Here is a 227,010-nt window from a genome sequence, read left to right as displayed (position 1 = left end):
ACGGGCGGTTCAGGGGGTGTCAGACGAGCGGCCGGTACAGGCCGGGCCGCCGGTCGCTCAGATACGGGTTGGCCTCGCGGGAGGCGGCGACGAAGGCGGGGTCGACGTCGGCGAGGACGAGGTCCTCACCGCGGCCGGCCCGGGTGCGGGCGATCCCGTCGGGGCCGGCGAGCGTCGACAGGCCCACGAACTCGAACTCTTCCTCGCGGCCGACCCGGTTGACGTACGCGACGTACATCTGGTTCTCGAAGGCCCGCACCGGGATCATCGACTCGGCGACGAACTGGAACGGGTGCATCTGCGCGGTCGGCACGATCAGCAGGTCGGTGCCGGCCAGGGCGTGGGCGCGGACGTTCTCCGGGAACTCCACGTCGTAGCAGATGAGGATGCCGACGCGCACGCCGTCGATCTCGGCCTGGACGACCGGCTGCTCGCCGGGGGTGAAGTGGTCGCGCTCGAAGCAGCCGAAGAGGTGGGTCTTGCGGTAGTTCGCGAGCCGGGTGCCGTCGGCGGAGATCAGCTGGGCGGAGTTGAACACCGTGTCGCCGGCGCGCTCGGGGTAGCCGTAGGCGATGGCCAGGCCGTGGTGCGTCGCGATCTCCGCGATCGCGTCCGCGCAGTCGCCGTCGGCGGGTTCGGCGAGCCGGCCGATGTCGTCACCGATCGCGTAGCCGGTCAGGAACATCTCCGCCGTGACGAGCAGCCCGGCGCCCGCGGCGGCGGCCCGGCCCGCGGCCTCGTCGAGGACCTTGAGGTTCTCGACGGTCGAGCCGGGGCGGCCGGAGCTCTGGAGCAGGGCGGTGCGCATGCGTGTTCCTCACCGGACGGAGGGGTGGTCGAAGGGCCCACGAGGTCGTTGGAGGGGCCACGTAGACCGTACGGGCGGCTGACCAGGGGGGACAAGAAGGAGCCGTTGCGCGCTGCTGAACGGTTCGTTGCGTGCGTCCCGGGCCGGACGGCGATTCGTTGCGCGACCCGGGGAGGAGCCCGGGTCGTCCTGGGAGTCGAGGGCCGTCCCGTCCTCCCCGCCGTGCGGCGGAGACCGGGTCCCGCCCTGGGTGCGACGACCCGGCGGGCGCGGACCGGGAGAGTGAACACCGTCCACACGACCTGCGGAAAGGACCGCAATGCAGCTCCGTACGAAGATCGTCGTGCTCGGTTCCGCACTGCTGCTCACCGCCGGGGCGGCCTCCGCCGCGACGGCCTCGGCGGGGGCGGCCTCCGACCCGCCCCGGCAGCGGGAGGCCGCCGCGCTCACCGGCACCGCCAAGCTGTACCGCTCGGCCGGGGACGACATCACGTTCACGTTCGACGCGCACCTGGCCTCGGCGGACGGGGCCGACCCGACCAAGGCCACCGGCACCTTCACGTTCAGCCACTATCTGGACGACTTCGGGGCCCGAGCCGAGGTGAAGGTCGACTGCCTGGTGACCGGCGGCAAGGTGGCCGTCGTCTCCGGCGTCGTCACCGAGTCCGACCTGCCGGGCGCCGAGGGCAAGCGGGTCGGCGTCACCGTCCACGACCTGGGCCGCCACGACCGGCTCGGGTACAGCTGGGCCGCCACGGGCAGCCCTGCCGAGACCGACGGGCTGCCCAAGTGCGTGAGCTCCGCCCCCTTCGAGAAGGTCAGGAAGGGGACGGGGGACTTCACGGTCGTGGCGTGGCAGCCCGAGCTCTGACCAGCGCCAGGGCCGTGACCAGGTAGGGAATCGCCAGGAGGGCGAAGACGGTGCCGTGCGCCAGCTCCGTGCCGAGCAGGGCGTACACGCCGAAGGTGGCGACCGTGGCCAGTTCGGTGCCCAGGCCGGCGACGGAGGTGAGCGTGGCCCGGCTTGACTCGTCGATCCGGTGCTGGAGCCGGACGTCGGCGAGCACCTCCGCCAGCTGGAACGCCGCGAAGGCCAGGGCGACCGGTACCATCCCGGCGAGCGACCGGGTGGCGGCGCCCACGGCGAGGGCGAGCGCGCCGATCGCCAGCAGGGCCGCCAGCCCGGCCGTGCCGAGTCGCTCGGCGGGGCCGGTCAGCAGGCTGCCGGCGGTGACGCCCGCCCAGATCAGCATGATCAGCCAGGGCACGGTGGCGTCGGCGACGCCGGTGTCCCGCACCAGCAGCGGGGTGTACTCGTCGAGGGCGCCCCACACCGCGGCCACGGCCGGGACGAGCAGCAGCGCGCCGCGCACCGCGCGGTCCCCGCGGGCCCCGGCGAGCCCGGACCGCAGGGTCGCCGCCCAGCCGTCGCCGCCGCCCTCCGGCCGGGCCCGGTGTTCCGGGAACCGGGTCGCGGTCAGGGCGGCCAGCACACAGGCCAGGAAGCTGGCGGCACCGACGGCCGCGTAGCCGCCCCAGGCGAACACGGGTGCCGCGAGGCCGATGGAGGCCACCGTGCCCAGCAGCCGGGCGGCCCGGGCCCGCCCCATGACCCGCGCGTAGGCGCCGGCGGCGCCCCGGTGGTCCAGTTCGTCGTAGACCAGCGCCTCCAGGGCGCCGGACCCGAGGGCACCACCGGCCCCCCACAGGACGAAACCGGCGGCGAACGCCGCGTACGAGGGGACGGTCACCCACAGTGCGAAGCCGAGGGCGGTGAGCAGCGGGCCGATCCACAGCAGGGCGCGGCGCGACACGGCGTCCGCCCAGGCACCGGAGGGCACCTCCAGCACCACCGAGGTCAGCGACCACAGCGCGAAGAGGGACGACATCTGCCACAGCGGCAGGCCGGTGTCGGCGAAGAGCAGCGCGTACAGCGGGTAGAGCAGGACGAAGTCGTCGAGGAACGCGTAGCCGTACAGCGTGCGCGTCAGCCGGCGGACGCCGGGCGCGGGCACGCGGGCGAGGGGGAGTGTCATGGGGCCTTCCCGTCAGGACCGATCGGACGCCGGAGGTACGGCGTCCGGGGCGGTCCCCGGGAGGCACGGCTGGTGGATCAATGTCGCCGGTTCATGACACCCAGGTTAGGGCGGCCGGCCCGCGGGGGGCCACGGGATTACGTCGGCGACCCCGACGAGAAGCGCCGCAGCAGCGGCGAGAGGACGAGCACGGACTTGGTGCGCTCGACGAACGGCTCGCCGGCGATGCGCTCCAGGACCCGCTCGAAGTGGCGCATGTCGGAGGCGAAGACCTGGGCGATCGCGTCCGCGTCCCCGGTGACCGTCGAGGCGGCCACCACCTCCTGGTAGCGCTCCAGGCCGCGCTGGATGGTCTCCGGGGAGGTGTTGCCGCGGCAGTAGATCTCGACGAACCCCTCGGTCTCCCAGCCGAGGGCGCCCGGGTCCACCCGTACGGTGAAGCCGGTGATGGCCCCGGTGGCCCGCAGCCGGTCCACGCGCCGCTTCACGGCGGGCGCGGACAGGCCGACGAGCGAGCCGATGTCGGCGTAGGAGCGGCGGGCGTCCTCGGCGAGGGCGTGCACGATGCGTTCGTCGAGATCGTTCAGCACTGTGGGTCGATCACTTCTCGGATGGTGCGAGTCGGGAGCGGCGGTAGCCGTACACGAAGTAGAACACGAGCCCGGCCGCCATCCAGACACCGAAGACCACCCAGGTCACGGTGGACAGGCTGCCCATCATCCAGACGCAGAAGCCGAGGCCGAGCGCCGGCAGCACCGGCGAGAGCGGCACCCGGAAGGTGCGCGGCAGGTCCGGCTTGGTGCGGCGCAGCACCACGACGGCGACGTTGACCAGCGCGAAGGCGAACAGGGTGCCGATGCTGGTGGCGTCGGCGAGCTGCCCGAGCGGGATCGCCGCGGCCAGGACGCCGCAGAACAGCGACACGATCAGGGTGTTGGCGCGCGGCGCGCCGGTCTTCGGGTGGACCCGGGCGAACACCTTGGGGACCAGTCCGTCGCGGGACATGGCGAAGAGGATGCGGGTCTGGCCGTAGAGCACGGTCAGCACCACGCTGGCGATGGCGATGACGGCGCAGAAGGCGAGGAGCGTGCCCCAGAAGCTCTGCCCGGTGACCTCGCGCATGATCTGGGCGAGGGCGGCCTCGGAGTCGGTGAAGCCCTTCCAGGGCTTGGCGCCGACGGCGACGGCAGCGACCAGCACGTAGAGCGCGGTGACGATGACCAGCGACAGCATGATCGCGCGGGGCAGGTCGCGCTGGGCGTTCTTGGCCTCCTCACCGGCGGTGGAGGCGGCGTCGAAGCCGATGTAGGAGAAGAACAGCGTGGCACCGGCGGCACTGACCCCGGCCATGCCGAGCGGCATGAAGTTCTCGTAGTTGCCCGAGCGGAAGCCCTGGACGCCGATGGCGCAGAACAGCACCAGGGCGGCGATCTTCACGACGACCATGACGGTGTTGGCGCGGGCCGACTCGCGGGCACCGCCCAGCAGGAACGCCATGGCGAGCAGGACGACGATCAGCGCGGGCAGGTTGAACACGCCGCCGTCTCCGGGCGGCGCGGACAGGGCCGCCGGGATGGTGACGCCTATGGTCCCGTCGAGCAGCTCGTTGAGGTACTCACCCCAGCCGACGGCCACGGCGGCCACCGACACGCCGTACTCCAGCACCAGGCACCAGCCGCAGATCCAGGCGATCAGCTCGCCCATCGTTGCGTACGCATACGAGTAGGAGGAGCCGGAGACGGGGATGGTGCCCGCCAGCTCGGCGTAGGACAGCGCCGAGAACAGGGCGGTCAGACCGGCGATGACGAAGGAGAGCGTGACGGCCGGGCCCGCCTTGGGGACGGCCTCGCCGAGGACCACGAAGATGCCGGTGCCGAGGGTGGCACCGATGCTGATCATGGTGAGCTGCCACAGCCCCAGGGAGCGGCGCAGCGACCCTCCCTCGCCCTGCCCGCCCTCCGCGACCAGGCGTTCCACCGGCTTGCGGCGCATGAGGCGCGCGCCGATGCCGGGGGACGCGGGGGCGGCTGTCTGGCCTGGGTTCTGCGGGGGTGCGCCTTGGTCGAGCACGCGCTGGCTCCTTTTCGCTGCCGGTCAGGGCGGCAGGGACCGCGGGCACCCTTGAGCAGGGACCCACCGAGCGGAGTCCCCGCCACGCCACGTACGAGGCGACAGCCTACGAGGATCGGCGTTGCTGCCGAAATGCAGCAACCTTGCGCATACCCGCAAGATCATTGCGTTGACAGGGGCGCGGTGGGCGTTCGTTGCAGGACGGCTGTCGACTGTTGCACCGGGCCTCGTCACAGGGCCCCGGCGGGGTCCCCCGCCCGCTCGGCGGCCGGCATGCGGAACGGCCCCCGCCGTCCCGCAGGGCGGGTCGGCGGGGGCCGTTCGCGACGGCGGCGGCCGTCAGCTCCAGCTGGCGTGCAGGGGCTTGCCCTCGGCGTAGCCGGCGGCGCTCTGGACGCCGATGACGGCCTTCTCGGCGAACTCCGCCAGGGAGCCGGCGCCGGCGTAGGTGCAGGAGGAGCGGACGCCCGCGATGATCGAGTCGATCAGGTCCTCCACGCCGGGGCGGGCCGGGTCGAGGAACATGCGGGAGGTGGAGATGCCCTCCTCGAACAGCGCCTTGCGGGCGCGGTCGTACGCCGACTCCTCGGAGGTGCGGTTGCGCACGGCACGGGCGGAGGCCATGCCGAAGGACTCCTTGTAGGCGCGGCCCTGGGCGTCGTGCTGCAGATCGCCCGGGGACTCGTAGGTGCCGGCGAACCAGGAGCCGATCATCACGTTGGACGCGCCGGCGGCGAGGGCCATGGCGACGTCGCGGGGGTGGCGGACGCCGCCGTCGGCCCACACGTGCTTGCCGTACTTCGCCGCCTCGGCGGCGCACTCCAGGACGGCGGAGAACTGCGGCCGGCCCACGCCGGTCATCATGCGCGTGGTGCACATGGCGCCGGGGCCGACACCGACCTTGACGATGTCCGCGCCGGCCTCGATGAGGTCGCGCACGCCCGCGGCGGCCACGACGTTGCCCGCGACGATCGGCACCTGCGGGTCGAGGTCGCGCACCAGCTTCAGGGCGCTGATCATCGACTCCTGGTGGCCGTGCGCGGTGTCGATGACGAGCGTGTCGACACCGGCCTTCAGCAGCTGCTCGGCCTTGCCCGCGACGTCGCCGTTGATGCCGACGGCCGCCGCGACGCGCAGCCGGCCGCGGTCGTCGGTGGCCGGGGTGTAGAGCGTGGCGCGCAGGGCGCCCTTGCGCGTCAGGATGCCGGCGAGCGTGCCGTCGGCGTGGACCGCGGGGGCGTAGCGGCGGTTGGCCTGGTCGAGGACGCCGAAGGCCTCCCCCGGGTCCCTGTCGGCGTCGATGAGCAGCAGGTCCCGGGACATGACCTCGGACAGCTGCGTGAAGCGGTCCACGCCGGAGAGGTCGGCGTCGGTGACCACGCCGACGGGCCTGTGGTTCTCGTCGACGACGACACCGGCGTCGTGCGCTCGCTTGGGCAGCAGCCCCAGCGCGTCGGCGACGGTCTGGTGCGGGGACAGGATGATCGGGGTGTCCAGCACCAGGTGCCGGCTCTTGACCCAGGACACGACGTCGGTGACCACGTCGATCGGGATGTCCTGCGGGATCACCACCAGCCCGCCGCGGCGGGCCACGGTCTCGGCCATGCGGCGCCCGGCGATGGCGGTCATGTTGGCGACGACGAGCGGGATGGTGGTGCCCGTGCCGTCCGGGGAGCTGAGGTCGACGGCCTGCCGCGAGCCCACCGAGGAGCGGCTCGGCACCATGAAGACGTCGTCGTACGTCAGGTCGTACCCGGGCTGGATGTCATTGAGGAAACGCACGTGCTGCACATCCCAGTCGATCAGAGGTGACCCCCGGACCGGCCGGCCAGGGGGAAAGAGCACGTACTTCATTGTCCCATGACACGGGCACTCCCGGCCCCGGGCGAATCATCCAGCCTGGTCAGGGCCCCCTTCGGAGGATGCTCCAAGCCCGAGGGTCACGAACAGGCCCGGGCCGCGGTCCGTGGCCTCGGCGAAGATCTCCTCGGCGACCTGCCACTCCTCGGGCCGCGCCTCGGCGTAGCCGCGCCAGCCGCGCACGACGACCAGCAGCCCCCGCTCCACGGCCCCCTCGGGCCACAGGGCGGGGTCGGACAGACAGTCGGCGAGCGCGTCCCAGTTGCGGCCGAACCAGTCGGGCAGCGCCAGGTCGCGGGCGCAGCGGTCCATCAGGCCCGCCTTGTCCGTGACCCCGTCGAGGTCGAGGACGCGCACGATCCGGCCCGCCGGGTCGTGCGGGGGCACCTCACCGGCCATGGGTCAGGCCCCGTCCGGGTCGGCGCGGTTGAGCGCGGGCTTCGGGGCCGGACCCGCGGTCATCAGGTAGTCGGCGGCCGAGGTGTCCGTCACCAGGCTGGTGACGAGCCCGGAGCGCAGGACGGCGTCGATCGCCGGGCCCTTGCGCTGCCCGCCCGCTATGGCGACGACCTCGGGGATGCGGCGCAACTGGTCGGCCTTGACGGTGATGCACCGCTCGCCCAGGTCCCGGCCGACCCGGCGCCCCTCCGCGTCGAAGAGGTGCGCGGACATCTCGGCGGCGACACCGAGCGAGGCGTAGTGCGCGCGCTCCTCGTCGCTGAGCATGTCGTGCACCGTGGAGATGCCCGGCTCCCAGGACCCGATGGAGACGCAGGCGACGGTGACCTTGTCGAAGTGCTCGAAGGCCCGGGCGATGCCCGTCTGGTTGCGCAGCGCCGTGGCCGTGGCGGCGTCGGGCAGCAGCATGGGGGCGTAGATGGGGTGGGCGTCGCCTCCGGACACCTGGGCGGCCCGCCGCACGGCCTCGACCGAGCCGCGTTCGGCGGTCCCGGCGTCGTACACGCCGGTCAGCTGCACCACCGTGCACGGCGGCAGCCGGTCGAGCGCCGCCGCCATGTGGATGGTGGAGCGGCCCCAGGCGAGTCCCAGGACGTCGCCCTCGTCGACCAGTTCGCCGAGCAGGTCGGCGGCCACCTCTCCCAGGTTCTCCGGGTCGGGCGTCTCCTCGGCCTCGGCCGGCGACTCGACCACGACGGCGTGCCGGAGGCCGTACCGGGCGCGCAGGGCGTCCGAGCGGTCGGCGTCCAGTTCCGCGGGCACCCGGATCTCGATGCGTACGAGGTCCCGTTCGAGGGCGGTCTCCAGGACCCGGGCCACCTTGAAGCGGCTGACGCCGAACTCCTCCGCGATCTGGATCTTGGATTTGCCCTCGAGGTAGAAGCGGCGGGCCATGGCCGCCGCCTGCACCAGCTCAGCGGGTCCCATCCGCATGGCTGACCGGCCCGCCGACATACCCGACACGGCGATCTCCTCACTGCTGTTCACACTCTGGATTCGCCGTTCATCCTTGCAGATCCGGCGCGGACGATCAGCCCTGATGAGAGCCGTTCACTTTGCTGTGGCTCAGTGGCCGCACGCCCAGGTGGCCTTCGCGGTCGTCGCCTCGGCCTGGGTGCGTAGTGCACGTACCGCTTCTGCCGGGTCGTTCGCCCCGTAGACCGCCGATCCGGCCACGAAGACGTCGGCTCCGGCCTCCGCGCACCGCTCGATCGTGGAAGCGGAGACTCCGCCGTCGACCTGGAGCCAGAGCTCCAGCCCGTGCTTGCTGATCAACTCGCGGGTCCGGCGGATCTTCGGAAGCATGATGTCGAGGAAGGCCTGTCCCCCGAAGCCCGGTTCGACCGTCATGATCAGCAGCATGTCGAGCTCGGGGAGCAGGTCCTCGTACGGCTCGACGGGAGTCGCGGGCTTCAGCGCCATCGAGGCGCGGGCGCCCTTGGCGCGGATCTCCCGGGCGAGCCGGACCGGCGCGGCGGCGGCCTCGACGTGGAAGGTGACCGAACCGGCCCCCGCCTCCACGTACTGGGGCGCCCACCGATCGGGGGCCTCGATCATCAGATGACAGTCCAGCGGAGTGTCCGTCGCACGAGCGAGCGACTCTACGACCGGCACCCCGAGCGTGAGGTTCGGGACGAAATGGTTGTCCATCACGTCGACGTGGAGCCAGTCGGCTCCCTGCACGGCCTGCGCCTCGTCCGCGAGGCGGGCGAAGTCGGCGGACAGGATGCTGGGGTTGATCTGCACGGCCATGTCCTAAGACTGCCATGCCGTCCGGGGGTTGTGGGCATCGGACCCAGCTGGTCTGCCGGCCGCGGGACTCGCGTGGCTCGTCGCGCCCCCGCGGCAGCGCCGCACATGTCACAGACCGGCGCCCCGCACCGGGCGTCTTCGCGGAGGGGGATGCCATGAAGCAGGGTGTCGCGCATCTGGTCTGCGGGCGGCGGGCCAAGTGGCTGGTGCTGGTGCTGTGGCTGGTGGTGCTCTTCGTCGCCGCGCCCTTCGCGATGAAGCTGACCGACGCCCAGGACAACGACGCGGCGTCCTGGCTGCCCGGGTCCGCCGAGTCGACGCAGGTGCTGCAGGAGTCGGAGGACTTCCGGCCGGAGCAGATCCCGGCGGTGGTGATCTACGCGCGGGAGGGCGGGCTGACGCCCCAGGACCGGGCGCGCATCACTCAGGACGTGCGTGAGCTGAAGGAATTGCGCGACCACGGCATCCGGGGCGCACAGACGCGCGGGCCGGTCTACGACCGCGCTGCCGATCCCCGGGCCGCGCAGGTGTTCGTGCCGATCACCATGGACGAGAAGGGCTGGGAGCGGATCTCCCCCGCGGTGGAGTCCGTCCGCGACGACGTCGGCGAGAGCGGTGGCGGCCTGGCCGTGCACGTCACGGGCCCGGGCGGGACGGCGGCCGACTCGGCGGAGGCCTTCGAGGGCATCGACTCCACGCTGCTGTTCGCGGCGATGACCGTCGTGATCGTCATGCTGCTGATCACCTACCGCAGCCTCACTCTGCTCGTGGTGCCCCTGATCTCGGTGGTGTGCGCCCTGTTCACCGCCCAGGCGCTGATCTACGTTCTGGCCGAGCACGCGGGCCTGACAGTGAACGGGCAGAGCGCCGGCATCCTCACGGTGCTCGTCTTCGGCGCGGGGACGGACTACGCCCTGCTGCTGGTCGCCCGCTACCGGGAGGAGCTGCGCCGGCACGAGGACCGGCACGAGGCCATGGCCCTGGCCCTGCACCGGGCCGGACCGGCCGTGCTCGCCTCGGGGGCGACCGTGGTGCTGAGCATGCTGGTGCTGCTGGCCGCCGAGATGAACTCCACTCGAGGCCTCGGCCCGGTCGCCGCGATCGGCGTCGCCGTCGCCCTGCTGGCGATGATGAGCCTGTTCCCCGCCCTGCTGGTCATCTGCGGCCGGTGGATCTTCTGGCCGGTGATCCCGCACCTGGGCTCCGCCGAGCCGACCGAGCGGGGCTTCTGGGCGCGCACAGGCCGGCGGATCGCCCGCCGGCCCCGTACCACCTGGGCCGTCACCGCGCTCGTGCTGGCGGTCTGCTCCCTGGGCCTGATCCAGTTGCGGGCCGAGGGCATCCCCAACGCGGACGCCTTCACGGGCGAGCCGGACTCCATCAAGGGCCAGCAGGTGTCGGCCCGCTACTTCCCGGCGGGCAGCGGCGACCCGCTCGTCGTGGTCAGTGACCGGGAGCAGGCCGTCGACGTGGGCCGGGCGGTCGCGCGGACCCCGGGCGTGGTGCCGCAGTCCCTCGGGCTGCCGCCGGGCACCAGACCCGGCTTCGAGGGCAGGGTCCTCTTCGAGGCGACGATGACGGCCCCGGCGGACAGCGAGGCCGCGAAACAGACGGTCGAGCGGGTCCGCGACGCCGTGCACGCGGTACCGGACGCCGACGCCCGGGTGGGCGGCGGCACGGCGGCCCTGCTGGACATGGACAAGGCGACCACGCACGACAACGTGCTGATCATCCCGCTGGTGCTGGTGGTCGTCCTGCTGATCCTCTGCGCCCTGCTGCGGGCCCTGGTCGCCCCGCTGCTGCTGATCGGCACGGTGATCCTGTCGTTCACGGCGGCCCTGGGCATCAGCGCGCTGGCGTTCCGGTACGTCTTCGACTACACGGCCGAGGCGACCGACTTCCCGCTGTTCGTGTTCGTCTTCCTGGTGGCCCTGGGCATCGACTACAACATCTTCCTGACCACCCGGATCCGCGAGGAGGCGGCCCGCCAGGGCACCAGGGCGGGCGTGGTCACAGGGCTGGCCGCCACCGGCGCGGTGATCACCTCGGCCGGCCTCGTCCTGGCCGGTACGTTCGCCGCGCTCGGCACCCTGCCGCTGGTCGCCTTCGCCGAGATCGGTTTCGCGGTCGCCCTCGGCGTCCTCATCGACACGTTCGTCGTGCGCTCGGTGCTGGTGACGTCCCTGTTCCTGGACATCGGCCCGAAGGTGTGGTGGCCGCACCGGCTGGCCCGGCAGGACGGCGGGGCACCGGCCCGGGAGCCCGCCGGAGCGCCGGCCGGCCGTCCCGGCGAGTGACACGCTCCGGGACGGACGCCCGCCGGCCCGGGTCAGCCGGCCGGGGTCAGCCGGTCCGGCGGATGAGCGCCAGGTACATCGCGTCGGTGCCGTGCAGGTGCGGCCAGAGCTGCACGTCGGGCCCGTCCCCCAGGTCCGGCACGTCCGGCAGCAGCCCACGGGCGTCGAGGAGATCGGTGTCCGGGAACTGCTTCAGCACGTCGGCGACCACGGCCCGGGTCTCGGCGAGGTGCGGCGAGCAGGTCGCGTAGCCCACGACACCGCCGACCCGCACCGACTCCAGGGCGGTGCGGAGCAGGCCGCGCTGGAGCGGCGCGAACCCCTCCAGGTCCTCCGGGCGGCGACGCCAGCGTGCCTCGGGTCGGCGGCGCAGGGCGCCCAGACCGGTGCAGGGCACGTCGACCAGCACCCGGTCGAAGCTGCCGGGCCGCCACGCCGGGCGGGTCCCGTCCGCGGCGATCACCTGGTACGGCCCGGGATTGCCGTCCAGGGCCCGCGCCACCAGTCCTGCCCGGTGGGTCTGCTTCTCCGAGGCGACCAGCAGGGCCCCCCGCTGCGCGGCCAGAGCACCCAGCAGCGCGGCCTTGCCGCCCGGTCCGGCGCACCCGTCCAGCCAGCGCCGGTCGGGCCCTTCCACCGGCGCGTTGGCCAGGGCGATCGCGACGAGCTGGCTGCCCTCGTCCTGCACTCCCGCCCGCCCGTCGCGCACGGCGGCGACGGCACCCGGTTCCCCGCCCTCGGTCAGCCGCACCGCGTACGGCGACCAGCGCCCCGGCACGGCGGCGTCCTCGTCCAGCAGCTCCTCGGCACCGGAGCGGCCGGGCCGGGCCACCAGGGTCACCTCGGGCCGCTCGTTGTCGGCGGCCAGCAGCTCCTCGATGCCGGCGCGCCCGCCGCCCAGGGAGTCCCACAGCGCGGACACGACCCACCGGGGGTGCGAGTGCACCACGGCGAGGTGGTCCTCGGGGTCGTCCTCGTAGGGCGGCGCGACCCGTTCCAGCCAGCCGTCCAGGTCGTGCTGCGCGACCTTGCGCAGCACGGCGTTGACGAACTTCGCCCGCCCGTCGCCCAGTACGACCCGGGCGAGTTCGACGGTGGCGGAGACGGCCGCGTGCGTCGGGATGCGGGTGCCGAGCAACTGGTGCGCCCCGAGGCTCAGCACGTCCAGCACCGGCGGGTCGACCTCCCCGAGCGGCCGGTCCACGCAGGCCGCCAGCACCGCGTCGTACGTCCCCTGCCGGCGCAGCGTCCCGTACACCAGCTCGGTGGCCAGCGCCGCGTCCCGGGCGTCGAAGTCGCCCTGCTCACGAGCCTTGCGCAGCAGCGGCGGCAGGACGAGGTTGGCGTAGGCGTCGCGCTCGTCCACGGCCCTGAGCGCCTCGAAGGCCAGGATGCGGACGGGGTCCTTCTTGGGACGGCGGTAGGGCTTGCCGGACGTGCGGGGACGGCGGGGCTGTTCGCTCACGAAAAAGGTGCTCCGGGTGTGAGAAGAGGTGCGCCGCCCAGCCTACGCCGCCGGGTGCCGTCCGGCGGTCGGGCGGTCGGGGCGGTCGGGGTGGTCTGGGTGGTCTGGCGATCCGCGCGGTCAGGCGGCCAGGGTGATCCGGCGGCCCGGACGGTCAGGCGGCCCGGGCGATCCGGCGATCCGGGCGGTCCCGGCAGTCTGGGCGGCCCGGCGATCCGAGCGGTCAGGCGATCCGGGCGGTCAGGCGGTCAGGGCGCCCCGCGGCCCAGGCGGTCAGGCGGCCCGGCGATCCGGGCGGTCCCGGCAGTCTGGGCGGCCCGGCGATCCGGGCGGTCAAGGCGCCCGGCGGCCCGGACGGTCAGGCGGCCCGGGCGATCCGACGATCCGGGCGGTCCGGCGATCCGGGCGGTCAGGCGATCCGGGCGGTCAGGCGATCCGGGCGGTCAGGGCGCCCCGCGGCCCGGACGATCCGGCGGCCCGGACGATCCGGCGGCCCGGACGATCCGGCGGCCCGGGCGATCCCTGCAGTCTGCGCGGTTCCGGCGGTCCGGCGGTCCGGCGGTCCGGCGGTCCGGCGGTCCGGCGGTCCGGCGGTCCGGCGGTCCGGCGGAGGATACCTGCGGCGCACCGCCGGACGGCGCCGCCGTGGAGGGATCTCCGGCCCGACGGCGGGCCGCCAGCGGGCCGCGCTCGGCCGGCTGCCGGGCAGCGGACCCGGCGGACCCGGCGAGCCCGCCGGCCGGGCGTCAGCCGCCGGTCGGGCGTCAGCCGCCGAGCCGCTCCCCCTCGCCGATCCGTACCCCGCGCGCCCAGTCCGCGGCCCGCATCGGCTTCTTGCCCTGGGCCTGCACCCACAGCAGCTCCACCGCGTACGAGCCGGTGCCGACGTGCACGCTGTTCTTCCCGGCGGCGATCTCCCCCGGGGCGAGGTCCGTGCGGTCGGGCACCGGCGCGGCCTGGATGAGCTTGAGCCGCTCGCCGCGGAACGTCGTCCAGGCACCGGGCGCCGGGGTGCAGCCCCGCACCACCCGGTCGACGCGCAGCGCGGGCACGGACCAGTCCAGGTGCGCGTCCTCCACGTTGACCTTCGGCGCCAGGCTGACGCCCTCGGCGGGCTGCGGCACCGCCTTGAGCGTGCCGTCCTCGATCCCGTCCATGGTCGCCGCGAGCAGCCCGGCCCCGGCGAACGCGAGCCGCGTCAGCAGGTCCCCGCTGGTGTCGGTGGGCCGGATCTCCTCGGTCACCGTCCCGTACACCGGCCCCGAGTCGAGCCCCTCCTCGATGAGGAAGGTCGACGCCCCGGTGATCTCGTCACCGGCCATGATGGCGTGCTGCACCGGCGCGGCACCCCGCCAGGACGGCAGCAGCGAGAAGTGCAGGTTCACCCAGCCGTGCGCGGGGACGTCGAGGGCGACCCGGGGCAGCAGCGCGCCGTAGGCGACGACGGGGCAGCAGTCGGGCGCGATCTCCCGCAGCCGCTCCAGGAACTCGGGGTCCTTCGGCTTCACCGGCTTCAGCACCTCGATCCCGGCCTCCTCCGCCCGCTCGGCGACGGGCGAGGCGACGAGCCTGCGCCCACGCCCGGCCGGAGCGTCGGGCCGCGTGACGACGGCGGCCACCTCGTGCCGTCCGGAGGCGAGAAGAGCGTCCAGGGCGGGAACGGCGACCTCGGGTGTACCGGCGAAGACGAGCTTCATGGGGTGCTGGGGGCCTCTCGGGGCGGGGGCGGGTGACGGGCGAAGCCCAAGTCTATGAGCCGGGCCCGGGAGGCCGCCGACAGCGGCCGGCAACACCGGCCGGCAAAGGCCGAGGGCGAGGCGCACGCCCCGCGCAAACGGGCGCACGCATATGCTCCTACGCCCCTGCACCGTGACCAGCGGGGCGAATCCGCGTTGGTCAAGACAGAGTTGACCACAGAGGGCCGCAGTCGCGGCCCGTTCCTTTCAACGCCGGTTCGAGAGGCTTGTTCATGGCCGACCACGCAACCCACGACGCCCAGGCTCGGGCCAGCCTGCACTTGCTGGTGCGGGACATCGAGCGGGTCCGCCGGCAGGTGGACGCACTGCGCACCCTCACCGCCCAGCTGGGCAACGTCTACCGCCCGCGCCGCTCCGGCCCGTCCACGGGCTTCGTCGTCTACGGACGCGCACCCGCCCCGACGGTACGTCTCGCCCAGGAGCTGCGGGACAGTGTCGAGACCTTGGTGACGGCGGCCGTGGACTTCGACCGCTCCCTCGGCTTCTCCTGGGACGCCGTCGGTTCCGCACTGGGTGTCACCAAGCAGGCCGTGCACCGCCGGTACGGCGCCCGCCGGGCGGCGGCGCAGACGGTCACGGCAGAGCCGGAGCGCTCCCCCGAGCCGTCCGGCACGCGCACGGTCAACGTGCCCGCCGGACTTCCCACGATGCCGACGGTCCCCGCGGCCCGCTCCATGCCGACGCAGCCCACCGCCGGCAGCCCGGCGCTGCGCGAAGAGGTCCGGCCGACGGCCTTCCCCGGCCCGCGCAACGGCTGACACGCGACGGCTGACCAGCGACGGCTCCCCGCTCCACAGCCCTGCCCTCCCGGCCCCCCTCCGGGAGGGCAGCCGCGTTTCCAGGACGGCACGCCCTGCCCTGGCGTCACACCCCGACAACCACCGGGCCCACCTGCCGAGGGCCGGCACCCTCGCCGAGCCGCAGCCCTCCCCCCAGCCCGCCCCACCTGCCCGCGCCCACCTGCCCGCGCCCCCACCCGATCCGCCCGGGCCCGCTCCAGCCCCGGGTCCGGGCCCGACGGGTCTCACCCGATGTCGGCCGGGTCGATCCGGACCCACACACCTGCCCCCTGACCACTCCCCCGGGCCGTCCTCGCCGCCTGCGCGGCCTTGAGCGCTGCCGCCAGGGCCGCGCCCCGGCCGGGCGGCACCCGCAGCAGGGCCCGCTCCCACTGCTCCCCGGGCGGCGGAGCCCCGGCCCGGCGCGGTCGTCCAGCGGGGGGCACCGGCAGGGGCACCGGTCCCAGCACCTCGGCCTCGGACGGCAGTTCGGCCGTCCGGAGGAAGTCGGCCACCGCCTCCGCCGGGCCCGACACCGCGGCCATCCGGGACACCGGCGGGAATCCCAGCTCGGCCCGCTCGGCCAGCTCCCGCACCGCGTGCCCGACGGGATCCCAGCGCACCAGCGCCTGCACCGGCCGCAGCGTCGGCTCGGCCACGACCACCACCGTGCCGCCGGCCGGCTGCGGCCGGACCAGGGCCGCGGCGGCGATCCACCGCCGCAGCGCGTCCTCCCCGGCCCGCAGATCGGGCCGCCCGAGCATGGCCCAGCCGTCCAGCAGCAGCGCGGCCGCGTAGCCACCCTCGGCGACGGGCTCCGCCCCCGGTGTGCTGACGACCAGCGCGGGCGCACCCGGCACCGTGTCCAGCACGTGCTCCCGTCCCGAGGTCCGCACCGGGACCGCCGGGAACGCCCGGCCCAGTTCCTCGGCCGTCCGCCGCGCTCCCACGACCGAGGCGCGCAACCGGAACGCCCCGCACTCCGGGCAGTGCCACGCGCCCTCCTCACGCCCGCACCAGCCGCAGCACAGCGCCCCGCCGTCCCGCGTCTCCAGCGGCCCGGAGCAGTGCCGGCACCGCGCGGGCGCCCGGCACTGGGCACACGCCATGCGCGGCACGTAGCCCCGCCGGGGCACCTGCACGAGCACCGGCCCCTGCTTCAGGCCCTCCCTGACGGCCTGCCAGGCAAGGGTGGGGAGCCGGGCGGCCCGGGCGGCCTCGTCCCGGGCGAGGTCCCCGTCCCCGACGGTCCGGACGAGAGGAGCTGTGGAGCGCACCTGGTCGCGGCCGGCGACGAGCGGCCGCGCCCAGCCGGTCTCGACGAGCTGCGCGGCCTCCACCGTGCAGGTCCAGCCGCCCAGCAGGAAGCCGCACCGGTCCTGCGCGGCGCGCAGCAGCAGCACCTCGCGGGCGTGCGGCTGCGGGGCGTGCTGCTCGCTGTGGCTGTCGTCGCCGTCGTCCCAGAGGGCGACCAGGCCCAGGTCCTGGACGGGCGCGAACATCGCGGCCCGGGTGCCGACCACGGCCCTGACGGAGCCGCGCCGTACCGCGAGCCACTGGGCGTACCGCTTCTCGGGGCCGGCGTCGGCGGTGAGCACCGCGTGCCTGCCCTCCCCCAGCAGGGCGGTGAGCGCGGCGTCGGCCCGGGCGACCGCCCGGCCGTCGGGCAGCACCACCAGCGCGCCCCGCCCGGAAGCCAGCGTCGCCGCGACGGCGCGGGCGAGCTCCTCGCTCCACTGCGGACCCGGCAGCGCGTTCCACACGGCTCGGGGCGCGCCGCCCGAGGCGAGGGACTCCAGGAAGGCCGCCCCGTGCTCGTAGCGCTGCCAGGAGCCCGGTTCGGGAGCCGTGGGCGGCGGCAACGGCTCGGGCGAGGGGCGCTGCTCGGCCCGTGCGTTGCGCGGCGGCACGGCCAGCTGGAGCACGTCGGCGAGGCTGCCCGCGTACCGGTCGGCGACCGTCCGGGCCAGTGCGAGCAGTTCCTCGCTCAGCACCTGCTCCGGTGAGACGACCTGGGCCAGGGCCGCCAGCGGACCGGAGTAGTCCGACTCGGGCAGCCGCTCGACGAGGAAGCCGTCGATCAGGCCGCCGCCCTCACGGCGTCCGTCCCGCACCCGGTTGCGCCCGGCCCCGAAGCGCACCCGGACCCGGACACCCGGCCGGGCCTGCTCGTCCAGCTCCTCGGGCACGGCGTAGTCGAAGTAGCGGTCGAGGTGGAGCACACCCTTGTCGACGAGGACACGGGCGACCGGCAGTTCCTTGGCGAGCGCGGCTCCGCGCCAGGTCCGCGGCTTGGCCCGGGGGGTCTTGGCCTTGCGCACGCTCTCGCGGATGAGCGCGAGCTGCTCGGGCGGGGCGCCCTGCGCCTCGCCGTCCGCCTGCTCGTTCTCGCTGCTCACGCCTGCATTCCTACCAAACGCCACTGACATCCGACGGCTGCCGGGTTCCCCACCGGCGCGACGGCCGGCACTCGGCCAGGCGTCCGCCACCCGGACGCGACGCGGCCCGGAGGCGACGCGGCCCGGACGTGACGGGGCCTGGACGCGACAGGGCCCGGCCCCCCGCAGGGTGCCGGGCCCGTCACACAGGTGCCGTACGGCCGGTACTACAGCCCCGCCGCCTTGCGCAGGGCGTCCACGCGGTCGGTGCGCTCCCAGGTGAAGTCCGGCAGCTCACGGCCGAAGTGGCCGTACGCGGCGGTCTGGGAGTAGATCGGGCGGAGCAGGTCCAGGTCGCGGATGATGGCGGCCGGGCGCAGGTCGAAGACCTCGTCGATCGCCTTCTCGATGCGGTCCGTGTCGACCTTGGCGGTGCCGAAGGTCTCGACGAACAGGCCGACCGGCTCGGCCTTGCCGATCGCGTAGGCGACCTGCACCTCGCAGCGCGTGGCCAGGCCGGCGGCCACCACGTTCTTGGCGACCCAGCGCATCGCGTACGCCGCGGAGCGGTCGACCTTGGACGGGTCCTTGCCGGAGAAGGCACCGCCGCCGTGACGGGCCATGCCGCCGTAGGTGTCGATGATGATCTTGCGGCCGGTCAGGCCGGCGTCGCCCATCGGGCCGCCGATCTCGAAGCGGCCGGTCGGGTTGACCAGGAGGCGGTAGTTCTCCGTGTCGAGCTTGATGCCCTCGTCCAGCAGCGCCTTCAGCTCGGGCTCGACCACGAACTCCTTGATGTCCGGAGCGAGCAGCGAGTCCAGGTCGATGTCGGAGGCGTGCTGGGACGACACCACCACCGTGTCCAGACGGACCGCCTTGTCACCGTCGTACTCAATGGTGACCTGCGTCTTGCCGTCCGGGCGCAGGTAGGGGATCGTGCCGTTCTTGCGCACCTCGGACAGGCGCTTGGACAGGCGGTGGGCGAGGAAGATGGGCAGCGGCATCAGCGTCGGCGTCTCGTCCGTCGCGTAGCCGAACATCAGGCCCTGGTCGCCGGCGCCCTGCTTGTCGAGTTCGTCGTCGTCACCCTCGACACGCGTCTCGTACGCCGTGTCCACGCCCTGGGCGATGTCCGGGGACTGCGCGCCGATGGACACCGACACGCCGCAGGAGGCGCCGTCGAAGCCCTTCTTGCTGGAGTCGTAGCCGATCTCGAGGATCTTGTTCCGGACCAGCGTCGCGATGTCCGCGTACGTCTTGGTCGTGACCTCGCCGGCCACGTGCACCAGGCCGGTCGTGATCAGGGTCTCGACGGCGACGCGCGAGGAGGGGTCCTCGCGCAGGAGCGCGTCGAGAATGGTGTCGCTGATCTGGTCAGCGATCTTGTCGGGGTGACCCTCGGTCACGGACTCCGAGGTGAACAGGCGACGGGACACAACGCTCCCTGGGGTTGCAGCGGCTGCTGGCTGATCATTGGCGGACGGCGGGGGCTGCACCCGGCGCCGTCCGTGGAACAGTTTACGGGTCACGCTTCGGCCACGGCCCCCCTGTCTCGTCCCTCGGGAGCGCTGTGACCTGCGGCACGGGCATTCTGCCCAATTCCGAGCGGCATTGGCCAGAGGCGCCACGCCCCGATCCAGCCGGTTTCGAGTGGCGCTGCTGGTGGAGGAGCGCTCAGGCCAGTCGTTCGGCCACGAGGTCCCACACGATTTCGGCCAGGGCCTCCTTGGGGCCGTGCGGGACGGCGGTCTCGCTGCCGTCCGCACCGAGCACGACCGCCTCGTTCTCCTCGGAACCGAAGGTCTTGCGCTCCCCCACCTCGTTCACGACCAGCAGATCGCAGCCCTTGCGCTTGAGCTTGGCGCGGCCGTTGGCCAGGACGTCGTCGGTCTCCGCGGCGAAGCCGACGATCACCTGTTCGGGGCGCGGCCGGCCGGCGGAGATCTCGGCGAGGATGTCCGGATTCCGCACCAGGGTGATCGGCTCGGGCTCCCGGTCGTCCTTCTTCTTGATCTTTCCGGTGGCGTAGGCCGCGGGGCGGAAGTCGGCGACGGCCGCCGCCATCACCACGGCGTCGGCCCCGGCGGCGGCCGCGAGCACCGCCTCGCGCAGCTGCACGGCCGTGCCGACCGGGACCACGTCCACGCCGGCCGGGTCCGGGAGGCTGCTGTTGGCGGCGACGAGCGTGACCCGGGCACCGCGGGCGGCGGCGGTGCGGGCGAGGGCGTAGCCCTGCTTGCCGGAGGAGCGGTTGCCGAGGAAGCGGACCGGGTCGAGGGGCTCCCGGGTGCCGCCGGCGCTGATCACGACGTGCCGCCCGGTGAGGTCGGGCTCGCGCACGCCGCGGGCCAGCACCCGGCGGCAGACCTCGAAGATCTCCGCCGGGTCGGGAAAGCGGCCCTTGCCGGTGTCGACGCCGGTGAGGCGGCCCACGGCGGGCTCGACGACCAGGGCGCCGCGGCGGCGCAGCGTCGCCACGTTCTCCTGGGTGGCCGGGTGCTCCCACATCTCCGTGTGCATCGCGGGGGCGAAGACGACGGGGCAGCGGGCGGTGAGCAGGGTGTTGGTGAGCAGGTCGTCGGCGAGGCCGTGGGCGGCCTTGGCGAGCATGTCGGCGGTGGCCGGGGCGACGACGACCAGGTCGGCGTGCTGCCCGATGCGGACGTGCGGGACCTCGTGGACGTCGTCCCAGACCTCGGTGGAGACCGGGTTGCCGGACAGGGCGGACCATGTGGCGGCCCCGACGAAGTGCAGGGCGGAGGCGGTGGGCACCACGCGCACGTCGTGACCCGACTCGGTCAGCCGCCGCAGCAGCTCACAGGCCTTGTACGCGGCGATGCCGCCGCTGACCCCCAGCACGACCTTCGGCTTGTCCACTGTCTCTCCCCGGACCTCGGCGACCTACAGGACCCATCACACACCACAGGCCCGGCAGTCGGCCTGCCGGGCCTGTGGACAAGTCAGCGTCAAGCTGCAAATCGTATTTACTGCGCCGGGCCCTCGACGGCCTCGGACGTCAGGAGCCCCGCGTTGATCTCGCGGAGGGCGATCGAGAGCGGCTTCTCGTGGACATGCGTGTCGACGAGGGGACCGACGTACTCGAGGAGACCCTCGCCGAGCTGCGAGTAGTACGCGTTGATCTGGCGGGCCCGCTTGGCCGCGTAGATCACGAGGCTGTACTTCGAGTCGGTGGCCTCGAGGAGCTCGTCGATCGGCGGGTTGATGATGCCCTCGGGCGCGGAGATGGAAGAGGACACGCTCTACCTTCCGATGGATGGGAAAGATTCTGTCGGGATGATCAGCGAGGACCGGATCGATCAGCGATGGTCACACGACGTCCATCAAGGCTAGCAGCTCGCGGGCCACGTCCTCGACGGAGGTGTTGACCAGGGTGGTGTCGAACTCCGGTTCCGCGGCCAGTTCGGTCTTGGCCGCCTCGAGCCTGCGCTCGATGACCTCGGGCGGTTCGGTGCCCCGTCCGGTGAGCCGGCGCACCAGCTCCTCCCAGGAGGGAGGGGCCAGGAACACCAGCTGGGCCTCGGGCATCGATTCCCGGACCAGACGGGCGCCCTGGAGGTCGATCTCGAGCAGGACCGGCTCGCCCTTCTCCAGGCGCTCCTGCACGGCCGCGCGCGGCGTGCCGTAGCGGTTGCCGGCGAACTCGGCCCACTCCAGCAGCTCTCCGTTGGCGATCAGCTTGTCCATCTCGTCGTCCGTGACGAAGAAGTAGTGGACTCCGTGCTGCTCGCCGGGACGGGGCTTGCGGGTCGTCGCCGACACCGAGAGCCAGACCTCGGGGTGTTGCTTGCGCATATGAGCGACGACCGTGCTCTTGCCGACCCCGGAGGGGCCGGAGAGCACGGTCAGCCGCGGACGTGCGTCCGGGGGTACGGGGGACGTCCCCCGGGGTGTTACAGCCATGCAGCGATTATCCAGCAATCCCGGAGTGCCCGGGACTCGCTTCCGCGGAGTGGGCGGTTCAGGAGCCGGTGCTGCCGAACTCGCGCTCCAGGGAGGCGATCTGGTTGGAACCGAGACCCCGCACGCGGCGGCTCTCGGAGATGCCGAGTCGCTCCATGATCTGCTTGGCGCGGACCTTGCCCACGCCCGGCAGCGACTCGAGGAGGGCGGAGACCTTCATCTTGCCGATGACGTCGTTCTCCTGGCCCTGCTTGATGACCTCGTGAAGGGAGGCGCCGGAGTGCTTGAGTCGATTCTTGACCTCGGCCCGCTCCCGGCGAGCCGCGGCGGCCTTTTCGAGCGCGGCTGCGCGCTGTTCAGGGGTAAGGGGCGGAAGAGCCACGCCTACGTCACCTCGGATGTCGAACTGTCGGATACGGACCGGTGAGGAACCTAGTCGCCCCACACCTGGGGAGGTACGAGCAACACACGCTTGCCCGTTCTCTCGTCGGAGACTAGCGGGCAAGTCCGCCGGAGTCAGCGAGAACAGCGGAAAAGTCCTGGTCAGCCTTCAGGTGAACGGACATTTAGGACATACTGCCCTGGATTTGAGGATGTATTCAGATTCAACTGCTCCTCGGACCGCCCGCCGGAGCTCCCGCCGATGGTCTGGACCGCCTCAGGAGGACGTCACGGCCTGACGGATCTCCTCCGCGAAGCGTTCCGAGGCGTCACGCAGAGCGACCGTGTCGGGGCCGTGGCGCAGCACTCCCCGGCTGACGTTCGGCACGACGTTGCGCACGGCCGGGCCGAAGACCCGGGGGAGATCGGCCGGCGTGGCCCCCTGGGCCCCGATCCCGGGCGCGAGGAGCGGACCGTTGATGTCCAGGTCGTACGTCGACAGGTCACCGAGCGTGGCGCCGACGACCGCGCCGAAGGAGCCCAGGGGCTGCTCGCCGGCGTTCTCGGCGGCCAGGTGCGCGAGCATGGTCGTCCCGACGTTCCGGCCGTCGGAGCGCACAGCGTGCTGGACCTCGCCGCCCTCCGGGTTGGAGGTCAGCGCCAGCACGAACAGTCCGGCGCCGCTCTCCCGGGCCAGTTCCACGGCCGGGGCGAGGGAGCCGTAGCCCAGGTAGGGCGAGACCGTCAGCGCGTCGGAGAACAGCGGGGCGTCCTTGTGCAGGAAGGACTCGGCGTAGGCGGCCATGGTCGAGCCGATGTCGCCGCGCTTGGCGTCCATCACGACCAGCGCGCCCGCCGCCCGCGCCTCGGCGACGGACTTCTCCAGCACGGCGACGCCGCGCGAGCCGAACCGCTCGAAGAAGGCGCTCTGCGGCTTGAGCACGGCGACCCGGTCGGCCACCGCCTCGACGACCGTGCGGCTGAACCGCTCCAGGCCCGCGACGTCGTCGTTCAGGCCCCACTCGGCCAGCAGGGACGCGTGCGGGTCGATGCCCACGCACAGCGGGCCGCGCTCGTCCATGGCCCGGCGCAGGCGGGCGCCGAAGGGTTCCAGGGCACTCATGCCGTCTTCCTCACGTCGGCGCCCACCGCGTCGGCGAGCGTGGCGTACGGGCTGGTCGCCAGGCGGGCGGCGAGCCCCTTGTGGATCGTGCGGGCGTAGAAGGGCCCCTCGTAGACGAAGGCGCTATAGCCCTGGACGAGCGTGGCGCCGGCCAGGATGCGCTGCCAGGCGTCCTCGGCGTTCTCGACGCCGCCGACGCCCACCAGGGTGATCCGGTCGCCCACGCGCGCGTAGAGGCGCCGCAGGACCTCCAGGGACCGCTCCTTCAGCGGCGCACCGGACAGACCGCCGGTCTCCTCGACCAGGCCGGGTGCGGACGTCAGCCCGAGGCCCTCGCGGGCGATGGTGGTGTTGGTGGCGATGATGCCGTCCAGGCCGAGCTCGACGGCGAGGTCGGCCACGGCGTCGACGTCCTCGTCGGCGAGGTCCGGCGCGATCTTGACCAGCAGTGGGACGCGACGGGCGGAGACCGTGCGCTCGGCGGCCTCGCGGACGGCGCTCAGCAGGGGACGCAGGGCCTCGGTCGCCTGGAGGTTGCGCAGACCCGGCGTGTTCGGCGAGGAGACGTTGACGACGAGGTAGTCGGCGTACGGCGCGAGCCGCTCGGCGGACTTCACGTAGTCCGCGACGGCCTCCTCCTCCGGGACGGCCTTGGTCTTGCCGATGTTGACGCCGACGACCGGCTTGAAGACGGGCGTACGGGAGGCCAGGCGGGCGGCCACGCGGAGCGAGCCGTCGTTGTTGAAGCCCATGCGATTGATCAGCGCCCGGTCCTCGACCAGGCGGAACAGCCGCTGCTTGGGGTTTCCGGGCTGCGGCTCGCCGGTCACCGTGCCGATCTCGACGTGGTCGAAGCCCAGCATCGCCATGCCGTCGATGCCGACGGCGTTCTTGTCGAAGCCGGCCGCGAGCCCGAAGGGGCCGTGCATCCGCAGGCCGAGGGCCTCGGTGCGCAGCTCCTTGTAGCGGGGCGCCAGGGCGGCCGCGAGGAAGGTGCGCAGCACGGGCACGCGGGCGGCCAGGCGGATCCAGCGGAAGGCGAGGTGGTGCGCCTGCTCCGGGTCCAGCCGCTTGAAGAAGAGACGGAAGAAGATCTTGTACATGGTGTCCTCACGAGGACGTGGTGTCCTCACGAAGAGGGGGACACCGTTTCCGGTGTCCCCCTCGGGGCTGCTAGTCGCGGGCCGCGGTCAGGTGTTCCGCGTGTTCCTGGAGCGAGCGGACGCCCACGTCGCCGCGGTTGAGGGCGTCGATGCCCTGCACCGCCGCCGCCAGCGCCTGGACCGTCGTCAGGCAGGGCACCGAGCGGGCCACCGCCGCCGTGCGGATGTCGTAGCCGTCGAGGCGGCCGCCCGTGCCGTACGGGGTGTTGACGATGAGGTCGACCTCGCCGTCGTGGATGAGCTGGACGATGGTCTTCTCGCCGTTCGGGCCGGTGCCCTCGGACTGCTTGCGCACGACCGTGGCGTTGATGCCGTTGCGCTTGAGGACCTCGGCGGTGCCGGAGGTGGCGAGCAGCTCGAAGCCGTGCGCGACGAGCTCGCGGGCCGGGAAGATCATCGAGCGCTTGTCGCGGTTGGCGACGGAGATGAACGCGCGGCCCTTGGTGGGCAGCGGCCCGTAGGCGCCGGCCTGCGACTTGGCGTACGCCGTGCCGAAGACGGAGTCGATGCCCATGACCTCGCCGGTGGAGCGCATCTCCGGGCCGAGCACCGTGTCGACGCCGCGGCCGTGGATGTCGCGGAAGCGCGACCACGGCATGACGGCCTCCTTGACGGAGATCGGCGCGTCCAACGGCAGCTCCCCGCCGTCGCCGGTGGCCGGGAGCAGGCCCTCGGCGCGCAGCTCGGCGACGGTGGCGCCCAGCGAGATGCGGGCGGCGGCCTTCGCCAGCGGCACCGCCGTCGCCTTCGAGGTGAAGGGGACGGTGCGCGAGGCGCGCGGGTTGGCCTCCAGCACGTAGAGGATGTCGCCGGCCATCGCGAACTGGATGTTGATCAGGCCGCGCACGCCCACGCCCTTGGCGATGGCCTCGGTGGAGGCCCGCAGGCGCTTGATGTCGAAGCCGCCGAGGGTGATCGGGGGCAGGGCGCACGCCGAGTCGCCGGAGTGGATGCCGGCCTCCTCGATGTGCTCCATGACGCCGCCGAGGTACAGCTCCTCGCCGTCGTAGAGGGCGTCGACGTCGATCTCGATGGCGTCGTCGAGGAACCGGTCGACCAGGACCGGCCGGGACGGGCTGATCTCGGTCGACTCGGCGATGTACGCCTCCAGGCGCGTCTCGTCGTAGACGATCTCCATGCCGCGCCCGCCGAGGACGTAGGAGGGGCGCACCAGGACCGGGTAGCCGATCTCGTCGGCGATGGCCTTGGCCTCGGCGAAGGTGGTGGCCGTGCCGTGCTTCGGGGCGGGCAGGCCCGCCTCGGCGAGGACCCGGCCGAAGGCGCCGCGGTCCTCGGCGGCGTGGATGGCCTCCGGGGAGGTGCCGACGATCGGCACGCCGTTGTCCTTCAGCGCCTGCGACAGCCCCAGCGGGGTCTGGCCGCCGAGCTGGACGACGACGCCCGCGACCGGTCCGGCCTGCCGCTCGGCGTGCACGATCTCCAGGACGTCCTCGAGCGTGAGCGGCTCGAAGTACAGGCGGTCGGAGGTGTCGTAGTCGGTGGAGACGGTCTCCGGGTTGCAGTTGACCATCACCGTCTCGTAGCCCGCGTCGCTCAGGGCGAAGGAGGCGTGGACGCAGGAGTAGTCGAACTCGATGCCCTGGCCGATGCGGTTCGGGCCGGAGCCCAGGATGATGACGGCCGGCTTCTCGCGCGGCGCGACCTCGCTCTCCTCGTCGTAGGAGGAGTAGAAGTACGGCGTCTTCGCGGCGAACTCGGCGGCGCAGGTGTCGACCGTCTTGTACACCGGGCGGATGCCGAGCGCGTGCCGGACCTCGCGGACGACGTCCTCGCGCAGGCCGCGGATCTCGCCGATCTGCGTGTCGGAGAAGCCGTGCCGCTTGGCCTCGGCCAGCAGGTCGGCGGTCAGCTCGGGCGCCTCGGCCAGCTCGTCGGCGATCTCCTTGATCAGGAAGAGCTGGTCGACGAACCACGGGTCGATCTTCGTGTAGTCGAAGACCTCCTCGGGCGTGGCGCCCGCGCGGATGGCCTGCATGACGGTGTTGATGCGCCCGTCGGTCGGCCGGACCGCCTGCTCCAGGAGCTGCGTCTTGTCGCCGGGCTCGCCGACGAAGGTGAACTGGCTGCCCTTCTTCTCCAGGGAGCGCAGGGCCTTCTGGAAGGCCTCGGTGAAGTTGCGGCCGATGGCCATGGCCTCGCCGACCGACTTCATGGTGGTCGTGAGGGTGGAGTCGGCGCTGGGGAACTTCTCGAAGGCGAACCGGGGAGCCTTGACGACCACGTAGTCGAGCGTGGGCTCGAAGGAGGCCGGGGTCTCCTGCGTGATGTCGTTGGGGATCTCGTCCAGCGTGTAGCCGACGGCGAGCTTGGCCGCGATCTTGGCGATCGGGAAGCCGGTCGCCTTGGAGGCGAGGGCCGAGGAGCGGGACACGCGCGGGTTCATCTCGATGACGATGACCCGGCCGTCCTCGGGGTTCACCGCGAACTGGATGTTGCAGCCGCCGGTGTCGACGCCGACCTCGCGGATCACGGCGATGCCGATGTCGCGCAGGATCTGGTACTCGCGGTCGGTGAGGGTCATCGCCGGGGCGACGGTGATGGAGTCGCCGGTGTGCACGCCCATCGGGTCGAAGTTCTCGATGGAGCAGACGACCACCACGTTGTCGTGCTTGTCGCGCATCAGCTCCAGCTCGTACTCCTTCCAGCCGAGGATGGACTCCTCCAGGAGCACCTCGGTGGTCGGCGAGAGGGTGAGGCCGGTGCCCGCGATGCGGCGCAGCTCCTCCTCGTCGTGGGCGAAGCCGGAGCCGGCGCCGCCCATGGTGAAGGAGGGACGGACCACGACCGGGTAGCCGCCGAGCTCCTCGACGCCCTTGAGGACGTCGTCCATGGAGTGGCAGATGTAGGACCGGGCGGACTCGCCGTGGCCGATCTTCTTGCGGACCTCCTCCACGACCACCTTGAACTGGTCGCGGTCCTCGCCCTTGTGGATGGCCTCGACGTTGGCGCCGATCAGCTCGACGCCGTGCTTGTCGAGGACGCCGTTCTCGTGGAGCGAGATCGCGGTGTTCAGGGCCGTCTGGCCGCCCAGGGTGGGCAGCAGCGCGTCGGGCCGCTCCTTGGCGATGATCTTCTCGACGAACTCGGGGGTGATCGGCTCGACGTAGGTGGCGTCGGCGATCTCCGGGTCGGTCATGATCGTCGCCGGGTTGGAGTTCACGAGGATGACCCGCAGGCCCTCGGACTTCAGCACGCGGCACGCCTGGGTGCCGGAGTAGTCGAACTCGGCGGCCTGGCCGATGACGATCGGGCCGGAGCCGATGACCAGGACGGACTGGATATCGGTGCGCTTAGGCACGCTGGCCCTCCATCAGGGAGACGAAGCGGTCGAACAGGTAGGCGGCGTCATGCGGGCCCGCTGCCGCTTCGGGGTGGTACTGGACGCTGAAGGCGGGGCGGTCGAGGAGCTGGAGCCCCTCCACCACGTTGTCGTTCAGGCAGACGTGCGACACCTCGGCACGGCCGAACGGGGTGTCGGCGACCTCGTCGAGCGGGGCGTCGACGGCGAAGCCGTGGTTGTGCGCGGTGACCTCGACCTTGCCGGTCGTGCGGTCCTGGACGGGCTGGTTGATGCCGCGGTGGCCGTACTTCAGCTTGTAGGTGCCGAAGCCGAGGGCGCGGCCGAGGATCTGGTTGCCGAAGCAGATGCCGAACAGCGGGGTGCCGCGCTCCAGGACGCCCCGCATGACGGACACGGGGTGGTCGGCGGTGGCCGGGTCGCCCGGGCCGTTGGAGAAGAACACGCCGTCCGGGTTCACGGCGTAGACGTCCTCGACGCTCGCGGTGGCCGGCAGGACGTGCACCTCGATGCCGCGCTCGGCCATGCGGTACGGGGTCATGCCCTTGATGCCGAGGTCCACGGCGGCCACGGTGAACTTCTTCTCGCCCTGGGCCGCGACGACGTACGCCTCGGTGGTGGCGACCTCCGCGGAGAGGTCGGCGCCCTTCATCTGCGGGGCCTCCTTGACGCGCGCGAGGAGCGTCGCGTCGTCCCGCACGGCGTCGCCGCTGAAGATGCCGACGCGCATGGCGCCGCGCTCGCGCAGGTGGCGGGTGAGGGCGCGGGTGTCGACGCCGGAGATCCCGACGACGCCCTGCGCGTCCAGCTCCTCGTCGAGGGTGCGCCGGGAGCGCCAGCTCGACGGCACGCGCGCGGGGTCGCGCACGACGTAGCCGGAGACCCAGATGCGCCGGGACTCGGCGTCCTCGTCGTTCACGCCGGTGTTGCCGACGTGCGGGGCGGTCATCACCACGACCTGGCGGTGGTAGGAGGGGTCGGTGAGGGTCTCCTGGTAGCCGGTCATGCCGGTCGAGAACACCGCTTCGCCGAAGGTCTCCCCCACGGCCCCGTAGGCGCGGCCCCGGAAGATCCGGCCGTCCTCCAGGACGAGCACGGCGGGAGTTCTGGCTCCCCTGGTGGAGGTGGTCATCGTTCGGCGCCTTCCCTGGTGTTCTTCTCGATCATGGAGTTGATGGTGTCGGCCCACTCGTTGTGCTCGGCCGCGTGGTCGGAGCGGAAGCCGGAGTCGATCAGCCGGTCCCCGTGCTCCCAGGTGACCACGAGCAGGCCGCCCTCGGTGAGCACCTTGCCGGCGATGCCCTTGTCGAGCCGGGCCTCGCGCAGCTGGGCCACGGGCACGAAGAAGTCGCTCGCCCCGGGGCGTACGACGTCCAGGCCGGCGTCCGTCAGCGTCAGCTCGGCGCGGCTGCGGGCGCCCAGGCCCCGGGCGACGATGCGGTCGAGCCACTGCCCGGCGGTGGTGGAGCCGTGGTAGCGGCCGGTCATGGTCAGGCGCGCCGGACCCGGCGCGTCCGGGGCGGCGGGCAGCTCGGGCAGGTCGCCCTGGAGGGTGCCGCGCCACTTCCAGCCCTCGCGCATCAGCCAGTAGACGAGCGCGACGAACAGGGCGAGGCCGACGACCCAGCCGATGCGGGCGGCCCAGTCGGTCACTTGCGCCGATTCCTTCTCGGCGGCCAGCAGGAGTACAGGTGTCACGTGAGCTTCCCGTCGACGAGCGTGGCCTTGCCCCGCAGCCACGTGTGCGTCACACGGCCCGGCAGCTCACGCCCCTCGTAGGGGGTGTTGCGGCTGCGCGAGGCGAAGCCCGCGGGTTCCACGAGCCCACGGTATGCCGTGTCGACCAGGGTGAGGTTGGCGGGCTCACCTGCCGAGACGGGACGTCCGTGGCCGGTGGCCTGTCCGATCTGCGCGGGCTTGACGGACATCCGGTCGGCGACGCCGGCCCAGTCCAGCAGGCCCGTGTCGACCATGGTCTCCTGCACCACTGACAGCGCGGTCTCCAGGCCGACCATGCCCATGGCGGCCGCGGCCCACTCGCAGTCCTTGTCCTCGTGCGGGTGCGGGGCGTGGTCGGTGGCGACGATGTCGATCGTGCCGTCGGCGAGCGCCTCGCGCAGGGCCATCACGTCGCGCTCGGTGCGCAGCGGCGGGTTGACCTTGTAGACGGGGTTGTAGGTGCGCACCAGCTCATCCGTGAGGAGCAGGTGGTGCGGGGTGACCTCGGCCGTCACGGCGATGCCGCGGGACTTGGCCCAGCGGACGATCTCGACGGACCCGGCGGTCGACAGGTGGCAGATGTGGACGCGGGAGCCGACGTGGTCGGCGAGCAGGACGTCCCGGGCGATGATCGACTCCTCGGCCACCGCGGGCCAGCCGCCGAGACCCAGCTCGGCGGAGACGACGCCCTCGTTCATCTCGGCGCCCTCGGTCAGCCGCGGCTCCTGCGCGTGCTGGGCGACGACACCGCCGAAGGCCTTCACGTACTCCAGGGCCCGGCGCATGATCACGGCGTCGTGGACGCACTTGCCGTCGTCGGAGAAGACGGTGACGCCGGCGGCCGACTCGTGCATGGCGCCCAGCTCGGCGAGCTTCCTGCCCTCCAGGCCGACGGTGACGGCGCCGATCGGCTGCACGTCGCAGTAGCCGTGCTCCCTGCCGAGCCGCCAGACCTGCTCGACGACGCCGGCGGTGTCGGCGACCGGGAAGGTGTTGGCCATGGCGAAGACGGTGGTGAAACCGCCGGAGGCGGCGGCGCGGGTGCCGGTGAGGACGGTCTCGGAGTCCTCGCGGCCGGGCTCGCGCAGATGGGTGTGCAGGTCGACCAGGCCGGGCAGCAGCACCTTGCCCTCCGCCTCGACGACCTCCGCACCCTCGGCGCTCAGGCCGGTCCCCACCTCGGCGACGGTGGCGCCGTCGATCAGGACGTCCTGGGGGGCGCCGCCGAGCACCTTCGCACCACGGATCAGGATCTTGCTCATCTGTCTTACTTCTCCTCGGCCGCAGAGGGGGTGTGCGCGGAGCGCTCGTTGGAAGGGTGGTGGTGGGAGACGGGCGGGCGGGTGACGGCGGGTTCGTTGCCACCGAGCAGCAGGTACAGGACGGCCATCCGGATGGACACTCCGTTTGCGACCTGTTCGACGACGGTGCAGCGGTCGGAGTCGGCGACCTCGGCGGTGATCTCCATGCCGCGGACCATCGGGCCGGGGTGCATCACGATGGCGTGCTCGGGCATCCGCGCCATGCGGTCGCCGTCGAGTCCGTAGCGCCGCGAGTACTCCCGCTCGGTGGGGAAGAAGGCGGCGTTCATGCGCTCGCGCTGGACGCGCAGCATCATCACCGCGTCCGACTTGGTCAGGGTGCTGTCGAGGTCGTAGGAGACCTCGCAGGGCCAGGTGCCGATGCCGACGGGCAGCAGGGTCGGCGGGGCGACGAGGGTGACCTCGGCGCCGAGGGTGTGCAGCAGGTCGACGTTGGACCGGGCGACCCGGCTGTGCAGCACGTCGCCGACGATGGTGATGCGCTTGCCCGCGAGGTCCTGGCCGAGCCCGGCGTCGGGCCCGATGAGGCGGCGGCGCATCGTGAAGGCGTCCAGCAGGGCCTGGGTGGGGTGCTGGTGGGTGCCGTCGCCGGCGTTGACGACGGCGGCGTCGATCCAGCCGGAGTTCGCCAGGCGGTAGGGGGCTCCGGAGGCGCCGTGCCGGATGACCACGGCGTCGACGCCCATGGCCTCCAGGGTCTGGGCGGTGTCCTTCAGGGACTCGCCCTTGGAGACGCTGGAGCCCTTGGCGGTGAAGTTGATGACGTCCGCGGACAGCCGCTTCTCGGCGGCCTCGAAGGAGATCCGGGTCCGGGTGGAGTCCTCGAAGAAGAGGTTGACGATCGTGCGGCCGCGCAGGGTCGGCAGCTTCTTGATCGGCCGGTCGGCGACCCGGGCCATCTCCTCGGCGGTGTCGAGGATCAGGACGGCGTCGTCGCGGGTGAGATCGGCGGCCGAGATGAGATGACGCTGCATCTGTCAGGCTCCGTAAGGCAGTTCACAACGGGAGGTTCGGGGCAGACGGGCGCGCGGGCGCGCGCACTGAGCCGGCGTACGACGGCGGCGTACGCCTGGAGTGCTACTGGGCGGCCGGCTTGGCACCGAGCAGCACGGTGTCGCGACCGTCCTCCTCGGCGAGCTGGACCTTGACCGTCTCCCGCAACGACGTGGGGAGGTTCTTGCCGACGTAGTCGGCGCGGATGGGCAGTTCGCGGTGGCCGCGGTCGACGAGGACGGCCAGCTGCACCGCGCGCGGGCGCCCGATGTCGTTCAGGGCGTCGAGGGCGGCGCGGATCGTGCGGCCGGAGAAGAGCACGTCGTCGACGAGGACGACCAGCTTGCCGTCCAGGCCGTCACCGGGGATCTCGGTGCGGGCCAGCGCACGCGGCGGGTGCATGCGCAGGTCGTCGCGGTACATGGTGATGTCGAGCGAGCCGCACGGAACCTTGCGCTCGGTGATCTGCTCGAGCTTGTCGGCGAGCCGGCGGGCGAGGAAGACGCCCCGGGTCGGAATGCCGAGGAGCACCACGTCGTCGGCGCCCTTGGCGCGTTCGACGATCTCGTGGGCGATACGGGTCAGCACCCGTGCGATGTCGGGCCCCTCCAGAACGGGCCGGGCATCGGACTGCGAGTCGTGCGTGTCCATACGAAACGGACCTCCTTCTCCGCCTCACGGGACGGACCTTAAAGGACGTCGGGATTGCGCCATCCACGGTAGCAGGTCCCCACGGTCACCCGAACGGCCCCCATGGATCACCCATCCGGCGCAATGCACGGCCGCTACCACGGAAGAGTCGGTGCGGACCATTCGGCTTGACGCGGCAGAGTAACGCTGCGTAACCTCACAGTGAGTTACCAGCCGCGCGGGCTGGCACCCACGCCAGACGCGTCGACACAGTGCCGGGGAGCTATATGTCCAGCGAATACGCCAAACAGCTCGGGGCCAAGCTCCGGGCGATCCGCACCCAGCAGGGCCTTTCCCTCCACGGTGTCGAGGAGAAGTCCCAGGGCCGCTGGAAGGCGGTCGTGGTCGGTTCGTACGAGCGCGGCGACCGTGCCGTGACCGTGCAGCGTCTTGCCGAGCTGGCGGATTTCTACGGCGTTCCGGTGCAGGAGCTGCTGCCGGGCACCACCCCGGGCGGCGCTGCCGAGCCGCCGCCCAAGCTGGTCCTCGACCTGGAGCGGCTGGCCACGGTCCCCGCCGAGAAGGCGGGCCCGCTGCAGCGCTACGCGGCCACGATCCAGTCCCAGCGCGGTGACTACAACGGCAAGGTGCTCTCGATCCGCCAGGACGACCTGCGCACACTCGCCGTCATCTACGACCAGTCCCCCTCGGTCCTCACCGAGCAGCTGATCAGCTGGGGCGTGCTGGACGCGGACGCGCGCCGTGCCGTGGCGACCCACGAGGACGCCTGACCCCTCCACGGGGCGGCGAACCCGACCACAGCAGAAACGTGCCGCCGGGGTGGCCGGAACCGTAGGGTTCACGGCCACCCCGGCGGTGTCGTACGGGGCCGCGGAGCCGTCCGGGACGAGACGGGACGGGCAGGGGAAGCCGGAGGGCCCGCAGCGTCACCGCTGCGGGCCCTCCGGCGTGTGTGGTCGGTCCTCAGACCTCGTCGCGGCGGAGCGACGGCTTGAGCTCCTTCAGCCGGCCGAGGAGGCCGTTGACGAACGAGGGCGACTCGTCCGTCGAGAACTCCTTCGCCAGCTGCACCATCTCGTCGAGCACGACGGCGTCCGGGGTCCCGTCGACCCAGATCAGCTCGTAGGCGCCGAGCCGCAGGATGTTGCGGTCGACGACCGGCATGCGGTCGAGCGTCCAGCCCACCGCGTACTGGGCGATCAGCTCGTCGATGCGCCTGGCGTGCTCGGCGTAGCCCTCGACGAGCTCCATCGTGTACTCGCTGACCGGCGGCTGCCGGGTGTCCGCCCGGGACAGGCGCACCCAGTCCGCGAGGACCGTCAGGACGTCGGCGCCACGCTGATCACCCTCGAAGAGGATCTGGAAGGCGCGCTTACGGGCCGTGTTGCGGGCAGCCACGGTTAGCTGTTCACCCGGCCGAGGTAGTCGCTGGAGCGGGTGTCGACCTTGATCTTCTCACCGGTGGTGATGAAGAGGGGGACCTGGATCTGGTGGCCGGTCTCCAGGGTGGCGGGCTTGGTGCCACCGGTGGAGCGGTCGCCCTGGACGCCCGGCTCGGTCTCCTGCACGGTCAGCTCGACGGCGGCGGGCAGCTCGACGAAGAGCACCTCGCCCTCGTGCTGGGCGACCGTGGCGGTGAAGCCCTCGATCAGGAAGTTGGCGGCGTCGCCGACGGCCTTGCGGTCGACGTGCAGCTGGTCGTACGTCTCCATGTCCATGAAGACGAAGTAGTCGCCGTCCATGTAGGAGAACTGCATGTCCCGCTTGTCGACGGTGGCCGTTTCGACCTTGACGCCGGCATTGAAGGTCTTGTCGACGACCTTGCCGGAGAGCACGTTCTTGAGCTTGGTGCGCACGAAGGCCGGGCCCTTGCCGGGCTTGACGTGCTGGAACTCGACGACGGACCAGAGCTGGCCGCCTTCGAGCTTGAGCACCATGCCGTTCTTGAGGTCGTTCGTGGAAGCCACGGTTGCGGAATCTCCTGGACTGACGTACGACCCCGGGGCACGCACCTGCCTACAGGGCGAGCAGCTCCTTGGTCGTGATGGTGAGTAGCTCGGGTCCGCCGTCCGCCTCGGGGCGGACGACGAGCGTGTCATCGATCCGGACACCACCCCGGCCCGGGAGGTGGACCCCAGGTTCGACGGTGACCGGCACGCAAGCGTCCAGTTTACCCATGGCCGCGGGACTCAATTGAGGGTCCTCGTCGATTTCGAGCCCCACGCCGTGTCCGGTGAGGGCCGTGAGGCCCTCCGAGTACCCGGCGGAGTCCAGGACCTGGCGGGCCACGCGGTCCACGTCCCGGCAGGCGGCGCCGGGTACGAGGCTCTCCCGGCCGGCTCGCTGGGCTGCGAAGACCAGGTCGTACAGCTCGATCTGCCAGTCGGCGGGCGCGGTGCCGATCACGAACGTGCGGCCGATCTCGCACCGGTAGCCGCGGTACGTCGCGCCGAGGCAGACGGAGAGGAAGTCACCCTCCTCCACCCGGCGGTCGGTGGGCCGGTGGCCCGGGCGGCCCGAGTTGGGGCCGGTGCCCACGGAGGTGGGGAAGGCAGGACCGTCCGCCCCGTGGTCGACCAGGCGCCTTTCCAGCTCGAGGGCGAGGTGGCGCTCGGTGCGGCCGACGAGGATGGACTCCAGCAGTTCGCCGAGGGCCTGGTCGGCGATCTCCGCGGCGATGCGGATGGAGGAGATCTCCTCCTCGTCCTTGACGACCCGGAGCTGCTCGACCGCGCCGCCGAGGTCGGCCAGGCGCAGGGCGGGGGTGACCGAGCCGAGGGCCCGGTGCCGGGCCACGGTGAGGTGGTGCTCCTCGACGGCGAGCGAGTCGGTGCCGTGCTCCGCGGCGACGCCGGCCGCGGCGACGGCCGGATCGCCCGGGGCGGCTCCCGGCAGGGTCCGCACGCGCAGCGCCTCGTCGGGGCGCTCCTGGGTGGGGCGGTCGGCCGTCGGGCCGGCGCAGACCAGGAGGTCCTCCTGCGGGGTCCGCCCCAGCAGCAGGGCGGCGCCGGGCGGGGCGGCGCCCGCGAGGTAGCGCACGTTGGCGGGGCGGGAGACGAGCGCCGCCGCGCTGCCGCCCGCGTTGCAGATTTCCCTCAGACGCGTCCGGCGGGCCGCGTACACCTCTGACATGACCCGAGCGTATGAGCTTCGTGCGCCGGGCGCCGTTCGGGAGAGGCCGAGTGGGGCAGCCCGGCGGGTGCCGCCCGCACGTCCCCGCCGCCCCGGGGTGGCGCTACCACTGGGGCGGGCTCGCTATGGACCTGGCCAGGACCTCGTCCAGCACGCGGGCCGTCTCCGGCACGTCCAGCTGGGAGTTGTCGATGATCGGCAGGCCCGATCCGTACCAGCCGGCCATGCGCCCGTGGATGCGGGCGACCTCCTCGTCCGACAGGCGGCGGTTGCCGGAGCGCTCCGCGTTGCGTTCCAGGACGATGTCCAGCCCGGGCAGGAGCACGACGGGCAGCAGGCCCGGGCCGACGTGGCGCTTCCAGCCGCCGAGACCGACGACCGGACGGTCGGGGAAGACGGCGTCGTCGAGGATGCACGAGATGCCGTTGGCCAGGAAGTTGCGCGCGGCGAATCCGCAGGTGCGGCGGGCGAGACGGTACTGGGCCTCGGAGTTGTCGTTCCACCCGGACTGCGGGTCGGCGAAGCCGGAGCGGACCCATTCGCGCACGTCGTCGAGGCTGATGTGCGCCGTGGGGACCCGGCGGTGGTCCGCCCAGTACTTGGCGACGCTGGTCTTGCCCGCGCCCGCCGGGCCGATCAGCAGCACCGCGAGGGTCGTGCCCGCCGGGTCGGGGGCCGCCGCGGCGGGCGGGGCGCTCGGCACGGCGACGGGCCCGCCCGGCGGCAGCCGCACATGGCCGGTCGTCTCGGGCGCCACCGGCGCGGAGGCCTGCGGGGGCGGCGCGGCCGGTCCAGGAGGCGGCGCGGCCGGTCCAGGAGGCGGCGCGGCAGGGTACCCCGGCGCCGGGGGCGGCGGGGGTACGGGCGCGGGGCCCTGCTGCGCGCCGGGGTGCTGCGGCCCCGGGTGATGTGCGGCCGGGGACCAGCCGACGGCCGGTCCGTGCCCCGGCTGATGGGGCGGCGGCAGCGGAGAACCCACTGCGTGCTGCATCCGGTGCCACTCCGTCTCGTACAGGCGATAGGCGCTGACAGCGGGGGCGGTACCCGCTGCTACCGAACGGTACCGCCCCCGGTCGTCCCTGTGTGAACGGCCGGGGGCGGTCCGAAGTGCCCGGACGCGCAAGGCGCTTCGGGGCGGAAGGGCGCGCCGGAGGACTTACTGGCCCACTTCGCCGTACGCGGCGAGCAGGACGGCCGGGTCGGGTCCTTCCAGGACGGTGGGCTTGGCCAGCCCGTCGAGGACGATGAAGCGCAGCAGGTCGCCACGGGACTTCTTGTCGACCTTCATGGTCTCCAGCAGCTTGGGCCACTGGTCGTAGCGGTAGTGCAGGGGCAGCCCGACCGCTTCGAGGATCGTGCGGTGCCGGTCGGCCGTCGCGTCGTCCAGCCGGCCCGCGAGGCGGCCCAGTTCGGCGGCGAAGTGCATGCCGACCGAGACGGCCGCGCCGTGGCGCCACTTGTAGCGCTCGTTCTTCTCGATGGCGTGGCCGAGCGTGTGGCCGTAGTTGAGGATCTCCCGCAGGCCCGACTCCTTCAGGTCCGAGGAGACCACGTCGGCCTTGACCCGGATGGAGCGCTCGATCAGCTCGGCGGTGTGCGGTCCGGCCGGGGTGCGGGCGGCCTCCGGGTCGGACTCGACGAGGTCGAGGATCACGGGGTCGGCGATGAAGCCGGCCTTGATGACCTCGGCGAGCCCGGAGACGTAGTCGTTGACGGACAGCGACTCCAGCGCGGCCAGGTCGCACAGGACGCCGGCGGGCGGGTGGAAGGCGCCGACGAGGTTCTTGCCCTCGGCGGTGTTGATCCCGGTCTTGCCGCCGACGGCCGCGTCGACCATGGCCAGCACGGTCGTCGGGACCGCGATCCAGCGGACCCCGCGCAGCCAGGTGGCGGCCACGAACCCGGCCAGGTCCGTGGTGGCGCCGCCGCCGACGCCCACGACGACATCGGTGCGCGTGAAGCCGGACTGGCCGAGCGCCTTCCAGCAGTAGGCGGCGACCTCGGCGGTCTTGGCCTCCTCGGCGTTGGGCACCTGGATGGCGACGGCCTCGTAGCCCTGCCCGGCGAGGTCGGCCCGCAGGGCGTCGCCGGTCTCGGCGAGCGCCTCGGGGTGGATGACCGCGACCCGCTTGGCCCGGTCGCCGATCAGCCCGCCGAGTTCGTCCAGCAGCTGACGGCCCACCAGGACCTCGTAGGGTTCGGTGCCCGCGGTGCCGGCGACCTGGATGCGGGTGACTGCCTCGCTCATGCCTTCTTCAACTCCAGTGCGTCCAGGGCGGCTTCGGTGACCTCTTCGGGCGTACGGCCGTCCGTGGCGATCACGGCGGTGGCGACCTCCTCGTAGAGGTGCCGGCGGGCCTCCATCAGCTCGCGCCACTGCTTGCGCGGGTTGACCGCGAGCAGCGGGCGGGCCGTGTTGAGGCCGGTGCGCTTGACGGCCTCCTCGACGTCCATCGACAGGTACGCCACGCGCTGCCCGGCGAGCAGCGCGCGCGTGTCCTCGTCGAGGATCGCGCCGCCGCCCAGCGCGAGCACGCCGTCGTGCTCGGCGACGGCACGCCGCACGGCCGCCTTCTCCAGCGTCCGGAAGGCGGCCTCGCCCTCGTCGACGAAGATCTCGGCGATGGTCCGGCCCTGCCCGGCGACGATGTCGTCGTCGGTGTCCCGGTAGGCGACGTCGAGCCGCCCGGCCAGCAGCCGCCCGACGGTGGACTTGCCCACGCCCATCGGACCGACCAGCACGACCAGCGGCCCGCTCATCGGATGGCGAGGTGGTCGAGGTACGCGGTGACGTTGCGGCGGGTCTCGGTCACCGAGTCGCCGCCGAACTTCTCCGCCACCGCGTCGGCCAGGACCAGAGCCACCATGGCCTCGGCCACGATTCCGGCCGCCGGGACGGCGGAGACGTCCGAGCGCTGGTGGTGGGCCTGGGCGGCCTCGCCCGTGGTGACGTCCACGGTCTGCAGGGCACGCGGGACGGTCGCGATCGGCTTCATCGCCGCCCGCACCCGCAGCAGCTCACCGGTGGTCAGTCCGCCCTCGGTGCCACCGGAACGGCCCGAGGTGCGCCGGATGCCCTCGCCGGTGTTCACGATCTCGTCGTGCGCCTGCGAACCCGGCACCCGCGCCAGTTCGAAGCCGTCGCCGACCTCGACGCCCTTGATGGCCTGGATGCCCATGAGCGCGCCGGCCAGGCGGGCGTCCAGCTTGCGGTCCCAGTGCACGTGCGAACCGAGGCCGACGGGCACGCCGTAGGCCAGGATCTCCACCACACCGCCCAGGGTGTCGCCGTCCTTGTGGGCCTGGTCGATCTCGGCGACCATCGCCTTCGACGCGTCCGCGTCCAGGCAGCGCACCGGGTCGGCGTCCAGCCGCTCCACGTCGGCCGGCGTCGGGTAGACGCCCTTGGGCGCCTTCGCCGAAGCCAGCTCCACCACGTGGGAGACGATCTCGACCCCGGTGGTCTCCTTCAGGTAGGAGCGGGCCACCGCGCCCAGCGCCACCCGGGCCGCGGTCTCCCGCGCCGAGGCGCGCTCCAGGATCGGCCGCGCCTCGTCGAAGCCGTACTTCTGCATACCCGCCAGGTCGGCGTGACCGGGCCGGGGACGGGTCAGCGGCGCGTTGCGGGCGAGACCCGCCAGCACCTCCGGGTCGACCGGGTCGGCCGCCATGACCTGCTCCCACTTGGGCCACTCGGTGTTACCCACCATGACCGCCACCGGGGAGCCGAGGGTGAGGCCGTGCCGGACACCGCCGAGGAAGGTGACCTCGTCCCGCTCGAACTTCATCCGCGCACCGCGCCCATAGCCCAGGCGGCGCCTCGCGAGATGGTCCGCCACCATGTCCGTGGTGATCGGCACGCCGGCGGGAAGGCCCTCCAGCGTCGCGACGAGTGCGGGACCGTGGGACTCCCCCGCGGTCAGCCAGCGCAACCTGCTCAACGGTGCTCCTCAGTGCTCGCGCCCTGGTACTGCCTTGCGTACGCACGTCCTCGCGTACGGCGACGGCCTGACCGGCTGCGCGGCTCCGGTCCGCCACCTCCGATCCTCCCACGCCCGGGCCCGGTGTCCGGCCGCCGGTCCATCAGGCGGACGCGCTGTCGCCCTGGTGGCGCTGCGGGGCGTAGGCCCCCAGGAAGTCGGCGCCGGATCCCTGCTGGGGCGGCGCGGGTGTCTGCTGCGGCGCGTACTGCCCCAGGTGGTCGGCGCCGCGCCCCTGCCCGTACTGCGCGGCGGCGTGCACCGGCCGGCCGGCGCGGACGGCACGGCGGTAGGCGATCTTGCGCTTGATCTTGACGGCCCAGGACGCCACGAGGGCGAGCACGATCACGGCGAGCACCGTGAACTGCACCCAGTCGGGCAGGAAGCCCAGCACGGCCTCGAATATCTCGGACTTCGCGGACGCCTGCGGCAGGCTTGCGGACATGACGGACGTTCCCCTCCCCTTGTTCCGCCCCCTGCGGAACGAGAGCGGATCTTAGCGGCCCGCGAGCGCCCGCTCGCCTGCTTTTCGCATGGCGTCCAGGGGCGCGGGGGCGAGTCCCGTCATCTGCTCGACCTGGAGCACCGCCTGGTGCACCAGCAGGTCGAGACCGCTGACGACGGCTCCGCCGTACGCCGACCAGCGGGCGGCGAGGTCGGTCGGCCAGGGGTCGTAGAGGACGTCGAAGAGGGCCGCGGGCCGTTCCGGCACCGACCGGGCGAGGGCGTCGGTGACACCGGTGGGCGTGGTGCTGATCACCAGGGGGGCGCGCAGGGCCTGCTCGGCGTCCGCCCAGTCGGCGATGCGCACGGTGACCTGCAGCCGCTCGGCCCACTGCCGCATCTCGGCGGCCCGGGCCTCGCTGCGCACGTACACGGTGATCTCGCCCGGGCAGATCCGGGACGCAGCGGCGAGCGCGGACGAGGCGGTGGCGCCCGCGCCGAGGATCGCGGCGGAGTCGGCCTGCTCGATGCCGTGCTCGCGCAGGGCGGCGACCATGCCGGGGATGTCCGTGTTGTCGCCGGTGCGGCGGCCGTCCTCCGTGACGACGACGGTGTTGACGGCGTCGACCGAGGCCGCGGTGTCGCTGATCCGGTCGAGCAGCGGGATCACGGCCCGCTTGAGCGGCATGGTCAGCGACAACCCGGCCCATTCGTGCCCCAGCGTCTCGAAGAACGCGGGCAGCCCGGCCTCGTCGACCTCGAACCGGTCGTACGTCCAGCCGTCCAGGCCCAGTTCCCGGTAGGCGGTGCGGTGCAGGACCGGGGAGAGCGAGTGGGCGATCGGGGAGCCGAGTACGGCGGCCCGGCGGGGTGCGGCCATGGAGGGGTCCTCAGTTGTTGCGCGAGGCGTTGAACTTGTCGACCAGCTTCTGGTGTTCGGCGTTGGTCTTCGTGAACTCGCTGGTCTTGCCGTCGAGCGAGATGAAGTAGTACCAGCCGTCGTCGGTCGGATCGAGGGCGCCCTTGAGCGCGTCCTCGCCCGGGTTGTCGATGGGCCCCGGCGGCAGGCCCTTGTGGAAGTAGGTGTTGTAGGGGTTGTCGTAGTTCCGCAGCTCGCTCAGGCTGAGGTCGATCTTGCTCTGGTTCTTGATGTAGTTGTAGGTGGAGTCGAACTCGAGCATCCCGTTGGTCTGGGGGTTGCCGGGCTTCATGCGGTTGTAGACGACCTCGGCCATCTTGCGGAAGTCGTCGTGGCTGGTGCCCTCGGCCTGGACCAGGCTCGCGACCGTGATCAGCTGCCACGGGTCCTCGAGCCCGAGACTCGCGGCCTTCTTCTCGACGCCGAGCTTGTCGTAGGTCTCGGTGGCCCGCGCGACCATCTTCTTCAGCACGTCCGCGGGCTTCTGCCCTTCGGTCACGCCGTAGCTGGAGGGGTAGAGGAACCCTTCCAGCGGGTCCTTGACCTGGGGGTGGTTCTGCGCCCAGGCGGGCAGACCGAGCTTGCGGAAGTCCTTCTTGGCGACCGCGGCCGTGGTGCCCGCCTCGACCTCCAGCCGCTTGTCGATGAGGCGGTAGATGTCGGCGTTGCGCCTGCCCTCGGCGATGATCAGGTTGTCGCGGCTCTCGGGGCTCAGCATCAGTTCGACCGCGCTGGCGGCCGACATCTGCTTCCGCATCGTGTAGACGCCGGCCTGGATGTTGCGGCCCTCGGGGTCGGAGGCCTGGGCCGAGACGAAGGCGTCGACGCTCTTGACGACCCCGGCGGCTTTCAGCGCCCGGCCGATCGCGTAGCCGTTCGCGCCCTCGGGGATCTCGACGGACACTTTCTGGCCGGTTCCGTCGCCCGCGTAGTCCGGGGCGTCGCCGAAACGATCCTGGTAGAACTGGTAACCGAAGTAGCCGGCACCGGCCACGCCGCCGCCGAGGATCACGACGACCAGCAGGCAGGCCATGCCGTTGCGGCGCTTCTTCGGCTTGCCGCCGCGTCCGCGCTTGTCGCCTCCGCCACGCCGGTCCCGCGGATCGTCAGCGTCGTCGGCGTCGTCCTCGGGGTCCCCGCCCGCGAAGAAGGCGTGTTCACCCTGGTCGGGGCCGGGGTCCCAGTCCGTCTCGGCCTCGGGTTCCGGGCTCCGCCCGGTGCCTTGCGGGGCCGGCTGCGCGGAGGGCGGGTAGGCGTCGGGGGTGCCGTAGGACTCCTGCGGGCCCGTCCCGTAGGCGCCGCTCTGCTGCCCGTACGGATCACCCGGGTACGAGACCTGCTGCTGGGCGCCGGTGTCCCAGCCGCCGTTGCCGTAGGGCTGCTGGTGGTACGGGTCCTGCGGCTGGCCCTGACCGGGATACTGCTGGTGTCCGTGCGCCTGTGCCGCGTACTGCTGCTGGTCGTAGGGGTACTGCTGGTGCGCCTGGCCGTAGCCGGGGTACTCGCCGCTGCCCCAGTCGCCCTGCTGCGGCTGCTGCGGGTAGTGCTGCGGCTGGCCTCCGTAGGGGGACGGGTGACCCTGCTGGGCCTGCGGGCCGCCGTATCCGCCGTCCCCGTACAACGGGTCCTCCGGATGCCACGGTTCGGAGCCTTGGCCCCGGCCATACTCAGTCATCGATCCCCTAGAGCCGCGAGGCGGCGGTCACGCGGCTTCCGGCCCGGCTCCCGTCCCGCCTCTTGCTGTGCGGCGGCTGTTCGAACGCCGCCGCATCGCGCGGAACGTTACCGTATCGCGATCAGATGACCACTTCGACGCCTTCGCCGGGTGCCTTGCCTGACACCCGTTCGGATTCGAGGGCCTGCTGGAGGATGATCACGGCTGCCGCCTGGTCGATGACGGACCGGCCCTTCTTGGACTTCACGCCCGAGGCGCGCAGTCCCTGACTGGCCGTCACCGTCGTCATCCGCTCGTCGACGAGCCTCACCGGCACCGGGGCGATCATCCGGGCCAGCTCCTGGGCGAAGCCCCGGACCTTGACCGCGGCAGGGCCTTCGCCGCCCTTGAGGGAGCGGGGCAGACCGATCACGACCTCGATGGGCTCGTACTCCTCGACGAGCTGCCCCAGCCGTCGCCGGGCTGCCGGGACGTCCCGCCCGGGGACCGTCTCCACCGGGGTGGCGAGGATCCCGTCGGGGTCGCACGAGGCGACCCCGATGCGGGCGTCCCCGACGTCGATCGCGAGCCGACGTCCTCTGCGCATGCTGTCCGACCCGTCCCCTACTTGGCCGTCTCGGCGACGAGGCGCTCGACGGCGTCCACGGCGTCACCGACGGCGGCCGGGTTCTGGCCGCCGCCCTGGGCGACGTCCGGCTTGCCGCCACCACCGCCGCCGAGGGTCTTGGCGGCCGCGCGGACCAGTTCGCCGGCCTTCAGACCGCGCTCGCGGGCGGCCTCGTTGGTGGCGATCACCGTGAGCGGCTTGCCGTTCACCACCGTGAACAGGGCGACGACGGCGGCCCGGCCGCCCTGGATGCGCCCGCGCACGTCGAGGACCAGCTTGCGCAGGTCGTCGGCGGTGGTGCCGTCCGGGACCTGGCCGGTCACGACGGCGACGCCCCGCACGTCCTTGGCGGACTCGGCGAGACCGGCGGCGGCCTGGAGCACCTTCTCGGCGCGGAACTTCTCGATCTCCTTCTCGGCGTCCTTCAGCTTGCCGAGCATGGCGGAGACCTTCTCCGGGAGCTCCTCCGGGCGGCCCTTGATCAGCTCCTGGAGCTGGGCGACGACGGTGTGCTCCCGGGCGAGGAAGTTGTAGGCGTCCACGCCGACCAGGGCCTCGATGCGCCGCACGCCCGAGCCGATGGAGGACTCGCCGAGCAGCTTCACCAGGCCCAACTGGGCGGTGTTGTGCACGTGGGTGCCGCCGCACAGCTCCTTGGAGAAGTCGCCGATGGTCACCACACGGACGCGCTCGCCGTACTTCTCGCCGAACTCGGCGATGGCGCCCTGCTTCTTGGCCTCGTCGATGCCCATGACGTCGGCGCGGACGTCGAGGTCGCGGGCGAGCACCTCGTTGATCTTCTGCTCGACGTCGGTCATCACGGCCGTCGGGACGGCGGACGGCGAGCCGAAGTCGAAGCGGAAGCGGCCGGGCTGGTTCTCCGAACCGGCCTGGGCGGCCGTCGGACCGAGGGCGTCGCGCAGCGCCTGGTGGGTCAGGTGGGTGGCCGAGTGGGCCCGGGCGATGGCCTTGCGGCGGCGGTCGTCGATGGCGGCATGGGCCTTGGCACCGACGGTGACCTCGCCGACCTGGACGACGCCCTTGTGGACGTAGACCCCGGGGACCGGCTTCTGGCAGTCGCGAATCTCGATCACGGCACCGGTGTCGACCTTGATACGGCCGGTGTCGCCGATCTGGCCACCGCCCTCGGCGTAGAAGGGCGTGCGGTCGAGGACGATCTCGACCTCGTCGCCCTCGGTGGCGGCCGGGGAGGAGGCGCCGTCGACGAGGATGCCGACGATCGTGGACTCGGACTCGGTGTCGGTGTAGCCGATGAAGTCGGTGGCACCGGCCTGGTCGGCGATCTCACGGTAGGCACCGGCGCCGGCGTGCCCGGTCTTCTTGGCCTGGGCGTCGGCCTTGGCGCGCTCCCGCTGCTCCTTCATCAGGCGGCGGAAGCCGTCCTCGTCCACGGAAAGGCCCTGCTCGGCGGCCATCTCCAGGGTGAGGTCGATCGGGAAGCCCCAGGTGTCGTGGAGCAGGAAGGCCTTGTCGCCGGGCAGGACGGTGCCGCCGGCGGCCTTGGTGTCGGTGACGGCCGTGTCCAGGATGTTGGTGCCGGCCTTCAGCGTCTTGAGGAAGGCGTTCTCCTCGGCGAGGGCCACCTTCTCGATGCGCTCGCGGTCGGTGACGAGCTCGGGGTACTGCCGGCCCATCATCTCGATCACGGTGTCGATCAGGTCCTTGACGACCGGACCGGTGGCGCCGAGCAGGCGCATGTTGCGGATGGCGCGGCGCATGATGCGGCGCAGCACGTAGCCGCGGCCCTCGTTGCCGGGGGTGACGCCGTCTCCGATGAGCATGACGGAGGTGCGCATGTGGTCGGTGACCACGCGCAGGGAGACGTCCGAGGCCTGGGCGTCGCCGTAGCGGACGCCGGTCAGCTCGGTGGCTTTGTCGATGACGGCCATCGAGGTGTCGATCTCGTACATGTTCTGCACGCCCTGCAGAATCATGGCGAGGCGCTCGAGGCCGAGGCCGGTGTCGATGTTCTTGCTGGGCAGTTCGCCGAGGATCTCGAAGTTGTCCTTGCCGATGCCCTCGCCCCGCTCGTACTGCATGAAGACGAGGTTCCAGATCTCCACGTACCGCTCGTCGTTGACGGCGGGGCCGCCCTCGGCGCCGAACTCGGGGCCGCGGTCGTAGTTGATCTCGGAGCAGGGGCCGCAGGGGCCGGGGACGCCCATGGACCAGTAGTTGTCCTTCATGCCGAGGCGCTGGATGCGCTCCTTCGGCACACCGACGACCTCGTGCCAGATGCGCTCGGCCTCGTCGTCGTCCTTGTAGACGGTGATCCACAGACGCTCGGGGTCGAGACCGTAACCGCCCTTGTCCTGGGCGCTGGTGAGCAGCTCCCAGGCGAGCTTGATGGCGCCTTCCTTGAAGTAGTCGCCGAAGGAGAAGTTGCCGCACATCTGGAAGAACGTGCCGTGCCGGGTGGTCTTGCCGACCTCTTCGATGTCCGGCGTGCGCACGCACTTCTGCACGCTGGTGGCGCGGGCGAAGGGCGGCTTGACCTCACCGAGGAAGTAGGGCTTGAAGGGGACCATGCCGGCCGGGACGAGGAGCAGAGTCGGGTCGTCCGCGATGAGCGACGCCGAAGGGACGACGGTGTGACCGCGCTCCTCGAAGAAGCTCAACCAGCGGCGGCGAATCTCAGCCGACTCCATCAGTGGTCCTCATTCCGGTTGTACGGGTACGTCGGGTACGTCGAACCCTCGACGTACGTCGGGTTGGTGCGGTTCTCGATGGCGGCGTGCCGCCGGGGCGCCGGGAGTTCCGGGTTCTCGTTGATGCCGAGTGCCTCGCCGAGCTCGGCCTCCCGCGCCGCCATGTTGTCCCGGACGTCGAGCGCGAAGCCCACGGCCCGGTCCTTGATGCGGTGGCCCGCCTCGATCGCCTTGTTCCCGGCGGTCTTCGCGAGGCTCTCGGGGGTCAGCTGCTTGAGCTTGCGGTTGACCTTGGTGGTGGCCCACACACCGGCGGCGACGCCCGTGCTGAACCAGAAGGTGCGGCGGAACATCGCTGGCTCTCAGTCCCTCTTGTCTCGGGCGCTGCGCCGGGTGATCGTCCGGCCCACGATCACGGTACGCCTCGGTGCCTTGGCGGCGGTCGGCGTGTCCTCCCTGCGGCCGCCCAGGGCCCGGCGCACGCCGTAGCCGAAGGCGGCGACCTTGACCAGGGGGCCGCCGAAGGTGGAGGCGACGGTGGTCGACAGTGCCGAGGCGTTCGACGTGACCTCCTGGACGTCGGAGGCGATCGCGTCGACCCGGTCGATCTGGGTCTGCGCGGAGCGCACCGCCGCGGAGGCGTCGGCCAGCAGCGGGACGGCCTGGTCGGTCACGTCCGCCACGAGCTTGGTGGTCGCCCTGAGCGTCTGGGCCAGCCTCGCCAGTGCGACGGCGAGGAAGGACACCAGGATCGCCCAGAAGACGGCCACCAGGATCCCGGCAACCTCTCCACCGGACACTGTGCACCCGCTCCCTGAAACGCGCCTGAACTTCGAAAAAGTCGTACGCCGAGCCTATCGCGCCGGGGGTGGGGCTCCGTACCGGATTACCGCCCGGGCGTGGGGTGATCGCGAAAGCCCGCCGCCCCGCCCGCCGGTGAGGGCGGGTGGGGCGGCGGGCTGAGGTACCGCGTGCCTGCCGAGGATCAGCGGGCGTAGTACTCGACGACGAGCTGCTCGTCGCAGATCACCGGGATCTCCTTGCGGTTCGGCTCGCGGTCCAGGCGGAACGCCAGGGCCTTGAGGTTCACCTGGAGGTAGCGCGGGGTCTCGCCGTCGGGGGCGAAGCCACCCTCACGGGCGATCGTGAAGAGGGTCTTCTCCTTGGAGCGCTCACGCACCTGCACGACGTCGTCCGGACGGACGCGGAAGGACGGCTTGTCGACCTTCTTGCCGTTGACGGCGATGTGGCCGTGGACGACCATCTGGCGGGCCTGGTAGATCGTGCGGGCGATGCCCGAACGCAGCACCAGGGCGTCGAGACGGCGCTCGAGCTCGATGATCAGGGCCTCACCGGTCTTGCCCTGGACCTTGGAGGCACGCTCGTAGGCGCGGACGAGCTGGCGCTCGGACACGTCGTACTGCGCGCGCAGACGCTGCTTCTCGAGCAGACGGACCTTGTAGTCCGAGTTCTGCTTGCGGCCGCGGCCGTGCTCACCCGGCGGGTAGGGACGGGCCTCGAAGTACTTGACGGCCTTCGGGGTCAGCGCGATGCCGAGGGCACGCGACTTCTTGACCTTGGGGCGGGACTGGTTCGCCACTGCTTCTCATTTCCTTGATTCGGCTCGTCAGGGTTGTGGGAGGTCGCATCCGCAGCCGGGGAAACCCGCCTCGGTCCGATGGGACCTCGGTGGGCAGCCGCTCCCCTGGTCTGGGCACATACGTGCAGCACGCGAGTGGCCCACCGACCGGTCCCGTCCGTGACGGGGGGTGGTGGGCTGCCCGCGACACCGTTCGACGGTGCGCGACGCTCCTGGAGCCGGTCCGGGGACGTGCCTCCGACAGGCTCCGGCCGACTGCCCCGTTCTGACTGCACGGGACGCGGCACTCCGGACGAGTTTACAGGGTGCTCAGGACCGCTTACGACCGAGGTTCTTCCGGGTCCACTCGACCGCGTCCGCGTACCGGGCCTCGGCGCCGTGCCGGGTCGGCTCGTAGTACGCGCGGTCCTTCAGGGCGTCCGGGGCGTACTGCTGGGCGGCGATGCCCTCGGGCAGGTCGTGCGGGTAGACGTAGCCCTGGCCGTGGCCGAGCTTGGTCGCGCCCTTGTAGTGGCTGTCGCGCAGATGCGCGGGGACCGGACCGGCGAGGCCCTTGCGCACGTCCTCCAGGGCCGCGCCGATCGCGGTCGTCGCGGCGTTGGACTTGGGGGCGAGGGCCAGGGCGATGGTGGCGTGGCTGAGGGTGAGGGCCGCCTCCGGGAAGCCGATCATCGCGACGGCCTGGGCGGCGGCGACCGCGATCTGCAGGGCGTTCGGATCGGCGAGGCCGATGTCCTCGCTGGCCGAGATCATCAGGCGCCGGGCGATGAAGCGGGGGTCCTCGCCGGCCTCGATCATCCGGGCCAGGTAGTGCAGGGCGGCGTCGACGTCGGAGCCGCGGATGGACTTGATCAGGGCGCTGGCGACGTCGTAGTGCTGGTCTCCGTCGCGGTCGTACTTCACGGCGGCCCGGTCGACCGTCTCCTCCAGCGTCGTCAGCGCGATCTCGGACTCGCCCTTGTCCATGGCGGCTCCGGCGGCGGCCTCCAGGGCCGTCAGGGCGCGTCGGGCGTCGCCGCCGGCGATGCGCAGGAGGTGGTCCTCGGTCTCCTCGGGGAGGCTGACGGCGTCCTTGAGACCGCGCTCGTCGGTGAGGGCCCGGCGCAGCAGGCCGCGGATGTCGTCGTCCGTGAGCGGTTCGAGGGTGAGCAGCAGGGAGCGGGACAGCAGCGGCGAGATCACCGAGAAGTACGGGTTCTCCGTCGTGGCCGCGATGAGCGTGACCCAGCGGTTCTCCACGGCCGGCAGGAGGGAGTCCTGCTGGGCCTTGCTGAAGCGGTGGATCTCGTCGAGGAAGAGGACCGTCTCCTTGCCGTAGCCGCCGGCGGCGCGGCGGGCTCCGTCGATGACGGCGCGGACCTCCTTGACGCCGGCGGTGATCGCCGACAGTTCGACGAAGCGGGCGTCGGTGGCCTTGGAGACGACGTAGGCGAGGGTGGTCTTGCCGGTGCCGGGCGGGCCCCACAGGAGCACCGAGGAGGGCCCGGCCGGTCCGGAGGCCTCCCCGACCAGTCTGCGCAGGGGCGAGCCCGGCTTCAGCAGGTGCCGCTGGCCCACGACCTCGTCGAGGGTGCGCGGACGCATGCGCACGGCCAGGGGGCTGCTGGACGGCTCCTTCTCCTGGCGTTCTTCTGCTGCGGCGGTGAACAGGTCGGGCTCCACGTCGAAAACCCTAATTCACGGCACCGACAGTCGGTCCGGGTCCCGGTCGGGGCCCGGCGGGGCTCAGCTGAGCCAGAAGTCCCACCAGCGGGTCAGGATCAGCATGCCGATGATGCCGATGTGCAGCACCGGCATGACCCAGGTGAACTCGCCGAAGAAGCTCTTGAGCCAGCCCGGCGCGGGCAGGAAGCCCTTGCGGATGTTGAACGAGGTCACGTACCAGAACATGACGATCGTGGCGACCCAGGCCAGGCAGCACCACAGGCACAGGGCGTTGATCCGGTACAGGGACTGGAACATCAGCCAGGCGCAGAAGCTCACGCCGAACAGGCAGCCGGCGTTGAAGATGAGCCAGTACCAGCGCGGGAAGCGGGCGCGGGCGAGCAGGCTCACGCCGACCAGGATGACGACGGCGTAGGCGGCGATGCCGAGCATCGGGTTGGGGAAACCGAAGACGGCGGCCTGCTTGCTCTCCATGACGCTGCCGCAGGAGACCACCGGGTTGAAGCTGCAGCCGGGCGTGAACGTCTTGCCCTCGACCTTGGCTTCCAGGATCTTGAACTTGTCGAGGGTGATGACCCAGGCGGCGAGCAGCCCGGCCGCGCCGGTGATCACCAGCAGCAGGGCGAAGGCCCGGCTGCCGCCTTCCCCACGGGGCGCGGTCCCGGCGCGCTCCGGCTCGGGCTCCGTGGAGACGTCCCTGACTGTCGTCTTGCTCATCACGCCGATTCCGTCACTCGAGAGCTGAACCTCTTCGGGCAGGGCCATTGTGCCGCACGGTCCTGTGTGCGCACCGTTCGCTGGGGATAAGGATGCCCGCGGGGTCGTCCCTGAGGGTTGTGTTTCGGCCGACGTGCGTTCGCCTGAGGGCACAGGAGTGCGAAGCGCCGCGCAACGGCGCAGGCGCCGGGCTCCTCCTCGGGTGCCCGGCGCCTGCGCGGGGTACTGCGGCCTCTTCGGGCACCGCTAGCCGAGCCGCGCTTCCAGTTCCGCCACGATCTCGTTCACGCCGACGGCCGTCTGCTCGCCGGACTCCATGTCCTTGAGCTGGACGACGCCCTCGGCGAGGTCCCGCTCGCCGGCGACGATCGCGTAGCGGGCGCCGCTGCGGTTGGCGTTCTTCATGGCGCCCTTGAGGCCCTTGCCCCCGTAGGAGAAGTCGGCCGCGATGCCGTTCTTGCGCAGCTCGGCGACCTTGCCGAACAGGAGGCGGCGGGCCTCCTCGCCGAGCGGCACGGCGTAGACGCTGGTGGTGGCGGGGATCTCGAGCTCCACGCCCTCCGCCTCCAGCGCCAGGACCGTGCGGTCGACGCCGAGGGCCCAGCCGACGGACGGCAGCGCGGGGCCGCCGATCATCTCGGACAGGCCGTCGTAGCGCCCGCCGCCGCCCACCGCGGACTGGGAGCCGAGGCCGTCGTGGACGAACTCGAAGGTGGTCCGGGTGTAGTAGTCCAGGCCGCGCACCAGCTTCGGGTCGTCCTCGAAGGAGACGCCCGCGGCCGTGATCAGCTCGCGGACCTCCTCGTGGTACGCCTTGCACGCGTCGCACAGGTAGTCGCGCAGCAGCGGGGCCTCGGTGAGCTGCTTCTGGACCTCCGGGCGCTTGTCGTCCAGGACGCGCAGCGGGTTGATGTCCGCGCGGCGCAGGGTGTCCTCGTCCAGGTCCAGACCGTGCAGGAACTCCTGCAGCGCCGCCCGGTAGACGGGGCGGCACTCCTTGTCGCCCAGGCTGTTGAGCAGGATCCGGAACCGGCTCAGCCCGAGCGAGCGGTAGGCCTGGTCGGCCAGGATGATCAGCTCGGCGTCCAGCGCGGGGTCCTCCGCGCCGATCGCCTCGGCACCGACCTGGGAGAAGTGGCGGTAGCGGCCCGCCTGCGGCGCCTCGTAGCGGTAGAACGAGCCCGAGTACCAGAGCTTGACCGGGAGGTTGCCCTGCCGGTGCAGGTTCGCCTCCAGCGCGGCGCGCAGGACCGAGGCGGTTCCCTCGGGGCGCAGGGCCAGCCGGTCACCGCCCTTGGTCTCGAAGGCGTACATCTCCTTGGTCACGATGTCGGTGGACTCACCGACGCCGCGTGCGAACAGCTCGACGTTCTCGAAGCCGGGCGTCTCGATGTAGCCGTAGCCGGAGTTCCGCAGCGGGGCGGCGATGGCCTCGCGGACCGCGAGGAACTTCGCCGACCGGGGCGGGATCAGGTCGTAGGTGCCCTTGGGGGCCTGAAAGGTGCTCACAGGACGTCTCTCGTCACATTCCTCGTCGGGGAGCGGGCTGGGCTCCCTGGCCGGCCGCCACCTGCCGCAGATACGGGTTGGTGGCGCGCTCCTGGCCGATGGTCGTCTGGGCGCCGTGGCCGGACAGCACCACGGTCGAGTCGTCGAGCGGCAGGCACACGCGGGCCAGCGAGTCGAGCATCTCGGCCATGTCACCGCCGGGCAGGTCGGTACGTCCGATGGAGCCGGCGAACAGCAGGTCGCCCGAGAACAGGATCGGCGGGATGTCCGCCGCCTCGGGCATGCCGAAGGTCACCGACCCCTTGGTATGGCCGGGGGCGTGCGCGACGGACAGCTCCAGGCCGGCCAGTTCCAGCTTCGAGCCGTCGGCCAGTTCCCTGACGTCGTCCGGCTCCCCCACGGTCAGCTCCCCCATCAGCGGCATCCCGATGGAGCGGCCGAGCGCCTTCTCGGGGTCGCTCATCATGTACCGGTCGTCGGGGTGGATCCAGGCCGGCACGTCGTGCGCGCCGCAGACCGGGACGACCGAGGCCACATGGTCGATGTGGCCGTGGGTGAGGACGACGGCGACGGGCTTGAGGCGGTGCTTGGCGATCGCCTCGGCGACGCCGTCGGCGGCCTGGTGGCCGGGGTCGATGATCACGCACTCCTCGCCGGCGGCGGGGGCGACGAGGTAGCAATTCGTCCCCCAGGCCCCGGCGGGGAACCCGGCAATGAGCACGATCGTCCTTCGTTGTGTCGATACGGGCGGCTACAGCTGCTCACAGAGCCTACCGGCGCTGCCGATTCCTCAGCGAACCCATATACGGTACGGGGCACACGCAGGCGGTCGGCACAGGACGCCAGGCGTACCGGTCGGCGTTTTTGGACCCAGGAGGAGAGAACCCGGTGGTCAGCCAGGAACAGCGGCGGCGTCAGCTCGCCCGGGAGAAGTTCTTGCGGCAGCAGCAGCGACGCACGGACGCGCGACGCAAGGCCCGTATCCGCAACTCCGTGATCGCCTCGGTCCTCGGCGTGGTCGTGGTGCTGTCCGTGACGGTCTTCCTCACGAAGCCGTTCGAGGACGACGGCAAGAAGGAGAACGCGGGCGCGGAGGTCACGCCGAGCGCCTCGCCCAGCAAGGCGCCGGACCCCTGCGAGAAGCCGGCTCCGGGCAAGGTCAAGTCGCAGACCTGGAAGAAGGAACCGTCGATGGCCATCGACGAGTCCGCGAAGTACACGATGAAGCTGGACACGACCTGCGGCGAGATCGGTGTCGCGCTGAAGGCGTCGGCGGCCCCGCACACGGTCAACTCGTTCAAGTTCCTCGTCGACAAGGGGTACCTGGACCACACCAAGTGCCACCGCCTCACCAACCAGGGCATCTACGTCCTGCAGTGCGGCGACCCGCAGGGCACCGGCATGGGCGGTCCCGGCTACACGATCCCGGACGAGAACCTGAAGGACAAGAGCCTCAAGGGCGGGGTGTACCCGGCGGGCACGGTCGCGATGGCGAACCAGTACAACGCGCAGACCAAGCAGGGCCGGGACAGCGGCGGCAGTCAGTTCTTCCTCGTCTACCAGGACAGCCAGCTGCCGCCCGACTACACACCGTTCGGTACGGTGTCCGAAGCCGGCATGAAGGTCCTGCAGAAGATCGGCAAGGCCGGGGCGCAGGCTCCCGACCCCCAGACGGGCAACACCGCGCCCAACGCGACGGTCGTGATCAACAAGGCCACGATCAGCGCATCTTGACCCTCAACTGCGAAATTTCGGTCGCGCGGGATGCGGACAGGCCCCCCGCCGGTCGCCTATGTTGGCCGTGACGAAACTGTGGACGATGCCCGGGGGTGCCACAGGCCCCCGCAGGCATCATGTGGAGGAGGCGCTGTGAGCAGCGACCCGTGGGGCCGCGTCGACGAGACGGGGACCGTGTACGTGCGTACGGCCGACGGCGAGCAGGTCGTCGGTTCCTGGCAGGCAGGCTCCCCCGACGAGGCGCTGGCCTACTTCGAGCGCAAGTACGAGGGCCTGGTTGTCGAGATCGGCCTCCTCGAGAAGCGAGTGAAGACCACCGACCTGTCGGCCAAGGACGCCCAGGCCGCCATCGACCACATCCGGGAGCAGGTCGACGCCCATCACGTGGTGGGTGACCTGGACGCCCTGCGGGTCCGGCTGGACAGGCTCGTGGAGCTGGTGGAGGCGCGTCGCGAGGAGCGCAAGGCGCAGCGGGCGAAGCAGTCCGACGAGGCGCGCCACGCCAAGGAGGCGCTGGTCGCCGAGGCGGAGGAGCTGTCGCAGTCGGACCAGTGGCGGGCGGCCGGTGAGCGGCTGCGGGCCCTGGTGGACACCTGGAAGGGCCTGCCGCGGCTGGACCGCAAGTCCGACGACGAGCTGTGGCACCGTTTCTCGCACGCGCGGTCGGCGTTCTCCAAGCGGCGCAAGCAGCACTTCGCGCAGCTGGACGCCCAGCGCGAGGAGGCCCGCCGCACCAAGGAGCGGCTGGTCGCCGAGGCCGAGGCGCTGTCGAACTCGACGGACTGGGGCGCGACCGCCGCCCGCTACCGCGAGCTGATGTCCGAGTGGAAGGCCGCGGGCCGTGCGCAGCGCGAGCACGAGGACGACCTGTGGAACCGCTTCCGCGGCGCCCAGGACGTCTTCTTCGCGGCGCGCAGCTCGGTCTTCGCCGAGCGGGACGCCGAGCAGGCGGAGAACCTCAAGCTCAAGGAGGAGCTGGCCGAGGAGGCCGAGAAGCTCCTGCCGATCACCGATCTGAAGGCGGCCCGGGCCGCGTTCCGCCACGTGAACGAGCGCTGGGAGGCCATCGGCCACGTGCCGCGCGACGCCCGGCCCAAGGTCGAGGGCCGTATGCACGCCGTCGAGCGGGCCATCCAGGAGGCCGAGGAGGCCGAGTGGCGCCGGACGAACCCGGAGGCACGCGCGCGTGCCGCGGGTCTGACCGGGCAGCTGCAGCAGGCGGTGGACAAGCTGCGGGGCCAGATCGAGCAGGCCCGGGCGCAGGGCAACAACGCCAAGGCGGACAAGCTGCAGCGTGAGCTGGACGGCCGCCAGGCGCTGCTGGACCAGGCGCTGAAGGGCCTGCAGGAGTTCGGCGGCTGAGCCGAGGCCACGAGAAGGGGGCTTCCGTACGACGTGTACGGAAGCCCCCTTCTTCGTGGGCCGATGCGGGCCGCTACGCCCTGCTGCGGGCCGAGGTCACCCGGTACACGTCGTAGACGCCCTCCACGCCGCGGACCGCCTTCAGCACGTGGCCGAGGTGCTTCGGGTCGCCCATCTCGAAGGTGAAGCGGGAGGTGGCGACGCGGTCGCGGGAGGTCTGGACGGCCGCGGAGAGGATGTTGACGTGCTGGTCGGACAGCACGCGGGTGACGTCCGAGAGCAGCCGGGAGCGGTCGAGGGCCTCCACCTGGATGGCGACCAGGAAGACCGAGGACTGCGTGGGCGCCCACTCGACGTCGAGGATGCGCTCGGGCTCCCGGGAGAGCGACTCCACGTTCACGCAGTCGCTGCGGTGCACGGACACGCCGCTGCCACGGGTGACGAAGCCGATGATCGGGTCGCCGGGCACGGGCGTGCAGCAGCGGGCCAGCTTGACCCACACGTCCTCGACGCCCTTGACGACGACGCCGGGGTCGGCGCTGGAGCGGCGCTTGCGGCTGCGTCCGCGGGCCGGCGGAACCGACTCGTCGATCTCCTCGGTGGCGGCCTCCTCGCCGCCGAGGGCCTGGACCAGCTTCTGCACGATGTTCTGTGCCGAGACATGGCCCTCGCCGATCGCCGCGTACAGCGCGGAGATGTCGGCGTAGCGCATCTCGTGCGCGAGGGTCACCAGGGAGTCGCCGGTCAGGATGCGCTGGATCGGCAGGTTCTGCTTGCGCATCGCGCGGACGATGGAGTCCTTGCCCTGCTCGATCGCCTCGTCACGGCGTTCCTTGGAGAACCAGGCCCGGATCTTGTTGCGGGCGCGCGGTGACTTGACGAAGCCGAGCCAGTCGCGGGAGGGGCTGGCGCCGGCCGCCTTGGAGGTGAAGACCTCCACCAGGTCGCCGTTGTCGAGGGTGGACTCCAGCGGGACCAGCCGGCCGTTGACGCGGGCGCCTATGGTGCGGTGCCCGACCTCGGTGTGCACGGCGTAGGCGAAGTCCACCGGGGTGGCACCGGCGGGGAGCGCTATGACGTCGCCCTTGGGGGTGAAGACGAAGACCTCGTTGCGGGACAGGTCGAAGCGCAAGGACTCCAGGAACTCGCCCGGGTCCTCCGTCTCCTTCTGCCAGTCCAGCAGCTGACGCAGCCAGGCCATGTCGTTGAGGTGGTCGTCCTTGCCCTTGCCGGACGACTTGGGGGCGTCGCTGCGCACCTTGGAGGCGCCGGCGACGGCCTCCTGCTTGTACTTCCAGTGCGCGGCGATGCCGTACTCGGCGCGGCGGTGCATGTCGAAGGTCCGGATCTGGAGCTCGACCGGCTTGCCGCCGGGGCCGATGACCGTCGTGTGCAGCGACTGGTACATGTTGAACTTGGGCATCGCGATGTAGTCCTTGAACCGGCCGGGGACCGGATTCCATCGCGCGTGCACGGTGCCGAGGGCCGCGTAGCAGTCGCGGACGGTGTCCACGAGGACGCGGATGCCCACCAGGTCGTAGATCTCCGCGAAGTCCCGGCCGCGGACGATCATCTTCTGGTAGACGCTGTAGTAGTGCTTGGGCCGGCCGGTGACGGTCGCCTTGATGCGGGCCGCGCGCAGGTCCTGCTGGACCTCGTCGGTGACGATGGCCAGGTACTCGTCGCGCTTGGGCGCCCGCTCGGCGACCAGCCGGACGATCTCGTCGTACATCTTGGGGTAGAGGATCGCGAAGGCGAGGTCCTCCAGCTCCCACTTGATGGTGTTCATGCCCAGGCGGTGGGCGAGCGGCGCGTAGATCTCCAGGGTCTCGCGCGCCTTCTTCTCCTGCTTCTCGCGCTTGAGGTAGCGCATGGTGCGCATGTTGTGCAGGCGGTCGGCGAGCTTGATGACCAGGACGCGGGGGTCCTTGGCCATGGCGACGACCATCTTGCGCACGGTCTCGGCCTGGGCGGCCTCGCCGAACTTGACCTTGTCCAGCTTGGTGACGCCGTCGACGAGGAGGGTGACGACGTCGCCGAAGTCGCGGCGCAGGTCCTCCAGGCCGTACTCGGTGTCCTCGACCGTGTCGTGCAGCAGGCCCGCCATCAGCGTGGCCGGATCCATGCCCAGCTCGGCGAGGATGGTGGTGACGGCGAGGGGGTGGGTGATGTACGGGTCGCCGCTCTTGCGCTTCTGGCCGCGGTGCCAGCGCTCGGCGACCTGGTAGGCGCGCTCGATCTGGCGGAGCGTGGCCGTCTCGATCTTGGGGTCGTTGCTGCGCACTATCCGCAGCAGCGGCTCCAGCACCGGGTTGTACGGGTTCGCGCGCTGCACGCCGAGCCGGGCCAGACGGGCGCGGACGCGGTTGGAGGAGCCGCTGCGGGCCGGCTGGCCCGAGGCCTGGCGCACCGGCGGGGCGGGCTTGGGGCGGGCCTGCTCGGCGGGCTTGTCGACCGGTGCCGACTGGGCGTGCTCGACCGGCCCGCGGGTGTCGTTCTTCGCGTGGGGCGCGGTCGGCGCGGGCTTCGCCGCGGCTGCCGAGGCGGACTCGGGCTTGGCGGCGGTCAGGTGCTGGGCCTCGTCTGGCAAGAGGACTCCTCGTGCGCGATCCGGGTCCCCCGGTCAGGCTCCGGAGACCCCATGGTAGCGATCCTGAGCTCCGGGATCGCCTTCAGGCCGTTGTGAGAGCCGTCTACCCCCAAACGCGGAAGGCGGACCCCGGAATTCCTCGGGATCCGCCTTCGCGGTGTCGCACCTCGGCTCGCCGGGCTGTCCGGCGAGCCGCTAGACGGTGAGCAGGGCCTCCAGCGGGGCGTCGGCCAGAGCGGGCTCCAGGCGGGCGCGGCCGCCGAGGAACCCGAGCTCCATGAGGACGGCGAGACCGGCCACCTCGGCGCCGGCCCGGCGGATGAGCTGGACCGATGCCTCGGCGGTACCGCCGGTGGCGAGGACGTCGTCGACGATCAGGACGCGGTCGTCCGCGCCGAGGTCCTCGGCGTGGACCTCGATCTCCGCCGAGCCGTACTCCAGGTCGTACGCCTGGGCGAGGGTGGCTCCGGGGAGCTTGCCCGCCTTGCGCACGGGGATGAAGCCGAGGCCCGCCCGGACGGCGACCGGGGCACCCAGGATGAAGCCGCGGGCCTCCAGGCCGACGACCTTGGTGGCGCCGGTGCGCTCGGCGATCTCCGACAGGGCGTCGGTGAGCGCGGTGAACGCCGCCGGGTCCGCGAGCAGCGGGGTGATGTCCTTGAACATCACGCCCGGCTCCGGGTAGTCGGCCACGTCCCGGATGCGGCTGAGCAGCAGCTCCTGGATGTCGGTCACGGGCGCTTCCCCGAGGGGCGGCCGCGTCCGCGGGTGCGGGACGCCGGCTGGTTGCGGGGACCGACGACGGCGGGCGCGGCGTCCTCGGACTCACCCGCGTACGCCTCGTCGTGGACCTCGGTCTCGCCCTTGGCGGCGGCCTGGGCCCGCTTGGCGAGGACCCGCTTCTTCAGAGCCTTCATCGCCGGCTCGCGCTCCTTGAGGTCGGCGACGAGCGGGGTGGCGATGAAGATCGAGGAGTACGCACCGGCCGCGAGGCCGACGAACAGCGACAGCGAGATGTCGTTCAGCATGCCGGCGCCGAGGACACCGCCACCGATGAACAGCAGGCCCGCGACCGGCAGCAGCGCGACCACCGTGGTGTTGATGGAGCGCACCAGGGTGCTGTTGATGGAGCGGTTGGCGATGTCGCTGTAGGTCCAGCGGGTCTGTTTGGTGATGTCCTTGGTCTGTTCCTTCAAGCTGTCGAACACCACGACCGTGTCGTAGAGCGAGTAGCCGAGGATGGTCAGCAGACCGATCACCGTGCCCGGGGTGACTTCGAAGCCGACCAGGGCGTAGATGCCGACCGTGATGGTGATGTCGTGGATCAGCGCGACGAACGCGGCGACGGCCATGCGCCACTCGAAGGCGATCGCCAGGTAGATCACCACGAGCACCATGAAGATGCCGAGGCCCTGCCAGGCCTTGTTGGCGATCTGGTCACCCCAGCTGGGGCCGACGAGCTCGGCGTTGATCTGCTCCGCGTCGAGCTTCAGGTCGTCGGACAGCTGAGCCTTGATCTTGTCGGCGGCGCCGGTGTCGATGCCGGCGACCTGGATGCGCAGGGTGCCGTCACCGAGCTTCTGGACGATCGCGTCGTGGCCCGAGGCGTCCTCCGCGTAGCCCTCGGCCTGGGACACCGAGGCGCTGACGTTCTTCGGGGTGGTGAAGACGGCGCCGCCCTGGAACTCGATGCCCATGTGCAGGCCCCGCACCGCCAGGCCCACGATGGCCGTGATGGTGATCAGGATCGACAGGCCGTACCAGATCTTGCGGTTCTTGACGAAGTCGTAGCCGATCTCGCCACGGTGCAGTCGAGCGCCGAGGTTGCCGAGTTTCGACATCTCAGGCCTCCTTGGTGTCGACGGGGACGGCGGGGCGGCGGGTGCGGCGCAGCGGCGGCTGCGCACCCAGGCTCTTCGGGTCGAGGCCGGACCACTTGTGGCCGTTCGCGAAGAACGGGCGGCGGGCCATCAGGGTCAGCAGCGGCTTGGTGAACAGGAACACCACGACCACGTCGAGCAGGGTGGTCAGACCGAGCGTGAACGCGAAGCCCTGGACCTTGCCGACGGTGACGATGAACAGCACCGCCGCGGCCAGGAACGACACGAAGTCGGAGACCAGGATGGTGCGCCGCGCGCGCGGCCATGCGCGCTCGACGGCGGGACGCAGCGAGCGGCCCTCGCGGATCTCGTCGCGGACACGCTCGAAGTAGACGATGAACGAGTCCGCCGTGATGCCGATGGCGACGATGGCGCCGCAGACGGCCGGCAGGTTCAGCGCGAAGCCGATGGTCGGGCCGAGCAGCGACATGATCGTGTAGGTCAGCGCGGCCGAGACCAGCAGCGACAGGATCGCGATGAACGACAGGCCGCGGTAGTAGACCAGCAGGTAGACGACGACCAGCGCGAGGCCGATCGCGCCGGCGATGAGTCCGGCCTCCAGCTGCTCGCCGCCGAGGGCGGCGGTCACGGTGGTGACGCTGTCCTCCTCGAAGGTCAGCGGCAGGGCGCCGTAGGACAGCATGTTGGCGAGGCTCTTGGCCTCTTCCTGGGTGAAGCTGCCGGAGATCTGGGCGTTGCCGCCGCTGATGGTGGTCTGGACGAACGGGTGGGAGACGACCTCGTCGTCCAGGACGATCGCGAACTCGTTCTGCGGGGTGGCCTGCTGCGCCAGCTTGGCGGTGGTCTCGGCGAACTTCTTGGTGCCCGCGGAGTTGAAGGTCATGTCGACCTGCCAGCCGCCGGCGCCCTGGGTGTCGAGGCTCGCCTGGGCCTTCTTGATCTCGGTGCCGTCGACGTCGACCGGGCCCAGCAGGAACTTGCTCCAGACGGTGCCGTCCTGCCCGCATGCGACGGTGGGCCGGTCGTTCTTGGCCGCCTTGCCGGCGGTGGCGCGCTGCTTCGGGTCGGAGCAGTCGAGGGCGGCGTACTGCTTCTCCAGCGCGCCGGACGGGGCGTCGGCGGTGCTGGACGGCGACGGGCTGCCGGAGGCCTTGGGGCTGCCGCTCGCGGACGGGGTGGCGTCGGCCTTCAGCGAGTCGGTGACGGCACGGCCCTGGGTCGTGGCGGAGGCCGACGGGCTCGGGGAGCCGGAGGTCGCGGACTCCTTGGGCTTGCCGGAGCCGGAAGGGCTCGGGGAGGCGCTGCCGCCGGAGGTCCCGCTCGGCGTGGGCTCGGCCTCACCGGGGGCGGCCTCGCGCTGCAGGACCGGGCGGAAGTAGAGCTTGGCGGTGGTGCCGACCTGATCCCGGGCTTCCTCGGAGTTGGTGCCCTTGGGGATGTTGACGATGATGTTCCGGCTGCCCTGGGTCTGCACCTCCGACTCCGAGACGCCCAGACCATTGACACGGCGCTCCATGATCTCGACCGCGGTGTCCATGTTGGTCTTGTTGATGGCGTTCTCCTGGCCGGGCTCGGAAACGGCGCGGAGCGTGATGCTCGTGCCGCCGGCCAGGTCGATGCCGAGACGCGGCTTCGTGTGTCCCGAGGCGAACATTCCACCGGTGAGCGCCGCGATGGCGATCAGGATCAGGGCCAGCGAGCGCCCCGGCTTGCTCTGGGCGCTCGCGCTCCGGCCCTTTTTAGGTGTGGCCACCTTCTCGTACTCCCTCTCGGGCCGCCTCCGTCCGGATCGGCGGACGGGCGGCCATGCCAATGTGTCGGGACTCCGTGCGAGCCGGTCGTGTGCCGGGGTGGGCGGGCCGGGCCCGCGCACCCCGGGACAGGACTACTTCGCGTCGGAGTCGCCGTCCGTCTTCTTCGGCTCTGCGTCCGCCTTCGCCTCGCCGACCGGGGTCTCGCCGGCCGTGTCCTCGGCCGCGTCCTTCTTGCCGAGGTCGACGGCCCGGTCGTCAGCGGCGGCCGACTCGTCGGTCCCGGTGAGGGAGGAGGCGTCGTCCGGGACGACGTCGGCGTCGGACTTCAGGTCGTGCTCGATGCCGTGGACGATGCGGTTGTACTCGTCGTCGGTCAGGACGGCACCGATGGCGTTCTTGGCGAAGAGGAGCTCGACGCCGGGACCGGCGTCGACGAGGACGGTGTCCTCGTTGACCTCCTTGACCGTGGCGTACATGCCCCCGATGGTGCGGACGCCGCTGCCGGGCTGCATTTGGTTCCGCATCTCCACGGCCTGCTGCTGCTTCTTCTTGGCCGACCGGGTCATCAGGAACATGGCCCCGATGAGCACGATGAACGGGAGGAGGGTCAGGAGACTCACGGGTCGGTACTTCCTTCACACGACCGCGCTGTGAGCGGCCAGATGGTTGGGGGTGTGTACGCCGCCGACTAAGGCGGCATCGGCGGAGTCTAAGCGAGTCCGCGCGCATGGAACAACGCTCAGCATGGCACCGGGGTTCCTGCTGCGGCCACTGTCCTCGCCGTGCCGCCGCGGTGGCGGCGGCGTCACGCCCCGAACAGGTCCTGTTGTCCGTTTCCGGCGGTCTGCGAGCGCGGCGGGGTGAGGCCGAGGTGCGCCCATGCGGCGGGGGTGGCGACCCGGCCGCGGGGGGTGCGGGCCAGCAGTCCTTCCCGTACGAGGAAGGGTTCGGCGACCTCTTCCACGGTCTCACGTTCCTCCCCGACCGCGACAGCGAGCGTGGACAGGCCGACGGGACCGCCGCCGAACAGCTTGAGCAGGGCCTCGAGGACGGCCCGGTCCAGCCGGTCCAGGCCGCGTTCGTCCACCTCGTAGACGGCGAGCGCGGCGGCGGCGATGTCGCGGGTGATCAGGCCGTCGGCCTTGACCTGCGCGTAGTCCCGGACGCGGCGCAGCAGGCGGTTGGCGATGCGGGGCGTGCCGCGGGAGCGGCCGGCGATCTCGGCGGCGCCCGCCGGGTCGATCCCGACCTCCAGCAGGTCCGCCGAGCGGTGGACGACCCGCTCCAGTTCGGCCGGTTCGTAGAACTCCATGTGGGCGGTGAAGCCGAAGCGGTCGCGCAGCGGGGGCGGCAGCAGTCCGGCACGGGTGGTGGCGCCGACCAGGGTGAAGGGGGGCAGTTCGAGGGGGATGGCCGTCGCGCCGGGGCCCTTGCCGACGATGACGTCGACGCGGAAGTCCTCCATGGCCATGTAGAGCATCTCCTCGGCGGGCCGGGACATGCGGTGGATCTCGTCGAGGAAGAGGACCTCGCCCTCCTGCAGGGAGGACAGGATCGCGGCGAGGTCGCCGGCGTGCTGGATGGCGGGGCCGGAGGTGATGCGGATGGGGGCGCCCATCTCCGCCGCGATGATCATGGACAGGGTGGTCTTGCCGAGGCCGGGGGCGCCGGAGAGCAGGACGTGGTCGGCGGTGGCGCCTCGCGCGCGTGCGGCGCGCAGGACGAGGTCGAGCTGCTCGCGGACCTTCTCCTGGCCGATGAACTCGCCCAGGTCCTTGGGGCGCAGGGCGGCCTCGACGGCCTGGTCCTCACCGTCGGCGGACGCACCCACGAGCCGCTCGGCGGCGTCGGCGTCGGTCGTGTCGTCCCAGTTCATGGAGTGTGCCTCGAAATCTCGGTCCGGAGGGTGCGGCGGTACGGGGGCTGCGGTGCGGGTGCGGCGGTGCGGTTGTGCAGGGCCCGGGGCGCGGGGCCCGGGGGTCGGCGTGAGGCCCCCGGGGGGTGGGGGCGCCGGCCGTCTCCTGCCGGTCCCGCTACCGGGCCCGGTTCAGCGTCTGCAGGGCGGCCTTGAGGAGCTGTCCCACCTGGGGTGTGCCCTCGGCGGCCTCGGCCTGCGGGGCCACGGCGGACACGGCCTCGTCGGCCTCGCGGGTCGCGTAGCCGAGCCCGATCAGGGCGGCGTGCAGCTGGTCGCGCCAGCCGGAGCTGACCGGTGCGCCGACCGCGGGGGCGCCGACGGGCGCGCCGAGCCGGTCCTTCAGTTCCAGCAGCAGCTTCTGGGCGCCCTTCTTGCCGATGCCGGGGACGGCGGTGAGGGCCTTCTCGTCGGCGGTGGACACGGCCCGGCGCAGCGCGTCGGGGCTGTGCACGGCGAGCATGGCCTGGGCCAGTCTCGGTCCGACGCCGCTCGCGGTCTGGAGCAGCTCGAAGACCTGCCGCTCGTCGTCGTCGGCGAAGCCGTACAGCGTGAGGGAGTCCTCGCGCACGACCAGGGAGGTGTGGAGCTTGGCCGGCCGGCCCATGCGGAGGGTGGACAGCGTGTTGGGCGTGCACTGCACGGCCATGCCGACGCCGCCGACCTCGACGACCGCGGCGTCCGGAGCGAGTGCGGCCACTGTGCCGCTGACGAAGGCGATCATGCCGTACGGCCTTTCGGTGCTCGGGCGGTGTGCAGGGCGACGGCCTGCTGGAGTCGGTTCTGCGCGGGCGCGCGCCAGATGTGGCAGATGGCGAGCGCGAGGGCGTCGGCCGCGTCGGCGGGCCTCGGGGGTGCGTCGAGTCGGAGCAGGCGGGTGACCATGGCGCCCACCTGGGCCTTGTCGGCGCGGCCGCTGCCGGTGACGGCGGCCTTGACCTCGCTCGGGGTGTGCAGCGCGACGGGGATCCCGCGGCGGGCGGCGCACAGCATGGCGACGGCGCTGGCCTGGGCGGTGCCCATGACCGTCCGCACGTTGTGCTGGCTGAAGACGCGTTCCACCGCCACGAACTCGGGGCGGTGCTCGTCGAGCCACTGCTCGATGCCCTGCTCGACGGCGACCAGGCGGTGGCCCAGCTCGGCGTCCGCCGGTGTGCGCACGACACCGACGCCCAGCATGGTGAGCGGGCGTCCGGCGACGCCCTCGACCACACCGACGCCGCACCGGGTCAGTCCCGGGTCCACCCCCAGTACGCGCACGCGCCCTCCCTTTCGCTCACCAGTTTGTGCAGGCTATCGGGTGCCACCGACAACGCGACGGGCCGACGGGGTGTGTCCCGTCGGCCCGTCGTTCTCGTGCGCGTGTCAGGCGTCGACCTTCTCCATGACCTCGTCGCTGACGTCGAAGTTGGCGAAGACGTTCTGCACGTCGTCGCTGTCCTCGAGCGCGTCGATCAGCTTGAAGATCTTCCGGGCGCCCTCCTCGTCCAGCTCGACCTGCATGGTCGGGACGAAGTTGGCGTCGGCGGAGTCGTAGTCGATGCCGGCGTCCTGCAGGGCGGTGCGGACCGCGACCAGGTCGGTGGCCTCGCTGATGACCTCGAAGGTCTCGCCGAGGTCGTTGACCTCCTCGGCTCCGGCGTCCAGGACGGCGCCGAGCACGTCGTCCTCGCCCAGCTCGCCCTTGGGGACGATGACGACGCCCTTGCGGTTGAACAGGTACGACACCGAGCCGGGGTCGGCCATGGAGCCGCCGTTGCGGGTCATGGCGACGCGGACCTCGGAGGCGGCGCGGTTGCGGTTGTCGGTGAGGCACTCGATGAGCACCGCGACGCCGTTCGGGCCGTAGCCCTCGTACATGATCGTCTCGTAGTCGGCGCCGCCGGCCTCCAGGCCCGCGCCGCGCTTGACCGCGGAGTCGATGTTCTTGTTGGGGACCGACGACTTCTTGGCCTTCTGGATGGCGTCGTAGAGCGTCGGATTGCCCTCGATGTCGGCGCCGCCCATCCGCGCCGCGACCTCGATGTTCTTGATCAGCTTCGCGAAGAGCTTGCCGCGCTTGGCATCGATGACGGCCTTCTTGTGCTTCGTCGTGGCCCATTTAGAGTGGCCGGACATCTGCCTGTCTCCTTCGCGTAACCCATCTCAGCAACGAACGCAGGAATCCTACAAGGACTCGGCTGTCCGGTTCGCCCGCACCATGTCGACGAACAGGGCGTGGACGCGGTGGTCGCCGGTCAGTTCCGGGTGGAACGAGGTGGCCAGCGCGTTGCCCTGGCGCACGGCGACGATGTGACCGTCGTGCTCGGCCAGCACCTCGGCCCGGGCGCCGACGGACTCCACCCAGGGGGCGCGGATGAAGACGCCCTCCACGGGATCGCCCTCGACGCCCGTGACGTCGACGGCCGCCTCGAAGGACTCGTTCTGCCGTCCGAAGGCGTTGCGGCGCACGATCATGTCGATGCCGCCGACCGTCTCCTGGCCCGAGCGCGGGTCGAGGATCTTGTCCGCGAGCATGATCATGCCCGCGCAGGTGCCGTAGACGGGCATGCCGTCCCGCACGCGCGCGCGGAGGGGCTCCATCACCCCGAACAGGACGGCCAGCTTCGAGATGGTGGTGGACTCCCCGCCGGGGATGACCAGGCCGTCCACCTCGGCGAGTTCCTCGGGGCGCCGCACCGGCCTGGCCACGGCGTCGGCCGCGGCCAGGGCGACGAGGTGCTCCCGTACGTCGCCCTGGAGGGCCAGGACGCCTATGACAGGAGTGCTCATGGAACTACCAGCCGCGGTTGGCGTAGCGCTCGGTCTCGGGGAGGGTGTCGCAGTTGATGCCGACCATGGCCTCGCCGAGGTTGCGGGACGCGTCCGCGATGATCTTCGGGTCGTCGTAGAAGGTCGTGGCCTTCACGATGGCGGCGGCGCGCTTGGCCGGGTCGCCCGACTTGAAGATGCCGGAGCCCACGAAGACGCCCTCGGCGCCGAGCTGGCGCATGAGCGCGGCGTCGGCGGGGGTGGCGACGCCACCGGCGGAGAAGAGGACGACCGGGAGCTTGCCGAGCTCGGAGACTTCCTTGACCAGCTCGTAGGGGGCGCGCAGCTCCTTGGCGGCGGCGTACAGCTCGTTGTTGTCGAAGCCGCGGAGCTTGGCGATCTCGTTCTTGATCTGGCGCAGGTGGCGGACGGCCTCGACGACGTTGCCGGTGCCGGCCTCGCCCTTGGAGCGGATCATCGCGGCGCCCTCGGCGATGCGGCGCAGGGCCTCGCCGAGGTTGGTGGCACCGCAGACGAACGGGGTGGTGAAGGCCCACTTGTCGGAGTGGTTGACCTCGTCGGCCGGGGTGAGGACCTCGGACTCGTCGATGTAGTCGACGCCGAGGGACTGCAGCACCTGGGCCTCGACGAAGTGGCCGATGCGGGACTTGGCCATGACCGGGATGGAGACGGCCTCGATGATGCCCTCGATCATGTCCGGGTCGGACATGCGGGCCACGCCGCCGTCCTTGCGGATGTCGGCCGGGACCCGCTCCAGCGCCATGACGGCGACCGCGCCCGCGTCCTCGGCGATCTTCGCCTGCTCCGGGGTGACGACGTCCATGATGACGCCGCCCTTGAGCTGCTCGGCCATGCCGCGCTTCACACGGGCGGTGCCGGTCTCGGGAGCCTGGTTTTCGGAGATGGACACGGGTGACCTCGCTGATGGGAAAGAGGGTTTCTGCAGCACCGAGGAAACGTGAGGGAAGCAGGCCACAGCAAGGGCCAATGGGAACGCCGTGGATCCTTTTCGGCGACGCGGCCGGGAACCACCGGTGGACGAGACGGGCGACCCGTGTCCCCCGGCGGGGTCAGGCGGCCCGGTCGACCAGGGCGGCCGGAGGTTCGTCGTCCATCTCGAAGGCCATGGGGAACGGGGCGTGTCCGGCCAGCCGGAACCAGCGCACCTTGCGGTGCCTGCGCAGGGCCCGGGCCGCGCGCACGGCGTCGTTGTGGAAACGCCGGGCCATCGGCACCCTGCGCACCGCCTCGGTGAGTTCGCGGGCCGCCTCCTCTCCCCCGGGCGCCTCGCGGACGGCCTCCACCTGCGCGGGTTCCTCGAACACCGCGCGCAGAGCCTGGGTCAGCTCGCTCTCGGTGACCTCCCGCTGCTCCTCCTCGGCCTGCCGGGCGGCGTGGGCGGCCTCGTACAGGACGATCGAGGCGGCCGGGTCGAGCACCCCGGAGGTGGCCAGCTCCTGGGCGACGGAGGCGCGGCGCAGCAGCTGCGCGTCGAGCGCGGCGCGCGCGGCGTCGATCCGCGCGTGCAGCCGGTCCAGCCGCCCGGCCGTCCAGCTGAGGTAGAGGCCGATCACCACGAGGGCGACGAGGATCCAGATGAGGGTTGCGGTCACGGGCCAAGAGGCTACCGGGGCGCTCCGCGCAGTCGGCCGGGGTGTCTCCCCGAGGCCGGGTTCCCGCCGGGGCCTTCAGGGGGCTGCCGCCCCGGTCCCCGTTCGCCGGCCCGGACGGCCTCGTCGACCCCCGATACAGGCCGCACCGGCCGGACGGACGCGTCGGACGAACGCGCCCGCGCGGCCTTGCCCCCTGGCGTCGCCCAGGCAGGGCGCGTGGGGCGGGGGCACCCCGGGACACCCCACGCGCCCACCCGGCCCGGCCCGCACGCAGGCAGGCAGGCAGGCAGGCAGGCAGGGCAGCCCACCGCGTCACCTGTGGGGCGTCGCCGCGGCGTCAGTCGCGGGCCAGGCCCAGCCGCCCCCACAGACCGGTGGTCCGTTCGTCCTCGGCCACCGCCGCCGCGCCCGCCGTGACCGTCTCGTACACGGACATGATGTCCTCGCCGACCGTCGACCAGTCGAAGCGCCGTACGTGCGCGCTGCCCCGCTCGCGCAGTTCCGCGCGCCGCTCCGGGTCGTCCAGGAGGCGGACGGCCGCGTCGGCCAGGGCGTCGGCGTCCTCGTTGGGGAACAGTTCGCCCGCCGCCCCCCGGTCGAGGACCTGGGCGAAGGCGTCCAGGTCGGAGGCGAGGACGGGGGCGCCGGCCGACATGGCCTCGACCAGGATGATGCCGAAGCTCTCGCCGCCCGTGTTGGGCGCGACGTACAGGTCGACGCTGCGCAGGAAGCGGGCCTTGTCCTCGTCGCTGACCATGCCGAGGAACTCCACACGGGAGCGCAGCTCGACGGGCAGGGACTCCACGGCCTCCTTCTCGTCGCCGCGTCCGGCCACCAGCAGCCGGGCCCCGGGGCGCGCGGCGAGGATCTTCGGCAGGGCCTTCATGAGCACCGGCAGACCCTTGCGGGGCTCGTCGATGCGCCCTATGAAGCCGATCGTGTCGCCCTGCCACTCGGCCTTGGGGTCGGCCTGGGCGAAGAAGTCGACGTCGACGCCGTTGGGGATGACGACCGCGTCCCCGCCGAGGTGCTCCACCAGCGTGCGGCGGGCGTACTCGCTGACCGCGATCCGCGCGCTGATCTTCTCCAGCGCGGCCTGGAGGATCGAGTAGGCGGCGATCATGGCCCGGGAGCGCGGGTTGGAGGTGTGGAAGGTGGCCACGATCGGGCCCTGGGCGGCCCAGCAGGCCAGCAGGCCCAGGGACGGCGAGGTCGGCTCGTGGATGTGGATCACGTCGAAGGAACCGTCGTGCAGCCAGCGGCGCACCCGGGCGGCGCTGAGGAAGCCGAAGTTCAGCCGGGCGACCGAGCCGTTGTACGGCACGGGCACGGCGCGCCCCGCCGAGACGACGTAGGGCGGCAGCGGGGTGTCGTCGTCGGCGGGGGCCAGGACGGACACCTCGTGGCCGAGGCGGGTGAAGTACTCCGCGAGGTCGCGGATGTGGAACTGGACGCCGCCCGGCACGTCCCAGGAGTAGGGGCAGACGATGCCGATCCTCACGGGCGCCCCTTGGCGGGGTCGAGGTCCGCGAGCCACAGCCGCTGCAGCATGTGCCAGTCCTCCGGATGGTCGGCGATGCCGGTGGCGAAGGCGTCGGCCAGCGCCTGTGTCATGACGGACGTCTTCTCGGCGCGCGTGCCTGACTCGGGCACCTCGACGGGCGGGTGGACACGGCCGCGCATCACGGGCGAGTCGTCGTACCAGAGGGTGACGGGCAGCAGCAGGGCGCCCGTCTGCTGGGCGAGCAGGGCCGGCCCGGCCGGCATCCGGGCGGTGTCGCCGAAGAAGCCGACCTCCACGCCGGAGGCGGACAGGTCGCGGTCGGCGACCAGGCAGACCAGGCCGCCGTCGCGCAGCCGCCGGGCCAGGGTGCCGAAGGCGCTGCCGCCGCTGTGCGGCAGGACCTCCATGCCGAGGCCCTCGCGGTAGGCGACGAACCGGTCGTAGAGCGTCTCGGGCTTGAGCCGCTCGGCGACGGTGGTGAAGGGGATGCCCAGGTGCGTGGTGACCCAGGCGCCGGCGAGGTCCCAGTTGGCCAGGTGCGGCAGGGCGAGGATCACGCCCTTGCCCGCCGCCATGCCCTCGGTCAGGAGGTACAGGTCCTTGACGTCGACGCCCGCCCTGATGCGCTGCTCGCTCCAGGCGGGGAGGCGGAAGGACTCCATCCAGTAGCGCAGGTAGGAGCGCATGCCCGCGCGTGAGAGTTCGGCCAGCCGCTCGGGGCTCGCGCCGGGCACCACGCGCGCGTAGTTGCCCTCCAGCCGCTGCACGCCCTTGCCGCGCTGCTTCCAGGCCAGGTCGGCGATGGTCCGTCCGAGCCGTACGGCGGCCGGTTCGGGGAGCTTCTTGACCGTGCCCCAGCCCAGCCCGTACAGCGCGTCCGTCAGCCGGTCCTGTGCGCTCACGTGGCCGCCTCGCTCCCGTGGGAGGCGTTGCGCTGCCCGCCACCGTCGCCCTGCGCGGCGGCGTCCTGCGTGGCGGCCGCCGCCTGCTCGGCCTCGGCGGACTCCCGGCGGACGGTGACGACCCGCTGGATCAGCGTGACGAGGCTGCCCACGGCGACGATCCACAGGGCGACCGGCAGCAGGTACTGGATGCCGGGGACGCCGAACTTGTGCAGGCCCGCGAAACCGGCCGCGACCAGCGAGATCACCAGTCGCTCGGCGCGCTCCACCAGTCCGTTGACGGCCACCGGCAGTCCGATCGACTCGCCCCGGGCCTTGGTGTACGACACCACCTGCCCGCTGGCCAGGCAGAAGATCGACACGGCGCACAGCACGAGGTCGTCGCCGCCGCCCGCGTACCAGAGGATGAAGCCGCCGAAGATCGCGCCGTCGGCGACCCGGTCGAGCGTGGAGTCGAGGAAAGCGCCCCAGCGGCTGGAGCGGCCCAGCTGGCGTGCCATGTTGCCGTCGACCAGGTCGGAGAACACGAACAGCGTGATCACGACCGTGCCCCAGAAGAACTCGCCCATGGGGTAGAAGACCAGCGCGCCCGCGACCACACCGGCGGTGCCGATGAGCGTGACGGTGTCGGGGCTGACGCCCCGGCGGATCAGAAACGCGGCGAACGGTGTGAGGACACGCGTGAAGAATGCACGCGCGTACTTGTTCAGCATGGCCTTCCCGAGGGTCGGTGTCGCCGTCTGGCCCCTGCTGGCCACCGGCTGGCCCATCGTAGCCACGCGCGCGTGCGGGTGAGGTGCGGGCACCCTGACCCCTTTCGGGGGAACCGGCCGGGCGACGGTGGGGCGCCGGTGGGAGGCGCGATGACGTCGTTCGTATGGACGCGCCGTGACGACGGTGGGAAGGTCGAATGACCGCGGGCGTCGCCGGAGCCGCCACCGCTGGGGGCACCTCCCGGACGGAGTCCGGGGAGGATCCGCGTGCCCGCGCCCACAGGGACCTCACCGTGCACGGGAGGCAGGATCATGGGCGACAAGGGACAGACACACCCAGGGGCCGCCGGCAGGGCACAGGCGGCCGACCACCCCCGGTCCGTACGGAACGTGGTGCTGGTCGGCCACTCCGGATCGGGCAAGACCACCTTGGTCGAAGCCCTCGCCCTCACGGCGGGGGCGGTGAACCGGGCGGGCCGCGTCGAGGACGGCGGCACCGTTTCCGACTACGACGAGATCGAGCACCGGCAGCAGCGCTCGGTGCAGCTCTCCCTGGTGCCCGTCGCCTGGGACGGCATCAAGGTCAACCTCCTCGACACCCCCGGATACGCCGACTTCGTCGGTGAGCTCAGGGCCGGTCTGCGCGCGGCGGACGCGGCCCTCTTCGTCGTCTCGGCCTCGGACGGCGTGGACGGATCGACCCGCGCGGTGTGGGAGGAGTGCGCGGCGGTCGGCATGCCCCGGGCCATCGTCGTCACGCACCTGGAGGCGGCGCGCTCCGACTTCGAGGAGATGACCCGGAGCTGCGCGGAGGCCTTCGGCGCGGACGACCCGGACGCGGTCCTGCCGCTCTACCTGCCGCTGCACGGACCCCAGGCGTCCGACGGGCACGCGCCCGTGACGGGGCTGATCGGGCTGCTGTCGCAGAAGCTGTTCGACTACTCCACCGGCGAGCGCAAGGAGTCCGAGCCGGGCGCGGAGCAGCTGCCGCTGATCGAGGAGGCCCGCAACCGGCTCATCGAGGGGATCATCTCGGAGAGCGAGGACGAGACGCTCATGGACCGCTACCTCGGCGGGGAGCCCGTCGAGGTCGGGACGCTGATCGACGATCTGGAGCGGGCCGTGGCGCGCGGGGCGTTCTTCCCCGTCCTGGCCGCCGCCCCCGCCGCCGGGGGCGCCCGGCAGGGGCTCGGCACGGTGGAACTGCTGGAGCTGATCACCGGCGGCTTCCCGACCCCGCTGGAGCACGAGACGGTCCGGGTGACGACCGTCGGCGGCGAGCCGCGCGAGCTCAAGCCGTGCGACCCGGACGCCCCGCTGGTCGCGGAGGTCGTGAAGACGTCCTCCGACCCGTACGTGGGCCGGCTGTCGCTGATCCGCGTGTTCTCCGGCACCCTGCGCGCCGACCAGACGGTCCACGTCTCCGGGCACGGTCTTGCCGACCGCGGGCACGAGGACCACGACGTGGACGAGCGGATCGGCGCCCTGTCCACGCCGTTCGGCAAGCAGCAGCGCCCGGTGTCCCACGTGATCGCCGGTGATCTGGCGTGCGTGGCCAAGCTGAGCCGCGCCGAGACCGGGGACACGCTCTCCGCCAAGGACGACCCGCTGCTGATGGACCCCTGGCAGATGCCGGACCCGCTGCTGCCGCTGGCCATCCAGGCGCACAGCAAACCGGACGAGGACAAGCTGTCGCAGGGCCTGGCCCGGCTGGTCGCCGAGGACCCGACGATGCGGCTGGAGCAGAACCAGGACACCCACCAGGTCGTCCTGTGGTGCCTGGGCGAGGCGCACGCGGACGTCGCCCTGGAGCGGCTGCGCAGCCGCTACGGCGTCCAGGTCGACGTCGTACCGCACCGGGTGGCCCTGCGCGAGACCTTCGCGCACAAGTCGGCCGGGCGCGGCCGGCACGTCAAACAGTCCGGCGGGCACGGCCAGTTCGCCATCTGCGAGATCGAGGTCGAGCCGCTGCCGGGCGGTTCCGGCATCGAGTTCGTGGACAAGGTCGTCGGCGGGGCGGTGCCCCGGCAGTTCATCCCCTCGGTGGAGAAGGGCGTCCGCGCCCAGGCCGCCAAGGGGATCGCCGCCGGGCATCCGCTCATCGACGTGCGCGTGACGCTGCTGGACGGCAAGGCCCACTCGGTGGACTCCTCCGACGCGGCGTTCCAGACGGCCGGCGCGCTGGCGCTGCGGGAGGCCGCCGCCGCGGCGAGGATCCATCTGCTGGAGCCCGTGGCCGAGGTGTCGGTGCTGATCGGTGACGACTTCGTGGGCGCCGTGATGAGCGACCTGTCGGGGCGGCGCGGCCGGGTGCTCGGCACCGAGCAGACGCCCGGCGGGCGCACCCTGATCCGGGCCGAGGTGCCCGAGATCGAGATCGGCCGGTACGCGATCGACCTGCGGTCGATGACGCACGGCGCGGCCCGCTTCAGCCGCCGCTACGTGCGGCACGAACCGATGCCGGCGCAGGTGGCGGAACGGGTGCGCGAAGAGGCGCACGCGGTCGTGTAGTTGGCGCCGGGCGCCGCCAAGTGACCTGGTGAGGGCTTCCCTCCGCGTCGGCGGACGGCTTGACGGCCGTCCGCCGACGCGCGCGGGTGCGGGCGGATACGCTGATGACCTGATCAACAGGTGTGCGCGGAGCGGAAGTCGGGAAGGCCGCAGATGCGGATGCGGCGGCGATGGGGGCGGCAGTGACGGACGGATTCGACTTCAGTCCCGGGGCCCAGGTGCCCCTGGCGGGTGCCAGCGGCCAGACGGCGGCGACGTACGCCCTGGCCGCGGCGGCCTACCGTGACGACGAGGTCGCCAAGATCCTGGCCGCCGACAACGAGTGGCACCAGTCGAAGGTGACGCCGCCGCGGTCCTGGGCGAAGATCTTCCGCCCCCGGCTCGGTGAGGCCTTCTCGCGTGCGGTGATCGACCGCATGCTGGGCGTGGGGCGCAAGCCGGTCATCCAGTCCTTCGGCATCGAGCCCCAGGTCGTCGTCGAGCACTGCCTGGCGGCCCACCGCATCCGCCGCGACCGGGACAACACGCTCTCCGTGATCACGGTGCTGTGCGGCCTGCTCTTCCTGCCCGGCTTCCTCGTGTGGCTGCTGGTGTTCACGCTGCGCACCACCATGGCCAAGCGCGAGGACAAGCGCGCCGGCGCCCTGGCCACGACCCTGCTGGTCGCCATCGGCGCGCTGGCCGTGCTGTTCCTGCTGAAGATGCCGTTCACCGGATTCTGGGGCTGGTACGCGCGCGCGTGCGTCCTGATGCCGGTGGTGGGCTGGTTCTGGGCCAAGCACGTCTGTGAGCGCACGGCACGGGATCTGCGGGACCGCTGGTCGAGCATGCTGTCGGGCGGCGGGGTCGGCGCCAAGATCCCCGAGGCGGTCCCCGGCAACCCGGGCGACGCCGCCGAGCAGGTCCGCAAGGAGCTGGCCCGCCTGGCCGCCGAGCAGCGCTCGAACTCGGTCTTCTACGCGGGCCCCAAGGGCATACTCGGCATGGGCACGCGCTGGGGCAGCTGGCAGCTGGCGGAGGAGCTGGTGCCGGCCGAGCCGGGCAAGGAGTTCCACCCCTTCCGCAGCTGGGACGTGATCGTGGCGATCCAGGGCGGTCTGGCCATGCTGGAGCGCACGTCGATCAACACCGGCGGTTTCCCGAAGCCGTCCATCACGCACTGGATCGTCACGCCGATCGGCGAGAACGCGACGGAGGTGTCCCGGCCGAGCGGCACGGACGTCGACGCGTACACGGTCCGGACGCACGCCGTGCAGGACATCTGCAACAAGCAGCAGTTCGGCAGCGGCGACCGGCACTACCTGGGCGTGCAGTGGACGCTGTGGGACGGCCATCTGGTGATCACGATGCTGATCACGGTGACGGTGCTGCACGACACCCTGCGCATCGAGGTCACCGGGCACGCGCTGGGGCCGGTCAACCCGCTGTTCAACGAGAAGCCCGCGGCTCGGGAGAAGACGGTCCAGAAGTCGTTGCGCTTCTGGGAGACCCGCACGGTCAAGCTGCCCTTGGTCGACGCCGACGAGGTGGTACGGCTGGCCGCGCGCGCCCCGCTGACCTGGTACCCGCCGCTGCTGAACTGGCTCGGCGGCAGCCTCACGCTGCCGGAGCCCTTCGGTCTGCGGCACGCGTGGGCGGACCAGCCGTGGCGGCACCGGTTCATGGCGGACGACGCGCTGCGGGCGGCCACGCCGGTGCTGCGCGTGGTGCACGCCGCGGCCCTGAAGGTGCTGCGGGAGAACGGGGTGAGCGTGGAGAAGTTCGGTGCGCGGTCGGCGGCGCTCAGCGGGGCCGTGCAGGAGGCCTCGCCGAAGAAGGCGGATGTGTACGACGCCTAGTGGGTCAGGTGCCCTGCTTGCTTAGTGGGTGAGGTGCCCTGCGTGGTGAGTGGGCGAGGTGCCCTGCGTTGCGGCCGGGGCGCGGGTGGGTGCGCGGCCCGGCGCTGCGGGGTGCCTCCCCCGATCTCTTCGAGCAGGGGGAGCCCCAGCGCCCTGCCCGCGGGCCGAGCTAACTGCTCGGCCAGGCCTCGGCCAGCATTTTCCTGGTGTCGGCCAGGAGCTGCGGCAGCACCCGCGTGTGGCCCACCACCGGCATGAAGTTCGTGTCGCCCCCCCAGCGCGGCACGATGTGCTGGTGCAGGTGCGCGGCGATGCCCGCGCCCGCCACCGAGCCCTGGTTCATGCCGATGTTGAAGCCGTGCGCGCCGGAGGCCGTGCGCAGGGCCGTCATCGCCTGCTTGGTGAGCTCGCCGAGCTCGGCGGTCTCCGCGGCGGTGAGGTCGGTGTAGTCGGCGACGTGCCGGTAGGGCACGGTCATCAGGTGCCCGCCGTTGTACGGGTACAGGTTGAGCACCGCGTAGACCTGCTCGCCGCGGCGGACGACGAGCCCGTCCTCGTCGGACTTGGCCGGGATCGAGCAGAAGGGGCAGCCGTCGCCGGCGCCCGGGCCGGTCGGCTTGTTCTCCCCCTGGATGTAGGCCATCCGGTGGGGGGTCCACAGACGCTGGAACGCGTCCTGCGTCCCGACTCCCAGCTGCTGCTCCGGCTCACTCGTCATGCAGTGCAGCATATGGCGTCGAGCTGGGGGGACGGCAAAGGCCCCCGGGAGATCCCGGGGGCCTCGCGCCGTGCGATCAGACCTGCGTGCGGTCCTCGACGATCTTCAGGATCTTCGCGATGGCCTCGTCGAAGGGGATGCCGTTCTCCTGCGAGCCGTCGCGGTAGCGGAAGGACACCGAGCCGTTCGACATGTCCTCGTCGCCCGCGATGACCATGAAGGGCACCTTCTGCTTCTGGGCGTTGCGGATCTTCTTCTGCATGCGGTCGGAGGAGGAGTCGACCTCGACGCGCAGGCCCTTGCGACGGGCCGCGGCGGCGAACTTCTCCAGGTACTCCACGTGCGCGTCGCCGATCGGGATGCCGACCGCCTGGACGGGGGCGAGCCAGGCCGGGAAGGCGCCCGCGTAGTGCTCCAGGAGCACCGCGAAGAAGCGCTCGATGGAGCCGAACAGCGCGCGGTGGATCATGACCGGGCGGGTCTTGCTGCCGTCCGCGCCCGTGTACTCCAGGTCGAAGCGCTCGGGCAGGTTGAAGTCGAGCTGGATGGTCGACATCTGCCAGGTGCGGCCGATGGCGTCCTTGGCCTGGACGGAGATCTTCGGGCCGTAGAAGGCGGCGCCGCCCGGGTCCGGGACCAGCGGGAGGCCCTGCTTCTCGGCGACCTGGCGCAGCGTCTCGGTCGCCTCCTCCCACGCCTCGTCGGAGCCGACGAACTTCTCCGGGTCCTTGGTGGACAGCTCCAGGTAGAAGTCGGTCAGGCCGTAGTCGCGCAGCAGGTTCAGCACGAAGGTGAGCGTCTTGTCGAGCTCCTCCGACATCTGCTCACGGGTGCAGTAGATGTGCGCGTCGTCCTGCGTGAAGCCGCGGGCCCGGGTCAGGCCGTGCACGACGCCCGACTTCTCGTACCGGTACACGGTCCCGAACTCGAACAGGCGCAGCGGCAGTTCGCGGTAGGAGCGGCCGCGCGCGTCGAAGATCAGGTTGTGCATCGGGCAGTTCATGGGCTTGAGGTAGTAGTCCACGCCCTCGTCGAGCTGCATGGGCGGGTACATGCCGTCGGCGTACCAGTCCAGGTGGCCCGAGGTCTCGAAGAGCTTCCCCTTCGTCGCGTGCGGGGTGTAGACGAACTCGTAGCCCTCCTCCTCGTGGCGGCGGCGCGAGTAGTCCTCCATGACCCGGCGGATGATTCCGCCCTTGGGGTGGAAGACGGCCAGGCCGGAGCCGATCTGCTCGGGGATGGAGAACAGGTCCAGCTCGTTGCCCAGCTTGCGGTGGTCGCGCTTCTCGGCCTCGGCGAGGAACTCCAGGTGCGCCTTCAGCTCGTCCTTGGTGGGCCAGGCGGTGCCGTAGATGCGCTGGAGCATGGGGTTCTTCTCGCTGCCGCGCCAGTAGGCGGCCGCGTTGCGCATGAGCTTGAACGCCGGGATGGCGCGGGTCGACGGCAGGTGCGGGCCTCGGCAGAGGTCCTTCCAGCACAGGTCGCCGGTCTTGGCGTCGAGGTTGTCGTAGATCGTCAGCTCACCGGCGCCGACCTCGACGTCCGCGCCGTCGTCGGACGAGGCGGAGCCCTTGAGGCCGATCAGCTCCAGCTTGTACGGCTCGCCGGCCAGCTCCTCGCGGGCGGCCTCGTCGGTGACCACGCGGCGGGAGAAGCGCTGCCCGCGCTTCTGGATCTCCTGCATCTTCTTCTCGATGGCCTTGAGATCCTCGGGCGTGAACGGCTTCTCGACGTCGAAGTCGTAGTAGAAGCCGTCCTTGACGGGCGGGCCGATGCCCAGCTTGGCCTCGGGGAACAGCTCCTGCACGGCCTGCGCCATGACGTGCGCGGTGGAGTGGCGCAGGATGTTCAGACCGTCCTCGGAGGAGATTTCGACGCCCTCGACCTCGTCACCGTCGGACAGGGCGTACGACAGGTCCTTGAGCTCGCCGGCGACGCGCGCGGCGATGATCGAACGCTCGCCGGCGAAGAGCTCGGCGGCCGTAGTGCCCGTCGTCACCACGCGTTCTTCCCGCTCGGAATCGCGCTGGATGATCACACGGACGTCTGACACCGGTCTCTCCTGACTGAAGGGGGGCTGCGGCGCCATACCGGAGCGCGCGCACGAGTAAGGATCGTACCGACCCGGGGCCGCCCCCCGCGAAATCAGTCCCCGCGGACCCCTCCCCCGGCCTCGTCGAAGAAGGAGGCCGTGGCCCCGCCGTCCTCCCGGAGCGACTTCATGAGCCGGTCCCGCTCGGCCTCGTCCAGCTGCACCGGGACGACACCGTGGACACCGGTGAGGCGGCGGAACCCGCCCCGGCTCTCCAGCCGCCCCTGCACCCGCACGGGCAGTCCGACGAGGTGGGCGTGGACGGCGGTCCGGTACGGCTCCTCCTCCAGGGCGATCCGGACCTGCGGCACCTCGGCCCCGGCCAGCACGCGCAGCCGTACGGTGCCCGCGCCCCGCGGTCCGGGCCTGCGCAGATGCGTGATCGTCCCGGTGATCCGCACGGACACGGACGGTTCCTCGCGCAGGTAGCGGGCGCTCGCCGCACGCAGGACGGGGAGGTCGCCGGGTGAGAACTCGACGGGTTCGGCCGCGGACGCGCAGCCGTCGGGGACACCGGCCGCAGGGGCCCAGGCGACGGCGATCCGGGCGCCCTCGGTGCCGTGGACGAGGGCGACGAGGGCCTCGGTCAGTTCGTGGCACACGCCGGCCTCCACAGCGCCGTCGAAGGCGTCCGTGCCGCCGGTGGCGCGCTGGTAGTCGACGGCCTCGCGCGCCGCGTGCAGGGCCTGGTGGAGACGTACGGCCAGGGGGCGGCCGCCGTCGACGGGCACGAAGGCGGTGAGCCGGCCGTCGTTCGCGGAGCCGACGAGCACGTGGCTCATGGACGCGGCGGCGGCGCGCCGGTGCCGGGCACCGTGGTAGCCGGCCCGGGCCCGGCCGGCGAGGGCGGCCGCCAGCAGCGTCCGGCGCGCGGCGGTGCGCAGCCGCTCCTCCACGCTCCAGGGCGCGGCCCCGGCCGGTCCGGCGGGGACGTCGTGCCACCAGCGGATCTCGTCGCTGGGCACGGTGAGGGAGACGAGGACCTCGCGGGCGCACGGTGATCCGCTGCGGCTCAGGGCGAGCAGGGCCTCGCCGAGCAGGTCGTCGCTGTCGGGGAAGGCGCGGCTCTCCGGCACGAGCAGGCTGGTGCCGACGGCACCGGGACCGGGCGGGGTCCAGCGGCCGTAGCGGCCGGGGGCGCCGCCGCGGCGCTGCCAGCCGTGCCGGCGCAGCAGGGCGGCGAGCACGGCCGGGTCGACGTCGCCGGGCGCGGGGGCGGATCCACCGGGGGCGGTGCCGGCGAGGGCGGGTTCGGCGGGGTGGGCTCGTACGGGCCGCAGGGGCCCCTCCGTCGGGCGGTGCGTCACGGTGTTCCTCCCGTCCCGACCCGGGTCATGATCTCGCACAGCGCCCGGTCGTCGAAGATGCGCGCGGTCGGTATGCGCACGGTGGTGCGGCGGCGGCCGGTGACCGGATGGCCCGCGAGGTTGGTCCAGTAGCAGCAGTGCCGCAGGTCGAGCCGGTCGTGCCCGGCGCGCAGCCAGTCGTCGCGCGAGCGGGGCACGAGCATCACCACGAGGATCTTGTGCACGGTCACGGGCGTGCGGGCGAGCTTGACCAGGTGGTCGTTGTCGAGCGTGAAGGAGAAGCTTCGGCCCGGCGGGTGGGGCGGCACCTGGTAGGTCGCCTTGAGCTGCACCTTGATGGTGACCTCGTCGTCGACCGTGTGCCCGGGGGCGCTGTGGCTGACGTGCCAGTCGATGCCGTTGTCGGGGAAGGGCTGGGACAGCGAGCAGCCGGCGGCGGCCGCGACGGCGTGCAGATAGCCGACCTGCAGGGTCTCCATGCAGGCGGTGGTGGCGAGAGAGCCGCGGGTGGGAGCCGTGCGCTCGGGCAGCAGCCCGCCCCGTTCGGGCTGCGCTATGGCCATGGCCGAACAGCCTTCCAGAACAGTCGATTCCCCGTGCGGGCCGCTGAACTGCAAAGACCCGTACTCCTGTTGTCTCCTTCCGGCGTACGGCGCAAACAGCCCGGGTATCACCGGATCGGGCAGCGGACGGTGCGTCAACTGCCGAAGGCGAACGAGGGGTTGTGGGCGTATGACGACGTGCTGGTACGAAGGGCCGCTGGCCGCCTTCGACACGGAGACGACAGGCGTCGACGTCGAGACCGACCGGATCGTGTCGGCCTCCGTCGTCGTCCAGGACGCGCCGGGCGTCCGGCCGCGGATCAGCCGCTGGCTGGTGAATCCGGGGGTGCCGGTGCCCGCGCAGGCGACGGAGGTGCACGGCCTGACCGAGGAGCATCTGCAGCGCAACGGCCGGTGGCCCGCACCGGTGATGTTCGAGATAGCGGAGGCGCTGGCCGAGCAGGCGCACGTGGGCCGCCCGGTGGTGGTGATGAACGCGCCGTTCGATCTGACCATGCTGGACCGGGAGTTGCGCCGCCACCGGGCCTCGGCGCTGGGGCGCTGGTTCGAGTCGGCCCCGCTGCTGGTGCTCGACCCGCGGGTGCTCGACAAGCACCTGGACCGCTACCGCAAGGGCCGCCGCACCCTGACCGACCTGTGCGCGCACTACGGCGTGTCCCTGGAGGGAGCGCACGACGCGGCGGCCGACGCGGTGGCGGCGCTGGAGGTGACCCGGGCGGTGGGCCGGCGGTTCGCGTCCCGGCTGGAGCGGCTCGCACCGGGCGAGTTGCACACGCTGCAGGCGGTGTGGCACGCGGCGCAGGCCCGGGGCCTGCAGGCGTGGTTCGCGCGCAGCGGCGTGGACGAGGCGGTGGATCCGGCGTGGCCGCTGCGCCCGGAGCTGCCGGCGGCGGCCTGAGCACCTGGCATGGGGCGCGCCCGGGCATGAAAAAACCGGTCCGTCTGCGACGGACCGGCTGTTTCCGGTGGGCGATACTGGGTTCGAACCAGTGACCTCTTCGGTGTGAACGAAGCGCTCTCCCACTGAGCTAATCGCCCGGGAACGCACTGAACCATACAGGTCCCGGCACGCTTCCTTCAAACCGCTCCCAGGTGTCCGGACAGTCCGCGCCGTCCGGACCGCATCATCAGCGCGTGGTTGGCGCGGAACAACGGCCGTCCCGGTACGGCGAACCGCCGCAGCAGTGGCTTGCGGACGGTCACGGCCTGGTCGTACCGCGCGAGGGTGCCCTCGCCGTGCGGAGTGACGGTCCAGCGCGCCCAGCCCTCCATGTCGCCGGACAGCGCGATCTCCAGCACCCCGGCCGCCGGTTCGCGCCGTGTCTGCCGCGCCGTGAAGGTCATGTCGTACGGCAGGACGGAGCGGACGCGGACGACGCCGGTGGTGTCGTCGAGCCGTTCGACGTCCCGGATCTGGCGCCACCAGCGCGGGTAGTCCTCCGGGCGGCACAGCACGTCGTAGACGGCGTCCGGCGGGGCGGGCAGGGGCCACAGGCTGCGGAAACGGTAGTGGTTCCAGTCCATGTCCGCAGTCTGCCCCCGGTGCGCCGGTCCGTGTCTGAGTACGCCCCTGAGTACCCGCACTCATGGCACGCCGGGTGGCCCGGACCACACTGCGAGCATGACGCACCAACCGCCCCCGGCCGAGGAACTGCGGCTCCTCGACGCCGAACTGCACCGACTGGACGCCCGGCGGGCCCAGTTGCTGGCCCGCCGTGCCTGGCTGGTGGCCGCTCTGCAGCAGATGCAGACGCGCCCCGTGACGGCGCCGCACCAGGCTGCCGCACCGCCCCGTCCCGAGACCGCGGCACCCAGTGTGCAGAACGTGCTGCTGGTGCTCGGCGGCATCCTGCTCATCCTCGCCGCCGCGGTCTTCACGCTGGTCAGCTGGGGGCACCTGGGCATCACCGGGCGGGCGCTGGTGCTGGGGGCGGTCACGCTCGCGACGCTCTTCGCCCCTGTGCCGCTGCTCAAGCGCGGCCTGCGCTCGACGGCCGAATCGCTGGCGGGCCTGGGCCTCGCCCTGACGGTCCTCGACGCCTACGCGCTGCACGAGGCGGCGCTCGACGGCACGGACGGCACCCTGTACGCGGCGGCCGCCTCGGCGGTGCTGGCGGCCGTCTGGGCAGCGTACGGCCTGCTTCCTGCGGTGCGGTCCCTGCGTCTGCCCCTCCCCTGCGCCGTGGCGGCGGCCCAGTCGCCGCTGACGCTGTGGGCCCTGGCCACGGACGCCGGTCCGTACGCCGTCACGGCCGCGCTGCTGGTGACGGCCGGACTGGACCTGGTGCCGGCGCTGCGGGCGCCGGACGCCGCGGTGCGGATCTGCGCCCTCGTCGGTGCGTACGGCACGGGCGGTTGCGGGGTGCTGAGCGCGGGCTGGCTGTCGTTGACCGCCCACGGCCCGGTGGCGGCCGCCCGGGCCGGTGCGCTGCTGGTGCTGGCGGCGGCGATCGCGCTGGGCGCGGCCTGGCGGGTCGCCGGTCCGGCCGGGTGGCATGCCCGAGGTCTCGCGGCCCTGTCGGGGCTGCTCACGGTCGCCGCGCTCGGCGGAGTGGTCCGCACGGCAGTTCCCGGCGTCTGGACGGTGCCGGCTCATCTGGTGTTGGGCGTCGCCCTGTTGGCGGTCCTGCGGACGCGACGGCTGCTGCCGGAGGCGATACGGCAGGGTCTGGTCCAGGCCTCGGCCGCGGTGCAGGCACTGGCTCTGCTGTCGGTCCTGCCGGTGGCCGCCCTGGTGGTGCTGGGTCCGGCCGGGTGGCTCGGGCGGATCTGGAGCGGTGCGCCGTCGGACGCCCGGGCCGCGGTCGCCGTGGAGGCGCCCTGGCCGTCGGACGCCGTGACGGCTCCCCTGGTGCTGCTGGCGGTTGCGGCCGTGCTCGCGGGGACGGTCCGTGCCGAACCGTGGCGTCCGCGCGCCCGGACCGGAGCGCTGGGCCTGCTGTGGGCGACGGCGCTGCTGCTGCCTGCGGTCCTCCAGGTTCCGTACCTCGCGGGGCTGGCGGTCCTGGCCGTCGTGGCGGCGGCTGCGCTGCACCTCGCCCGGACCACGCGCACCGAGGCGAGGATCACCGCACTGGTCCTCGCGCTGATCACGAGCGCGGACCTCACGCTCCTGTCGCTGGCCTCGCGGAACGTGACGCTGGTCGTGCTGTCCCTGTCGACGGCGTTGCTCGCGATCGCTTCCCGGCAGGCCCGGCTCACCCCGTTCACGGCCCCGGCCGCCCTGGTGTACGGCGCCGCCCTGGTGTGCGCGGCGGGCGCGGCAGCCGGCTGGCCGCCGGCCCGCACCGCCCTGCTGGTGCTGGTCGTTCCCGCGGTGGCCGCCCTGCTCGCCGCCCTGCTGGCCGCCCGCCCGGGTATGGCCCGCGCGACGGTTCCGGTCGAGGCCGCGGGTGCCGCCGCCGCGTTCCTCGCCGTCGGGCTCGCCGTCACCGACCCGCCGCTGCTCGCCGTGGTACTGGCCGCGTGCGCGGTGGTCGCCGCGGGCACCGCGCTGCGACCGGACCGCCGTCCCGTGGGGTACGCGGCCACAGCCCTGTTCGTGCTGGCCGCCTGGGTGCGCCTGGCAGCCTGGCAGGTCGACACACCCGAGGCGTACACGCTGCCGGTGACGGTCCCCGCCCTGCTGATCGGGGTACTGCGCCGGCGCCGCGACCCGCTCGCCTCGTCCTGGACCGCGTACGGTCCCGGGCTCGCCGCGACCCTGCTGCCCAGCCTGGCCGCGGCCTGGACCGATCCGCACTGGACGCGCCCGCTGCTGCTCGGCACGGCGGCCCTGGTCGTCACGCTCCTGGGTGCCCGGCACCACCTCCAGGCCCCGCTGGTGCTCGGCGGCACGGTGCTGGCCCTGGTCACCCTGCACGAACTCGCCCCGTACGTCGTGCAGGTGACCGGCGCCCTGCCCCGCTGGGCGCCCCCGGCGCTGGCCGGGCTCCTGCTGCTGGCACTCGGGGCGACGTACGAGCAGCGACTGCGGGAGGTGCGGCGGGTGCGGGACGCTCTGGGCAGGATGTACTAGGGGGTGCCGCCGACCTGTTCACCGAGATCCGGCAGCACGTTCTTCGCGGCGTATTCGGGTGGGAGCCGATCGCATTCCGAAAGACGTCCGCGAATTTCCGCCGGGGGCCGGGGTGTTGGGCTTCTTCCAGAAGTCGAGATAAGGCTGGAAGTCCGTTTTCGCCTTGATCCTCGAGCGCTTCTCCTCGAAGAACGCGAGGGTCCTGTTGATTCTCCGGGCGCGGCCCTCCGCATCCCCCGCACCTCCCCCCGCATCTAACGGATCGTCACAATGACCGAAAGAAGACGGGGCGCCGGGCGGAAACGGATGGCCGGGTGAGGTCGCCTTTCGGCCACGGGATGTCCGAGGCGGGACGTCGGGCGCGGGGACAACGGAGGCGGGAGAGGACCCTGAGCGAGGCGCGTGGAACCGGTGCCCGGGGAGCGGGCCGGACACGACACCGGCCCACCTGCGCGTTCGCAGGTGGGCCGGTGATCCGGGTGGGCGATACTGGGTTCGAACCAGTGACCTCTTCGGTGTGAACGAAGCGCTCTCCCACTGAGCTAATCGCCCGGACGCAGGAAGAACATTACCCCATGTCAGGGGGTGCCTGTGACCGGCACCGGCACCCCGGCGCCCCTCACTGGTCCTTGATCTTCCACGGCATGACGATGCCGAACTTCCACAGGTAGACCCCGACGAGCACCGCCACGATCACCAGGCCGACGCTCGTCAGGATGATGTTCCGGCGTCGCACCTTGGGGTCGAGGGCCCGCTGCGCTGCCTCGGTGACCTTCCGCTTGGTCCAGCGGAGCACCAGCTGCGCCCAGACGAACTCCGTGGCCCAGATCGCCATGCCGCCGAAGATCACGACCCAGCCCGGCCCGGGCAGGGGGAGCATGATGATGCCGGCCACGACGACGGCCAGGCCGATCACGAAGACGCCGACCTGCCAGCTCACGTGCAGGACACGACGCGCCTTGACGAATTCCGGCGCCCGCGAACCGAGTCCCCGATCCGGTTCGCTCCGCACCTCGCCCGTCCCCGTTCCGTCCGGCGCCACGGCCACCTCGCCCGGCTCGTCACTCCCCGTATTCATACGGACGAACACTACCCGAGCGAAACCAGTCACCGGAATGGACGCACGACGCGAACGATCTCTCGGCCGGAAGAGTTACGTAAAGGCACGCAAAACACTCAGAGGGGTTTACAACGGCACCGTAGGTGGCATGTCGATTTCGCCGACGTGCGAATCCCCGAGCGCACACTGAGCGAAAGGCCCTGGCGCTTATGAACACCACGGTCAGCTGCGAGCTGCACCTGCGCCTCGTTGTGTCGAGCGAGTCCTCCCTGCCTGTCCCCGCAGGCCTGCGGTACGACACGGCCGACCCCTACGCCGTGCACGCCACCTTCCACACCGGAGCCGAGGAGACCGTCGAGTGGGTGTTCGCCCGCGACCTCCTCGCCGAGGGGCTTCACCGCCCCACCGGCACCGGCGACGTCCGTGTCTGGCCGTCGCGCAGTCACGGTCAGGGCGTCGTGTGCATCGCCCTGAGCTCACCGGAGGGCGAAGCCCTGCTCGAGGCCCCGGCGCGGGCCCTGGAGTCCTTCCTGAAGCGCACAGACGCCGCCGTGCCGCCCGGCACGGAGCACCGGCACTTCGACCTCGACCAGGAGCTCTCACACATCCTGGCGGAGAGCTAGGCCGAGGCCCCACAAGCCGCCCGGCGCCGTCGACTCGGGGAGACGGCTCGGGCCGGGACAACCGCATACAGGTCACACCGGCGCCTGCTCCGCGGCTCACGCGGGGCGGCGCCGGTGTGCGTGCGCCCGGGTCCCGGGCGGGCGTGCGGGAACCGCGGCGGGCCCGGCGGCGTTCTGTCATCGAAGCCATGTGCGGGCAGGAGGGCGGACCGGCCGCGGTCGAGCCGTTACCATCGGCCAGCATCGGCGGGCGCCCGCCCGACCCTCAGGCCAGGGAGCGAATCGTGCTGATCACCCACGACACCCGGTGCGCCCTCGACACCGTGGTCGACCTGGTGAACACCGCACCGGACGACGACACGGCGCCGGACGGGCTGCCGGACGTGGCGACCCTCGCGGACTTCGTCCGGAACCACGAGATCAGCGACGTCGGAGTGCTCTCGGAGTTCGACCTCTCCGCGGTGCGCAAGATCCGCGGACGCTTCGCCGCGGTGTTCGCCGCACCGGACGCCCGGGCCTCCGCGGTGCTGATCAACGAACTGGTCGCGGCCGCGGGCACCACGCCCCGTCTCACCGACCACGACGGCTACGACTGGCATGTCCACTACTTCGCCCCAGGCGCCTCCGTGGCCGACCACCTGGCGGCGGACTGCGGGATGGCCCTGGCGTTCTTCGTGGTCGCCGGGGAGCAGGAGCGGCTGCGGCGCTGTGAGGCGCCCGACTGCCGGCGCGCCTTCGTCGACCTCTCCCGCAACCGCTCCCGGCGCTACTGCGACAGCCGGACCTGCGGAAACCGGCTGCACGTGGCCGCGTACCGGGCGCGCCGCAAGGAGGCGGCGGGCTGAGGGTCCGCTGGGGCTCACAGCAGCAGCAGGTCGTGCAGCGAGGCCAGGAGCAGCAGGGTCCCGATCACGGCCAGAAAGATCATCAGCGGTGGCTGGGAGAGGGCGAACAGGCAGCCGCGCGGCTCCTCCCCTGCCACCCGCCGTGCCTCCGGCAGGGCGGGTGACCCGTCTCCGGGAGAGAGCCGCTCGTCGACGAGGGCGGGGGCCTCGTCCAGCGCGGCCGCTGCGTCGCATCGCAGGGAGAGCCGCTCCTGGAGGAGTACGGGCGCTTCGTCCAGTGCGGCGAACCGCTCGGCCGGTGCGGCCGGTGCTTCCTCCCGCGGGGAGAGCCTCTCGTCGAGAGGTTCGGGCGCTTCGTCCCGGGCGGGCAGCCGCGCGTCGAGGAAGGCGGGGGCCTGGTCCTGTGACGGGGCGGGGTCGCTTCGTTGCGTGGTGTCGAGCATCTCGCGGCGATGATGACGCAGTCTCCCGGCCGGACGCGATCAGCGTCCGGCCTGCGCGCGGGGATGCGTCGAAACCGCGAGGTCCGGTTCGCCTTGTGATCACTTGCGCGCGCCCGGGGACGCAGTGTGACGCATCGCCCCTGCGCGCGGGACGTCAGATGCCGTGCTTCTTCAGGATCGCCTCGATGTCGCTGAAGTCGTCGTCGCCCCGGGGTGCGGCGGCGGGGCGCGAGGCCGGGCGCGAGCCCTGGCCCAGGGAGGGCGCTGAGGCCGCCGGGGCCACCGCGTCGGGCCGCTCCGCGGCGCGGGCCGCCGCCCTGCGCTCCTTGCGCGTACCGCCCCGGCGGCGCTCGACGACCCTGGTCGTCGCGAGGAGCACCCACGCGAGGCCCAGGAGGCCGAAGCCGGCCCAGGCGACCGGGCTGAACGCCGTGTCCGCCAGCCACTCGACCACACCGGTCATGACCAGGCCGATCGGCACCAGCGAGTAGGCGGCGATCCGGGCCGCCGCCAGGAAACGCTTGCGGTACGCCGTGACGGCCGCGATGCCGAGGCCGGCCGCGGACACGGCGGAGCAGACGGTCTCGGCAATCATCCGGGGTCCTCCAGGCGTGCGCGGTCGGGCGGTTCGTCCCTTCCATCCTGCACCCGACACACCCCGGCGGGCCATGCCCCCTGCGGACCTCAGGGACATCTCCGGGTCGCCTCCTCCGCAGGTGCCGGTGCCGCGTCGGTCTCCCCCGCACCACCGCGGTACCCGGCGGCTGGGAGACTGTCCGTATGAGTGAGTCCTCCCCCGCCCCCGTCCTCGAGGTCTGGTGCGACCTCCAGTGCCCCGACTGCCGCACGGCCCTGGACGACCTGCGTGCCCTGCGCGCCCGTTACGGCGACCGTCTGGAGGTGCGGCTGCGGCACTTCCCGCTGGAGAAGCACAAGCACGCCTTCGCCGCCGCCCAGGCCGCCGAGGAGGCCTGGGAGCAGGGCCGGGGGTGGCCCTACGCCGAGGCCCTGCTGGGCCGCATCGAGGAGCTGGGCCGGGCGGGCGAGCCGTTCCTGGTCGAGCTGGCCCGTGAACTCGACCTGGACGCCGAGGAGTTCGACACCGCGCTGATCGACGGCCGGCACATCCTGGTCGTGGACGCCGACCAGGCCGAGGGCAAGGCGCTCGGCGTGACCGGCACCCCGACCTACGTCATCGGCGGCGAGCGGCTCGACGGCGGCAAGAGCCAGGACGGGCTGCGCGAGCGGATCGAGGAGATCGCGGACCGGCTGCTGGCCGGCGGAGGGGACTGACCCGGGCCCGCCGCGCCCTCGGGCCGGGCCGGTCAGAGCAGCGGCTTGTACATGGCGTACAGCGTCGTGCCGTAGCCGAGCGAGTCGTAGAGCCGTTCCGCCGGGGTGTTGCCGGCGAAGACGTTGAGGCCGAGGGTGCGTCTGCCCTCGGCGATCGTCCGGGCCTCGGCGAGCAGCAGCAGGGTGCGGCCGTGTCCGCGGCCCCGGTGCGCGGCGTCCACCTCGACGTCGAAGACGAAGGCGTCGTCCGCGCGCACCGCCAGCCACAGCGTGCCCACCGGTGTGCCCAGGTGCTCGACGACGCTGATCAGCATGCCGTCGGTGGCGAGACCCTCGGGCAGGAGGTTGGCGTGGTCGCGCTCGGACTTGGCCCGGGCCTCGGCCTCCGGGACGCCCCGCTCGGCCCAGTCGCGGGCGTAGGCCTCCTTGCCCTTCTCCAGCCAGGGCACGAACTCCGCCTCGGTCATCGGCCGGGCGCGGCTGCCCTCGGGCAGCTCCGGCGGGGTGTCGCCGAGCCGCTTCGCCATGCCGCGGTTGCGCACCACGTAGCCGAGCGCGGCGGCGAGCCGGAGACCGGCCTCGGAGTCGGCCGGCACCGAGGTCTCGATCCGGTGGCACCCCCAGCCGCGCGCCACTTCCTCGGCGGCGAGGGCGGCGACCGTGCCCCGGCCCCGTCCGCGGTCCGGCTCGTCGATCTGCAGGTGTGTGATCCGGGCCACCGCCTCGCTGAACACCGGATGGGTGCCGAGGTGCAGCGCGCCCACGGGACGGCTGTTGACGCACACCTGGTAGCGGCGCGAGCGCGTGCCGTCGTCGTTTCGCTGAAGCGGCTCGGTCGGCCGCAGGGTCGTGGTCATCACCGGTGTTCTACCCGCAACCGCGGCCCTGGTCAGCCGAATATCGCGGGCCCGTCAGGGGTCGAGGTCGTCCCCTGAGCGCTCTTCGAAGATCCGCATGGCCTTGGCGGTCACCGGGCCCGGCGCGCCGGGCAGCTCACGGCCGTCGACGCGGTGCACGGCCTGCACGTCGCGCAGGGTTGAGGTCAAGAAGATCTCGTCGGCCCGCTCCAGGACGTCCAGCGGCAGGTCGGTCTCCCTCGCCCCGGTCCACTCGACCGCCAGGGCGCGCGTGATGCCGGCGAGGCACCCGGAGGCGAGCGGCGGCGTGTGGATCTCGCCGTCGAGGACGACGAACACGTTCGACCCGGTGCCCTCGCACAGCTGCCCGACCGTGTTGGCGAACAGCGCCTCGGAAGCGCCCTGTTCGCGGGCGCGGGCCAGAGCGACGACGTTCTCGGCGTACGAGGTGGTCTTCAGGCCGGTCAGGGCGCCGCGTTCGTTGCGGGTCCAGGGGACGGTGATCACGGCGGTCGAGTCGGGCCGGCGGCTGGTCTCGCCGAGGGCGACGACGAGGGTGGGGCCGTGGTCGCCGCGGTCCGAGCCGAGCGGTCCGTGGCCGCCGGTGTAGGTGATGCGCAGGCGGCCGAGGGCGGCCGGGACGGCCTCCAGGACGGCGGCGCAGGCGCGGCGGACCTCGTCCAGGTCCGGGTCGGGCAGGCCGAGGCCGCGTGCGGAGCGGGTGAGCCGGTCCAGGTGCCGGGTGAGGGCGAACGGCCGGCCGTCCACGGCCTTCACGGTCTCGAAGATGCCGTCGCCCACGGTCAGCCCGTGGTCGAAGACGGAGACGCGGGCGGACTCGATGTCCTGCAGCCCGCCGTCGAGCCAGATCTTCACGTCAGGTCCTCTCCACTCGCCTCGTACGTTCCCGACGCTATCGCGAGCAGCCGGGAGGCCTTCAGCTCGGTCTCGCGCCACTCCCCCTCGGGGTCGGAGCCCCAGGTGATGCCCGCGCCGGTGCCGAAACGCAGCATGCCCTCGGCCCGGTCGATCCAGAAGGTGCGGATGCCGACGGCCAGCTCACCGGTGCCCCGGTCGGCGTCGACCCAGCCGATGCCGCCGCAGTACGGCCCCCGGGGCGCCGTCTCCAGGGCGTCGATGATCCGCAGTGCGCTGGACTTGGGCGCGCCGGTGACCGAGCCGGGCGGGAAGGCGGCGCCTAGCAGCTCGGCCCAGCCGGCCCCCTCCCGCAGCTCGCCCCGGACCGTGGAGACCAGGTGGACCAGTCCGGGGTGCTTCTCGACGGCGCACAGGTCGGGCACGGTGACCGTGCCGGTGGCGCAGACCCGCCCGATGTCGTTGCGGACGAGGTCCACGATCATCACGTTCTCGGCGTAGTCCTTCTCCAGGAGGTCCGCCTCGGTGCGGCCGGTGCCCTTGATGGGCCCGGACTCGACGGTGAGCCCGTCGCGCCGCAGGAACAGTTCGGGGGAGGCGGTGGCGATCTCCACTCCGTGCCCCGGGAGGCGGATCGTTCCTGCGTAGGGGGCCGGGTTGCCCCGGGCCAGCAGGGCGGTGAGGGCGTCGACGTCGGCGCCGGGGGTGACGGGCGCGGACAGCACCCGGCACAGGTTCGCCTGGTAGACCTCGCCGGCCGCGATGTGCTCACGGATGCGCCGCACGGCCGCGGTGTACGCGGCGCGGTCCAGCGAGGACGTCCAGTCACCGGCCCCCGGGCCCCGCCACGCGCCGGGCACCGGCCGCGGCACCTCCGCCGTCCGTACGTCGCGGAAGCGGGCGCAGGTCAGACGGCCCTCGAAGTCGGCGCAGACCGCCCAGAACCCGCTGGACTCCAGCGCTTGCGGGTCGTCGGTGACGTCGAGGAGCCCGGTGGCGACGCGGTCACCGAAGCGGGCGAGGGGAGGGAGGTCGAGCACGCGTCGAGTCTATGGCGGGTGTCCCGCGGGTGACCGGGGGATGTCCCGCGCGGGGTCCTCGCGACGTCGCTGAGCAGGGCAGGTGCAGCACGCTGCGCAAACGCGTTTTTGTACTGGCACCGGAATCCGCTAGAGTTCAACACGTCGCCGGGCCGCGAGAGCGGACCGAAACGACAGGCGGACGTAGCTCAGTTGGTAGAGCGCAACCTTGCCAAGGTTGAGGTCGCGAGTTCGAACCTCGTCGTCCGCTCGAAGGAAGAGGGGGCTTCCCGGCCCCCTACACTCCTGGTGGAGTGGCCGAGAGGCGAGGCAACGGCCTGCAAAGCCGTCTACACGGGTTCAAATCCCGTCTCCACCTCCAAGGACGATTAGCTCAGCGGGAGAGCGCTTCCCTGACACGGAAGAGGTCACTGGTTCAATCCCAGTATCGTCCACTGGATCGTGAAGATCCGTCCCGCGCGATTAGCTCAGCGGGAGAGCGCTTCCCTGACACGGAAGAGGTCACTGGTTCAATCCCAGTATCGCGCACGCAGTGCCCATGGTCCGCTGCTCACAGTGGTCATGGCCCCGAGGACGATTAGCTCAGCGGGAGAGCGCTTCCCTGACACGGAAGAGGTCACTGGTTCAATCCCAGTATCGTCCACACCACCCGGGAGCCCCCGGCCGTTCGCGGCCGGGGGCTCCCGTCGTCGCGTGGCTCAGGACGAGAACAGCATGTGCCCGAAGCTCTTGTGGCGGTGGTGACCGTGGTGGCCGTGGCCGCCGTGCGGGGCGCCCCAGGCGGGAGCCGGAGGTGCCGGGTAGGCCTGCGGGGCGGGCGGGGGCGGCGGCGCCGGCTGGGACCACTGGGACTCCAGACGGGTCAGTGACTCCAGCTCGCCGTAGTCCAGGAAGATCCCGCGGCAGCCGCTGCACTGCTCGATCTGGACACCGTTGCGGTTGTACGTGTGCATCGGTGCGTGGCACTTCGGACACTGCATGGTCGTTCAACTCCTCGCCGGTCGGTCCTGCTTCACCTCTCGCCAGGACAGACTCCGTCCCGCGGTGGTCGGTTGCACCCTACGCCCGGTTCACCTGCGTCAACTGCGGCGGGGAGATCGCCATTCGGTCACAGGCGTCCACGACCGCCCGCTCCACCTCGTCCAGATCGCGGCCCGCGGCGGCCGCCTTCACCACGGCCCGGGCCGCGGTCTGCACGGTCAGGGCACGGGCGCAGACGTCCAGCGCGGGCCAGGGGTCGCCCGCGGCGGGTACGGCCGGTCCGCCGGCCCGCCGGTAGGAGTCGAGGAAGCGGGACCACTCGCCGGGCGGCAGCAGACCGCAGGCGTACCAGGCGGCCGGACGGGCCAGGTCCCAGGCCGGGACGCCCACGCCGGCGTCGTCGACGTCGATCAGCAGCCAGGGGCCGTCGGGGGCGGGGTGGCGTACGAGCTGGCCGAGGTGGAGATCGCCGTGGCAGAGCGTGCCGGTGCCGGGCATCGGTGCCTCGGCCCGGGCCCACGGCGGGAGGGTGTCCCAGGCACGCAGGACGGCGGCGGTCGCCGGGCCCGGCACCGCCTGGCGTAGGCGGGCGACGGCCAGGGCGGCCTTGGCGGGCCCGCGCATGGGCGGCAGCCCGTCGGGGACCGGCGCGCGGTGGAGGCGGGCGAGCAGCGCGCCGGTCTCCTCCCAGGGCGCGGCGTCGGGGTCCGCCGGGTCCACCGGCACGCCGTACGGCCAGCACGTCACGAGGCGGTCGTGCAGGTCCAGGGGTGCCGGGGTGAGCGGGGGCAGGAAGATCCCCGGGAGGCCCAGGGCGAGAGCCAGACGACCGGCCAGCCCGGCCGGGTGGGCGTCCGGGGCGTGGGCCTTGGCGACGGTGTCCGCGTGCCGGACGACGAGACCGTCGGGCCGGTCGGCGAGCGTGGCCGCGCCGCAGGGACACGCCCGGGAGCGGGCGTGCGCGGCGGCCCGGGCCTCGGCGCGGAGCGCGGCCGCGAGCGGACCGGAGTCGGACGTCACGGGGCTCCCTGCTGCCTGGGTTCTGGCGGTCCCGGGTGAGATTACGCCGGGTCGGGTGGCATGGTGCGGGGCGGTGGCGGGTTCTGGGCGCCGCGGCCTGGGAGGGGGCGGTGGCGGGTTCTGGGCGCCGCGGCCTGGGAGGGGGCGGACGCGCCCGCCGCCGTGGATGCTTGCGGGGTTCTTCGCCCCCAGGGAACAGCAATGCCGGCGCAGCTCCCCAGCTGCGCCGGCATCTGTGCCGTCCGCCGCACCCCCGTCCCCACGGGGTTTCATGGGTGGATGTCCCCGCCCGGACCGCTCTTCCGGGCCTGGGGTCGCCGCTCAGCGCCCCAGCATCTCGCCCACGGACGACGCCTGTGTGGCCACTGTCTCCCACCCGTCGAAGACGAGGAGGAGCAGGACCGCCAGGGGAAGGGCCATCAGCGTCGCCACCACGGGGTGGCGACGGCCCTGGCGGCGCGGACGGAACGCGGCGGCGTACGCCTTGCGTCCCTCCTCGCGGATCAGCGTCCGCGCTGCCGTGTGGGCCATGGTCCTCTCCTGACCGTGTTCCGTTGTCGTCTGCAGCGGCGGGCGTCTGACCTCGGGGGACGAGTGCTGCCACCCGCCGCTTGACCTCAAATCTAGGTTCTGCGCGGCGCGCGGGCGTCATGCCCTCGTACCGATTGCCGGGCCTCCCGGAGGATGAGCCGCCACCCGCGACGTACTCCCCTGGGTGGAGACGCGGGCACGGCTCTCAGGGTCTTCCCCGACGGGACGCCCGCGTCATCCCGCTTTGCCCGGGCTCCCCTCCCCCGGAACCGGCGTTCCACCAGGGCTTCCCTCTGCTGCCCACGCGGCGCACGAGCACCACCGCCGCGTGACTTCGCTCACTTCCACGGCACCCCGGCGCACCGCCGTGTCCACCCGGTGGCCCGCTCCGCCGGCCACCGCCTCGTGGGTGCGGGGTGCGTCCCGCGCGTCCACGGCCGTCTCCGTCCCGTCACCTCGCACAGGAGCAATCACCCGTCCGTGGCGGGTGGTTGGGGTCATCGGCGAACCGAAGTCCGCCTCTCGGCGCCCTCCCTGACCACCTTTCACGTCTCCCGCCCCGCACTGACAATCCATCACCCTGAGAGGGCGCGGCCTCTGCGCGCCGACGGCCGCGGAAACGTAAGCTGTGGCTCGTCACAGGACCGGGCAGCGGGGATGAACATGGCGATGATGCGCCTGAGGCGCGAGGACCCGCGCGTCGTCGGCTCGTTCAGGCTTCACAGACGGCTCGGCGCGGGTGGGATGGGCGTGGTCTACCTGGGCTCCGACAAGAAGGGGCAGCGGGTCGCGCTGAAGGTCATCCGGCCGGATCTGGCGGAGGACCAGGAGTTCCGGTCGCGGTTCGCCCGGGAGGTCTCCGCCGCCCGCCGGATCCGCGGCGGCTGCACGGCCCGGCTCGTGGCGGCCGACCTCGACGCGGACCGCCCCTGGTTCGCCACCCAGTACGTGCCCGGCCCCTCCCTGCACGACAAGGTCGCCGCGGAGGGGCCGCTCGGTGCCGCCGACGTCGCCGCCGTGGGAGCGGCCCTGTCCGAGGGCCTGGTCGCGGTGCACGAGGCCGGGGTGGTGCACCGGGACCTGAAGCCGTCCAACATCCTGCTGTCCCCGAAGGGGCCGCGGATCATCGACTTCGGCATCGCCTGGGCGACCGGGGCCTCGACGCTGACCCATGTCGGCACGGCCGTCGGCTCGCCGGGCTTCCTCGCACCGGAACAGGTGCGTGGTGCCGCCGTCACCCCGGCCACCGACGTGTTCTCCCTCGGTGCCACGCTCGCCTACGCCTCGATGGGCGACTCGCCCTTCGGGCACGGGAGTTCCGAGGTGATGCTGTACCGCGTCGTGCACGAGGAGCCGCAGCTGCACGGCGTGCCCGACGCGCTGGCCCCGCTGGTGCGGGCGTGTCTGGCGAAGACCCCCGAGGAGCGGCCGAGCACGCTCCAACTGTCGTTGCGGCTCAAGGAGATCGCGGCCCGCGAGTCCCAGGACCTCGCCGGGGTGCGGCCGCCGGCGCCGCGCGGCGGGGACGGCGAGCGGCCCGTCGACACCTACCCGGACCGCGGCCGGGGCAGGCAGGGCCAGCAGGCGCCGTCCGGGCCCCAGCGGGGCCGGGGTACTCCCCCGCCGCGCCGCGTGTCCGGGCCCGGCGAGGGTCTTGCGGCCCAGGACGGCCCGGGCTCCCCGGGCGGATCCGCCGTGCGCAGCGGGCCCCGGGGCCAGGGCGGTGCGCAGCGTCCGGCGGGCGCGGGTACCCGCGGCCGGACCTCGGGGCGCGGTACCGGCGCCGCCCGCGGCGGCACGCCGTCGCGGTCCGGGACGCGTCCGACACCGACCGGACGCAACGGGACCCGCTCCGGCACCGGCAGCCGGCCCGGCCCGCACAGCGGCACGGGACGGCCCGCCCAGCGGAACACCGGAACCGGCCTGCGGCCCGCCAACCCGCGGCTGCTGCGCCAGCGGCTGTTCGTGTTCGTGGTGGTGACCCTGCTGGTCGCGGTCGGCATCGCCCTGGTCCAGGGCTGCCAGGGCCCGGCGCGGGGACTCGGCGGCGACGGACCCGGCGTACGGCAGGAACGGGTGCAGCAGGACCCGGCGCCCCTCTACCACCGGCCGTAGGGCGGGGCCGTCCCTCAGGCCGTGGGCCGGCCGGTGGCCACGGCGTAGAAGGCCACGGCCGCCGCCGCGCCTACGTTGAGGGAGTCGACGCCGTGGGACATGGGGATGCGCACCCACGCGTCGGCGGCGTCCAGGGCCCGGGTGGACAGCCCGTCACCCTCGGCGCCGAGCATGAGCGCCACCCGGTCCAGGGTGTGCGGGGCGACCTCGTCCAGGGACCGGGCCCGCTCGTCGGGTGTGAGGGCCAGCAGGGTGAAGCCCGCTTCGCGGACCGGCCGCAGGTCCTTGGGCCAGGTGTCCAGGCGGGCGTACGGGACGGCGAAGACCGCGCCCATGGAGACCTTGACGCTGCGGCGGTAGAGGGGGTCCGCGCAGTCCTGGGAGAGCAGGACCGCGTCCATGCCGAGGGCGGCGGCCGAGCGGAAGATCGCGCCGATGTTGGTGTGGTCGTTGACCGATTCCATGACGACCACACGGCGGGCGGTGCGCAGCAGGCCGTCCGGCGTGGGCAGGGGCTTGCGCTGCATGGAGGCGAGGGCGCCGCGGTGCACGTGGTAGCCGGTGACCCGCTCGGCGAGCTCGGGATCGACGACGTAGACGGGCGCGGGCGCCTCGTCGATCACGTCACGCATGGCGTCGACCCACTTGGCCGACAGCAGCATCGACCGCATCGCGTAACCGGCGTCCTTCGCCCGGCGGATGACCTTCTCGCCCTCGGCGATGAACAGGCCCTCGGCGGGTTCGCGCCTGCGGCGCAGTTCCACGTCGGTCAGGCCGGTGTAGTCGCGCAGGCGCGGGTCGTCCGGGTCCTCGACGGTGATGAGATCGGCCACAGCCTTGTACTGCCTTGTCCTGGAAGTGGTGCGACGGCTCGGGACGGATCCCGTCGTCCTACGGGAGGGGGTCGACGGCCTTCGGGCCGACCGTGACGACCGGTCCGACGACGATGACGGCCGGGGGCTTCACGTTCTCGGTCCGTACCCTCTCCCCGACGGTGGCGAGGGTGGCGTCCACCCGGCGCTGGGCGGCCGTCGTGCCCTCCTGGATCAGGGCGACGGGCGTGTCCGGGGACCTGCCGTGGGCGACGAGCGTCTCGGCGACCTTCCCGATCGTGCCCACGCCCATGAGGATCACGAGTGTGCCGGTGAGCTTCGCGAGGGACGGCCAGTCGACCAGGGACCGCTCGTCGTCGGGGGCGACATGGCCGCTGACGACCGTGAACTCGTGGGCGACCCCGCGGTGGGTGACCGGGATGCCGGCGGCGCCCGGGACCGAGATCGAGCTGGAGATGCCCGGCACGACCGTGCAGGCTATGCCGGCCTCGGCGAGCGCCTGGACCTCCTCCATGCCCCGCCCGTAGACGAACGGGTCGCCGCCCTTGAGCCGTACGACGGCCTTGCCCTGCCGGGCGTACTCGATCAGGGCGTTGTTGATGGCCTCCTGGGCCATGAACCGGCCGTACGGCAGCTTGGCCGCGTCGATCACCTCGACGTTCGGGGGCAGCTCGGCGAGGAGGTCGCGCGGGCCGAGGTGGTCGGTGATGACCACGTCGGCCCCGGCGAGCAGGCGGCGGCCGCGCACGGTGATCAGGTCCGGGTCGCCGGGGCCGCCCCCGACCAGGGCGACTCCGGGCGTGCGGGTGCGCTGGTGCGGGGCGACGAGGGTTCCGTCGCGCAGCGCTTCGACGACGGCGTCGCGGATGGCGGCGATGTGGCGGGGGTCGCGCTCGCGCGCGTCGGTGGTGAGGACGGCGACCGTGACGCCCTCGCTCTCGCTGTGGCCGCTGGCCGGGGTCCAGGCCGTGGCCACGTCGGCGTCGTCGGCGCGGACGCACCAGACCCGCCGGCGCTCCGCCTCGGCCGAGGCCAGCGTGTTCGCCTCCGGGTCGCTGGTGGCGACGAGGGCGTACCAGGCGCCGTCCAGGTCGCCGTCCTCGTAGCGGCGCCGGTGCCAGGTGAGCTCCCCGGCGTCGGCCATGGCCTGGACCGAGGGGGTGACCTCCGGGGACACCAGGACGATGTCCGCGCCGGCCGCGACGAGGGCGGGCAGGCGGCGCTGGGCGACCTGGCCACCGCCCAGGACGACCACGCGGCGGCCGGCGAGGCGGAGGCCTACGGGGTAGGCGGGGTGTTCGGCCATGGTGGTGGGGCTCCTGAAGGGGGGCGGGTTCGGCAGCGGCCCTGACGTGCGGATTTTAAGCCGCACGGGCCTCCGCGCGGCACAGGTGTCCGGTGGCTGAGCACCCCGGCCGGGCGCAAAGCCACCGGAAACGGTTCGACCCTACTTCTCGGTCACTCCCGCCGAGTCGAACGTGGCCACCTCGTGCATCGCCCGGGCCGTGCTCTGCACCAGGGGCAGGGCCAGCAGGGCGCCCGTGCCCTCACCGAGGCGCAGGTCCAGGTCGACCAGGGGGCGCAGCCCCAGCTTGTTGAGGGCCGCCACATGGCCGGGCTCGGCGCTGCGGTGACCCGCGATGCACGCGGCCAGGACCTCCGGGGCGATCGCCCGGGCGACCAGGGCGGCGGCACCGGCGCTGACCCCGTCCAGGATCACCGGGGTGCGCAGCGAGGCGCCGCCGAGGAGGAGACCCACGAGGGCGGCGTGCTCGAAACCGCCGATCGCGGCGAGCACCCCGATCGGGTCGGCCGGGTCCGGCTGGTGCAGTTCCAGGGCGCGGCGGACGACCTCGGTCTTGCGGGCGAGCGTCTCGTCGTTGATGCCGGTGCCCCGGCCCGTGACCTCGGCCGGGTCGGCGCCCGTGAAGACGGAGATCAGGGCGGCCGACGCGGTCGTGTTGCCGATGCCCATCTCACCGGTGAGGAGGGCCTTGTTGCCGGCGGCGACGAGGTCGCGGGCCGTCTCGATGCCGACCTCGATGGCCTGCCTGGCCTCCTCGCGGGTCATCGCGGGGCCGGTCGTCATGTCGGACGTGCCGCCCCGGATCTTGCGGGGCAGCAGCCCCGGGGTGGCCGGGAGGTCGGCGGCGACGCCCACGTCCACGATGCACACCTCGGCGCCCACCTGGGTCGCGAAGGCGTTGCAGACGGCGCCCCCGCCGAGGAAGTTGGCCACCATCTGGGCCGTGACCTCCTGCGGCCAGGGGGTGACCCCCTGCGCGTGGACACCGTGGTCGCCCGCGAAGATCGCCACGGCGGCGGGCTCCGGGATGGGCGGCGGGCACTGGCGGGACAGGCCCGACAGCTGCGCGGAGATGATCTCCAGCATGCCGAGCGCTCCGGCCGGCTTGGTCATGCGCTTCTGGCGCTCCCACGCCTCGCCGAGCGCCTTGGCGTCCAGCGGGCGGATCTGCGCCACGGTCTCGGCAAGCAGGTCGTGCGGTTCCTCTCCGGGCAGTGCGCGTCGGCCGTACGTCTCCTCGTGCACGACCCACGACAGCGGGCGGCGCTTGGACCAGCCCGCCTGCAGCAGCTCGGGCTCGTCCGGGAACTCGTCGACGTAACCGACGCACAGATAGGCGATGACCTCGAGGTGCTCGGGCAGTCCGAGCGCGCGCACCATCTCACGCTCGTCGAAGAAGCTGACCCAGCCGACGCCGAGTCCTTCGGCGCGGGCGGCGAGCCAGAGGTTCTCCACGGCCAGGGCGGCGGAGTACGGGGCCATCTGGGGCTGGGTGTGGCGGCCGAGGGTGTGGCGGCCGCCGCGGGTCGGGTCGGCGGTGACGACGATGTTCACCGGCGTGTCGAGGATGGCCTCGATCTTCAGTTCCTTGAACTGCTTGGCCCGGCCCTTGGGAAGGGACTTCGCGTACGCGTCGCGCTGGCGCATGGCCAGCTCGTGCATCGCCCGCCGGGTGTCGGCGGAGCGGATCACGACGAAGTCCCAGGGCTGCGAGTGGCCCACGGAGGGCGCGTGGTGGGCGGCCTCCAGGACGCGGAGCAGCACCTCGTGCGGGATGGGGTCGCTGCGGAAGCCGTTGCGGATGTCCCGGCGTTCGCGCATGACCTTCAGGACGGCCTCGCGCTCGACGGGGTCGTACCCGGGGGCGGCGGGGCCGGTGGAGGGGCGTGCTTCTGCCACGGCTGCCGCGCTCTCTTCTCTCTGGTTCTCCTGGTCCTCCAGGTCTTCCTGATCGGCGGCCCGGGTGTCCAGGTCGTCGGCGCTCTGGGCGATTCCCGTGTCGCCGTCGCCCTCGCGGGGCGCGGGCACGGGCACGACGGCTTCGGGCGTGCCGGGCTGCGCGGACTGCGACTGCTGCGGGCCCTGCACGGGCTGCGTGCCGCTCTCCTCCGGCGCGGGGGCGTTGGCGGGGAGGACGACGGTGACGTGGGCGGTGGCCGATGCCGTCGGGCCGACCGGTTCGGGGGCGGGTTCCGCTTCAGCGGGGGCCGGCGCGGGCTCGGCTGCCGCCGCCGTGGCGGGCCGGACCGGGGCGAGGGCTTCGGGCCGGGCGACGGCTTCGGGCCGGGCCTGGTCGGCCTCCGGCGCCCGATGCGCGGTCGCGTCACCGGGAGTGGCCGCGACCTCGGAGGTGGCCGCGGCCTCGGGGGTGGCGGCCGGCTGGGCCGGTGCTTCCGGGGTCACCGCCGCGGGGGCGGGGACCTCGGCGGCGGGCGGCTGGGGGGCCGTCATCCGCGGTGACGCCGTGATGGCTTGGGCGGCCTGCGCCTCGGGTGCCGAAGGGGCCTGCGCGGCCTGAGCGGCCGGCGCCGACAGGGCCGCGTCACCGGCCGCCGGGTCACCGGCCGCCGGGTCCTCGGTCCCGGGAACGGCCTGGACGCCGCCGGCCGGGATGTCGGCGGGCGCCTCGGGCGGGGTCACGACGGCAGGTTCGGGGGCCAAGTCAGCGGGGGCTTCCGGGAAGGGGGTGGATTCGGGGGCCGGCGCGGCTGCGGGGGCCGGGGCGGTCTCCGGGGCTGGGGCGGCTTCGGGGGCCGGAGTGTCCTCGGGGGCCGGTACGGCTTGGGCCGTCGTCACGGCTTCGGGGGCCGGGGTCGCGACGGCAGCCACCGTCTCGGCGGCCCGGGTGGCCGACTCCGCGGCGGGAACCGCCGCGCCGGGCACCTCGGCAGCGACAGCCGTCCGAGGGGCCGACGCCGGGTCGACGGCGACGGCGGGCTGCTCGGCGGCGACCGGGCCCTGCTCGGCAGGGGCGGGCTCTTGGGCGACGACGGGCGTGTGCTGCTCGGCAACAGCAGTGTCCTGGACGGCGGAAGCCGTGCCCTGGCCGGCAGGAACCGTGCCCTGGCCGGCAGGAACCGTGCCCTGGCCGGCGGGAACCGTTCCCTGGTCAGCGGGCAGCGTGCCCTGGTCGGGAAGCGCCTGGCCCTGCTCGGCAACAGCCACGACCTGCTCCGCCGGAACAGGGGCGTGCTCGGCCTGGACCGGAGCGTGCTCGGCAGGGGCCGGAGCGTGCTCGGCAAGGACCGGGCCCTGCTCGGCGGGAGTCGCCGCCTGGGCGCCCGGCTCGGCGTCAACCGCCTCCGGCTGCGCGGCATCCGCGGCTCCGGACACCGCCACTTCGGCCTGCCCGGTGGGCTCCACCACCACAGCCTGCGGCGCGACAGCGTCCTGAACCGCCTGAGCTGCGACGGCAGTCGGGGCGGCCTCGTCAGGGCCGGTGGGTGCGAGGCCCTCTACGGCAGCGTCAGGCTCCGGGGCGACGGCACCTGCTCGATCCCCCTCGGGGGCAGTCTCCGCAGCGGTGGGCCCGGCGACGGGCGCCTGGTCCGCGGTGCTCTCGGCCGCCCCTGCGTCCGTGGCGTCACCGGCGGCGAGCCGAGCCGCGTCAGGGCCGACGCCCTCCGCACCGGCGCCCACGGGGTCGGACAGCCGGGCCGCCTCCCCGGGAGCCCCGGCTCCGGGCGCCTGGGCCGCCACGACACTCACGCCTGCCGCGGCCTCGGCGACCGGGAGGTGCGCGGCGTCCTGCGGGGCGCCCGCAGCGGCGGGGTCGACGGCCCCGGCCTGCGCCGGCACCTGCGGCTCCGCGTGCGCGGGCTGTGCCGCCTGCGGGGTGGCGACGGCTTGGGCCATGCCCGCCGGGACCGCTCCCGGAACACCCGCTTCCGGAACTCCCGCTTCCGGAACAACCGTTTCCGCAGGGGCCGTCCCGGCGGCCATCGGGACCTGGGACGCGGCCTGCGCACCCCAGGGCGCGGCCGCGGGCGCCTCGGCGGCTCGGGGCGCGTCCAGGTACTCGGGGCCCACCGCCTGTGCGACGGCGGGCTGGCGCACAGGCGCGTCCGCGGGCCCGCGGTCGGCGAGGGAGCGGACCGGGCTGGCGGAGCTGTCGGGCAGGGGCGGGCCGAGGTGGAGCGGCCGGCGCGGGGAGACGGGCGGGATGGGCGGCGGATCGGGCAGACGGACACCACCGAGGTCGACCGAGCCGCTGTCGCGGCCGGAGAGTTCGTGCGGGCCCGGCTGGTGCACGGTCTCGACGACCGGCTCCGGCGGGGGCGGCGGGACCTCGTTGCCCCACGCACCCTGGGCGCCCGGCAGCAACAGGTCCTCGTCCTCGGTGGAGTCGTCGGAGAGGTAGGTGTACGAACCGTGCGCGGAGGCGCCCGGCTGCTCCACCATGCCTGCGCTCTCCGGCAGTCCCTCGCCCGGGACCTGGCCGGTGTCGGTCATGCGTACCCCTCGCCCATCGGTTAGTGCTCCTACGACCAGCTCGCCGGAACGGCGCACCGACCGCCCCGCAGTGAAGAACGAGCGTGCGTCCCCAGCGGCACGAACGGCCCGCCGGAAAAGGCGACAAAGCCACTCACTGGCATTGTTGCGGCCGTACCCCCCTCACGGCAGCATGATCCGCGACGGTTCCGCTGTGGACTGCGCCACGTTGCGCGCCCTTCGGTTCTGCCGTACCACACCCACCCCAAAACGGGCGGGCTTTTTGGACATTGGCCGACGAAGTGCCGGGTGTCCGGGTGCGGTGCAGCGATCGGCCAGCCTACCGCGCGCAGTACGACAAACCGATCACGGGGACGGTCGCCGGGTCAGAGGCCGCGTTTCGGCAGGACCCCGCTGAGCAGGAACGCGACGCTCCGCTCCTTCTCCGTCCAGGCCCCGGTGTCGAGTTCGACGGACTGGAGGAGGGCGCACTCGACGGTGTAGCCGTGTTCGCTCAGATCGCGGCCGACGAGCTCGGCGGCGTCGCGCGTGGCGGCGTGCGTGACGATGCGCTCGGGGCGCCGGTCGGCCACGGCGGAGACGACGGCCGCTCCCCCGCCCCCGACGCGGACGACGTCCGGCTCGGGCAGGTTCTCCAGGACGTGCGGGGCGGTGCCGTGGACGACGTGGAGCGGGACGCCGAGGCGGCGGGCGGCGGCGTCGGTGCGGGCGCAGGCGTCCGGGTCGCTGTCGACGGCGATGACGCCGGCGCCGGCGCGTGCGGCCTCGACGGCGAAGGCGCCGCCGCCGCAGCCGATGTCCCAGACAAGGTCGCCGAGGCGCGGTCCGAGGCGGGCGAGTTGGGAGGCGCGCAGCAGTTGCGTCTCGCCCTCGCCGGGGACGCCGTCGTAGGTGCCGGCGGGCAGGGTCCAGCCGCGCGGTCCGGTGGACGGGTCGCGGCCGGAGATCCAGCCGCCGTTGTCCCCGGCCGTCTCGGGCCGGACGGGGCCGCCCAGGACGATGACGACGTTGGGGTCGCGCCAGGTGTGGTCGGCGGCCTTGTCGGAGGTGACGACGCTGACGCGTTCGCGGTCGGTGCCGAGTTCCTCGCAGACGACGAAGGAGCGGTGGACTCCTTCGAGGAGCAGGCCCAGTTCGGCGGGTCCGGCGCCGGGCGAGGTGAGCACGGCGACCTTGGTGTGGGCGCGGCACACATTGACGGCACGCCGCAGGGTGCGCCGGTGCGCGACGACCACCTGGGCGTCGTCCCAGGGCATGGCGGCGCGGGCGAAGGCGGCGGCGACCGAGGACACCGCGGGCACGACCTCGACCTCGAGGCCGAACTCGGGTGCGCGCAGGGTGCGTACGACCCCGAAGAAGCCGGGGTCGCCGTCGGCGAGGACGACGGCCGTGCCGCGGTGCGCGGCGATGCGGCGGGCGGCGAGGGCGACGCTGCCGAGGCGGATGCGTTCGGCGCCGGCGGGCACCTCGGGCAGCGCGAGGTGGTGGGCGGCGCCCGCCACCAGCGTGGCGGCGCCGAGGGCGGCGCTCGCCGCGGCGGTCAGCGGCGAACCGTCCCAGCCGATCACCGTGACCCGGTCGGCCATCGTCGTCAGTCTCCAGGGGGTCGCGCAGGTCGTCTGCGTGTCGTCGTCGGGGGAAGCCGCCCGGGGGCGGGCTTGGTGAGGGTACCCGGTGGGGATGTGGGAGGGGGCGCCGGTGTCGGGGCGGCCGCCCGCCCGCGGGTGCGCGCGCTCAGTTCCAGTCGCCGAAGGAGGTGAAGCCGTCGCGGAGCTGCTCCCCGACGCCTTCGAGGTCCTCCGGGAGCAGGCTCCAGACGATGTAGTCGGTGCGTATGTCGGCCCAGGTGCCGTCCTCGGCCCGGGCGCGGGCTATGCAGGCGTTGCGCAGAACCCCCTCGCTGATGCAGCCGATCTTCTGGGCGACCTGCTGGGAGGCGGTGTTGTCGGCGGCGGTGCGCAGTTCGATGCGTTCGAACTTCTGGTCCGCGAAGAGCCATTGTGCGGTGGCGAGGGTGGCTTCGGAGGCATAGCCCTCGCCGCGGGCCCAGGGGGCGATGACGTACGACAGCTCGGTGGCGCGGACGCGCCAGTTGGTCCTGGCGAGCTGGACGAGGCCGACCAGACGCTGGGTGAGGAACTCGGTGACGGCGAAGGCGATTCCGCGCCCCTCGTCGCGCTCCCCGACGTACGCGGCGATCCAGGCGCGGGCCGCGTTCCGGGTGAAGGGCTGGGGCACCGGCATCCAGGCCGTCACCTGCTCGTCGTTCATCATCTCGGCCAGGGCGGGGACGTCGTCCTCGTCGAGGGGACGCAGCACCAACCGCTCCGTGCTGATGGAGACGTTGGGGAAGGTGCTCGTCATGCGCCGCTCCGTAACCTTCGGTGAACCTCGAGGGCCTGCTGAACTGCCCAGCATGCAGCATGGAAGCACGTGAGTGCATCACGGGCCCTGCCTCACCCGGGAGGCAGGGCCCGTCACGTGCGGATGGCCGGGCGGGGGCTCAGAAGGAGGCGAGGACGGAGCCGGCGTACTCGTCCTGGATGAACTTCTTGACCTCGGGCGAGGTGAGGAGCTTCGCGAGCTTCTTCACGCGCGGGTCGTCCTCGTTGCCCTTCTTCACGGCGAGGAAGTTGCCGTAGGGGTTGTTCTTCGGGGACTCCAGGATCAGGGCGTCCTCGGAGGGCTTGAGGTCGGACTCCAGGGCGTAGTTGCCGTTGACGACGGAGGCGTCCACGTCGTCGAGGGAGCGCGGGGTCTGGGCCGCCTCCAGCTCCTTGAACTTGAGGTTCTTGGGGTTCTTGGTGATGTCGGCCGGGGTCGCCGCGTTGCCGACGCCCTCCTTGAGCGTGATCAGCCCGTGGTCCGACAGGAGCTTGAGGGCGCGGGCCTCGTTCACCGTGTCGTTGGGGACGGCGACGGTCGCACCGCTCTTGAGCTCCTCGACCTTGTCGACCTTGTTCGAGTAGAGGCCGAGCGGCTCCAGGTGGACCGTGACGACGGGCACGATGTCGGTGCCGTTCTTCTTGTTGAAGTCGTCGAGGTACGGCTTGTTCTGGAAGTAGTTGGCGCCGACGGACCCGTCCTGCGTCGCGGTGTTGGGCGTGACGTAGTCGGTGAACTCCTTGACCTCGAGGTCGAGTCCCTCCTTCTTCGCCAGGTTGTCCCTGACGAAGGTGAGGATCTCGGCGTGCGGGGCCGGGCTGGCGGCGACGACGAGGGGCCCGTCGGACCCGGAGCCGGAGTCGCCCGATCCGCAGGCGCCGAGCCCGAGGGTGAGGGCTCCGGCGGCGAGGACGGCGGTGGTGATCTTGGCAGTGTTACGCACGAAAAGTGCCTTTCCTTATGGCCTGGGGGTGGTGCTGCCCCGTCATGGGTGGGGACGGGGAGTTCAGGAGGCGGCTTTGAGGAGCCGCAGTCTCGGGGCGGGGCCCGAGCGGGCGCCGCGGCGGTGCAGGGAGCGTGCCGCGTAGTCGCCGGCGAACTGGATCAGGGAGATGACGACGGCGAGGATGGCGACGGTGATCCACATGAGCTGGGTCTCGAAGCGCTGGTAGCCGTAGCGGATGGCGATGTCGCCGAGGCCGCCGGCGCCGACGGTGCCGGCCATGGCGGAGTAGCCGATGAGGGCGACGACCGTGGTGGTGGTGCTGGAGATCAGCGACGGCAGGGACTCGGGGACGAGGACCTTGCGCACGATGGTCCAGGTGTTGCCGCCCATGGCCTGCACGGCCTCGACGAGTCCGTGGTCCACCTCGCGGACGGCCGTCTCGACCAGGCGCGCGAAGAACGGGATGGCGCCGACGGCCAGGGGCACGATGGCGGCCTCGCGGCCGATGGTCGTGCCGGTGATCCACCGGGTGAAGGTCATCAGCGCGACCATCAGGATGATGAACGGCAGCGACCGGGCGATGTTCACGACCTGCCCGATGACCTTGCCGGCGACGACGTTCTGCAGCAGGCCGCCGCGGTCGGTGAGGACCAGCAGGACGCCCAGCGGGAGCCCGCCGACGACGGCGATGAGCGTGGACCAGCCGACCATGTAGAGCGTGTCCCAACACGCCTGGGTCAGCAGGGGCTGCATCTCGGACCAGGTCACTTGGCACCTTCCTTCACCAGTACGGACTCGTGGCCCGGGACGTCGATCTGCAGGCCCTGCTCGCGCAGGAAGCCGATGGGGACGACGTTGTCCTCGTAGCGGCCGGGCAGTTCGATGCGCATCCGGCCGACCTGGAGGCCGCCGACGGTGTCGATGGCGGCGCCGAGGATCGATATGTCGATGTTGTAGGTGCGGGCGAGCTGCGAGATGACGGGCTGGGTCGCGCTCTCGCCCTGGAAGGTGACGTCGACGACGGTCCGGTCCGCGCCCGAGGCCTCGCCGTCGAGCGGGAACAGCGCGGCGGCCAGTTCCGAACCGGGGGTGGCGAGCAGCTCGCTGACCGTGCCCGACTCGACGATGCGCCCGTTCTCCATGAGGGCGGCCGAGTCGCAGACCGACTTCACGACGTCCATCTCGTGCGTGATCAGCAGGACGGTGAGGCCGAGCTGGCGGTTCAGGTCGCGCAGCAGCGCCAGGATCGAGCGGGTCGTCTCGGGGTCCAGGGCGCTGGTCGCCTCGTCGGACAGCAGGACCTTGGGGTCGCCGGCCAGGGCGCGGGCGATGCCCACGCGCTGCTTCTGGCCGCCGGACAGCTGGGACGGGTAGGCGCCGGCCTTGTCGGCGAGGCCGACCAGGTCGAGCAGTTCGAGGGCCTTGCGGGAGCGGTCCTTGCCGGACCGCCCGAGGATCTCCAGCGGCAGTTCGACGTTGTCCTGCACCGTGCGCGAGGACAGCAGGTTGAAGTGCTGGAAGACCATGCCGATCCGGCTGCGCGCCCGCCGCAGCTCCCGGCCGGCGCGGGGTCCGCGGCCCGCCAGGGCGGTGAGGTCCTGCCCGGCGACGGTCACGGTGCCGGAGGTGGGGCGTTCCAGGAGGTTGACGCAGCGGATGAGCGAGGACTTGCCGGCGCCGGACTGGCCGATGACGCCGTACACCTCGCCCTCGCGGACGTGCAGGTCCACGCCGTCCAGGGCGGTGACCTCGCGGCCGCGTGAGCGGTAGACCTTGGTGAGGCCCGATGTGGTGATCACTGGGTTTCCGTCACTGTCGAGTGCGCGGGCGTGGGTGTGCCCGGGCACAGGTGCATTCGGTCAGGGACGCGACACGGTTCTCACGGGAAAGGGGAACCGGGGAGAAACATGTGCGCGGGCGGCTTCGCGTCACGCACCGCTCAGGGCGTGCGGACGGGCCGCGGTCTCGCTTCGGGGCGCGAGCTCGGGTGGTGCAGGGGCCCTCTAGAAGGCGCACATTCGACACATACAACGAGCACCGGGCGTCATGGTCGCCTCGGTCGCGGGGGTGCGGTCGCTCGTCGTGGTCATGCGGCAAGTAAAACATGTGTACGGTCCTGACCGGCCGCCGCTGTCCGGATGCTGGACACCCATGGACAGGGACGGCGGGCGGACCGGCTTGCTCACGCGCGCGGGGAGATCTCCACGCCCTGGTCGGTGACCAGTGCGGACAAGGCCGACAGGTTCTCCACGACCAGGTCGGCGTGGAGTTCCTCGGCCCGGTGGGTTGTGGTCAACGCCACGGTGGTCATTCCGGCGGCGCGGCCGGAGGCGAGCCCGGCGGGGGCGTCCTCGAACACGACGCAGTGGGCGGGGTCGACACCGAGCGCGCGGGCGGCCAGCAGGTACGGCTCGGGGTCGGGCTTGCCGCGGGTGATGTCGTCGGCGGCGACCAGCGTCTTGGGGAGGATGCCGACGGCGTCGAGGCGGGCCTCGGCCAGTCGCCGGGTCGCGGAGGTGACGACGGCCCAGCGGTCGGCGGGCAGGGCGTCGAGGAAGGCGCGGGTGCCGGGCAGCAGGCGCACGCCACCGCGCGGCACGTCCTCGACCTCCAGGTCCTCGATCCGTGCGACGGCCTGCGGCACCACCTCGGCGGGCAGCAGGTCGGCGGCTATCTCGGCGGCGGGCCGGCCGTGCAGCTCGACCCGGGCGAACTCCTGCGCGGTGATGCCGTACTCCGCGGCCCACCGGGTCCAGCAGCGGTCCACCGAGGCGAGGGAGGAGACGAGGGTTCCGTCGTTGTCGAACAGCAGGGCCTGCGCGTGGATCGTCATGCCCTCGACCCTACGGCGCAGGCCAGGGCCCGGAGCAGGGGGCCGTCCCGGGCGTAATAGGGTCGCTGCATGCTCACTGTCCTGACGCTGGTGACCGGCGTCGCCGCGCTGCTGCTGGCCGCCTGGTGCGGCTGGGCGGCCTACCGCGACCAGCCGACCAAGGACTGGCACTTCATCGGGATGGCCGTGGTCACCCTGCTGTCGCTGGTCCAGCTGATCGTGGGGATCGTGCTGCTGGCGCGGGGCGAGAAGCCGGAGCAGGGCACGACGATCTTCGTGGCGTATCTGCTGGGGGCGTTCGCGTGCGTCCCGGCGGCGGGGTTCATGTCGCTGGCCGAGCGGACCCGGTGGGGTTCGGTGACGGTGGCGGCCGGTGGTGTGGTGCTGGCGGTGCTGGAGGTGCGGCTCTATGACATCTGGGCGGGCTGAGGTGGACCGGCGACGGCTGGCCTCCGGGCCGGGCACGCTGCTGGTGTGGCTGTACGGCGTGATGGTGGTCGGCGCGGTGTCGCGCTCGGCGTACCAGATCGCCACGGAGTTCGACCGGGCGCCGCTGGCGTACTCGCTGTCGGCGGTGGCCGGGGTGGTGTACGGGTTCATCACGTACACGCTGGTGCGGGGCGGGGAGACGGCGCGCAGGGTCGCGCTGGCGTGCTGCGCCGCCGAGTTGGTCGGGGTGCTGACGGTGGGCACCTGGACCCTGGTCGAGCCGTCCGCCTTCCCGGACGCGACGGTCTGGTCGGACTTCGGGATGGGCTACCTCTTCATCCCCGTGCTGTTGCCGCTCACCGCGATCTACTGGCTGCGGGCCTCGCGCACGCGGGACGCCGGCGCCGCCTGAGGTACCGCAGGCGGCGCCGGACCGCGCGGAGCGCCTCGTGCGCCCCGCCAGGCGGGTTCAGGCGGTCGCCGCGTACGTCGTCGCCGGCTTCTCCAGGACGATCATCGGTACGCCGTCGGCGCCCTGGGACGTGCCCACCGTCTGGTAGCCGACCTTGCGGTACAGGCGGAGGGTGCCCTCGCTGCGGTGGCCGGTGTGGAGGCGGAAGCGGGTCGCGCCGTGCCGGCCGGCCAGGGCCGCTTCGGCCGCGCGCAGCAGCCGGGCCCCGATGCCGTGCCCCTGCAGGCGGGGGTGGACGCAGAGTTTGCCGATGACGGCCGCGCCGTCCTCGGTGACCGAGCCGCGGACCGAGCCGACGACCTCGTCGCCGAGCCGGGCCACGAAGACGCAGTCGCGGGTGACCTCCTCGCGCACGGAGTCGAGGGTCTGGACGAGCGGGTCGATGCGGTAGTTGCCGTACAGCGCCGCCTCCGGCTGGAAGCACAGGTACTGCAGCCTGAAGATCTGCTCCGCGTCCTGCTCGGTCGCCGCAGAGATGGTCACGCTCATGCCCATGTGCGCACGCCTTCCGCTCATCTGATCACCGATGGTCCCCCACTCCTATCCCCGTCCTCAGCGGCCTGCAACCTCCGGTGCGAGCAATCTGCGCAGACATCCCAGGCATCTGGAACGTTCCGGGCCGAGACTTCCCTGTGAGATACCCAACTCCCCTGCGATTTCGCGGTAGGTCAGGTCCTCGGGTGCGAGCAGGGCCTCCATCAGCCGGGGGCAGCGGCCGGGGAGGCGGCGCACGGCCGTGCGCAGTGCGCGCCCGCGGGCCGCGGCGAGGGCGAGCTGCTCGGGGTCGCCCCGGCCGCCGTCGTCGACCGGCTCGGCGGGGTACGGCCGTTCGAGACGGCGCGTGCGGCGGGCACGGCGGACCTCCGACCGGACCGCCCTGCGCAGCCACTGTCCGGGGTCGTGCGGCGGGCCGTCGGCCTCCAGGCGCTCCAGCAGGCGGAGCCAGACGGCCTGCTCCAGATCACCCGCCTCGGTTCCGGCGGCATATGCCTCCGCGGCGGCCTCGGCGGTGAGCAGCGGGCGCAGGGCGGTGACCAGGTCGTGCGTCATATGCGGTGCGACGCGGCCGCCCGGGCCGTGGGTTGCCCGGGCGGCACAAGCTCACCCGACCGGGCGGTGTGAGCCGGGGAGTTGACGCGGTCAGCGGTCGCGGAAGTCCTCACGCGCCAGCAGCCCGGTGTCGGGCTGGTCGGTGAAGACACCGTCGATGCCGGTCGCGAAGTACGCCCGGTAGGCGCCGAAGACGTCGCCGTAGGCGTCCGCGTCCGTGCCCTTGCGGAACTCGGCGGGCAGGAAGGGGTTCTCGTTGCGCAGGGTGTAGGGGTGCAGGAGCAGGCCCGCCTTGTGCGCGTCGGCGACCAGCGTGGTGGGCCGGGTGAGCCGGCCCTGCGCGTCGCGCGGGATCACCAGGTCCAGGGTCGGCCCGATGCCCTGCGCGTACGAGGCGATCTCCCGCAGGCCGGCCGGCTCGACCAGGTCGGCGACGGTACGCGGGTCGCCGGTCTCGACGAAGTCCCAGGGGCGGGAGCCGGCCGACGACAGCAGGACGACCAGGGGGTTGTCCACGAGCTTGTTGAGCCGCTGGACGCTCGTCGGCTCGAACGACTGGAGCACGACCGGGGAGGTCCGCCGGTCCTTGCGGTGCTTGTGCAAAAGCTTGGCGACGCGCTCCTCCAGCGGCAGGCCCTGCTTGCGGAAGTAGGTGGGGTGCTTGAGTTCGGGGTAGATCCAGACCTGCTTGCCGCGCCTGCGGGTCTGCTCGTCCTGCCAGCGAAGGACCTCTTCGAACGTGGGGATCTCCCAGCGGCCGTTGTAGAGGGTGTTGTGCGGGCGGTTGGCCGGGATGCGCTCGATGGCGCGGAGCGTCTTCAGCTCGGCGAGCGTGAAGTCCTCGGTGAACCAGCCGGTGGTGGAGACGCCGTCGAGGACCTTGGTCTTCTTGCGCCCCGCGAACTCGGTGTGGTCGGCGACGTCCGTGGTGCCGCCGATCTCCGGCTCGTGACGGCACACCAGATGGCCGTCCCTGGTCGGGACCAGGTCGCCCGCCTCGACGATGTCGGCCCCCATGTCGAGGGCGAGTTGGTACGAGCCCAGGGTGTGTTCGGGGCGGTAGCCGCTGGCGCCGCGGTGGCCGATGATCGTCGGCTTGGGCAGGCTGCCCAGTCCGCCGCCGCCGTGCCGGGTTCCGTCGGCTCTGGCCGTGCCGGCCAGGCCGAGGACCGCTCCGCCGGCGCCCAGCACCGCCGCGCCGAGCAGCGCCCGCCGTCCGGTGCCGGTCGTGTCCTCGTTCGACTCGCGGTTCGACTCGCGCGTTCCCATGAGCGCCTCCTGCCGTCGTCCTCGTCAGTGCGGGCCGATCGTAGGGGCGCGTACATGACGGACGGGAGACCGCGGGCGGAACACGCGGGTGACTGGGGATGTCACCGTGGCTGGTGGGGCCGGTGACTGACGGTTCGTCGCATCCGGGCCGGTTCGGCCGCGCCCTTCCGGGAACGCGAAGAAGTGTGCCCGGAGGCGATGTGTGTCACACCCTCCGGCGCCTCACGCACCGTCGACGGCGCGTCACCGCAGGTGAAACCGCGTCAACAGTGCGTAAGGTCTCGGTTAAGTCGCCGTGCCCGATGTGCGCGACCACGGGCCCCGCGAGTATCGTCCTCACCTGCACAGACTCATATCGAATCCCTTGACACCGGAGGGTCCGTTGTCCCGCTTCGAGCTCATCAAGGCAGTGCTCGGCCCGATCATGCGGCTGATGTTCCGCCCCCAGGTGGAGGGCGCGGAGCACATTCCCGGCGACGGTCCGGTCATCCTGGCGGGCAACCACCTCACGTTCATCGACTCGATGATCCTTCCGCTGGTCTGCGACCGGCAGGTCGTCTTCATCGGCAAGGACGAGTACGTGACCGGCAAGGGCTTCAAGGGCCGGCTCATGGCCTGGTTCTTCACCGGTGTCGGCATGATCCCGGTCGACCGTGACGGCGGCCGGGGCGGTGTCGCCGCGCTGATGACCGGGCGCCGCGTGCTGGAGGAGGGCCGGATCTTCGGCATCTACCCGGAGGGCACGCGCTCGCCCGACGGGCGCCTGTACCGCGGGCGGACGGGCATCGCCCGGCTGACGCTGATGACGGGCGCGCCGGTCGTGCCGTTCGCGATGATCGGCACGGACAAGCTTCAGCCGGGTGGGGCCGGGGTGCCGCGGCCGGGCAAGGTCACAGTGCGGTTCGGTGAGGCGATGGAGTTCTCCCGGTACGAGGGGATGGACCGGGACCGGTACGTGCTGCGGGCCGTGACCGACTCGGTGATGACCGAGGTCATGCGGTTGTCCGGGCAGGAGTATGTGGACATGTACGCCAGCAAGGCGAAGGAAGCGGCGTAGTTCTCGGGCGGGGTGGGGGGCGGGGGCGCCGGCCGCTGTCGCGGGTGAGCGGCCCCTTGGCGGGTGCGGGTGCGTTGGTGGTCTTTTGCGCAGTTCCCCGCGCCCCTGACCCGCGCCCCCGAGGAGTTGTCCTGTTCCTCAGGGGCGTTCTTGGGTCAGGGGTGGGTGGGGGCCGATTCCAGCTTCTGGTGGCGCAGCAGGAACCAGGCCGCCACCGCCGTGGCCAGCAGGACCGCCGCTCCGACGCCCGCCGCGAGGGCCAGCCCGTCGACGAAGGACGTGCGGGCCGCGTCCAGCATCGCGTCGGCGGTGTGGGCGGGCATGTGCGCCGCCGCCTCGACCGCGCCGCCCAGCGATTCGTGCGCCGCGTCCGGCGTGCCCGCCGGGCCGGTGAAGTCGCGGTAGACGGCCGTCACGATCGAGCCCAGCGCGGCGATACCGAGGGCGGCGCCCAGTTCGTACGCCGTCTCGGAGACCGCGGACGCGGCACCGGCCTGCTCCTTGGGCACGCTGGAGAGGATCACGTCGGCGGTCACGGTGAAGGAGAATCCGGCGCCGACGCCGACCACCAGCAGCGCGCTGCCGAGCAGCGGGTAGGCGGTGGACCGGTCGACCACGGTCAGCGCCGCCAGGGCCAGGCCGATCGCCGCCAGGCCGCCCGAGACGACCGTCCTGACGGAGAAGCGGCGGGCCGCACGGCCGGCGATCAGACCGGCCACCACCGCTCCGACGGCGGCGGGCAGTTCGGCCAGACCGGCCTCCAACGGGCGCCTGCCCTGCACGAGCTGCAGGTACTGCGACAGGAAGAACACCAGTCCGGACAGGCCGAGAATGGTCAGCAGGTCGGCCAGGACGGCCCCGCTGAAGCCGCGGTTGCGGAACAGCCGCATGTCCAGCAGCGGCGCCGGGAGCGTGAGCTGCCGGCGGACGAACTTGTAGAGGGCGGCGGCGCCCAGCAGACCGGCGGCCAGCGGGGCCCCCGCGAAGCCGTGCGTCGCGGTCTCCTTGACGGCGTAGACCACGCCGATCATGCCGACCAGTGACAGCAGCACGCTGACCAGGTCCCAGGGGCCGGGGTCGGCCGTGCGCGACTCGGGCAGCAACTTGATGCCGACGAGGACCAGGACGGCCATGACGGGCAGGTTGATCAGGAAGACCGAGCCCCACCAGAAGTGCTCCAGCAGGAACCCGCCGACGATCGGGCCGACGGCCGTGCCCGCCGAGGCGGTGGCACCCCAGACGCCGACGGCGAGGCTGCGCTCGCGCGGGTCGTGGAAGAGGTTGCGGATCAGGGCGAGCGTGGCCGGCATCAGGGTCGCACCGGCGACACCGAGCAGCGCGCGGGCGACGATCAGCGTCTCCGGCGTGGTGGCGTAGGCGTTGAGGACGGATATCGCGCCGAACGCCGTGGCTCCTGCGAGCAGGATCCGCTTGCGGCCGATCCGGTCGCCGAGGCTGCCCATGGAGACGAGCAGGCCGGCGATGACGAACGAGTAGACGTCGCCGATCCACAGCAACTGCGTGCCGGAGGGCTCGAGGTCCTCGCTGATGTAGGGGGTCGCGAGACCGAGGACGGTCGCGTCGACGGCCACCAGCAGTACGGCGAGCACGAGGACGCCGAGCGCGAGCCAGCGGCCCGGGCGCTTCATCGCCTCCGTCTCGGCCGCCTGCAGGGTGCTGGTCATGATTCCTCTCTTCTGACTGCGCCGCCGAGCAGCAGCTCGACGATCATGTGCTGGAAGTCCTTGGGGGCGCCCTTGCCGCTCTGCACCAGCCAGGCACCGGAGGCCAGCAGGCCGTAGAGCGCCTCGGTGAGCCAGGCGGGCGTGAGGTCGATGCGGAACTCACCGCCGAGCTGGCCGCGCCGGAACAGGGCGGAGATCCGGTCGTCGATCTCGGTCCAGCCCGCGTTCTGCTCCTCGCCCTCGAACAGCTGGTTCTCGGTGTAGAGGAAGGCGAGCAGTCCCGCGACCGGTTCGATGGCGCCGACCAGCCGGCGTACGGCCTCGCTCGCCGTGCCCTCGTCGAGCCGGGCCGCCCGCAGCGCGGCCTCGCACTCGGCGATGCACAGCGACTCCAGGGCGCGGACGAGAGCGTCCCGTCCGGCGAAGTGCCGGTGCAGGGTGGCGCGGCTGATCCCGGCGGCCTTGGCGACCTCGTCCATGGTCGCGGTGGATCTGCGGGTCAGCAGGGCGGCGGCGGAGCGCAGCACGTGGTCGAGATCGACAGCCATGAGACGACCATACACCGAATGAGACATCAATGTCTCATGGCGGGCATGGGTGACTCATGGCTGGGCGATTCCGCAGGGCGGACACGGGTCCTCCCGCGGGACGGGGGATCAGTGCCAGGGCAGCTGGCCGCGGCGCTCCCAGTAGGCCCGCGGCTCCTCGGCGAGTCCGGCGAGGCGGTCCGCCTGGTCGTCGTCGAGGTCGACGACCGCCGCGTGCAGGTTCGAGGCGAGCTGGGCGGTGGTGGCCGCGCCGGACAGGACCACTCCGGCCCAGGGCCGGCGCAGGATCAGCGCCAGCGCCACCGCGTCGCAGCCCAGCCCGGTCCGGGCGGCGACCTCCTGGAGGACGTCCGGCGCGCGTGCGCCCGCGAGGCGGCCGTTGGCCATGCCCTCCTTGACGATCACGGTCAGTCCGGCGGCGTGGGCCTCGGCGAGGGCGGGTCCGGCGGAGGTCTCCAGCGCGTTGTAGGTGGACTGGACGGTGCGGAAGAGGGGCTCGCCGTCGACGGTGACGGAAAGGGCGGCCCGGATGGCGTCGGCCTGGGCGGGCCCGCTGGTGGAGAAGCCGACGGTGAGGCCCTGGGCGGCGGCCTCCGCGAGCTTCGCGTGCAGTTCCTTGTCGGTGAGGGCCGGGCTGTCCGGGGTCACCGAGTGGATCTGATAGAGGTCGAGCCGGTCGCCGAGCAGGGCGCCGCTCTCGGCGCGCTGCCGTTCGAAGGTGGCGAGGCCGTGGTCCTTGACCTCGTGCGTCTCGGCGTCGGTGGACCAGTCGGCGGTGTAGGTGTAGCCCCACTTGCTGCCGATGACGACGTCATCGACGGCGGGCCTGGCCTCGAGCCAGCCGGCGAGGAACTCCTCGGAGCGGCCGTAGGAGCGGGCGACGTCGACGTAGCGGACGCCCTGGGCGTAGGCGGCGTCGAGGAGTTCGTGGGTGCGGGTGCGCAGCGTCTCGACGCTGCGGTCCTCTCCGAGGTCCTCGTCCCGGCCGAGGTTGATGTAGCCGGGGCGTCCCACGGCGGCGAGGCCCAGTCCGATGTGGCAGGTAGGGGTTGTGGCGTTCGCGAGACGGGCGAAGGGCATCGCGGGCTCCGTTCGGTCGGCGGCTGACGACCAACGTAACCCGGGGTGACCTTCGCCTCTGAGCTCGGCCGTTGCGGTGTTTCGGCGAGTGCGGGCCGCCGGCGCTCGTTCGCGCAGGTCCCCGCGCCCCCGGGGGCGATGCCCTCAGGCCCGCTTCTTGACCACCGCCCACTCGTGCTGGGCCGCCACGTCCGCCTTCATCTCGCCCAGTTGGACGGCCACCGCGCTCGGGGCCGTACCGCCCCGGCCGTCGCGGGAGGCCAGAGCGCCCGGGACGTCGAGGACCGTGCGGACCTCCGGGGTCAGATGCGCGGAGATCTTCGCGAACTGCTCGTCCGTCAGTTGGTCGAGTTCCTTGCCCTCCGCCTCGGCGGCCTTGACGCACTCGCCGGCCACCTCGTGGGCCACACGGAACGGGACGCCCTGCTTGACCAGCCACTCGGCGATGTCGGTGGCGAGGGAGAAGCCCGCCGGGGCCAGCTCCTCCATGCGCTCGCGGTGGACGGTGAGGGTGGCCATCATGCCGGTGAAGGCCGGCAGCAGGACCTCCAGCTGGTCGATGGAGTCGAAGACCGGCTCCTTGTCCTCCTGCAGGTCGCGGTTGTAGGCCAGCGGGAGCGCCTTGAGCGTGGCCATCAGGCCCGTCAGGTTGCCGATCAGGCGGCCGGACTTGCCGCGCGCCAGCTCCGCGATGTCCGGGTTCTTCTTCTGCGGCATGATCGACGAGCCCGTGGAGAAGGCGTCGTGCAGGGTCACGAAGGAGAACTCCTTCGTGTTCCAGATGATGACCTCCTCGGCGATCCGGGAGAGGTCGACCCCGATCATCGCCGTGATGAAGGCGAACTCGGCGACGAAGTCCCGCGAGGCCGTCCCGTCGATGGAGTTGCCGACGGACCCGTGCTCGAACCCCAGGTCCTTCGCCACCGCCTCCGGGTCCAGCCCCAGGGAGGAGCCGGCCAGGGCGCCCGAGCCGTAGGGCGACACCGCCGTACGGGCGTCCCACTGGCGCAGGCGCTCGGCGTCCCGGGACAGGGCCTGCACATGGGCGAGGACGTGGTGGGCGAAGAGGACCGGCTGGGCGTGCTGGAGGTGCGTACGGCCGGGCATCGCCACGTCGGGGTGCGCCTCGGCGAGGCCGATCAGCGCGTCCTGCAGCTCGGCGATCAGTCCGCCGAGGACGCGGGCGTGGTCGCGGAGGTACATGCGGAAGAGGGTCGCGACCTGGTCGTTGCGGGAGCGGCCGGCGCGCAGTTTGCCGCCGAGGTCCGCGCCGAGGCGCTCCAGCAGGCCGCGCTCCAAGGCGGTGTGGACGTCCTCGTCGGCGATCGTGCCGACGAACGCGCCCGAGGCGACGTCGGCCTCCAGCTGGTCGAGCCCGGCGAGCATGCGCTGCAGCTCGTCCTCGGTGAGCAGACCCGCCTTGTGCAGGACGCGGGCGTGGGCGCGCGAGCCGGCGATGTCGTAGGGCGCGAGCCGCCAGTCGAAGTGGACGGACGCGGAGAGCTTCGCCAGGGCCTCGGCGGGGCCGTCGGCGAAACGGCCGCCCCAGAGCCGGACATCACCGCTGTTGCTGCTCACCTGCTGTGCTCCTCAATGGGTTCCGATGTGCCGCCGCCCCCCGTTCCGGGGAGGTGGGTCGGCACGTTACTGCGTGCAGGAGGTCCCGCCGGTCTGTGCGGCCCCCGGGGTGAGCGCGTCACTGACCGGGATCCGTATGCATGAGTATGCAGCGGTCTGCATGATTCGTCAATCCGTCGGACGGGGACGGCTCCGTGAAGTCACCCGCCGGAAAATCCGGCGTTCCTTTGAACGCGAGAAACCGCTTACCCGTACCTCTCGCCGAGCGCAGGCGCCGCGTTCCCGACACCGACGACACCGACCCCAGTGAGGCACCCCCATGTCCAGGGCTCTTCCGAAGTACGACAAGCGCCGCGTCGCATTCATCGGCGGCGCCGCCGCGGTGGCGCTGTCCGGCACGGTGATCGCCGGGTTCGCCCTCGCCGGGGAGACGTCCAAGGGCCACGGGAACGCCGCCCGCACCCTGGCCGGTCCGGGCACGATCAGCTGTCCCGACGTGCGCTCCCGGCTCCCCGCCGTCCCCGCCTCCGCCCGGGCCGAGGTCGACCGCAACCTCGCCCTGCTCGACACCCAGACCCGGGAGGCCAACACCCGACTCGCCGACACCGTCGGACAAGGCGGACCCGACTTCGTCCAGAACGCCATCCTCGGACCCCTCAAGGACAAGCGCGTCGCCACCGTCAACCGCATCGCCACCGCCATCGGCCGCACCGCCACCAAGCCCCAGGGCCTCGACACCCTGGCCGCCTGCACGCTGAACGGGGCCGCCACCGACGCGGGCAACGGCCAGGCCGGCAAGCCGCAGACGGGCGGCGGCAGAGGCACCGCGGGCACCGCGGCCTCCGCCGGAAGTACGGGCGACGCCGGCAACGCGGGCTCCGCCGGAAGCACGGGCAACGCCGGCAACGCCGGAAACGGCCGCGCCGGCACGATCAGCTGTCCCGACGTGCGCTCCCGGCTGCCCGCCGTCCCCGCCTCCGCCCGGGCCGAGGTCGACCGCAACCTCGCCCTGCTCGACACCCAGACCCGGGAGGCCAACACCCGACTCGCCGACACCGTCGGACAGGGCGGACCCGACTTCGTCCAGAACGCCATCCTCGGACCCCTCAAGGACAAGCGCGTCGCCACCGTCAACCGCATCGCCACCGCCATCGGCCGCACCGCCACCAAGCCCCAGGGCCTCGACACCCTGGCCGCCTGCACGCTCACGAAGTGAGGTGACAGGCGCCGTGGCCGCCCCGTGGGAGCGCCGGCCGGGGCGGCCGCGGTCGGGGACGCCGCGGGGTGCGGCCGAGGTGACCGGATCCCGCAATTCCTTAGACAGTCGAACCAATTGCACCCATCATGGCTGGACATGGGAAAGACACATGAGCGCATAGACGGCCGGCTCCGCTCGTTCATCGAGGCACAGCCGGTCTTCTTCACCGCCACCGCTCCCCTGTCCGCCGACGGCACGGTCAACCTCTCCCCCAAGGGCCTCACGGGCTCGTTCGCGGTGCTGGACGAGCACACCGTCGCCTACCTCGACTTCGCCGGCTCCAACGCCGAGACCATCGCCCATCTGCGGGAGAACGGGCGGATCACCCTGATGTGGTGCGCCTTCCAGGGCCCGCCGAACATCGTCCGGGTGCACGGCAGGGGCGAGCCCGTCTTCCGCGACGACCCCCGTTTCGGGGAACTGCTCGCCCACTTCCCGGACATCGACCCCTCGCCGCACGGCCTGCGCGCGATCATCGTCGTCACCGCCGAACTCGTCCGCGACACCTGCGGCTACGCCGTCCCCTTCATGGCGTACGAGGAGGACCGGGATCTGCACGGCAAGCGGTTCGCCCGCGAGGACGACGCCTCGCTCGACGCCTACTTCACCAAGAAGGAGTACATCGCCACCAGCCTGGACGGACTTCCCGGGCTGCCGCTGCCACTGCCGCCCTCTACGGTCTGAGGCATGCGTCCCGGTGCCGTCGCCCTCGCCGTCTCCTCCCTCCTCCTGCTCGGCGCCGGGCCTCCCGCCCCCGCTCCGCTGCCGGCCCGGATGGCGCACACCGGCGGCGGCACCCAACTGATCACCGCCGTGGCGCCGGGCACCGCCTCGACCACGGGCACTGTGACCTGGTGGGACCGCACCGCGGGCGGACACTGGGTGCGGGCCGGCTCCGCCCCCGCACGCTTCGGGGCGAACGGCCTCACCGAGGGCGCCTCGCGCAGACAGGGCACGAACACCACCCCGACCGGGGTCTACGGCCTGCCGTACGCGTTCGGCATCGAGGCGGCCCCGCGCGGGACGGAGTACCCCTACCGGCGGGTCCACCAGGACTCCTGGTGGTGCCAGGACAACGACTCCCGCTCCTACAACCGCTGGACCGAGCCCCGCGCGGCCGACTGCCGGGCCGCCGAGTCCGAACACCTCGTCACCTACCGCACGCAGTACGCGCACGCGCTGGTCGTCGGCTTCAACTACGACCGCCCGGTGCGCGGTCGCGGGGCGGGCATCTTCCTTCATGTCCACGGGCGGGGCGCCACGGCCGGCTGCGTGTCCGTGCCCGAGGACGCGATGCGACGCATTCTCCTGTGGGCCGACCCGGCCCGGCGGCCGCACATCGCCGTGGGGACGGCGAGCGGGCCGACGGCCGTCACCCGTCTCTGACGGATCGGCGGCCGAGCGGGAGTTACCCGCGGTCATAGCGGTGCGCACACGACTCCCGGCCGGGGTGAACGCTCCCGTGCCCCCGCACGTATCTGTGGGCCAAGGGTCAAGTCCCCACGGAGGAACCGTGACCACCACGCTCGCAGGCGGACGTGCCGCCCGCCGCCAGACGATGCGCCGCATCCGCCCGCGCCGCTCCCCGGCCGTCCCGCTGCTGATCGCCCTGTGGGCCGGTGCGGCGGCCGTGCTGTGGCTGTGGTGGGACAACACGCCGTCCCTCGCCGACACCACGAGCAAGATCCTGGCCGCGGGCCGCATCACCGGTCTGCTCGCCGGTTACCTCATGGCGCTGGTGGTGCTGCAGATGGCCCGGGTGCCCGCGCTGGAGCGGCGGGTGGGAACCGACCGGGTCGCGCGCTGGCACGCCATGACCGGCCGCTACACGCTCTGCCTGGTCCTCGCCCACGTCTTCCTCATCATGTGGGGCTACGCCCTGCAGGCGGGCAAGGGACTCGGCGACATCGTCCAGCAGACGACCGACTCCATCAACCAGCTGCCCGACATGGGCAAGGCCGCCATCGGGACGGGTCTGCTGTTCCTCATCGGGATCCTGTCGATCGGCGGCGTGCGCCGGCTGATCGGGTACGACACCTGGTACCACGTGCACCTGCTGACCTACGCGGCCGTGTACCTCACGTTCTGGCACCAGATCACGACCGGCAACGAGTTCGCCGTCGAGCCGGCCGCGAAGACCTTCTGGTACGGGCTGTACGGGGCCGTGACGATCCTGGTCCTCTGGTACCGGATCCTCACGCCGATCCGGCTGAACCTGCGGCACCGCATGCGCGTCGAGGCGGTCATCGAGGAGACGCCGGGGATCGTGTCGGTGCTGATCGGCGGGCGCAGGCTGCACCGGATGGGCGCGGAGGCCGGGCACTTCTTCCGCTGGCGGTTCATGGCGCCGGGGATGCGGTTCAGCTCGCACCCGTACTCGCTGTCGGCGGCGCCCCGCCCGGACATGCTGCGGATCACCGTGAAGGCGATCGGCGACCACACCGAGCGGCTGCGGGACCTCACGCCCGGAACCCGGGTGTGGGCGGAGGGCCCGTACGGCGCCATGACCGCGCAGCGCCGCAGCCGCGGCAAGGTGCTGCTGGTCGCGGGCGGCGTGGGCATCACCCCGATGCGGGCCCTGTTCGAGACGCTGCCCGGAGCTTCCGGCGACATCACCCTGCTCTACCGGGCCAACAGCACGCAGGACCTGGCGCTATGGGGCGAACTGGCCGCGATCGCCGACGAGCGCGGTGCGCGGCTGATGTACGCGGTCAACAGCCCGGACGGGGAGCGGCCCGACATCTCCGCCGAGTCCCTCCAGCGCAAGATCCCGGACATCGGCGACCACGACGTCTTCATGTGCGGGCCGCCCGGCTTCGCGCAGACCGTCTACGAGGCACTGCGCGGTGCGGGAGTCCCCGCCCGCCGTATCCATCACGAGTCGTTCGAGATGTGAGCGACGGGACACCAACAGCCCTTCAGGAGTTTGGGAAACCATGAGGAAGAGTCACCCGGTCCGGCGTGCCGTGCTCGCCGGCGCAGCCACCGTCTCCGGGATCGTGCTGCTGCTGTCGCTGAAGCCGGCCACCGACCCGGGTTCCGCCCAGGCGGCAGGCGGGCAGGTCCCCCCGGCGGCCGCCGGGCAGGCCCCGCAGGGCGGGGTGAACGGCGCGGTCACCGGTGACGCGGCGCAGACGCAGTACGGCGCGGTGCAGGTCCGCCTGACCATGAGCAACGGCAAGATCACGCAGGCGGAGGCCGTGCAGGCGCCGAAGGGCGGGCGCAGCGACCAGATCACGGCCGACTCGGTGCCGCGTCTGAACCGCGCGGTCGTGGCCGCGCAGAGCGCCGACATCGACGCCGTCTCGGGGGCCACCTACACCAGCGCCGGGTACAAGAAGTCCCTGCAGTCCGCCCTCGACAAGGCCAGGGCGCAGGGCGGCGCGGAGCAGGGCTCCGGGCAGGCGCGGACGGTCACCGGTGACGTCGCGCAGACGGAGTACGGGCCGGTGCAGGTCCGGGTCACCGTGACCGGCGGGAAGATCACCAAGGCCGAGGCGGTGCAGGCGCCCAAGGGCGGCCGCAGCGACCAGGTCACCTCCTCGTCCGTCCCCCGCCTGAACCAGGCGGCCGTCGCTTCCGGCAGCGCCGACATCGACGCCGTCTCCGGGGCCACCTACACCAGCGCCGGGTACAAGAAGTCCCTCCAGTCGGCCCTCGACAAGGCCAAGGCGCAGGGCGGGGCGGGCGGAGGCGGCGGGTCGTCGCAGGCCGCGGGAGCGGGGGGCGACCGGGCGCGGACGCAGGTCCTCACCGGCAGCGCCGCGCAGACGGAGTACGGGCCGGTGCAGGTCCGGGTCACCGTGACCGGCGGGAAGATCACCAAGGCCGAGGCGGTGCAGGCACCCAAGGGCGGCCGCAGCGACCAGGTCACCTCCTCGTCCGTCCCCCGCCTGAACCAGGCGGCCGTCGCCACCGGCAGCGCCGACATCGACTCGGTCTCCGGGGCCACCTACACCAGCGCCGGATACAAGAAGTCCCTCCAGTCGGCGCTGGACCAGGCCGGTGGCTGACACCGTGGCCGGCTCCGCTCAGGCTCCCGCCGCGGTGCGTCATGCCGAGGAGGCGATGGGGACCGTCTTCTCGTTCGACGTCCGCGGCGGGGAACCGGCCGCCGTGCGCGCGGCCCTGGACGAGGCGGTCGCCGGGCTGCACCGGGTCGACGAGGTGTTCAGCACGTACCGCGAGGACAGCCAGGTCTCCCGGCTGCAGCGCGGGGAGGTGACCGTCGCGGAGTGCGATCCCGAGGTCGCCGAGGTGCTGGAACTGGCCGCCGAGGCGGAGCATCTGAGCGACGGCTGGTTCAGTACGTCGTACCAGGGCCGCCTCGACCCGACCGGCATCGTCAAGGGCTGGGCCGTCGAACGGGCGGCGCGGCTGCTGGCGGAGGTGCCCGGGGTGTGCGGGGTGAGTCTCAACGGCGGTGGGGACGTGCAGTTGCTGGGGACACCGGGCGGGCAACGGCCGTGGCGCGTCGGGGTGTCCGACCCGTTGCGGCCCGGGGGTCTGGCGGCGGTCGTCTCGGCGGCCTCGGTGGACGAGTTGTCCGTGGCCACGTCCGGTACTGCGGAGCGGGGTGCGCACATCGTCGATCCCCGCACAGGCCGTTCGGCGGTGACGGACCTGGTCGCCGTGACGGTGGTGGCGCCCCGGCTGACCTGGGCGGACTGCTGGGCGACGGCGGCCTTCGCGATGGGCTCGCGCGAGGGCCTGGCCTGGCTGGAGTTCCTGCCGGACGTGGAGGCGCTGCTGATCACGGCCGGGGACGAGGTGCGCTGCACCGGAGGATTGGCGGCGAGGCTGGGGTGATCCGGCGGCAGCCGGAGCGGGTTGCCGGGGCTGAGGCGGGGGCGTTTCGCAGCCCGGCGGAACCGGGTGCCGCTGCGCCCACCCGTGCCGCCCTCAGCGGCACGCATGCCCGCGGCCGAGCCGGCCTGGGGGCGCGGGGAGCTGCGCGATCGACCGCACACCAACCGCACCCGGCCGGCAACCCCTAATGCCCGTTCTGCGCCAGCCTCAGCAGATGGTCGGCCAGGGCCTGCCCGCCCGTCGGCTCCCTGCTGATCAGCAGCAGCGTGTCGTCGCCGGCGATCGTGCCCAGGATGTCGTGCAGCTCGGCCTGGTCGATCGCCGAGGCCAGGAACTGCGCGGCCCCCGGAGGGGTGCGCAGGACCACGAGGTTCGCCGAGGCCTCCGCGGAGATCAGCAGCTCCTGCGAGAGCCGCCGCATCCGCTCCTCCTTCGCCGACCCGCCCAGCGGCGCCCGCGGGGTGCGGAAACCGCCCTCGCTGGGCACCGCGTAGATCAGGTCGCCGTCGGTGTTGCGGATCTTCACCGCGTTCAGCTCGTCCAGGTCCCGGCTGAGGGTCGCCTGCGTGACGGTCAGCCCGTCGTCGGCGAGCAGCTTCGCCAGCTGGCTCTGCGAGCGGACCGGCTGCCGGTTGAGGATGTCCACGATCCGGCGGTGGCGTGCGGTGCGGGTCTGCGGCACGGCGGGCCCGTTCGCCCCCGGCTGCTCGTGGTCCTGCGCCTGGCTCATCGTCGTCTCATTCCCCGGATCGTCCGTCCCCGCTGGCTGTCTGCAGGATGCCGGGCAGTGCTCCGAGGAGCGCGTCCACCTCGTCGTCGCGGAGGTTCAGCGGCGGCATCAGCCGGACGACGTCGGGGGCGGGCGCGTTCACCAGGAATCCGGCCTCCTGAGCCGCCTGGCGCACCTGGGGCGCGAGCGGCTCGGTGAGCACGATACCCAGGAGGAGCCCCGAGCCCCGGACGAAGTCGATCAACTCGTGCTCCAGGCCCTCGATCCCGTCGCGCAACCGCTCGCTCTGCCGCTTGACGTTCTCCAGCAACCCCTCGTTCTCGATGGCGTCGAGGACGGCGAGCCCGGCCGCGCAGGCCACGGGGTTGCCGCCGAAGGTCGTGCCGTGCTGGCCGGGCCGCAGCAGGTCCGCGGCCCGGCCGAAGGCGACGGTCGCGCCGAGCGGCAGTCCGCCGCCGAGCTGCTTGGCGAGGGTGACGACGTCGGGCAGGACGCCCTCGTGGGCCTGGTACTCGAACCAGTGCCCGGTGCGGCCGATGCCCGTCTGCACCTCGTCCAGGACGAGGAGTGCCCCGGTCGCGGCGGTGATGGCCCGGGCGGCCTTGAGATACCCGGCGGGCGGCACGACCACGCCCAGCTCGCCCTGGATCGGCTCCAGGACGACGAGCGCGGTCTCCTCGGTGACGGCCGCGGCCAGAGCCTGCGCGTCACCGAACGGCACGTGGGTGACGTCGCCGGGCAGCGGCAGGAACGGTTCGCGTTTGCCGTGCTGGCCGGTCAGGGCCAGGGCGCCCATGGTCCGCCCGTGGAAGGCGCCCTCGGTGGCGACGACGTGGGTGCGCCCGGTCAGCCGGCCGATCTTGAAGGCGGCCTCGTTGGCCTCGGCGCCGGAGTTGCAGAAGAAGACCTTGCCGTCCCGGCCGAACAGGCGCAGCAGCCGCTCGGCGAGGGCGACGGTCGGCTCGGCCATGAAGAAGTTCGAGATGTGGCCGAGAGAGCCGATCTGGCGGCTGACCGCCTCGACGACGGCCGGGTGGGCGTGGCCGAGGGCGTTGGTGGCGATACCGCCGACGAAGTCGAGGTACGCGGTTCCGTCGGCGTCCCACACCCTGGTGCCCTCGCCGCGCGCCAGCGGCAGCAGCGGGGTGCCGTAGTTGTCCATGAGCGCGCCCTGCCACCGCTCGGCGTACTCCTGATGGGCGGTCATACCGCTTCCCCCTCGTGCTCGTCGGGCACGACCATCGTGCCGATGCCCTCGTCGGTGAAGATCTCCAGCAGGATCGAGTGCGGGACCCGGCCGTCGATGACGCGGGCGGTGGTGACACCGCCCCGCACCGCGTGCAGGCAGCCCTCCATCTTCGGCACCATGCCGGAGGACAGGTCCGGCAGCAGGCGTTCCAGTTCGGAGGCGGTCAGGCGGCTGATCACCTCGTCGCTGTGCGGCCAGTCCTCGTAGAGGCCCTCGACGTCCGTGAGGACCATGAGGGTCTCGGCGCCCAGAGCAGCAGCGAGTGCCGCAGCCGCCGTATCAGCATTGACGTTGTAGACATGCCCGTCGTCCTCGGAGCGGGCGATCGAGGAGACGACCGGGATGCGGCCGTCGGCGAGCAGGGCCTCGATGGCGCCTGTGTCGATCGCGGTGATCTCGCCCACCCGCCCGATGTCGACCAGCTCGCCGTCGATCTCGGGCTGGTGCTTGGTGGCGGTGATGGTGTGCGCGTCCTCGCCGGTCAGGCCGACGGCGAGCGGTCCGTGCCGGTTGAGCAGGCCGACCAGTTCGCGCTGGACCTGCCCGGCCAGCACCATCCGTACGACGTCCATGGCGTCCTCGGTGGTCACCCGCAGGCCGGCCTTGAACTCGCTGACGATGCCGTGCTGGTCGAGCGCGGCGCTGATCTGCGGGCCGCCGCCGTGCACGACGACGGGCTTGAGGCCGGCGTGGTGCAGGAACACCACGTCCTGGGCGAAGGCGGCCTTGAGGTCCTCGTCGACCATGGCGTTGCCGCCGAACTTGATGACGACCGTCCTGCCGTTGTGCCGGACCAGCCAGGGCAGGGCCTCGATGAGGATCTGCGCCTTGGGCAGTGCGGTGTGCTTGCGCGTCGCTCCGCTGCTCATGACGAGTACGCGCTGTTCTCGTGGACGTAGTCGGCGGTGAGGTCGTTGGTCCAGATGGTGGCGGTCTCGGGCCCGGCGGCGAGGTCGGCGACGATGTGCACCTCGCGGTAGCGCATGTCGACCTTGTCGCGGTCCTCGCCGACGCCGCCGTTCTTGCAGACCCAGACGCCGTTGATCGCGACGTTCAGCCGGTCGGGCTCGAAGGCGGCACTCGTCGTGCCGATCGCCGACAGCACGCGGCCCCAGTTGGGGTCCTCGCCGTGGAGGGCGCACTTGAGGAGGTTGTTGCGGGCGATGGAGCGGCCCACCTCGACGGCGTCGTCCTCGCTGGCGGCGTTGATCACCTCCACCTTGATGTCCTTGCTGGCGCCCTCGGCGTCCCGGATGAGCTGCTGTCCGAGGTCGTCGCAGACCTGCCGCACGGCTTCGGCGAAGTCCTCGTAGGCCGGGGTCACTTCGGCGGAGCCGGAGGCCAGCAGCAGGACGGTGTCGTTGGTGGACATGCAGCCGTCGGAGTCGACCCGGTCGAAGGTCGTGCGGGTCGCCGCCCGCAGGGCCTTGTCCAGGTCGGCGTCGTCGACGGCGGCGTCGGTGGTCAGGACGACGAGCATGGTGGCGAGGCCCGGGGCGAGCATGCCCGCTCCCTTGGCCATGCCGCCGACGGTCCAGCCGTCCTTGGTGACGACGGACGTCTTGTGGACGGTGTCGGTGGTCTTGATGGCGATGGCGGCCTTCTCGCCGCCGTGCTCGCTCAGGGACCCGGCGGCCGTCTCGATGCCCGGGAGCAGCTTGTCCATCGGCAGCAGCACGCCGATGAGGCCGGTGGAGCAGACGGCGACCTCGATGGCGCCCCGGCCGAGGACCTCGGCGGCCTTCTCGGCGGTGGCGTGGGTGTCCTGGAAGCCCTTCGGGCCCGTACAGGCGTTGGCACCGCCGGAGTTGAGGACGACGGCGGAGACCTGGCCGCTCCTGAGCACCTGCTCGGACCACAGGACCGGGGCGGCCTTCACACGGTTGGAGGTGAAGACGCCGGCGGCGGCACGGCGGGGCCCGTTGTTGACCACCAGGGCCAGGTCCGGGTTGCCGTTCTCCTTGATCCCGGCGGCGATGCCCGCCGCCGTGAATCCCTTTGCTGCCGTCACACTCACGGCGCGACTCCGATCGTCGTCAGTCCGGTGGTCTCGTCGAGACCCAGGGCGATGTTCATGCTCTGGACGGCACCGCCCGCGGTGCCCTTGGTGAGGTTGTCGATGGCGCTGATCGCGATGATCCGCCCGGCGGCCTCGTCGTGTGCGACCTGCACCTGAACGGCGTTGGAACCGTGGACGGACGCCGTGGCGGGCCACTGCCCCTCGGGGAGCAGGTGCACGAACGGCTCGTCCGCGTAGGCCTTGGCGTACACGGCGCGCAGCGACTCGCCGGTGACCCCGTCGGCGGCCTTGGCGCTGCACGTGGCGAGGATGCCGCGGGGCATCGGCGCGAGGGTCGGGGTGAAGGAGACGGTGACCGGCTGCCCGGCGGCCGCGCCGAGGTTCTGGGTGATCTCGGGGGTGTGCCGGTGCACTCCGCCGACCCCGTAGGGGGACATCGAGCCCATGACCTCGCTGCCCAGCAGGTGCGGCTTGGGCGCCTTGCCCGCGCCGGACGTGCCGGAGGCGGCCACGATCACCGCCTCGGGCCCGGCGAGTCCGGCGGCGTACGCCGGGAAGAGGGCCAGGGAGACGGCGGTCGGGTAGCAACCGGGTACCGCGATGCGCTTGGACCCCTCCAGCGCGAGACGGGCACCCGGCAGTTCGGGAAGGCCGTAGGGCCAGGTGCCGGCGTGCGGGGAGCCGTAAAACTTCTCCCAGGCGGCGGCGTCGGTCAGCCGGAAGTCGGCGCCCATGTCGACGACCAGCACGTCGGGGCCGAGCCGGTCGGCGACGGCCGCGGACTGCCCGTGCGGCAGCGCGAGGAACACGACGTCGTGACCGGCGAGCGCCTCCGGGGTGGTCTCCTGGAGCACCCGGCCGGCCAGGGGCAGCAGGTGCGGCTGGAGCGCACCGAGCGTCTGCCCGGCGTTGGAGTTGCCGGTCAGGGCACCGATCTCGACCTCGGGGTGGGCCAGCAGCAGACGCAGCAGCTCCCCGCCCGCGTATCCGCTCGCTCCGGCCACCGCCGCACGTACCGCCATGGAACCTCCTCCTTAGGAGGCATGACTATACGTTGCGCCGCAGGTTTATGCAATCCATTCCCGCGTGCACGGCGGTGATCAGCCCGCCCGATCCCCACCCGCGCGCCCCCGTGCGTACGCTCCACGCCATGGGCAACGTCTTCCGGGCCGGCGCCGACGCCATGCACCTGTCCAACGGCGGCACCGAGGTCTTCGTCGAGGTGCTCGCGCTCGCCGTCGCGGCGCTCGCGGAGCGGCCGTGGGAGCTGCGCTTCGCGGCGCTGCTCTCCTGGCAGGACCAGAGCGTGCTCGGCCGGGGTGCGGTCGGGTTCGACCTGGCCGACCTGGACTGGGGCGCGACCCCCGAGGAGCGGGCGGCCGCCCGGACCTTCGTGCTGCGCGCCACCGACCTGGCGGCCCGTGGGCACCGCTGGGCGGAGCTCGGGTACGAGCCGCCGTTCGCGCGGGAGTACCTGCGCCGGTTCCGGGAGATCGTGGAGGCGTTCGAGCCGCCGACGGCCGTTCCGACCGGTGACGCGCTCCCGGCCCCGGCCGTCGCCTGCTGCGTGCGTCACCGGGTCGCGAGTGCCCTGCCCCACTGGGAGGGCTGCGTCCTGTGCCACCGGATCGATCCGGTGGCACAGGACGCAGCGGCCGGGGGCGCGACTACTTCTGCTTGATCCGCAGGAACGTCACCGAGTTCGCCGGGAAGGTGTACGTGAACTTCTCCGCCACCCCCCGGAAGGTGGAGGTCACCGGCGTCACCGGGGTGTCGGTCTCGGTGTTCACCGCGTCCTCGTCGGCGGCCAGTGTGGTCACACGGGCCGTGGCGGAGACCTCGGCGCCACCGAGGTCGACGGCCGTACGGGCCTCGGCGGACCGGGCGTTGACGACCTTGACGACGAGGTCGCCGGTACGGTCGTCCCGGGTCACGACCTGGCGGAAGGGCTCGGCCGGCTTGTCGTCCCGGAAGCTGCCCCATTCCTCGCCGTCCAGGAACAGGGTGACCTGGCGGCCGCGCACCTTGATGTCGATGTCGTAGGCCCGGCCCGTCTCGATCGACCCGGCCTTCGTCATCAGGGTGCTCTTGCCGCCGTCCACGGCCTGTTCGATCGCGGACCGGGTGTTGTTCCAGCCGCCCAGGTTCCACCAGTAGTAGGTGCCGGTGTCCTGGACGCCGAAGGCGACGAGGAAGCCCTCGCTGCCGGACTTCTTGGTGGCCCTCACATGGAGGTCGTAGTCCTTCCAGGCCGGGTCGCCCGCGGTGACCATGGTGTTCTCGGCGGCGGTGTCGGTCTGGACGTAGGCACCGTCCTGGACGCTCCAGCTGCCACGGCCGCTGCCCGTCCATTTCGAGGCGTCACCGGAGAAGTCGTCGCCGAAGAGGGTCGAGCCGTCCGCGGAGGTGACCCTCACGTCGTCGTAGGCGGCGCTGGTGGCCCAGGTCGACAGGCCGACGGCACCCGTGATGGGGCCGCTGGCTTCGGGGGTGGCCGTGGCCTTCGAGGGCACCACGCGGTCGCCGGTGTTGTTCATGAACAGCTTCTGGACCTCGTAGTTGGCCGAGTTCCAGGAGGCCCGGTTGTTGAACCAGATCAGGTCCGGCCGCCACTGCACGTAGTCCTCGTTGGCGAGCAGCGGGGCGTACGAGGCGAGCTTGACGACGTCCGCGTTGCGCTCCAGGCCGGTCATGTAGGCGGCTTCGGCGAGGCCGTTCCTCCAGGCGTTGCCCTGGGAGGCGTACTCGCCGAGGAAGACCTTCGGCCCGTTCCTGTCGTAGGAGTCGTAGCGGTCGTTGTTCTGCAGGAACCAGGTCGGGCTGTTGTAGTAGTGCTCGTCGACCAGGTCGACCTCGCCCTCGCGGTTGAGCTGCCAGGCGGTGTCGAAGACCGTGCCGGCGTCGTCGGGGCCGGAGTTGGAGACGACGGTGATGTCCGGGTACTTCGCGTCGATGGCGGCCCGGAACCGCTGGAAGCGGGCGAAGAACTCCTCGGGCAGGTTCTCCTCGTTGCCGACGCCGATGTGGGTCAGGTGGAAGGGCGCGGGGTGGCCCATCCGCGCGCGGACCCTGCCCCACGTCGACGTCGCCGGGCCGTTGGCGAACTCGATGAGGTCCAGGGTGTCCTGGATGTGCCGCTTCAGCAGGGCGTCGTCGTCGACGGCCTTGTTCTGGCCGCAGCCGGTGACCAGGGCGGGGACGACGGGCAGGGGCATGGCGCCGATGTCCTCCGCGAAGCGGAAGTACTCGTAGTAGCCGAGCCCGTAGCTCTGGTTGTAGCCCCAGAAGTTGGCGTTGGTGGCGCGTTCCTCGACCGGTCCGACGGTGTCCTTCCACTGGTAGCTGCGCTTGCGCTGCCAGGCGGAGGACTCGCTGTAGTCCTCCATGGAGCCGGTGTTGACCAGGCAGCCGCCGGGGAAGCGCACGAAGCCCGGCTGCAGGGCGGCGATCTTCTCGGCAAGGTCCTTGCGCAGGCCGCCCGGCTGGTTCTTGTACGTCTCGCGCGGGAACAGCGACACCATGTCGACCGCTGCGGCGTGCGAGGCGGCGACGGCGAGGCGGCCGCGGTTGCTGGTGCGGCTCGCGGTGAAGGTGAGTCCGTACTTGGCCCAGCCGCCCTCGACGGCGACCCGGCGGGCGTCCGCCAGGCTGCCCGCGGCGTCCTTCAGGGAGACGGTGAGCGTACTGCCGGTGGCGGCGCGGGCCCACACGGAGAAGTCGTACCGCTTCCCCTTCTCGACCCGGATGCCGGTGTTGTAGCCCGCGTTCGCGACGGACGAACCGGCGCCCAGGGACAGGTAGGTGCGGTTGCGCCCGTTGAGCCGGCCCGAGTCGTCGACGGCCTCGGCGGCACCGCTGACCGTCCAGGAGGTCAGGGGCGTGTAGGAGCCGTTGTCGGCGGTGGAGTACTCGAAGGACCGGTTCTGCACCAGCTCCGCGTACAGACCGCCGTCGGCGGCGCGGTTGATGTCCTCGAAGAAGACGCCGTACATCGTGTCGTCGATGGCCGCGCCCCGGGCGGAGGGGTCGACGGTGATCGTGTGGTCGGTGACGTCCTCGGCGTGAGCGGGGGCCGGCAGGAGGGCTGCCGCCGTCAGCAGGGCGGCGGCCGTGAGGCCCGTTCTGACGCGCGTGCGGGCGGTGCGTGGCATGAAGGCTCCGCGGCTCTCTGGTAGGAGTGTTCGAAATATCAAACAACGGTCAGGACTTCGAACGGCAAGATAGGGAGGGGGCGACGGCGCGTCAATGGGTCGCGCGGCAACGCACGGAACGGAGAGCGGTCGGCGATGGGCGAGTTCTGGCCGGTGCCGGACACCCTGGCGTATCTGGCCGGGCGGTGGCGGGTGTCGCGGACCGTGCGCGACCTCGCCGGCGGCACGGACGGGGAGTTCGCCGGGATCACCGTGTTCGGCGCACTGGAGGGGGGCGGGCTGCTGCACCACGAGACCGGCGCCTTCACCTGGCACGGCGTCACCCGGCCGGCCGAGCGGACGCTGCGGTTCCTGCCGGGGCCGGACGGCACGGCCGACGTGCGGTTCGCGGACGGGCGGCCGTTCCACGACCTCGACCTGAGGCCGGGGCGGCATGTCGCCGACCATCCGTGCTCGGCCGACCTCTACCGGGGCGAGTTCACCGTCCGCGACGCGGACCACTGGCGGACCGTGTGGCGGGTGCGCGGCCCCGCGAAGGACCTCGTGCTGAGCACGGACTACGCGCGCGAGTGCTGAGCGGACGCCCCGTCGAACCGCAGGTGCCAGCGACCGGCACGGCCCGTCACCGCCGTCGTCGACAACGGCCGGACGTCGATGTTCCAGTACGTCGGGGGCGGCGCCTTCAGGACGTACACCAGGGCGGCCCGGATCACGGACGGCTCGGCGACCGCCACCACCCGGCAGCCGTCCTCGACGGGCCGGGTGTCGAGCCAGCCGCCGACCCGGGAGATGAAGTCCACCAGCGACTCACCGCCGTGCGGCGCGGTCCGCGGATCGGTGAGCCACGCGTCCACCGCCTCCGGCTCGCGGGCCATGGCCTCGCCCAGGGTCAGTCCACGCCAGCGGCCCATGTCGCAGTCGCGCAGACCCAGCTGGACGAGCGGCGCGTAACCGAGCCCCTCGCCCGTCGCCCGGCTGCGCGGGGCGGGTGAGCAGTAGCGCAGGTCGGCCGCGGCGAGCGGCAGCAGCTCCGGGGCCACCCGCTCCACCTCGCCCCAGCCGGCCTGGTCCAGCGGCCGGTCGTCCTCGAAGCGCTCGGCCGGCGGCACGGAGCTGCGCGCGGCGGCGACGAACGTGACCCGAAGTGACATGCGGCGATCGTGAGCGCCGCAAGTGCGCAGGTCAAGAGGTGTTGTTCGCCAGTTACCGAAGGTATACCGGCGTTCACGGCCCGGAGGCGCCCGCCGGGCCGGCACCGTCACCGGCTGAAGACGAGTGCCATCCAGTGCTCGGGCCGTTCCAGCGGCGCGAAGCCGTGCCGGGCGTACACCTCGTGGGCGTCGTGCGTGGCGAGGACCACGCGCCGCACCCCGAACTCCCGCGTCCGCTCCCGCACCGCGCCCACGAGCGCGCCGCCGATGCCCTTGCCGCGCACCGACGGGTCGACGTACACGTCGCAGAGCCAGGCGAAGGTCGCCCGGTCGGTGACCACGCGGGCGTAGGCGACCTGCTCCCCCGACACCGTGTCGTGGACGCCGAAGTTGAGCGACCCCTCGATCGCGCGGTCCTGCTTCTCGCGCGGGCGGCCCAGGGCCCAGTACGCGTCGGTGGACAGCCACCGGTGCACCCGTTCGCGGTCGAGGCGGGCGGGGTCGGTGGAGATCTCGTAGCCCTCGGGCAGGGACGGGGTGGCGTTCATGGCGCGATGCTCGCAGGCCGCCCGAGGGCGAGTCGAGGGGTTATCCGAGCACCTCGTCGCGGGCCGCACGCAGCCGCCGTACGCCCTCCGCGATCTCCCCGGTGCCGGCGACGGCGGCGAAGCCGAGCCGCAGGTGGGCGGCCGGGGGCTCGGCACTGAAGTACGGGCGGCCCGGGGCGACCGCGACGCCGGTGCGCAGGGCGGCCGCCACGAGGGCCGGCTCGTCCACCCCGTCGGGCAGGCGTGGCCACAGGTGGTAGCCGCCGGACGGCACGTGCGCCAGGGTCAGTTCGGGCAGGTGCAGGGCGAGCGCGGAGGTCATGGCGTCCCGCCGGGCCCTCAACTCCGCGGAGACGGCCCGCAGATGGCGCGGCCAGGCGGGTGAGCCGACGAGTTCCAGCGCGGCCTCCTGCAGCGGGCGCGGCACGAAGAAGGTGTCGACGACCTGGATGGCCCGCAGCCGTTCCAGCACCGGCCCCCGGGCGGCCAGGGCGCTCACCCGGAAACTCGGGGAGGTCGCCTTGGTGAGCGAGGAGACGTGGACGACCACGCCGTCGGGGTCGTCGGCCGCCAGCGGGCGCGGCAGCGGCCCGGAGTCCTCGTGCACGAGTCGCCGCACGAAGTCGTCCTCGACGACGAACGCCCCGGCCTCACGGGCGATGCGCAGCACCTCGGCGCGCCGTCCGGGCGCGAGCACGGCGCCGGTCGGGTTCTGGAAGAGGGGCTGGCAGACGAAGGCCGGGGCGCCGGTGGCCCGGAAGGCGTCGGCGAGCAGCGCCGGGCGGACCCCGTCGGCGTCCACCGGGACGGGCACCGGGCGCAGTCCCGCGGCGCGGGCGATGGCGAGCATGCCGGGGTAGGTCGGCGACTCGACCAGGACCGGGGCGCCCGGCGGGGCGAGGGCGCGCAGGGCGGTGGTGAGGGCGGACTGCCCGCCGGAGGTGATCAGCACCTCGGCGGCCGTGACGGAGCCGCCGATGCTGCGTGCGAACCATTCCCTCAGCTCGGGCAGGCCCTCCATGGGCGGCCGCCCCCAGGCCCCGGGGCGGCGGCCGGCCCGCGACAGGGCCGCGGCCATCGCCCGCTCGGGCTGCAGGGAGGGGTGCAGATAGCCGCCGTTGAACTCGATCACCCCGGGCGGCGGCGCGGCCAGGGACACCAGCACCCCGGAGGCGTCCACCGACCGGGGCACGAGGTCGGCGGCGCCCTCCGCGCTGAGAGCGACCTCCTGCCAGGAGGTGTCCCCCGCCGGGGCCGGGCCGGTCCGGGCCTGCGCACGGAACGCGCCCGCGCCGGGGCGGGTGACCACCAGTCCTTCGGCGGCCAGTTGCGCCAGCGCCCGCGAGACGGTCACCGGGCTCACCCGGAACCGCTCGACGAGCGCCCGGCTCGACGGCAGCTTTCCACCCGGCGAGTAGCGATCCAGCTCGCGCCGGAGCCGTTCCGCCAGTTCACCCACACTGCTACGCTCTTGCATGAGAGCAGAGAGTAGCGCTACTGCGGATTCCGGGATAGCGGTCGGCGCCTCGGCGCCCGGCACGACGGATCACCGGGCCACGACCGGGGCGCGAGGCAGGCTGGGCGTGCGGGGCACGACCCCCGCGCGAACCGTGCGGCCCGCGGGAAGCGTGCGGCCCGCGGGAAGCGGGCGGCCCGCTCGGGACACCGGTACGGACCGCGCCGGTTTCGGGACCCTCCAGGCCGCCCTGGGCGTCATCGCCTTCTCCCTCACCTTCCCCGCCACCGCCTGGGGTCTGGAAGGGTTCGGCCCCTGGTCGCTGGTGGCCGTGCGCAGCGTCCTCGCCGCGGTGATCGCGGGCGGTGCCCTGCTGGCGCTGCGGGTGCCGCCGCCCGCCCGTCGTCACTGGCCGGGGCTCGGCGTCGTCGCCGCCGGGGTCGTCCTCGGATTCCCGTTGCTGACCACGCTGGCGCTCCGGACGTCGACCACCGCGCACGCCGCCGTCGTGGTCGGCCTGCTCCCCCTCACGACCGCCGTCTTCTCCGCCTTCCGCGTCGGCACCCGGCCCTCGCGGACCTTCTGGTGCGCGGCCCTCGCGGGCGCGGCGGCGGTCCTGGCCTTCACCGCGCAGCAGAGCGGCGGCGCCCTGACCACCGCCGACCTGTACCTCTTCGCGGCGTTGCTGGTCTGCGCGGCGGGCTACACCGAGGGCGGCCGGCTGGCCCGGGTCATGCCGGGCTGGCACGTGATCGGCTGGGCGCTGGTGCTGTGCCTGCCGCTGACGGTGCCGGTCGCCGCCCTCGCCCTGGCGCAGGAGCCGGTGCGGCTCACCGCCCACAGCGTGGCCGGGCTGCTCTGGGTCGCGGCCGGTTCGCAGTTCCTCGGCCTGGTCGTCTGGTACCGCGGCATGGCGGCCGTCGGCATCCCGAAGGCCAGCCAGTTGCAGCTGGCGCAGCCCCTGCTCACACTGGTGTGGTCGGTGCTGCTGCTGGGCGAGCACCTGACGGTGGCCGCCCCGCTGACGGCCGCGGCGGTGCTGGTGTGCATCGCCGTCACGCAGCGGGCCCGCGGCTGAGGGACGGCGTCCGGCCCCCGGCCCGCGGGGGCCCGCGCCGCGGACCCGAGGCCGCGGACCGCCGCTGCACCCCTCGTGAGGAGGTCCCGATGCACGCAACCGTGGGCGACCGGCTGGTCCAGCACGGCAGGGTGGTCGGTCAGCACGACAAGGTCGGCGAGATCGTCGAGGTCCTCGGCGCCGAGGGCGGCCCCCCGTACCGCGTCCGGTTCGAGGACGGGCACGAGGGCGTGTGCTCGCCCGGGCCCGACACCGAGATCCGGCACCGGGAGACCACCGCCGGTCCCTGACCCGGCGGCTCAGCGCGGTGGGTCGGCCGGCAGCCCGTAGTGGTCGGCCACCACCCTCGCCATCGCCCCGATCCGGTCGGCCGCCACGTCCCGGGCGGCGAAGTAGACGTGCCCGCGCACCGGCGCGTGCTCCGCGGCGAGCGTCAGGTGCCGGGACAGCTCGGCCGGCTGCTGCCAGGCCGCCGGCTGCGCCGGGTCGCCGGCCTTGTAGAGCGCCTCCCCCAGGTACAGCTGGGTGGAGCTGCCGCGCGCGACCTCCGCCCACCAGGGCACCAGCTTCGCGTAGTCGGCGGCGGCGAAGCCGATGTTCCAGTACAGCTGCGGCACGATGTAGTCGATCCAGCCCTCCCGGACCCAGGTGCGGGTGTCCGCGTAGAGGTCGTCGTACGTCTCCACGCCGGCCCGGGTGTCCGAACCGGCCGGGTCGGTCGAGGCGTTGCGCCACACGCCGAAGGGGCTGATGCCGAACGCGGTGCCGGGCCGGAGCTCCTTCACCCGGTCCGCCGTCTCGCGCACCAGCCGGTCGATGTTGTCCCGCCGCCACGCGGCCCGGTCGGGGAAGCCGCCGCCGTGCTCGTCGTAGGCGTCGTCGTCGTCGAAGCTCTGCCCGGCCACCGGGTACGGGTAGAAGTAGTCGTCGAAGTGGACGCCGTCCACGGGGTAGCGGGCCACCGCGTCGAGCATCGCGTCCTCCACGAACGCGCGGACCTCGGGCATCCCCGGGTTGTAGAAGAGTTTCCCGCCGTAGGTGACCACCCAGTCGGGGTTCTCCCGGGCCGGGTGGGAGGCCACGAGCCGGCCGGGGTCGGCGTGGGCGGCGACCCGGTAGGGGTTGAACCAGGCGTGCAGCTTCAGGCCCCGGGCGTGGGCCTCCTCGACGGCTGTGCCCAGCGGGTCCCAGCCCGGGTCCCTGCCCTGCGTTCCGGTGAGGTACTGCGACCAAGGCTCGTACGGCGAGGGCCACAGGGCGTCGGCGGTCGGGCGCACCTGGAAGAACACCGTGTTGAGCCGGTTCCGGACGGCCGTGTCGAGGTGGGCGAGCAGCTCGGAGCGCTGCTGCGCGGCACTGAGTCCGGGCTTGGAGGGCCAGTCCCGGTTGGCCACGGTGGCGAGCCACACCCCCCGCATCTCGGTGGCCGGCGCCCCGCCCCCGCGGCCGGACGCGGCCGCCGCGGGAGGCATCATCGTGAAAGCCGAGAGCGCCGCCACGGCGAACGCCCTGCGTGAGACTCGTCCCATCCGCATGCCCCAAACAGCCGCGGATCCGCACCGTCGCGGATCGCTCCGGGCCCAGCATGCCCGAACCAGAGCCGCCCCCCGCGATCGATCATCGATACTTGGCGGTAACGTGCACGAACGGAGCAGGCGCCGGGACCCGGCCGGCCTGCCGGTCGTGGATCAGCAGCGAAAGGGACGATGTGACGGACATCCCAGCGGGAGACATTGCACGCGTCGGAGTCGTGGGCTGCGGTCAGATGGGCGCGGGGATCGCCGAAGTGTGCGCCCGCGCCGGCCTGGACGTCATGGTCGCCGAGACCACCGGCGAAGCCCTGGAGATCGGCCGCACCCGGCTGTTCACCTCCCTGGCCAAGGCAGCCGAGCGCGGCAAGATCACCGAGGAGGAGCAGGAGGCCACGCTGGCCCGCCTGAGCTTCACCACGGACCTCGGCGAGTTCGCCGACCGTGACCTGGTGATCGAGGCCGTCGTGGAGAACGAGCAGGTCAAGACCGAGATCTTCCAGGTCCTGGACCAGGTCGTGACCCGGCCGGACGCCATCCTGGCCTCCAACACCTCCTCCATCCCGCTGGTGAAGCTGGCGGTGGCGACATCGCGGCCCGACCAGGTCATCGGCGTCCACTTCTTCAACCCGGCCCCGGTGCAGAAGCTCGTCGAGCTGATCCCCGCCCTCACCACCTCCGAGGGGACGATCAGCCGCGCCCAGCTGTTCACCGAGAAGCTGCTCGGCAAGCACGCGATCCGTGCCCAGGACCGTTCCGGTTTCGTGGTCAACGCGCTGCTCATCCCGTACCTGCTCTCCGCGATCCGGATGTTCGAGACGGGCATCGCCAGCCGCGAGGACATCGACAACGGCATGGAGATGGGCTGCGCCCACCCCATGGGCCCGCTCAAGCTCTCCGACCTCATCGGCCTGGACACGGTCGCCTCGGTCGCGCAGTCGATGTACGAGGAGTACAAGGAGCCGCTGTACGCCGCTCCCCCGCTGCTGCAGCGCATGGTCGACGCGGGCCGGCTGGGCCGCAAGACCGGCTCGGGCTTCTACACCTACTCCTGATCCCACGTCGCACTCCGCCCGGCCCTCCCCGCGAGGCCGGTTACGGACGGTCAGATTTCGGCCATCCGACGGGCCCGGCACCTTCGTTGGTGCCGGGCCCGCGGCATTCACACACCGTGTGCGCGCCGGGCTCGCATATGCCCTCCGCACACTCTCCCCAGGCGCCCACCAGGCGAGTTGACTCCTCATGCGCATGCAAGGGATGTGAAGCGACTACGGAAAGGAGCGGAATCGTGACCGTCGATCCCGAGCATCCCGTCGTTCAAGGAGAACTCGCAGAGTTACGGCGCCGCCTCGACGTGGCCTACGCACGCGTCGAGGGCGGGCTGGCCCTGCTCAGCCATCGCACCGAGGAGACCGCCAAGGAACTCGACGATCTGAACACCCGGATCCACTCGCTCGAACACGCGCGCTGGCCCCTGCCGGCCGTCGCCGCCCTCACCGCCGTGGGTGCCCTCGTCGTGACGATCTGGCAGGCGCTCGGGCGCTAGGAGGTGGCCTCGCGGGCCACGCCGGGTCAGGGCAAGGTGTCGTGTCCGAGCCGGAGATGGTGCAGCAAGAGTAACGCGGCCGCCATGTTGGCGGCCGGGACCTCGCCGCGGGCGACCATGTCGGGGACGAGCTTGAGGGGCACCCACTCCCGGCGGTCCGACTCGAAGTCGTCCACGGGGTGACCGACGTAGTCGCCCTCGTCGGCCCAGTACACGTGGTGCCGGGCGTCGGTGAGCCCGTTGGACGGCTCCACGCTCATGAGGTGGCGCAGGGGTCCCGGCCGCCAGCCGGTCTCCTCCTCCAGTTCGCGGGCCGCCGCCCGGGCGACGTCCTCGCCGTCCTCGACCACTCCTGCCGCGAGCTCCCACCCCCAGCTGTCGGTGATGAAGCGGTGCCGCCACAGCAGCAGCACCTCGTTGGCCTCGTTGACGACCGTGGCCACCGCGACGGGCCGCAGCCGTATGAGGAAGTGGTCCAGGTGCCGGCCGTCCGGTAGTTCGACATCCGCGAGATTGACGCTGAACCAACGGTTTGAGTACACAGTTTGTTCGTTGTGTTTCGTCCACTGCACGGTTCTGCCACCTTCCGTCGAGTAAGTGGCAATATCGCAGCAGGGACGGTCCGACAGCAGGCGCACGGGAAGCGGCTCGGAGCGGCCCGGGCGGCCGCGGCCCGGGTCTACAACGGTACGCGCAGCGCTCCGTCGATGAGTTCGGCGGCCTCCGAGGTGCCGGCGCACCCGTTGCGGACCAGGTGCTCCCGCACCGCACGCAGCCGGTCGCGCAGCCGCTGGGACTCCATGCCCCGGGCCTGCTCGGCCATCTGCACGGCGATCGCCACCGCCTTGTCGGCGTTGCCCTGGCGCAGCTCGATGGTGCTCAGCATGGCCAGCCGGTGCACCCGGCCGCGGTCGTGCGCCGGGTTGTCCACGGCGGCCGCGGCGTGCTCCCCGGCGGCCGCGATCTCCCCCAGGCTGAGCAGCGCCTCCGCCACCTGGACGTTGACGAGCCCCGGCTGGACATAGCCGGTCTCGTCGGGCTCGTAGCCGCGCCGGATGCGCTCGGCTGCCTGCTCGGCCCGCCGGATGCGGGACAGGGCGCTCGTGCCGTCGCCCAGGTGCGCGTAGGCCTTGGCCTGCATCGCGTACAGATCGGAGGCGAGCGCCGGGGTGATGTGCTTGCCGGCGGCCCGCAGCGCGGCCTCCGCGAAGGCGACGGCCTGCCGGTACTCCCGCATGAACAGCGACTGGTTGACCAGCAGGGCGATGACGTACGCCCCGAGTCCCCGGTCGCCGCTGGCCTTCGCCAGGCGCAGTGCCTGGTGGAAGTAGCGCTGCGCCAGCCCGTGCGCGTCGGAGTCATAGGCGCAGATGCCGGCGACCGCCACCAACCCGCCGGTGGCGCGGTGCAGTTGACGGCCCGTCTCGTCGGTGTAGCTGCCGCGCAGCAGCGGGGCTGCCTCGGAGTTGAGGAAGCCGACGATCCGGGCGCGCGTGGCGATGCCGCCGGCCTTGCGGTACATCTGCTCGTAGTGCGTGCGCGCGGCCCGCAGCATCTCCAGGTCGCCCGGGGTGACCCGGTGCCGGCCGCCGCGCGAGACGTCCACGTCCTCGGGCGGGTTCTCCCATTCCCACACCGGCATCACGGCGGGCGTGCCCGTGAGGGCGGGCGCGCCCAGTATGTGGGGCCGTTGCTGCTCGTCGGAGCGCCACAGCGCGGTGGCCCGCTCCACGAAGCCGGACAGCGAGCCGGTGTGCGGGGCGGACGGCTCGCCGGGCACGCCGAGCCCGATGTCGTCGAGGGTGACCGGCCGCTGGAGCCGGGCGGCGAGCACCTCGCAGATGAGGTCGGGCACCTGGCCCCGGGGCCGCTGCCCCTTCAGCCAGCGCGCGACCGCGGTGTGTTCGTAACGCAGGGTCAAACCCCGTGCTCGTCCGGCCTGGTTGACGTGGGCGGCCAGTCCCGCGTGGGAGACGCCCGCCTCGTCCAGGATCGCGTCGAGCAGAGTGTTGGGCTGCATGTGGGCCCCCCGGGTGGCTCGGTGCGGTCAGGTTAGTGGCTCCGGGTTCACACGGGGTGTGAACGGAGTACCCGAATCCGGGCTGTGTGCACGCTGTCGCTCTGCGTCGCGGACCGGTTGACTGAGATGCCTCGAAAGAGGCCGGCCGGGCCGCCGGCTCCCCCTCGTACAGTGCGGCGGCCCGCTTGAGCCGTCCGCCCCGCCGCCTGCCCGACACTCCGTGGCGGGGCGGGCGGCCTCGCCGGCCACGCCGTCCTCACCGCGGCGCCACCGGCGCGTCGCCGGCCGCGGCCGCGTGACAGCCGGTGCCGCGGTCCCCGAGGGGCGCGCGGCGGCTGCTGGTGAGGAGGAGCAGGGCGATGTCGTCGGCCGGTTCGCCGCGTGTGTGGTGGTGCAGGGCGGTGGCGACCCTGGCGAGGACCGGCCGGGGGGTGCGCGGCTCGTCCCGCACCGCGCTCTCCAGCACGGCCTGCAGCGGGAAGAACCGGCCACGGGGGTCCCGCGCGTCCTGGGCGCCGTCCGTGTGGAGGAACAGGCCGTCGCCGGAGCGCAGGTGCCCCAGGCCGACGACGGGCAGGCCGGTGTCCGGCAGGGGGAACAGCCCCAGGGGCGGGTACGGGTCACCGCCGGCGAGTTGCTCCACCTCGGTGCCGCGCAGCCGGAAGGGCCACGGATGGCCGCAGTTCAGGGCGAGGATCTCGCCGTCGGTCCGGATCTCCACGAGCAGCAGGGTGACGAACTCCTCGAGTTCGCCGGTGGGATGCTCCTGGCGCAGATGCCGCTCCAGGGCGCGTTCCAGCCGGCGCAGCACACCGCCGAGGTCCTTCTCGTCGTGCGCGGCGTCGCGGAAGCAGCCGAGCACGGCGCAGACGGTGCCGAGGGCGCCGATGCCGTGCCCGCGGACGTCGCCCATCACGACCCGGACCCCGTACTCGGTGGCGGCGACCTCGTACAGATCGCCCCCGATCGCCGCCCCGCGCTCGGCCGACACCTGGACGGCGGCGACGTCCAGCCCGTCGACGTGGGACGGCGGCGGCCGCAGCAGCGCGCTCTGCGCGGCGCCCGCGACCCGGCGCAGCTGCCGCAGCTCACGCGTCAGCGACCGCCGGGCGTGGAGGATCAGCCCGGTGCCCACCGCGAAGAAGACGGCGCTGGTGAGGATGCGCGCCGGCAGACCGGTCGCCTGCGCGAACGGACAGGCGAGCTTGTACGTGACGGCTGCCGCGCCCCACACCACCGGCAGTCCCAGGCAACGCACCCGGCCCTTGACGCGGATCATGCCGACGGCCCCCCATCAGGCCCCTGACACACGGAATCGGACCGGCCCGAAAAGGCCGGTCCGATTCTGTGGGACAGTCCGCCCGAAAAGGCAGGGTCACCCACCTTTACCACTCAAAAGAGTGAGGTGACCCGCCCTGGCGCTAGCTCCGCAGCTCGGCCCCCACCCGCTCACCGGCGAGCGCGACGGCCGCGTCCCGGGCCGCGGACGCCTCGTCCACGGTCAGCGTCCGGTCGGCCGCCCGGAACCGCAGGGCGTAGGCGAGCGACTTGCGGCCCTCCCCGAGCTGCTCGGTGTTCTCGTACACGTCGAACAGCCGGACGGACTCCAGGAGTTCACCCGCTCCGTCGCGCAGGGCCGCCTCGACGTCGGCGGCCGGCACGGCCGTGTCGACGACCAGGGCGACGTCCTGCGTCGCCACGGGGAACGTGGAGATCCGGGGCGCCTCCAGCGCGGTCTCACCGGCCGCCTGCACCGCGTCGAGGTCGATCTCCATCGCGCAGCTGCGCGCGGGCAGGCCCAGCGCCTTCACGACGCGGGGATGCAGCTCACCCGCGTGACCGACGATCCGCTCGGCGCCGTCCACGACGACCGCCAGCTCGGCGCACCGGCCCGGGTGCCAGGGCCCGTACTGCCCCTTGCGGATGACCAGGTCGGCGCCCGCCTCGCGGGCGACCGTGCGGGCCGCCTCCACCGCGTCGGCCCAGTCGGCCGGACGGCCCTTGCCCCACCAGCCGGCCTGCTCGCGCGCACCGGTCAGCACGACGGCCGCGTGCCGCGGCTGCTCGGGCAGCGCCGCGTTCAGCTCGGCGAGCTCCGCGTCGGAGGGACGCCGGTCGACGGGCAGGACGGCGGCGGTGCGCTGCTCCTCGCCCGGCAGGAAGACCAGGCCGGTCTCGAACAGCGCGAGGTCGTGCGAGCCGCGGCCGTCGTTGCGGCGCAGTGCGGCGAGCAGGCCCGGAAGCAGCGAGGTGCGCAGCGCGGGCTCCTCGTCGTTCAGCGGGTTGCTGAGCTTCACGACGCGGCGGGCCGGGTCGTCCGCCTCCAGGCCGAGCTGGTCGAAGACCTGCTCGCTGAGGAAGGGGTAGTTGAGCGCCTCGACGTATCCGGCACCGGCCAGGGCGCGGCCGACCCGGCGGTGCAGTCGCTGACGGGCCGTCAGGCCGAGGCCGGCCGGCGGCCTGGGCAGCGTGGAGGGCAGGTTCTCGTAGCCCTCCAGCCGGATGACCTCTTCGGCCAGGTCGTTCGGGTCGGTGAGGTCGGGCCGCCAGGACGGCACGGTGACGATGAGCTCGTCCTGCCCGTAGACGTCGCAGCCGATCTCCTGGAGCCGCCGGACGACCGTCTCGCGGCCGTAGACGACGCCGGCGACCTTGTCCGGGTGGTCGGCGGGGAGGGTGACGGTGTGCGGGGCGCCCGGGGCGAGGACCTCGGTGACCCCGGCCTCGGCGGTGCCGCCGGCGAGCAGGACCAGCAGGTCGACGGTGCGCTGCGCGGCGGCGGCGGCGGCCTGCGGGTCGACGCCGCGCTCGAAGCGCCGGGACGCCTCGGAGGAGAGCTTGTGGCGCCGGGCGGTGCGTGCGATCGACACGGCGTCGAAGTGCGCGGCCTCGATGACCACGTCGGCCGTGGCGTTCTCCACGTTGTCGTGGTCGGCGATCTCCGTGTTCGCGCCGCCCATGACGCCGGCCAGCCCGATCGGCCCGCGGTCGTCGGTGATCACCAGGTCCTCGGCGTCCAGCGTGCGCTCGACGCCGTCGAGGGTGGTGAGCTTCTCGCCCGGCTCGGCCCGGCGCACCCCGATGGTGCCCTGGACGAGGGAGCGGTCGTAGGCGTGCAGCGGCTGGCCGAGCTCCATCATCACGTAGTTGGTGACGTCGACGGCGAGCGAGATCGGGCGCATGCCGACCTTCTGCAGCCTGCGCCGGAGCCAGATCGGCGAGCGCGCCTCGGGGCTCAGGCCGGTGACCGTGCGGGCGGTGAACCGGTCGCAGCCCGTGGGCTCGGAGATGCGCACCGGGTAGCCGTAGGCGTTCGGTCCGGGCACGTCGATCAGCGCCGGGTCGCGCAGCGGCAGGCCGTAGGCGATGGCGGTCTCGCGGGCCACGCCGCGGATGGACAGGCAGTCGCCGCGGTTGGCGGTGACGGCGATGTCGAGGACCTCGTCGACCAGTTCCAGCAGCTCGACGGCGTCCTTGCCGACCTCGGTCTCCGGCGGCAGCACGATGATGCCCTTGGTGCCGTCGTCGCCCATGCCCAGCTCGTCGCTGGAGCAGATCATGCCGTGCGAGTTCCGGCCGTAGGTCTTGCGCGCGGAGATGGCGAAGCCGCCCGGCAGGGTGGCGCCGGGCAGGACCACGACGACCTTGTCGCCGACGGCGAAGTTGCGGGCGCCGCAGACGATCTCCTGCGGCTCGCCGGTGCCGTTGGCCTGCCCGACGTCGACGGTGCAGAAGCGGATCGGCTTCTTGAAGCCCTCCAGCTCCTCGATGGTCAGCACCTGACCGACCACGAGCGGGCCCTTGAGGTCGTGGCCGAGCTGCTCGACCGTCTCGACCTCCAGACCGGCCGAGATGAGCTTGGCCTGGACGTCGCGGCCGGTCTCGGTGGCCGGCAGGTCGACGTACTCCCGCAGCCAGGAAAGCGGGACCCGCATCAGATCTCCATCCCGAACGGCCGGGTGAACCGGACGTCACCCTCGACCATGTCTCGCATGTCTTCGACGTTGTGGCGGAACATCAGCATCCGTTCGATGCCGAACCCGAAGGCGAAGCCGCTGTACTTCTCCGGGTCGACGCCGCAGGCGCGCAGCACGCGCGGGTTGACCATGCCGCAGCCGCCGAGCTCGATCCAGCCCTCGGAGGAGCAGGTGCGGCACGGGCGGTCCGGGTTGCCGACGGACGCGCCACGGCAGACGTAGCAGACCATGTCCATCTCGGCGGACGGCTCGGTGAAGGGGAAGAAGTTGGGCCGCAGCCGGGTCTTCATGCCCTCGCCGAACAGGGCCGTGACCATGTGGTCCAGCGTGCCCTTGAGGTCGGCCATCGTCAGGCCCTCGTCGACGGCGAGCAGCTCGACCTGGCGGAAGACCGGGGTGTGCGTGGCGTCCAGCTCGTCGGTGCGGTACACGACGCCGGGGCAGATCACGTAGACCGGCAGCTCACGGTCGAGCAGCGAGCGGATCTGCACGGGCGAGGTGTGGGTGCGCAGGACGACGCCGGAGTCGGGGCCGCCGTCCGGGTCCTGCACGAAGAAGGTGTCCTGCTCGCCGCGGGCCGGGTGGTCGGGGCCGATGTTGAGGGCGTCGAAGTTGAACCACTCGGCCTCGGCCTCGGGCCCCTCGGCGACCTCGTAGCCCATGGCCACGAAGACGTCCTCGATACGCTCCGACAGCGTGGTCAGCGGGTGGCGGGCACCGGCGGCGACGCGGTCGAAGGGCAGGGTGACGTCCACCGCCTCCTCGACCAGCACGCGCGCGTCCCGCTCCGCCTCCAGCTCGGCCTGGCGGGCGGCGAGGCCCTTGTTGACGGCGCCCCGTGCCTGGCCCACCAGCTTTCCGGCGGCGGCCTTGGCGTGCGGGGGCAGGGCGCCGATCTCGCGGTTGGCGAGGGCCAGCGGGGAGGTGCCGCCGGTGTGGGCGACCTTGGCCTCCTGGAGCGCGTCGAGGGAGTCCGCGGCGGCGAAGGCGGCGAGCGCCTCGTCCCGCATGCGCTCGATCTCTTCCGGTTTCAACGCCTCGACCTCTACAGGGTCGTACGACTTATTCGGTGCCGACATCTCTTCCCGTGCTTCCGATTGGCTGGCTGAAGGTCCCCGTCACCGACTCGTGGACGGCTCGTCACGGCTTTCGGGACACAAAGGTGCCAATGGCCGAGTCTAACGGGGCGGAGGTGTGCGAATGCGCCCGTGGTCCTCAGGCGAGATACGCCGGAGCCGCCACGGGCAACGTAAATCGGAACTCGGCCCCGGCGCCGGGGGCGCGGCCGACCGTGATGGTGCCGCCGTGGGCCTCCACGATGCCCTTGACGATGTAGAGCCCGAGGCCGGTGCCACCGCGCTTGCTGCCCCGCCAGAAGCGGGTGAAGACGCGGTTCATGGACTCCTCCGGGATGCCGGGCCCCTCGTCGCTCACCGTGACCGACGTGGCTGCGTGCTCGGCGTGCTCGCCCTCGCGGGGGGACGCCGTGGCCGTGATGTCGATCGTGACAGTTCCCTCACCGTGCCGCACGGCATTTTCCAGCAGGTTGCTGAGTACCTGGTCGATCTTGTCGGGATCGGCCCACAGGTCGGGCAGCGGCTGCTGGACGCGCAGCAGGAACCGGTCGGCGGGCTGGCCGGCGGCGACGTACGCCTGGATGTGGCGGCCGACGGCGGCGCCGATGTCGACGGGCTGGCGGCGCACCTCCAGGCGGCCGGAGTCGATGCGCGAGATGTCGAGCAGCTCGGCGATGAGCCGGGTGACGCGGTCGGCGTCGGCGTCGACGGTCTCCAGCATCAGCCGCTTCTGGTCGTCGGTGAAGCGCTCCCACTTGGCGAGCAGGGTGGCGGTGAAGCCCTTGACGGAGGTGAGCGGGGAGCGCAGCTCGTGCGCGACGGTGGCGATCAGCTCGGCGTGGCTGCGCTCGGTGCGGCGGCGGGCCTCGGTGTCGCGCAGGGTGACCACCAGGCGCCGCAGGGGGCCGGTGGGCCGGGTGCGCACGTAGCGCGCGCAGACCAGGACCTCGCGACCTCCGGGCAGCAGCAGGTTCCGCTCGGGCTGTCCGACCCGGATGGCCAGGCCGCCGTACGGGTCGGTCAGCTGCCACCAGCGCCGGCCCTCGAGGTCCTCCAGCGGCAGGGCCTTCTCCAGCGGCTGCCCGAGGGCGTCGCGGGCGCGTACGGCGGTGATGCGCTCGGCGGCGGCGTTGAAGCAGATGACGCGGCCCTGCTCGTCGGCGACGACGAGCCCGTCGGGCAGGTGGTCGGGGTCGATGCCGAGGCCGCCGGGGTCACCGGAGGGCAGGGGCGCGGCGGGCGGGCTCCCGGCATCCCGGGCCCCCGGTGCGCTGCTCGTGCCGACGCTCATCCCCGTACCCCACCTCCAAGGCTCCGCAGAGGGGTCCCCGAGCTGGTCACCCTACTGGTTCCCGGTGACGGAGCGGCACCCTCCGGCGGCACGCTGTGCACGCGCCGACGCATACAGACATACGGCGGCGGCGGTGGCGAGGTTCAGGCTCTCGGCCTTCCCGTGGATCGGGACGCGCACCACGGCGTCGGTGAGGGTCCGGGTCTCCTCCGGCAGGCCCCAGGCCTCGTTGCCGAAGAGCCAGGCGGTCGGCCCGCCCATGGTGCCCTTGTCGAGCTCGTCGTCGAGGTCGCGGTCGCCGGCCCCGTCGGCGGCCAGCACCCGGATCCCGGTGGCGCGCAGCCGCTCGACGGCGTGCTCGACGGGGACGCCGACGGCGACGGGCAGGTGGAACAGGGAGCCCACGGAGGCGCGGACGGCCTTGGGGTTGTACACGTCGACGGAGGCGTCGGTCAGCACGACGGCCTCGGCGCCCGCGGCGTCGGCGCAGCGCAGGACGGTGCCGGCGTTGCCGGGGTCGCGGACGTTGGCGAGGAGCGCGACCAGGCGGGGGCGCGCGGCGAGGACCTCGTCGAAGGGCGTGTCCAGGAACCGGCAGATGCCGACCAGGCCCTGGGGCGTGACGGTGGTGGAGATGTCGGCGATGACCTGCTCGGAGGCGAGGTGCACCCGCGCCCCGGCGTCCCGGGCGGCCCCGACGATGTCGGCGTGGCGGTCGGCGGCCTCCGGTGTGGTGAACAGCTCCACCAGGGTGGCCGCGTCCCGGGCCCGGTGCCCGGCCGCCTCCCGCACCGCCTGCGGCCCCTCCGCGAGGAACAGCCGCTCCTTCCCCCGGAAATTCCGCTTGGCCAGCCGCCGGGCGGCGGAGACGCGGGGCGAGCGGGGGGAGATGAGCTCGGGGGTGGCAGGGGACATCCTGTTCGCTTTCTCAGTAGCTGCACAGCAGGACCCGCAGGCCGTTCGGCCTGCGGGTCCTGTCAGTCACATCGGCTCGGAGCCGGCGTCAGGCCGCCTTGGGGGCGTTGATGTCGCTCGGCAGCGCCTTCTGGGCGACCTCGACGAGCGCGGCGAACGCACCGGCGTCGTTGACGGCCAGCTCGGCCAGGATCTTGCGGTCGACCTCGATGTTCGCGGCCTTCAGACCCTGGATGAAGCGGTTGTAGGTCATGCCGTTGGCGCGGGCAGCGGCGTTGATGCGCTGGATCCACAGCTGACGGAAGTCGCCCTTGCGCTTCTTGCGGTCGTTGTAGTTGTAGACCAGCGAGTGGGTGACCTGCTCCTTGGCCTTGCGGTACAGGCGCGAACGCTGACCGCGGTAGCCGGAGGCCTGCTCGAGGATCGCCCGGCGCTTCTTGTGGGCGTTGACTGCCCGCTTGACGCGTGCCACTTCTTAACTCCTTGTAGCGGGGCCGTGGGGGTCCTCACACGGCCCGAAAGTGATTGGGTCCCGGTCCTGACGTGCGGCGCTCACGCGCCGGGCGTCACTTGCCGAGAAGCTTCTTGATCTTCGCGGCGTCGCCCGGGGCCATCTCGGCGTTGCCGGTGAGGCGACGCGTCACACGGGACGACTTGTGCTCGAGCAGGTGGCGCTTGCCGGCGCGCTCGCGCAGCACCTTGCCGGAGCCGGTGATCTTGAAGCGCTTGCTGGCACCGCTGTGCGACTTGTTCTTCGGCATAGCGCCGTTCTCTCCTCGTCGGTGGCGCTCCGGTGCCCGGTCGTGAAACCGGGCACGGTGGAGCGTCGTCTTGTTTCGGTTGCTTCCTGGGACTCGCGTCCCGGGGGTCACGCCTCGGCGGGCTCCTCGGCCGGAGCATCGGCCGGTGCCTCGGTCTCCGCGGCGTTCTGCGACTTGCCGGGGTTGGCCTTCGCGTCCGCCTTGCGGGCTTCCTGCGCCTGACGAGCCTCGGCCATCGCCTCGGTCTTCTTCTTGTGCGGACCGAGAACCATGATCATGTTGCGGCCGTCCTGCTTCGGGTTCGACTCGACGAACCCGAGGTCTGCGACGTCCTCCGCGAGACGCTGCAGCAGTCGGTAGCCCAGCTCGGGCCGGGACTGCTCGCGACCACGGAACATGATCGTGATCTTGACCTTGTCGCCCTGCTTGAGGAACCGGACGACGTGACCCTTCTTGGTGTCATAGTCGTGCGGGTCGATCTTCGGCCGGAGCTTCATCTCCTTGATGACCGTGTGCGCCTGGTTCTTGCGCGCCTCACGGGCCTTCATGGCCGACTCGTACTTGAACTTCCCGTAGTCCATGAGCTTGCACACGGGCGGACGGGCGTTCGCCGCGACCTCGACCAGGTCCAGGTCGTACTCCTGCGCAAGCTCCAGTGCCTTGGCCAGGGGGACGATGCCCACCTGCTCGCCACTGGGACCGACAAGTCGCACCTCGGGAACGCGAATCCGGTCGTTGATGCGGGGCTCGGCGCTGATGGATCCTCCTCGGTAGCACCACGCGGCGGTCTGGCGGACGGCCGCGTAACGTCTCTTTTCGATAGACCTAACCGCGCCGAAGCACAAAAAATGCCCCGGACGATTCCCAGGCGGGGCTCCTCGAACTACCGGAGCACCGCCGCGGGATCCGCGGGGCGCGCTTTCGGACGGACCTCCGCCGCTGGGACGGGGTCGTCTGACCGGTGACCCGCCGCCCTGGGGGCGGTCGGGTGGGAGTTCGAAAGCCTCCACTTGTGGGCCGGGCTCGCGGGCCGTGAGGCATACGGGTCCGACCGGTCGTTACACGAGGTTACCAGCAATGGCCAGCAACGGCCAATTCAGGCGCCCGGGCCCTGGTGCGGCACGCCCCCGTGGTGCGCCTATCGTGTGGGGCATGAGTGAGACCCCCGCTGAGTCCTCGGCGAACCCCGACTTCGACGCCATGGCCCGCGACATCGCCGAGGTCCCGGCGGTCGAGGTGATCGTGACGGTCGCCGTCAACCTGATGAGCGCCGCGGCCGTGAAGCTCGGTCTGACCGAGGAGGGCGAGCAGCACAAGGACCTGGATGAGGCCCGCAAGCTGGTGCACGCCCTGGCCGGTCTGCTGGACGCCACCGCGACCGAGATCAGCTCCTTCCACGCCGCGCCCCTGCGCGACGGCCTGAAGTCGCTGCAGCTGGCGTTCCGCGAGGCCTCCCTCGTCCCGGACGAGCCGGGCCAGGGGCCGGGCGAGAAGTACACGGGCCCGGTCTACGGCTAGCAGGTCGCGCGGCGTACGCCGCTCAGCGCACGAAGAGGGGCTCGCCCGGGGGCGTCGCCTCGGCCGGCAGGAGTGCCAGGTCGAGGCCGCGCACCAGGCGGGCCCTCAGCGTTTCGTCGGCGGCCAGGCGCTCGGCGACGGAGCGGGCCGCTTCGGCGGGGGGCGCGGAGGGGTCCAGGACGAGGGCCAGGGTCCCGTCGGCCTGTCCGGGACCGAGGTGGGCGCGCAGCACGGCCGGCTCGGCGGCCACGGCCTCGCGCACGGCGCCGACGACGGCCGGGTCGGCGAGCGGGTCGGCGGTGGCGCGGCCCTCGGCGAGGGCGAGCAGGGCGGAACCGGTCAGTTCGAACGGCACGGGCCCGGCCAGGTCGAGCACGACCGTGTCCGCCTTCTCGTGCGCGGCGGCCTGCAGTGCCTGGTGCAGCGGTACGGCGACGGGCCGGGCGGCGGGGTCCCAGCGGGCGAGGGAGTCCGTGGAGGTGAAGGCGGGCAGGGCGGTCCGGTTCCCGGCCTTCAGGGTCGGTACGGCCATGTCGCTGGTCTTCTCGCGGCGCAACCCGTTCTCGTCCTCCTCGACCTCGCCGAGCACGGCCACCACGGGGACCAGCAGGCGGGCGCCCTTGAGCGCCTCCAGCACGGGTCCGACGGCGGTGCGGTCCGCGGACCAGGCGGCCAGGGCCGCGCTCAGCCGGGGATCGGCGGAGCCGTCGTCGTCGGAGAAGCCGGGGTCGGGGATGTTCTTGTTCGCCACGGTCGTCGAGCCTATCCGCCGGGCACCGGGGCGCCGGCGGCGGCTCAGTGCTCCTCGCGCCCCGTGCGCCGGCGGCGGCTCAGTGCTCCTCGCGCCCCGTGCGCCGGCCGCGCCACAGCACGACCGCGGCGACCAGGAGGACACCGCCCGTGCCGCCCGCGAGGGGACCGGCCCACGCGGCCGTGCCGTCGCCCCGGGTGGCGGCGTCCGGTCCGCTGCCGAAGTACTTCTCGCCGTACGAGGCCGCGCGCAGGCCTTCGGGCTTCAGCCGGGCGGCGGCCCTGATGGCGGCGGCCGGGTCGATGAAGCCGAAGCCCCGGGAGTCGTCGCGGCCGCCCGCCGGGGCGTTGCGGGCGGTCTGCTCCAGCACCGACTTGACCTGGGCCGGGGTCAGGTCCGGGTGGGCCGCCTTGACGAGGGCGGCGGCGCCGGAGACGAACGCGGCGGCGGCGCTGGTGCCCCAGCCCTCGTAGTACTTGCGGTCGGGGTCGGCGATGACGACGTCGACGCCGGGGGCGCTGACGGTGGCGTACCAGCGGCGGGTGGAGAACGAGGCGCGCGTCCCGGCGCGGTCGACGGCGGTGGCGGCGACGACGCCCGGGTAGGCGGCCGGATAGGAGATGTGGTCGCCCTTCTCGCCGCCGTTGCCGGCGGACGCGACGACCACCACGCCCTTGTCCAGGGCGTACTGGATGGCCTGGTCCTCGGTGGGTTCGGGGTGCGCGGAGGCGGAGTCGTCGCCGAGGGAGAGGTTGATGACGTCGGCGCCGTGGTCGGCGGCCCACCGGATGCCCTCGGCGAGGGCGTTGCCGCGGGTGGTGCGGGCCTTGGCGCGGGAGGGGTCGCCGTCCTCCAGGATCACCCGCACGGGGAGGATCTTCGCCTCGGGTGCGATGCCGAGGACGCCGTCGGTGTCGCCCGGGCCGTGTCCGTGGCCGGCGATGATCCCCGCCATGGCGGTGCCGTGCCGGGCCCAGGCGCGGCTGCCGGGCTTCGCTCCGAAGCCGACCAGGTCCTTGCCGGTGAGGACGTTGCCGACCAGGTCGGGGTGGTCGGCGTCGACGCCGGTGTCCAGGACGGCGACGGTGACGCCCTCGCCCTTCGTCGTCCGCCAGGCCTCGTCGGTGTGCATGGCGTCCAGGGCCCACTGCTGGGCGCGGATGCCGTCGGCGTGGGCCGTGGCGGCGGGCAGGAGGACCAGGGCCGTGGTGAGCAGGGCGCCGAGGGCCGTCGCCCGGCGGCGCCGGGCGGCGCGGGTGCCCGCCCGGGGCGCGGGGGCGGCGTCCGTCGCGTGCGGGGTGGGGTCTGTCACGACGGCTGCTCCGTGGCCGAGCGGGCGTTCCTGCGCAGGTCGCGCTCGACGCGGTCGGCGAGGCCCTGCGCCTCGTGCCCGAGCCCGGCCTGGCCGACGGCGTTGGGGGTGTCGGTCGCCACGGCGTCCTCGGCGGGCTGCGGGGTGTCGACGGTGCGGCCGTCGGCCCAGCCGGAGACCGCGTACACGACGACCGGCGCCTCGGTCAGCACGGAGACGGTCCAGGACGCGCGCTGGGCGGCGCCGAAGCGGGCGGCGGGGGTGCCCTTCGCCGCGTACGGCAGGGGCATCAGGTCGTCGCGGCGGTCCAGGCGCTCCGTGCGGAAACGGTTCGCGAGGGCGGTCATGCCCGGGGCGTCGGCCGTGGTGAAGAGCAGGCCGACGGTCGTCACGTGGCTCTCGGTGGCGTCGGTGTACGTGGCGCGCAGGAGGCGTTCGCAGCCGACGGGCGCCAGGGCCTTGCGCAGCAGCGGGTCGAAGGCGCTCCGGCAGCCGCTGTCCGGGGCGACGGCGACACGGGTCCAGGAGCGGTCGGCTCCGCCGGGTCCGGCGCCGCGGCCCTGCACCGTGGGCGGGAACAGCCGGTCGACGGGCAGGTTGTGCCACATGCCGGCGGCCGCGCCGAACGCGCTGCGCGAGCCGGCCGCGTCGGAGTCCCCGACGAGCCAGCTGCCGGTGACCGCGCCGGAGATGAGACCGAGGCCGAGCACGAGGCACACGGCGGCAGCGGCGGCCTGTGACACCCCGCGCCGCCGCAACGGCCGGGGCCGCGCGTCGCCGTCGTACCCCTCGGGCTCCCCGAACGACACGACGGGCCGCATGGCCCCGGAACCGCCGCCGGGAGCGAGGGGCGCACTCCAGGACAACGCCGGATCGGGAACGGTCCGCTGCTCCCCGGGCAGGGGGGCGCCGTCCGCCCCACGGCCGGGGGGCGAGCCTGCGGCAGCGGTGCGGGGGGTGGTCCGCGGCTCGTGAGCCGGGCGCGCGGGCGTCGCGGCGGCACCGCGGGCGTCAGCCTGCTGCTCGTAGGCGCCGTGCGGCGAGCCTGCGGCAGCAGTGCGGGAGCCGGCCTGCGGCTCATAAGTGGGGCTCGGGGAGCCTGGAGCAGCGGCGCGGGGGCCGGGTTGCGGCTCGCGTGCCGGGCGCGCGGGCGTCGCGGCGGTAGAGCGGGCGTCAGCCTGCGGCTCGTAGGCGCCGTGCGGCGAGCCTGCGGCAGCAGAGCGGGAGCCGGCCTGCGGCTCATAAGTGGGGCTCGGGGAGCCTGGAGCAGCGGCGCGGGGGCCGGGTTGCGGCTCGTGAGCCGGGCGCCGGGAGGTCGTGGCAGCGAGGCCGGCCTGCGGGTCGTGGGCGGGGCGGCGGGGCGTCGCAGCAGCACCGCGGGCATCAGCCTGCGGCTCGTAAGCCCCGCCGGGCGAGTCTGCGGCAGCGGTGCGGGCGTCGGCCTGCGGCTCGTGAGACGGGCGCGCGGGCGTCGCGGCGGCAGTGCGGGCAACGGGCGGGCGGGTGGTGGAGCCGGGCTGCGGGGCGGTGGCTGGGGTGCGTGCCGCCTCGTCGCGGTGCGGGGGCTGCGGTTCCGCGGGGATCGGCCGCAGGCGGGCGGTGATCTCGGACGTGCCCTCGGCGGGGACGCCCGTGCGGCGGGGCGGGGGAAGCCGGAAGGGGCGCGCGGAGGTGTCCGCCGGTGCTCCCGCGGGGGCGTCGGTGTGACCGGGCGGGGAGAGACGGAAGGGCCGCCCGGACCTCTCCGGGCCGTCGGGAAGGGGCGAGGCATCCGGACGTTCCGGCTCGACCGGCGGCCCCGGGGCGGCGCCCGCGCGGGCCGGCGCAGGGAGGTGCCCGGGACGCGGCGGGACCTGCCCGGGCCGGGTGCCGTGGCCGAGACCGGGGGGCGAGTCGGGGAAACGCGCGGAGGCGGCAGGCGGCGGAGGAGACATCGCTCCACCCGGTGCGGAAGGACCTCGCGAGCCCGGGCCACCGCCCGGTCGCGCCGCGTGCGCGTCACCCGGGTCCGAGGCCCCCTCCCGCGCCGCCCAGGACGGCCGGTGGGGGTCCGGGGTGTCGTCCGTCGCGGGGGGTTGCGCCGGGGCCGGGGGGTGGGACGGGCGGGGCGGGGTCGCGGGCCGTGGGGGGAAGGAGGCGCGCTGCGCTTCCGTGCTCATGCACCCCCCGTTTCCTCGTGCCCGGGCCGCTCGTCTCGCTGGCGGGCCGGTGCCGTCCTGCCCGAGGCCCGGCGCGGACGCGACCGTCCCGGGCACACCTACCCGTACGGACGGAGCGTCATCCCGGCGCGGATCCCCGGCCGGCGCTGCTCCGCCGTTCGTGCGCGTCACTCTACGGCTTGTCGCCGGGCGGGCGGGAACCAGTCCGCGAGGCCGGGGCATCTGCCCGGAACGTCCCCCTACCCTGCGGTAATCCCGTCTGGCAGGCTGCGTTCATGACTGCGCGCGCCGCCGACCGGGCCCGTTACGACCGGGCCACCGCCCATCTCGACGCCCCTCTCGCGATCGTGGACCTGGAGGCGTTCGACGCCAACGCCGACGACCTCGTCCGCCGCGCCGGGGGCAAGCCCGTCCGCGTGGCCAGCAAGTCCGTGCGGTGCCGGGCGCTGCTGGAACGCGTCCTGGCCCGGGAGGGCTTCGCGGGGATCATGTCGTTCACCCTGGCCGAGTCGCTGTGGCTGGCCCGGTCCGGGTTCGACGACGTGCTGCTGGCCTACCCGTCCGCCGACCGGGCCGCGTTCGCCGAACTCGCCGGTGACCCCAAGCTGGCCGCGGCCGTGACCGTCATGGTCGACGACGTCGCTCAGCTCGACCTGATCGACGCCGCGCGCGGCGACGGGCGCGAAGTGGTGCGGGTGTGCCTGGAGTTGGACACCTCACTGCGGCTGCTCGGCGGTCGGGTGCGCGTCGGGGCACGGCGTTCGCCGCTGCACTCCCCCGCCGAGGTCGCCGAGACGGCTCGCGCGGTGGCCCGGCGGCCGGGGTTCGAGGTCGTGGGGATCATGGCGTACGAGGGGCATGTCGCCGGGGTCGGGGACGCGGTGGCCGGGCGTCCGCTGCGCTCGCGGGCGGTCCGGCTGATGCAGGCCGCCGCCCGGCGCGAACTGGCCGTGCGGCGCGCGGAGGTGGTCCGTGCCGTGCGGGCCGTCGTACCGGGGCTGGAGTTCGTCAACGGCGGGGGCACCGGGTCGGTGCAGCACACGGCGGCCGAGGACGCGGTGACCGAGATCGCCGCCGGGTCGGGACTGTACGTGCCACGGCTGTTCGACAACTACACGTCCTTCCGCGGCCGTCCGGCGGCGCTGTTCGCCCAGCCCGTGGTCCGCCGCCCGGGGGTCGGGGTGGTGACGGTGCTCGGCGGCGGGTACCCCGCGTCGGGCGCGGCCGGGCCCGACCGGTCGCCGGTGCCGTATCTGCCCGAGGGGCTGCGCTACGACCCGCAGGAGCAGGCCGGCGAGGTGCAGACGCCGTTGCTGGGCTCCCCCGCGGACGATCTGCTGATCGGCGACAAGGTGTGGTTCCGGCACGCCAAGGCCGGTGAGCTGTGCGAGCGGTTCGACGCGCTGCACCTGGTGGAGGGGGACGCGGTGACCGCGACCGTGCCGACCTACCGCGGCGAGGGCCACACGTTCCTGTAGCGGTCGCGACCGAGTCAGTCCGGCGGGCCGATGCTGCTGCCCACGCCGCCGCCGGTGCCCGCGTCACCGATCGGGCGGATGCCCTTGGTGATGCGGTCCATGTCGGCGAGCGGCGGCCCCTCGCCGCCGGCGTCGAAGACGTACCGGACGAGGACGGGGGACTCGGTGCCGACGCTGGACGGGAAGACGAGCGACTGGACGTAGCCGCCCGGGCCCTTCGCGGTGTGCACGCGCCAGCGCACGTAGTACCCGGCGCGGCCCGCCACGGCGACCGGGCCGGAGGCGACGGTCTCGTGGGAGACCATGCCGCCGTAGGGCTCACGGTCGAGCGTGTCGTGGTCGAAGGCGTCCTCGGCCGCGTCGGCGATGTCGCCCCTGGCGAGGGCCTCGGGGGACTTCTCGTCGTTGGCGGTGACCGTGCGGGACAGGACGAGGCCGTGGCGGCAGACGCCGCCGTCGCCGGGGCAGTCGTAGGTGCCGTCGGTCGTCATGACGGCGTCGTCCTCGGCGACGTACTTGGGGCGGACCCAGCCGTCGAGGAGGGGGAACGTGATGCCGTTGAGCTGGTCCTCCACGACCGAGGGGTCGCCGGCCGGGGCGGAGGACTCCGGCGCCGGCCCGGACGGCGCGGGCGCGGCGGGACCGGAGGTCGCCGGCGCCGTCCTGGTGCCGGCCTCGTCGTCGCCGGTGCCGAGGACCAGCGCTCCGGTGACGATCGCCGCGACCAGCACGGCCCCGGTGGTGGCCAGGGCGACGGTCCGCCCCCGCCCGGAGCCTCCGCCGGGGGGCGGGGGCACCGCCACGGTCGTGGCGGCGGGCGCGCGGCGGTGCTCGGTCCAGGCCGTGCCGTCCCACCAGCGCTCCTGGTGGGGCGGGCGCGGGTCGGGATACCAGCCGGGCGGCGGTGTCATGCTCATCCCGGCACTGTAGGCCGCGCCCCGGCCCGCGCGGGCACCCCCTACAGCGGTGTGACGTACGCCCCCGAGATGCCGCCGTCGACCAGGAAGTCGGTGGCGTTGACGAAGGAAGAGTCGTCGCTGGCGAGGAAGGCCACGGCGGCGGCGATCTCCTCGGCCTCGGCGAACCGGCCCAGCGGGATGTGCACCAGGCGCCGGGCGGCGCGCTCCGGGTCCTTGGCGAACAGCTCCTGCAGCAGCGGGGTGTTGACCGGCCCGGGGCACAGGGCGTTGACGCGGATGCCCTCGCGGGCGAACTGCACGCCCAGTTCGCGGGACATGGCGAGGACGCCGCCCTTGGAGGCCGTGTAGGAGATCTGCGAGGTGGCGGCGCCCATCCTGGCCACGAAGGACGCCGTGTTGATGATCGAGCCCCGGCCCTGGCGGCGCATGTAGGGGATGGCGGCCTTGCAGCACAGGTAGACGGAGGTGAGGTTGACCTCCTGGACGCGCTTCCAGGCCTCCAGGCCGGTCTCCAGGATGGAGTCGTCGTCGGGCGGGGAGATCCCGGCGTTGTTGAAGGCGATGTCGACGCTGCCGTAGGTGTCGTGGGCGGTGCGGAAGAGGGCCTCCACCTCGTCGGGGTCGGTCACGTCGACCTTCACGAAGGTGCCCCCGACCTCGTCGGCGGCGGCCTTGCCGCGGGTCTCGTCGACGTCGCCGCAGACGACGTGGGCGCCCTCGGAGGCGAGGCGGCGGGCGGCGGCGAGTCCGATGCCGCTGCCGGCTCCGGTGACGACGGCGGTACGGCCGACGAGGCGGCGGCAGATGCTTTCCTGGGCGGTCACTGTGCGGGGCCCTCCGTGCTGATGAAGACGTTCTTGGTCTCGGTGAAGGCGGCCAGGGCGTCGGGGCCGAGTTCGCGGCCGACGCCGGACTGCTTGTAGCCGCCGAACGGGGTCCAGTAGCGGACGCTGGCGTGGGAGTTGACGGACAGGTTCCCGGCGCGGACGGCCCGGGAGACGCGCAGGGCGCGGCCGACGTCGCGGGTCCAGATGGAGCCGGAGAGGCCGTAGGGGGTGTCGTTGGCGAGGCGGATCGCGTCCTCCTCGTCGGTGAAGGGGAGCAGGACGGCGACCGGGCCGAAGATCTCCTCCCGGGCCGCGGGCGAGTCGGGCCGCTCGCCGGTGAGGACGGTCGGCGGGAACCAGAAGCCGGGTCCCTCGGGTGCGCTGCCGCGCAGGGCCGGGGCGTCGCCGGGCACGAAGCTGCGTACCCGGTCGAGCTGCTGACGCGAGATCAGCGGGCCCATCTGGGTCTTCTCGTCGGCCGGGTCGCCCACCACCACGGCGGCCAGGGCGTCGGCGAGCAGCTCGCGGACCTCGTCGAAGACGGACTCCTGGACGAGGACGCGGGTGCGGGCGCAGCAGTCCTGGCCGGAGTTGTCGAGGAAGGAGAAGGGGTCGACGGCGGTCTCCAGGTCGGCGTCGGCGAAGACGATGTTGGGGCTCTTGCCGCCGAGTTCGAGGGTGACGGGCTTGACCTGCTCGGCGCCGAGGGCGGCGACGCGCGTGCCGGTGCGGGTGGAGCCGGTGAAGACGATCTTGGCGACTCCGGGGTGCCGGACCAGTGCGTCACCGGTGATGTCGCCGCAGCCCGGCAGGACCTGGAAGAGGTGCTCGGGGAGCCCGGCCTCCAGGGCGAGTTCGGCCAGGCGCAGTGCGGTGAGCGGGGTGGTCTCGGCGGGCTTGAGGAGGACGGCGTTGCCCGCGGCGAGGGCGGGGGCGGTGCCCCAGGCGGCGATGGGCAGCGGGAAGTTCCAGGGGGCGATCACGCCGACGACGCCGAGCGGTTCGAGGATCGTGACGTTCAGGCCGCCCGGCACCGGGATCTGCCGGCCGGTGAGCCGTTCCACTCCCCCGGCCGCGTAGTCCAGCAGGTCGCGGACGTTGCCGGCCTCCCAGCGCGCGTTGCCGAGGAGGTGACCGGCCTCGCGTACCTCCAGGCGGGCGAGTTCCTCCAGGTGCTCGTCGACGGTGGTGGCGAAGCGGCGCAGCAGCCGGGCGCGGTCGCCGGGGGCGAGGGCGGTCCAGGTGCGCTGCGCCCGCTCGGCGCGGGCCACGGCGGCGTCGACGTCGGCCGGGCCCGCGCCGGTGACGGTGGCGACGACCTCCTCGGTCGCGGGGTTCAGTACGTCCAGCAGGTGCTCGGAAGTCAACGGGGCCTCACAGGCGTTCGAAGGAGCGGCGCAGCTCCCAGTCGGTCACCGCGGCGTCGAAGGCGTCCAGTTCGACGCGCGCCATGTTGCGGTAGTGGTCGACGACCTCGTCGCCGAAGGCGGCCCGGGCGACGGAGCTGTTCTCCCACAGCTCGGCGGCCTCGTGCAGGGTGGTGGGCACGTGGTCGAGGCCGGCGGCGTAGGCGTTGCCGGAGCAGGGGTCGGGCAGGTCGAGCTTGTGCTCGATGCCGTGCAGGCCGGCGGCGACCAGGCCGGCGACGGCGAGGTAGGGGTTGACGTCGCCGCCGGGCAGGCGGTTCTCGAAGCGCAGGGAGCGGCCGTGGCCGACGACGCGCAGCGCGCAGGTGCGGTTGTCGTGGCCCCAGGCGACGGCGGTCGGGGCGAAGGAGCCGGGCTGGAACCGCTTGTAGGAGTTGATGTTGGGGGCGTAGAGCAGGGAGAACTCGCGCAGGGCGGCGAGCTGCCCGGCGAGGAAGTGGCGCATGACGTCCGACATGCCGTCCTCGCCGTCCCCGGCCATGGCGTTGCCGCCGTCGGCGTCGGCCAGCGAGAGGTGGATGTGGCAGGAGTTGCCCTCGCGCTCGTTGTACTTGGCCATGAAGGTGATCGACCTGCCCTCCTGGGCGGCGATCTCCTTGGCGCCGGTCTTGTACACGGTGTGCTGGTCGCAGGTGACCAGGGCCTCGTCGTAGCGGAAGGCGATCTCGTGCTGGCCGGGGTTGCACTCGCCCTTGGCGGACTCGACGGTGAGGCCGGCTCCGGCCATCTCGTTGCGGATGCGGCGCAGCAGGGGCTCGATGCGGCCGGTGCCGAGGACCGAGTAGTCGATGTTGTACTGGTTGGCCGGGGTGAGGCCCTGGTAGCCGGCGTCCCAGGCCTGTTCGTAGGTGTCCTGGAAGACGATGAACTCCAGCTCGGTGCCGACCTGGGCGGTGTAGCCGAGCTCGGCCAGGCGCTCCAGCTGGCGGCGCAGGATCTGGCGGGGCGCGGCGACGACGGGTGAGCCGTCGTGCCAGGCGAGGTCGGCGTGGAGCATGGCCGTGCCGGCGTTCCAGGGGACGCGGCGCAGGGTGGCCAGGTCGGGCACCATGGCGAAGTCGCCGTAGCCGCTCTCCCAGGAGGACATCGCGTAGCCGTCGACGGTGTTCATCTCGGTGTCGACGGCGAGCAGGTAGTTGCAGCCCTCCGTGCCGTTCTCCAGGACCTCGTCCAGGAAGAAGCGCGCGGCGAACCGCTTGCCCTGGAGCCGCCCTTGCATGTCGGGGAAGGCCAGGACGACAGTGTCGATCTCACCGCCCGCGACGAGGGCGTGCAGCTCCTCGACGCTCAGCGGGGGTGTGCGGTCTGCCACGGGAGGGCCTCCTTGGCTCCTTGGGTCCGCCGGGAGCCATAAGGTATTGCGGAGAACCATTGCTTGGGAAGGGGGTACGGCCACATGCCGGAGGAAGACGGCGGCGCCGGGGTGCGGGACGGGCTGACGCCGGTACTGCGGCCGGTGCGCGCGGGCAACGGCTTCGAGGAGGCCCTGGAGCAGATCCTCCAGGTGGTGCGGCTGGGCCTGGTGCCCGGCGGGGAGCGGCTGCCGGCCGAGCGGGAGCTGGCCGAGCGCCTGGGGATCAGCCGGGTCACGCTGCGCGAGGTGCTGAAGGTCCTCCAGGACCAGGGTCTGGTGGAGTCGCGCCGCGGCCGGTACGGCGGCACCTTCGTGCTGCCCCGCACGGACGCCGGGGGCGAGGACGAGCTGCGGCGGCGGATCGCCGAGGTCGACCTGGAGGACGTGCTGCGCTTCCGCGAGGTGCTGGAGGTGGGGGCGGCCGGGCTGTGCGCGGGTCACGGGCTGGGAGAGAAGCAGGCCGGACGGCTGCGGGAGGCCCTGGCCCGTACGCAGGACGCGCCGCTCACCGACTACCGGCGCCTGGACACGCTGCTGCACCTGACCCTCGCCGAGCTGTCGGGTTCGCCCACGCTCACCGCGCAGTACGCGGCCGTACGCGCGCAGGTCAACGACCTGCTGGACTGCATCCCGCTGCTGGTGCGCAACCTGGAGCACTCCCAGCGCCAGCACACGGCGCTGGTGGAGGCCGTGATCGAGGGCGACGCCGACCAGGCGCGGGAGATCATGCGCGAGCACTGCGGGGGCACGGCGGCGCTGCTGCGGGGCTTTCTGGGCTGAGCCGCGGGCGTGCGCGCGCCGCGAGGATTTGCGGGCGATCGGCGCACGGGTCTTGCCTTCCCCGCCCGGCACCGCAAAGGTATGGCCTCATTCCATTGAGCCGCAGCCCGACCGCCCGTGACCGCCACCGCCCGTGGGGAGACAGCCCATGTCCCAGGAATCCGCCCCGACACCCGCCCCGGAGGGCGACGACTATCTGGAGCGCAGGGCACTGCGCCGGGGCAGCGCCGGCTGGGTGCTGCTGACCGGCCTCGGCGTCGCCTACGTCGTCTCCGGCGACTACTCGGGCTGGAACTTCGGCCTGGCCGAGGGCGGCTTCGGCGGTCTCGCCATCGCCATGGTGCTCATGGGCACCATGTACGCCTGCATGGTCTTCGCCCTCGCCGAGCTGTCCTCGATCCTGCCGACGGCGGGCGGCGGCTACGGCTTCGCCCGCCGGGCGCTGGGCCCCTGGGGCGGCTTCCTGACCGGCACGGCGATCCTCATCGAGTACGTCCTCGCGCCCGCCGCCATCGTCATCTTCATCGGCGACTACGTCGAGTCGCTGGGCCTGTTCGGCCTGGAGTCCGGCTGGCCGATGTACCTGGTGTGTTTCGTGATCTTCCTCGGCATCCACCTCTGGGGCGTGGGCGAGGCGCTGCGCTTCAGCTTCGTCGTGACCGGCATCGCGGTGGCCGCCCTGATCGTGTTCGCTTTGGCCGCGCTGCCCGACTTCTCCTTCGGCTCGCTGGACGACATCCCGGCCGACCCTTCCGCCGCCGGGTCGAGTTCCTGGCTGCCGTTCGGGCTGCTCGGCATCTGGGCGGCGTTCCCGTTCGGCATGTGGTTCTTCCTGGGCGTCGAGGGGGTGCCGCTGGCCGCCGAGGAGACCAGGGAGCCGGCCCGCACGCTGCCGAAGGCGATCCGCTGGTCCATGGGCATCCTGGTGGTCCTGGCGGTGGTCACGTTCTTCGCCGCCGCCGGTGCGCGGGGCTCGGCGGCCGTCCAGGAGGCCGGCAACCCGCTGGTGGAGGCGCTCCAGCCGGACGGGAAGGCGACGACCCTCAGCCGGATCGTCAACTACGCGGGCCTGGCCGGTCTGGTGGCCTCCTTCTTCTCCCTGATCTACGCGGGCTCGCGCCAGCTGTTCGCCCTGTCCCGTGCGGGCTACCTGCCGCGCTTCCTGTCCCTGACCAGCCGGCGCAAGGCCCCCTACCTGGGCCTGCTGGTGCCGGGCACGATCGGTTTCCTGCTGGCGGCCATGACGGGCGACGGGGCCCGCATGCTGAACATCGCCGTGTTCGGCGCGACCATCTCCTACGCGCTGATGTCCCTGTCCCACATCGTGCTGCGCCGCCGCGAGCCGACCCTGCCGCGGCCGTACCGCACGCCGGGCGGGGTCCTGACCTCCTCGGTCGCCCTGGTGCTGGCCTGCGCGGCGCTGGTGGCCACGTTCCTGGTCGACGTCACGGCGGCCGTCATCGCGCTGGTGGTCTACGCCGTGGCCGTCGCCTACTTCGGCCTGTACAGCCGCAAGCGGCTGGTGGCGAAGGCGCCGGAGGAGGAGTTCGCGGCGCTGGCCGCGGCCGAGGCAGAGTTGACACGGGACTGAACCGCCGAGTGATGAGGGAGTCGTGGTGAAAGGGCCGTTGATCGGGGTCAGCACCTACCTGGAGGCCGGTGCGCGCTGGGGTGTGTGGGAGCTGGAGGCCGCGCTGCTGCCGGTCGGCTACCCGCGCCTGGTGCAGCGGGCGGGCGGCCTGGCCGTCATGCTGCCGCCGGACGACCCGGGGCGGGCCGTGGACACCGTGGCCCGGCTGGACGGGGTGGTCATCGCGGGCGGGCCGGACGTCGAGCCGGTCCGCTACGGCGCGGAGCGCGAACCGCGTACCGGCCCGCCGGCGCCGGAGCGTGACGCCTGGGAGCTGGCGCTGATCGACGCGGCCCTGGCGGCGGAGGTTCCGCTGCTGGGGATCTGCCGGGGCATGCAGCTGCTCAACGTCGCGCTGGGCGGGACGCTCGTGCAGCACATCGACGGGCACGCCGAGGTCGTGGGCGTGTTCGGCGGCCACACCGTCAAGCCGGTGCCGGGGAGCCTGTACGCCGGGGTCGTACCGCAGGAGGAATTCGTCCCGACGTACCACCATCAGGCCGTGGACCGGCTGGGCGAGGGTCTGGTGCCGTCGGCGTACGCGGCGGACGGCACGGTGGAGGCCGTGGAACTGCCGTCCGCCCCCTGGGTGCTGGGGGTGCAGTGGCACCCGGAGATGGGGGACGACGTACGGGTGATGACGGCGCTGGTGGAGGCGGCGGCCGGGCGCCCCGCTCCCGCTGCTACCCGCGGGTGAGCGACAGCAGGTCCCGGGCCGGGCCCGTGGGGCGGTGCCCGGTGGGCCACACCGCCCGGAGGTCGCGGGCCAGGGCGACCCCCTCCACCGGCACCGACACCAGCCGCCGCATGCCCAGCTCCTCCCCCACCGCCAGTTCGCTCAGCACCGCGGGCCCGGCTCCGCCGACCGCGGCCGCCTTCACGGCCGTCGTCGAGGATAGCTCGATCAAGGGCCGGGCCAGACCGCCTAGTGCGGCGTCCAGCACCTGCCGCGTCCCGGACCCCTTCTCGCGCAGGATCAGCGGCGTCGAGGCCAGTTCGTCGGCCGCCAGTGCCCGCCGGCGCCGGGCCCAGGCGTGCCCCGGCGCGGTGACGACGATCAGCCGGTCGTGCGCGATGACCACCGAGTCGAGCCCGCTCGGGACGCTCAGCCCCTCCACGAAGCCCAGGTCCGCCTCGTCCGCCAGCAGCCGCTGCGCCACCACCGTCGAGTTGCCCGCGTGCAGCGACACCGCCGTGTCGGGCCGCTGCGCCCGCAGCGCGAGCAGCCAGCCGGGCAGCAGGTACTCCGCGATGGTCATGCTCGCCGCCACCCGCAGGCGCGAGTCCCGGCGGTCGCGCAGCGCCTGCGCACCCACGTCGAACGCCTCCGCCGCCTCGACGATCCGCCGGGCCCAGTCCGTGACCAGTGCCCCCGCGTCCGTCAGCCGCGACCCCCGCGGGGAGCGGTCGACCAGCGCCACCCCCAGCTGCCGTTCCATGGACCGGATCCGGCTGCTGGCCGCGGGCTGGGTGATGCCCACCTCCCGCGCCGCCCCGCCGAGGCTGCCGACCCGCGCCACCGCCAGCAGCAGCTCCAGCGCACCGAGGTCCGGGACCCGGTGTGCCAGGGATCCGGCCGCGGAAGGCCCGGCCTGACCGTCTGCGTTGCTCATAAGCCCAGCTTATGCCGCCATAGAGGAGCACTCCCTGGTGGCCCTGCTCCCTCGCCGCCACGGTGGAGGCATGGTCACCGCAGCAGCCCGGCCCCCCGCCTTCCGCGTCTCCGTCCGGCACCTCGGACCCAACTGGTACGCCACCGTCATGGGCACCGCCGTCGTCGCCACCGCCGGTGCCGGACTGCCGTCACACGTGCCGGGGCTGCGCGCCGCACTGACCGTGATCTGGGCCCTGTCGCTGCTCGCGCTGCTCGTGCTGCTCGGGGCGCGGGCCGCGCACTGGGCCCACCACCGCGACCAGGCCCGCGCCCAGCTGCTCGACCCGGCCACGGCGCCCTTCTACGGCTGCCTCGCCATGGCCCTGCTGGCCGTCGGCGGTGGCGCCCTCGGCGTCGGCCGCGACCTCCTCGGCCTGCGGGCCGCGGTGGTTCTGGACGCCGTGCTGTTCACCGCGGGTACGGTCCTCGCACTGGCCGCCGCCGTAGCCGTCCCGTATCTGATGGCCGTACGGCGCCGGGTGGAGCCGGGGCAGGCCACGCCGGTGTGGCTGCTGCCGCTGGTCGCGCCGATGGTGTCGGCGGCGGTCGGGCCGCGGCTGGTGCCGCACCTTCCGGCCGGGCAGCCCCGTGCGACGCTGCTGCTCGGCTGCCTGGCCCTGTTCGGGCTGAGCCTGCTGGCGACCTTCCTGATGCTGCCGCTGGTCTTCGCCCGGTTGCTCACCGGCGGGCCGCTGCCCCTGGCCCTGACGCCGACGCTGTTCCTGGTGCTGGGGCCGCTCGGCCAGTCCGTCACCGCCGCCGGCGCGTTCGCGGACGTCGCCCCCGGGGTCGTTCCCGAACCCTACGGCCAGGGCTTCGGAGTCCTCGCCGTGCTCTACGGGGTCCCCGTGATGGGGTTCGCGCTGCTGTGGTTCTGCCTGGCGGCCGCCCTCGTCCGGCGGGCCCGGCGCCAGGGCATGGCCTTCTCGATGACCTGGTGGTCGTTCACCTTCCCGGTCGGCACCTGCGTCACCGGAGCCGAGGCCCTCGGCCGGCACACCGGGCTCCTGGCCTACGCGGGCCCCGCGGTGGTGCTGTACGCGGTGCTGCTGGCGGCGTGGGGCACCGCGGTGGCCGGGACCGTGCGCGGGCTGGTCAGCGGTGCGCTGCTCGCAGGGCCCGGCCGAGCACCAGCGGCGCCTCGCACAGTGACGGTCCGTACCACGTCAGGTGCCGTCCGCTGACCAGCGCGCAGGGCAGCTCCGGGAACGCCTCGGGGCCGTCGTCGGCGGTGAAGCGGTAGGGCTCGTCCGGCAGGACGACCAGGTCGGCGCCGCAGTCGCGCAGTTCCTCCAAGGGGAGGCGCGGGTAGCGGTCGGGGTGGCTCGCGTGCACCAAGTCGACGCCGAGGCGCGCCAGGACGTCGCCGGCGAAGGTGTCGCGGCCCAGCACCATCCAGGGCCGCCGCCAGATCGGCACGACCGCCCTCGGCCGGTCCGCCTGCGCGGGCAGGGCCGCCCAGGCCTCCTCGGCCTCGTCCAGCCAGCGGGGACGGGCCGGCACCCCGCAGGCGTCCAGCACCCGGGCCAGCTCCCGGAAGGCCTGCGGCACGGTCCGGATCTCGGTCACCAGCACCTCGGTACCCGCCTCCCGCAGGGCCCGGAGGTCGGGTGCGCGGTTCTCCTCCTCGTTGGCGATCACCAGGTCGGGCGCCAGGGAGGCGATCAGGTCGACGCGGGGGTTCTTGGTGCCGCCGACACGAACGGCGTCCAGAGCGGGCGGATGGGTGCACCAGTCGGTGACGCCCGCCAGGGCACCGGGCGCCGAGCGGGCCACGGCCTCGGTCAGTGAGGGGACGAGCGAGACGACCCTCACCGGCGCGGCCGGTCGCGGACCGCCTCGATGTGCTCCGCCACGGCGACGACGACGACGCGGGTGTCCGACTCCGCGGCCCGCCAGCGGTGCCGCACCCCGCCGGTGAGGTACAGCGTGTCCCCCCGCCCCAGGCGGTAGGCGCGGCCCTCCGCCTCGATCTCCACCGCGCCGTCCGCCACGTACATCAACTGGTCGTTGCGGTACTGGAACTCACGGCCCGCGTCATGGTCGCCGGTGTACTCGGAGGCGTGCATCTGGTGGTGTCCGCGCACCAGGGAGCGGGTGCGGGGCCGGGGCAGCGGTTCGGGGCCGTCGGCGCGGACCACGTCCACACTGCACGCCGGGTCGGCCGCGGCGAGCAGTTCCACCGCGGTCGTGCGCAGGGCGTCGGCGACCTTCTCCAGGGAGCTGCGGCTGGGGCGGGCCCGGTCGTTCTCGACCTGGCTGAGGAAGGGGACGGACAGGCCGCTGCGCTCGGCCACGACGGCGAGGGTGAGGTCCAGCGCACGGCGCCGCCGGCGTACGGCCGCGCCGACCCGAAGGGACTGTTCTTTGTGGTCGCCCATCGCTCCGGCTCCCTCCTTCGCCCGTCGTCCGCTCCCGTGCCCCGGCGGTCCGGCGCACTCCTTCCGCCGGCCTGTCTGCACCCTACGCATGTTCGGCGGACCGCATCACGCGCCCGTCGCATCGCCGTCGTACCGGGCGGTGCGCGACCCGACGGTTCGCGCCAGGGGATCCGCCGCCCGGGGCGGTGGGGCGGGCGTCCCTCCCGGGGGAGGAACAGGGAGGGGAAAGGGGTTCGGGGGGTGGCGTAGCGCTCTGTGGTTGTCCGGATCCCGCTGGTGGGGATCGTGGGGTGGGTGGGACGCGGCGTGTCGCGCGTCCCACCCGAACCCTACTGCGGCGTCATCCGGTTCACCATCTCCGGGTGCTGCTCCAGCCACGCGGCGACGGCCTGCTCCTCCTTGCCCTGGCCGCGGTCCTTGATCTCGCTCTCCAGGCTGCCGAGCTCGTCCTCGGTCATCCGGAAGTTCTTGATCCACTTCGTGAGCTGCGGGTACTCCTCGGGGAAGTCCTCGTGGGAGATGGTGCGGATGGTGTTGCCCTCGCCGAAGGCCTTCTTCGGGTCCTTCAGCTTGGTCAGCTCGTAGTCGCTGTACGCCCAGTGCGGCGACCACAGGGTGACGGCGATCGGCTCCTTCTCGGCGTAGGCGCGCTTCAGCTCGGCCAGCATGGCGGGCGTGGAGCCGTCGACGACCTCGTACTCGTCCTCCAGGCCGTAGCCGGGCAGGACCTTGTTCTTCAGCAGGTCCATCTCGCCGGTGCCGGGCTCGATGCCGATGATCCGGCCCTTGAAGGTGCCGGACTTGCCCTTGAGGTCGGCCAGGGAGTCGACGCCCTTGACGTAGGACGGCACGGCGATCTCCAGGGAGGTCGGTGCGTACCAGGTGCCGAGGTCCCTGAGCCGGTCCTTGTTCTTGTCCCAGTAGTTCTTCTGCGCGTGGGGCAGCCAGGCGTCGAAGTTGAGGTCGATGTCACCGGAGGCGAGGCCGGTGTAGACCGGGCCGACGTCCATCTGCTTCAGGTTCAGCGTGTAGCCGCGCCGTTCCAGGACGTTCTTCCACAGGTAGGTGACGGCGATGTCCTCGTCCCAGGGGAACCAGGCGACGTCCAGGGGCTGCTCCGCCTCGGCCGGGGTGGCGCCGGCGCCCTTCACGGGGGCCATCCTGTCGGCGTATCCGGGGTGCCGCTTCAGCCAGGCGCGGACGGCCTCCTGCTGCTTGCCCTTGCCCGCCTTGTTGATCTGCGCCTCGAGACTGGTGAGCTCCTTCTCGCTCATCTCGAACTTCTTCAGCCACCCGGCGACCGTGGGGTCGTCGTCGGCGAAGCCCTTGCGGGACAGGGTGTGCACGCCGTCGCCCTCGCCCCAGGCGCCCTTGGGGTCCTTCAGCTTCTTGAGGTCGTAGTCGTCGTAGGCCCAGTGCGGCGACCAGAGGGTGACGACGACCGGCTTCTTCTGCGCGTAGGCGCGCTTCAGCTCCGCCAGCATGGCGGGCGTGGAGCTGTCGACGACCTCGTACTCCTCGTCGAGGCCGTACTCCTTGAGGACCTTGCTCTTGAGCAGGGCCATCTCGCCGGCGCTGGACTCGATGCCGGTGATCTTCCCGCCGAACCGGGACGCCTTGCCCTTCAGGTCTGCCAGGGAGTCGATGCCCTTCATGTACGAGGGGACGCTGAGCTCCAGGGACGTCTTGTCGTACCAGGCGCCGAGGTCGTCGAGCCGCTTTCCGTACTTCTTCCAGTACGGGGCGTGGGTCGTCGGCAGCCAGCTGTCCGTCTGGAAGTCGATGTCGCCCTGGGCGAGCGAGGTGTACAGCGGGCCCGCGTCGAGCTGCTTGGCCTCGACCTCGTAGCCGCGCTGCTCCAGGACCTCCTTCCACAGGAAGGTGGAGGCGACGCCCTCGTCCCAGGGGATGTAGCCGATGCTGATCTTCTTGCCCTGGCCGACGTCCCTGCTCCCGGCCGAGGCCGGGGAGCCGCTGTCGCCGCCGAAGACGCCCATGCCGCCCGCGGTGAGCGCGAGGACGACGACGCCGATCACGGCGACCGCCGGGCGCGGCCGGTAGGACCAGATCCTCAGTCCCTGGGCGGCGCGCAGCCGGGCGGCGGCGCGGCGGCCGAGCGGGGAGACCTGGGTGCCCAGCGCGCTGGTCATGCGGTCGAGGTAGATCGCGAGGATCACGATGCCCACACCGGCCTCGGCGCCGAGGCCCACGTTGAGCTGGCCGATGGCCTGGTTGACGTCGCCGCCGAGACCGCCGGTGCCGACCATGCCGGCGATGGCCGCCATGGACAGGCCGAGCATGATGACCTGGTTGACGCCGGCCATGACCGTGGGCAGGGCCAGCGGGAGCTGGACGCGCAGCAGGGTGTTGCGGGGCGTGGTGCCGAACGCCTCGGCGGCCTCGACCAGTTCCTTGTCGACCTGCCGGATGCCCAGCTCGGTCATGCGGACACCGGGGGCCAGCGCGAAGATCAGGGTGGCGACGATGCCCGCGGAGGCACCGGTGCCGAAGAAGAGGATGGCCGGGATCAGGTAGACCATCGCCGGGAGCGTCTGCATGAAGTCCAGGACCGGCCGGATCAGTGCGCTGACGCGGTCGGAGCGGGCCGCCCAGATGCCCACGGGCAGGGCGATCACCAGCGCGATGACGGTCGCCACCAGGACGAGCGCCAGGGTGATCATCGCGTTCTCCCACAGCCCGAGGGAGTCGATGAACGCGAACCCGGCGAAGGCGAGGACTCCGGCGAGGGTGCCGCGCAGCCAGAAGGCGACCACGGCGAGGATGCCCGCGAGGAGCAGCGGTTGCGGGGCCTGCAGCACCGCGTTGATGCCGTCGTAGAGGCCGAGGAAGACGGTCTTGCAGAAGTCGAAGAACCAGCCCATGTGGGCGGTGAGCCAGTCGACGCCGTCGTTGACCCAGGAGCCGACCTGAACCCTAGGCACGGGCGCTCACCTTCTCTCCGTCCGTGTCGCGCGGGGAGTCGCAGGGCTGCGGGGTGACGTCCGGTTCGTCGCCGAGGAAGCCGACCAGCCGCTGCCGGGGGATCTCGCCGACCAGCTTGTCGTGCTCGTCCACCACCGGGACCGGGTGCGTCAGGCGGGCGCTGATCGCGCACAGTTCGGTCAAGGGGGTGTCGGGTGTGGCGGTCTCGCAGTGGCAGCCGGGGGTGGTGCCGGCGACCGCGGTGTCCATGAGTGCGCCGGCGGTCAGCACGCGGGAGCGGTCGACGTCCTGGGTGAAGGAGGCGACGTAGTCGTTGGCGGGCCTCAGCAGGATGTCCTGGGCGGTGCCGTTCTGGACGATGCGCCCGTCGCGCATGACGGCGATGCGGTCGCCCAGGCGCATGGCCTCGTTCAGGTCGTGGGTGATGAAGACGATCGTCTTCTTCAGCTTCTGCTGGAGCTCCAGCAGCTGGTCCTGCATGTCACGGCGGATCAACGGGTCCAGGGCGCTGAAGGACTCGTCCATCAGCAGCAGGTCGGCGTCGGTGGCGAGCGCGCGGGCGAGACCGACGCGCTGCTGCATGCCGCCGGACAGCTCGTCGGGCCAGGACTTCTCCCAGCCGGCCAGGCCGCACAGGGCGAGCGCCTCGTCGGCGCGGCGTGCGCGCTCGGCGCGGGGCACGCCCTGCACTTCCAGACCGTAGGCCGCGTTCTCGCGCACGCTGCGGTGCGGGAACAGGGCGAAGTGCTGGAACACCATGCTGATCTTGCGGGAGCGGACCTCGCGCAGTGCGCGGTCGCTCAGCGCGGTCAGGTCCTGGCCGTCGAAGCGCACCTGCCCGGCGGTCGGTTCGAGCAGGCCGTTCAGCATGCGCAGCAGGGTGGACTTGCCGGAGCCGGACAGGCCCATGACGACGAAGATCTGCCCGGGCTCGACGGTGAACGACGCGTCGATCACGGCGGCGGTGGCGCCCTCGGCGCGCAGCTCCTCGCGGTCGGTCCCGTCCCGGAGCCGCTCGACGGCCCGCTGCGGTCTCCTGCCGAAGACCTTGTACAGGCTCTCTGCCTCAAGGCTCGCTGACACGTGCACCTCTGTTCCGTCGGCGACAAGGACGGAGCGAGACAGGGCGCAAACAGTTGAAATGCGCAACCAGCCTCGCTCCGGAGCGGCGCCTCCCCCCGATCTTGAAAGCCAAACGCAAGAGTGATCCGTCTCTCACGCGCGGTGCGGCGGCGACGTGCCGTGCAGCGCCGGGTGGCTGTCGGTGCCGTACGGCATGATGCGAGGCGTGACCGGACGACTGATGCTCCTCGACACCGCTTCTCTGTACTTCCGCGCCTACTTCGGGGTGCCCGAGTCGGTCAAGGCACCGGACGGCACCCCGGTGAACGCCGTGCGGGGACTGCTCGACTTCATCGACCGCCTGGTCAGGGACCACCGGCCCGGCCACCTGGTGGCCTGCATGGACGCCGACTGGCGGCCGCACTGGCGCGTCGAGCTGATCCCCTCGTACAAGGCCCACCGCGTGGCCGAGGAGCGCCCGGCCGGCCCGGACGAGGAGGAGGTGCCGGACACGCTCTCCCCGCAGGTGCCGGTCATCGAGGCGGTGCTGGACGCGCTGGGCATCGCACGCGTGGGCGTCGCGCGGTACGAGGCGGACGACGTGATCGGCACCTTCACCGCGCGTGCGAAGAGCCCGGTCGACATCGTCACGGGCGACCGCGACCTCTACCAGCTGGTGGACGACGCGCGCGGGGTGCGCGTGCTGTACCCGCTGAAGGGCGTGGGCACGCTGCAGCTCACCGACGAGGCGGCGCTGCGCGAGAAGTATGGGGTCGACGGGAAGGGGTACGCGGACCTGGCCCTGCTGCGCGGCGACCCCAGCGACGGCCTGCCGGGCGTGCCGGGCATCGGCGAGAAGACCGCCGCCAAGTTGCTGGCCGAGTACGGCGACCTGGCCGGGATCATGGCGGCCGTGGAGGACCGGAGGTCGAAGCTGACGCCGACGCAGCGCAGGCGACTGGACGAGGCGCGTCCGTACCTGGCGGTCGCACCGAAGGTGGTCCGGGTCGCGGACGACGTGCCGCTGCCCGAGGTGGAGACGGCGCTTCCGCGCGGCCCCCGCGACCCGGAAGCGCTGGAGGCACTGGCCACCCGCTGGGGTCTGGGCGGTTCGCTGGAGCGGCTGCTGACGACGCTCTCGGCGTGACCGCCGGGGACCACGGCCCCGCGCCCGGCGGACGACCGGCGCGGACGGCCACCGGAAACCTTCCGGGCGAGAGGCGTACACGGGGGCACGGGGTGCTAACTTAGGTAACCCTAATTATGCGAGACAGGGAGGTCCTCATGGCAGAGCGACCGGGACGCCAGCCGCGCAGGACGCACTCCGCGCAGGTCGTCCGCACCGAGCGGCTGACCCCGCACATGCAGCGCGTGGTGCTCGGCGGCGAGGGCCTCGCCGACTTCGCGGCGGACACCTGCACCGACCACTACGTGAAGCTGCTGTTCCCCCCGCGGGGCGTCACCTACCCGGAGCCCTTCGACCTCCAGCGTGTCCGTGAGGAGCTCCCCCGCGACCAGTGGCCGGTGACCCGGACGTACACGGTCCGCCACTGGGACGCCGAGCACCGCGAGCTGACCCTGGACTTCGTCATCCACGGCGACGAGGGCCTGGCCGGCCCCTGGGCCCTGCGCGCCCGGCCGGGCGAGACCGTGCGGTTCATGGGACCCGGCGGCGCCTACGCACCCGACGCCACCGCCGACTGGCACCTGCTCGTGGGCGACGAGAGCGCCCTCCCGGCGATCGCCCGCTCCCTGGAGTCCCTGCCGCCGGGCGCCCGGGCCCACGCCTTCGTGGAGGTCTCCGGCCCCGAGGAGGAGCAGAAGATCGACTCGGACGTGGAGGTCGTCTGGCTGCACCGCGGCGACCGGCCCCAGGGCGAGGCGCTGATCGAGGCCGTGCGGAACCTGCAGTTCCCCGAGGGGCGTGTGCACGCCTTCGTCCACGGCGAGGCGCACTTCGTGAAGGAGCTGCGCAAGCTGCTGCGCGTCGAGCGCGGCCTGCCGCGCGAGGACCTGTCGATCTCCGGCTACTGGCGCCTCGGGCACAACGAGGACGGCTGGCAGGCCTCGAAGCGGGAGTGGAACGCCCGGATCGAGGCGGAGCAGGAGAACGCCCCGGCGGCCTGACCGGAGACGGGGTCGCGTCCGCACGCCGGCGCCGCACACCGGGTGTCCCGTCTCCCCGCCCGGGCTCGTACGCTGACCACGATGAGACGCAAGACCCCCGTTCCGCCCTCCCCCCTGCCGCAGCGCCACGGCGTGGACGCGGTGCGCGTGCGGCTGCCGCTCTCCGGCCCGTGGTCCACCGTGCGCGACCATCTGGTCGAGCGGCTCAGCGGGGCGGGGGACGGCGTCGTCGACGAGATGCTCCGGGCAGGGCTGATCGTGACGGCCGACGGACGGCCGGTCGCCCCGGACGCGCCCTACGATCCCGGGTCGTTCGTGTGGTTCCACCGGGAGCTGCCCGACGAGGTGCCGGTGCCGTTCCCGCTGGAGGTCGTGCACCGGGACGAGCACATCGTCGTGGTCGACAAGCCGCACTTCCTGGCCACCACCCCGCGCGGCGGGCACGTCGCCGAGACCGCGCTGGCGCGGCTGCGCCGGGAGCTCGACCTGCCCGCGCTCACCGCCGCGCACCGCCTGGACCGCCTCACGGCCGGACTCGTGCTGTTCACCGTGCGCCCCGGGGAGCGCGGGGCCTACCAGACGCTGTTCCGCGACCGGCTGGTCCGCAAGGAGTACGAGGCCGTCGCCCCGTACGACCCCGCGCTCGTCCTGCCCCGGACCGTGCGCAGCCGGATCGTGAAGGAGCGCGGGACGCTCACCGCCCGGGAGGTGCCCGGGGAGCCCAACGCCGTCAGTGAGGTGGACCTGCTGCAGCGGCACCCGGACGAGACGGGCGGGCTCGCACGGTACCGGTTGCTGCCGCGGACCGGGCAGACGCATCAGCTGCGGGTCCACATGAGCGCGCTGGGCGTCCCGATCCTCGGCGACCCGCTCTACCCGCGGGTCGCCGCCCCGGCCCCACCCGGTGACTTCCGACGACCCCTGCAACTGCTGGCGCGGGCGCTGGAGTTCACCGACCCGGTCACCGGCCGGGAGCACCGGTTCCGCAGCACCCGCACGCTCGCCGCCTGGACGTCGTACGACCGGTGGGCCGCCGGGACGTGCGACGCCACGTGCGACGGCCCCCCGCACGGTCAGTAGCCGCGCCACCAGCTGAGGAACCGCTGCCACACTCCCCCGCGGCCGGCCGGCGCCTCCGCCACCGGTGCCGGCGGGACCGGCGGCGGAGGAACCGGCTGGGGCCGCACGGGGGCCGGCTGCGGCAGCGCGGCTGCGGTCGGCACGGGCTGCGCCGGCGACAGGACCTGCGGCTGGGGCTGGTGCTGCGGCTGGTGCTGGTGCTGGTGCTGCGGCTGCGGCTGCACGGTGCCGATCTGCCAGTCGGAGCGCTGCGCGGGGACCGGCTTGTGATGGGGCTGCTCGGACACGTCCTGCATCGGCTTCGGCGAGAACGTCACCGGCAGGTCCACCAGGTGCCGGGAGGCGATGGACGCCGTCCAGCGCAGCTCCTCCTCGTCGCAGTCGAGCTCGACGTCCGGCAGCCGCATCAGCAGGGCGTCCACGCCGACGTCGGCGATGGACCGGCCGATGTCCTGGCCCGGGCACTCGTGCGGACCGCCCCCGAAGGCGAGATGGGACCGGTTGCCCTGCATGCTGGCCTTCAGGTCCGGCCGCACCCTGGGGTCGACGTTCGCCGGGAGCGGGGCGAAGAGCAGGCCGTCGCCGCGGCGGATGCGCTGGCCGCCCAGCTCGGTCTCCTGCTTGGCGAAGTAGGCGAAGACCGTGCTGAAGGGCGGCTCGTTCCACAGGGACTGCTCCACCGCCTCCGGCACCGTCATCTGACCGCCGTTGAGCTGCGCCCGGAAGCGCGGGTCGATCAACACCGTGAGCAGCACGTTCGACAGCAGGTTCGTGGTGGCCTCGTAGGCCGCGAACAGCACCAGGCGCAGGTGCTCGCGGACCTCGTCGTCGCTCAGCCGGGCGGGGTGCGTGATCAGGTAGCTGGCCAGGTCCTCCTCCGGCTGGGCGCGGCGCCGGGCGGTGAGCCGGCTCAGGGCGTCCATCACGAAGGCATGGCTGGCGATCGCGGTCTCGGTGCCCTTGAGGGCGTCGCGGGCGGCCTCCACGAGGCGGTCGCTGTACTCGTCGGGCATACCGAGGATCTCGCACATCACCGCCATCGGCAGGTGCTCGGTGAACTGGCCCACCAGGTCGGCCTCGCCCACCTCGCAGAACCGGTTGACGATGGCCTGCGTGCTGCGGTTGATGTACCGCCGCAGGCTGCGGAAGTCGATGGTGGAGATGGCGCCCATGACGGCGCCGCGCAGCCGCTTGTGCTCGTCGCCCTCGGCGTGCGAGGCGATGGGCTGCCAGGCGATGTGCGGCATCAGCGGGTGGTCGGGCTTGACCAGGCCCTCCCGCAGGGGGGTCCAGATCCGGCTGTCCCGGCAGTACTGCGAGGGCGAGCGCACCATGTGCAGGTTCTCGGCGTGGCCCAGCACGATCCACATCGGCACGTCGTCGTGGAGCAGCACCGGCGCCACGGGGCCGTGCTGCTCGCGCAGTTGCTCGTACAGCGCTCCCAGGTCCTCCACCTCGTGCAGCCGGTGCAGTCCTCCGGGCCCGAGGGCGTGCGCGGGGCAGCCGGGGGGCGGGCCGGGCCGGGAGGCGTCCGTACCGGTCGGGGCGTGGGATTCAGGCGTCACAGTGGTCGCTCCGGAGCTTTCCAGGTGTCACAGGGGGGAAGGTGCGGTGCGGGTCGCGCCGATCAGGCGCGGGAGCCCGTCATGGCGAGCGAGTGCAGGAACCGCATGAGGGTCATCAGGACGTCCCGGCTGGAGGCCCGCCGCCGCGCGTCGCACTCCACGATCGGGATGTCCGGTGTGAGGTCGAGTGCCGTGCGCAGCTCCTCCAGGGCGTAACGGGGCGCGTCCGGGAAGGAGTTGACGGCGACCACGAACGGGACGCCGCGTTCCTCCAGGCGCCCCATGACGTCGAAGCTGACCTCCAGGCGCCGGGTGTCGACCAGGACCACCGCGCCGAGCGCGCCCTCGAACAGGCCGTTCCACAGGAACCAGAAGCGCTGCTGGCCGGGCGTGCCGAAGAGGTACAGCACGAGCTGCTCGGTGATGCTGATGCGCCCGAAGTCCATGGCGACGGTGGTGGCCGTCTTGGTCGCGGAGCCGAAGTTGTCGTCGACGCCCACCCCGGCCTGGGTCATGGTCTCCTCGGTGGTCAGCGGGGTGATCTCGCTGACCGAGCCGACCATGGTCGTCTTGCCGACGCCGAAGCCGCCCACGATCACGATCTTGGCCGCGGCCTGCGCGGTCTGGGGCAGCTGGTCCTCGGCCCGGGGGCCCGGGATGGTGTCAGAGCCGTTGAAGTCCATGCATCACCGCTTCGAGGAGGGAACGGTCGGAGCGCGCCTTGGGGACGATCGGGGCGCGCGCCTGCACCAGTTCCGCCGTCAGCAGCTCGGTGAGCAGCGTGCCCATGGCGCTGAACGGCAGGTGGAGGTAGGCCGACAGCTCGGCCACGGACAGGGGGGCGGCGCACAGCCGGAGCAGCGCCGCCTGTTCGGGCGAGGCGGAGGGCGGCGGGTCCGTGGCGCGCGCCACGATCAGCGTCACCAGGTCGAGTTCGGCCCGCTCTCCGTCCGGGCCGGCCACCACGTACATCCGCTCGGGGTTGCGGACCTTGCCCTCGCCCTCCCCGGGCGGGGGCGCGTCCGGTACGGGGTCGCGCCTCTGGCGTTGGGGAGGGGTCATACGACGTGCCCGTTCCGCCGGGGCGGACTGGTGAGGTGCCCGCCGATCCGGACGACCAGGTCGCGCATCATCGCGCTCATCCGGCCGGGTTCGCACCGGACGTCGGAGAGCACCGCGAGGAAGGCGTTGGCCCCGGCGTTCATCAGGTAGAAGTAGCCGCGGTCGATCTCGATCATGACCAGCTTCATCTCCCCGTCGCCGACGGAGAGTTCCTGGCAGATGCTGCCGGCGAGGGACTGCAGTCCGGCGCAGGCCGCGGCGACCCGGTCGGCGGCGTCGGGCTCGCCGCCGTGGCGGGCGATGCGCAGTCCGTCGGCCGAGAGCACCACGATCATCTCGATGCCGGGCACGCCGTCGGCGAGTTGCTTGAGCATCCAGTCGAAGTTGCCTCGCTGCTGGATCACTTGAGGTCCCCCTCGTCCTCGGCCTCGGTGGGGGCCGGATCGTTGATCAGGTGCAGGTACTTGGTCGGGTTGCGGATGAAGTCCGTCGGGTGGGTGCCGGGTTCGATGCCCTGCTTGAGCCCTTCCCAGAAGGCCTCCAAACCCTTGCCGGGGGCGTCGGGCGCGCTCATGTCCCGCAGGGGCTTGTGCTCCGGCTCCTGCACCGCGGCCCAGGGGTTGTACTCGCCGCGCTCCTCGGCCTCGCGGTCGGCCTGCTCGTAGGCGGCCTGCTGGGCCAGCCGTTCGGCGAGCGGCATCTTCACGCGGCTGCGGCGCTGCGGCAGGCCGTTGGCCGTCCACTCGGTGACCTCGGGGACGTCGTCGTCCTCCAGGGTGACCGTGGCGGGGATCTTCGGGCTGGTCGGGCGGCGCTTCTTGGGCGTGCGCTTGGGGCCCTCGGGGATGCCGACGGTCATGGGGATGCCGGTGGCGCCGATGCCGTGGGCCAGGCCGACACCGGGCTCGTGGGTGATCATCTCGCTCGGCACGATGAGGATGGCGCGCACGCCGCCGTACGCGGAGGCGCGCAGCGAGACCTGCATGTTGTACGCGGTGCACAGCCGGCCGACGACGGCGAGGCCGAGACGCGGGTGCTCACCGATGTCCTGCAGGTCGACGCCCGCCTTGGCGGCCTCCAGCAGGCCCTCGATCCGGGCCCGGGCCTCCTCGTTGAGGTTGACGCCGCCGTCCTCGATCTCGATGCAGACGCCGGTCTGCACCTCGGTCGCCGTGACGTGCACCTTGGTCTGCGGCGGCGAGTAGCGCGTGGCGTTGTCGAGGAGTTCGGCGGCGGCGTGGATGACCGGCTCGACGTAGATGCCCTTGACGCTGACCTTGGCGATCGAGGACAGCTGGATGCGCCGGTACTCCAGGATGCGGGACATGGCGCCGCGCAGGGTGCTGTAGAGCGACACCGGCTCGGGCCACTGCCGCCCGGGGCGGCCGCCGCCGAGGACGGAGACGGAGTCGGCCAGGCGGCCGATCAGGGCGTTGCCGTGGTCGATGCGCAGCAGGTCGTCGAAGACCTCGGGGTTGCGGCCGTGATCCTCCTCCATCTCCCGGAGTTCCTCGGCCTGCTGATGGATGATCGCCTGGACGCGCCGGGCGACACTGACGAAGGAGCGCGAGGCCGCGTCGCGCATGGTCACTTCGCGGTCGACGATCTTGAGGACCGTCAGCAGCGTCTCCACCTGGTCCGCCGGGAGGTCGCGGTAGGCGGGGTCGGCCAGGCCGAGCTTGCGGATCACCTCGCGGGGCGACTCTCCCGTGCGCAGCAGGTCGAGTGCGGCGGGGACGATCTCCCGGGAGAACCGGATCAGTTCGTTCTCCCGGACGGCGAGGCGCTGTTCGAGGTACTCGGTGCGCCGGGCGTGCTCGGCCTGCCGGCTGCGCAGCGCACGGCCGCGGCGCACCGCCTCGGCGGCGGTCGCGACCACCAGCACGGTGGCGATGCCACCGCACCAGCCGACGGCGAGCCGGGCCGGTGCCGTCACCAGGGCGACGGCGGCCCCGGTCGCCGCGGCCATCACTATGGCCGGGAGCAACAGGACGCGCGCGGGCGGAAGTTCACGGCGACCGGGAGGGGACTGAACACTCACCATGGGGGCCTTCTGACAGGAGTCGACTGAGGTTCGCGGGGACGTGCAAGGGGGTATGTCAGGGAACGGTCCGGATCATCTGCGCATTAGGGAACAAGCGCCCGAATTCACCTCAAGGCGGGGCGCTGCGGGCGAGCTTAGTCCGACCGGATCATCGCCGTGTCATATTCGGCAACTGCCGGAAACCGGTTGCGAAGGGATAGTAGGCTCACCCGGTTGCACGCTGCGAAACCGTTCGAATGCAGTGCGTGACAGCGCACAGGCATACGAAAACGCTCTTGCCGACACCCCGGCCCCGCCCGCCTCAAGTCGCCAACGGAGTCACGCAGTAGCTTGTCCACCCCCGCCCCTGGGGTGACGGCGCCCCCGCCAGGCGGCTTTCGCACTCGCGTGCCGTGTCAGTGCCGCGTGCCACACTGCCGGCCATGTCGCTCGCTGATCTCACTCTCGACCTGTGGCGGACCGTCGACGAGGCCACCACCCGGCGGATCGCCCAGGAGGCCGCTGACCACGTATGCGGCCGGGTGTCACTCATCGAGGCCACCGAACACCTCGGTGCCCCGCTGCACCGCGTCCGGGTCGAGCGGGACGGGCAGGAATTCGCTCTGATACCCGGAGGCCGGGTGTCCCTGGGTTTCGACCTCAACACCTGGCAGCCGACACCCCAGCAGGCCGCCGACTACGCCGAAAGCCGGGAGCAGGGCTACGGCTACGGGCCCGACCTGGGCACCCATCTCGCGCGGGTCCTCAGTGCTCCTCGCAGTGTCCACCTGGCCACCGTCCTCATGGCCGTGAAGGACGAGACCCTGACCGGACCCCCGGCCGACCTACCGGCAGCCCTCACCGCCCGTGGCCTGCGGATGCCGAGCCCCGACGAGTGGGAACACGCCTGCGGCGCAGGGTCGGACACGCTGTTCCGGTGGGGCAACGGCTGTCCCCTGGACCGCATCCCCTACGGCGACGACACCGGCCCCCACAACGAACTGAACGCCTTCGGCCTGCACATCGCCTACGACACCTACCGCGCCGAGCTGACCAGCGATGTCACCGCCGTCCACGGCGGCGACGGGGGCGAGTCGGTGTGCGGCGGCTACGGCCACCTGCCGGCCTGGCTCCCCCTGGCGACCGCCAACCGCAACCCCGACACGGCCGAGTTCGTGCACGGACCCGACGGGGAAGGTCTGTACGACAACTTCTCCACGCGACCGGTCCTCACGCTCTGAGCGACCGAGCACGTCCTTCCAGCGGTTGTACACGGCCCGGTGGACGAAACCGTCGCCGTCGAGGTCGGCGCTCTCGCCGACAGGGCCGACAGGACCGCGACGGCCTTGGGGCCCACCCCGTCCCTGCTGTCCTGGCCCGGGTCGCCCGACTAGGCCGAGGCCTCGGCCCCTGCACCGGGTGCGAACCCGCTCCCTTGCTCGGCGAACACCTTGATCGCGGCGCCCAGGAACTCCGCCAGTTCGGGGTGATAGGAATCGTGGAACGCCCGCATGGCCTCGTCCTCGGCGTAGAAGAGCGACATGCCGACGTAAGCCTCCCTGGAGGGGGTGTAGAACCGGCTCACGATGTCGAAGTGTTTGCGGACGAGCTCCTGGATCTGCTCATCCCCCGGCAGGGAGCCGCCGTCCAGCAAAGCCGTGAACTCCCGGTACAGGACGTCCCAGTCCTGGTGGACCCGCTCCCTGTCCACATGTTCCCAGTTGTTGGTCTCGGCAAGGCTCTTCGCCTGCTCCTCGGCCAACGACCGGCGACACTCGTCCTCGTAATGGTTCGCCACGGCGCCGGTTCCCATCGTTTCGTCCCCTCTCCGGTGAGTCCCCGAGAGGTCACCGACATGTCGATGTCGACCGGCCGCCGATGATCAACTGCCGGTCCAGGCCGAACGGTGACACACAGCCACCGGGTCGGCAAACCATTTCCGCAGCTCAAGATCCACCCGCCCTCGGCGTCCAGGAGTTCATCAACCGTTGCGGCGACCGCTGATCGCGGTACGCACATCGCCATGCGCTCACGTGCCGGCAGGACCAGGACAGCTCGCCGGCCAAGCGAGTTGTTCGGGGCGGGTCAGGGTGTGACCGGGGATCGCTGCGGGGTGAACCCCGGTGACCACGGGACCTACCCGCTGACAGGGTGAGAGGCATGACCTCAACGCGCATGTCACGCAGAGCTTTTGTGGGCGTCACGCTGTCGGGGACGACCGCGCCGGCCGCCACCGCAGTGCTGCCCGCCCACCGCGCCCTCCCCTTGGGCACGCCGATCCCGCCGCTGGACCCCACCGCTCTGCGGGTGGCGATCGACGACCTGGAACACCCGGCGTCGACCGCGGCTCAGCTGTGCGTCGGCGGCACGGCCGGCCACTGGCGCGGGACCTCGGGTGTGGCCGATATCCGGACGCACCGTCCACCGACGGCACGGGACAAGGTGCGCATCGGCAGCATCACCAAGGTCTTCGTCGCCACAGTGGTGCTGCAGCTGGTAGCGGAGGGCCTGGTCGACCTGGACGCGCCCGTGCGGCGCGTCCTGCCAGGGCTGCTGCCGGCCCGGTTCGCGGCTGTCACCGTGGCGAACCTGCTGAACCACACCAGCGGACTGCCCGACCACGTCGGCATACCGGACCCACGAACCCCGGAGGAGGTGGTCCGCCACCGCTTCGACCACTGGACGCCACAGCAGTGGGTGGCGACGGCGACTCACGGACCGCTGAAGTTCACCCCGGGCACCCGGCAGGAGTACCGCGGCATCAACTACGCCCTGGCCGCGCTGATCATCGAAAAGGCAACCAGCCGCCCGTACGGGGAGGCCGTCGCGGATCGCGTACTGCGTCCGCTGAACCTGACGCGCACCGTCGTACCCGGCGACGACCCGCGCATCCATGGCCGGCACGTGCACGGTTATCTGGCGATGACCGACGGCAGCCTGCGGGACATCACTGTCTACGATCAGTCCTCCAGCCGCGGCGAGGGCGACATGATCTCCACGACCGGTGACCTCGACCGGATGCTCCCCGCGCTGTTCTCCGGCGAGTTGCTCCCACCCGAGCTGCTCCAACTGATGTTCACCCTGCCCCCGAACGATGTGCGCATGCTGGACGGCTCCCCGGCCCGCTACAGCACCGGCCTGCAGCAGGCCACCGTCAACGGCATCACCCTCTGGGGCAAGACCGGCGAGACGTACGGCTACAAGAACGCCGCGTTCTCCACTCGCGACCAGCAACGCCGCTTCGTGCTCGCGTACCACCCGACGACCACCCGCGAGGGCGCGGAGAGCCAGATGATCGCGCGGGTCGCCGACCTGCTCACCCGCAACCGAAGCGCCGTGGGCCCAGCGGCCTGAAGGGTGTTGCAGAAGGCTTGAGGGCGGACATTGCAGGCATCCTCGACGCTGACACCCGTTGGGTCGCCGCCTCCGCTCGGCCGGCACCCGGAACAAGGCCACTGTCCACGTCTGGCGGGAGTCGGACCCTGGGCACCGGCCTGATCGTCCGGCACCGCCTACGAGCCGGGCCCGGTCTCTCCCATGTCGGTCCGGCCTGAGTCCTGGAGCTCTTCAACCAGCCCGACGGCCCCGGACGGCGGCGCCGCTGTGCGCATACCCTTCACGGAAGGGCTACCCCTTTCGGTCGGCGGGTCTACCACCAGCCAGTGCACTGGATGCCGCTGACCGGCGAGGGAGTGGTCGCCTGTGCGCACACGCGGAAGGCCCGACTCGACGAGCTGCTGGTCGGGTAGGCGGCGGTCGTGATCCTGGCTCCGGCCGAAGTCACCGTGAAGGGGCCGCACTGGATCCACGACTTGGTGCCGTCGTTGGAGACATCCATCCAGACCCATCCCCTGGCACCGGCCCCCCAGAGACTGGAACTGGTGCTCAGGACGCCCCACGCCATCTCCCGGCCGCCGACGGTCCCGGCCTGCATCGCGTAGGAGGCGACGGCGTAAGGCGTGTTACCGAGGTTGACCACCACCGCACCGGCCCCTGCCACACCGCGACCGCTGAGGCTGTCCGGGATGTCGGTGAAACCGTTCGCACCTCCCGTGCAGTCTGATTCCGCAGCTTGTGCTGCACTGGAGGAACCGGCTACGAGCCCCGCAGTGAGCATGAGCGCCGCCGCGCCCACGCTGAAGATCCGGCGAATACTGCGCATGTCTACTCCTTGTCGAATGTGAACCGATCGACACTGGTGAACGGAGCTACCGCGAGCACAGTTGTCAGCACGAAGAACAAGACCAGAACCTCTTCGTGCACTGCCGTCTCCCGTGTATACGGAACGCGCCGCCTCGCGGCCTCGCTCCAGCCGAAAGCGACCGACAGGTCTCCGACCCAGCGCCTCGAACCGTAGAGCCCGCTGGAGACGTCGCGTCCCTGACAGATGTCAGGGTGCGTGCGAGCATCTACGACATCGCCGGGTCGAAGGTCCCTGCCACGCAGGGCGTCGGTCGGCTCGGCCCGCCCGGGCCGCCGTCTCCCGCCAGTGGGACAGCAGGTCGTTGGTCCACGTGGTCAGGTCGTCGTACGCAAGCCCGTTCACCGCGACGGGTGAACGGGCTTGCGTACGACGACGATCCAGCGCCCGGACGTGACCCGCGCGGCGCGCGGTCAGCCCACGGACGAGTAGGCGACCACACCCCGCAGCAGCAGATCCACGGCCTTGCGCGCGTTCCTCACCACGGAGGAACCCTCCGGTGCCGCCGCCGCGATCTGCCCCAGCACGTCGATGACCTGCTTGCACCAGCGCACGAAGTCGCCCGCCGGCATCTCCGCCTCGCGCAGCACCTCGTCCAGCCCCTTGCCCGAGGCCCACATGTACGCGGCCCAGGCGAACCCGAGGTCCGGCTCGCGCTGCCCGACCCCCTCGGTCTGGCTGATCCGGAACTCCTCCTCCAGCGCGTCCAGCCGCCCCCAGATCCGCACCGTCTCCCCTAGTGCGGCCTTGGCCTTGCCCGTCGGCAGCTTCGGCGCCATGGCGTCGTCCCCGACGCGCGCCTCGTACACCAACGCCGAGACGCACCCGGCCAGTTCGGCCGGGCCGAGGCCCTCCCAGACGCCCGCGCGCAGGCACTCGCTGGCGAGCAGGTCCAGTTCGCCGTACAGCCGCGCGAGGCGCTTGCCGTGCTCGGTGACCTCGTCACCGCGCAGGTAGTCCAGCTCCGTCAGCAGCGCGACGATCCGGTCGAAGGTCCGGGCGATGGTGTTCGTCCGGCCCTCGATCCGCCGCTCCAGCTGCGAGGTGTCCCGCAGCAGCCGGTGGTAGCGCTCGGCCCAGCGGGCGTGGTCCTCGCGGTCGCTGCACCCGTGGCAGGGATGCGCCCGCAGGGCGGTCCGCAGCCGGGCGATCTCGCGGTCGTCGGTCGCCTGGGAGCGCCGCTTGCGGTGCCGGTCGGCCGGGATGTGCCCCGCCTTGGTGCGCAGGGCGGAGGCGAGGTCCCGGCGGGACTGCGGGGAGCGGGCGTTGAACGACTTGGGGATGCGCATGCGCTCCAGCGGCTCGACCGGCACCGGGAAGTCGATCGCCGCCAGCCGCTTGACCTGCCGCTCGGCGGTCAGCACCAACGGGCGCGGGCCGTCGTGGTGCTCGAACCCGCGATGGCCGTTGGACCGCCCCGCGGACAGCCCCGGGTCCAGCACCAGGGCGAGGCCCGCGTACTTGCCGGTGGGCACGTGGATGACGTCACCGGGCTTCAGCTTCTCCAGCGCCACGGCGGCCTCCGCACGCCGCTGGGCGGCGCCCTGGCGGGCCAGCTCGTTCTCCCGGTCCTTCAGCTCGCGGCGCAGCCGCGCGTACTCCTCGAAGTCGCCGAGGTGGCAGGTCATGGAGGCCTTGTAGCCCTCCAGACCCTCCTCGTTGCGCTGCACCTGACGGGAGATGCCCACGACCGACTTGTCCGCCTGGAACTGCGCGAAGGACGTCTCCAGCAGCTCCCGCGAGCGGTGCCGGCCGAACTGCTCGACCAGGTTGACCGCCATGTTGTACGACGGCTTGAAGCTGGAGCGCAGCGGATACGTGCGCGTGCCGGCCAGACCGGCCAGGTGGTCCGGGTTCATGCCGCGCTGCCACAGCACCACGGCGTGGCCCTCGACGTCGATGCCGCGCCGCCCGGCCCGGCCCGTCAGCTGGGTGAACTCGCCCGGGGTGATGTCGGCGTGCTGCTCGCCGTTCCACTTGACGAGCTTCTCCAGCACCACCGAACGGGCGGGCATGTTGATGCCCAGGGCGAGGGTCTCGGTCGCGAAGACGGCCTTGACCAGCCCGCGCACGAAGAGCTCCTCCACGACCTCCTTGAAGGTCGGCAGCATGCCCGCGTGGTGGGCGGCGATGCCCCGCTCCAGGCCCTCCAGCCACTCGTAGTAGCCGAGGACGTGCAGGTCCTCGCGGGGGATGGAGGCCGTGCGCTCCTCGACCAGGGAGCGGACCCGGTGGCGCGCCTCCTCGTCGTTGAGCCGGAGCCCGGCGTACAGGCACTGCTGGACGGCCGCCTCGCAGGCGGCACGGCTGAAGATGAAGGTGATGGCGGGCAGCAGCCCCTCGGCGTCGAGCCGCTCGATGACCTCGGGCCGGCTCGGCGTCCAGATGCGGGAGCGCTGCCGGCGCTCGCGCTCGCGGTCGGCCTCGCGCATCGACCGGCCGCGCCTGCGGTCCTGGTACGACGGCCGGCTGGCCTCCATGCGCGCCATGCGGGTGAGGTCCGGGTTGACGGCCCTCTTACGGCCCTCGCCCTCCTCGAACAGGTCGTACATCCGCCGCCCGGCCAGCACGTGCTGGAACAGCGGCACGGGCCGGTGCTCGGAGACGATCACCTCGGTGTCACCGCGGACGGTGTCGAGCCAGTCGCCGAACTCCTCGGCGTTCGACACGGTCGCCGAGAGCGAGACCAGGGTGACGGACTCGGGCAGGTGGATGATCACCTCTTCCCAGACCGCGCCGCGGAACCGGTCGGAGAGGTAGTGCACCTCGTCCATGACCACGTAGCCCAGGCCCAGGAGGGTCTGCGACCCGGCGTACAGCATGTTCCGCAGCACCTCGGTGGTCATCACGACCACGGGGGCGTCGGAGTTGACGCTGTTGTCACCGGTGAGCAGGCCGACCTTGTCCGCGCCGTAGCGGCGGCACAGGTCGGCGTACTTCTGGTTCGACAGCGCCTTGATGGGTGTCGTGTAGAAGCACTTTTTGCCCTGCCCGAGGGCGAGGTGGACGGCGAACTCGCCGACGATCGTCTTGCCGGAGCCGGTGGGCGCGGCGACCAGCACGCCCTTCCCCGCCTCGAGCGCCTGGCAGGCCTCGATCTGGAAGGGGTCGAGGCCGAAGTCGTACATCTCGCGGAAGGAGGCGAGCGCGGTGGCCTGCTCGGCAGCGCGCTTGCGGGCTGCCGCGTACCGCTCGGCCGGTGAGAGGTCCTCTGTCATCGTGCTTTCGAGCGTACCGGGCCGCACTGACAACAGGACGATCATTATCCGGATCGGGTTTCCCCAAACCTGGGATCGGCGCAGCTCAGGGGCCGACGACCCGCACGCCCCCGCGGACGCAGCGGGCACCGAGCGGCAGCGCGCCGAGCGCCTCCCCGTCGGCGTAGCCGGTGACGCCGTCGGCGGCGATCTCCACCCGGGCCGCCCGCAGCACGGTCACCTTCGGGTGCTCGACGTGGGTGCCGCGGTACACGCCCGGGAAGACGCGCAGCAGCGTCCTGCGGCTGCAGTGCCCGACCACCGTGACGTCGAACAGCCCGTCGGTGAGGTCGGCATCCGGGCAGATGCGCATGCCGCCGCCGTAGGAGGGGCCGTTGCCGACCGCCACCAGGGTCGCCTCGACCTCCAGGGCCTCGCCGTCGTCGAGGCGGATCCGGTAGGGCACGGGTCGCAGGCCGGCCAGCTCGGCGATCATCGCCAGGTCGTACCGGAGGCGTCCGGCGGGCCATCGCATGCGGTTGCCGCGGTCGTTGACGCGGGAGTCGAAGCCGGAGGCGAGCACCGTGCCGAACCAGCGGTCCCCCACCTGCCCCAGGTCGACGTCGCGGATCCGGCCGCCCTTGAGCGCGTCGGCGATCATGCGGCCCGCTGCGGCCGGTTCCCGTACGGGCATGCCGAGCGCGCGGGCGAAGTCGTTGCCGGTGCCGACGGCGACCAGGCCGAGCGGCGTGCGCGTGCCGGCGACGGCGCGCAGCGCCAGGTTCGCCATGCCGTCGCCGCCGACGGCGACCAGCGCCCCGGTGCCGCCCGCCACGGCGGCCCGCGCACGGGCCAGGGCGTCCTCGGCGTCCTCCCCGAGCACCGTGCGCACGGAGAAGCCGGCCGCTCGCAACGCGGAAGCGGCCGGCTGCGCCGCGCGGGCGCCCCGGCCGCGGCCCGCGGTGGGGTTGACGAAGAGGGTGATCTCGCTGGTCACGGGGATGACCCTACGAGCCGGCCGGCGTTCCTCAGGTCACGTCGTCATAACCGTTGACCCGGTCCGTGCGATCTCCGCTCGCCTGCTCGGGCAGCGCGGCCCGGCTGGTGGTCACGGGCTCGATCTCGCCGATGTCCTCGGGCGTGAGGTCGAGCGCGGAGGCCTCGTCGTCGGCGGGGCCGAGGGCGTCGCGGCGGCTGCGGCGGCGGTCGTTCAGCAGCGAGAAGGCGACAGCGGTGAAGTACAGGATCCAGATCGGCGCCGCCAGCGCCAGCATGGTCAGCGGGTCGGTGCTGGGCGTGGCGATGGCCGCGAACACGGTGATGCCCATGATCATGGCGCGCCACCAGCCGAGCATGCGCTTGCCGGCCAGGACCCCGGTGAGGTTGAGCATGACCAGCAGCAGCGGCAGCTCGAAGGAGAGGCCGAAGACGAGCACCATCCGCATGACCAGATCGAGCAACTCGTCCAGCGGAAGCAGGTTGGACGCGTTGCCGGGAGTGAACTCGATGAGCACTTTGGCCGTGGTGGGGAGCACCGTGTAGGCGAAGTAGGCACCGGCGACGAACAGCGGGGCGCCCGTGCCGACGAAGGCGTAGGCGTACTTCTTCTCATGCCGGTGCAGTCCGGGCGCGACGAAGGCCCACAGTTGGTAGAGCCAGATCGGCGAGGCCAGCACGACACCGGCCATGAGGGACACCTTCAGGGCCAGCGTGAAGGGGGCGAGCAGACCGTTGATGGTGATCTGCGCGCACGGCTTCGAGCCCGGCTGCGCCTGGGCGAGCTCCGCGAAAGTCTTCTCACAACCGACCGAGTCGAGGATCGGCTCGGTGATCAAGTTGATGATGTCGTTGTAGAAGAAGGCGGCGACGATCGTGACGAGGACGATCGCCAGGATCGCCTTGGCGAGCCGGTTGCGGAGCTCGCGGAGGTGCTCCGCGAGGGGCATCCGCCCCTCGGGATCCTTCTCCTGCTTGCGGGCAGACTTCAGCAACCCACGTTCCCATCTCGTGCGGCGGGCCGGAGGTCACCGGCCCTGCGTCAGCGCTTGGTCGTGTCCGTGGGCTCGCTGACCGGGCGCGAGCTGGTCACGTCGCCGGGAGCGGCCTGGATCGTGCGCTGCGAGGGCTCGTCGGGGTTCGGCGGGCCGGCCGGGGTGGTGGACGACTTGTTCTCGTCCTTCATCGCCTTGGCCTCGCTCTTGAGGATGCGGGCGGACTTGCCGAGCGACCGAGCCATGTCCGGAAGCTTCTTCGCGCCGAACAGCAGGATGATGACGACGAGGATGAGAATGATCTCGGGGGCTCCGAGCCTTCCGAACATAAGTCTTTACCTTCTCACCGAGGCGGCTGTGGTGGGGTGCTGTCCGACCGGTCGGACACATGTCCGGACGATCGGGTCGACAGCGATCGTAACGCCCGGGGGTGAACGTGAGGCAATCCCTCTGCGTCCCCTGTGCGTACTCCCGTCCGCGGCCCGCGCCTCGTTAACCGGACCACGATCAGCAGCGTACCTGTCTCTGCCTGCCCGGTGACAGGGCAAGCCGGTGCACGGCGCGCGGCCCGCCCGGACGGTTCACAGGGCGTCGGCCGACCGGGCCGCGCTCTCCGCCGCCCGCTCCAGATCCTCCGCGGCCCGGTTGATCCGGCGCGCCGAGTCCGTGACCTGCCTGCCCAGGTCCTGCGCGGCCACGAAGACCCGCACGGCGAACACCGCCAGCACGGCAAGACCCACGAATCCCACGGCAACCGCGAACATCGGCCAGAACATGACGTCGAGCCTAGACCGTCCCGGGGGGCGGTACGTCCCCGCCCGTCAGAGCGTCGAGTGCAGCCGCAGCGTGCGCACCCCGCCGCCGGTGAGCAGCTCCACGATCCGCTCCCCCGCGGGCTTGCGGACCGACGAGCCGCACTGGGGGCAGGTGAAGGAGTAGAAGGTGGTGCGGCTGGACGCGCCGATGGCGAGGCGCAGCGCACCCGCGGCGAGCTCGAAGCGCTCCCGGCAGTCCGGGCAGCCGGCCCGGAACACCACCGGGGCCACGGCTCTCATGCCGGTGAAGGCGGACTCCGCCGTCATGCCCGCCGCTGAGGACGTCACCGACTCGCTCACAGACCTCGCTCCTCTTCCTCGGGTCGTTCGCCTGCGGGGTGCCGTGCCCGGCCTGCCCGGGCGGTCCGCTGGACCGCCCGCGCCGGAGGCGCCCCCGGATCACTCGCCTGTGCCGTCCGGCCCGTCCGCGACCGCGTGCGCCGCGTGCGGCTCCGGCGCGGCGCGCCGCACACCGTCCGCCTCGACCGCCTCGACCGCTTCGATCCCGTCGTACGCCGCGAGCGCCTCGCGGGCGGCCTGCCGGGCGCTGCCGGCCAGCTCCGGCGGGGAGACGATCCGGCCGTCCCGTCCGAGCCGCAGCGCCAGCCGCCTGAGCGACGCCGGTTCGGGGGTCCGCAGAGTGATCCGCAGCCCGCCGTCCGGAAGTTCGTCCGCGCTGTCGTGCGGGTAGTACTCGCCGACCCAGCGGCCGCCGGGGCCGACCTCGATCACGACCTCCGGGTCCTCCGCCGCGGGCTGCACCAGGGCCTCCGAGAGGTCCCGCAGTTCTATCTCCGGCGGGGCCGACGGCTCGTCGAGGATCTTGATCTCGGCGACCCGGTCGAGCCGGAAGGTGCGGCGCGCCTCGGAGCGGCGGCACCATGCCTCGACGTAGGTGTGCCCGACGCTGACCAGGCGGATCGGGTCGATCTCCCGCTCGGTGACCTCGTCCCGGGCGGGCGAGTAGTAGCGGATCCACAGGCGGCGGCGCTCGGCGATCGCGCGGTCGACGTCGGCGAAGACGCCGCCCTCGGACTCGAAGGTCACCGACAGCCGTGAGCTGGCGCCCGCCGCCTCGCCGGCCGCGGTCTCCACCTTGGCCGTCGCCCGCAGCAGCGCCTGCCGGTCGCTCTCCCGCAGTCCGGGCAGAGTGGCCACGGCACGGGCGGCGACGAGCAGCGCGGTGGCCTCGTCGGCGGCGAGCCTGAGCGGCTCCGCCGCCTCCGCCGCGAGGGCGGCGGGGTTGTGCCACCAGATGCGCTCGCCGTCGGTGTCGATGTCGAGCAGGTCGCCACCGCGGAAGCTGGTGCCGCACATGGGCAGCACGTCGAGGTCGGAGACCAGCTCGTCCTCGGTGATGCCGAAGGCGCGTGCCACGTCCTCCACGCGCGCGCCCGGGCGCTCCCTCAGGTACGTCACCAGGGAGAGCATCCGCCGGGTCTGGTCGATGGCGTTCACGGGCCTGACCGGTTTGCCTGCCACTGTCTTGCTCCGCTCCCCCTCAGCCCTTGGCCACGGCACGCAGCCGGTCCACCACGTCGGCCCGCAGCTCCGCGGGCTCCAGGACGACCACGTCGGGCCCGAACTCCACCAGCCAGGCGTCCAGCCCGTGGCCGTACGGAATCTCCAACTCGTCCCAGCCGTCGCCGAGTTCCCGGACCGAGGTGGCTTTCGCCCGAAGGGGGTACCCGGCGTCCGAGCGCAGCCGGATCCGGGCCGAGCGGTCGGCGATCTCCCCGGCCCAGCTCGCGACGGTCTCGCGGACGGTGACCACGTCGGGCACGGGGGCCGTGTACCGACCGCCGCGGGAGCGGACCTTGCCGGTGATGCGGGACAGCCGGAACACCCGCTCCGCGCCCCGGTCGCGGTCCCAGCCCGCCAGGTACCAGTGACCGCGCCAGCACTCCAGCGCCCACGGCTCGACGTGCCGCTGCTCGGGGTGGGCGGCGGTGGCCTTGCGGTAGTCGAAGACGACCGGCCGCCGGTCCCGGCAGGCCAGCATCAGCGGTTCGAACGCCGCCTCGTGCACGGGGATGCGGGGTTCCAGCGCGCCGTGCGACCCGTACGGGTCGACGTCCTCGGGCAGTCCCGCCGCGCGCAGCTTCTGCAGGGCGCCGCTGGCCGCCCCGGCCAGCCGGGCCTGCTGCCACACCTTGGCGGCCAGCCCCAGCGCGGCGGCCTCCTCCGCGTCCAGGGTGATGGGCGGGAGGCGGTTGCTGTCGCGGCGGGCCATGTAGCCCACCTCGCCCTCGATGTTCTCGACCGTCTCGATCACCAGGCCGAGTTCGCGCAGGTCGTCCTTGTCCCGCTCGAACATGCGGTTGAACGAGTCGTCCGAACCGGCCGAGCCGTTGCCCGGCCCGAAGGCCTCGACGTAGGCCTCGATGGAGTCGCGCAGCTCGCGCTTGCTGAGCGGCCGCCGGGTCCCGAGCAGACACAGCGCCAGATTCATCAGCCGCTCGGCCTTGGCAATGGCCATCGACGCGCTTCGCCTCCCTATGGTGCTTACGAGCGATGACCGTACCGCCACACGGTGGTACGGCAAAAGCCGAGGGCCCATGCCGGACAGGCATGGGCCCCAGGTGATCGAGTCTGTCGGACCGTGATCAGACGCCGAGCAGGTCGACCACGAAGATCAGCGTCTCGCCGGGCTTGATCGCCGGGGTCGGGCTCTGGTTGCCGTAGGCGAGGTGGGCGGGGATGGTCAGCTGGCGGCGGCCGCCGACCTTCATGCCCTGCACACCCTGGTCCCAGCCCTTGATGACCCGGCCGCCGCCCAGCGGGAAGCGGAAGGGGGTGCCGCGGTTCCAGCTGGCGTCGAACTCCTCGCCGGTGCTGAAGGCGACGCCGACGTAGTGCACGGTGACCGTCTGGCCGGCCTCGGCGACCGGTCCGTCGCCCTCCCAGATGTCCTTGATCTCGAGGTCCGCCGGGGGCTCGCCGCCCGGGAAGTCGATCTCGGGCTTGTCGATGCTCACTTCATCTCTCCTTGTTGCGTGACCTGCGTCGGGGACAGTCTCACAGACAGCCGGGTCAGACCGCGCCCAGGATGTCCACGGTGAAGACCAGCGTGTTCTTGGACAGCTCGCTCTGGGGGCTCGCGCCGTAGCCGAGCGACGGCGGGATCACCAGCAGCACCCGGTCGCCCACGTGCTTGCCGACCAGGCCCTTGTCCCAGCCTGCCACCACGGAGCCGTTGCCGATCTGGAACGCCGTGGCACCGCCGTGGTCCCAGGAGGAGTCGAACTTCTTGCCGTCCTCCCACTTGACCCCGGTGTACTGGGCGATCAGGCCCTGGCCGGCCTCGATCTTCTTGCCGTTCCCCTTGACCAGCACCTGCTCCTTGAGGTCCTTGGGGGCCTTGACGCCCTTGGGGACGGTGATGGTCGCGGCCTTCTGCGAGGGGGCCTTCACCTCGGGCAGGCCCGACTCGGAGGCCGCCTGCTCGCCCTCGGCCTCGCCCTTGGCGTCGACGCTCGCGGCGCCGACCGGGTCGACCACCCAGATCAGCACGTCCTTGGCGGCGATGCCGGAGGACGTGTTCAGGCTCTGGCCGATCAGGTCGCCCGCGGTGCCCTGCACCAGGATCCGGCTGCCGGGCTTCTTGCCCTTCACCGCGTCGAGGACCTTCTCGGGCAGCTGCTGGCTCGGCTTGCCGATCTGCTCGACGGACTGCCGGCGCGGGGCGCTGTCGCCCGCCGCCCCCGCGGCCCAGGTGCCGCCCAGTTCCTTGTCGTCGCCCCACTTCTCGACGGTCCAGTCGAGGCGGACGAAGTCGGCGTTCTTGATCGCGCTTCCGCTGCCCGGCGAGAGCGTCTTGACCACGGTCTTCTCGGACGGGTCACCGTCCTTCGGCACGGAGATCTCGGGCTTCGCCCCGACCTTTCCCTTGACCTCGGCGACGCCTCCCGCCGCGTCGCCGTTGTTCCCGTCGTCCGACCCGCACGCGGCGGTGAACAACAGGGCGGGAACGGCCAGCAGCGCGGCCACGAGTCGTTTCGTGTTGTAGTTCATCAGTCCAACTGGGATCGGGGGTGGGGGGCCAATGTGCGCCACTCTACGGCGTGCGCACGCGCGGCCGGGCCCGACGGACGACACGGCGCCGCCCGGGCCGGTCGTGGCCCGGGCGGCGCCTCCGCGTGTGCGGCTCGGGAGGCGGGGGTCAGGAGGCCCCGCCGTCCAGCGAGCGCAGCTCGCCGAGGAACGTCCTCCGGTCCACCCGGTCGGCCGGGCCGCCGTCGTGGGCGCCCTGCGCGTAGGTGGCGTCGACGAAGGCCCCGCCGGTCCTCCGGTACAGGAAGTTGGGCGTCAGGGCCGGGGACTTCTCCGAGTCGACGGCCTCGTAGGCGCTGCCGAACACCACGAGCGAGGCACCCTTGGCGAAGGTCTTCTTCGCCGGTGCCTCGGCTATCTCGTAGCGGACCCCGTCGGCGGTGCCGCCCATCGATCGCACGACCACCTCGGAGCCCTTCTCCAGGTGCCCCTTGTGGACCCGGTCGATCCGGACCACGACCGGCGTGTACACGACCTCGAAGGTCGAACCGTCGTCGAGGACGTCCTCGGCGTGCACGTCGGGGCGCGTGCCGACGACCGTGCCCTCGAAGACGTTGTCGTTCATCGGGAACGCCAGGGCGGCGCCGGGGCTGCTGTCCACCGCGTAGGGGTGGCCGGAGACGACGCGGACGGCCTCCCCGCCCTTGCCTCCGGCCCGGTCCCGGCCGTCCCCGCCGGCGTCGGCGCACGCGGTGGCGCCGAGTGCGAGAAGGGCGAGAACGGCCGCCGCGCGCGCCGCGGTGCCGCTGTGCCGTCTGATGCGTGGTGCGCTCATGTCGTGATTCCCCCGGTTCAGTAAAGGGCGCGGATGCCCGCGATGTCGTCGCTGTTGAGCGCGCGGCGCGTGCCCGTGTTGATCGCCGTCATGACCGACTTCTTCTCGGCGTCGGTGTAGGAGGAGCCGTCGGTGCAGTGCGGGGCCCAGGGATGGGCGAGGCCGTTGAAGTGGCCGACCTCGTGCACGGCGACCGTCTGCACGTCCGCCTTGCCCTGGCCGATGTTCTGGCTGCCGTTGACCCAGCGGAAGCGGTTGGACAGGTAGAGCGTTCCGCCCTTGTGGGTGCTGCCGGACCGCTGGGTCGCGGCGTACCCGGGCGCACTGCCCATGAGGCTGGTGTAGCTGTACGAGGCGCGGAAGGCGTAGATCTGCCAGCCGGCGGTGTAGACGGGCGAGTTGTAGCGCAGGGCGGAACCGCTGCGGTTCCACTGCTTCAGTCCGCCGTTGAGGCCTGCCCGCAGGCTGCTGGGGAATGTGGTGTTGGCACCTATGGTCTTGGCGCCGCTGCTGTTCCACTTCACCATGCCGGAACGGCAGTACGCCTCGGCGTTCGACGCGCTCAGCCCCACCAGCGCCGTCGTCATGACGACTCCGGCCGTGGCGAGGACGGTTGCGTGTCGGGTTCTGGTCGTGACAGAGCGCAAAGTGGGCCCCCGTTGTGTGTGGATGCCTCCGAGGCCCCCGGACGGGACCTCGCGGCACTGCCGCCGACCTGGTCATGGTCATGGCGGCCACCAGGAGTAAACCCGACGCCACTGACATGATCACGCGAATATTCCGGCCCTCGCGGCGATCCGCCCGGACCCGGACGGCGCCCGTCCCGGCGTGTCGGGCAGGGGCGTTCGAGGCCGCGTGATAGAGGCAGCCGGCACGCAGCCGCCCGGCACCTCCGTCCAGCCGGGACGAATCACCAGATAACGGGATGGGAACGGACGATTCCGCTCCGAGGGCGCACGGGGCCTCGAGTGACGTCCTTCACAGCCGGGCCACAGCAAAAAGCCTGGTGCCCGGAGGTGCGACACCTCCGGGCACCGGGCAACCGCCGGGCGGGCCGCCCGGCGGAACGCCGTCACATGCCGGCGATCAGCTTCTCCACCCGGTCGTCCACCGAACGGAACGGGTCCTTGCACAACACGGTGCGCTGCGCCTGGTCGTTGAGCTTCAGGTGCACCCAGTCGACCGTGAAGTCCCGGCGCTGCTCCTGGGCCCGACGGATGAAGTCGCCGCGCAGCCGGGCCCGAGTGGTCTGCGGCGGGACGGACTTGCCCTCGAAGATCTTCAGGTCGTTGCAGACCCGGGCCGCCTGCCCCTTCTTCTCGAGCAGGTAGTACAGGCCACGACGGCGGTGGATGTCGTGGTAGGCGAGGTCTATCTGCGCGACCCGCGGGTGGGACATCGTCATGTTGTGCTTGGCCCGGTAGCGCTCGATGAGCTTGTACTTCATGACCCAGTCGATCTCGGTGCCGATGCGGTCGAGGTCCTCGCTCTCGATCGCGTCCAGCGTGCGGCCCCACAGTTCCAGGACCCGCTCGACCGTGCCGGTGCGCACGCCGCGGCGCTCGCAGAAGTCCAGCGCCTTCTCGTAGTACTCGCGCTGCACCTCCAGGGCGGAGGCCTCGCGTCCGCTGGCCAGCCGGACCTTGCGGCGGCCGGTGATGTCGTGGCTGACCTCGCGGATCGCCCGGATGGGGTTCTCCAGCGTGAGGTCCCGCATCACCGTGCCGGCCTCGATCATGCGCAGCACCAGGTCGGTGGCGCCGACCTTGAGCAGATTGGTCGTCTCGGACATGTTCGAGTCGCCCACGATGACGTGCAGGCGGCGGTAGCGCTCGGCGTCCGCGTGCGGCTCGTCGCGCGTGTTGATGATCGGGCGGGAGCGGGTGGTCGCCGAGGAGACACCCTCCCAGATGTGCTCGGCCCGCTGACTGACGCAGTACACGGCCCCGCGCGGCGTCTGCAGCACCTTGCCCGCGCCGCACAGCAGCTGCCGCGTGACCAGGAACGGGATCAGGATGTCCGCCAGCCGCGAGAACTCCCCGTGCCGCGCCACGAGATAGTTCTCGTGGCATCCGTAGGAGTTGCCCGCCGAGTCGGTGTTGTTCTTGAAGAGGTAGACGTCGCCCGCGATTCCCTCCTCGTGCAGGCGTCGTTCGGCGTCCACCAGAAGTCCTTCGAGAATGCGCTCGCCGGCCTTGTCGTGGGTGACCAGTTCGATCACGTTGTCGCATTCCGGTGTCGCGTATTCCGGATGCGAACCCACGTCGAGATAGAGGCGGGCGCCGTTTCGAAGGAAGACGTTGCTGCTGCGGCCCCATGACACGACACGGCGGAAGAGGTACCGCGCCACCTCGTCAGGAGACAGGCGGCGCTGTCCCCTGAACGTGCACGTGACGCCGTACTCGTTCTCCAGCCCGAAAATGCGGCGGTCCATGAGGGAACATTACGCCCGATCCCCTGAACTGAAACGGGGTTCGAGGGCACGGTTCGGATCATTTTCCGAACCGGCCGCAACGACCGCCCCCTGGCCGGGAGCTGCGACTACCCGTCCTGTGGCGATCAAAACCAGCAGGGACACGCCGCCCGCGACGGCCGGCACGGTGAAGCCCCACAGGGCCCCGCCCTGCTCGACGACGGGCCCGGCGACGCCCGTTCCGACCGAGTGGCCGACCGTGAAGGTGGTCACCAGCCAGGAGAACGCCTCGGTGACCGTGCCGCGCGGCGCGTGCCGGTCGACCAGGACGAACGCGCAGGCGATGGCGGGCGCGAGGAACACGCCGGCGAGCGCGGTCAGCGCGATCATCGCCACCGCGTCCGGCATCAGCATCAGCGGCAGGTAACACACCACCAGAAGCGCGACCAGCACGCGCAGTCGCCGCGCGGGCTCGCCCGCCCACTGCCGCGCCCCGTACACGGCACCGCCCACCAGCGCGCCGAAGCCCAGCGCCGCCATCAGCCACCCGTACACGGCGTCGCCGCCGTGGTCGTCCGCGTAGGGCACGGAGGCGACCGTGATGGACCCGAGGGCCATGCCGATGAAGAGGAACGCCGCGAGCAGCGCCAGCAGCCCCGGCGAGCGCAGCGCGCCCAGCCAGTGCGCCTCGCGCGGTGCCGACCGCCAGGCCCGCGAGGGCTTCGAGACGACGACGGACAGGGCACCGAGCACCCCGACCGCGTTCAGCACGAGCAGCGCCGCCTGGGCCGACCAGAGGGACACGCACAGGGTCACCAGCAGCGGCCCGACGGTGAAGATGATCTCCTGGGCCACGGCGTCCATCGCGTACGCCGTGTGCACCTGGTCCTCGCGCCGCAGGACCGACGGCCACAGCGCCCGCAGCCCGCCCTCCAGGGGCGGCGTGAAGAGCCCGGCGGCCGCGACGGCGGCGTAGGCGAGGGGCAGCGAGCCGACGCCGGAGAAGGCGAAGACGGCCATGGCCAGCGCCGACAGCACGGCGGCGGGCAGCTGCACCCGGGGCTGCCCGCGCAGGTCCACGAGCCGCCCCAGCACCGGCTGCCCCACGGCGTTGGCGATGCCGTACACCGCCGCCAGCGCACCGGCCAGGCTGTACGTGCCCCCTTCCGCCCGTACGAACAGCACGATGGCGATGGCGCCCGTGGCGTTGGGCAGCCGCCCGACGAGCGTGCCGACGAGCAGCCGGGCGGCGTGTCGCGCCCGAAGGATCTCCAGGTATCCCGTGGCCATGTCCCCGCCCTAGGTTTTACGTATAACGTCGAGTTCCATACGTACCATGTCCGCTGTTCACGAGTCCAGACGAAAGAGCAGGCCCACGGTGGCACGAGGCAGCACCCGCCCCACGAGCCGGGACGTCGCCCAGGCCGCCGGCGTCTCCCAGGCGGCGGTCTCCCTGGTCCTCGGGGACAAGTGGCGCGGACGGGTCTCCGAGGCCACCGCGGAGCGGGTCCGGGAAGCCGCCCGCGACCTGGGCTACCGCCCCAACCTGGCCGCCCGCCACCTGCGGCTGGGCCGCACGCGCACGGTCCTGCTGGTCGTCCCGGCCCTCACCACGGAGTTCTTCGCCGGTGTCTACACGGGCGCGGCCCGGGTCGCCGCCGAGCACGGCTTCGGCGTGGTCCTGTACCCCTCACCCGAGGGCATCGGCCCCGCCCGCGACCCCTTCGCCTCCGCCCAGGCGGCCCTGGACGGCGTCATCGCCTCGTCCATGGCGGCGGACGCGCTCAGCGCGATCCGCGGCGAGGCCCTGCCCCTGGTGATGCTGGACAGCGACCCGGCCGGGAGCCTGGGCGCGGCGACGGTGAACCTGGACATCGCCGACGGCGTCCGCCAGATCAGCGAGCACCTGCTGTCCCTGGGCCACCGCCGCTTCCTGCACCTGGCGGCCGACGTGCCGTCCTGGACGTTCGAGGTGCGCTCCCGGGAACTGGCCGCCAGGCTCTCGCGGGTGCCCGGCACATCGGTCCGTACGGCCCGGGCCCCTATCTCCATCGAGGGCGCCCGGGCAGCGGCCCATGACGCGCTCTCCGCCCGCGCCGAGCGTCCGACGGCCGTCGTCTGCGACGACGACAAGCTGGCCGCCGGCGTCTACAAGGCGGCCCGCCGCCTGGGCCTGCGCATCCCCGACGACGTATCGGTCACGGGCCTGGACGACCTGGCGCTGGCCACGGCCCTCGACCCGGAGCTCACGACGGTCCGCCTGGACGCGGAACTCTTCGGCGAACGCGGCATGCGGGCCCTGCTGGCCGTCCTGGAGGGCCGCGAGACCGAGCGCGGCGACATCCCCGTCCACCTGGTCGTCCGGGCCTCCACGGCCCCGCCACGCCGCTCCTAGCGGCGGGCGACCCGCCCTCGCAGGACGGCGAAGGGCCCCGGCCGGAGCCGGGGCCCTTCGCTTACGACCTCGTCCGCCGGTTACTCGGCGTCCTCCTCCGACGTCGCCGGCGCGCTGCCGCCGTCCGCTCCGAGGAGCCGCGACAGCTGCCGCCCGCTGATCCGCTTGAACTTGCGCTTCTGCGGCCGCGTCCGGTCCAGCACCGCCACCTCCAGCCGCTCCGCGGGGATCTCCCGCTCGCTGCCGTTGGTGTCGCGCGAGAGCGCCTGGACCGCCAGCTTCAGTGCCTCGGCCAGCGTCATGCCGTCCTGGTGCCGCTGGTCCAGGTAACTGCTGATCTGCTCCGCGTTGCCGCCGACCGCGACCGAGCCGTGCTCGTCCACGATGGATCCGTCGTGCGGCAGCCGGTAGATCTGGTCGCCCTCGGGGGTCTCCCCGACCTCGGCGACGACCAGCTCCACCTCGTAGGGCTTCTCGGCCGCGCTGGAGAAGATCGTGCCCAGCGTCTGCGCGTACACGTTCGCCAGGCCGCGGGCCGTCACGTCGGCCCGGTCGTAGGTGTAACCCCGCAGGTCGGCGTAGCGGACGCCACCGATGCGCAGGTTCTCGTACTCGTTGTACTTGCCGGCGGCCGCGAAGCCGATCCGGTCGTAGATCTCGCTGAACTTGTGCAGCGCGCGGGACGGGTTCTCGCCGACGAACACGATGCCGTCGGCGTACTGCAGCACGACCAGGCTGCGGCCACGCGCGATGCCCTTGCGGGCGTACTCCGCCCGGTCGGCCATCGCCTGCTGGGGTGAGACATAGAACGGCGTCGACACCGGTTATCCGTCCCTCTCTTGAAGATTCCGTCGGTTCACTGGACCACCCTCACGAAGACGGCCGGCCGCTCACAGCAGCGCGGCCCGCGGCCCGTCGGGCTGCTCCAGTCGCCGCTGGAGGACGGAGCGCGCGATCTCGGACGCCTCGTCCTCGGTGAGCCGGCGGAAGCCGTCCTCGGTGATCACGGTGACGATGGGATAGATCCGGCGGGCGACATCGGGGCCGCCGGTCGCCGAGTCGTCGTCTGCCGCGTCGTAGAGCGCCTGGACCACGAGTGTCGTGGCCTCGCTCTCGTTCAGGTCGTCCCGGAAGAGCTTCTTCATCGCGCCGCGCGCGAAGATAGAGCCGGACCCGGTGGCCGCGTACCCGTGCTCCTCGGAGCGACCGCCGGTGACGTCGTACGAGAAGATGCGGCCCTTGTCCCGGTCGACGTCGTACCCGGCGAACAGCGGGACGACGGCCAGGCCCTGCATGGCCATCCCGAGGTTCGAGCGGATCATCGTCGACAGCCGGTTGGCCTTGCCCTCCAGGGACAGCTGGGCGCCCTCCACCTTCTCGAAGTGCTCCAGCTCCAGCTGGAACAGCTTCACCATCTCCACGGCCAGGCCCGCCGTACCGGCGATGCCCACCGCCGAGTACTCGTCGGCGGGGAAGACCTTCTCGATGTCCCGCTGCGCGATGACGTTGCCCATGGTGGCCCGCCGGTCACCGGCCAGCACGACACCGCCGGGAAACGTCACGGCCACGATCGTCGTGCCGTGCGGTGCCTCGACAGCGCCCTGCACGGGCGGCAACTTCTTGTTCCCCGGCAGCAGTTCGGGCTGGTGATCGGAGAGGAAGTCCATGAAGGAGGAGGAGCCTGGCGTCAGGAAGGCAGATGGCAGACGCCCGGTGCTACGAGTGTTGGCTTCCACGCGATTCCTTCCACATAAGCGGCAGCCCGCCCAGTGACGTCGGGCCGATCCTTGGTACAACCCCGGTCCTGCGGCCGGGGGCGCGGTATGCCTCGGACCCTACCCGTCCTTCGGCGGTGATCCACATGCCCGGCGGAACCAACTGGACCGGGCCGACGCCGCATTCGCCCGTCGTGCGACGGCCGGCGGGCCGCCGGGCTCCGGACGCCGCCGACGCCCGGAGCGCCGCACACGGGAGCGCCTGTCACCGACCGCCCCGCGCACAGCGCTCCGCGCTCCGCCCGTCCGTCACCCGTGCCCCTCGCCCGCCTGCGGGACGAGAGCGAGCGCCTTACTGACCGCCCTTTTGAACGAAGGAGCGCACGAAGTCCTCGGCATTCTCTTCGAGCACATCGTCGATCTCGTCCAGGACCGAGTCCACGTCGTCGCTCAGCTTCTCCTGACGCTCCTTGAGGTCCTCGGAGCCCTGCGCCTCCGCAGACTGCTCCTCGACCTCCTCGGTGGACCGGGTGGCCTTCTGCTGTCCGCCGCCGGTGTCCTTCGTCGCCATATCCCTCACCCCGCTCGGTTCGCCCGACACAGTTGCTCGGTCAAGATCAGACCCTACTCGCCCGGTCTGACAACGGCCCCGCAGTTGCTCCAACGTACGGGGGCCACCTCGATGATTCCCGGACCCGGGATTTTCCACCCTGTCCGGCGGGCCCCGTCCGGGTACCCACGCCACGCGCTCATCCCCCGGACAGGACCCTGACCAGGTCTTCCGCGGTGCGACAGCGGTCCAGGAGCTCCTTGACGTGATTACGCGTTCCGCGAAGCGGTTCCAGGGTTGGGACCCGCTGCAGGGAATCCCGGCCGGGCAGGTCGAAGATCACCGAGTCCCAGGAGGCCGCCGCGACGTCGTCCGCGTACTGCTCCAGACAGCGGCCGCGGAAGTACGCCCGGGTGTCCTCGGGCGGCGACGTACGCGCCCGCTCCACGTCCGCCTCGTCCAGCAGCCGCTTCATGCGCCCACGGGCCACCAGGCGGTTGTACAGGCCCTTCTCGGGCCGTACGTCGGCGTACTGGAGGTCGACGAGGTGCAGCCGGGCGGCGTCCCAGTCGAGGCTGTCCCGGCGCCGGTAGCCCTCCATGAGCTCCCGCTTGGCGACCCAGTCCAGCTCGCCGGCCAGACTCATAGGGTCGTGCTCCAGACGGGTGAGGGTGTCCTCCCAGCGGGACAGGACGTCCCTGGTCTGGTCGTCCGCGTCGGCGCCGTAGCGCTCCTCCACGTACTTGCGGGCCAGCTCGTAGTACTCCATCTGCAGCTGGACCGCGGTGAGCGTCCGGCCGCTGCGGAGCGTGACCAGCCGCTTGAGCGACGGGTCGTGCGAGACCTGGTGCAGGGTGCGCACGGGCTGGTCGACGGCCAGGTCCACGGCGATGAAGCCGTCCTCGATCATCGACAGCACCAGCGCGGTCGTGCCCAGCTTCAGATACGTCGAGATCTCGGAGAGGTTCGCGTCGCCGATGATGACGTGCAGCCGGCGGTACCTCTCGGCGTCCGCGTGCGGCTCGTCGCGCGTGTTGATGATCGGGCGCTTGAGGGTGGTCTCCAGGCCGACCTCGACCTCGAAGTAGTCCGCCCGCTGGCTCAGCTGGAAGCCGTGCTCGTGCCCGTCCTGGCCGATGCCGACGCGGCCCGCGCCGGTGACGACCTGGCGGGAGACGAAGAAGGGCGTCAGGTGGCGCACGATGTCCGAGAAGGGGGTCTCCCGCTTCATCAGGTAGTTCTCGTGCGTGCCGTAGGACGCGCCCTTGTTGTCGGTGTTGTTCTTGTACAGGTGGATCGGCTGGGCACCGGGCAGCTGGGCGGCCCGTTCCGCGGCCTCCGCCATGATCCGCTCGCCGGCCTTGTCCCACAGCACGGCGTCCCGCGGGTTGGTCACCTCGGGAGAGCTGTACTCGGGGTGGGCGTGGTCGACGTAGAGCCGCGCACCGTTGGTGAGGATCACGTTGGCCAGGCCGATGTCCTCGTCGGTGAGCTGGCTGGAGTCGGCGGCCTCACGGGCGAGGTCGAAGCCTCGCGCGTCCCGCAGCGGATTCTCCTCCTCGAAGTCCCAGCGGGCCCGGCGGGCCCGGTGCATCGCCGCCGCGTAGGCGTTCACGATCTGGGACGAGGTGAGCATGGCATTGGCGTTGGGGTGGCCGGGGACGGAGATCCCGTACTCCGTCTCGATGCCCATTACTCGCCGTACGGTCATGCGGCCCTCCTTGCCCGGCGGCACCCTCGGTCGTGGGCGCCACTCAGATACCGCTGGCGCTCGGTTGCGTGTGCGGTGCCCGTCCCCGCACTGCGCGACGTGGCGGTACGGAAGAGCCTAGAACGCCTTTGCGCTGGTGGGGAGATCATTTGCGTCATTGCGTTGCTCCAGCCGTGGCCCGAAAAGCAGTCGGCTGCGGGTACCCGCGACGGGCACCCGCAGCCGCCCTGCCTTTTACAGGTACTGACCGGTGTTCGCCACCGTGTCGATGGAGCGTCCGGTGTCCGCGCCCTGCTTTCCGGTGATGAGCGTGCGGATGTACACGATCCGCTCGCCCTTCTTTCCGGAGATCCGGGCCCAGTCGTCCGGGTTGGTGGTGTTGGGCAGGTCCTCGTTCTCCTTGAACTCGTCCACACAGGCCTGGAGGAGGTGGGAGACGCGCAGACCCTTCTGGTTCTTCTCGAGGAAGTCCTTGATCGCCATCTTCTTGGCACGGCCCACGATGTTCTCGATCATGGCGCCGGAATTGAAGTCCTTGAAGTACAGGACTTCCTTGTCACCATTGGCGTAGGTGACCTCCAGGAAGCGGTTCTCCTCGGATTCCGCGTACATGTGCTCCACGGCCGTCTGGATCATGTTCTGGACCGTGGCGTCCTTGCGGCCGCCGTGCTCGCCGAGGTCGTCGGAGTGCAGTGGGAGGCGCTCGGTGAGGTACTTGCCGAAGATGTCCTTGGCGGCCTCGGCGTCCGGACGCTCGATCTTGATCTTCACGTCCAGCCGGCCGGGGCGCAGGATGGCCGGGTCGATCATGTCCTCACGGTTGGAGGCACCGATCACGACCACGTTCTGCAGGCCCTCCACACCGTCGATCTCGGCGAGCAGCTGCGGGACGATGGTGTTCTCCACGTCCGAGCTGACACCGGAGCCGCGGGTGCGGAAGAGGGACTCCATCTCGTCGAAGAAGACGATGACGGGTGTGCCCTCGCTGGCCTTCTCACGGGCCCGCTGGAAGACGAGGCGGATCTGCCGCTCCGTCTCACCGACGTACTTGTTGAGCAGCTCGGGGCCCTTGATGTTGAGGAAGAAGCTCTTGCCGGCCGCCTGGCCGGTCACCTCGGCGACCTTCTTGGCCAGCGAGTTGGCCACGGCCTTGGCGATGAGCGTCTTGCCGCATCCGGGGGGCCCGTAGAGCAGCACGCCCTTCGGCGGCCGCAGTTCGTGCTCCTTGAACAGGTCCGGGTAGAGGTACGGCAGCTCGACCGCGTCGCGGATGGCCTCGATCTGGCCGCCGAGACCGCCGATCTGCTCGTAGCCGATGTCGGGGACCTCTTCGAGGACGAGTTCCTCGACCTCGCTCTTGGGCACGACCTCGTAGACGTACCCGGAGCGGGGTTCGAGCAGGAGGGCGTCGCCGGGGCGGATGGTGACGTCCAGCAGCGGCTCGGCGAGCCGCACCACCCGCTCCTCGTCGGTGTGCCCGAGCACCAGGGCCCGCTCGCCGTCCTCGAGGATCTCCTTGAGGGTCACGATGTCACCGACGCGCTCGAACTCCATGGCCTCGACCACGTTGAGCGCTTCGTTCAGCATTACTTCCTGGCCGCGCCGGAGCTCTTCGAGCTCGACGCTGGGGCTGACGTTCACCCTGAGCTTGCGGCCGCCGGTGAAGATGTCGGCGGTACCGTCCTCGTTCGCCGTCAGGAAGACACCGAAGCCGGCCGGCGGCTGTGCGAGCCGGTCGACTTCCTCCTTGAGGGCCACGATCTGGTCGCGGGCCTCACGGAGCGTGTTGGCGAGTCGCTCGTTCTGCGCGGACACGCCGGCCAGATTGGTCTGCAGCTCGACGATCCGCTCTTCGAGAATCCTCGTGTGTCGCGGAGAGTCGGCGAGCTTGCGTCGCAGGACGGCGATCTCCTGCTCAAGGTAGGCGATCTGCCCGGCCGGGTCGTCGGACCCGCGTCCCGGGCGGATGCCGCGGTTCATGTCGTCGTCGTGGGCTGCCACGGTCCTCACCTCCTCCAAGGGGAGCTGGACGCTTCCAGACCCTACCTGGGCGGGTGTCGATTGAAACCCCTAGATCACAAAGACGGTCGGGGTGTGTCCGATCTTCACCCTTGCGCTCTCCCTCACGCCAGGGGAATACCCAGCGAACATGATTGGAACCCAGCCCCAGGTAGGGTCGAAGCGTTCAACACCCGCCGGAGCTGGCCGGATTCCCGGTACGGCACGGCGGAGAAACGGCAGGAGAGATGAGCGTGCAGCAGGAGGCGGACGTCGCCGGGGAGGCGCTGGAGGTCTGGATCGACCAGGACCTGTGCACCGGCGACGGCATCTGCGCCCAGTACGCGCCCGAGGTGTTCGAGCTGGACATCGACGGTCTGGCCTATGTGAAGAGCGCCGAGGACGAGTTGCTCCAGGAGAAGGGGGCGACGACGCCGGTCCCGCTGCCGCTCCTCACCGATGTGATCGACTCGGCGAAGGAGTGTCCGGGCGAGTGCATCCACGTACGTCGGGTTTCGGACAGGGCGGAAGTCTACGGACCGGACGCCGGGTGATCGGTTCCGCACGCTCCGTGACAACTGTCTGATCCGTCACAGGCTTGCGCCGCCGCGTCGTCCTCACACGCTGCGCGCGCCGGCCGGCGTGGAGCGGACGAACGTGCCGTCGCGCCAACGCCATTTCGCGTCGCTCTTCTCGTCGGGGCAGCAACGGGGCACCTCCGCCGACGAGTAGCCGAGCAGGGTCGCCGTCACGGCGCCGCCGCGCACGGCGAAGTCACCGACCGTGCTGCCGTCCTCGGGGTCGAGCAGGGTGGCCACCAGCCGGGGTCTGCCGCTGTCCGCGTCCCGGGTGAGGACGTACACGCCGTCGGGCGGGGTGCCCATCGGGGAGTCGCAGTGGACCACGGCCACCGTCTCGGGGCGGCCGTCGCCGTCGAGGTCCCCGGACGCCTTCTTCTGGACGACGGCCTTCACCGGTCCGCACTCGACCGGGAACGTCACGGCGGCGGGATCGGGCGGCGCCGCGTGCACCGGGGTGCTTCCGGTCCCGGGCGCGTCCGGCTGGGCGGCCGTGGCGGCACCCGGCTGGAGGACCGAGGAGAGGGCCACCACACCGGCCAGGGCCGTGGCGGTGGCGAGCCAGTGGATGGGGCGGGTGTGCGTGTGGGCGAGCTCCGGAACGGAGGAAGGCTGCACTAGGAGGGTCTCCTGAGGGCTGTGCCGGTGGGGTGGCCAAGATGGTGCCACACGTCACATCCGGAGGGAACGGCGGGGTGTGCACGTCCTTCGGCGGGGCAGGGAGAGGGGTTGGCCACCTGCCACCGTGTCAGCGGTCCGGTGCGTGCGGCGGACCGCCGCGGCCCGGGAGGGCCCTGTGTCCAGGTCAACGGTCTTCCCCGGCGGTTCACCCGCCGTGGCAACGAAAAGGCGCCGCGGCCGAGTTCCGGTGGGGATCCGGGAACTCGGCCGTGGCGCCCGTGCGTTGGGTGCGGTGACGGAGCGTCGTCAGCGGGCGGCGCCGCCGTCGGCGTTGGGGCCGGCGTAGTCCTCGCCGTAGGCGCCCTTGGCGGGGCGGCGGCGGCGCATGGGCGGCTCGACGCCGTCCGCGAGGCGCCGGGCGGTGAGCAGGAAGCCGGTGTGGCCGATCATCCGGTGGTCCGGGCGGACGGCCAGGCCCTCGATGTGCCAGTTGCGGATCATGGTCTCCCAGGAGGTCGGCTCGTTGAAGCAGCCGATCTCACGGATGGACTCCACGGTCCGGGCCAGCTGGGTGGTGGTCGCGACGTAGCAGCACAGGATGCCGCCGGGGACCAGGGCCTTGGAGACGGCCTCCAGGCACTCCCAGGGGGCGAGCATGTCCAGGATGACGCGGTCGACGTCGGTGTCGGACAGGTTGTCCTGCAGGTCGCCGACGGTGAGCTGCCAGGCGGGGTGCGGTCCGCCGAAGTAGCGCTCCACGTTCTGCTGCGCGATCTCGGCGAAGTCCTCGCGGCGCTCGTAGGAGTGCAGCATGCCCTGGTCGCCGATGGCGCGCAGCAGGAAGCTGCTGAGCGAGCCGGAGCCGACACCGGCCTCCACGACGCGCGCGCCGGGGAAGATGTCGGCGAAGGCGAGGATCTGCCCCGCGTCCTTCGGGTAGACGACGGCTGCCCCGCGGGGCATGGACAGGACGTAGTCGGGGAGCAGGGGGCGCAGCGCGAGATAGGCGACGTTCCCCGTGGTACGGACAACGCTGCCCTCGGGAGCGCCGATCAGCTCGTCGTGCGGGAAGGAACCCTTGTGGGTGTGGAAGTTCTTCCCGGCCTCGAGCGTGAACGTGTAGTGGCGGCCCTTGGGGTCGGTCAGCTGAACCTGGTCCCCGACCTTGAAGGGCCCGCGCCTGCGGGCGGCACCGGTCGGTTCGGACATGTGACCAGCCTACCGGCCCCGGAGAGGGCCGCCGACCACCCGGACGGCCCCCGGGTGGGTGCGTACGGCCCTAGGACGGCCGTGCCATCGCCTTGACGAAGGCCCGCTCGACGTCGGCCGCCGACAGGACGCCGTAGATCTCGCCCGTCTCCTCCACCACCAGGTACTCGGTCGCGGGGGTGGCGCGCAGGGCGTCCAGGAGCTCCTCGCCGGACAGTTCCGCTGAGACGCGCATGCCGTCGGTGAGGTCCTGGGCGAGGCCGCTGACCGCGACCCAGGGCCGGCGGTGCTCCGGTACGCCGACGATGGCGGCCTCCCGAACGAGGGAGAGGGGCTTGCCGTCGGCGTCGACCACGACCAGGGCCCGGGCCCCGGCGGCGTTGGCGCGGCGCAGGGCCTCCGAGAGCGGGGTGGCGCCCTCGACCGGGACCGCGCGCCGGGTGAGGCTGCGGGCGCGCAGCTCGGGCAGGTGCTCGCGCAGCCGGGCCATGCGCAGGCTGTTGCCGGCTCCCGTCCAGATGATGGCGGCGAGGATCGCGGCGAGCAGGGCGTCGAGGACGGTGTCCATGCCGACGTTGTCGACGGCCTCGGTCCCGAGGGCGCCGGACTGGGTGAGCAGGGGCAGCCCGATCAGCACGGACACGGCGAGGGCGCGGCCGACCCAGGCGGCGGCGACGGTGCCGGTCATCGGCCTGCCGGTGAGCTTCCACACCACGGCGCGCAGCATCCGGCCACCGTCGAGGGGCAGGCCGGGCAGGAGGTTGAAGGCGGCCACGATGAGGTTGGAGATCATCAGGCCGGCCAGCAGCACGCCCGGGACGGTGCCCGGCTCCACCGCCTGCATGGCGGCGTAGAAGAGGCCGGACAGGACGAGGGAGAGCAGCGGTCCGACAAAGGCGAGCACGAACTCGCGGCCGGGGGTCTCGGCCTCCTTCTCGATCTCGGAGACGCCGCCGAAGAACTGGAGCTGGATGCGGCGGACCGGGAGCTTGAAGCGGAGGGCGGCGACCGTGTGGGCCAGTTCGTGCACCAGCACCGAGGCGTAGAAGGCCACCGCGAAGAACAGGGAGACCAGGTAGCGCGCGGCGCCCAGCTCGGGCAGGACGCGCTCCAGCTGACCGCCGAACACCCAGGTGATCAGCGCGGCGACGAGGAACCAGCTGGGTGCGACGTACACCGGCACGCCGAAGGGCCGGCCCATGAGCAGCCCGCCCCGGGGCTCCGGCCGCTGCGGGGCGGGGCCCCTGCCGTCGGGGCCGCCGTGGTCCCCGCCGGCGTAGGCCCGCTCGGGGTGGGCGTCGCGCTCGTCGGGCCGGGGTCCGGGGGTCTTGTGGAGGTCGGGCGCGGGGTGGGTGGTGTCGGCCCGGGGGTCGCCCTGCGGCGTGCGGCTGCCGTCCGCGGCGGTGGCGGGAGCGGCGGGGTCGGCGGTACCGGCCGGGTCGCCGTGCGGGTCGCGGGTGCCGGGGGCGTCGTCGGCGGACGGGGGGACGTCGGCGGTGGCGCGCTCGCCGCTGGCCGGGGCCGGGCTGCGGGTCGGGGTGTCCGCGGAGCCTTCGGCATCGGCGGGACCGCTCGGTGTCCGCCGGCGGGCGGGTACCGGCCGGGGGGAGGTGGCCGGCGCCGCGGGAGAGGGCTCCGGGTCACCGCCCGCGGGGTCCTGCGGCGCGGATGCCTCCGGGTGCTGCTCGGGGTCCGCCGGGTCCACCGGGGCGGGCGCGGGGGCGGCCGGGTGGGGTGTGCCGGTGGGCAGGCGGACCTGCGGGGCGACCGGGTGGCCGGCTTCGGTGTGGTCGCCCTCGGCGGGCCCTTCGGCCGGGACGCGATCGTCGGTGGAGGGCCGGTCGGCAGCCGGGGGCACAAGCCCCGTGTGGCGGTCGGCCGACTCGTCGTTGCCGGACCGCGGCTGCCCGCGCCCGCCGCTCTCGTCCACCGGTGTCCCCTCGTTCGAAGCGTCTCCCGCGCCTGCCGGACGGGAGGGTCTCGTGTCGATGGTATGCGTCAGCCGGGGCACGTTCCGCCCCGGCACCCCCTGTGTTTCCCGTACGTCGACCTCCTCTGCCGGCTTCCCTCACGAACGGGTGGTGGGTCACTGTCAGTGCCGGGCCGTATGGTCTGGGGCATGGAGACGAGCACCGAGGGCGCCGCACAGCCCGGGACCGGCCCTGCCGCGGAGGCGGCGGCAGGGCATGCGGCCGGTCCGGCCGTGGCCGAGGCAGACGCGGTCAGGACCGTCGCGGAGGCGGCGGCCGAGACCGCCGCCGTGAGCGAGCTGGTGACCGGATCCGCGGCCATACCGCCCGCCTCGCTGTCCCCCTCACGCGCGAGCGACTTCATGCAGTGCCCGCTGCTCTACCGCTTCCGGGTCATCGACCGGCTGCCGGAGAAGCCGAGCGAGGCCGCGACCCGGGGGACGCTGGTCCACGCGGTCCTTGAGCGCCTGTTCGACGCCCCGGCGGGCGAACGCACACCGCCGCGCGCCAAGTCCCTGATCCCCGGCCAGTGGGAGCGGCTGCGGGAGTCGCGGCCGGAGGTCGGGGAGCTGTTCGCCGACGATCCCGAGGGCGAGCGGCTGGCGCGCTGGCTGGGTGAGGCCGAGCAGCTCGTCGAGCGCTGGTTCACTTTGGAGGACCCCAGCCGGCTGGAACCGGCCGAGCGGGAGCTGTTCGTCGAGACGGAGCTGGAGTCGGGGCTGCGGCTGCGCGGCATCATCGACCGGGTCGACGTGGCGCCCACGGGCGAGGTCCGGATCGTCGACTACAAGACCGGCAAGGCGCCGCGCCCCGAGTACTCCGAGGGCGCCCTGTTCCAGATGAAGTTCTACGCCCTGGTCGTGTGGCGGCTGAAGCACGTGGTGCCGCGCCGGCTCCAGCTGGTGTACCTGGGCAGTGGCCAGGTGCTGACGTACGACCCGGTGCCGGCCGATCTGGAGCGGGTCGAGCGGAAGTTGCTGGCGCTGTGGGACGCGATCCGGCTGGCGACCGAGTCGGGCGACTGGCGGCCGCGGCCCACCAAGCTGTGCGGCTGGTGCGACCACCAGGCGCACTGCCCGGAGTTCGGCGGCACTCCCCCGCCCTACCCGCTGCCGGTGCGCGCGCCGGAGGTGCCGGCTCAGCCGCTGCCGTGAGGGCGGCCGAGTCCGGCGGGTCGGCGCAGGGCAGAATGGGCCGGACTAGCGAAGGAGACTCACGTGGCCATCCGCGTCCTACTGGTCGACGACCAGCCGCTGCTCCGGACGGGCTTCCGGATGATCCTGGAGGCCGAGCAGGACATCGCGGTCGTCGGCGAGGCCGGAGACGGCCTCCAGGCGCTCGACCAGGTGCGGGCCCTGCAGCCGGACGTGGTCCTGATGGACATCCGCATGCCGCGGATGGACGGCGTGGAGGCGACCCGGCAGATCACCGGCCCCGGGCGCGACGGCCCGGCGAAGGTGCTCGTGCTGACGACCTTCGACCTCGACGAGTACGTGGTGGAGGCGTTGCGGGCCGGGGCCAGCGGCTTCCTGCTGAAGGACGCCCCCGCCAACGAGCTGGTGCAGGCCATCCGGGTCGTGGCCGCGGGCGAGGCGATGCTCGCGCCGAGCATCACGCGCCGGCTGCTCGACAAGTACGCCACGCACCTGCCGTCGGGGGACGAGCCGGTGCCGGACACCCTGCACACGCTGACCGACCGTGAGGTCGAGGTGCTCAAGCTGGTGGCGCGCGGGCTGTCCAATGCCGAGATCGCCGCGGACCTGTTCGTCAGCGAGACCACCGTCAAGACGCACGTCGGGCATGTGCTGACCAAGCTGGGCCTGCGGGACCGCGTGCAGGCGGCGGTGTACGCGTACGAGTCCGGGCTGGTGCGCCCCGGGGCGCAGTAGCCCGCACGCCGTGACGACGAGGCCGCCCCCTGCCGGAGCAGGAGGCGGCCTCTTGGTGGTGCGGGGGGGTCAGGCGTCGTCCTTGCTCAGCTCCCAGAAGCGGAAGACGGTCGACGCGTCGAGGCAGTACTCCAGGCCGTAGACGCCCTCGCGGACGACCGCGTACTGCTTGGCCTGCCAGACCGGCAGGACGGGCAGTTCGTCGGCGACGATGTCCTGCAGCTCGCCGAACTCCTTGTCGGTCGCGCCCCGGTTGGTCAGGGCCGCGGTGCGCGGGACGAGCGAACCGGTGATCGTGCTGTTGTCGTAGTTGTTGTCCAGCACGTTGCCCTTGCCGAAGAAGGGCGCGGTGAAGTTGTCGGCGTCCGGGTAGTCCGGCACCCAGCCCTTGACGTAGACGCCGTACTTGCCGGCGGCGATGTCCTTCTCGTACTGGCCGAACGGGACGGACTCGACGCTCGCCTCGAACAGGCCGCTCGCGTTGAGCTGGCCGGCGATGGCCTTCAGCTCCTGGTCGGTGGCCGGGCCGTAGCGGACCGGGGTGGACCACAGGGTGAGCTTCACCTTGCCGGTGATGCCGTCCTCGCGCAGCGCCTCCTTGGCCTTGGCCGTGGAGGGACGGGCCCCGTACCTGTCGAAGAAGGCCGTGTTGTGACCGGCGATACCGGCCGGGACGATCGAGTACAGCGGGGTCGCGGTGCCCTGGTACACGTCCCGGATGAGGGCGTCGCGGTCGATCAGGTGGGCGATGGCCCGGCGGACGCCGAGCTTTCCGGCGACCGGGTGGTCCATGTTGAACACCAGGTGCTGGACCTCGGCGCTGCTGCCCTCGACGACCTCCGCGCCGGTGCCGTCGTCGGCCTTCTCCATGTCGGCGATGTCGCCCGCGGTGAGACCGCGGTAGGCGATGTCGACGTCCTCGTCCTGGATGGCGCGCTTGAGCGCGGCCTGGTCGCCGTTGAAGAACTTGAGGGTCACGCCGGTGTTCTTCACCTCGGCGGTGCCCTTGTAGTTCTCGTTGACCGCGAAGACGGCCTGCCTGTCGTCGATCGACTCGAGCTTGTACGGGCCGGAGCCGACGGCCCCGCCGTCCTTGCGCAGCCCGTCCGCGTCGTACGAGCGGTGGTCGACGATGGAGCCGGCACCGGAGGCGATCTTGCTCGGGAAGGTGGCGTCCGCCGTGTTGAGCCGGAAGACGACCGTCCTGTCGTCCGGGGTCTCGACCTTCTCCAGCGTCGGGAACATGATCGCCGGCCCGTCGGGGTCGTTGATCTTCAGCATGCGGTCGAAGGAGAACTTGACGTCCTCGGAGGTGAGGGCGTCACCGGTGCTGAACTTCAGGCCGTCCTTCAGCGTGCACTTGTAGACCGTGGTCTGCGTGTCGGCGAAGGCACAGCTCTCGGCGGCCTCCGGCTGCGGCTCGGTGGCGCCCTTGGGGAAGCTGAGCAGCGACTGGAAGACGTTGTTGAACAACAGCCAGGAGCCCGGGTCGTACCCGGACGCGGGGTCGGTGGCCAGGACGTCGTCGGACATCCCCACCACCACGTTGGAGCCGTCCCCCGCACTGTCCCCGGTCTCCGTGCCGCAGCCGGTCAGCAGGCCGGAGGCGAGTCCCGCCACGATCGGCAGGACCGGCCACTGGTTGCGTATGTTCACGTGTGTGCCTTGTCGTCGGTTCTCGAGATCGCCCGGAGCATGTCCCCGGCTCCGGGCACGGCTCCCCGGGGCCGCGGTCACAGGCCCCGGGGTTCCAGTGGGCTCCGTCAGCCGCTCACGCCTCGGCCGAGCTCCCAGAGCTGCAGCGTGGAGGAGGAGTTGAGGGCGTAGGCGGTGCCCGTGATGTCGTCGCGTGCGGCGATGTACTGCTTGCCCTGCCACAGCGGCAGCACGGGCACGTCACCGGCGACGATGTCCTGAATGTCCGTCAGGCTGGAGGAGGCGGACAGCCGGTCGGCCTCGCGGCGGGACTCCGGGATCAGGTCGGTGCGGATCCGGCTGTTGGCGTACGGCGAGCCGAGGGTGTTGTCCTCGTCGAGGAACGGGGCGAGGAAGTTGTCGGCGTCGGGGAAGTCCGGGAACCAGCCCATGCCGTAGACGTCGTACTCGCCCTTCTTCTCGGCCGGGCGGAAGGTGTCCCAGGGGGTGCCCTTGATGTCGACCTCGAACAGCCCGCTGGAGTTCAGCTGGTCGCGCAGGACCTCGAACTCCTTCTTGGTGGCCGGGCCGTAGTGGTCGGTGGTGTAGTGCAGCGTCAGCTTCACCGGGGTGGTGATGTCGGCCTGGTTGAGCAGGGTCCGGGCCTTGGTGACGCTGGGGTCGCCGTACTTGTTGAAGAACGAGTTGGAGTGGCCCGTGACGCTGGCCGGGACCAGCGAGTACAGCGGCTCGGCCTGGGAGCCGTAGACCTTGGAGACCAGGGCGCTGCGGTTGACGACCTGGGCCATCGCCTGGCGCACGGCCTTGGACTTGACCGTGGGGGCGTCGGTGTTGAAGCCCAGGTAGCGGATCTCCAGGCCGGGCATCTCGACGAGGTCGATCTCGGAGTTCGTGCCGCCGGAGAGCTTGCGGATCTGGTCGGGCGACATGCTGCGCGTCATCACGTCGATGTCGGCCTTGTTCAGGGCCTCGCCCATGGAGTCGGTGTCCTTGAAGGAGACCATGTCGACCCGGTCGTTGTTCACCTTCAGGGACCCCTGGTAATCGGGGTTCTTGGTGAACTCGGCCCGCACGAGCTCGTTGTTCTCGACGACGGGCTTGAAGGTGTACGGGCCGGAGCCCGACATCTCGAAGCCGTCGCGCAGCTTGCCCTTGGGGTAGTCGTCCGGGTCGAGGATGCCGGCCACCGGTGTCGACAGCTTGTACGGGAAGGTCGCGTCGGCCGTCTTGAGGTGGAAGATGACCTCGCGGTCGCCCTGCGTCTCGATGGTGTCGATGGTGGACAGCAGGGCGAAGACACCGCTGTCCGCCTTGAGGGAGCGGGCGCGGTCGATGGAGTACTTCACGTCGGCCGCGGTGACGGCGTCGCCGTTCGCGAACGTGAGGCCGTCGCGCAGGGTGCAGGCGTAGCGCTCGTTGCCGGTGTCGGTGAAGCCGCAGCGCTCGGCCGCCTCGGGGACCGGCTCGCCCTCGCCGCGCGGCTGGGTCATCAGGGTCTGCACGGTCTGGCGGAGGATGTTCCAGGTGCCGACGTCGTAGGCGTACGCCGGGTCCAGGGGCGCCGGGGCCTCCTTCGAGGCGGTGAACCGGTCCGTGGTGCCGACGACGATCGCGTCGCTGTCCCCGCTCCCGCTGTCGGACCCGCCACAGGCGGCGAGCACCGGCGCGAGCAGACCGATCACGGCCGGCAGCACCAAAGTCTTGCGGTTCATGCTCGAGTTTCTCCAGAGCTGTCGACTCCGTGTACCCGGCATGCAGGGGTGGCGCAGCGGATCACGGGATGGGGCGATGTTCTCGCCTTGAGATTAGTCCGGGCCGGCAGGAGGGTTGGCAGCCACCGGAGTTGAGCGCCCATCACGCTGCGGAACCGGGCGTGGACACACCGAAAACCCGACAGTGGAAGCTTTGGTGCAGCGTTCTACCAATCGGGACACAAGGGCACGCCGGCGACCCCCCGGAGGGGGTGCTCAGCACACGTCGGTCTCCGTGTCGACCTCGATCCGCGTGGGGAACGTCACACGCCGGAACAGGTTCGGTGGTACGCGAATTCGGTGATCCGGAGAGGTTCGAATTCACCTTCGGAATTCTTGCCCTAACTCCGTTGCACGCTGGGTGAACACCTAGCGCATTTCCGTCATCAGCCCCTGCAGAAATGGCAGGTCGACCTCTTCCAGGGAACCGACGACCGTGCGCCGCAGGGCCGGCTGGATCGGCGCGACGGAGGGCACCGCCACGACGTGGCAGCCTGCGGCCTCGGCCGCGGCGACGCCCGTCGCGGTGTCCTCGATGACGGCGCACCGGGCCGGGTCCGCGCCGAGGCCGGCGGCGGCCGCCAGGTACGGGTCGGGGTGGGGCTTGGTGCGCGGCACCTCGTCGCCCGCGACCGTCAGGCGGAAGTGGTGGGCGCCGAGCGAGGTGAGCACCCGGTCGATGATGCGCCGGTGGGAGGCGGAGACGAGGGCCGTGGGGATCTCGTACTCGTGCAGCTCGGCCAGCAGCCGTCCGGCGCCGGGCATCAGCGGCAGGGCGGAGCCGATGCGCTTCTCGAAGCCGTCGTTGAGCAGCACGGAGAGCTCGTCGAGGGTGATGTCGGCTCCGGTGGCCTCGATCAGGAACCCCGCGCTGCGCGTCATGGGGCCGCCGACCACGACATGGCGCCAGGACTCGTCGAGCGTGTGGCCGAGGGAGGCGAAGACCTCGACCTCGACGTCCCACCAGAAGCCCTCCGTGTCCACCAGGGTGCCGTCCATGTCGAGGAGCACGGCCTGCAGGGCCGACCCCTCGGCCGTCCGGGTGCCGAGCGCGGGGACCGTACTGGTCATCCACCTACCTCCTTGAGGGACGATCAGGCCGGCTCCCACGAAGGGAACCGGCCTGCAGTGGACCGACCAGTCTACGTCGTGTGCGACGGAAGTGCCTCGTTCGACGGCTGTGCCCCCGCGCACACCGGCCCGTACGGGGGCTGTCCGGGTGCGCGCAGGGGCGTGGCGGGCGTCAGCGGGCGTTGAAGTACTTCGCCTCCGGGTGGTGGATCACGATGGCGTCGGTGGACTGCTCGGGGTGCAGCTGGAACTCCTCGGACAGCTGCACGCCGATGCGCTCCGGCTCCAGCAGTTCGGCGATCTTGGCCCGGTCCTCCAGGTCCGGGCAGGCGCCGTAACCGAGGGAGAAGCGGGCGCCCCGGTACTTCAGCTCGAACATGCCCTGCATCTCGTCCGGGTCCTCCCCCGCGAAGCCGAGCTCGGAGCGCACGCGCGCGTGCCAGTACTCGGCGAGCGCCTCGGCGAGCTGCACCGACAGGCCGTGCAGTTCGAGGTAGTCGCGGTAGGCGTTGCCCTCGAACAGCCGGGCGGTCTCCTCGCCGATGCGCGAGCCGACGGTGACGACCTGCAGTCCGACGACGTCGGTCTCACCCGACTCCTCCGGGCGGAAGAAGTCGGCCAGGCACAGGCGCCGGCCGCGGCGCTGGCGCGGGAAGGTGAAGCGGGTGCGTTCGTTGCCCTGCTCGTCCAGGATGATCAGGTCGTCGTCCTTGGAGACGCACGGGAAGTAGCCGTAGACCACGGCCGCCTCCAGCAGGTTCTCCGTCTGGAGCCGGTCGAGCAGACCGCGCAGCCGGGGCCGGCCCTCGGTCTCGACGAGCTCCTCGTAGGTCGGCCCCTCGCCGGTGCGGGCCTGCTTCAGACCCCACTGGCCCTTGAAGAGCGCGCCCTCGTCGAGCCAGTTCGCGTACTCCTTGAGCTGGATGCCCTTGACCACGCGGGTGCCGCGGAAGGGCGGGGTGGGCACGGGGTTGTCGGTGGCGACGTCGGAGCGGACGTGGCCCTCCTCCGGGCGTTCCTCCACCGCCACCGAGGCGGTGGCGCGCACCCGGCGCTGCTTCAGCTCGGGCAGCTTCGCGCCGGGCACGCCGCGCTTGACGCCGATGAGGGCGTCCATCAGGCGCAGGCCCTCGAAGGCGTCGCGGGCGTAGCGGACCTCGCCCTGGTAGATCTCGTGCAGGTCCTGCTCGACGTAGGCGCGGGTCAGGGCGGCGCCGCCGAGGATGACCGGGTAGCCGGAGGCCAGGCCGCGCTGGTTCAGCTCCTCCAGGTTCTCCTTCATGATCACCGTGGACTTCACCAGCAGCCCCGACATGCCGATGACGTCGGCCTTGTGCTCCTCGGCGGCTTCCAGGATGGCGGAGACCGGCTGCTTGATGCCGAGGTTGACGACGTTGTAGCCGTTGTTGGACAGGATGATGTCGACGAGGTTCTTGCCGATGTCGTGGACGTCGCCGCGGACGGTGGCCAGCACGATGGTGCCCTTGCCGGCCTCGTCGGTCTTCTCCATGTGCGGTTCGAGGTGGGCGACGGCCGTCTTCATGACCTCGGCGGACTGCAGCACGAACGGCAGCTGCATCTGGCCCGAGCCGAACAGCTCGCCCACGACCTTCATGCCGTCGAGCAGGGTCTCGTTGACGATGTCGAGGGCGGGGCGGGTCCGCAGCGCCTCGTCGAGGTCCGCTTCGAGGCCGTTCTTCTCGCCGTCGATGATGCGGCGCTTGAGACGCTCGTCCAGCGGCAGGGCCGCGAGCTCCTCGGCCTTGCCCGCCTTGAGGGACTTGGCGGTGGCGCCCTCGAAGAGCTGCATCAGCTTCTGCAGCGGGTCGTAGCCCTCGGCGCGCCGGTCGTAGATCAGGTCGAGGGCGGTCGTGACCTCCTCGTCGCTGAAGCGGGCGATGGGCAGGATCTTGCTGGCGTGGACGATCGCCGAGTCCAGGCCCGCCTTGACGCACTCGTCGAGGAAGACCGAGTTGAGCAGGATGCGGGCGGCCGGGTTCAGGCCGAAGGAAATGTTGGACAGACCCAGTGTCGTCTGCACCTCGGGGTGGCGGCGCTTCAGTTCGCGGATGCCCTCGATGGTGGCCACACCGTCCTTGCGGGACTCCTCCTGACCGGTACAGATGGTGAAGGTCAGGCAGTCCACGAGGATGTCCGACTCGTGGATGCCCCAGTTGCCGGTCAGGTCCTCGATCAGCCGCTCGGCGATCTCGACCTTCTTCTCCGCCGTGCGCGCCTGGCCCTCCTCGTCGATGGTCAGCGCGATCAGGGCCGCGCCGTGCTCCCGGGCCAGTGCGGTGACCTTGGCGAAGCGGGACTCGGGGCCGTCGCCGTCCTCGTAGTTCACCGAGTTGATGACCGCGCGGCCGCCGAGCTTCTCCAGCCCGGCCCGGATGACGTCGACCTCGGTGGAGTCCAGCACGATCGGCAGGGTGGAGGCGGTGGCGAAGCGGCCGGCCAGTTCCTCCATGTCGGCCACACCGTCCCGGCCGACGTAGTCGACGCACAGGTCGAGCATGTGCGCGCCCTCACGGATCTGGTCGCGGGCCATCTCCACGCAGTCGTCCCAGCGGCCCTCCAGCATGGCCTCGCGGAACTTCTTCGACCCGTTGGCGTTGGTGCGCTCGCCGATGGCCAGGTAGGAGGTGTCCTGCCGGAACGGCACGCTCTGGTAGAGGGAGGCGGCGCCCGGCTCGGGCTGCGGGGAGCGCTCGGTGGGCGCGGTCTGCCGTACTCGCTCGACCAGCTGGCGCAGGTGCTCGGGCGTGGTGCCGCAGCAGCCGCCGACCAGGGACAGGCCGTAGTCGCGGACGAAGGTGCTCTGGGCGTCGGCGAGCTCGGGCGCGGTCAGCGGGTAGTGGGCGCCGTCCTTGGTGAGCACGGGCAGGCCGGCGTTCGGCATGCAGGACAGCGGGACGCGCGCGTGCCGGGACAGGTAGCGCAGGTGCTCGCTCATCTCGGCCGGGCCGGTGGCGCAGTTCAGGCCGATCATGTCGATGCCGAGCGGCTCCAGCGCGGTCAGGGCCGCGCCGATCTCCGAGCCCAGCAGCATGGTGCCGGTCGTCTCCACCGTCACCGACACGATCAGCGGGACGGTGTGGCCGGTGGCCTCCATGGCGCGGCGGGCGGCGATGACGGAGGCCTTGGTCTGCAGCAGGTCCTGGGTGGTCTCCACCAGCAGCGCGTCCGCGCCGCCCGCGAGCAGGCCCTCCGCGTTCTGCTGGTAGGCGTCGCGGATGGCGCCGAAGGTGGTGTGGCCGAGGGTGGGCAGCTTGGTGCCGGGGCCCATGGAGCCGAGGACCCAGCGCTGCCGTCCCGTGGTCCGGGTGTACTCGTCGGCCGTCTCGCGGGCGATCCGGGCACCGGCCTCGGACAGCTCGGCGACGCGCTCGGGGATGTCGTACTCGCCGAGGGCGGAGAGGTTGGCGCCGAAGGTGTTGGTCTCGACGCAGTCCACGCCCGCGTCGAAGTACTCGGCGTGGACCGACCGGACGATGTCGGGCCGCGTCACGTTGAGGATCTCGTTGCAGCCCTCGAGGTTCTGGAAGTCCTCCAGGGTCGGGTCCTGCGCCTGGAGCATGGTGCCCATGGCCCCGTCGGCCACCACCACACGGGTGGCCAGGGCCTCTCGGAGGGCGGACACGCGGGTCCGGCTGTCTGCGGAAGGGGTCGGCGGCAACGAGGCCATGAAAAGGGCTCCCTCGGGTGCGACGGCTGTCGGCTTTTGAGCGGCTGCCCGGCTCCCGGAGGCACTCCGGGGACGGGCGCACCGCGCCAGCGTAACCGCCCGTGGGCTTGGATGGGCAGCGCGTCCACGGGACGGACGCCGATGCCGCCGGTACGGCTGACGCAGGGCGTCCGGGCGGAGGATCGGCCTCCGTGACAGAACTGGGGGCGACCGGGCATTAGCGAGAGGTCGGCAACGACCGGTAGTGTTCGGCATTGCCGAACGAGGGCTGAAGTGCCGCTCGTCGGCGGTCGATGGGGACGGAGGCAGTACGGCGATGGCACGGAACATCCAGTCGCTCGAACGGGCGGCCGCGATGCTGCGGCTGCTCGGGGGCGGCGAGCGGCGGCTCGGCCTGTCGGACATCGCCTCGTCGCTGGGCCTGGCCAAGGGCACCGCGCACGGCATCCTGCGCACCCTCCAGCAGGAGGGCTTCGTGGAGCAGGACGACGCCTCCGGGCGCTATCAGCTGGGTGCCGAGCTGCTGCGCCTGGGCACCACCTACCTCGACGTCCACGAGCTGCGGGCGCGCGCCCTGGTGTGGACGGACGACCTGGCCCGCTCCAGCGGCGAGAGCGTCTACCTGGGCGTCCTGCACCAGCAGGGCGTGCTGATCGTCCACCACGTGTTCCGGCCCGACGACAGCCGCCAGGTCCTGGAGATAGGGGCCATGCAGCCGCTGCACTCCACCGCCCTGGGCAAGGTGCTGTCCGCCTACGACCCGGTGGCGCACAGCGAGGCGCTGGAGGCCGACCGCAAGGCGTTCACGGACCGGACGGTGTGCGAGCCGGAGGGGTTCGAGCACATCCTCGACCTGACCCGCGCGCGCGGGTACGCGGCGGACGTGGAGGAGACCTGGGAGGGCGTCGCCTCGCTGGCCGCGCCCATCCACGACCGGCGGCGCATGCCCGTCGGCGCGGTCGGCATCACGGGTGCCGTGGAGCGGCTGTGCCGGCCGGACGAGGGCGGGGCGCTGCGGCCCGAGCTGATCGCCGCGGTGCGGGACTGCGCCCGCGCGGTCTCGCGCGACCTGGGCGCCGGGCGGTTCTGACGTCGTACGAGGAGGACCGGGGCGCCGCGGGGCGTTCCGGTGTTCGGCATGCCCGCGCCCATCTGCGGCAAAGATCCATAAGTCAGGGCCGATCAGTAACGATCGTGTTTTCGCCAACACAGCTCTTGACGTGCTCGTAACGCCGAAGCAAGACTCCCGTCCATCGGTCGACATTGTCGAACAGCTACCGGCAATACGCGTTAGAGTGTGACGACGCCAGGCCGGTAACGCACTTCACCCCTGGACGAAGGACAAAGGAGTCGCGGGTGTCCAGCTCCGACATCTTCATCGGCGAGACCCTCGGTACCGCCATACTCATCCTGCTCGGCGGCGGAGTCTGCGCCGCCGTCACGCTGAAGGCCTCCAAGGCCCGCAACGCCGGCTGGCTCGCCATCACCTTCGGGTGGGGCTTCGCGGTGCTCACGGCCGTCTACACCACGGCGCCGCTGTCCGGCGCCCACCTGAACCCGGCCGTCACCCTCGGCATCGCGATCAAGGACGGCGACTGGAAGAACGTCCCGGTCTACTGGGCCGGACAGGTGCTCGGCGCCATGATCGGCGCGGCCCTCGTCTGGATCGCCTACTACGGCCAGTTCCACGCCCACCTCACCGACCGCGAGATCGTCGGCGGTCCGGGTGCCCAGGACACCGCCGCCAAGTCCGTCGAGGCCCGGGAGAAGGGCGCCGGCCCGGTGCTGGGCGTCTTCTCCACCGGCCCCGAGGTCCGGGTCGCCTGGCAGAACGTCGCCACGGAGGTCATCGGCACGATCGTGCTCGTGCTCGCCGTGCTCACCCAGGGCCTGAACGACAAGGGCAACGGCCTCGGCACGCTCGGCGCCCTGATCACCGCCCTCGTGGTGGTCTCCATCGGCCTCTCCCTCGGCGGCCCGACGGGGTACGCGATCAACCCGGCCCGTGACCTCGGACCGCGCATCGTGCACGCCCTGCTGCCCCTGCCCAACAAGGGCGGCTCCGACTGGGGCTACGCCTGGGTGCCCGTGGTGGGCCCGCTGATCGGCGGTGCCATCGCGGCGGGCATCTACAACGTCGCGTTCGCCTAGGCGCGCTACCGCGCCCGACGCGAGACATCCAGCACGCGCCGTACGTACAGCCCCGTAAACCGCACTGACCAGGAGCACACAGTGACCGACGCGCACACCGCCGGCCCCTTCATCGCCGCCATCGACCAGGGCACCACCTCCAGCCGCTGCATCGTGTTCGACCGGGACGGCCGGATCGTCTCCGTCGACCAGAAGGAACACGAGCAGATCTTCCCGAAGCCGGGCTGGGTCGAGCACGACGCCAACGAGATCTGGACCAACGTCCAGGAGGTCGTCGCCGGGGCCGTCCAGAAGGCCGGCATCACCCGGGACGACATCAAGGCCATCGGCATCACCAACCAGCGCGAGACGACCGTGCTGTGGGACAAGAACACCGGTGAGCCCGTCCACAACGCCATCGTCTGGCAGGACACCCGCACCGACGCCCTGTGCCGCGAGCTCGGCCGCAACGTGGGCCAGGACCGCTTCCGCCGCGAGACCGGCCTGCCGCTGGCCTCCTACTTCGCCGGTCCGAAGGCGCGCTGGCTGCTGGACAACGTCGAGGGCCTCAAGGATCGGGCCGAGGCCGGAGACATTCTTTTCGGCACGATGGACACTTGGGTCATCTGGAACCTCACCGGTGGGGTCGACGGCGGCAAGCACGTCACCGACGTCACCAACGCCTCACGCACCATGCTGATGAACCTGCACACCATGCAGTGGGACGAGAAGATCTGTGAGTCGATCGGCGTCCCCCGGCAGGTCCTGCCCGAGATCCGCTCCTCGGCCGAGGTCTACGGCGAGATCAAGGGCGGCAAGCTGGGCGACCTGCTCGGCGGCATCCCCGTCGCCTCGGCGCTCGGCGACCAGCAGGCGGCCCTGTTCGGCCAGACCTGCTTCTCCGAGGGCGAGACCAAGTCGACCTACGGCACCGGCACCTTCATGGTGATGAACACCGGTGACAAGATCATCAACTCCTACAGCGGCCTGCTGACCACCGTCGGCTACAAGATCGGCGACCAGAAGACGGTCTACGCCCTCGAGGGCTCGATCGCGGTCACCGGCTCCCTGGTGCAGTGGATGCGCGACCAGATGGGCCTGATCTCCACCGCCGCCGAGATCGAGACCCTCGCCCTGTCGGTCGAGGACAACGGCGGCGCCTACTTCGTACCGGCCTTCTCCGGCCTGTTCGCCCCCTACTGGCGCTCCGACGCCCGCGGCGTCATCGCGGGCCTGACCCGGTACGTCACCAAGGCGCACCTGGCGCGTGCCGTCCTGGAGGCCACCGCCTGGCAGACGCGGGAGATCGCCGACGCCATGACCAAGGACTCCGGTGTCGAGCTCGCCGCCCTCAAGGTCGACGGCGGCATGACCTCCAACAACCTGCTGATGCAGACCCTCGCGGACTTCGTGGACGCCCCCGTGGTGCGCCCGATGGTCGCCGAGACCACCTGCCTCGGCGCCGCCTACGCCGCCGGTCTCGCCGTCGGCTTCTGGAACAGCACCGACGACCTGCGCGCCAACTGGCGCCGGGCCGCCGAGTGGACCCCCCGCATGGACGCGGAGACCCGCGCCCGTGAGTACAAGAACTGGCTCAAGGCCGTCGAGCGGACCATGGGCTGGCTCGAGGACGAGGAGTAAGACAGCATGACCACCAAGTCCACCCTGCAGTCCGTGCCTGCCCTGGGGACGCACCCGGCCTCCGGCTCGAACCCGAGCCGAGCCGAGACCAGGGAGCAGCTCTCCAAGGCGTCGTACGACCTTCTCGTGATCGGCGGTGGCATCCTGGGCATCTCCACCGCCTGGCACGCCGCGCAGTCCGGCCTCAGGGTGGCTCTGGTGGACGCCGGCGACTTCGCCGGAGCCACGTCCTCCGCCTCCTCCAAGCTGCTCCACGGCGGCCTGCGCTACCTGCAGACCGGCGCGGTGAAGCTGGTCGCGGAGAACCACTTCGAGCGTCGTGCGGTCTCCCGCCAGGTGGCCCCCCACCTGGCGAACCCGCTCACGTTCTACCTCCCCGTCTACAAGGGCGGGCCGCACGGCGCGGCGAAGCTCGGCGCGGGCGTCTTCGCCTACTCCGCGCTCTCCGCCTTCGGCGACGGCGTGGGCCACCTGCTCTCCCCGGCCAAGGCCGCGCAGGACGTGCCCGAGCTGCGCACGGAGAACCTCAAGGCCGTGGCCGTGTACGGCGACGACCAGATGAACGACGCGCGCATGGCGCTGATGACGGTGCGCGCCGCCGTCGAGGCCGGCGCGGTCGTCCTCAACCACGCCGAGGTGACCGGCCTGCGCTTCACCCAGGGCCGCGTCACCGGCGCCGAGCTGAAGGACCGGCTCTCCGGTGACGAGTTCGGCGTCGACGCCCGGCTGGTGCTCAACGCGACCGGCCCCTGGGTCGACCACCTGCGCCGGATGGAGAACCCGAACGCGGCGCCGTCCATCCGCCTGTCGAAGGGCGCGCACCTGGTCCTCAAGCGCACCTCCCCCTGGAAGGCCGCGCTCGCCACCCCGATCGACAAGTACCGCATCACGTTCGCCCTGCCCTGGGAGGACATGCTGCTGCTCGGCACCACCGACGAGGAGTTCGAGGGCGACCCGGCCGACGTGTCCGTCACGGAGAAGGACATAGCCCAGATCCTCGACGAGGCCGCCTTCTCGGTCCGTGACCAGCAACTGGACCGCGACCTCATCACCTACGCCTTCGCCGGCCTGCGGGTGCTGCCGGGCGGCCCCGGCGACACCTCCAAGGCCAAGCGCGAGACGGTCGTGACGGAGGGCCGCGGCGGCATGCTGTCCGTCGCGGGCGGCAAGTGGACCACCTTCCGCCACATCGGCCGGACGATCATGAAGAAGCTGGAGTCGCTGCCGGGCCACCCGCTGGGCGACGACTTCGAGCCGATCGGCGCGCTGCCGAAGAAGCTCCCGCTGCCGGGCATCGCCAACCCGCGCGCGGTGGCCCACCGGCTGCTGATCGACCGCCCGGCGCCCGGCCCGCGCATGGCCGCCGACACCGCCAGGCACCTGGCCACGCACTACGGCTCGCTGGCGTTCGACATCGCCCGCCTGGCCAACGAGAGCCCGGAGCTGGCCGAGCGCGTCCACCCGGACGCCCCGGAGATCTGGGCGCAGGTCGTCTGGGCCCGGGACCACGAGTGGGCCGAGACGCAGGACGACGTGCTGCGCCGCCGGACCACGCTGACGATCCGCGGCCTGGCCACCGACGAGATCCGCACCAAGGTGCAGGACGTGCTCGACAAGAAGTAGGCGCCAGCCGGCTGACCCCGGACTCCGGGACTCCGGGACTCCGGGACTCCGGGACCGAGGGGGCGGCTCCGCGCCGACGGAGCCGCCACCGCGGCGTGCCCGGCCGCGCCCTCGGCGACAGCCCGTCCGGGTCCGGGGTGTTCGCGTGCGGATCACGGGGCAGTGATGGGGCACTCCCCCTGCGAGGGGGCTGCGGGAGCCCTCGCCGCACGCCGTAAGGTTGGGTGGTCAGGCGAGGGCACGTCGGAAGGAGGCGCTGGGTGATCGAGCTCGAGGGGGTTCCCGAGCTGATCGACCCGGTCATGGTGGCCGCGTTCGAAGGCTGGAACGATGCGGGCGACGCCGCCTCCACCGCGGTCGCGCATCTGGACCGGGAGTGGAAGGGCGAGGTGTTCGCGGCGCTGGACGCCGAGGACTACTACGACTTCCAGGTCAACCGCCCCACGGTGTTCATGGAGGCCGGCGTCCGCAAGATCACCTGGCCGACGACACGGTTGTCGGTGGTCCGGGTCGGCGGCGAGAAGCCCCGCGACCTGGTCCTGGTCCGCGGCATCGAACCGTCGATGCGCTGGCGCTCGTTCTGCAACGAACTGCTCGGCTTCGCGCACGAACTCGGTGTGGAGCTGGTGGTCGTCCTGGGCGCCCTGCTGGGCGACACCCCGCACACCCGGCCGGTTCCGATCAGCGGGACGACGTCCGACCCGGACCTGGCCCGCCGCATGGACCTGGAGGAGACCAAGTACGAGGGCCCCACGGGCATCGTCGGCGTCCTCCAGGAGGCCTGCACCCACGCGGGCGTGCCGGCCGTGTCGCTGTGGGCCGCGGTGCCGCACTACGTGTCGCAGCCGCCGAACCCGAAGGCGACCCTCGCCCTGCTCAACCGCCTGGAGGACCTGATCGACGTGCGCATCCCGCTGGGCGAGCTGCCCGAGGACGCGCGCGCCTGGCAGGTGGGGGTGGACCAGCTGGCCGCCGAGGACAGCGAGGTCGCCGAGTACGTGCAGTCGCTGGAGGAGGCCCGGGACACCGCCGAGCTGCCGGAGGCCTCCGGCGAGGCGATCGCCCGCGAGTTCGAGCGCTACCTGCGCCGCCGTGACGGTGGCGGGCCGACCGCGCCCGGCGGGCACGCCACGGACGGGGGCGAGGGACCGCCGTACCTGCGGGACAACCCGGGCGGCCGGACGAGACCGCCCAAGCCGTCGAAGCCGGGCACGGACGACGAGGACCCGTCGGAGGACTAGCCGACGCGACGCGCACGGCACGAGGGGCGCCTTCCCGGTCGGGAAGGCGCCCCTCGTGCCGTGTGCCGTAGGGCTGCCGTGTGCCGCAGGGCTGCCGTGTGCCGCAGGGCTAGAGGGCCACGCCCAGCAGCGCGTCCACGGCCCGGGAGACCACCCCGGGCGCGCCGGCGTCGGTGCCGCCGTCCCGTTCCTGTCCGGCCGCCCAGCGGTCGACCGCGGCAAGCGCGGCCGGGGCGTCCAGGTCGTCGGCGAGGGCCGCGCGGATCTCCTCCACGAGTGCCTCCGCGGGCGGCCCGTCGGGCCGCGAGACGGCGGCCCGCCAGCGGTCCATCCGCGCCACGGCGTCGGCCAGGACCTGGTCGGTCCACTCCCAGTCCGCGCGGTAGTGGTGGGCGAGCAGGGCGAGGCGGATGGCGGCCGGGTCGACACCGTCCCGGCGCAGCGTGGAGACGAAGACCAGGTTGCCCTTGGACTTGGACATCTTCTCGCCGTCGAGGGCGACCATGCCGGCGTGCACGTACGCCTTGGCCATGGGGAACTCGCCGGTGAGGACCTGGGCGTGCGAGGCACCCATCTCGTGGTGCGGGAAGGCCAGGTCGGAGCCGCCGCCCTGGATGTCGAAGCCCATGCCGAGGTGGTCCAGGGCGATCGCCACGCACTCGATGTGCCAGCCGGGCCGGCCGCGGCCCAGCGACGCGCCGTCCCAGCTGGGCTCGCCCTCGCGGGCCGCCATCCACAGCATCGGGTCGAGCGGGTTCTTCTTGCCCGGCCGGTCCGGGTCGCCGCCGCGCTCGGCGGACAGCAGCCGCATCGCCGCGGCGTCCAGGTTCGACACCTTGCCGAAGTGCGGGTCGGACTCGACGGAGAAGTAGACGTCGCCGTCGAGCTCGTAGGCCGCTCCGGCGTCCCGGAGCCGCTCGACGAGCGGGACGATGCCGGGTATCGCCTCGACGGCGCCGATGTACTGCCGGGGCGGGAGCATCCGCAGGGCCGTCATGTCCTCGCGGAAGAGGGCCGTCTCCTGCTCGGCGAGGGCGGCCCAGTCGAGTCCGTCGCGCTGGGCCCGCTCCAGGAGGGGGTCGTCGACGTCGGTGACGTTCTGGACGTAGTGAACCTGCCGCTTGGTGTCGAGCCACACGCGCTGCACGAGGTCGAACGCGTTGTAGGTCGCCGCGTGTCCGATGTGCGTGGCGTCGTACGGGGTGATGCCGCAGACGTAGATACGGGCGACGGGACCAGGGTCGAGGGGGACGAGACCACCGGTCGCGGTGTCGTGGATCCTCAGGTCGCGGCCCTGACCAGGCAGGGCGGGGACCTCGGAAGCGGGCCAGGCATGCATGCCTTGAGCCTAACCGGACTGAAGTTCCATATACGAACGGGAACGGGCCGGACGGCCGAGAAGGCGCTCTTGCGGTGCGCCGGACACTGTGCTGCTGCCGGGGCGGGCCGCCCCGCTACACGGGTGGCCAGGGAATCGCGGGCCATTCCCCGCCCGGCTCGGGATGGGTGCCCGAGGCGAGCAGCGCGCCGACCCGGGAGCGCGTGGCCTCGATCTCGGCGCCGGTGATCAGCGGCGCGAGCCGTGCGGCCAGCGCACCGCCCTCGGCCAGGTCCTTCCTGAGGCCCTCCAGGACCTCCAGGGCCTCCGGGGTGAGGGGCTCGCCCGCCCATCCCCACAGCAGGGTGCGCAGCTTGTTCTCGGCGTTGAAGGTGACGCCGTGGTCGATGCCGAACAGCCGCCCCTCGCCGGTGGGCAGCAGATGGCCGCCCTTGCGGTCGGCGTTGTTGATCACGGCGTCCAGGACGGCGAGCCGCCGCAGCCGTTCGTCGTCGGCGTGCACCAGCAGGGCGGTGCGTCCCTCGCCCACCTCGGCGAGTCCGATCGCCTTCCAGCCCGGTTCCGGCTCCTCCCCGTCGACCAGGGCGAGCAGCTCCGCGTCCGGGGCCGCCTCGATCCACAGCTGGCACATGCCCTCGCCGTAG

205 protein-coding genes and 7 tRNA genes (1 of these 212 only partly in view) are annotated in these 227,010 nt (G+C 72.3%); 54 read left to right on the top strand and 158 right to left on the bottom strand.

Annotated elements, in window-relative coordinates; translation table 11 throughout:
• Positions 1–19 precede the first annotated feature (19 nt).
• Positions 20–808, bottom strand: a complete 789-nt coding sequence (locus ACZ4M5_RS20245) for a carbon-nitrogen hydrolase family protein (protein WP_467738631.1) — start codon at positions 806–808, stop codon at positions 20–22.
• Between the two features lie 319 nt (positions 809–1,127).
• Here ACZ4M5_RS20245 and ACZ4M5_RS20240 point away from each other — a divergent pair, with 319 nt between their 5' ends.
• Entirely contained in the window at positions 1,128–1,679 is a 552-nt protein-coding gene (locus ACZ4M5_RS20240; RefSeq protein WP_467738630.1) for a Repetin, read from the top strand.
• Here ACZ4M5_RS20240 and ACZ4M5_RS20235 read toward each other — a convergent pair.
• The 7 genes from ACZ4M5_RS20235 to rpe all read right to left on the bottom strand — a co-directional run bounded on the left by ACZ4M5_RS20235 (position 1,648) and on the right by rpe (position 8,985).
• The gene (locus ACZ4M5_RS20235; RefSeq protein WP_467738628.1) at positions 1,648–2,844 is read right to left on the bottom strand and encodes an MFS transporter; all 1,197 of its coding nucleotides are present in this window, start codon (positions 2,842–2,844) and stop codon (positions 1,648–1,650) included. The two genes, ACZ4M5_RS20240 and ACZ4M5_RS20235, sit on opposite strands and share 32 nt — an antisense overlap.
• A gap of 137 nt (positions 2,845–2,981) precedes the next feature.
• Complete coding sequence (locus ACZ4M5_RS20230; RefSeq protein WP_104778814.1) at positions 2,982–3,434, bottom strand: Lrp/AsnC family transcriptional regulator; 453 nt, start codon at positions 3,432–3,434, stop codon at positions 2,982–2,984.
• A 10-nt stretch (positions 3,435–3,444) separates the two neighbouring features.
• Entirely contained in the window at positions 3,445–4,914 is a 1,470-nt protein-coding gene (locus ACZ4M5_RS20225; RefSeq protein WP_467738626.1) for an amino acid permease, read from the bottom strand.
• A 339-nt stretch (positions 4,915–5,253) separates the two neighbouring features.
• A complete protein-coding gene (locus ACZ4M5_RS20220; protein WP_467738624.1) occupies positions 5,254–6,696 on the bottom strand; it encodes a GuaB1 family IMP dehydrogenase-related protein in 1,443 nt (480 codons plus the stop codon).
• A 108-nt stretch (positions 6,697–6,804) separates the two neighbouring features.
• Entirely contained in the window at positions 6,805–7,173 is a 369-nt protein-coding gene (locus ACZ4M5_RS20215) for a barstar family protein (RefSeq protein ID WP_467738622.1), read from the bottom strand.
• A gap of 3 nt (positions 7,174–7,176) precedes the next feature.
• Complete coding sequence (locus ACZ4M5_RS20210; RefSeq protein WP_398110727.1) at positions 7,177–8,220, bottom strand: sugar-binding transcriptional regulator; 1,044 nt, start codon at positions 8,218–8,220, stop codon at positions 7,177–7,179.
• Positions 8,221–8,298: 78 nt separating this feature from the next.
• Entirely contained in the window at positions 8,299–8,985 is a 687-nt protein-coding gene (gene rpe, locus ACZ4M5_RS20205; protein ID WP_451877238.1) for a ribulose-phosphate 3-epimerase, read from the bottom strand.
• Positions 8,986–9,140: 155 nt separating this feature from the next.
• Here rpe and ACZ4M5_RS20200 point away from each other — a divergent pair, with 155 nt between their 5' ends.
• Positions 9,141–11,282 (top strand): MMPL family transporter, encoded by a 2,142-nt coding sequence (locus tag ACZ4M5_RS20200; protein ID WP_467738619.1) that lies wholly within the window; start codon positions 9,141–9,143, stop codon positions 11,280–11,282.
• A 46-nt stretch (positions 11,283–11,328) separates the two neighbouring features.
• Here ACZ4M5_RS20200 and ACZ4M5_RS20195 read toward each other — a convergent pair whose 3' ends face one another.
• Positions 11,329–12,747 carry an RsmB/NOP family class I SAM-dependent RNA methyltransferase gene (locus ACZ4M5_RS20195; protein ID WP_467738617.1) on the bottom strand — a complete coding sequence of 473 codons (1,419 nt, stop codon included), beginning with the start codon at positions 12,745–12,747 and terminating at the stop codon, positions 11,329–11,331.
• Positions 12,748–13,511: 764 nt separating this feature from the next.
• Positions 13,512–14,444: a methionyl-tRNA formyltransferase gene (gene fmt, locus ACZ4M5_RS20190; RefSeq protein WP_467738615.1), complete on the bottom strand. Its 933-nt coding sequence runs from the start codon at positions 14,442–14,444 to the stop codon at positions 13,512–13,514.
• A gap of 272 nt (positions 14,445–14,716) precedes the next feature.
• Between fmt and ACZ4M5_RS20185 the strand changes: the two genes are divergently transcribed.
• The gene (locus ACZ4M5_RS20185) at positions 14,717–15,262 is read left to right on the top strand and encodes a hypothetical protein (RefSeq protein ID WP_467738613.1); all 546 of its coding nucleotides are present in this window, start codon (positions 14,717–14,719) and stop codon (positions 15,260–15,262) included.
• Positions 15,263–15,528: 266 nt separating this feature from the next.
• Here ACZ4M5_RS20185 and ACZ4M5_RS20180 read toward each other — a convergent pair whose 3' ends face one another.
• From ACZ4M5_RS20180 to pyrR, 14 genes are all read right to left on the bottom strand, one after another.
• Positions 15,529–17,682 (bottom strand): primosomal protein N', encoded by a 2,154-nt coding sequence (locus tag ACZ4M5_RS20180; RefSeq protein ID WP_467738611.1) that lies wholly within the window; start codon positions 17,680–17,682, stop codon positions 15,529–15,531.
• A 206-nt stretch (positions 17,683–17,888) separates the two neighbouring features.
• Positions 17,889–19,097, bottom strand: a complete 1,209-nt coding sequence (gene metK, locus ACZ4M5_RS20175) for a methionine adenosyltransferase (protein WP_333937428.1) — start codon at positions 19,095–19,097, stop codon at positions 17,889–17,891.
• A gap of 238 nt (positions 19,098–19,335) precedes the next feature.
• Positions 19,336–20,538: a bifunctional phosphopantothenoylcysteine decarboxylase/phosphopantothenate--cysteine ligase CoaBC gene (gene coaBC, locus ACZ4M5_RS20170; protein WP_467738609.1), complete on the bottom strand. Its 1,203-nt coding sequence runs from the start codon at positions 20,536–20,538 to the stop codon at positions 19,336–19,338.
• Between the two features lie 107 nt (positions 20,539–20,645).
• Positions 20,646–20,918 (bottom strand): DNA-directed RNA polymerase subunit omega, encoded by a 273-nt coding sequence (gene rpoZ / locus ACZ4M5_RS20165; protein WP_003988945.1) that lies wholly within the window; start codon positions 20,916–20,918, stop codon positions 20,646–20,648.
• Between the two features lie 70 nt (positions 20,919–20,988).
• Complete coding sequence (gene gmk / locus ACZ4M5_RS20160) at positions 20,989–21,582, bottom strand: guanylate kinase (protein ID WP_467738607.1); 594 nt, start codon at positions 21,580–21,582, stop codon at positions 20,989–20,991.
• A gap of 58 nt (positions 21,583–21,640) precedes the next feature.
• On the bottom strand, positions 21,641–21,964 hold the full coding sequence (locus tag ACZ4M5_RS20155) for an integration host factor (protein WP_003977346.1): 324 nt from the start codon (positions 21,962–21,964) through the stop codon (positions 21,641–21,643).
• Between the two features lie 276 nt (positions 21,965–22,240).
• Positions 22,241–23,086: an orotidine-5'-phosphate decarboxylase gene (gene pyrF / locus ACZ4M5_RS20150; RefSeq protein WP_467738605.1), complete on the bottom strand. Its 846-nt coding sequence runs from the start codon at positions 23,084–23,086 to the stop codon at positions 22,241–22,243.
• On the bottom strand, positions 23,083–24,189 hold the full coding sequence (locus tag ACZ4M5_RS20145; RefSeq protein WP_467738603.1) for a quinone-dependent dihydroorotate dehydrogenase: 1,107 nt from the start codon (positions 24,187–24,189) through the stop codon (positions 23,083–23,085). The genes pyrF and ACZ4M5_RS20145 overlap by 4 nt, the downstream gene beginning before the upstream one ends.
• Positions 24,190–24,259: 70 nt before the next feature.
• The gene (carB, locus tag ACZ4M5_RS20140) at positions 24,260–27,568 is read right to left on the bottom strand and encodes a carbamoyl-phosphate synthase large subunit (protein ID WP_467738601.1); all 3,309 of its coding nucleotides are present in this window, start codon (positions 27,566–27,568) and stop codon (positions 24,260–24,262) included.
• Entirely contained in the window at positions 27,561–28,700 is a 1,140-nt protein-coding gene (gene carA / locus ACZ4M5_RS20135) for a glutamine-hydrolyzing carbamoyl-phosphate synthase small subunit (RefSeq protein WP_467738599.1), read from the bottom strand. The genes carB and carA overlap by 8 nt, the downstream gene beginning before the upstream one ends.
• Entirely contained in the window at positions 28,697–29,266 is a 570-nt protein-coding gene (locus tag ACZ4M5_RS20130) for a PH-like domain-containing protein (protein ID WP_467738597.1), read from the bottom strand. The genes carA and ACZ4M5_RS20130 overlap by 4 nt, the downstream gene beginning before the upstream one ends.
• Positions 29,263–30,549 carry a dihydroorotase gene (locus tag ACZ4M5_RS20125; RefSeq protein ID WP_467738595.1) on the bottom strand — a complete coding sequence of 429 codons (1,287 nt, stop codon included), beginning with the start codon at positions 30,547–30,549 and terminating at the stop codon, positions 29,263–29,265. The genes ACZ4M5_RS20130 and ACZ4M5_RS20125 overlap by 4 nt, the downstream gene beginning before the upstream one ends.
• 5 nt (positions 30,550–30,554) lie before the next feature.
• On the bottom strand, positions 30,555–31,583 hold the full coding sequence (locus ACZ4M5_RS20120) for an aspartate carbamoyltransferase catalytic subunit (RefSeq protein WP_467738593.1): 1,029 nt from the start codon (positions 31,581–31,583) through the stop codon (positions 30,555–30,557).
• A gap of 103 nt (positions 31,584–31,686) precedes the next feature.
• Positions 31,687–32,253 (bottom strand): bifunctional pyr operon transcriptional regulator/uracil phosphoribosyltransferase PyrR, encoded by a 567-nt coding sequence (pyrR, locus tag ACZ4M5_RS20115; protein ID WP_467738591.1) that lies wholly within the window; start codon positions 32,251–32,253, stop codon positions 31,687–31,689.
• A gap of 266 nt (positions 32,254–32,519) precedes the next feature.
• On the opposite strand from pyrR, the gene bldD reads away from it, so the two are divergent.
• On the top strand, positions 32,520–33,023 hold the full coding sequence (gene bldD / locus ACZ4M5_RS20110) for a transcriptional regulator BldD (protein ID WP_020938842.1): 504 nt from the start codon (positions 32,520–32,522) through the stop codon (positions 33,021–33,023).
• A gap of 193 nt (positions 33,024–33,216) precedes the next feature.
• Here the strand turns inward: bldD and nusB are convergent, their stop codons facing one another.
• The 19 genes from nusB to ACZ4M5_RS20015 form a co-directional block, all read right to left on the bottom strand.
• Positions 33,217–33,651, bottom strand: coding sequence for a transcription antitermination factor NusB (nusB, locus tag ACZ4M5_RS20105; protein WP_467738588.1), 435 nt, complete (start codon positions 33,649–33,651; stop codon positions 33,217–33,219).
• A 2-nt stretch (positions 33,652–33,653) separates the two neighbouring features.
• Positions 33,654–34,220 carry an elongation factor P gene (efp, locus tag ACZ4M5_RS20100; RefSeq protein ID WP_383509690.1) on the bottom strand — a complete coding sequence of 189 codons (567 nt, stop codon included), beginning with the start codon at positions 34,218–34,220 and terminating at the stop codon, positions 33,654–33,656.
• Positions 34,221–34,269: 49 nt separating this feature from the next.
• Positions 34,270–35,385, bottom strand: a complete 1,116-nt coding sequence (locus ACZ4M5_RS20095) for a M24 family metallopeptidase (RefSeq protein ID WP_467738585.1) — start codon at positions 35,383–35,385, stop codon at positions 34,270–34,272.
• A 103-nt stretch (positions 35,386–35,488) separates the two neighbouring features.
• Positions 35,489–36,376, bottom strand: coding sequence for a Pro-rich N-terminal domain-containing protein (locus ACZ4M5_RS20090; RefSeq protein ID WP_467738583.1), 888 nt, complete (start codon positions 36,374–36,376; stop codon positions 35,489–35,491).
• 165 nt (positions 36,377–36,541) lie between these two features.
• Entirely contained in the window at positions 36,542–37,633 is a 1,092-nt protein-coding gene (gene aroB / locus ACZ4M5_RS20085; RefSeq protein WP_467738581.1) for a 3-dehydroquinate synthase, read from the bottom strand.
• Complete coding sequence (locus ACZ4M5_RS20080) at positions 37,630–38,145, bottom strand: shikimate kinase (RefSeq protein ID WP_467738579.1); 516 nt, start codon at positions 38,143–38,145, stop codon at positions 37,630–37,632. Before ACZ4M5_RS20080 ends, aroB begins: the two co-directional genes overlap by 4 nt.
• Positions 38,142–39,326 carry a chorismate synthase gene (aroC, locus tag ACZ4M5_RS20075; protein WP_467738577.1) on the bottom strand — a complete coding sequence of 395 codons (1,185 nt, stop codon included), beginning with the start codon at positions 39,324–39,326 and terminating at the stop codon, positions 38,142–38,144. The genes ACZ4M5_RS20080 and aroC overlap by 4 nt, the downstream gene beginning before the upstream one ends.
• A gap of 142 nt (positions 39,327–39,468) precedes the next feature.
• Positions 39,469–39,810: a hypothetical protein gene (locus ACZ4M5_RS20070; protein WP_467738575.1), complete on the bottom strand. Its 342-nt coding sequence runs from the start codon at positions 39,808–39,810 to the stop codon at positions 39,469–39,471.
• Positions 39,811–39,861: 51 nt separating this feature from the next.
• Complete coding sequence (locus tag ACZ4M5_RS20065; protein WP_467738573.1) at positions 39,862–40,689, bottom strand: shikimate dehydrogenase; 828 nt, start codon at positions 40,687–40,689, stop codon at positions 39,862–39,864.
• Between the two features lie 10 nt (positions 40,690–40,699).
• Positions 40,700–42,403, bottom strand: coding sequence for an endolytic transglycosylase MltG (gene mltG, locus ACZ4M5_RS20060; protein ID WP_467738571.1), 1,704 nt, complete (start codon positions 42,401–42,403; stop codon positions 40,700–40,702).
• A gap of 121 nt (positions 42,404–42,524) precedes the next feature.
• Positions 42,525–42,989: a Holliday junction resolvase RuvX gene (gene ruvX, locus ACZ4M5_RS20055; RefSeq protein ID WP_467738569.1), complete on the bottom strand. Its 465-nt coding sequence runs from the start codon at positions 42,987–42,989 to the stop codon at positions 42,525–42,527.
• 17 nt (positions 42,990–43,006) lie between these two features.
• Complete coding sequence (gene alaS / locus ACZ4M5_RS20050; protein WP_467738567.1) at positions 43,007–45,679, bottom strand: alanine--tRNA ligase; 2,673 nt, start codon at positions 45,677–45,679, stop codon at positions 43,007–43,009.
• Positions 45,679–46,032, bottom strand: coding sequence for a hypothetical protein (locus ACZ4M5_RS20045; RefSeq protein WP_467738565.1), 354 nt, complete (start codon positions 46,030–46,032; stop codon positions 45,679–45,681). The genes alaS and ACZ4M5_RS20045 overlap by 1 nt, the downstream gene beginning before the upstream one ends.
• 9 nt (positions 46,033–46,041) lie before the next feature.
• The gene (locus ACZ4M5_RS20040) at positions 46,042–46,479 is read right to left on the bottom strand and encodes a DUF948 domain-containing protein (RefSeq protein WP_467738563.1); all 438 of its coding nucleotides are present in this window, start codon (positions 46,477–46,479) and stop codon (positions 46,042–46,044) included.
• A 185-nt stretch (positions 46,480–46,664) separates the two neighbouring features.
• A complete protein-coding gene (gene rpsD / locus ACZ4M5_RS20035; protein WP_010046470.1) occupies positions 46,665–47,279 on the bottom strand; it encodes a 30S ribosomal protein S4 in 615 nt (204 codons plus the stop codon).
• Positions 47,280–47,588: 309 nt separating this feature from the next.
• Positions 47,589–48,941: a replication-associated recombination protein A gene (locus tag ACZ4M5_RS20030; RefSeq protein WP_467738560.1), complete on the bottom strand. Its 1,353-nt coding sequence runs from the start codon at positions 48,939–48,941 to the stop codon at positions 47,589–47,591.
• 63 nt (positions 48,942–49,004) lie between these two features.
• Positions 49,005–49,661, bottom strand: coding sequence for a vitamin K epoxide reductase family protein (locus ACZ4M5_RS20025; protein WP_467738558.1), 657 nt, complete (start codon positions 49,659–49,661; stop codon positions 49,005–49,007).
• A 246-nt stretch (positions 49,662–49,907) separates the two neighbouring features.
• The gene (gene hisS, locus ACZ4M5_RS20020; protein WP_467738556.1) at positions 49,908–51,170 is read right to left on the bottom strand and encodes a histidine--tRNA ligase; all 1,263 of its coding nucleotides are present in this window, start codon (positions 51,168–51,170) and stop codon (positions 49,908–49,910) included.
• Positions 51,171–51,183: 13 nt separating this feature from the next.
• Positions 51,184–51,891, bottom strand: coding sequence for an MBL fold metallo-hydrolase (locus ACZ4M5_RS20015; protein ID WP_467738554.1), 708 nt, complete (start codon positions 51,889–51,891; stop codon positions 51,184–51,186).
• Between the two features lie 167 nt (positions 51,892–52,058).
• Between ACZ4M5_RS20015 and ACZ4M5_RS20010 the strand changes: the two genes are divergently transcribed.
• Together ACZ4M5_RS20010 and ACZ4M5_RS20005 are read left to right on the top strand one after the other, a co-directional pair.
• On the top strand, positions 52,059–52,904 hold the full coding sequence (locus tag ACZ4M5_RS20010) for a peptidylprolyl isomerase (protein ID WP_467738552.1): 846 nt from the start codon (positions 52,059–52,061) through the stop codon (positions 52,902–52,904).
• A gap of 135 nt (positions 52,905–53,039) precedes the next feature.
• A complete protein-coding gene (locus ACZ4M5_RS20005) occupies positions 53,040–54,269 on the top strand; it encodes a DUF349 domain-containing protein (RefSeq protein WP_467738550.1) in 1,230 nt (409 codons plus the stop codon).
• Between the two features lie 73 nt (positions 54,270–54,342).
• On the opposite strand, the gene relA is transcribed toward ACZ4M5_RS20005, so the two are convergent.
• From relA to pgsA, 15 genes are all read right to left on the bottom strand, one after another.
• The gene (gene relA / locus ACZ4M5_RS20000; protein WP_467738548.1) at positions 54,343–56,859 is read right to left on the bottom strand and encodes a GTP pyrophosphokinase; all 2,517 of its coding nucleotides are present in this window, start codon (positions 56,857–56,859) and stop codon (positions 54,343–54,345) included.
• A gap of 195 nt (positions 56,860–57,054) precedes the next feature.
• On the bottom strand, positions 57,055–57,594 hold the full coding sequence (locus ACZ4M5_RS19995) for an adenine phosphoribosyltransferase (RefSeq protein ID WP_467738546.1): 540 nt from the start codon (positions 57,592–57,594) through the stop codon (positions 57,055–57,057).
• Positions 57,591–58,700 carry a protein translocase subunit SecF gene (secF, locus tag ACZ4M5_RS19990; protein WP_467738544.1) on the bottom strand — a complete coding sequence of 370 codons (1,110 nt, stop codon included), beginning with the start codon at positions 58,698–58,700 and terminating at the stop codon, positions 57,591–57,593. The genes ACZ4M5_RS19995 and secF overlap by 4 nt, the downstream gene beginning before the upstream one ends.
• A gap of 1 nt (position 58,701) precedes the next feature.
• Positions 58,702–60,453 carry a protein translocase subunit SecD gene (gene secD, locus ACZ4M5_RS19985; RefSeq protein WP_467738542.1) on the bottom strand — a complete coding sequence of 584 codons (1,752 nt, stop codon included), beginning with the start codon at positions 60,451–60,453 and terminating at the stop codon, positions 58,702–58,704.
• 132 nt (positions 60,454–60,585) lie between these two features.
• On the bottom strand, positions 60,586–61,074 hold the full coding sequence (gene yajC, locus ACZ4M5_RS19980; RefSeq protein ID WP_467738540.1) for a preprotein translocase subunit YajC: 489 nt from the start codon (positions 61,072–61,074) through the stop codon (positions 60,586–60,588).
• A gap of 185 nt (positions 61,075–61,259) precedes the next feature.
• Positions 61,260–62,330: a Holliday junction branch migration DNA helicase RuvB gene (gene ruvB, locus ACZ4M5_RS19975; RefSeq protein ID WP_467738538.1), complete on the bottom strand. Its 1,071-nt coding sequence runs from the start codon at positions 62,328–62,330 to the stop codon at positions 61,260–61,262.
• A 157-nt stretch (positions 62,331–62,487) separates the two neighbouring features.
• On the bottom strand, positions 62,488–63,093 hold the full coding sequence (gene ruvA / locus ACZ4M5_RS19970) for a Holliday junction branch migration protein RuvA (RefSeq protein WP_369197448.1): 606 nt from the start codon (positions 63,091–63,093) through the stop codon (positions 62,488–62,490).
• The gene (ruvC, locus tag ACZ4M5_RS19965) at positions 63,090–63,629 is read right to left on the bottom strand and encodes a crossover junction endodeoxyribonuclease RuvC (RefSeq protein WP_467738536.1); all 540 of its coding nucleotides are present in this window, start codon (positions 63,627–63,629) and stop codon (positions 63,090–63,092) included. The genes ruvA and ruvC overlap by 4 nt, the downstream gene beginning before the upstream one ends.
• 105 nt (positions 63,630–63,734) lie before the next feature.
• A complete protein-coding gene (locus ACZ4M5_RS19960; RefSeq protein WP_467738534.1) occupies positions 63,735–64,487 on the bottom strand; it encodes a YebC/PmpR family DNA-binding transcriptional regulator in 753 nt (250 codons plus the stop codon).
• 48 nt (positions 64,488–64,535) lie between these two features.
• On the bottom strand, positions 64,536–65,141 hold the full coding sequence (gene pdxT / locus ACZ4M5_RS19955; protein ID WP_467738533.1) for a pyridoxal 5'-phosphate synthase glutaminase subunit PdxT: 606 nt from the start codon (positions 65,139–65,141) through the stop codon (positions 64,536–64,538).
• A 4-nt stretch (positions 65,142–65,145) separates the two neighbouring features.
• Positions 65,146–66,051: a pyridoxal 5'-phosphate synthase lyase subunit PdxS gene (gene pdxS / locus ACZ4M5_RS19950; protein WP_467738531.1), complete on the bottom strand. Its 906-nt coding sequence runs from the start codon at positions 66,049–66,051 to the stop codon at positions 65,146–65,148.
• Positions 66,052–66,211: 160 nt separating this feature from the next.
• Complete coding sequence (locus ACZ4M5_RS19945) at positions 66,212–66,754, bottom strand: LemA family protein (RefSeq protein WP_467738529.1); 543 nt, start codon at positions 66,752–66,754, stop codon at positions 66,212–66,214.
• 337 nt (positions 66,755–67,091) lie between these two features.
• On the bottom strand, positions 67,092–68,255 hold the full coding sequence (locus ACZ4M5_RS19940) for a glycosyltransferase family 4 protein (RefSeq protein ID WP_467738527.1): 1,164 nt from the start codon (positions 68,253–68,255) through the stop codon (positions 67,092–67,094).
• Entirely contained in the window at positions 68,252–69,160 is a 909-nt protein-coding gene (locus tag ACZ4M5_RS19935) for a phosphatidylinositol mannoside acyltransferase (RefSeq protein WP_467738525.1), read from the bottom strand. Before ACZ4M5_RS19935 ends, ACZ4M5_RS19940 begins: the two co-directional genes overlap by 4 nt.
• Positions 69,157–69,930, bottom strand: coding sequence for a phosphatidylinositol phosphate synthase (pgsA, locus tag ACZ4M5_RS19930; RefSeq protein ID WP_467738758.1), 774 nt, complete (start codon positions 69,928–69,930; stop codon positions 69,157–69,159). Before pgsA ends, ACZ4M5_RS19935 begins: the two co-directional genes overlap by 4 nt.
• A gap of 255 nt (positions 69,931–70,185) precedes the next feature.
• On the opposite strand from pgsA, the gene ACZ4M5_RS19925 reads away from it, so the two are divergent.
• Together ACZ4M5_RS19925 and ACZ4M5_RS19920 are read left to right on the top strand one after the other, a co-directional pair.
• Entirely contained in the window at positions 70,186–72,384 is a 2,199-nt protein-coding gene (locus ACZ4M5_RS19925) for an elongation factor G-like protein EF-G2 (RefSeq protein ID WP_467738523.1), read from the top strand.
• Between the two features lie 170 nt (positions 72,385–72,554).
• On the top strand, positions 72,555–74,222 hold the full coding sequence (locus tag ACZ4M5_RS19920; protein WP_467738521.1) for a hypothetical protein: 1,668 nt from the start codon (positions 72,555–72,557) through the stop codon (positions 74,220–74,222).
• A 169-nt stretch (positions 74,223–74,391) separates the two neighbouring features.
• On the opposite strand, the gene ACZ4M5_RS19915 is transcribed toward ACZ4M5_RS19920, so the two are convergent.
• The 4 genes from ACZ4M5_RS19915 to ACZ4M5_RS19900 form a co-directional block, all read right to left on the bottom strand.
• Complete coding sequence (locus ACZ4M5_RS19915; RefSeq protein WP_467738519.1) at positions 74,392–74,952, bottom strand: HIT family protein; 561 nt, start codon at positions 74,950–74,952, stop codon at positions 74,392–74,394.
• 64 nt (positions 74,953–75,016) lie between these two features.
• On the bottom strand, positions 75,017–76,993 hold the full coding sequence (thrS, locus tag ACZ4M5_RS19910) for a threonine--tRNA ligase (protein WP_467738517.1): 1,977 nt from the start codon (positions 76,991–76,993) through the stop codon (positions 75,017–75,019).
• 92 nt (positions 76,994–77,085) lie between these two features.
• Complete coding sequence (locus tag ACZ4M5_RS19905; protein WP_467738515.1) at positions 77,086–78,339, bottom strand: hypothetical protein; 1,254 nt, start codon at positions 78,337–78,339, stop codon at positions 77,086–77,088.
• Positions 78,336–78,902: a DUF4365 domain-containing protein gene (locus ACZ4M5_RS19900; RefSeq protein ID WP_467738513.1), complete on the bottom strand. Its 567-nt coding sequence runs from the start codon at positions 78,900–78,902 to the stop codon at positions 78,336–78,338. The genes ACZ4M5_RS19905 and ACZ4M5_RS19900 overlap by 4 nt, the downstream gene beginning before the upstream one ends.
• Before the next feature lie 169 nt (positions 78,903–79,071).
• On the opposite strand from ACZ4M5_RS19900, the gene ACZ4M5_RS19895 reads away from it, so the two are divergent.
• Positions 79,072–79,800, top strand: a complete 729-nt coding sequence (locus tag ACZ4M5_RS19895; RefSeq protein WP_467738511.1) for an exonuclease domain-containing protein — start codon at positions 79,072–79,074, stop codon at positions 79,798–79,800.
• 68 nt (positions 79,801–79,868) lie between these two features.
• Here ACZ4M5_RS19895 and ACZ4M5_RS19890 read toward each other — a convergent pair.
• Positions 79,869–79,940, bottom strand: a tRNA-Val gene (locus tag ACZ4M5_RS19890).
• A 39-nt stretch (positions 79,941–79,979) separates the two neighbouring features.
• Positions 79,980–80,426: an SRPBCC family protein gene (locus tag ACZ4M5_RS19885; RefSeq protein ID WP_467738509.1), complete on the bottom strand. Its 447-nt coding sequence runs from the start codon at positions 80,424–80,426 to the stop codon at positions 79,980–79,982.
• A 97-nt stretch (positions 80,427–80,523) separates the two neighbouring features.
• On the opposite strand from ACZ4M5_RS19885, the gene ACZ4M5_RS19880 reads away from it, so the two are divergent.
• Positions 80,524–82,920: an SCO7613 C-terminal domain-containing membrane protein gene (locus ACZ4M5_RS19880; protein ID WP_467738507.1), complete on the top strand. Its 2,397-nt coding sequence runs from the start codon at positions 80,524–80,526 to the stop codon at positions 82,918–82,920.
• A 480-nt stretch (positions 82,921–83,400) separates the two neighbouring features.
• Here ACZ4M5_RS19880 and ACZ4M5_RS19875 read toward each other — a convergent pair.
• Both ACZ4M5_RS19875 and ACZ4M5_RS19870 read right to left on the bottom strand, forming a co-directional pair.
• Positions 83,401–83,472, bottom strand: a tRNA-Val gene (locus ACZ4M5_RS19875).
• Between the two features lie 67 nt (positions 83,473–83,539).
• Positions 83,540–83,998 (bottom strand): TIGR02611 family protein, encoded by a 459-nt coding sequence (locus ACZ4M5_RS19870; RefSeq protein WP_467738505.1) that lies wholly within the window; start codon positions 83,996–83,998, stop codon positions 83,540–83,542.
• A gap of 191 nt (positions 83,999–84,189) precedes the next feature.
• Between ACZ4M5_RS19870 and ACZ4M5_RS19865 the strand changes: the two genes are divergently transcribed.
• The gene (locus ACZ4M5_RS19865) at positions 84,190–84,603 is read left to right on the top strand and encodes an SsgA family sporulation/cell division regulator (RefSeq protein ID WP_004002642.1); all 414 of its coding nucleotides are present in this window, start codon (positions 84,190–84,192) and stop codon (positions 84,601–84,603) included.
• A gap of 284 nt (positions 84,604–84,887) precedes the next feature.
• Complete coding sequence (locus tag ACZ4M5_RS19860) at positions 84,888–85,448, top strand: CGNR zinc finger domain-containing protein (RefSeq protein WP_467738503.1); 561 nt, start codon at positions 84,888–84,890, stop codon at positions 85,446–85,448.
• Positions 85,449–85,462: 14 nt separating this feature from the next.
• On the opposite strand, the gene ACZ4M5_RS19855 is transcribed toward ACZ4M5_RS19860, so the two are convergent.
• Positions 85,463–85,891, bottom strand: a complete 429-nt coding sequence (locus ACZ4M5_RS19855; RefSeq protein WP_467738760.1) for a hypothetical protein — start codon at positions 85,889–85,891, stop codon at positions 85,463–85,465.
• Positions 85,892–86,045: 154 nt separating this feature from the next.
• Positions 86,046–86,486 carry a hypothetical protein gene (locus tag ACZ4M5_RS19850; RefSeq protein WP_467738501.1) on the bottom strand — a complete coding sequence of 147 codons (441 nt, stop codon included), beginning with the start codon at positions 86,484–86,486 and terminating at the stop codon, positions 86,046–86,048.
• 185 nt (positions 86,487–86,671) lie between these two features.
• On the opposite strand from ACZ4M5_RS19850, the gene ACZ4M5_RS19845 reads away from it, so the two are divergent.
• Positions 86,672–87,184, top strand: coding sequence for a DsbA family protein (locus ACZ4M5_RS19845; protein ID WP_467738499.1), 513 nt, complete (start codon positions 86,672–86,674; stop codon positions 87,182–87,184).
• 32 nt (positions 87,185–87,216) lie between these two features.
• Here the strand turns inward: ACZ4M5_RS19845 and ACZ4M5_RS19840 are convergent, their stop codons facing one another.
• From ACZ4M5_RS19840 to ACZ4M5_RS19830, 3 genes are read right to left on the bottom strand one after another with little or no spacing between them, the layout of a single operon-like run.
• The gene (locus ACZ4M5_RS19840) at positions 87,217–88,041 is read right to left on the bottom strand and encodes a GNAT family N-acetyltransferase (RefSeq protein WP_467738497.1); all 825 of its coding nucleotides are present in this window, start codon (positions 88,039–88,041) and stop codon (positions 87,217–87,219) included.
• A gap of 54 nt (positions 88,042–88,095) precedes the next feature.
• Positions 88,096–88,917: an aminotransferase class IV gene (locus ACZ4M5_RS19835; protein ID WP_467738495.1), complete on the bottom strand. Its 822-nt coding sequence runs from the start codon at positions 88,915–88,917 to the stop codon at positions 88,096–88,098.
• Entirely contained in the window at positions 88,914–89,957 is a 1,044-nt protein-coding gene (locus ACZ4M5_RS19830) for a chorismate-binding protein (RefSeq protein WP_467738493.1), read from the bottom strand. The genes ACZ4M5_RS19835 and ACZ4M5_RS19830 overlap by 4 nt, the downstream gene beginning before the upstream one ends.
• Positions 89,958–90,134: 177 nt before the next feature.
• Here ACZ4M5_RS19830 and ACZ4M5_RS19825 point away from each other — a divergent pair.
• From ACZ4M5_RS19825 to ACZ4M5_RS19805, 5 genes are all read left to right on the top strand, one after another.
• Positions 90,135–90,207 (top strand) — tRNA-Gly (locus ACZ4M5_RS19825).
• A gap of 37 nt (positions 90,208–90,244) precedes the next feature.
• A tRNA-Cys gene (locus ACZ4M5_RS19820) sits at positions 90,245–90,318 on the top strand.
• A gap of 1 nt (position 90,319) precedes the next feature.
• Positions 90,320–90,391: transfer RNA gene (locus ACZ4M5_RS19815), tRNA-Val, on the top strand.
• Between the two features lie 22 nt (positions 90,392–90,413).
• Positions 90,414–90,485 (top strand) — tRNA-Val (locus ACZ4M5_RS19810).
• Positions 90,486–90,528: 43 nt separating this feature from the next.
• Positions 90,529–90,600: transfer RNA gene (locus ACZ4M5_RS19805), tRNA-Val, on the top strand.
• 55 nt (positions 90,601–90,655) lie between these two features.
• Here ACZ4M5_RS19805 and ACZ4M5_RS19800 read toward each other — a convergent pair.
• From ACZ4M5_RS19800 to ACZ4M5_RS19785, 4 genes are all read right to left on the bottom strand, one after another.
• Entirely contained in the window at positions 90,656–90,937 is a 282-nt protein-coding gene (locus ACZ4M5_RS19800; RefSeq protein WP_398110663.1) for a TFIIB-type zinc ribbon-containing protein, read from the bottom strand.
• A 79-nt stretch (positions 90,938–91,016) separates the two neighbouring features.
• A complete protein-coding gene (locus tag ACZ4M5_RS19795; protein ID WP_467738490.1) occupies positions 91,017–91,958 on the bottom strand; it encodes a phosphotransferase family protein in 942 nt (313 codons plus the stop codon).
• A gap of 321 nt (positions 91,959–92,279) precedes the next feature.
• Positions 92,280–92,489: a hypothetical protein gene (locus ACZ4M5_RS19790; protein WP_369197422.1), complete on the bottom strand. Its 210-nt coding sequence runs from the start codon at positions 92,487–92,489 to the stop codon at positions 92,280–92,282.
• A 234-nt stretch (positions 92,490–92,723) separates the two neighbouring features.
• A complete protein-coding gene (locus ACZ4M5_RS19785) occupies positions 92,724–92,951 on the bottom strand; it encodes a hypothetical protein (RefSeq protein ID WP_467738488.1) in 228 nt (75 codons plus the stop codon).
• 195 nt (positions 92,952–93,146) lie between these two features.
• Between ACZ4M5_RS19785 and ACZ4M5_RS19780 the strand changes: the two genes are divergently transcribed.
• Positions 93,147–94,604, top strand: a complete 1,458-nt coding sequence (locus ACZ4M5_RS19780) for a serine/threonine-protein kinase (RefSeq protein WP_467738486.1) — start codon at positions 93,147–93,149, stop codon at positions 94,602–94,604.
• Between the two features lie 14 nt (positions 94,605–94,618).
• Here the strand turns inward: ACZ4M5_RS19780 and ACZ4M5_RS19775 are convergent, their stop codons facing one another.
• The 9 genes from ACZ4M5_RS19775 to ACZ4M5_RS19735 all read right to left on the bottom strand — a co-directional run bounded on the left by ACZ4M5_RS19775 (position 94,619) and on the right by ACZ4M5_RS19735 (position 107,359).
• Entirely contained in the window at positions 94,619–95,437 is an 819-nt protein-coding gene (locus tag ACZ4M5_RS19775) for a TrmH family RNA methyltransferase (protein ID WP_467738484.1), read from the bottom strand.
• Positions 95,438–95,495: 58 nt separating this feature from the next.
• Positions 95,496–96,743: a uroporphyrinogen-III C-methyltransferase gene (gene cobA, locus ACZ4M5_RS19770; protein WP_467738482.1), complete on the bottom strand. Its 1,248-nt coding sequence runs from the start codon at positions 96,741–96,743 to the stop codon at positions 95,496–95,498.
• A 141-nt stretch (positions 96,744–96,884) separates the two neighbouring features.
• A complete protein-coding gene (gene cobT, locus ACZ4M5_RS19765; RefSeq protein WP_467738480.1) occupies positions 96,885–101,195 on the bottom strand; it encodes a nicotinate-nucleotide--dimethylbenzimidazole phosphoribosyltransferase in 4,311 nt (1,436 codons plus the stop codon).
• A 365-nt stretch (positions 101,196–101,560) separates the two neighbouring features.
• Positions 101,561–102,781: a precorrin-6y C5,15-methyltransferase (decarboxylating) subunit CbiE gene (gene cbiE, locus ACZ4M5_RS19760; protein ID WP_467738478.1), complete on the bottom strand. Its 1,221-nt coding sequence runs from the start codon at positions 102,779–102,781 to the stop codon at positions 101,561–101,563.
• Between the two features lie 148 nt (positions 102,782–102,929).
• Positions 102,930–103,559: a GNAT family N-acetyltransferase gene (locus ACZ4M5_RS19755; RefSeq protein WP_467738476.1), complete on the bottom strand. Its 630-nt coding sequence runs from the start codon at positions 103,557–103,559 to the stop codon at positions 102,930–102,932.
• 139 nt (positions 103,560–103,698) lie between these two features.
• On the bottom strand, positions 103,699–104,523 hold the full coding sequence (locus ACZ4M5_RS19750) for a MetQ/NlpA family ABC transporter substrate-binding protein (protein WP_467738474.1): 825 nt from the start codon (positions 104,521–104,523) through the stop codon (positions 103,699–103,701).
• A gap of 63 nt (positions 104,524–104,586) precedes the next feature.
• Complete coding sequence (locus ACZ4M5_RS19745) at positions 104,587–105,294, bottom strand: methionine ABC transporter permease (RefSeq protein ID WP_467738472.1); 708 nt, start codon at positions 105,292–105,294, stop codon at positions 104,587–104,589.
• The gene (locus ACZ4M5_RS19740) at positions 105,291–106,325 is read right to left on the bottom strand and encodes a methionine ABC transporter ATP-binding protein (protein ID WP_467738470.1); all 1,035 of its coding nucleotides are present in this window, start codon (positions 106,323–106,325) and stop codon (positions 105,291–105,293) included. Before ACZ4M5_RS19740 ends, ACZ4M5_RS19745 begins: the two co-directional genes overlap by 4 nt.
• Positions 106,326–106,708: 383 nt before the next feature.
• A complete protein-coding gene (locus ACZ4M5_RS19735; RefSeq protein ID WP_467738468.1) occupies positions 106,709–107,359 on the bottom strand; it encodes an HAD family hydrolase in 651 nt (216 codons plus the stop codon).
• Positions 107,360–107,428: 69 nt separating this feature from the next.
• Between ACZ4M5_RS19735 and ACZ4M5_RS19730 the strand changes: the two genes are divergently transcribed.
• Both ACZ4M5_RS19730 and ACZ4M5_RS19725 read left to right on the top strand, forming a co-directional pair.
• Positions 107,429–107,788, top strand: a complete 360-nt coding sequence (locus ACZ4M5_RS19730) for a hypothetical protein (RefSeq protein WP_369197411.1) — start codon at positions 107,429–107,431, stop codon at positions 107,786–107,788.
• On the top strand, positions 107,769–108,200 hold the full coding sequence (locus tag ACZ4M5_RS19725; RefSeq protein ID WP_467738465.1) for a hypothetical protein: 432 nt from the start codon (positions 107,769–107,771) through the stop codon (positions 108,198–108,200). The genes ACZ4M5_RS19730 and ACZ4M5_RS19725 overlap by 20 nt, the downstream gene beginning before the upstream one ends.
• A 57-nt stretch (positions 108,201–108,257) precedes the next feature.
• Here ACZ4M5_RS19725 and ACZ4M5_RS19720 read toward each other — a convergent pair whose 3' ends face one another.
• The 3 genes from ACZ4M5_RS19720 to ACZ4M5_RS19710 all read right to left on the bottom strand — a co-directional run bounded on the left by ACZ4M5_RS19720 (position 108,258) and on the right by ACZ4M5_RS19710 (position 110,579).
• A complete protein-coding gene (locus ACZ4M5_RS19720; RefSeq protein ID WP_398110799.1) occupies positions 108,258–108,755 on the bottom strand; it encodes a GNAT family N-acetyltransferase in 498 nt (165 codons plus the stop codon).
• Positions 108,756–108,812: 57 nt separating this feature from the next.
• Complete coding sequence (locus ACZ4M5_RS19715) at positions 108,813–109,310, bottom strand: RNA polymerase sigma factor (protein ID WP_467738463.1); 498 nt, start codon at positions 109,308–109,310, stop codon at positions 108,813–108,815.
• A 90-nt stretch (positions 109,311–109,400) separates the two neighbouring features.
• Complete coding sequence (locus ACZ4M5_RS19710) at positions 109,401–110,579, bottom strand: glycerophosphodiester phosphodiesterase (protein ID WP_467738461.1); 1,179 nt, start codon at positions 110,577–110,579, stop codon at positions 109,401–109,403.
• Positions 110,580–110,961: 382 nt separating this feature from the next.
• Between ACZ4M5_RS19710 and ACZ4M5_RS19705 the strand changes: the two genes are divergently transcribed.
• Complete coding sequence (locus tag ACZ4M5_RS19705; RefSeq protein ID WP_398110646.1) at positions 110,962–111,636, top strand: lysophospholipid acyltransferase family protein; 675 nt, start codon at positions 110,962–110,964, stop codon at positions 111,634–111,636.
• A gap of 155 nt (positions 111,637–111,791) precedes the next feature.
• On the opposite strand, the gene ACZ4M5_RS19700 is transcribed toward ACZ4M5_RS19705, so the two are convergent.
• From ACZ4M5_RS19700 to argH, 4 genes are all read right to left on the bottom strand, one after another.
• On the bottom strand, positions 111,792–113,321 hold the full coding sequence (locus tag ACZ4M5_RS19700) for an MFS transporter (protein WP_467738458.1): 1,530 nt from the start codon (positions 113,319–113,321) through the stop codon (positions 111,792–111,794).
• Positions 113,318–113,869 carry a TetR/AcrR family transcriptional regulator gene (locus tag ACZ4M5_RS19695; RefSeq protein WP_467738457.1) on the bottom strand — a complete coding sequence of 184 codons (552 nt, stop codon included), beginning with the start codon at positions 113,867–113,869 and terminating at the stop codon, positions 113,318–113,320. Before ACZ4M5_RS19695 ends, ACZ4M5_RS19700 begins: the two co-directional genes overlap by 4 nt.
• Positions 113,870–113,977: 108 nt before the next feature.
• On the bottom strand, positions 113,978–114,949 hold the full coding sequence (locus tag ACZ4M5_RS19690) for an aldo/keto reductase (protein WP_467738455.1): 972 nt from the start codon (positions 114,947–114,949) through the stop codon (positions 113,978–113,980).
• Between the two features lie 144 nt (positions 114,950–115,093).
• Positions 115,094–116,527, bottom strand: a complete 1,434-nt coding sequence (gene argH, locus ACZ4M5_RS19685) for an argininosuccinate lyase (RefSeq protein WP_467738453.1) — start codon at positions 116,525–116,527, stop codon at positions 115,094–115,096.
• Positions 116,528–116,846: 319 nt separating this feature from the next.
• Between argH and ACZ4M5_RS19680 the strand changes: the two genes are divergently transcribed.
• The 6 genes from ACZ4M5_RS19680 to ACZ4M5_RS19655 all read left to right on the top strand — a co-directional run bounded on the left by ACZ4M5_RS19680 (position 116,847) and on the right by ACZ4M5_RS19655 (position 122,594).
• The gene (locus ACZ4M5_RS19680; protein WP_467738451.1) at positions 116,847–117,743 is read left to right on the top strand and encodes a hypothetical protein; all 897 of its coding nucleotides are present in this window, start codon (positions 116,847–116,849) and stop codon (positions 117,741–117,743) included.
• A gap of 138 nt (positions 117,744–117,881) precedes the next feature.
• Positions 117,882–118,469 carry a pyridoxamine 5'-phosphate oxidase family protein gene (locus ACZ4M5_RS19675; RefSeq protein WP_467738449.1) on the top strand — a complete coding sequence of 196 codons (588 nt, stop codon included), beginning with the start codon at positions 117,882–117,884 and terminating at the stop codon, positions 118,467–118,469.
• A gap of 3 nt (positions 118,470–118,472) precedes the next feature.
• Positions 118,473–119,171 carry a L,D-transpeptidase family protein gene (locus ACZ4M5_RS19670; protein WP_467738447.1) on the top strand — a complete coding sequence of 233 codons (699 nt, stop codon included), beginning with the start codon at positions 118,473–118,475 and terminating at the stop codon, positions 119,169–119,171.
• A 127-nt stretch (positions 119,172–119,298) separates the two neighbouring features.
• A complete protein-coding gene (locus ACZ4M5_RS19665) occupies positions 119,299–120,681 on the top strand; it encodes a ferredoxin reductase family protein (protein WP_467738445.1) in 1,383 nt (460 codons plus the stop codon).
• Between the two features lie 40 nt (positions 120,682–120,721).
• On the top strand, positions 120,722–121,798 hold the full coding sequence (locus ACZ4M5_RS19660) for an FMN-binding protein (protein WP_467738443.1): 1,077 nt from the start codon (positions 120,722–120,724) through the stop codon (positions 121,796–121,798).
• Positions 121,791–122,594 (top strand): FAD:protein FMN transferase, encoded by an 804-nt coding sequence (locus ACZ4M5_RS19655; protein WP_467738441.1) that lies wholly within the window; start codon positions 121,791–121,793, stop codon positions 122,592–122,594. Before ACZ4M5_RS19660 ends, ACZ4M5_RS19655 begins: the two co-directional genes overlap by 8 nt.
• A 184-nt stretch (positions 122,595–122,778) precedes the next feature.
• Here the strand turns inward: ACZ4M5_RS19655 and ACZ4M5_RS19650 are convergent, their stop codons facing one another.
• From ACZ4M5_RS19650 to argC, 5 genes are read right to left on the bottom strand one after another with little or no spacing between them, the layout of a single operon-like run.
• On the bottom strand, positions 122,779–123,324 hold the full coding sequence (locus ACZ4M5_RS19650) for an arginine repressor (RefSeq protein WP_333934510.1): 546 nt from the start codon (positions 123,322–123,324) through the stop codon (positions 122,779–122,781).
• A 7-nt stretch (positions 123,325–123,331) separates the two neighbouring features.
• A complete protein-coding gene (locus tag ACZ4M5_RS19645; protein ID WP_467738439.1) occupies positions 123,332–124,531 on the bottom strand; it encodes an acetylornithine transaminase in 1,200 nt (399 codons plus the stop codon).
• Positions 124,528–125,442: an acetylglutamate kinase gene (gene argB / locus ACZ4M5_RS19640; protein ID WP_467738437.1), complete on the bottom strand. Its 915-nt coding sequence runs from the start codon at positions 125,440–125,442 to the stop codon at positions 124,528–124,530. Before argB ends, ACZ4M5_RS19645 begins: the two co-directional genes overlap by 4 nt.
• Entirely contained in the window at positions 125,439–126,590 is a 1,152-nt protein-coding gene (gene argJ, locus ACZ4M5_RS19635; protein WP_467738435.1) for a bifunctional glutamate N-acetyltransferase/amino-acid acetyltransferase ArgJ, read from the bottom strand. The genes argB and argJ overlap by 4 nt, the downstream gene beginning before the upstream one ends.
• Positions 126,587–127,615: an N-acetyl-gamma-glutamyl-phosphate reductase gene (gene argC, locus ACZ4M5_RS19630; protein WP_467738433.1), complete on the bottom strand. Its 1,029-nt coding sequence runs from the start codon at positions 127,613–127,615 to the stop codon at positions 126,587–126,589. Before argC ends, argJ begins: the two co-directional genes overlap by 4 nt.
• A gap of 128 nt (positions 127,616–127,743) precedes the next feature.
• On the opposite strand from argC, the gene ACZ4M5_RS19625 reads away from it, so the two are divergent.
• Positions 127,744–128,274 (top strand): hypothetical protein, encoded by a 531-nt coding sequence (locus tag ACZ4M5_RS19625; protein ID WP_467738431.1) that lies wholly within the window; start codon positions 127,744–127,746, stop codon positions 128,272–128,274.
• Here the strand turns inward: ACZ4M5_RS19625 and ACZ4M5_RS19620 are convergent.
• A complete protein-coding gene (locus ACZ4M5_RS19620) occupies positions 128,261–130,744 on the bottom strand; it encodes an alpha-L-arabinofuranosidase C-terminal domain-containing protein (RefSeq protein WP_467738429.1) in 2,484 nt (827 codons plus the stop codon). The genes ACZ4M5_RS19625 and ACZ4M5_RS19620 overlap by 14 nt on opposite strands.
• Positions 130,745–130,879: 135 nt before the next feature.
• On the opposite strand from ACZ4M5_RS19620, the gene ACZ4M5_RS19615 reads away from it, so the two are divergent.
• Positions 130,880–131,320 (top strand): DUF6314 family protein, encoded by a 441-nt coding sequence (locus ACZ4M5_RS19615; RefSeq protein ID WP_467738427.1) that lies wholly within the window; start codon positions 130,880–130,882, stop codon positions 131,318–131,320.
• Here the strand turns inward: ACZ4M5_RS19615 and ACZ4M5_RS19610 are convergent.
• From ACZ4M5_RS19610 to ACZ4M5_RS19600, 3 genes are all read right to left on the bottom strand, one after another.
• Positions 131,302–131,895 (bottom strand): histidine phosphatase family protein, encoded by a 594-nt coding sequence (locus ACZ4M5_RS19610; RefSeq protein ID WP_467738425.1) that lies wholly within the window; start codon positions 131,893–131,895, stop codon positions 131,302–131,304. The genes ACZ4M5_RS19615 and ACZ4M5_RS19610 overlap by 19 nt on opposite strands.
• A 107-nt stretch (positions 131,896–132,002) precedes the next feature.
• Positions 132,003–132,443 (bottom strand): GNAT family N-acetyltransferase, encoded by a 441-nt coding sequence (locus tag ACZ4M5_RS19605; RefSeq protein ID WP_467738423.1) that lies wholly within the window; start codon positions 132,441–132,443, stop codon positions 132,003–132,005.
• A 40-nt stretch (positions 132,444–132,483) separates the two neighbouring features.
• On the bottom strand, positions 132,484–133,920 hold the full coding sequence (locus tag ACZ4M5_RS19600; RefSeq protein ID WP_451879145.1) for an aminotransferase-like domain-containing protein: 1,437 nt from the start codon (positions 133,918–133,920) through the stop codon (positions 132,484–132,486).
• On the opposite strand from ACZ4M5_RS19600, the gene ACZ4M5_RS19595 reads away from it, so the two are divergent.
• The gene (locus ACZ4M5_RS19595; RefSeq protein WP_467738421.1) at positions 133,919–134,977 is read left to right on the top strand and encodes a DMT family transporter; all 1,059 of its coding nucleotides are present in this window, start codon (positions 133,919–133,921) and stop codon (positions 134,975–134,977) included. The genes ACZ4M5_RS19600 and ACZ4M5_RS19595 overlap by 2 nt on opposite strands.
• A gap of 89 nt (positions 134,978–135,066) precedes the next feature.
• Entirely contained in the window at positions 135,067–135,267 is a 201-nt protein-coding gene (locus ACZ4M5_RS19590; RefSeq protein WP_467738419.1) for a DUF1918 domain-containing protein, read from the top strand.
• 9 nt (positions 135,268–135,276) lie between these two features.
• Here ACZ4M5_RS19590 and ACZ4M5_RS19585 read toward each other — a convergent pair whose 3' ends face one another.
• Complete coding sequence (locus ACZ4M5_RS19585) at positions 135,277–136,506, bottom strand: glycoside hydrolase family 10-like protein (protein WP_467738417.1); 1,230 nt, start codon at positions 136,504–136,506, stop codon at positions 135,277–135,279.
• Positions 136,507–136,685: 179 nt separating this feature from the next.
• Here ACZ4M5_RS19585 and ACZ4M5_RS19580 point away from each other — a divergent pair, with 179 nt between their 5' ends.
• Together ACZ4M5_RS19580 and ACZ4M5_RS19575 are read left to right on the top strand one after the other, a co-directional pair.
• The gene (locus tag ACZ4M5_RS19580; RefSeq protein WP_467738415.1) at positions 136,686–137,561 is read left to right on the top strand and encodes a 3-hydroxybutyryl-CoA dehydrogenase; all 876 of its coding nucleotides are present in this window, start codon (positions 136,686–136,688) and stop codon (positions 137,559–137,561) included.
• A gap of 233 nt (positions 137,562–137,794) precedes the next feature.
• A complete protein-coding gene (locus tag ACZ4M5_RS19575; protein ID WP_369197382.1) occupies positions 137,795–138,052 on the top strand; it encodes a hypothetical protein in 258 nt (85 codons plus the stop codon).
• A gap of 26 nt (positions 138,053–138,078) precedes the next feature.
• On the opposite strand, the gene ACZ4M5_RS19570 is transcribed toward ACZ4M5_RS19575, so the two are convergent.
• The 10 genes from ACZ4M5_RS19570 to infC all read right to left on the bottom strand — a co-directional run bounded on the left by ACZ4M5_RS19570 (position 138,079) and on the right by infC (position 148,850).
• On the bottom strand, positions 138,079–138,624 hold the full coding sequence (locus tag ACZ4M5_RS19570) for an NUDIX hydrolase (RefSeq protein ID WP_369197381.1): 546 nt from the start codon (positions 138,622–138,624) through the stop codon (positions 138,079–138,081).
• A gap of 107 nt (positions 138,625–138,731) precedes the next feature.
• The gene (locus tag ACZ4M5_RS19565; RefSeq protein ID WP_467738412.1) at positions 138,732–140,072 is read right to left on the bottom strand and encodes a transcriptional regulator; all 1,341 of its coding nucleotides are present in this window, start codon (positions 140,070–140,072) and stop codon (positions 138,732–138,734) included.
• A 256-nt stretch (positions 140,073–140,328) separates the two neighbouring features.
• Positions 140,329–141,351, bottom strand: a complete 1,023-nt coding sequence (locus tag ACZ4M5_RS19560; RefSeq protein ID WP_467738410.1) for a PP2C family protein-serine/threonine phosphatase — start codon at positions 141,349–141,351, stop codon at positions 140,329–140,331.
• Between the two features lie 142 nt (positions 141,352–141,493).
• Positions 141,494–144,007, bottom strand: a complete 2,514-nt coding sequence (gene pheT, locus ACZ4M5_RS19555; protein ID WP_467738408.1) for a phenylalanine--tRNA ligase subunit beta — start codon at positions 144,005–144,007, stop codon at positions 141,494–141,496.
• The gene (pheS, locus tag ACZ4M5_RS19550; RefSeq protein ID WP_467738406.1) at positions 144,007–145,128 is read right to left on the bottom strand and encodes a phenylalanine--tRNA ligase subunit alpha; all 1,122 of its coding nucleotides are present in this window, start codon (positions 145,126–145,128) and stop codon (positions 144,007–144,009) included. Before pheS ends, pheT begins: the two co-directional genes overlap by 1 nt.
• A 136-nt stretch (positions 145,129–145,264) precedes the next feature.
• Positions 145,265–146,416, bottom strand: a complete 1,152-nt coding sequence (locus ACZ4M5_RS19545; RefSeq protein WP_467738404.1) for a sensor histidine kinase — start codon at positions 146,414–146,416, stop codon at positions 145,265–145,267.
• A gap of 51 nt (positions 146,417–146,467) precedes the next feature.
• On the bottom strand, positions 146,468–147,331 hold the full coding sequence (locus ACZ4M5_RS19540; RefSeq protein WP_467738402.1) for a TrmH family RNA methyltransferase: 864 nt from the start codon (positions 147,329–147,331) through the stop codon (positions 146,468–146,470).
• An 88-nt stretch (positions 147,332–147,419) separates the two neighbouring features.
• Entirely contained in the window at positions 147,420–147,803 is a 384-nt protein-coding gene (gene rplT, locus ACZ4M5_RS19535; protein ID WP_467738400.1) for a 50S ribosomal protein L20, read from the bottom strand.
• Positions 147,804–147,897: 94 nt separating this feature from the next.
• The gene (gene rpmI / locus ACZ4M5_RS19530) at positions 147,898–148,092 is read right to left on the bottom strand and encodes a 50S ribosomal protein L35 (RefSeq protein WP_003977225.1); all 195 of its coding nucleotides are present in this window, start codon (positions 148,090–148,092) and stop codon (positions 147,898–147,900) included.
• Positions 148,093–148,199: 107 nt separating this feature from the next.
• Complete coding sequence (infC, locus tag ACZ4M5_RS19525) at positions 148,200–148,850, bottom strand: translation initiation factor IF-3 (RefSeq protein ID WP_467738756.1); 651 nt, start codon at positions 148,848–148,850, stop codon at positions 148,200–148,202.
• A gap of 394 nt (positions 148,851–149,244) precedes the next feature.
• Here infC and ACZ4M5_RS19520 point away from each other — a divergent pair, with 394 nt between their 5' ends.
• Complete coding sequence (locus ACZ4M5_RS19520; protein ID WP_467738398.1) at positions 149,245–149,610, top strand: DUF1844 domain-containing protein; 366 nt, start codon at positions 149,245–149,247, stop codon at positions 149,608–149,610.
• Positions 149,611–149,632: 22 nt separating this feature from the next.
• Here ACZ4M5_RS19520 and ACZ4M5_RS19515 read toward each other — a convergent pair whose 3' ends face one another.
• The 3 genes from ACZ4M5_RS19515 to ACZ4M5_RS19505 form a co-directional block, all read right to left on the bottom strand.
• Entirely contained in the window at positions 149,633–150,361 is a 729-nt protein-coding gene (locus ACZ4M5_RS19515) for an SseB family protein (RefSeq protein ID WP_467738396.1), read from the bottom strand.
• 79 nt (positions 150,362–150,440) lie between these two features.
• On the bottom strand, positions 150,441–151,577 hold the full coding sequence (mycP, locus tag ACZ4M5_RS19510; protein WP_467738754.1) for a type VII secretion-associated serine protease mycosin: 1,137 nt from the start codon (positions 151,575–151,577) through the stop codon (positions 150,441–150,443).
• A 92-nt stretch (positions 151,578–151,669) separates the two neighbouring features.
• On the bottom strand, positions 151,670–152,482 hold the full coding sequence (locus tag ACZ4M5_RS19505; RefSeq protein WP_467738394.1) for a hypothetical protein: 813 nt from the start codon (positions 152,480–152,482) through the stop codon (positions 151,670–151,672).
• Positions 152,483–154,107: 1,625 nt separating this feature from the next.
• Here ACZ4M5_RS19505 and ACZ4M5_RS19500 point away from each other — a divergent pair.
• The gene (locus ACZ4M5_RS19500; RefSeq protein WP_467738392.1) at positions 154,108–155,310 is read left to right on the top strand and encodes an amino acid deaminase/aldolase; all 1,203 of its coding nucleotides are present in this window, start codon (positions 154,108–154,110) and stop codon (positions 155,308–155,310) included.
• Positions 155,311–155,324: 14 nt separating this feature from the next.
• Here the strand turns inward: ACZ4M5_RS19500 and ACZ4M5_RS19495 are convergent, their stop codons facing one another.
• The 4 genes from ACZ4M5_RS19495 to ACZ4M5_RS19480 are packed head-to-tail and all read right to left on the bottom strand — an operon-like array spanning position 155,325 to position 159,796.
• Positions 155,325–156,221: a DUF2510 domain-containing protein gene (locus tag ACZ4M5_RS19495; protein ID WP_467738752.1), complete on the bottom strand. Its 897-nt coding sequence runs from the start codon at positions 156,219–156,221 to the stop codon at positions 155,325–155,327.
• A gap of 47 nt (positions 156,222–156,268) precedes the next feature.
• Positions 156,269–157,054: a 3-oxoacyl-ACP reductase gene (locus tag ACZ4M5_RS19490; protein ID WP_398110611.1), complete on the bottom strand. Its 786-nt coding sequence runs from the start codon at positions 157,052–157,054 to the stop codon at positions 156,269–156,271.
• Complete coding sequence (locus ACZ4M5_RS19485) at positions 157,051–158,424, bottom strand: aldehyde dehydrogenase family protein (RefSeq protein WP_467738389.1); 1,374 nt, start codon at positions 158,422–158,424, stop codon at positions 157,051–157,053. The genes ACZ4M5_RS19490 and ACZ4M5_RS19485 overlap by 4 nt, the downstream gene beginning before the upstream one ends.
• 7 nt (positions 158,425–158,431) lie before the next feature.
• A complete protein-coding gene (locus ACZ4M5_RS19480; protein ID WP_467738387.1) occupies positions 158,432–159,796 on the bottom strand; it encodes a glutamine synthetase family protein in 1,365 nt (454 codons plus the stop codon).
• Positions 159,797–159,880: 84 nt separating this feature from the next.
• On the opposite strand from ACZ4M5_RS19480, the gene ACZ4M5_RS19475 reads away from it, so the two are divergent.
• The 3 genes from ACZ4M5_RS19475 to ACZ4M5_RS19465 all read left to right on the top strand — a co-directional run bounded on the left by ACZ4M5_RS19475 (position 159,881) and on the right by ACZ4M5_RS19465 (position 162,945).
• Positions 159,881–160,618, top strand: a complete 738-nt coding sequence (locus ACZ4M5_RS19475) for a FadR/GntR family transcriptional regulator (protein ID WP_467738385.1) — start codon at positions 159,881–159,883, stop codon at positions 160,616–160,618.
• A 148-nt stretch (positions 160,619–160,766) separates the two neighbouring features.
• On the top strand, positions 160,767–162,209 hold the full coding sequence (gene eat, locus ACZ4M5_RS19470) for an ethanolamine permease (RefSeq protein ID WP_467738383.1): 1,443 nt from the start codon (positions 160,767–160,769) through the stop codon (positions 162,207–162,209).
• 22 nt (positions 162,210–162,231) lie between these two features.
• Complete coding sequence (locus ACZ4M5_RS19465; protein WP_467738381.1) at positions 162,232–162,945, top strand: gamma-glutamyl-gamma-aminobutyrate hydrolase family protein; 714 nt, start codon at positions 162,232–162,234, stop codon at positions 162,943–162,945.
• On the opposite strand, the gene ACZ4M5_RS19460 is transcribed toward ACZ4M5_RS19465, so the two are convergent.
• Positions 162,932–163,861 carry a LysR family transcriptional regulator gene (locus tag ACZ4M5_RS19460; protein ID WP_467738379.1) on the bottom strand — a complete coding sequence of 310 codons (930 nt, stop codon included), beginning with the start codon at positions 163,859–163,861 and terminating at the stop codon, positions 162,932–162,934. The two genes, ACZ4M5_RS19465 and ACZ4M5_RS19460, sit on opposite strands and share 14 nt — an antisense overlap.
• A 70-nt stretch (positions 163,862–163,931) precedes the next feature.
• On the opposite strand from ACZ4M5_RS19460, the gene ACZ4M5_RS19455 reads away from it, so the two are divergent.
• Positions 163,932–165,086 (top strand): TDT family transporter, encoded by a 1,155-nt coding sequence (locus ACZ4M5_RS19455; protein WP_467738377.1) that lies wholly within the window; start codon positions 163,932–163,934, stop codon positions 165,084–165,086.
• Here the strand turns inward: ACZ4M5_RS19455 and ACZ4M5_RS19450 are convergent.
• From ACZ4M5_RS19450 to ACZ4M5_RS19435, 4 genes are all read right to left on the bottom strand, one after another.
• Positions 164,998–165,717, bottom strand: coding sequence for a helical backbone metal receptor (locus ACZ4M5_RS19450; RefSeq protein WP_467738375.1), 720 nt, complete (start codon positions 165,715–165,717; stop codon positions 164,998–165,000). The two genes, ACZ4M5_RS19455 and ACZ4M5_RS19450, sit on opposite strands and share 89 nt — an antisense overlap.
• Positions 165,714–166,283 (bottom strand): helix-turn-helix domain-containing protein, encoded by a 570-nt coding sequence (locus ACZ4M5_RS19445; RefSeq protein ID WP_467738373.1) that lies wholly within the window; start codon positions 166,281–166,283, stop codon positions 165,714–165,716. Before ACZ4M5_RS19445 ends, ACZ4M5_RS19450 begins: the two co-directional genes overlap by 4 nt.
• Positions 166,284–166,612: 329 nt before the next feature.
• Complete coding sequence (locus tag ACZ4M5_RS19440) at positions 166,613–169,225, bottom strand: ABC transporter permease/substrate binding protein (RefSeq protein WP_467738371.1); 2,613 nt, start codon at positions 169,223–169,225, stop codon at positions 166,613–166,615.
• Positions 169,218–170,309: a quaternary amine ABC transporter ATP-binding protein gene (locus ACZ4M5_RS19435; protein ID WP_467738369.1), complete on the bottom strand. Its 1,092-nt coding sequence runs from the start codon at positions 170,307–170,309 to the stop codon at positions 169,218–169,220. Before ACZ4M5_RS19435 ends, ACZ4M5_RS19440 begins: the two co-directional genes overlap by 8 nt.
• Before the next feature lie 193 nt (positions 170,310–170,502).
• On the opposite strand from ACZ4M5_RS19435, the gene ACZ4M5_RS19430 reads away from it, so the two are divergent.
• From ACZ4M5_RS19430 to ACZ4M5_RS19420, 3 genes are all read left to right on the top strand, one after another.
• Positions 170,503–171,435, top strand: a complete 933-nt coding sequence (locus ACZ4M5_RS19430; RefSeq protein WP_467738367.1) for a 5'-3' exonuclease — start codon at positions 170,503–170,505, stop codon at positions 171,433–171,435.
• Between the two features lie 137 nt (positions 171,436–171,572).
• Positions 171,573–172,415, top strand: a complete 843-nt coding sequence (locus tag ACZ4M5_RS19425) for a siderophore-interacting protein (protein ID WP_467738365.1) — start codon at positions 171,573–171,575, stop codon at positions 172,413–172,415.
• A gap of 81 nt (positions 172,416–172,496) precedes the next feature.
• The gene (locus ACZ4M5_RS19420) at positions 172,497–173,495 is read left to right on the top strand and encodes an RluA family pseudouridine synthase (protein WP_467738363.1); all 999 of its coding nucleotides are present in this window, start codon (positions 172,497–172,499) and stop codon (positions 173,493–173,495) included.
• Here ACZ4M5_RS19420 and ACZ4M5_RS19415 read toward each other — a convergent pair.
• The 5 genes from ACZ4M5_RS19415 to ACZ4M5_RS19395 form a co-directional block, all read right to left on the bottom strand.
• A complete protein-coding gene (locus ACZ4M5_RS19415; RefSeq protein ID WP_467738361.1) occupies positions 173,489–175,060 on the bottom strand; it encodes a cytochrome P450 in 1,572 nt (523 codons plus the stop codon). The genes ACZ4M5_RS19420 and ACZ4M5_RS19415 overlap by 7 nt on opposite strands.
• Positions 175,061–175,122: 62 nt before the next feature.
• Positions 175,123–175,743, bottom strand: coding sequence for a GTP-binding protein (locus ACZ4M5_RS19410; protein ID WP_369198187.1), 621 nt, complete (start codon positions 175,741–175,743; stop codon positions 175,123–175,125).
• Complete coding sequence (locus tag ACZ4M5_RS19405) at positions 175,724–176,122, bottom strand: DUF742 domain-containing protein (RefSeq protein ID WP_467738359.1); 399 nt, start codon at positions 176,120–176,122, stop codon at positions 175,724–175,726. The genes ACZ4M5_RS19410 and ACZ4M5_RS19405 overlap by 20 nt, the downstream gene beginning before the upstream one ends.
• The gene (locus ACZ4M5_RS19400) at positions 176,119–176,526 is read right to left on the bottom strand and encodes a roadblock/LC7 domain-containing protein (protein WP_467738357.1); all 408 of its coding nucleotides are present in this window, start codon (positions 176,524–176,526) and stop codon (positions 176,119–176,121) included. The genes ACZ4M5_RS19405 and ACZ4M5_RS19400 overlap by 4 nt, the downstream gene beginning before the upstream one ends.
• Complete coding sequence (locus ACZ4M5_RS19395) at positions 176,523–178,166, bottom strand: sensor histidine kinase (protein ID WP_467738355.1); 1,644 nt, start codon at positions 178,164–178,166, stop codon at positions 176,523–176,525. The genes ACZ4M5_RS19400 and ACZ4M5_RS19395 overlap by 4 nt, the downstream gene beginning before the upstream one ends.
• A gap of 422 nt (positions 178,167–178,588) precedes the next feature.
• Here ACZ4M5_RS19395 and ACZ4M5_RS19390 point away from each other — a divergent pair, with 422 nt between their 5' ends.
• A complete protein-coding gene (locus tag ACZ4M5_RS19390) occupies positions 178,589–179,386 on the top strand; it encodes a hypothetical protein (RefSeq protein ID WP_467738353.1) in 798 nt (265 codons plus the stop codon).
• Positions 179,387–179,535: 149 nt separating this feature from the next.
• Here the strand turns inward: ACZ4M5_RS19390 and ACZ4M5_RS19385 are convergent, their stop codons facing one another.
• Positions 179,536–179,943, bottom strand: a complete 408-nt coding sequence (locus ACZ4M5_RS19385) for a TipAS antibiotic-recognition domain-containing protein (protein ID WP_467738352.1) — start codon at positions 179,941–179,943, stop codon at positions 179,536–179,538.
• A 362-nt stretch (positions 179,944–180,305) separates the two neighbouring features.
• Between ACZ4M5_RS19385 and ACZ4M5_RS19380 the strand changes: the two genes are divergently transcribed.
• Positions 180,306–181,499 carry a serine hydrolase domain-containing protein gene (locus ACZ4M5_RS19380; RefSeq protein ID WP_467738350.1) on the top strand — a complete coding sequence of 398 codons (1,194 nt, stop codon included), beginning with the start codon at positions 180,306–180,308 and terminating at the stop codon, positions 181,497–181,499.
• A 295-nt stretch (positions 181,500–181,794) separates the two neighbouring features.
• Here the strand turns inward: ACZ4M5_RS19380 and ACZ4M5_RS19375 are convergent, their stop codons facing one another.
• From ACZ4M5_RS19375 to ACZ4M5_RS19305, 15 genes are all read right to left on the bottom strand, one after another.
• The gene (locus ACZ4M5_RS19375) at positions 181,795–182,307 is read right to left on the bottom strand and encodes a hypothetical protein (protein ID WP_467738348.1); all 513 of its coding nucleotides are present in this window, start codon (positions 182,305–182,307) and stop codon (positions 181,795–181,797) included.
• Between the two features lie 452 nt (positions 182,308–182,759).
• Positions 182,760–185,609: a DEAD/DEAH box helicase gene (locus ACZ4M5_RS19370; protein ID WP_467738346.1), complete on the bottom strand. Its 2,850-nt coding sequence runs from the start codon at positions 185,607–185,609 to the stop codon at positions 182,760–182,762.
• 40 nt (positions 185,610–185,649) lie between these two features.
• Positions 185,650–186,540, bottom strand: coding sequence for a diacylglycerol kinase (locus tag ACZ4M5_RS19365; protein WP_467738344.1), 891 nt, complete (start codon positions 186,538–186,540; stop codon positions 185,650–185,652).
• 31 nt (positions 186,541–186,571) lie between these two features.
• A complete protein-coding gene (gene tatC, locus ACZ4M5_RS19360) occupies positions 186,572–187,534 on the bottom strand; it encodes a twin-arginine translocase subunit TatC (protein ID WP_467738342.1) in 963 nt (320 codons plus the stop codon).
• A gap of 47 nt (positions 187,535–187,581) precedes the next feature.
• Positions 187,582–187,863 (bottom strand): Sec-independent protein translocase subunit TatA, encoded by a 282-nt coding sequence (tatA, locus tag ACZ4M5_RS19355; RefSeq protein WP_467738340.1) that lies wholly within the window; start codon positions 187,861–187,863, stop codon positions 187,582–187,584.
• A gap of 252 nt (positions 187,864–188,115) precedes the next feature.
• The gene (locus ACZ4M5_RS19350; protein WP_467738338.1) at positions 188,116–188,310 is read right to left on the bottom strand and encodes a hypothetical protein; all 195 of its coding nucleotides are present in this window, start codon (positions 188,308–188,310) and stop codon (positions 188,116–188,118) included.
• A gap of 45 nt (positions 188,311–188,355) precedes the next feature.
• The gene (locus ACZ4M5_RS19345; protein ID WP_440581801.1) at positions 188,356–188,616 is read right to left on the bottom strand and encodes a hypothetical protein; all 261 of its coding nucleotides are present in this window, start codon (positions 188,614–188,616) and stop codon (positions 188,356–188,358) included.
• A 132-nt stretch (positions 188,617–188,748) separates the two neighbouring features.
• Positions 188,749–189,831 (bottom strand): helix-turn-helix transcriptional regulator, encoded by a 1,083-nt coding sequence (locus ACZ4M5_RS19340; protein ID WP_467738336.1) that lies wholly within the window; start codon positions 189,829–189,831, stop codon positions 188,749–188,751.
• Between the two features lie 19 nt (positions 189,832–189,850).
• Entirely contained in the window at positions 189,851–190,828 is a 978-nt protein-coding gene (locus ACZ4M5_RS19335) for a helix-turn-helix transcriptional regulator (protein ID WP_467738334.1), read from the bottom strand.
• A gap of 127 nt (positions 190,829–190,955) precedes the next feature.
• Entirely contained in the window at positions 190,956–191,327 is a 372-nt protein-coding gene (locus ACZ4M5_RS19330; RefSeq protein ID WP_094055282.1) for an FKBP-type peptidyl-prolyl cis-trans isomerase, read from the bottom strand.
• A 55-nt stretch (positions 191,328–191,382) separates the two neighbouring features.
• Positions 191,383–192,363 carry an FKBP-type peptidyl-prolyl cis-trans isomerase gene (locus tag ACZ4M5_RS19325; RefSeq protein ID WP_467738333.1) on the bottom strand — a complete coding sequence of 327 codons (981 nt, stop codon included), beginning with the start codon at positions 192,361–192,363 and terminating at the stop codon, positions 191,383–191,385.
• Between the two features lie 148 nt (positions 192,364–192,511).
• The gene (locus ACZ4M5_RS19320) at positions 192,512–193,177 is read right to left on the bottom strand and encodes a hypothetical protein (RefSeq protein ID WP_467738331.1); all 666 of its coding nucleotides are present in this window, start codon (positions 193,175–193,177) and stop codon (positions 192,512–192,514) included.
• A 17-nt stretch (positions 193,178–193,194) separates the two neighbouring features.
• The gene (locus ACZ4M5_RS19315) at positions 193,195–193,764 is read right to left on the bottom strand and encodes a matrixin family metalloprotease (protein WP_467738329.1); all 570 of its coding nucleotides are present in this window, start codon (positions 193,762–193,764) and stop codon (positions 193,195–193,197) included.
• 485 nt (positions 193,765–194,249) lie between these two features.
• On the bottom strand, positions 194,250–195,611 hold the full coding sequence (gene pafA / locus ACZ4M5_RS19310; RefSeq protein WP_333934563.1) for a Pup--protein ligase: 1,362 nt from the start codon (positions 195,609–195,611) through the stop codon (positions 194,250–194,252).
• 9 nt (positions 195,612–195,620) lie between these two features.
• Positions 195,621–196,880 carry an MFS transporter gene (locus tag ACZ4M5_RS19305; RefSeq protein ID WP_467738327.1) on the bottom strand — a complete coding sequence of 420 codons (1,260 nt, stop codon included), beginning with the start codon at positions 196,878–196,880 and terminating at the stop codon, positions 195,621–195,623.
• A 46-nt stretch (positions 196,881–196,926) separates the two neighbouring features.
• On the opposite strand from ACZ4M5_RS19305, the gene ACZ4M5_RS19300 reads away from it, so the two are divergent.
• Entirely contained in the window at positions 196,927–197,985 is a 1,059-nt protein-coding gene (locus ACZ4M5_RS19300) for a LacI family DNA-binding transcriptional regulator (RefSeq protein WP_467738325.1), read from the top strand.
• 80 nt (positions 197,986–198,065) lie between these two features.
• Here ACZ4M5_RS19300 and prcA read toward each other — a convergent pair whose 3' ends face one another.
• The 5 genes from prcA to arc all read right to left on the bottom strand — a co-directional run bounded on the left by prcA (position 198,066) and on the right by arc (position 203,962).
• Positions 198,066–198,806, bottom strand: coding sequence for a proteasome subunit alpha (prcA, locus tag ACZ4M5_RS19295; protein WP_467738323.1), 741 nt, complete (start codon positions 198,804–198,806; stop codon positions 198,066–198,068).
• Between the two features lie 69 nt (positions 198,807–198,875).
• Complete coding sequence (gene prcB, locus ACZ4M5_RS19290; RefSeq protein ID WP_467738321.1) at positions 198,876–199,721, bottom strand: proteasome subunit beta; 846 nt, start codon at positions 199,719–199,721, stop codon at positions 198,876–198,878.
• 331 nt (positions 199,722–200,052) lie between these two features.
• Positions 200,053–200,271 carry a ubiquitin-like protein Pup gene (locus ACZ4M5_RS19285; protein WP_333934568.1) on the bottom strand — a complete coding sequence of 73 codons (219 nt, stop codon included), beginning with the start codon at positions 200,269–200,271 and terminating at the stop codon, positions 200,053–200,055.
• Positions 200,272–200,449: 178 nt separating this feature from the next.
• The gene (gene dop, locus ACZ4M5_RS19280) at positions 200,450–201,961 is read right to left on the bottom strand and encodes a depupylase/deamidase Dop (protein WP_467738319.1); all 1,512 of its coding nucleotides are present in this window, start codon (positions 201,959–201,961) and stop codon (positions 200,450–200,452) included.
• A 234-nt stretch (positions 201,962–202,195) separates the two neighbouring features.
• Positions 202,196–203,962 (bottom strand): proteasome ATPase, encoded by a 1,767-nt coding sequence (gene arc, locus ACZ4M5_RS19275; protein WP_467738317.1) that lies wholly within the window; start codon positions 203,960–203,962, stop codon positions 202,196–202,198.
• A gap of 245 nt (positions 203,963–204,207) precedes the next feature.
• Here arc and ACZ4M5_RS19270 point away from each other — a divergent pair, with 245 nt between their 5' ends.
• The gene (locus tag ACZ4M5_RS19270; RefSeq protein ID WP_369198166.1) at positions 204,208–204,513 is read left to right on the top strand and encodes a ferredoxin; all 306 of its coding nucleotides are present in this window, start codon (positions 204,208–204,210) and stop codon (positions 204,511–204,513) included.
• A gap of 63 nt (positions 204,514–204,576) precedes the next feature.
• On the opposite strand, the gene ACZ4M5_RS19265 is transcribed toward ACZ4M5_RS19270, so the two are convergent.
• From ACZ4M5_RS19265 to ACZ4M5_RS19255, 3 genes are all read right to left on the bottom strand, one after another.
• Entirely contained in the window at positions 204,577–205,155 is a 579-nt protein-coding gene (locus ACZ4M5_RS19265) for a hypothetical protein (protein WP_467738314.1), read from the bottom strand.
• Positions 205,156–205,464: 309 nt separating this feature from the next.
• Entirely contained in the window at positions 205,465–206,367 is a 903-nt protein-coding gene (locus tag ACZ4M5_RS19260) for a tRNA (adenine-N1)-methyltransferase (RefSeq protein WP_369198164.1), read from the bottom strand.
• A 70-nt stretch (positions 206,368–206,437) separates the two neighbouring features.
• Positions 206,438–208,072: a site-2 protease family protein gene (locus ACZ4M5_RS19255; RefSeq protein ID WP_467738750.1), complete on the bottom strand. Its 1,635-nt coding sequence runs from the start codon at positions 208,070–208,072 to the stop codon at positions 206,438–206,440.
• Between the two features lie 414 nt (positions 208,073–208,486).
• Between ACZ4M5_RS19255 and ACZ4M5_RS19250 the strand changes: the two genes are divergently transcribed.
• Both ACZ4M5_RS19250 and ACZ4M5_RS19245 read left to right on the top strand, forming a co-directional pair.
• A complete protein-coding gene (locus tag ACZ4M5_RS19250; protein ID WP_467738312.1) occupies positions 208,487–209,491 on the top strand; it encodes a RecB family exonuclease in 1,005 nt (334 codons plus the stop codon).
• 63 nt (positions 209,492–209,554) lie between these two features.
• The gene (locus ACZ4M5_RS19245) at positions 209,555–210,226 is read left to right on the top strand and encodes a response regulator (RefSeq protein ID WP_020141342.1); all 672 of its coding nucleotides are present in this window, start codon (positions 209,555–209,557) and stop codon (positions 210,224–210,226) included.
• A 69-nt stretch (positions 210,227–210,295) separates the two neighbouring features.
• Here the strand turns inward: ACZ4M5_RS19245 and ACZ4M5_RS19240 are convergent, their stop codons facing one another.
• The 4 genes from ACZ4M5_RS19240 to metH form a co-directional block, all read right to left on the bottom strand.
• Complete coding sequence (locus ACZ4M5_RS19240; RefSeq protein ID WP_467738309.1) at positions 210,296–211,882, bottom strand: ABC transporter substrate-binding protein; 1,587 nt, start codon at positions 211,880–211,882, stop codon at positions 210,296–210,298.
• 107 nt (positions 211,883–211,989) lie between these two features.
• On the bottom strand, positions 211,990–213,594 hold the full coding sequence (locus tag ACZ4M5_RS19235; RefSeq protein WP_467738307.1) for an ABC transporter substrate-binding protein: 1,605 nt from the start codon (positions 213,592–213,594) through the stop codon (positions 211,990–211,992).
• 408 nt (positions 213,595–214,002) lie between these two features.
• Positions 214,003–214,704 carry an HAD family hydrolase gene (locus ACZ4M5_RS19230; RefSeq protein WP_467738305.1) on the bottom strand — a complete coding sequence of 234 codons (702 nt, stop codon included), beginning with the start codon at positions 214,702–214,704 and terminating at the stop codon, positions 214,003–214,005.
• A gap of 172 nt (positions 214,705–214,876) precedes the next feature.
• Positions 214,877–218,392 (bottom strand): methionine synthase, encoded by a 3,516-nt coding sequence (gene metH / locus ACZ4M5_RS19225; RefSeq protein ID WP_467738303.1) that lies wholly within the window; start codon positions 218,390–218,392, stop codon positions 214,877–214,879.
• 316 nt (positions 218,393–218,708) lie between these two features.
• Here metH and ACZ4M5_RS19220 point away from each other — a divergent pair, with 316 nt between their 5' ends.
• From ACZ4M5_RS19220 to ACZ4M5_RS19200, 5 genes are all read left to right on the top strand, one after another.
• Positions 218,709–219,482 carry an IclR family transcriptional regulator gene (locus ACZ4M5_RS19220; protein ID WP_376334849.1) on the top strand — a complete coding sequence of 258 codons (774 nt, stop codon included), beginning with the start codon at positions 218,709–218,711 and terminating at the stop codon, positions 219,480–219,482.
• A gap of 266 nt (positions 219,483–219,748) precedes the next feature.
• Positions 219,749–220,543, top strand: coding sequence for an MIP/aquaporin family protein (locus tag ACZ4M5_RS19215; RefSeq protein WP_467738301.1), 795 nt, complete (start codon positions 219,749–219,751; stop codon positions 220,541–220,543).
• A gap of 81 nt (positions 220,544–220,624) precedes the next feature.
• Positions 220,625–222,163: a glycerol kinase GlpK gene (gene glpK / locus ACZ4M5_RS19210; RefSeq protein ID WP_467738299.1), complete on the top strand. Its 1,539-nt coding sequence runs from the start codon at positions 220,625–220,627 to the stop codon at positions 222,161–222,163.
• 6 nt (positions 222,164–222,169) lie between these two features.
• Complete coding sequence (locus ACZ4M5_RS19205; protein WP_467738298.1) at positions 222,170–223,786, top strand: glycerol-3-phosphate dehydrogenase/oxidase; 1,617 nt, start codon at positions 222,170–222,172, stop codon at positions 223,784–223,786.
• 260 nt (positions 223,787–224,046) lie between these two features.
• Positions 224,047–225,027, top strand: a complete 981-nt coding sequence (locus tag ACZ4M5_RS19200) for a PAC2 family protein (protein WP_398110566.1) — start codon at positions 224,047–224,049, stop codon at positions 225,025–225,027.
• Between the two features lie 109 nt (positions 225,028–225,136).
• Here ACZ4M5_RS19200 and mshC read toward each other — a convergent pair whose 3' ends face one another.
• Both mshC and ACZ4M5_RS19190 read right to left on the bottom strand, forming a co-directional pair.
• Complete coding sequence (mshC, locus tag ACZ4M5_RS19195) at positions 225,137–226,366, bottom strand: cysteine--1-D-myo-inosityl 2-amino-2-deoxy-alpha-D-glucopyranoside ligase (RefSeq protein ID WP_467738295.1); 1,230 nt, start codon at positions 226,364–226,366, stop codon at positions 225,137–225,139.
• 115 nt (positions 226,367–226,481) lie between these two features.
• A protein-coding gene (locus ACZ4M5_RS19190) for an SCO1664 family protein (RefSeq protein WP_467738293.1) crosses the window boundary here: on the bottom strand, positions 226,482–227,010 show its 3' portion. It continues 302 nt past the right edge of the window; the window shows 529 of its 831 coding nt (coding positions 303–831); its start codon lies off the right edge, out of view; its stop codon occupies positions 226,482–226,484.

This window comes from Streptomyces sp. NPDC026246 (genome assembly GCF_055567995.1).
The sequence above is the reverse complement of the archived record's forward strand: the minus strand, read 5'-3'. Positions and strand labels throughout refer to the sequence as shown.

Excerpts from the sequence above, each read along its gene's own strand:
- ACZ4M5_RS20245 (WP_467738631.1), bottom strand. The coding sequence starts at position 808 with ATGCGCACCGCCCTGCTCCAGAGCTCCGGCCGCCCCGGCTCGACCGTC.
- ACZ4M5_RS20240 (WP_467738630.1), top strand. The coding sequence starts at position 1,128 with ATGCAGCTCCGTACGAAGATCGTCGTGCTCGGTTCCGCACTGCTGCTC.
- ACZ4M5_RS20235 (WP_467738628.1), bottom strand. The coding sequence starts at position 2,844 with ATGACACTCCCCCTCGCCCGCGTGCCCGCGCCCGGCGTCCGCCGGCTG.
- ACZ4M5_RS20215 (WP_467738622.1), bottom strand. The coding sequence starts at position 7,173 with ATGGCCGGTGAGGTGCCCCCGCACGACCCGGCGGGCCGGATCGTGCGC.
- rpe (WP_451877238.1), bottom strand. The coding sequence starts at position 8,985 with ATGGCCGTGCAGATCAACCCCAGCATCCTGTCCGCCGACTTCGCCCGC.
- ACZ4M5_RS20200 (WP_467738619.1), top strand. The coding sequence starts at position 9,141 with ATGAAGCAGGGTGTCGCGCATCTGGTCTGCGGGCGGCGGGCCAAGTGG.
- fmt (WP_467738615.1), bottom strand. The coding sequence starts at position 14,444 with ATGAAGCTCGTCTTCGCCGGTACACCCGAGGTCGCCGTTCCCGCCCTG.
- ACZ4M5_RS20185 (WP_467738613.1), top strand. The coding sequence starts at position 14,717 with ATGGCCGACCACGCAACCCACGACGCCCAGGCTCGGGCCAGCCTGCAC.
- gmk (WP_467738607.1), bottom strand. The coding sequence starts at position 21,582 with ATGGCTGTAACACCCCGGGGGACGTCCCCCGTACCCCCGGACGCACGT.
- pyrF (WP_467738605.1), bottom strand. The coding sequence starts at position 23,086 with ATGAGTGCCCTGGAACCCTTCGGCGCCCGCCTGCGCCGGGCCATGGAC.
- ACZ4M5_RS20145 (WP_467738603.1), bottom strand. The coding sequence starts at position 24,189 with ATGTACAAGATCTTCTTCCGTCTCTTCTTCAAGCGGCTGGACCCGGAG.
- carA (WP_467738599.1), bottom strand. The coding sequence starts at position 28,700 with ATGACCACCTCCACCAGGGGAGCCAGAACTCCCGCCGTGCTCGTCCTG.
- ACZ4M5_RS20125 (WP_467738595.1), bottom strand. The coding sequence starts at position 30,549 with ATGAGCAAGATCCTGATCCGTGGTGCGAAGGTGCTCGGCGGCGCCCCC.
- ACZ4M5_RS20120 (WP_467738593.1), bottom strand. The coding sequence starts at position 31,583 with ATGCAGCGTCATCTCATCTCGGCCGCCGATCTCACCCGCGACGACGCC.
- pyrR (WP_467738591.1), bottom strand. The coding sequence starts at position 32,253 with ATGGACACGCACGACTCGCAGTCCGATGCCCGGCCCGTTCTGGAGGGG.
- bldD (WP_020938842.1), top strand. The coding sequence starts at position 32,520 with ATGTCCAGCGAATACGCCAAACAGCTCGGGGCCAAGCTCCGGGCGATC.
- ACZ4M5_RS20095 (WP_467738585.1), bottom strand. The coding sequence starts at position 35,385 with ATGTCAGAGGTGTACGCGGCCCGCCGGACGCGTCTGAGGGAAATCTGC.
- ACZ4M5_RS20090 (WP_467738583.1), bottom strand. The coding sequence starts at position 36,376 with ATGCAGCACGCAGTGGGTTCTCCGCTGCCGCCGCCCCATCAGCCGGGG.
- aroB (WP_467738581.1), bottom strand. The coding sequence starts at position 37,633 with ATGAGCGAGGCAGTCACCCGCATCCAGGTCGCCGGCACCGCGGGCACC.
- ACZ4M5_RS20080 (WP_467738579.1), bottom strand. The coding sequence starts at position 38,145 with ATGAGCGGGCCGCTGGTCGTGCTGGTCGGTCCGATGGGCGTGGGCAAG.
- ACZ4M5_RS20070 (WP_467738575.1), bottom strand. The coding sequence starts at position 39,810 with ATGTCCGCAAGCCTGCCGCAGGCGTCCGCGAAGTCCGAGATATTCGAG.
- ACZ4M5_RS20065 (WP_467738573.1), bottom strand. The coding sequence starts at position 40,689 with ATGGCCGCACCCCGCCGGGCCGCCGTACTCGGCTCCCCGATCGCCCAC.
- mltG (WP_467738571.1), bottom strand. The coding sequence starts at position 42,403 with ATGACTGAGTATGGCCGGGGCCAAGGCTCCGAACCGTGGCATCCGGAG.
- ruvX (WP_467738569.1), bottom strand. The coding sequence starts at position 42,989 with ATGCGCAGAGGACGTCGGCTCGCGATCGACGTCGGGGACGCCCGCATC.
- alaS (WP_467738567.1), bottom strand. The coding sequence starts at position 45,679 with ATGGAGTCGGCTGAGATTCGCCGCCGCTGGTTGAGCTTCTTCGAGGAG.
- ACZ4M5_RS20045 (WP_467738565.1), bottom strand. The coding sequence starts at position 46,032 with ATGTTCCGCCGCACCTTCTGGTTCAGCACGGGCGTCGCCGCCGGTGTG.
- ACZ4M5_RS20025 (WP_467738558.1), bottom strand. The coding sequence starts at position 49,661 with ATGAGCAAGACGACAGTCAGGGACGTCTCCACGGAGCCCGAGCCGGAG.
- secF (WP_467738544.1), bottom strand. The coding sequence starts at position 58,700 with ATGTCGAAACTCGGCAACCTCGGCGCTCGACTGCACCGTGGCGAGATC.
- ruvB (WP_467738538.1), bottom strand. The coding sequence starts at position 62,330 with ATGAACTGGGACGACACGACCGACGCCGACGCCGCCGAGCGGCTCGTG.
- ruvA (WP_369197448.1), bottom strand. The coding sequence starts at position 63,093 with ATGATCGCCTTCGTCAGCGGCACAGTGGCCGCACTCGCTCCGGACGCC.
- ACZ4M5_RS19960 (WP_467738534.1), bottom strand. The coding sequence starts at position 64,487 with ATGTCCGGCCACTCTAAATGGGCCACGACGAAGCACAAGAAGGCCGTC.
- pdxT (WP_467738533.1), bottom strand. The coding sequence starts at position 65,141 with ATGAGCACTCCTGTCATAGGCGTCCTGGCCCTCCAGGGCGACGTACGG.
- pgsA (WP_467738758.1), bottom strand. The coding sequence starts at position 69,930 with ATGGGCCAGCCGGTGGCCAGCAGGGGCCAGACGGCGACACCGACCCTC.
- ACZ4M5_RS19925 (WP_467738523.1), top strand. The coding sequence starts at position 70,186 with ATGGGCGACAAGGGACAGACACACCCAGGGGCCGCCGGCAGGGCACAG.
- ACZ4M5_RS19920 (WP_467738521.1), top strand. The coding sequence starts at position 72,555 with ATGGGGGCGGCAGTGACGGACGGATTCGACTTCAGTCCCGGGGCCCAG.
- ACZ4M5_RS19915 (WP_467738519.1), bottom strand. The coding sequence starts at position 74,952 with ATGCTGCACTGCATGACGAGTGAGCCGGAGCAGCAGCTGGGAGTCGGG.
- ACZ4M5_RS19900 (WP_467738513.1), bottom strand. The coding sequence starts at position 78,902 with ATGGCCATAGCGCAGCCCGAACGGGGCGGGCTGCTGCCCGAGCGCACG.
- ACZ4M5_RS19895 (WP_467738511.1), top strand. The coding sequence starts at position 79,072 with ATGACGACGTGCTGGTACGAAGGGCCGCTGGCCGCCTTCGACACGGAG.
- ACZ4M5_RS19885 (WP_467738509.1), bottom strand. The coding sequence starts at position 80,426 with ATGGACTGGAACCACTACCGTTTCCGCAGCCTGTGGCCCCTGCCCGCC.
- ACZ4M5_RS19880 (WP_467738507.1), top strand. The coding sequence starts at position 80,524 with ATGACGCACCAACCGCCCCCGGCCGAGGAACTGCGGCTCCTCGACGCC.
- ACZ4M5_RS19870 (WP_467738505.1), bottom strand. The coding sequence starts at position 83,998 with ATGAATACGGGGAGTGACGAGCCGGGCGAGGTGGCCGTGGCGCCGGAC.
- ACZ4M5_RS19865 (WP_004002642.1), top strand. The coding sequence starts at position 84,190 with ATGAACACCACGGTCAGCTGCGAGCTGCACCTGCGCCTCGTTGTGTCG.
- ACZ4M5_RS19855 (WP_467738760.1), bottom strand. The coding sequence starts at position 85,891 with ATGCTCGACACCACGCAACGAAGCGACCCCGCCCCGTCACAGGACCAG.
- ACZ4M5_RS19850 (WP_467738501.1), bottom strand. The coding sequence starts at position 86,486 with ATGATTGCCGAGACCGTCTGCTCCGCCGTGTCCGCGGCCGGCCTCGGC.
- ACZ4M5_RS19845 (WP_467738499.1), top strand. The coding sequence starts at position 86,672 with ATGAGTGAGTCCTCCCCCGCCCCCGTCCTCGAGGTCTGGTGCGACCTC.
- ACZ4M5_RS19840 (WP_467738497.1), bottom strand. The coding sequence starts at position 88,041 with ATGACCACGACCCTGCGGCCGACCGAGCCGCTTCAGCGAAACGACGAC.
- ACZ4M5_RS19800 (WP_398110663.1), bottom strand. The coding sequence starts at position 90,937 with ATGCAGTGTCCGAAGTGCCACGCACCGATGCACACGTACAACCGCAAC.
- ACZ4M5_RS19790 (WP_369197422.1), bottom strand. The coding sequence starts at position 92,489 with ATGGCCCACACGGCAGCGCGGACGCTGATCCGCGAGGAGGGACGCAAG.
- ACZ4M5_RS19780 (WP_467738486.1), top strand. The coding sequence starts at position 93,147 with ATGAACATGGCGATGATGCGCCTGAGGCGCGAGGACCCGCGCGTCGTC.
- cobA (WP_467738482.1), bottom strand. The coding sequence starts at position 96,743 with ATGGCCGAACACCCCGCCTACCCCGTAGGCCTCCGCCTCGCCGGCCGC.
- cobT (WP_467738480.1), bottom strand. The coding sequence starts at position 101,195 with ATGACCGACACCGGCCAGGTCCCGGGCGAGGGACTGCCGGAGAGCGCA.
- cbiE (WP_467738478.1), bottom strand. The coding sequence starts at position 102,781 with ATGGCCGACCGGGTCACGGTGATCGGCTGGGACGGTTCGCCGCTGACC.
- ACZ4M5_RS19755 (WP_467738476.1), bottom strand. The coding sequence starts at position 103,559 with ATGACGAGCACCTTCCCCAACGTCTCCATCAGCACGGAGCGGTTGGTG.
- ACZ4M5_RS19735 (WP_467738468.1), bottom strand. The coding sequence starts at position 107,359 with ATGACGATCCACGCGCAGGCCCTGCTGTTCGACAACGACGGAACCCTC.
- ACZ4M5_RS19730 (WP_369197411.1), top strand. The coding sequence starts at position 107,429 with ATGCTCACTGTCCTGACGCTGGTGACCGGCGTCGCCGCGCTGCTGCTG.
- ACZ4M5_RS19725 (WP_467738465.1), top strand. The coding sequence starts at position 107,769 with ATGACATCTGGGCGGGCTGAGGTGGACCGGCGACGGCTGGCCTCCGGG.
- ACZ4M5_RS19720 (WP_398110799.1), bottom strand. The coding sequence starts at position 108,755 with ATGGGCATGAGCGTGACCATCTCTGCGGCGACCGAGCAGGACGCGGAG.
- ACZ4M5_RS19715 (WP_467738463.1), bottom strand. The coding sequence starts at position 109,310 with ATGACGCACGACCTGGTCACCGCCCTGCGCCCGCTGCTCACCGCCGAG.
- ACZ4M5_RS19710 (WP_467738461.1), bottom strand. The coding sequence starts at position 110,579 with ATGGGAACGCGCGAGTCGAACCGCGAGTCGAACGAGGACACGACCGGC.
- ACZ4M5_RS19700 (WP_467738458.1), bottom strand. The coding sequence starts at position 113,321 with ATGACCAGCACCCTGCAGGCGGCCGAGACGGAGGCGATGAAGCGCCCG.
- ACZ4M5_RS19695 (WP_467738457.1), bottom strand. The coding sequence starts at position 113,869 with ATGGCTGTCGATCTCGACCACGTGCTGCGCTCCGCCGCCGCCCTGCTG.
- ACZ4M5_RS19690 (WP_467738455.1), bottom strand. The coding sequence starts at position 114,949 with ATGCCCTTCGCCCGTCTCGCGAACGCCACAACCCCTACCTGCCACATC.
- ACZ4M5_RS19680 (WP_467738451.1), top strand. The coding sequence starts at position 116,847 with ATGTCCAGGGCTCTTCCGAAGTACGACAAGCGCCGCGTCGCATTCATC.
- ACZ4M5_RS19675 (WP_467738449.1), top strand. The coding sequence starts at position 117,882 with ATGGGAAAGACACATGAGCGCATAGACGGCCGGCTCCGCTCGTTCATC.
- ACZ4M5_RS19670 (WP_467738447.1), top strand. The coding sequence starts at position 118,473 with ATGCGTCCCGGTGCCGTCGCCCTCGCCGTCTCCTCCCTCCTCCTGCTC.
- ACZ4M5_RS19660 (WP_467738443.1), top strand. The coding sequence starts at position 120,722 with ATGAGGAAGAGTCACCCGGTCCGGCGTGCCGTGCTCGCCGGCGCAGCC.
- ACZ4M5_RS19650 (WP_333934510.1), bottom strand. The coding sequence starts at position 123,324 with ATGAGCCAGGCGCAGGACCACGAGCAGCCGGGGGCGAACGGGCCCGCC.
- ACZ4M5_RS19645 (WP_467738439.1), bottom strand. The coding sequence starts at position 124,531 with ATGACCGCCCATCAGGAGTACGCCGAGCGGTGGCAGGGCGCGCTCATG.
- argB (WP_467738437.1), bottom strand. The coding sequence starts at position 125,442 with ATGAGCAGCGGAGCGACGCGCAAGCACACCGCACTGCCCAAGGCGCAG.
- argC (WP_467738433.1), bottom strand. The coding sequence starts at position 127,615 with ATGGCGGTACGTGCGGCGGTGGCCGGAGCGAGCGGATACGCGGGCGGG.
- ACZ4M5_RS19625 (WP_467738431.1), top strand. The coding sequence starts at position 127,744 with ATGGGCAACGTCTTCCGGGCCGGCGCCGACGCCATGCACCTGTCCAAC.
- ACZ4M5_RS19620 (WP_467738429.1), bottom strand. The coding sequence starts at position 130,744 with ATGCCACGCACCGCCCGCACGCGCGTCAGAACGGGCCTCACGGCCGCC.
- ACZ4M5_RS19615 (WP_467738427.1), top strand. The coding sequence starts at position 130,880 with ATGGGCGAGTTCTGGCCGGTGCCGGACACCCTGGCGTATCTGGCCGGG.
- ACZ4M5_RS19610 (WP_467738425.1), bottom strand. The coding sequence starts at position 131,895 with ATGTCACTTCGGGTCACGTTCGTCGCCGCCGCGCGCAGCTCCGTGCCG.
- ACZ4M5_RS19605 (WP_467738423.1), bottom strand. The coding sequence starts at position 132,443 with ATGAACGCCACCCCGTCCCTGCCCGAGGGCTACGAGATCTCCACCGAC.
- ACZ4M5_RS19595 (WP_467738421.1), top strand. The coding sequence starts at position 133,919 with ATGAGAGCAGAGAGTAGCGCTACTGCGGATTCCGGGATAGCGGTCGGC.
- ACZ4M5_RS19600 (WP_451879145.1), bottom strand. The coding sequence starts at position 133,920 with ATGCAAGAGCGTAGCAGTGTGGGTGAACTGGCGGAACGGCTCCGGCGC.
- ACZ4M5_RS19590 (WP_467738419.1), top strand. The coding sequence starts at position 135,067 with ATGCACGCAACCGTGGGCGACCGGCTGGTCCAGCACGGCAGGGTGGTC.
- ACZ4M5_RS19585 (WP_467738417.1), bottom strand. The coding sequence starts at position 136,506 with ATGGGACGAGTCTCACGCAGGGCGTTCGCCGTGGCGGCGCTCTCGGCT.
- ACZ4M5_RS19565 (WP_467738412.1), bottom strand. The coding sequence starts at position 140,072 with ATGCAGCCCAACACTCTGCTCGACGCGATCCTGGACGAGGCGGGCGTC.
- ACZ4M5_RS19560 (WP_467738410.1), bottom strand. The coding sequence starts at position 141,351 with ATGATCCGCGTCAAGGGCCGGGTGCGTTGCCTGGGACTGCCGGTGGTG.
- pheT (WP_467738408.1), bottom strand. The coding sequence starts at position 144,007 with ATGCGGGTCCCGCTTTCCTGGCTGCGGGAGTACGTCGACCTGCCGGCC.
- pheS (WP_467738406.1), bottom strand. The coding sequence starts at position 145,128 with ATGTCGGCACCGAATAAGTCGTACGACCCTGTAGAGGTCGAGGCGTTG.
- ACZ4M5_RS19545 (WP_467738404.1), bottom strand. The coding sequence starts at position 146,416 with ATGAGCGTCGGCACGAGCAGCGCACCGGGGGCCCGGGATGCCGGGAGC.
- ACZ4M5_RS19540 (WP_467738402.1), bottom strand. The coding sequence starts at position 147,331 with ATGTCCCCTGCCACCCCCGAGCTCATCTCCCCCCGCTCGCCCCGCGTC.
- rpmI (WP_003977225.1), bottom strand. The coding sequence starts at position 148,092 with ATGCCGAAGAACAAGTCGCACAGCGGTGCCAGCAAGCGCTTCAAGATC.
- ACZ4M5_RS19520 (WP_467738398.1), top strand. The coding sequence starts at position 149,245 with ATGAGTGAGACCCCCGCTGAGTCCTCGGCGAACCCCGACTTCGACGCC.
- ACZ4M5_RS19500 (WP_467738392.1), top strand. The coding sequence starts at position 154,108 with ATGACTGCGCGCGCCGCCGACCGGGCCCGTTACGACCGGGCCACCGCC.
- ACZ4M5_RS19495 (WP_467738752.1), bottom strand. The coding sequence starts at position 156,221 with ATGACACCGCCGCCCGGCTGGTATCCCGACCCGCGCCCGCCCCACCAG.
- ACZ4M5_RS19475 (WP_467738385.1), top strand. The coding sequence starts at position 159,881 with ATGCCGGAGGAAGACGGCGGCGCCGGGGTGCGGGACGGGCTGACGCCG.
- eat (WP_467738383.1), top strand. The coding sequence starts at position 160,767 with ATGTCCCAGGAATCCGCCCCGACACCCGCCCCGGAGGGCGACGACTAT.
- ACZ4M5_RS19460 (WP_467738379.1), bottom strand. The coding sequence starts at position 163,861 with ATGAGCAACGCAGACGGTCAGGCCGGGCCTTCCGCGGCCGGATCCCTG.
- ACZ4M5_RS19455 (WP_467738377.1), top strand. The coding sequence starts at position 163,932 with ATGGTCACCGCAGCAGCCCGGCCCCCCGCCTTCCGCGTCTCCGTCCGG.
- ACZ4M5_RS19445 (WP_467738373.1), bottom strand. The coding sequence starts at position 166,283 with ATGGGCGACCACAAAGAACAGTCCCTTCGGGTCGGCGCGGCCGTACGC.
- ACZ4M5_RS19430 (WP_467738367.1), top strand. The coding sequence starts at position 170,503 with ATGATGCGAGGCGTGACCGGACGACTGATGCTCCTCGACACCGCTTCT.
- ACZ4M5_RS19425 (WP_467738365.1), top strand. The coding sequence starts at position 171,573 with ATGGCAGAGCGACCGGGACGCCAGCCGCGCAGGACGCACTCCGCGCAG.
- ACZ4M5_RS19420 (WP_467738363.1), top strand. The coding sequence starts at position 172,497 with ATGAGACGCAAGACCCCCGTTCCGCCCTCCCCCCTGCCGCAGCGCCAC.
- ACZ4M5_RS19410 (WP_369198187.1), bottom strand. The coding sequence starts at position 175,743 with ATGGACTTCAACGGCTCTGACACCATCCCGGGCCCCCGGGCCGAGGAC.
- ACZ4M5_RS19405 (WP_467738359.1), bottom strand. The coding sequence starts at position 176,122 with ATGACCCCTCCCCAACGCCAGAGGCGCGACCCCGTACCGGACGCGCCC.
- ACZ4M5_RS19395 (WP_467738355.1), bottom strand. The coding sequence starts at position 178,166 with ATGGTGAGTGTTCAGTCCCCTCCCGGTCGCCGTGAACTTCCGCCCGCG.
- ACZ4M5_RS19390 (WP_467738353.1), top strand. The coding sequence starts at position 178,589 with ATGTCGCTCGCTGATCTCACTCTCGACCTGTGGCGGACCGTCGACGAG.
- ACZ4M5_RS19380 (WP_467738350.1), top strand. The coding sequence starts at position 180,306 with ATGACCTCAACGCGCATGTCACGCAGAGCTTTTGTGGGCGTCACGCTG.
- ACZ4M5_RS19375 (WP_467738348.1), bottom strand. The coding sequence starts at position 182,307 with ATGCGCAGTATTCGCCGGATCTTCAGCGTGGGCGCGGCGGCGCTCATG.
- ACZ4M5_RS19370 (WP_467738346.1), bottom strand. The coding sequence starts at position 185,609 with ATGATCGTCCTGTTGTCAGTGCGGCCCGGTACGCTCGAAAGCACGATG.
- tatA (WP_467738340.1), bottom strand. The coding sequence starts at position 187,863 with ATGTTCGGAAGGCTCGGAGCCCCCGAGATCATTCTCATCCTCGTCGTC.
- ACZ4M5_RS19350 (WP_467738338.1), bottom strand. The coding sequence starts at position 188,310 with ATGTTCTGGCCGATGTTCGCGGTTGCCGTGGGATTCGTGGGTCTTGCC.
- ACZ4M5_RS19345 (WP_440581801.1), bottom strand. The coding sequence starts at position 188,616 with ATGACGGCGGAGTCCGCCTTCACCGGCATGAGAGCCGTGGCCCCGGTG.
- ACZ4M5_RS19335 (WP_467738334.1), bottom strand. The coding sequence starts at position 190,828 with ATGGCCATTGCCAAGGCCGAGCGGCTGATGAATCTGGCGCTGTGTCTG.
- ACZ4M5_RS19325 (WP_467738333.1), bottom strand. The coding sequence starts at position 192,363 with ATGAACTACAACACGAAACGACTCGTGGCCGCGCTGCTGGCCGTTCCC.
- ACZ4M5_RS19320 (WP_467738331.1), bottom strand. The coding sequence starts at position 193,177 with ATGAGCGCACCACGCATCAGACGGCACAGCGGCACCGCGGCGCGCGCG.
- ACZ4M5_RS19315 (WP_467738329.1), bottom strand. The coding sequence starts at position 193,764 with ATGACGACGGCGCTGGTGGGGCTGAGCGCGTCGAACGCCGAGGCGTAC.
- pafA (WP_333934563.1), bottom strand. The coding sequence starts at position 195,611 with ATGGACCGCCGCATTTTCGGGCTGGAGAACGAGTACGGCGTCACGTGC.
- ACZ4M5_RS19305 (WP_467738327.1), bottom strand. The coding sequence starts at position 196,880 with ATGGCCACGGGATACCTGGAGATCCTTCGGGCGCGACACGCCGCCCGG.
- ACZ4M5_RS19300 (WP_467738325.1), top strand. The coding sequence starts at position 196,927 with ATGTCCGCTGTTCACGAGTCCAGACGAAAGAGCAGGCCCACGGTGGCA.
- ACZ4M5_RS19285 (WP_333934568.1), bottom strand. The coding sequence starts at position 200,271 with ATGGCGACGAAGGACACCGGCGGCGGACAGCAGAAGGCCACCCGGTCC.
- dop (WP_467738319.1), bottom strand. The coding sequence starts at position 201,961 with ATGACCGTACGGCGAGTAATGGGCATCGAGACGGAGTACGGGATCTCC.
- ACZ4M5_RS19270 (WP_369198166.1), top strand. The coding sequence starts at position 204,208 with ATGAGCGTGCAGCAGGAGGCGGACGTCGCCGGGGAGGCGCTGGAGGTC.
- ACZ4M5_RS19260 (WP_369198164.1), bottom strand. The coding sequence starts at position 206,367 with ATGTCCGAACCGACCGGTGCCGCCCGCAGGCGCGGGCCCTTCAAGGTC.
- ACZ4M5_RS19250 (WP_467738312.1), top strand. The coding sequence starts at position 208,487 with ATGGAGACGAGCACCGAGGGCGCCGCACAGCCCGGGACCGGCCCTGCC.
- ACZ4M5_RS19235 (WP_467738307.1), bottom strand. The coding sequence starts at position 213,594 with ATGAACCGCAAGACTTTGGTGCTGCCGGCCGTGATCGGTCTGCTCGCG.
- ACZ4M5_RS19230 (WP_467738305.1), bottom strand. The coding sequence starts at position 214,704 with ATGACCAGTACGGTCCCCGCGCTCGGCACCCGGACGGCCGAGGGGTCG.
- metH (WP_467738303.1), bottom strand. The coding sequence starts at position 218,392 with ATGGCCTCGTTGCCGCCGACCCCTTCCGCAGACAGCCGGACCCGCGTG.
- ACZ4M5_RS19220 (WP_376334849.1), top strand. The coding sequence starts at position 218,709 with ATGGCACGGAACATCCAGTCGCTCGAACGGGCGGCCGCGATGCTGCGG.
- ACZ4M5_RS19205 (WP_467738298.1), top strand. The coding sequence starts at position 222,170 with ATGACCACCAAGTCCACCCTGCAGTCCGTGCCTGCCCTGGGGACGCAC.
- mshC (WP_467738295.1), bottom strand. The coding sequence starts at position 226,366 with ATGCATGCCTGGCCCGCTTCCGAGGTCCCCGCCCTGCCTGGTCAGGGC.